At 38.6% G+C, this 211,562-nt stretch carries 171 protein-coding genes, 2 tRNA genes, 10 pseudogenes and 1 riboswitch (1 of these 184 only partly in view); of the genes and pseudogenes, 56 read left to right on the top strand and 127 right to left on the bottom strand.

What is annotated here, in order from left to right; translation table 11 throughout:
* The 10 genes and pseudogenes from EJF25_RS14995 to EJF25_RS14970 all read right to left on the bottom strand — a co-directional run.
* Positions 1–1,186, bottom strand: a 1,186-nt coding sequence (locus EJF25_RS14995; RefSeq protein WP_148098099.1) for an N-6 DNA methylase, incomplete at its 3' end; no start/stop codon positions are given.
* Positions 1,176–1,627 (bottom strand): annotated as a pseudogene (locus tag EJF25_RS14990) (DUF1896 domain-containing protein). The gene EJF25_RS14995 and the pseudogene EJF25_RS14990, both read right to left, overlap by 11 nt.
* A gap of 163 nt (positions 1,628–1,790) precedes the next feature.
* Complete coding sequence (locus EJF25_RS25770) at positions 1,791–2,252, bottom strand: topoisomerase C-terminal repeat-containing protein (RefSeq protein ID WP_235016825.1); 462 nt, start codon at positions 2,250–2,252, stop codon at positions 1,791–1,793.
* 5 nt (positions 2,253–2,257) lie between these two features.
* Positions 2,258–2,575, bottom strand: a complete 318-nt coding sequence (locus tag EJF25_RS26195) for a DNA topoisomerase (RefSeq protein WP_262707211.1) — start codon at positions 2,573–2,575, stop codon at positions 2,258–2,260.
* A pseudogene (locus EJF25_RS26190) lies at positions 2,517–3,148 on the bottom strand (DNA topoisomerase). Before EJF25_RS26190 ends, EJF25_RS26195 begins: the two are co-directional and overlap by 59 nt.
* 19 nt (positions 3,149–3,167) lie before the next feature.
* Complete coding sequence (locus EJF25_RS26185) at positions 3,168–3,554, bottom strand: DNA topoisomerase (RefSeq protein WP_262707210.1); 387 nt, start codon at positions 3,552–3,554, stop codon at positions 3,168–3,170.
* Positions 3,555–3,594: 40 nt separating this feature from the next.
* A complete protein-coding gene (locus tag EJF25_RS25760) occupies positions 3,595–3,870 on the bottom strand; it encodes a hypothetical protein (RefSeq protein WP_235016824.1) in 276 nt (91 codons plus the stop codon).
* Between the two features lie 59 nt (positions 3,871–3,929).
* Entirely contained in the window at positions 3,930–5,489 is a 1,560-nt protein-coding gene (locus EJF25_RS14980; RefSeq protein ID WP_004371700.1) for a DUF3945 domain-containing protein, read from the bottom strand.
* Positions 5,490–5,509: 20 nt separating this feature from the next.
* The gene (locus tag EJF25_RS14975; RefSeq protein ID WP_004291454.1) at positions 5,510–5,860 is read right to left on the bottom strand and encodes a helix-turn-helix domain-containing protein; all 351 of its coding nucleotides are present in this window, start codon (positions 5,858–5,860) and stop codon (positions 5,510–5,512) included.
* Positions 5,861–5,863: 3 nt separating this feature from the next.
* A complete protein-coding gene (locus EJF25_RS14970) occupies positions 5,864–6,220 on the bottom strand; it encodes a helix-turn-helix domain-containing protein (RefSeq protein ID WP_025072716.1) in 357 nt (118 codons plus the stop codon).
* Positions 6,221–6,422: 202 nt separating this feature from the next.
* Between EJF25_RS14970 and EJF25_RS14960 the strand changes: the two genes are divergently transcribed.
* The 3 genes from EJF25_RS14960 to EJF25_RS14950 are packed head-to-tail and all read left to right on the top strand — an operon-like array spanning position 6,423 to position 8,127.
* Complete coding sequence (locus EJF25_RS14960; RefSeq protein ID WP_095231473.1) at positions 6,423–6,722, top strand: helix-turn-helix domain-containing protein; 300 nt, start codon at positions 6,423–6,425, stop codon at positions 6,720–6,722.
* Between the two features lie 30 nt (positions 6,723–6,752).
* On the top strand, positions 6,753–7,058 hold the full coding sequence (locus EJF25_RS14955; protein ID WP_032538125.1) for a helix-turn-helix domain-containing protein: 306 nt from the start codon (positions 6,753–6,755) through the stop codon (positions 7,056–7,058).
* Between the two features lie 55 nt (positions 7,059–7,113).
* Positions 7,114–8,127, top strand: coding sequence for a DUF2971 domain-containing protein (locus EJF25_RS14950; RefSeq protein WP_005809274.1), 1,014 nt, complete (start codon positions 7,114–7,116; stop codon positions 8,125–8,127).
* Between the two features lie 107 nt (positions 8,128–8,234).
* Here the strand turns inward: EJF25_RS14950 and EJF25_RS14945 are convergent, their stop codons facing one another.
* From EJF25_RS14945 to EJF25_RS14915, 7 genes are all read right to left on the bottom strand, one after another.
* Positions 8,235–8,597, bottom strand: coding sequence for a hypothetical protein (locus EJF25_RS14945; protein ID WP_005809276.1), 363 nt, complete (start codon positions 8,595–8,597; stop codon positions 8,235–8,237).
* Between the two features lie 215 nt (positions 8,598–8,812).
* Positions 8,813–10,621, bottom strand: a complete 1,809-nt coding sequence (locus EJF25_RS14940) for a reverse transcriptase/maturase family protein (RefSeq protein WP_125041841.1) — start codon at positions 10,619–10,621, stop codon at positions 8,813–8,815.
* A gap of 550 nt (positions 10,622–11,171) precedes the next feature.
* Positions 11,172–12,341 (bottom strand): site-specific integrase, encoded by a 1,170-nt coding sequence (locus EJF25_RS14935; protein ID WP_005809280.1) that lies wholly within the window; start codon positions 12,339–12,341, stop codon positions 11,172–11,174.
* Positions 12,342–12,628: 287 nt separating this feature from the next.
* Positions 12,629–13,489, bottom strand: a complete 861-nt coding sequence (locus tag EJF25_RS14930; protein WP_370685723.1) for an aldo/keto reductase — start codon at positions 13,487–13,489, stop codon at positions 12,629–12,631.
* Between the two features lie 144 nt (positions 13,490–13,633).
* Positions 13,634–14,206: a flavodoxin gene (locus EJF25_RS14925; protein WP_125041840.1), complete on the bottom strand. Its 573-nt coding sequence runs from the start codon at positions 14,204–14,206 to the stop codon at positions 13,634–13,636.
* Position 14,207: 1 nt separating this feature from the next.
* Entirely contained in the window at positions 14,208–15,038 is an 831-nt protein-coding gene (locus EJF25_RS14920; protein ID WP_125041839.1) for a carboxymuconolactone decarboxylase family protein, read from the bottom strand.
* 122 nt (positions 15,039–15,160) lie between these two features.
* Positions 15,161–15,973 carry a helix-turn-helix domain-containing protein gene (locus tag EJF25_RS14915; protein ID WP_125041838.1) on the bottom strand — a complete coding sequence of 271 codons (813 nt, stop codon included), beginning with the start codon at positions 15,971–15,973 and terminating at the stop codon, positions 15,161–15,163.
* 338 nt (positions 15,974–16,311) lie between these two features.
* Here EJF25_RS14915 and EJF25_RS14910 point away from each other — a divergent pair, with 338 nt between their 5' ends.
* Positions 16,312–17,973 carry an IS1182 family transposase gene (locus EJF25_RS14910; RefSeq protein ID WP_125040504.1) on the top strand — a complete coding sequence of 554 codons (1,662 nt, stop codon included), beginning with the start codon at positions 16,312–16,314 and terminating at the stop codon, positions 17,971–17,973.
* 65 nt (positions 17,974–18,038) lie between these two features.
* Here EJF25_RS14910 and EJF25_RS14905 read toward each other — a convergent pair whose 3' ends face one another.
* From EJF25_RS14905 to EJF25_RS14840, 14 genes are all read right to left on the bottom strand, one after another.
* Positions 18,039–18,413, bottom strand: a complete 375-nt coding sequence (locus EJF25_RS14905; RefSeq protein WP_125041837.1) for a hypothetical protein — start codon at positions 18,411–18,413, stop codon at positions 18,039–18,041.
* Positions 18,383–20,011, bottom strand: a complete 1,629-nt coding sequence (locus EJF25_RS14900; protein WP_125041836.1) for a hypothetical protein — start codon at positions 20,009–20,011, stop codon at positions 18,383–18,385. The genes EJF25_RS14905 and EJF25_RS14900 overlap by 31 nt, the downstream gene beginning before the upstream one ends.
* Before the next feature lie 4 nt (positions 20,012–20,015).
* Positions 20,016–20,204 carry a hypothetical protein gene (locus EJF25_RS14895; RefSeq protein ID WP_125041835.1) on the bottom strand — a complete coding sequence of 63 codons (189 nt, stop codon included), beginning with the start codon at positions 20,202–20,204 and terminating at the stop codon, positions 20,016–20,018.
* Between the two features lie 44 nt (positions 20,205–20,248).
* Entirely contained in the window at positions 20,249–20,953 is a 705-nt protein-coding gene (locus tag EJF25_RS14890) for a hypothetical protein (RefSeq protein WP_125041834.1), read from the bottom strand.
* A 290-nt stretch (positions 20,954–21,243) separates the two neighbouring features.
* Positions 21,244–21,984, bottom strand: a complete 741-nt coding sequence (locus EJF25_RS14885; protein ID WP_125041833.1) for a 2,3-bisphosphoglycerate-dependent phosphoglycerate mutase — start codon at positions 21,982–21,984, stop codon at positions 21,244–21,246.
* Between the two features lie 1,037 nt (positions 21,985–23,021).
* On the bottom strand, positions 23,022–24,089 hold the full coding sequence (locus tag EJF25_RS14880) for an OmpA family protein (protein ID WP_125041832.1): 1,068 nt from the start codon (positions 24,087–24,089) through the stop codon (positions 23,022–23,024).
* 12 nt (positions 24,090–24,101) lie between these two features.
* The gene (locus EJF25_RS14875) at positions 24,102–24,671 is read right to left on the bottom strand and encodes a hypothetical protein (protein WP_125041831.1); all 570 of its coding nucleotides are present in this window, start codon (positions 24,669–24,671) and stop codon (positions 24,102–24,104) included.
* Positions 24,672–24,775: 104 nt separating this feature from the next.
* Entirely contained in the window at positions 24,776–25,708 is a 933-nt protein-coding gene (locus tag EJF25_RS14870) for a BT1926 family outer membrane beta-barrel protein (RefSeq protein WP_125041830.1), read from the bottom strand.
* 21 nt (positions 25,709–25,729) lie between these two features.
* Positions 25,730–28,720 carry a coiled-coil domain-containing protein gene (locus EJF25_RS14865; RefSeq protein WP_125041829.1) on the bottom strand — a complete coding sequence of 997 codons (2,991 nt, stop codon included), beginning with the start codon at positions 28,718–28,720 and terminating at the stop codon, positions 25,730–25,732.
* Between the two features lie 44 nt (positions 28,721–28,764).
* Positions 28,765–29,121 carry a helix-turn-helix domain-containing protein gene (locus EJF25_RS26610; RefSeq protein ID WP_370685724.1) on the bottom strand — a complete coding sequence of 119 codons (357 nt, stop codon included), beginning with the start codon at positions 29,119–29,121 and terminating at the stop codon, positions 28,765–28,767.
* A 576-nt stretch (positions 29,122–29,697) separates the two neighbouring features.
* Positions 29,698–32,052, bottom strand: a complete 2,355-nt coding sequence (locus tag EJF25_RS14855; protein ID WP_125041827.1) for a PAS domain-containing protein — start codon at positions 32,050–32,052, stop codon at positions 29,698–29,700.
* Positions 32,053–32,227: 175 nt separating this feature from the next.
* Positions 32,228–32,752 (bottom strand): biotin/lipoyl-containing protein, encoded by a 525-nt coding sequence (locus EJF25_RS14850; RefSeq protein WP_125041826.1) that lies wholly within the window; start codon positions 32,750–32,752, stop codon positions 32,228–32,230.
* 24 nt (positions 32,753–32,776) lie between these two features.
* A complete protein-coding gene (accC, locus tag EJF25_RS14845; protein WP_125041825.1) occupies positions 32,777–34,288 on the bottom strand; it encodes an acetyl-CoA carboxylase biotin carboxylase subunit in 1,512 nt (503 codons plus the stop codon).
* 19 nt (positions 34,289–34,307) lie between these two features.
* Complete coding sequence (locus EJF25_RS14840; RefSeq protein ID WP_125041824.1) at positions 34,308–35,852, bottom strand: acyl-CoA carboxylase subunit beta; 1,545 nt, start codon at positions 35,850–35,852, stop codon at positions 34,308–34,310.
* A gap of 183 nt (positions 35,853–36,035) precedes the next feature.
* On the opposite strand from EJF25_RS14840, the gene EJF25_RS14835 reads away from it, so the two are divergent.
* From EJF25_RS14835 to EJF25_RS14825, 3 genes and pseudogenes are all read left to right on the top strand, one after another.
* Positions 36,036–36,623 (top strand): DUF3575 domain-containing protein, encoded by a 588-nt coding sequence (locus EJF25_RS14835; protein ID WP_125041823.1) that lies wholly within the window; start codon positions 36,036–36,038, stop codon positions 36,621–36,623.
* 24 nt (positions 36,624–36,647) lie between these two features.
* A pseudogene (locus EJF25_RS14830) lies at positions 36,648–38,098 on the top strand (DUF3868 domain-containing protein).
* A gap of 93 nt (positions 38,099–38,191) precedes the next feature.
* On the top strand, positions 38,192–39,691 hold the full coding sequence (locus EJF25_RS14825) for an L-lactate permease (RefSeq protein ID WP_125041855.1): 1,500 nt from the start codon (positions 38,192–38,194) through the stop codon (positions 39,689–39,691).
* Positions 39,692–40,287: 596 nt separating this feature from the next.
* Here EJF25_RS14825 and EJF25_RS14820 read toward each other — a convergent pair.
* The 3 genes from EJF25_RS14820 to EJF25_RS26180 are packed head-to-tail and all read right to left on the bottom strand — an operon-like array spanning position 40,288 to position 43,642.
* The gene (locus EJF25_RS14820) at positions 40,288–42,483 is read right to left on the bottom strand and encodes a glycosyltransferase (protein ID WP_125041822.1); all 2,196 of its coding nucleotides are present in this window, start codon (positions 42,481–42,483) and stop codon (positions 40,288–40,290) included.
* The gene (locus EJF25_RS14815; RefSeq protein WP_125041821.1) at positions 42,480–43,511 is read right to left on the bottom strand and encodes a glycoside hydrolase family 130 protein; all 1,032 of its coding nucleotides are present in this window, start codon (positions 43,509–43,511) and stop codon (positions 42,480–42,482) included. Before EJF25_RS14815 ends, EJF25_RS14820 begins: the two co-directional genes overlap by 4 nt.
* Positions 43,511–43,642 carry a hypothetical protein gene (locus EJF25_RS26180; RefSeq protein ID WP_262707209.1) on the bottom strand — a complete coding sequence of 44 codons (132 nt, stop codon included), beginning with the start codon at positions 43,640–43,642 and terminating at the stop codon, positions 43,511–43,513. The genes EJF25_RS14815 and EJF25_RS26180 overlap by 1 nt, the downstream gene beginning before the upstream one ends.
* Positions 43,643–44,109: 467 nt before the next feature.
* On the opposite strand from EJF25_RS26180, the pseudogene EJF25_RS25755 reads away from it, so the two are divergent.
* From EJF25_RS25755 to EJF25_RS14805, 3 genes and pseudogenes are all read left to right on the top strand, one after another.
* Positions 44,110–44,278 (top strand): annotated as a pseudogene (locus EJF25_RS25755) (ATP-binding protein); the annotation flags it as partial.
* Between the two features lie 66 nt (positions 44,279–44,344).
* Positions 44,345–45,370 carry an AI-2E family transporter gene (locus EJF25_RS14810; RefSeq protein WP_125041820.1) on the top strand — a complete coding sequence of 342 codons (1,026 nt, stop codon included), beginning with the start codon at positions 44,345–44,347 and terminating at the stop codon, positions 45,368–45,370.
* Between the two features lie 56 nt (positions 45,371–45,426).
* On the top strand, positions 45,427–46,599 hold the full coding sequence (locus EJF25_RS14805; protein WP_125041819.1) for a glycosyltransferase: 1,173 nt from the start codon (positions 45,427–45,429) through the stop codon (positions 46,597–46,599).
* 13 nt (positions 46,600–46,612) lie between these two features.
* Here EJF25_RS14805 and EJF25_RS14800 read toward each other — a convergent pair whose 3' ends face one another.
* Positions 46,613–47,857 (bottom strand): ABC transporter permease, encoded by a 1,245-nt coding sequence (locus EJF25_RS14800; RefSeq protein ID WP_125041818.1) that lies wholly within the window; start codon positions 47,855–47,857, stop codon positions 46,613–46,615.
* Between the two features lie 20 nt (positions 47,858–47,877).
* Positions 47,878–49,077 carry a pyridoxal phosphate-dependent aminotransferase gene (locus EJF25_RS14795; RefSeq protein ID WP_125041817.1) on the bottom strand — a complete coding sequence of 400 codons (1,200 nt, stop codon included), beginning with the start codon at positions 49,075–49,077 and terminating at the stop codon, positions 47,878–47,880.
* 180 nt (positions 49,078–49,257) lie between these two features.
* Between EJF25_RS14795 and EJF25_RS14790 the strand changes: the two genes are divergently transcribed.
* Both EJF25_RS14790 and EJF25_RS14785 read left to right on the top strand, forming a co-directional pair.
* Positions 49,258–50,493: a fucose isomerase gene (locus tag EJF25_RS14790; protein ID WP_125041816.1), complete on the top strand. Its 1,236-nt coding sequence runs from the start codon at positions 49,258–49,260 to the stop codon at positions 50,491–50,493.
* A 317-nt stretch (positions 50,494–50,810) separates the two neighbouring features.
* Positions 50,811–52,658, top strand: coding sequence for a M48 family metallopeptidase (locus tag EJF25_RS14785; RefSeq protein WP_125041815.1), 1,848 nt, complete (start codon positions 50,811–50,813; stop codon positions 52,656–52,658).
* On the opposite strand, the gene EJF25_RS14780 is transcribed toward EJF25_RS14785, so the two are convergent.
* From EJF25_RS14780 to EJF25_RS14765, 4 genes are all read right to left on the bottom strand, one after another.
* A complete protein-coding gene (locus EJF25_RS14780) occupies positions 52,648–53,490 on the bottom strand; it encodes a histidinol-phosphatase (RefSeq protein WP_125041814.1) in 843 nt (280 codons plus the stop codon). The genes EJF25_RS14785 and EJF25_RS14780 overlap by 11 nt on opposite strands.
* 68 nt (positions 53,491–53,558) lie before the next feature.
* Positions 53,559–55,427 (bottom strand): ABC-F family ATP-binding cassette domain-containing protein, encoded by a 1,869-nt coding sequence (locus tag EJF25_RS14775; protein ID WP_125041813.1) that lies wholly within the window; start codon positions 55,425–55,427, stop codon positions 53,559–53,561.
* A gap of 35 nt (positions 55,428–55,462) precedes the next feature.
* A complete protein-coding gene (locus EJF25_RS14770; RefSeq protein ID WP_125041812.1) occupies positions 55,463–56,263 on the bottom strand; it encodes a DUF3805 domain-containing protein in 801 nt (266 codons plus the stop codon).
* A gap of 102 nt (positions 56,264–56,365) precedes the next feature.
* Positions 56,366–57,559 (bottom strand): hypothetical protein, encoded by a 1,194-nt coding sequence (locus EJF25_RS14765; RefSeq protein WP_125041811.1) that lies wholly within the window; start codon positions 57,557–57,559, stop codon positions 56,366–56,368.
* Between the two features lie 241 nt (positions 57,560–57,800).
* Between EJF25_RS14765 and phoB the strand changes: the two genes are divergently transcribed.
* The 6 genes from phoB to EJF25_RS14735 all read left to right on the top strand — a co-directional run bounded on the left by phoB (position 57,801) and on the right by EJF25_RS14735 (position 65,908).
* A complete protein-coding gene (phoB, locus tag EJF25_RS14760) occupies positions 57,801–58,490 on the top strand; it encodes a two-component system response regulator PhoB (protein ID WP_125041810.1) in 690 nt (229 codons plus the stop codon).
* Between the two features lie 9 nt (positions 58,491–58,499).
* A complete protein-coding gene (gene phoR, locus EJF25_RS14755) occupies positions 58,500–60,281 on the top strand; it encodes a two-component system sensor histidine kinase PhoR (protein WP_125041809.1) in 1,782 nt (593 codons plus the stop codon).
* 565 nt (positions 60,282–60,846) lie between these two features.
* Entirely contained in the window at positions 60,847–61,788 is a 942-nt protein-coding gene (locus EJF25_RS14750; RefSeq protein ID WP_125041808.1) for a DUF5106 domain-containing protein, read from the top strand.
* A gap of 101 nt (positions 61,789–61,889) precedes the next feature.
* Positions 61,890–62,097: riboswitch (cobalamin riboswitch) on the top strand.
* Positions 62,098–62,304: 207 nt separating this feature from the next.
* The gene (locus EJF25_RS14745; protein ID WP_125041807.1) at positions 62,305–63,684 is read left to right on the top strand and encodes a DUF5074 domain-containing protein; all 1,380 of its coding nucleotides are present in this window, start codon (positions 62,305–62,307) and stop codon (positions 63,682–63,684) included.
* Positions 63,685–63,702: 18 nt separating this feature from the next.
* Positions 63,703–65,043 carry a DUF5074 domain-containing protein gene (locus EJF25_RS14740; protein ID WP_125041806.1) on the top strand — a complete coding sequence of 447 codons (1,341 nt, stop codon included), beginning with the start codon at positions 63,703–63,705 and terminating at the stop codon, positions 65,041–65,043.
* A gap of 13 nt (positions 65,044–65,056) precedes the next feature.
* Positions 65,057–65,908 carry a cell surface protein gene (locus EJF25_RS14735; RefSeq protein WP_125041805.1) on the top strand — a complete coding sequence of 284 codons (852 nt, stop codon included), beginning with the start codon at positions 65,057–65,059 and terminating at the stop codon, positions 65,906–65,908.
* A 111-nt stretch (positions 65,909–66,019) separates the two neighbouring features.
* Here the strand turns inward: EJF25_RS14735 and EJF25_RS14730 are convergent, their stop codons facing one another.
* The 6 genes from EJF25_RS14730 to EJF25_RS14705 form a co-directional block, all read right to left on the bottom strand.
* Positions 66,020–66,670 carry a 4'-phosphopantetheinyl transferase family protein gene (locus tag EJF25_RS14730; protein WP_125041804.1) on the bottom strand — a complete coding sequence of 217 codons (651 nt, stop codon included), beginning with the start codon at positions 66,668–66,670 and terminating at the stop codon, positions 66,020–66,022.
* A gap of 1 nt (position 66,671) precedes the next feature.
* Positions 66,672–68,018 carry a gliding motility-associated protein GldE gene (locus EJF25_RS14725; RefSeq protein ID WP_125041803.1) on the bottom strand — a complete coding sequence of 449 codons (1,347 nt, stop codon included), beginning with the start codon at positions 68,016–68,018 and terminating at the stop codon, positions 66,672–66,674.
* Between the two features lie 76 nt (positions 68,019–68,094).
* On the bottom strand, positions 68,095–68,559 hold the full coding sequence (locus EJF25_RS14720) for a single-stranded DNA-binding protein (RefSeq protein WP_125041802.1): 465 nt from the start codon (positions 68,557–68,559) through the stop codon (positions 68,095–68,097).
* An 86-nt stretch (positions 68,560–68,645) separates the two neighbouring features.
* Positions 68,646–69,695, bottom strand: coding sequence for an A/G-specific adenine glycosylase (gene mutY, locus EJF25_RS14715; RefSeq protein ID WP_125041801.1), 1,050 nt, complete (start codon positions 69,693–69,695; stop codon positions 68,646–68,648).
* 217 nt (positions 69,696–69,912) lie between these two features.
* On the bottom strand, positions 69,913–70,677 hold the full coding sequence (locus tag EJF25_RS14710) for a hypothetical protein (RefSeq protein ID WP_125041800.1): 765 nt from the start codon (positions 70,675–70,677) through the stop codon (positions 69,913–69,915).
* Between the two features lie 13 nt (positions 70,678–70,690).
* On the bottom strand, positions 70,691–71,521 hold the full coding sequence (locus EJF25_RS14705; protein ID WP_125041799.1) for a hypothetical protein: 831 nt from the start codon (positions 71,519–71,521) through the stop codon (positions 70,691–70,693).
* A 683-nt stretch (positions 71,522–72,204) separates the two neighbouring features.
* Here EJF25_RS14705 and EJF25_RS14700 point away from each other — a divergent pair.
* Both EJF25_RS14700 and EJF25_RS14695 read left to right on the top strand, forming a co-directional pair.
* On the top strand, positions 72,205–72,480 hold the full coding sequence (locus EJF25_RS14700; RefSeq protein WP_025074398.1) for an HU family DNA-binding protein: 276 nt from the start codon (positions 72,205–72,207) through the stop codon (positions 72,478–72,480).
* A 287-nt stretch (positions 72,481–72,767) separates the two neighbouring features.
* Entirely contained in the window at positions 72,768–74,342 is a 1,575-nt protein-coding gene (locus EJF25_RS14695; RefSeq protein ID WP_125041798.1) for an Rne/Rng family ribonuclease, read from the top strand.
* 189 nt (positions 74,343–74,531) lie between these two features.
* Here the strand turns inward: EJF25_RS14695 and EJF25_RS14690 are convergent, their stop codons facing one another.
* The 14 genes and pseudogenes from EJF25_RS14690 to EJF25_RS14620 form a co-directional block, all read right to left on the bottom strand.
* Positions 74,532–75,623, bottom strand: a complete 1,092-nt coding sequence (locus tag EJF25_RS14690) for an OmpA family protein (protein WP_125041797.1) — start codon at positions 75,621–75,623, stop codon at positions 74,532–74,534.
* Positions 75,624–75,762: 139 nt separating this feature from the next.
* A complete protein-coding gene (locus EJF25_RS14685) occupies positions 75,763–78,825 on the bottom strand; it encodes a hypothetical protein (RefSeq protein WP_125041796.1) in 3,063 nt (1,020 codons plus the stop codon).
* A 448-nt stretch (positions 78,826–79,273) separates the two neighbouring features.
* Entirely contained in the window at positions 79,274–80,212 is a 939-nt protein-coding gene (locus tag EJF25_RS14675) for a tyrosine-type recombinase/integrase (protein ID WP_200832920.1), read from the bottom strand.
* Positions 80,213–80,717: 505 nt separating this feature from the next.
* Positions 80,718–81,890: an iron-containing alcohol dehydrogenase gene (locus tag EJF25_RS14670; protein WP_125041794.1), complete on the bottom strand. Its 1,173-nt coding sequence runs from the start codon at positions 81,888–81,890 to the stop codon at positions 80,718–80,720.
* A gap of 65 nt (positions 81,891–81,955) precedes the next feature.
* The gene (locus EJF25_RS14665) at positions 81,956–82,957 is read right to left on the bottom strand and encodes a lysylphosphatidylglycerol synthase transmembrane domain-containing protein (protein WP_125041793.1); all 1,002 of its coding nucleotides are present in this window, start codon (positions 82,955–82,957) and stop codon (positions 81,956–81,958) included.
* A gap of 33 nt (positions 82,958–82,990) precedes the next feature.
* Positions 82,991–83,908, bottom strand: a complete 918-nt coding sequence (locus tag EJF25_RS14660) for a phosphoinositol dihydroceramide synthase (RefSeq protein WP_125041854.1) — start codon at positions 83,906–83,908, stop codon at positions 82,991–82,993.
* A 24-nt stretch (positions 83,909–83,932) separates the two neighbouring features.
* Positions 83,933–84,598, bottom strand: a complete 666-nt coding sequence (locus tag EJF25_RS14655; RefSeq protein ID WP_125041792.1) for a CDP-alcohol phosphatidyltransferase family protein — start codon at positions 84,596–84,598, stop codon at positions 83,933–83,935.
* Between the two features lie 21 nt (positions 84,599–84,619).
* Complete coding sequence (locus EJF25_RS14650) at positions 84,620–85,087, bottom strand: GtrA family protein (protein ID WP_125041853.1); 468 nt, start codon at positions 85,085–85,087, stop codon at positions 84,620–84,622.
* 14 nt (positions 85,088–85,101) lie between these two features.
* Entirely contained in the window at positions 85,102–85,581 is a 480-nt protein-coding gene (locus EJF25_RS14645; RefSeq protein ID WP_125041791.1) for a phosphatidylglycerophosphatase A family protein, read from the bottom strand.
* A gap of 251 nt (positions 85,582–85,832) precedes the next feature.
* A complete protein-coding gene (locus tag EJF25_RS14640; protein WP_125041790.1) occupies positions 85,833–87,122 on the bottom strand; it encodes an inositol-3-phosphate synthase in 1,290 nt (429 codons plus the stop codon).
* Positions 87,123–87,230: 108 nt separating this feature from the next.
* A pseudogene (locus EJF25_RS14635) lies at positions 87,231–88,734 on the bottom strand (DUF5686 family protein); the annotation flags it as partial.
* A gap of 137 nt (positions 88,735–88,871) precedes the next feature.
* Positions 88,872–91,484: a sensor histidine kinase gene (locus EJF25_RS14630; protein ID WP_125041789.1), complete on the bottom strand. Its 2,613-nt coding sequence runs from the start codon at positions 91,482–91,484 to the stop codon at positions 88,872–88,874.
* An 81-nt stretch (positions 91,485–91,565) separates the two neighbouring features.
* Positions 91,566–92,954 (bottom strand): NAD(P)/FAD-dependent oxidoreductase, encoded by a 1,389-nt coding sequence (locus tag EJF25_RS14625; protein ID WP_125041788.1) that lies wholly within the window; start codon positions 92,952–92,954, stop codon positions 91,566–91,568.
* A 117-nt stretch (positions 92,955–93,071) separates the two neighbouring features.
* Positions 93,072–93,977, bottom strand: a complete 906-nt coding sequence (locus EJF25_RS14620) for a glucosaminidase domain-containing protein (RefSeq protein ID WP_125041787.1) — start codon at positions 93,975–93,977, stop codon at positions 93,072–93,074.
* Positions 93,978–94,088: 111 nt separating this feature from the next.
* Here EJF25_RS14620 and cdd point away from each other — a divergent pair, with 111 nt between their 5' ends.
* The 7 genes and pseudogenes from cdd (at position 94,089) to EJF25_RS14585 (ending at position 102,590) form a co-directional block, all read left to right on the top strand.
* The gene (cdd, locus tag EJF25_RS14615) at positions 94,089–94,571 is read left to right on the top strand and encodes a cytidine deaminase (RefSeq protein ID WP_125041786.1); all 483 of its coding nucleotides are present in this window, start codon (positions 94,089–94,091) and stop codon (positions 94,569–94,571) included.
* A gap of 2 nt (positions 94,572–94,573) precedes the next feature.
* A pseudogene (locus tag EJF25_RS14610) lies at positions 94,574–95,412 on the top strand (AraC family transcriptional regulator).
* Positions 95,413–95,500: 88 nt separating this feature from the next.
* Positions 95,501–96,082: a DUF417 family protein gene (locus EJF25_RS14605; protein WP_125041785.1), complete on the top strand. Its 582-nt coding sequence runs from the start codon at positions 95,501–95,503 to the stop codon at positions 96,080–96,082.
* Positions 96,083–96,160: 78 nt separating this feature from the next.
* On the top strand, positions 96,161–97,534 hold the full coding sequence (locus EJF25_RS14600; protein ID WP_125041784.1) for an FAD-dependent oxidoreductase: 1,374 nt from the start codon (positions 96,161–96,163) through the stop codon (positions 97,532–97,534).
* A gap of 488 nt (positions 97,535–98,022) precedes the next feature.
* Positions 98,023–99,675, top strand: coding sequence for an ABC-F family ATP-binding cassette domain-containing protein (locus EJF25_RS14595; RefSeq protein WP_125041783.1), 1,653 nt, complete (start codon positions 98,023–98,025; stop codon positions 99,673–99,675).
* A 120-nt stretch (positions 99,676–99,795) separates the two neighbouring features.
* Complete coding sequence (nudC, locus tag EJF25_RS14590) at positions 99,796–100,593, top strand: NAD(+) diphosphatase (protein WP_125041782.1); 798 nt, start codon at positions 99,796–99,798, stop codon at positions 100,591–100,593.
* Between the two features lie 293 nt (positions 100,594–100,886).
* Entirely contained in the window at positions 100,887–102,590 is a 1,704-nt protein-coding gene (locus tag EJF25_RS14585) for a DUF4062 domain-containing protein (protein WP_125041781.1), read from the top strand.
* Here EJF25_RS14585 and ltrA read toward each other — a convergent pair.
* Complete coding sequence (gene ltrA / locus EJF25_RS14580; RefSeq protein WP_118275192.1) at positions 102,531–104,183, bottom strand: group II intron reverse transcriptase/maturase; 1,653 nt, start codon at positions 104,181–104,183, stop codon at positions 102,531–102,533. The two genes, EJF25_RS14585 and ltrA, sit on opposite strands and share 60 nt — an antisense overlap.
* A 590-nt stretch (positions 104,184–104,773) precedes the next feature.
* Here ltrA and EJF25_RS14575 point away from each other — a divergent pair.
* On the top strand, positions 104,774–106,927 hold the full coding sequence (locus EJF25_RS14575) for a hypothetical protein (protein ID WP_125041780.1): 2,154 nt from the start codon (positions 104,774–104,776) through the stop codon (positions 106,925–106,927).
* A gap of 206 nt (positions 106,928–107,133) precedes the next feature.
* On the opposite strand, the gene EJF25_RS14570 is transcribed toward EJF25_RS14575, so the two are convergent.
* From EJF25_RS14570 to EJF25_RS14545, 6 genes are all read right to left on the bottom strand, one after another.
* Positions 107,134–108,879: a phospho-sugar mutase gene (locus tag EJF25_RS14570; protein ID WP_125041779.1), complete on the bottom strand. Its 1,746-nt coding sequence runs from the start codon at positions 108,877–108,879 to the stop codon at positions 107,134–107,136.
* 163 nt (positions 108,880–109,042) lie between these two features.
* Positions 109,043–109,351 carry a hypothetical protein gene (locus EJF25_RS14565; RefSeq protein WP_125041778.1) on the bottom strand — a complete coding sequence of 103 codons (309 nt, stop codon included), beginning with the start codon at positions 109,349–109,351 and terminating at the stop codon, positions 109,043–109,045.
* On the bottom strand, positions 109,339–110,082 hold the full coding sequence (locus tag EJF25_RS14560; protein WP_125041777.1) for a 6-bladed beta-propeller: 744 nt from the start codon (positions 110,080–110,082) through the stop codon (positions 109,339–109,341). The genes EJF25_RS14565 and EJF25_RS14560 overlap by 13 nt, the downstream gene beginning before the upstream one ends.
* Positions 110,066–110,473 (bottom strand): tetratricopeptide repeat protein, encoded by a 408-nt coding sequence (locus tag EJF25_RS14555; protein ID WP_125041776.1) that lies wholly within the window; start codon positions 110,471–110,473, stop codon positions 110,066–110,068. Before EJF25_RS14555 ends, EJF25_RS14560 begins: the two co-directional genes overlap by 17 nt.
* 354 nt (positions 110,474–110,827) lie before the next feature.
* Positions 110,828–112,468: a C69 family dipeptidase gene (locus EJF25_RS14550; protein WP_125041775.1), complete on the bottom strand. Its 1,641-nt coding sequence runs from the start codon at positions 112,466–112,468 to the stop codon at positions 110,828–110,830.
* A gap of 25 nt (positions 112,469–112,493) precedes the next feature.
* On the bottom strand, positions 112,494–114,146 hold the full coding sequence (locus tag EJF25_RS14545; RefSeq protein WP_125041774.1) for a M23 family metallopeptidase: 1,653 nt from the start codon (positions 114,144–114,146) through the stop codon (positions 112,494–112,496).
* 324 nt (positions 114,147–114,470) lie between these two features.
* Here EJF25_RS14545 and EJF25_RS14540 point away from each other — a divergent pair, with 324 nt between their 5' ends.
* From EJF25_RS14540 to EJF25_RS14510, 7 genes and pseudogenes are all read left to right on the top strand, one after another.
* Complete coding sequence (locus EJF25_RS14540; protein WP_009040242.1) at positions 114,471–115,757, top strand: IS1380-like element ISBf12 family transposase; 1,287 nt, start codon at positions 114,471–114,473, stop codon at positions 115,755–115,757.
* A 186-nt stretch (positions 115,758–115,943) separates the two neighbouring features.
* On the top strand, positions 115,944–118,580 hold the full coding sequence (locus EJF25_RS14535; protein WP_125041773.1) for a zinc-dependent metalloprotease: 2,637 nt from the start codon (positions 115,944–115,946) through the stop codon (positions 118,578–118,580).
* A 30-nt stretch (positions 118,581–118,610) separates the two neighbouring features.
* Positions 118,611–121,931, top strand: a complete 3,321-nt coding sequence (locus EJF25_RS14530; RefSeq protein ID WP_125041772.1) for a SusC/RagA family TonB-linked outer membrane protein — start codon at positions 118,611–118,613, stop codon at positions 121,929–121,931.
* A gap of 17 nt (positions 121,932–121,948) precedes the next feature.
* The gene (locus EJF25_RS14525) at positions 121,949–123,286 is read left to right on the top strand and encodes a RagB/SusD family nutrient uptake outer membrane protein (RefSeq protein ID WP_125041771.1); all 1,338 of its coding nucleotides are present in this window, start codon (positions 121,949–121,951) and stop codon (positions 123,284–123,286) included.
* Positions 123,287–123,687: 401 nt separating this feature from the next.
* A complete protein-coding gene (locus EJF25_RS14520; RefSeq protein ID WP_125041770.1) occupies positions 123,688–124,230 on the top strand; it encodes an RNA polymerase sigma factor in 543 nt (180 codons plus the stop codon).
* A 13-nt stretch (positions 124,231–124,243) separates the two neighbouring features.
* A complete protein-coding gene (locus EJF25_RS14515; protein WP_125041769.1) occupies positions 124,244–125,590 on the top strand; it encodes a zf-HC2 domain-containing protein in 1,347 nt (448 codons plus the stop codon).
* A gap of 126 nt (positions 125,591–125,716) precedes the next feature.
* A pseudogene (locus EJF25_RS14510) lies at positions 125,717–126,514 on the top strand (alanine dehydrogenase).
* A 290-nt stretch (positions 126,515–126,804) separates the two neighbouring features.
* Here EJF25_RS14510 and EJF25_RS14505 read toward each other — a convergent pair.
* The 8 genes from EJF25_RS14505 to EJF25_RS14470 all read right to left on the bottom strand — a co-directional run bounded on the left by EJF25_RS14505 (position 126,805) and on the right by EJF25_RS14470 (position 132,598).
* The gene (locus EJF25_RS14505) at positions 126,805–127,743 is read right to left on the bottom strand and encodes an NAD(P)H-dependent flavin oxidoreductase (RefSeq protein WP_125041768.1); all 939 of its coding nucleotides are present in this window, start codon (positions 127,741–127,743) and stop codon (positions 126,805–126,807) included.
* A 105-nt stretch (positions 127,744–127,848) separates the two neighbouring features.
* Positions 127,849–128,448 carry a DUF4858 domain-containing protein gene (locus EJF25_RS14500; protein WP_125041767.1) on the bottom strand — a complete coding sequence of 200 codons (600 nt, stop codon included), beginning with the start codon at positions 128,446–128,448 and terminating at the stop codon, positions 127,849–127,851.
* 5 nt (positions 128,449–128,453) lie between these two features.
* Positions 128,454–129,005, bottom strand: coding sequence for a DUF4858 domain-containing protein (locus EJF25_RS14495; RefSeq protein ID WP_125041766.1), 552 nt, complete (start codon positions 129,003–129,005; stop codon positions 128,454–128,456).
* A gap of 38 nt (positions 129,006–129,043) precedes the next feature.
* Entirely contained in the window at positions 129,044–129,568 is a 525-nt protein-coding gene (locus EJF25_RS14490) for a DUF4943 family protein (RefSeq protein ID WP_200832916.1), read from the bottom strand.
* Between the two features lie 11 nt (positions 129,569–129,579).
* Positions 129,580–130,629, bottom strand: coding sequence for a porin family protein (locus EJF25_RS14485; RefSeq protein ID WP_125041765.1), 1,050 nt, complete (start codon positions 130,627–130,629; stop codon positions 129,580–129,582).
* Positions 130,610–131,164: an RNA polymerase sigma factor gene (locus EJF25_RS14480; protein WP_125041764.1), complete on the bottom strand. Its 555-nt coding sequence runs from the start codon at positions 131,162–131,164 to the stop codon at positions 130,610–130,612. The genes EJF25_RS14485 and EJF25_RS14480 overlap by 20 nt, the downstream gene beginning before the upstream one ends.
* A gap of 200 nt (positions 131,165–131,364) precedes the next feature.
* Complete coding sequence (nadC, locus tag EJF25_RS14475; protein WP_125041763.1) at positions 131,365–132,213, bottom strand: carboxylating nicotinate-nucleotide diphosphorylase; 849 nt, start codon at positions 132,211–132,213, stop codon at positions 131,365–131,367.
* Positions 132,206–132,598: a DUF4783 domain-containing protein gene (locus tag EJF25_RS14470; RefSeq protein WP_125041762.1), complete on the bottom strand. Its 393-nt coding sequence runs from the start codon at positions 132,596–132,598 to the stop codon at positions 132,206–132,208. The genes nadC and EJF25_RS14470 overlap by 8 nt, the downstream gene beginning before the upstream one ends.
* A gap of 126 nt (positions 132,599–132,724) precedes the next feature.
* On the opposite strand from EJF25_RS14470, the pseudogene rlmH reads away from it, so the two are divergent.
* The 5 genes and pseudogenes from rlmH (at position 132,725) to EJF25_RS14445 (ending at position 140,634) form a co-directional block, all read left to right on the top strand.
* A pseudogene (rlmH, locus tag EJF25_RS14465) lies at positions 132,725–133,199 on the top strand (23S rRNA (pseudouridine(1915)-N(3))-methyltransferase RlmH).
* A 201-nt stretch (positions 133,200–133,400) separates the two neighbouring features.
* Positions 133,401–134,201 carry an IclR family transcriptional regulator gene (locus EJF25_RS14460; RefSeq protein WP_125041761.1) on the top strand — a complete coding sequence of 267 codons (801 nt, stop codon included), beginning with the start codon at positions 133,401–133,403 and terminating at the stop codon, positions 134,199–134,201.
* Between the two features lie 14 nt (positions 134,202–134,215).
* Positions 134,216–135,994 (top strand): YncE family protein, encoded by a 1,779-nt coding sequence (locus tag EJF25_RS14455; protein ID WP_125041760.1) that lies wholly within the window; start codon positions 134,216–134,218, stop codon positions 135,992–135,994.
* Between the two features lie 43 nt (positions 135,995–136,037).
* Positions 136,038–136,613: pseudogene (locus tag EJF25_RS14450) on the top strand (cupin domain-containing protein); the annotation flags it as partial.
* Positions 136,614–136,641: 28 nt separating this feature from the next.
* Positions 136,642–140,634, top strand: a complete 3,993-nt coding sequence (locus tag EJF25_RS14445) for an SUMF1/EgtB/PvdO family nonheme iron enzyme (protein WP_125041758.1) — start codon at positions 136,642–136,644, stop codon at positions 140,632–140,634.
* A gap of 143 nt (positions 140,635–140,777) precedes the next feature.
* Here the strand turns inward: EJF25_RS14445 and EJF25_RS14440 are convergent, their stop codons facing one another.
* From EJF25_RS14440 to EJF25_RS26175, 14 genes are all read right to left on the bottom strand, one after another.
* Positions 140,778–142,439 (bottom strand): IS1182 family transposase, encoded by a 1,662-nt coding sequence (locus tag EJF25_RS14440; RefSeq protein ID WP_125040504.1) that lies wholly within the window; start codon positions 142,437–142,439, stop codon positions 140,778–140,780.
* A 199-nt stretch (positions 142,440–142,638) separates the two neighbouring features.
* On the bottom strand, positions 142,639–143,844 hold the full coding sequence (locus tag EJF25_RS14435) for a thioredoxin family protein (protein ID WP_125041757.1): 1,206 nt from the start codon (positions 143,842–143,844) through the stop codon (positions 142,639–142,641).
* A 2-nt stretch (positions 143,845–143,846) separates the two neighbouring features.
* A complete protein-coding gene (locus EJF25_RS14430) occupies positions 143,847–145,364 on the bottom strand; it encodes a PKD-like family lipoprotein (RefSeq protein ID WP_125041756.1) in 1,518 nt (505 codons plus the stop codon).
* A gap of 14 nt (positions 145,365–145,378) precedes the next feature.
* Positions 145,379–146,077, bottom strand: coding sequence for a DUF4843 domain-containing protein (locus tag EJF25_RS14425; RefSeq protein WP_125041755.1), 699 nt, complete (start codon positions 146,075–146,077; stop codon positions 145,379–145,381).
* Positions 146,078–146,083: 6 nt separating this feature from the next.
* Positions 146,084–147,487, bottom strand: coding sequence for a RagB/SusD family nutrient uptake outer membrane protein (locus EJF25_RS14420; RefSeq protein ID WP_160119421.1), 1,404 nt, complete (start codon positions 147,485–147,487; stop codon positions 146,084–146,086).
* 10 nt (positions 147,488–147,497) lie between these two features.
* Positions 147,498–150,785, bottom strand: a complete 3,288-nt coding sequence (locus tag EJF25_RS14415; protein WP_125041753.1) for a SusC/RagA family TonB-linked outer membrane protein — start codon at positions 150,783–150,785, stop codon at positions 147,498–147,500.
* A gap of 133 nt (positions 150,786–150,918) precedes the next feature.
* Positions 150,919–152,094, bottom strand: coding sequence for a FecR family protein (locus EJF25_RS14410; protein ID WP_125041752.1), 1,176 nt, complete (start codon positions 152,092–152,094; stop codon positions 150,919–150,921).
* A 38-nt stretch (positions 152,095–152,132) separates the two neighbouring features.
* Positions 152,133–152,639 (bottom strand): RNA polymerase sigma-70 factor, encoded by a 507-nt coding sequence (locus EJF25_RS14405; protein ID WP_125041751.1) that lies wholly within the window; start codon positions 152,637–152,639, stop codon positions 152,133–152,135.
* Between the two features lie 66 nt (positions 152,640–152,705).
* Entirely contained in the window at positions 152,706–153,161 is a 456-nt protein-coding gene (gene queF, locus EJF25_RS14400) for a preQ(1) synthase (protein ID WP_077153657.1), read from the bottom strand.
* A gap of 630 nt (positions 153,162–153,791) precedes the next feature.
* Positions 153,792–154,451 (bottom strand): 7-cyano-7-deazaguanine synthase QueC, encoded by a 660-nt coding sequence (gene queC, locus EJF25_RS14395; RefSeq protein ID WP_125041750.1) that lies wholly within the window; start codon positions 154,449–154,451, stop codon positions 153,792–153,794.
* Between the two features lie 75 nt (positions 154,452–154,526).
* Complete coding sequence (locus tag EJF25_RS14390) at positions 154,527–155,207, bottom strand: queuosine precursor transporter (RefSeq protein WP_125041749.1); 681 nt, start codon at positions 155,205–155,207, stop codon at positions 154,527–154,529.
* Positions 155,208–155,314: 107 nt separating this feature from the next.
* On the bottom strand, positions 155,315–155,683 hold the full coding sequence (locus tag EJF25_RS14385) for a hypothetical protein (protein ID WP_125041748.1): 369 nt from the start codon (positions 155,681–155,683) through the stop codon (positions 155,315–155,317).
* Positions 155,684–155,909: 226 nt separating this feature from the next.
* Complete coding sequence (locus EJF25_RS14380; RefSeq protein ID WP_125041747.1) at positions 155,910–156,413, bottom strand: RNA polymerase sigma factor; 504 nt, start codon at positions 156,411–156,413, stop codon at positions 155,910–155,912.
* A 13-nt stretch (positions 156,414–156,426) separates the two neighbouring features.
* Complete coding sequence (locus EJF25_RS26175) at positions 156,427–156,555, bottom strand: hypothetical protein (RefSeq protein WP_262707208.1); 129 nt, start codon at positions 156,553–156,555, stop codon at positions 156,427–156,429.
* 21 nt (positions 156,556–156,576) lie between these two features.
* Between EJF25_RS26175 and EJF25_RS14375 the strand changes: the two genes are divergently transcribed.
* Positions 156,577–157,866 carry a DcaP family trimeric outer membrane transporter gene (locus tag EJF25_RS14375; protein WP_125041746.1) on the top strand — a complete coding sequence of 430 codons (1,290 nt, stop codon included), beginning with the start codon at positions 156,577–156,579 and terminating at the stop codon, positions 157,864–157,866.
* A gap of 92 nt (positions 157,867–157,958) precedes the next feature.
* On the opposite strand, the gene EJF25_RS14370 is transcribed toward EJF25_RS14375, so the two are convergent.
* The gene (locus tag EJF25_RS14370; protein ID WP_125041745.1) at positions 157,959–159,308 is read right to left on the bottom strand and encodes an OmpP1/FadL family transporter; all 1,350 of its coding nucleotides are present in this window, start codon (positions 159,306–159,308) and stop codon (positions 157,959–157,961) included.
* Positions 159,309–159,515: 207 nt separating this feature from the next.
* Here EJF25_RS14370 and EJF25_RS14365 point away from each other — a divergent pair, with 207 nt between their 5' ends.
* The 6 genes and pseudogenes from EJF25_RS14365 (at position 159,516) to EJF25_RS14340 (ending at position 164,234) form a co-directional block, all read left to right on the top strand.
* Positions 159,516–160,517 carry a 2-hydroxyacid dehydrogenase gene (locus EJF25_RS14365; RefSeq protein ID WP_125041744.1) on the top strand — a complete coding sequence of 334 codons (1,002 nt, stop codon included), beginning with the start codon at positions 159,516–159,518 and terminating at the stop codon, positions 160,515–160,517.
* 59 nt (positions 160,518–160,576) lie between these two features.
* Positions 160,577–161,281, top strand: coding sequence for a pirin family protein (locus EJF25_RS14360; RefSeq protein WP_125041743.1), 705 nt, complete (start codon positions 160,577–160,579; stop codon positions 161,279–161,281).
* Between the two features lie 30 nt (positions 161,282–161,311).
* A complete protein-coding gene (pdxH, locus tag EJF25_RS14355) occupies positions 161,312–161,956 on the top strand; it encodes a pyridoxamine 5'-phosphate oxidase (RefSeq protein ID WP_125041742.1) in 645 nt (214 codons plus the stop codon).
* Between the two features lie 67 nt (positions 161,957–162,023).
* Positions 162,024–162,754, top strand: a pseudogene (locus EJF25_RS14350) (MBL fold metallo-hydrolase).
* Positions 162,755–162,767: 13 nt separating this feature from the next.
* A complete protein-coding gene (locus tag EJF25_RS14345; protein WP_125041741.1) occupies positions 162,768–163,841 on the top strand; it encodes a DUF4468 domain-containing protein in 1,074 nt (357 codons plus the stop codon).
* A 15-nt stretch (positions 163,842–163,856) separates the two neighbouring features.
* Positions 163,857–164,234 carry a VOC family protein gene (locus EJF25_RS14340; protein ID WP_125041740.1) on the top strand — a complete coding sequence of 126 codons (378 nt, stop codon included), beginning with the start codon at positions 163,857–163,859 and terminating at the stop codon, positions 164,232–164,234.
* A gap of 60 nt (positions 164,235–164,294) precedes the next feature.
* Here the strand turns inward: EJF25_RS14340 and EJF25_RS14335 are convergent, their stop codons facing one another.
* Together EJF25_RS14335 and EJF25_RS14330 are read right to left on the bottom strand one after the other, a co-directional pair.
* Positions 164,295–164,774 (bottom strand): DUF3592 domain-containing protein, encoded by a 480-nt coding sequence (locus tag EJF25_RS14335; RefSeq protein WP_125041739.1) that lies wholly within the window; start codon positions 164,772–164,774, stop codon positions 164,295–164,297.
* Between the two features lie 6 nt (positions 164,775–164,780).
* Complete coding sequence (locus tag EJF25_RS14330) at positions 164,781–164,966, bottom strand: hypothetical protein (RefSeq protein WP_077153643.1); 186 nt, start codon at positions 164,964–164,966, stop codon at positions 164,781–164,783.
* Between the two features lie 102 nt (positions 164,967–165,068).
* Between EJF25_RS14330 and EJF25_RS14325 the strand changes: the two genes are divergently transcribed.
* Positions 165,069–165,800, top strand: coding sequence for a class I SAM-dependent methyltransferase (locus tag EJF25_RS14325; protein ID WP_125041738.1), 732 nt, complete (start codon positions 165,069–165,071; stop codon positions 165,798–165,800).
* 109 nt (positions 165,801–165,909) lie between these two features.
* On the opposite strand, the gene EJF25_RS14320 is transcribed toward EJF25_RS14325, so the two are convergent.
* Positions 165,910–166,515, bottom strand: a complete 606-nt coding sequence (locus EJF25_RS14320; RefSeq protein WP_125041737.1) for a TlpA family protein disulfide reductase — start codon at positions 166,513–166,515, stop codon at positions 165,910–165,912.
* Positions 166,516–166,615: 100 nt separating this feature from the next.
* On the opposite strand from EJF25_RS14320, the gene EJF25_RS14315 reads away from it, so the two are divergent.
* Positions 166,616–166,689: transfer RNA gene (locus tag EJF25_RS14315), tRNA-Thr, on the top strand.
* A 49-nt stretch (positions 166,690–166,738) separates the two neighbouring features.
* Here the strand turns inward: EJF25_RS14315 and EJF25_RS14310 are convergent.
* Complete coding sequence (locus EJF25_RS14310; protein ID WP_125041736.1) at positions 166,739–167,623, bottom strand: DMT family transporter; 885 nt, start codon at positions 167,621–167,623, stop codon at positions 166,739–166,741.
* A 511-nt stretch (positions 167,624–168,134) separates the two neighbouring features.
* Between EJF25_RS14310 and EJF25_RS14305 the strand changes: the two genes are divergently transcribed.
* The gene (locus EJF25_RS14305; RefSeq protein WP_125041735.1) at positions 168,135–169,274 is read left to right on the top strand and encodes a DNA alkylation repair protein; all 1,140 of its coding nucleotides are present in this window, start codon (positions 168,135–168,137) and stop codon (positions 169,272–169,274) included.
* 257 nt (positions 169,275–169,531) lie between these two features.
* Here the strand turns inward: EJF25_RS14305 and EJF25_RS14300 are convergent, their stop codons facing one another.
* A complete protein-coding gene (locus EJF25_RS14300; protein WP_125041734.1) occupies positions 169,532–171,040 on the bottom strand; it encodes a hypothetical protein in 1,509 nt (502 codons plus the stop codon).
* A gap of 316 nt (positions 171,041–171,356) precedes the next feature.
* On the opposite strand from EJF25_RS14300, the gene EJF25_RS14295 reads away from it, so the two are divergent.
* Positions 171,357–171,851 carry a hypothetical protein gene (locus EJF25_RS14295; RefSeq protein WP_125041733.1) on the top strand — a complete coding sequence of 165 codons (495 nt, stop codon included), beginning with the start codon at positions 171,357–171,359 and terminating at the stop codon, positions 171,849–171,851.
* Positions 171,852–172,143: 292 nt separating this feature from the next.
* On the opposite strand, the gene EJF25_RS14290 is transcribed toward EJF25_RS14295, so the two are convergent.
* The 7 genes from EJF25_RS14290 to EJF25_RS25110 form a co-directional block, all read right to left on the bottom strand.
* Positions 172,144–174,531 carry a GmrSD restriction endonuclease domain-containing protein gene (locus tag EJF25_RS14290; RefSeq protein WP_125041732.1) on the bottom strand — a complete coding sequence of 796 codons (2,388 nt, stop codon included), beginning with the start codon at positions 174,529–174,531 and terminating at the stop codon, positions 172,144–172,146.
* The gene (locus EJF25_RS14285; RefSeq protein ID WP_125041731.1) at positions 174,521–176,305 is read right to left on the bottom strand and encodes a DUF262 domain-containing protein; all 1,785 of its coding nucleotides are present in this window, start codon (positions 176,303–176,305) and stop codon (positions 174,521–174,523) included. Before EJF25_RS14285 ends, EJF25_RS14290 begins: the two co-directional genes overlap by 11 nt.
* Before the next feature lie 633 nt (positions 176,306–176,938).
* A complete protein-coding gene (locus EJF25_RS14280; RefSeq protein WP_125041730.1) occupies positions 176,939–177,679 on the bottom strand; it encodes a Fic family protein in 741 nt (246 codons plus the stop codon).
* Positions 177,680–177,856: 177 nt separating this feature from the next.
* Positions 177,857–177,928, bottom strand: a tRNA-Cys gene (locus EJF25_RS14275).
* A 50-nt stretch (positions 177,929–177,978) separates the two neighbouring features.
* Positions 177,979–178,194 (bottom strand): hypothetical protein, encoded by a 216-nt coding sequence (locus EJF25_RS14270; RefSeq protein ID WP_025075854.1) that lies wholly within the window; start codon positions 178,192–178,194, stop codon positions 177,979–177,981.
* Positions 178,191–180,677, bottom strand: a complete 2,487-nt coding sequence (gene feoB / locus EJF25_RS14265; RefSeq protein ID WP_125041729.1) for a ferrous iron transport protein B — start codon at positions 180,675–180,677, stop codon at positions 178,191–178,193. Before feoB ends, EJF25_RS14270 begins: the two co-directional genes overlap by 4 nt.
* Before the next feature lie 247 nt (positions 180,678–180,924).
* Positions 180,925–181,074, bottom strand: coding sequence for a hypothetical protein (locus EJF25_RS25110; RefSeq protein ID WP_200832915.1), 150 nt, complete (start codon positions 181,072–181,074; stop codon positions 180,925–180,927).
* 161 nt (positions 181,075–181,235) lie between these two features.
* On the opposite strand from EJF25_RS25110, the gene EJF25_RS14255 reads away from it, so the two are divergent.
* Positions 181,236–181,874, top strand: a complete 639-nt coding sequence (locus EJF25_RS14255; protein WP_235016822.1) for a BT4734/BF3469 family protein — start codon at positions 181,236–181,238, stop codon at positions 181,872–181,874.
* Between the two features lie 53 nt (positions 181,875–181,927).
* Positions 181,928–183,769 (top strand): DUF3987 domain-containing protein, encoded by a 1,842-nt coding sequence (locus tag EJF25_RS14250; protein WP_125041850.1) that lies wholly within the window; start codon positions 181,928–181,930, stop codon positions 183,767–183,769.
* Positions 183,770–183,895: 126 nt separating this feature from the next.
* Here EJF25_RS14250 and EJF25_RS14240 read toward each other — a convergent pair whose 3' ends face one another.
* A complete protein-coding gene (locus EJF25_RS14240; protein WP_025075857.1) occupies positions 183,896–184,114 on the bottom strand; it encodes a DUF4248 domain-containing protein in 219 nt (72 codons plus the stop codon).
* A gap of 220 nt (positions 184,115–184,334) precedes the next feature.
* Between EJF25_RS14240 and EJF25_RS14235 the strand changes: the two genes are divergently transcribed.
* The 3 genes from EJF25_RS14235 to EJF25_RS14230 are packed head-to-tail and all read left to right on the top strand — an operon-like array spanning position 184,335 to position 185,384.
* A complete protein-coding gene (locus EJF25_RS14235; RefSeq protein ID WP_125041727.1) occupies positions 184,335–184,817 on the top strand; it encodes an HU family DNA-binding protein in 483 nt (160 codons plus the stop codon).
* A gap of 41 nt (positions 184,818–184,858) precedes the next feature.
* A complete protein-coding gene (locus EJF25_RS24920) occupies positions 184,859–184,966 on the top strand; it encodes a smalltalk protein (RefSeq protein WP_159106344.1) in 108 nt (35 codons plus the stop codon).
* Positions 184,967–184,970: 4 nt separating this feature from the next.
* On the top strand, positions 184,971–185,384 hold the full coding sequence (locus EJF25_RS14230) for an N-acetylmuramoyl-L-alanine amidase (RefSeq protein WP_125041726.1): 414 nt from the start codon (positions 184,971–184,973) through the stop codon (positions 185,382–185,384).
* Positions 185,385–185,535: 151 nt separating this feature from the next.
* Here the strand turns inward: EJF25_RS14230 and EJF25_RS14225 are convergent, their stop codons facing one another.
* The 24 genes from EJF25_RS14225 to EJF25_RS14110 all read right to left on the bottom strand — a co-directional run.
* Positions 185,536–186,804: a DegT/DnrJ/EryC1/StrS family aminotransferase gene (locus EJF25_RS14225; protein WP_125041725.1), complete on the bottom strand. Its 1,269-nt coding sequence runs from the start codon at positions 186,802–186,804 to the stop codon at positions 185,536–185,538.
* Between the two features lie 324 nt (positions 186,805–187,128).
* Positions 187,129–187,725, bottom strand: coding sequence for an MBL fold metallo-hydrolase (locus tag EJF25_RS14220; RefSeq protein WP_125041724.1), 597 nt, complete (start codon positions 187,723–187,725; stop codon positions 187,129–187,131).
* Entirely contained in the window at positions 187,726–188,484 is a 759-nt protein-coding gene (locus EJF25_RS14215) for an SDR family NAD(P)-dependent oxidoreductase (RefSeq protein WP_125041723.1), read from the bottom strand.
* A gap of 8 nt (positions 188,485–188,492) precedes the next feature.
* On the bottom strand, positions 188,493–189,572 hold the full coding sequence (locus EJF25_RS14210; protein WP_125041722.1) for a 3-oxoacyl-ACP synthase III family protein: 1,080 nt from the start codon (positions 189,570–189,572) through the stop codon (positions 188,493–188,495).
* 4 nt (positions 189,573–189,576) lie between these two features.
* Entirely contained in the window at positions 189,577–189,801 is a 225-nt protein-coding gene (locus tag EJF25_RS14205; protein ID WP_025075863.1) for a phosphopantetheine-binding protein, read from the bottom strand.
* A 25-nt stretch (positions 189,802–189,826) separates the two neighbouring features.
* Positions 189,827–190,462 carry an acetyltransferase gene (locus tag EJF25_RS14200; protein WP_125041721.1) on the bottom strand — a complete coding sequence of 212 codons (636 nt, stop codon included), beginning with the start codon at positions 190,460–190,462 and terminating at the stop codon, positions 189,827–189,829.
* A gap of 11 nt (positions 190,463–190,473) precedes the next feature.
* Positions 190,474–191,082 carry a sugar transferase gene (locus tag EJF25_RS14195; protein WP_125041720.1) on the bottom strand — a complete coding sequence of 203 codons (609 nt, stop codon included), beginning with the start codon at positions 191,080–191,082 and terminating at the stop codon, positions 190,474–190,476.
* A gap of 139 nt (positions 191,083–191,221) precedes the next feature.
* Positions 191,222–192,328: a glycosyltransferase family 4 protein gene (locus EJF25_RS14190; protein ID WP_200832914.1), complete on the bottom strand. Its 1,107-nt coding sequence runs from the start codon at positions 192,326–192,328 to the stop codon at positions 191,222–191,224.
* Positions 192,329–192,399: 71 nt separating this feature from the next.
* On the bottom strand, positions 192,400–193,671 hold the full coding sequence (locus tag EJF25_RS14185) for a nucleotide sugar dehydrogenase (protein WP_025075867.1): 1,272 nt from the start codon (positions 193,669–193,671) through the stop codon (positions 192,400–192,402).
* Between the two features lie 34 nt (positions 193,672–193,705).
* Entirely contained in the window at positions 193,706–194,680 is a 975-nt protein-coding gene (locus EJF25_RS14180) for an SDR family oxidoreductase (protein ID WP_025075868.1), read from the bottom strand.
* A 9-nt stretch (positions 194,681–194,689) separates the two neighbouring features.
* Positions 194,690–195,781 (bottom strand): glycosyltransferase, encoded by a 1,092-nt coding sequence (locus tag EJF25_RS14175; RefSeq protein ID WP_125041718.1) that lies wholly within the window; start codon positions 195,779–195,781, stop codon positions 194,690–194,692.
* Positions 195,782–196,220: 439 nt separating this feature from the next.
* Complete coding sequence (locus EJF25_RS14170; RefSeq protein WP_125041717.1) at positions 196,221–197,393, bottom strand: glycosyltransferase family 4 protein; 1,173 nt, start codon at positions 197,391–197,393, stop codon at positions 196,221–196,223.
* Positions 197,394–197,841: 448 nt separating this feature from the next.
* Positions 197,842–198,441 (bottom strand): right-handed parallel beta-helix repeat-containing protein, encoded by a 600-nt coding sequence (locus EJF25_RS14165; RefSeq protein WP_160119420.1) that lies wholly within the window; start codon positions 198,439–198,441, stop codon positions 197,842–197,844.
* Positions 198,402–199,112, bottom strand: coding sequence for a hypothetical protein (locus EJF25_RS14160; protein WP_125041715.1), 711 nt, complete (start codon positions 199,110–199,112; stop codon positions 198,402–198,404). The genes EJF25_RS14165 and EJF25_RS14160 overlap by 40 nt, the downstream gene beginning before the upstream one ends.
* 5 nt (positions 199,113–199,117) lie before the next feature.
* Positions 199,118–200,104, bottom strand: coding sequence for a glycosyltransferase family 2 protein (locus EJF25_RS14155; RefSeq protein WP_125041714.1), 987 nt, complete (start codon positions 200,102–200,104; stop codon positions 199,118–199,120).
* Between the two features lie 4 nt (positions 200,105–200,108).
* Positions 200,109–201,293 (bottom strand): EpsG family protein, encoded by a 1,185-nt coding sequence (locus tag EJF25_RS14150; RefSeq protein WP_125041713.1) that lies wholly within the window; start codon positions 201,291–201,293, stop codon positions 200,109–200,111.
* Between the two features lie 167 nt (positions 201,294–201,460).
* Positions 201,461–202,582 (bottom strand): glycosyltransferase, encoded by a 1,122-nt coding sequence (locus tag EJF25_RS14145; RefSeq protein WP_125041712.1) that lies wholly within the window; start codon positions 202,580–202,582, stop codon positions 201,461–201,463.
* Between the two features lie 16 nt (positions 202,583–202,598).
* Positions 202,599–203,474 carry an NAD-dependent epimerase/dehydratase family protein gene (locus EJF25_RS14140; protein ID WP_125041711.1) on the bottom strand — a complete coding sequence of 292 codons (876 nt, stop codon included), beginning with the start codon at positions 203,472–203,474 and terminating at the stop codon, positions 202,599–202,601.
* A complete protein-coding gene (locus tag EJF25_RS14135; RefSeq protein ID WP_125041710.1) occupies positions 203,462–204,505 on the bottom strand; it encodes a Gfo/Idh/MocA family protein in 1,044 nt (347 codons plus the stop codon). The genes EJF25_RS14140 and EJF25_RS14135 overlap by 13 nt, the downstream gene beginning before the upstream one ends.
* Positions 204,502–205,926 carry an NDP-hexose 2,3-dehydratase family protein gene (locus EJF25_RS14130; protein WP_125041709.1) on the bottom strand — a complete coding sequence of 475 codons (1,425 nt, stop codon included), beginning with the start codon at positions 205,924–205,926 and terminating at the stop codon, positions 204,502–204,504. The genes EJF25_RS14135 and EJF25_RS14130 overlap by 4 nt, the downstream gene beginning before the upstream one ends.
* Positions 205,927–206,060: 134 nt before the next feature.
* The gene (locus EJF25_RS25745) at positions 206,061–206,357 is read right to left on the bottom strand and encodes an IS66 family transposase (RefSeq protein WP_262707212.1); all 297 of its coding nucleotides are present in this window, start codon (positions 206,355–206,357) and stop codon (positions 206,061–206,063) included.
* Positions 206,358–206,621: 264 nt separating this feature from the next.
* On the bottom strand, positions 206,622–208,133 hold the full coding sequence (locus tag EJF25_RS14120) for an oligosaccharide flippase family protein (protein WP_125041708.1): 1,512 nt from the start codon (positions 208,131–208,133) through the stop codon (positions 206,622–206,624).
* Between the two features lie 868 nt (positions 208,134–209,001).
* Positions 209,002–210,945 (bottom strand): polysaccharide biosynthesis protein, encoded by a 1,944-nt coding sequence (locus EJF25_RS14115; protein ID WP_125041707.1) that lies wholly within the window; start codon positions 210,943–210,945, stop codon positions 209,002–209,004.
* A 31-nt stretch (positions 210,946–210,976) separates the two neighbouring features.
* Positions 210,977–211,562: the 3' portion of a chain-length determining protein gene (locus tag EJF25_RS14110; RefSeq protein ID WP_125041706.1), read on the bottom strand. The gene runs 545 nt beyond the window's last position; the window shows 586 of its 1,131 coding nt (coding positions 546–1,131); its start codon lies beyond the right edge, outside the window; its stop codon occupies positions 210,977–210,979.

Genomic DNA, 211,562 nt, shown 5'->3' with positions numbered 1-211,562 from the left:
CTTTTTCTTCCGTTCCTGCCTGCCGGATTGAACCCGAATACAAGCGCATGGCAAGCCTGTAATGGAAATCCTCGTCGAGCATACGGCGCAAATCCCCGGCGATGCCTGCTGCCTTGCCCTCGTGCAGATAAACCATAGCGGGCTTCCCGTAGGGGTCTGTGTCAAGTTTCGCCATCGTATGCACGATGCGTTCCGGGTGGTGGATGAAATAGGCGTTGTCGGTCAGGGCGGTTTTCGTGTCCGTCTGTATCACGGTCATCAGCCGCTCGTCCTGCGACATTTCCTTCTTGCTGAGGTTCTTTTGCAGGACAATCAGGTCACTGCCCACCTCCGTGCCCGCGTTGTCCGTGAACAGGTTGTTGGGCAGGCGTATCGCGGATACCAGATTGGCCTGACTGAACAGCTCGTTACGCACGGAGGTCTTGGTGCTATTCAATACCCCTTGCGAGGTGATGAACGCCACGATACCGCCGTCACGCACGGCATCCAGTCCTTTGAGAAAGAAATAGTTGTGGATGGTTTTCTGGGCGGAGCGTCTGCCGAAAGAGTCGCTCCGCTGAAACTCCGCGTCGAACACGGCAATGTCACCGAACGGAATGTTGGACACCGCCAAGTCGAAATAATTGTTGAACGGTCTTTCGATTTTCTCAAAACCGCAGGTGCGCATTTTCTGGTCGGGATAGAGATGCCTCAAGATTGTACCCGTGAGCAGATCCTTCTCGAAAGCCATCACATCCGCATTGGGGCTGTGCCGCAGCATGGAATCCACGAACACGCCGACACCTGCCGACGGTTCGAGCATACGGGCGGGGCGGACGCTGTAATCTGCCAGCACGTCCGCGATGGTGTCGGTTATCTCTTTGGGGGTGTAGAAAGCGGTCAGCACGGACGCTTTCAGCGAATCCACAAACCGCTTGTACTCTGTTTCGTCCTTGCTGTTCTCACGGATAAGCCTGTGCAGCTCCACCGTCGGGGCGAACAGTTCGAGGTCGGATTTCGCCCACCGGACGGCATCCGTCAGTTCCTTTGCAGGGTTGAGGATACATTTCAGACCGCCGAAACCGCAGTACCTTTGAAGTATGGCACGCTCTTCGGTTGTCGCTGTCCTATTTTCCCTGTCAAGGATGAATGCCGTCCGTATCGCCTCGATGTTGTCCCGCAGTTTCTGTTTGCGGTTAAACGCCATATTCGTCTAAGTAAAGGACGGTTGCTCCCGTCAGCTCCGTGTAGAGCAGGTCGTAATCGGAAGACAGGGCGAAGTTGTCGTCCGAAAGGTCATAGACGGAGAACACGTTGCCGACAAGCGGCAGGAGTTTATGGATAAAGGCTTCTTGTTTCTCTTCCGGCACTTCGTTGGCAAACTCGTTCTCCACGACTTCGTGGAGCATGGCGTACCGGGAATAGTGCAACCCGCGCAGCAGTGTTTCCATCGCCAGTTCCTGCGCACCGTCGGTGGGATAGCCTTCAATCCGCGCCTTTTCATACGTTTCGGCGGCACGATCGGCGCGTTCCCGTATGAAAGCGGTGTCGGTAGCCTGTTCAAACTTGTTCGTGCGGAGGTAGTCCATCAGGTACAGACCGTAATAGGAAAAGTCGGACTGCCCTCGTTTTTCTTCTTGTTGTTCATTACTTTGGAGTTTAGTGGATTGATATTTAACGGGATAATCGGTTGGAAAAAGGAAGAAAAAGGCACTCGGTATCCCTCCGAGTGCCGCCACTAAATCCAAAGTATGAGTGTAATCCGGTATCGAAGAACAATTCATTACTCTGAACAAGTGGCAAAGTTAATACTATTTCTTCCGTCCTGAAAATTTCTTGTCCTTTTTAGCCTCCGGGAACACGAACGTCGTGTTATATTCCCCGTCAAAGGCGACGACGGCATCGAAGCTCTTGCCCTGTTTGCTCTTGAAGCCTTTGAGCAGCTGGGTATGCCCTTCGGTGAGCAGGTCTTTGATTTCATCGTCGGACAGGGTGCGTCCCGCTTTCAGCCGGAACACGGGCAGCCCGCACTCCGTGTTGTCGCAGCGTACCACCTTGCCGTAGAACCGCATCCTGCCCGTGCCGCACTTGGGACACGCGCAACCGGAATCGCGGCTGCCGAAGAGCTTGTCGCATGAGAGCAGTTCGGAGGTAATCTCCCGCGTGTACGCCTCTATCTTTTTGCGGAAGGTATCGGCGGACAGCTCCCCACGCTCGATGCGTGCCAGTTCCTTCTCCCATTCGCCTGTCATGGCGACATCGGCGATGCGCATCGTCTTCACGACGGAATTGAGGCAAGCCCCTTTTCGGTGGGGACAAGCAACTTCTTGCAGCGTTCCATGTAACCGCGCTTGAAGAGCGTTTCGATGATGGAGGCGCGTGTGGCGGGAGTACCGATGCCGCAGTCCTTCATCGCCTGCCGCAGTGCGTCGTCCTCAATTTCCTTGCCCGCCGTTTCCATTGCGGACAGCAGGGTGGCTTCGGTATGCAGCGGCTTGGGTTGGTCTTCCCTTCTGTGATGGACGAGGCTTTCAGTGTCAGCGTGTCGCCTTCCTGCCAGCCGGGAATGGTAATTTCCTCCTTTTTTCCTCGCCATAGACGGCACGCCATCCGGCTTGCCTGACGACGCTGCCTTTTACGGTAAACTCCACTCCGGCACATTCCGCCGTGACAGTGGTCACATCCTTGACGCATTTTTCAGAGAATGCCTCGACCATGCGCCCGGCAATCATCTGATAGATGGTATTGTCCTCTTTGGAGAGGAAGAGCGGTTTCTCACCCGTGACGAGCAGGGCATGGTGGTCTGTCACCTTGCCGCCGTCCACGCTGCGGCGTGTCGGGGCGGCTTTTGCCCGCACCTTGTCTTTCCATTCGGGCTGTGTGCCGATGAAAGCGAGCAGTTTGGGAATTTCGGCAAACACGTCTTCGGGGATGTAGCGGCTTCCCGTTCTCGGATAGGTTATCACTTCTTTTCGTAGAGCTTCTGCGCGATTTCAAGCGTCTGTTCCGCCGTGAAGCCGTGCTTGGCGTTGGCTTCTTTCTGGAGCGTGGTCAGGTCGTACAGCAAGGGGTTTCCTCCGTTTCTCCTTGCGCTCGGCTTTCGTGACAGTGGCGAACCTGCCGCCTTTACCTTATTATATAGCTCCGTCGCCGGTTCTTTCTCTTCCATTTTTCGGAGGATGAGAATTTCACGACTTGCCGTCGCAACCGTCCGTTGCGATATGGAGTTGCCAGAAGGCTTCGGGCGTGAAGCGGCGGTTCTCCCAGTAGCGTTCACATACCATAGCCAACGTTGGTGTCTGCACCCGCCCCACGGAATACGTGCCGTGTCCGGCGGCGATGGAGAGAGCCTGCGTGCCGTTGATGCCCACGAGCCAGTCGGATTCGCTTCGCGCTTTGGCGGCGAGGTAGAGGTTGTCATACTTGCCGCCGTCTTCGAGGTTGCGCAGTCCCTCGCGGATAGCCTTGTCGGTGAGCGAGCTTATCCACAGGCGCACGAAAGGAGTGGTGCTGCCCGTGTAGTGGTAGAGGTAGCGGAAGATAAGTTCACCCTCGCGTCCGGCATCGGTCGCCACGATGATTTGGTCGCTGGTGCCGAACAGCCTTTTGATGTTTTTATCTGCGACACCACGCCGCTGTCGGGCTTGTAACCTTTCTCCGTCCTGACCTGACGGGGACGAGCGTGAAGGTGTCGGGGATAATCGGGAGGTTGTCACGGACGAAACCGCGCACGCCGTAGCCGTCGGGCATGGCAAGCTGGACAAGGTGTCCGAATGCCCATGTCACGGCATAGCCGCCTCCCTCGAAATATCCTTCCTCTCTCTTTGTCGCGCCCACGATGCGGGCGATTTCACGTGCCACGGAGGGCTTTTCTGCAATGATTGTCTTCATGTCTTCTTCTTTTTTGTTGATACTTTGGATTTTATTTTGGATTCAGTGGCGGACACGGTCTATACTTTCATGCCCTTGCCCGTTTTCTTCTGCGGCTTGTCCTGCTGCTGTTGCTGGCGGGCGTCCTTCGGAGTGGTCTGACCTTTCTGCAAAGGCTCTTTCAGGTTCTTTGTCGCCTCGTTGGTCTTGCCCTCGTTGTTCACCGCCACCTGCGTGCGGCTCTCGTTGGACGGGGCGACCTGCTGCCCGATGTCGGGATTTGTTTCGTAGCGGTACGGGCGACCCTTCTCCGGGTTGAACTTGATATACATCGTGGCATGGAAGCCCTGCTTGTCGGTCACGTTCTCCAGTTTCACGGCTTTGCCCGCCACATAGTCGGCTTTCTGCTGTTCGGTGAAGTTCACGTCGCTCCATTTGCTGATGGGGCGGATGCTGCCGTCCTCGTTCGTCCACGTGTTGCGGCGTTGCTCCTTCTTGGTCTGTGTGGCATTTTCCCCGCCTTGCGCCTGACTTTTCGATGTGTCGCCTTTGGTTTCCTGCGTCTGTACGGTACGGGGCGACCTTCCGGTTCCCGGCACGAACTCCACGCCGCGCTGCTCCACGTTCACTTGCAGAGTGGTGACGAACTTCCTGCCGTCGTTGCGCTCGATGAGCTTGTCGCGCACGGGCAGTCCGGCGCGGAGCATATCCTGCTCCTGCTTGGTGATTTCCGTCTTGCCGATGCGCTCCGGGATGCGTACCTTGCTCGCCGGAATGTCCGTGATCTCATTCGTCTTGCGGTCGATGCTGATGTAGGAGGGGATAATCTCGCCCGTTTCCTTCTCCACGATGTCCACGACCCTGCCGAGGTTGCCCGTCTCGCGCAGGTTCTTCCGGTCGTCGTCGGAGAATTTGTGTTCCTTGTATTCATCCAGTTTCTGCTCCTTGCGGATGAAGTGCGGCACGAGGCTGATGTTTCCCTCGCCGTCCTTCTTGAAGGAAAGGCGGGCGTCCAGCTCGAATGCTTCGCCGCCGAAGGTGGGCTTGACCTTCACCAAGTCGGACTTGCCGTAGTGGAGCATCTTCGTAAGGTCGCCGGACTTTTCAAGGTCGTCACGCTTCACGCCCCATCTGTCCTCCAGCTCCTGCCAGTTGATTTTGCTCTCGTCGATGGGCTGGTAGCCCCGTTTGCCCTGCGTCTGTTCGGGATCTTCCTGTTGTTCTTTTTGTTGCTCCATGTTTTCCTGTTTTTGAGGTTCTTGTTTTTCGGTTGCCAGTTCTTCCTGCACCTTTTTCTCGTAGTCGGAGGTGTCCACCTTGTGAGGGGCAAGCAGCTCCTTGTTCGCTTCGGGGTCTTTCAGCAGTTGCTTCATCACCTCCAAGAGATTTTCGGCTTGGTCTGCCGCGATGCGGTAAAAACCGAAGCGGCTGGGTTCCTTGCACTGCCGGAAGAAGTTCTTGAAGAAGTTGTCCAGCACGTCGCCGTGTCGGTCGAATTGCAGGAAACTCTGCGCGTTTTCCGCTTTCGCGGGGGTGCGCTTGGGTGTGCCGTCCGCGTTCAGCCCGGCAACCACGCTGATCTCGCCCGTCTTCTCGTCACGGACCACCAGCACGTCCTTTTCGTCTTTTTTCTTTGCCATCTGAAAAATGTTTTAATGGGTTATTTATGAAAGAAATTATGGATACGAGCCTTGTAGAAGGCTATATCTTCCTTTTTGAAGTCCTTGATATGGTTGGAAAGGAATGTCAGCACGTCCTCCTCGCTGTAATAGGTTTTCTTGCCCAGTGTCTTGTAGGGCAATGCGCCGACACTGCGGTAGCGTTGCAGGGTGCGCTTGCTTATCTGAAGCAGCATGCACAAGTCCTGATTGTCGAAAAGGCGGATGCTTTCCGTGATAGTAGGCTGTTTCCCCTCAGCCTTCATCGCCAGCAGCAGTTCGTCCTGACGGTCGAGCCGTTCCATCAACTTCTGCATCCAGCCTTCGAAGTTGTTTCGTGTGAGCAGTTCCATGACCTATGTCCTCCTTCCTTTGGGGTTGCCGCCCGTGCGCAACGTGTGGTTGCGTTTCAGTTCCTGCGGTGTCGCCGCGTCCTCGTTGACGGTACTCTCATCAAGCAGGCGGTCGATTTCCGACTGCCGGTAGCGGCATTTGCCGCGAAGCACGACATAGCCGATGCGTTGCTCGCTGCGCATACGCTGGAGGGTGCGGGTACTCACGTTAAGCAGGTGCGCCGCCTCGCGTGTGGTGAGCAACCTGTCGGGCGATGCCGCTCTCTTGTCACCGGAGACGGCACGGACGTGTGCCGCAATCTCCGCTATCTGTTCCGTCAATGACCGGAAGACGGAACTTTCCATTGTTATCACTTTCATATTCAGTCCTTTCTTTTTGTATCTGCGGCAAAATTCGGCAATAAACAAAAGGGGCTTTAACAACTCACTACGTGACTCACGTAAGATTTTTACGGAAGATGGCTCCGTAACCCGGTCAAACGGCGCAACAGGCAGCCTTTCAGTGGAAAACGGCACGTGTCCGGGAGTGTATCGTTACCTTTGCGGGCAAACCGATAATTGCATGAATATGGAAATAGTATCAATTGAGAAAAAGACTTTCGAGATGATGGTGGCGACATTCGGCGCACTCTCGGAGAAGGTCGCCGCACTGAGGCGCAAAAGCGACACGGGGCGCATGGAAAGATGGCTCACGGGCGAGGAGGTCTGCGGGCAGTTGAGAATAAGCCCGCGCACGTTGCAGACGTTGCGCGACAAGCGGCTTATCGGCTACTCGCAGATAAACCGCAGGTTCTATTACAAGCCGGAAGAAGTTAGGAGGCTGATTCCGCTTATCGGTACGCTCTATCCCGGCGGCAGGTAATCTTATTATTCACCCACTGAATCCAAAGTTATGATGAACGAGAACAACGATGTTTTTACACTGGAGGACGAGCCGCTTGCCACCGTGGTGCAGAATATGCGCAAAGGCTCTAAATGGCTCTCTGCATTTTTGGAAAACTACCGTCCACCGCTGGACGGGGAACGTTACCTGACGGACAGGGAGGTGGCGGAGTTGCTCCGTGTGAGCCGCCGTACCTTGCAGGAATACCGTAACAACAGAGTGTTGCCCTTTATCCTTTTAGGCGGGAAGGTGCTTTACCCCGAATCGGGATTGCGTGAACTGCTGGAGGCGAATTACCGCAAACCGATGGAGTAATGTCCTGACATTCCGGAATAAAATGCGTACCTTTGTGGTTAAAACGAATACCATTATGCTTCGGAGTGAATTTGCAAAATTGTTAGAATCCACAATAATTCCTGAAGGAATTGAGCAAGAGGACATAAAATCCCGAATCTATCCTATAAGTGCAGCATTGATGTCAATGTTGCCACAAAAACTGTATAGATATAGGAGTTGTTCAACATTAAACCTTGATGCTTTTGACAAGGATCTGGTTTATGCTGTTACTGCTGATAAGTTTAATGACCCCTATGACACTCTTGTTTATTATAGTTTGGATAATATTCAAGAGCAAATGAGAGCTTGTTGTACAGAAGAATTTCTTGAACAATTCAAACAGATACTTGAAACTAAAGATTTCGAATTTCCTCCAAGTGTAATCCAATTTTTCGGAAGAAACAATTTGACAGGTTTAAAAAAACAGGTAATATCGTGTAACGGCATAAATCCATTGACATTAGCTCTTTTTAGTGTTGTAATGGAAAACATATTGAAAGAAATCCTATTAAAAATGGGGGATACATTAAAGGTCGTATCTACAATAGCATGTTTAAGTGAAAGCATAGATTCTGTTATAATGTGGAGTCACTATGCCCAAAATCATGAAGGGTTTGCATTGGAATATGATTTAAGGTTCTTATTAGAACAAGGAGAAATGAATTGTTGTATCTTGCCTGTTATATATGATAATAACCGCTTTGATGCAAATAGTTTTATTCAATGGTATATAGCAAAGAGCTTGGGGCTGGATGTTAAAAATATAGATTCACTATCGCATTTGAAAATGGCTATTCACAAATCCACACAGTGGGAATATGAAAATGAATGGCGTATTATTCATTCAGAGAAACAACCTGCCGCACATTCTCGTGCAACAAGCCTGAAAATTGTTCCTAAAGCAATCTATTATGGAGAGAGAATTTCAAACATCCACAAGAAAACTTTGCATTATATAGCACAAGAAAAAGGAATTGCGGAATATGATATGTACATTGATTGTGGCTCGTTAAAGTATGAGATGTTATATAAGCCATCTCAATTTTGATACCTCATATTCTTTAGCACATAATTTGTATATTCAAAATTGACTATTTTAAAGTTAAAACGGACAGCTTGATGGTTGTCCGTTTTTAATTGATTTTCATCGTCTTTTCAGCAGTAACCGCCTTTTCCGCTATGTACGAATAACATGTAGGCGGTATGCTTGTCTTTTGCAAGTGCCTTGTCCATCAGCCAGCGGCGGAAAAGATGGGCATGGTATGTGCTCAGCCGAAAGGTGACGGGGATGATTATCTCAAGCGAGTAAACATCCGCATACAGACCGTTTTCAAGTTGGATGTAGCGGCATGCCTCGTAGTCGTTCAGCACGTCCGTTTTGAGGATGGCTTTGATGGCGGCGTTCACTGCCGGGACACCCGTGTGGAACAGTCTGGCGATTTCTCCGGCGGTCATCCATACATCGTTACCGGTTACGCTGACCGCCTTGTCCTCAATGATGATTATGTCACGTTTCATGGCTTCTCTGTTTTAGATGGTACGACCTGCAAATTCTTCGATTTGGTTCAATCTCGCGGCAAGGTTCTCCATGTCTTGATTGAGCTTCTCTTTGGTTATTTGTAGGCTCGGCAAACAACGCCTTTCCGCTTTACAGCGGTAGGTTTTCGCTTACCTGCCCCCGAACCGTACTTACACGTCTCCATGTATACGGCTCTCCATCTGTAACATCATTTTTACTTATCACAGCTCTGGATTTTTGCATTGCACTCCGCACAAACGACCAAATTCTTTCTGTGCATATAGAGCATTTTGCGTTCCCAGTCATTTTTACCTTTTAACTCTTTGAGTGTGCGGACATGGTGCATTACCACTTCTCCGTGCTTGCCACATAGTTCGCACGTTTTTGTTGTAAGCCTTTCTATCAGACTCAACGATGGCGTTTTGAACATGTACGGCAGATTGTCACTTGGGGCTGTTTCACAATCCGTTTTGCGGGCATATCCCTCATTATAGAATACCCTGTACTTGGTTTCTCCTCCCTTGTTTACAAAAGGCACTGCAAAGAGATTGTCCTTGCGGTATCTTTCAATGACTTTTCTCACTGACATATTCAGCTTTTGAGCAAGAGTTTTGTACATGGAGAACTTCATAATACAGCCGAAAGAGCGTCCCAAAGCCGATGCGTTGTTTGCTATTGAGTAATAGTTGTAGAACCCTCGTATTTCGGTATTAAACTGAGCTACAATCTCGTGCGATTCATTGTCAATCATATAAGTCCGGCCTTTTGACACCCATGTTTCCTTGCCGTGTTTGGTGACAACTTTCATGGCTTCGAGGCTGAGCAGCTTGTTCTTTATTACTTCTCTTGAAACGTGCAATATCACGTTCCCGTTGAAGTATCTGCGCACTGTTCCGTTACTGTTTCTCTTTGTGGCATAGTCTTTACGGACATATATTTCGTAACCCAAAAATTTTGCGCTGTCTTGTGCATTTGTAATCAAAGTCTTTTCCTGTGACATCTCCAGCCTTAACTTTTCCTGCATAAACTTGGTGATGTCAGCTTTGATTGTCTCACATTCGTTTTTCGTTCCGATAACTCCGATAAGGAAATCATCGGCATAGCGCACGTATTTCAACCTGCGAAAGTTTACATCCATATCATTGCCACTTGGCATTGTAAGTATCAGCTTCTGCTTTTCGTGCAGTTCTTCTACCATCCTTGTTCTTACGTTTACATCCTCTACTTCATTTATCCTACGTTTTAGATAGTGTACTCTGCTGTTGAGTTTGCAAATATCCTTGTTGCGGCTTCTTGCTGTCCCTTTATTGAATTTGTTGGCATATTCATCCATGTACTTATCGAACTTGTCTAGGTATATGTTTGCCAAAATAGGGCTTATGATACCACCTTGCGGTGTCCCTGAATAAGTCTTGTTGAATTGCCACTCTTCCATGTACCCTGCATTGAGGAATTTCCGTATCAGACGAAGAAATCTGTCGTCTGCTATTCTGCCTTTCATTATTTCTATCAGCACATTATGGTCTATGTTGTCAAAGAAGCCTTTTATATCTCCCTCAATGAACCATTTTGCACCGTTGAAATTGTTTTGTAGACTTTTCAGTGCTGTGTGGCAGCTTCGGTTTGGTCTGAAACCGTGCGATGTCCACTCAAAGTGTCCCTCATATATGGCTTCAAGCACCATTCTTACTACCTCTTGAACCAATTTGTCTTCAAAAGACGGTATTCCTAGCGGACGCATCTTCCCATTCTTTTTCGGAATGTAAGTTCTCTTTGCAGGATTGGGACTATAAGTCTCATCCTTTATACTCTCTATGAGTTTGTTTATCCTATCAATGCTCATTTCATCCTCAGTTTTGCCATCTGTGCCGGGTGTCATGTTGCCCGGCTTTGCATACATACGTTGGTAGGCGACAAAGAACATCTGTTCATTGAATAGAATACGGTAAAGCCTTTCGTATTTATACTCGGGCTCATTGCTGTGTCCAGCTAAAATGTTTAATACTTGCTCTGGATTTCTCATACGTCTCTCACGTTTTCCGTTGTTTGTATTAAAGTTACAGACTACTTCCCTTCGCCATGTACAAGGCTTTCCCTTGCTCAGACTACTACGGAAGTTCCGTTACCATATCGGATATTCAAAAGCTTTCTTTATAGCTGTTTGTTCCAGCGTTCCGACTTAGGTAATCCCCAGTTAGTTCTCTTAATAACTATTAGCACGACATACTGTCGGATGCGACTTTCGTTCTTGTCCGCTTATTGCGGCTGTGTCATAGTCGGTTCTTTATGCTCTGCACTAACGCACAAAATAGGCAGAGTACTATGAAACAACGTATGTATAATAGTCTTCCGTTGTTGCAAGATCTGGTACCACTGAACTATCATTCAACCAATCAAGGCTTCATCCTTATGTATGTCTTTTCGTCTTGCCCCTCAGTCGCCACCTGACTATTAGTGGACTTGGAGCTTTAATCAGTATGCTACACTCCCCATCGGGTTTCCCCTTTGGATAAACTGATTGACGATAGGACTATATCGAACCCAATCCTAACTTCTTGCTAAAGAAGTATTTATTAAGCGACCATTCTGGGCGCACTCGCGTATATCTGCGTTGTCTTTATGCTTTTGTGTCCCAGCATGGAACTGACCGTTTCGATGGGTACGCCGTTGGAGAGGAACACCGTCGTGGCGGCCGTGTGGCGGCTTTGATGCCATGTAATATGCTTGGTGATACCGCAACGCTTGGCGACGGCACGGATTCCGGCAAGGCACGTGTTATAGTGGGGTACGGGGAATATCCTGCCGTCCCCACACAGCCCACGGTATTTGTCGATGATGCGCTTCGCTATGTCGAGCATACGGATGTTGGACACCACACCCGTCTTCTGGCGGTTGATGTTTATCCACTCGTGTTCGTCAAAGTAGGTGCGGATATTCTCTTCCGTCAGGTTGCGCATATCGGCGAACGACAAGCCCGTGAAGGCGCAGAACAGGTATAAATCACGATACAGTTCTTGCTTCGCATTCTTCAGCTTACCTTCCATCAGCAGGCGGATTTCATCTTTCGTCAGAAAGCTGCGGGTCGTTTCCTCCTTCTTGATTTCATACTCGCGGAACGGGTCGCGCGTGAGCCACTCATTGTTGATGGCGATGAACACCATCGTCCGAAGCGGGCAGACATACAGCCACACGGTGTTGGTGCAGCAGTGTTTGTCCGTGCGCAGGAACATTTCAAAATCGGAAATGAAAGCGGGGGTAAGCTCTTTCAGGGCGATGTCCTTCACGTGGTAGCGGATGGTGAGGAACTCTTGCAGGTGCTTGTAAACGATCTTGTATTTGTCAAACGTGCCTTTGGCTTTCATGCCTGCCTCCACCTGCTTGGCATAGTCCTCGTTGTGTTGCCGGAACACCTGCAATAGCGTGTGGTAGCGGTGTTCCAGTCCAAGAAAGGCGTTTTTCACCTTTTCCGCAGTGACGAAGTTGTCACGCTCCATGATTTCCTGATAGTGCTTGTTGATGCGTACGCGCATCTTGTCGAGCATACGGTTCGTTTCGAGTGCAGCCGTGCTTCTGCCCGTGACACGTCCTCCTTTGGTGTCCCACAGCTTAGGATCGACGGTCAGTTTGCAGCTGAACTGTGTTTGGCTGCCGTCCACCGTGATACGTCCCATGACGGGTACTGTCCCGTCCTTTTTCACTACCTGACGTTTGAGGTAGTAGATAACTGAAAATGTACTCTTCATCGTCCTTAATTTTTTTAGGTTCAAAATTAGTCGGTGAAGAATCCTTCGTCGGTACGCAAAACACGGAGGAACGACGCAATCTTTTTCCGTAACTGGATTTGTCGCGTGAGTTGTTAGTAACTCACTATATCACAACGCCTTGTTTTGCCATTCGTGCCAATTTCGTCACCTATATGGTGTGGTTACGAACAAGTAACGTTGCGACGTCTTGACTTGGCTTCGGCAAGGATTGTGGTGGCGTTGGAGATAATCGGCTGCTTAAATGAAACCTCTGTAAATCAATTCTATTACTTCATTCTTCTGTATTCCACTTTTTTGTAGTATCTTTGTTTGTCCCAACCTCCCAAAAAGCCCCGGTTAATTGGACTATACGGTACAAAGCCGATACCCAGTTCTCGACAGGTATCGAGTACCCCGTTTTCTTCCACAATACGATGCATCAAGTGGTACTCGCTCTGAATGGCAGTGAGGGGACATACGATATGAGCTTTACGAATAGTTTCCGCACTGACCTCACACATTCCCCAGCGTTGTACTTTACCCTCTTTCATCAAGTCTGCAATGGTCGTTGCCACCTCTTCCACCGGAACATTCGGATCGGCACGATGCTGATAGAACATCGGCAGCGAATCAATTCGGAGACGACGGAGTGATTCTTCGCAATATCGGCGGATGGTTTCCGGTCGGCTGTTCTGACGCCCCGTGGCTTTACCATCAATTACCTCATGTCCGAATTTGGTCGTTACGTTGATCCGCCCTTTAAAAGCAGACAATGCTTCCCCAGCCAGTTCTTCATTATTCAATGGTCCGTAAATAATGGCTGTATCAAAAAGTGTCACCCCACGATCCACCGCCTCATGCAACAGCCGGATACATTGTTTCTTGTCCGGATGTTGGCTGCGGTTATAGGTCATCCCCATCACACCAAAACCGAGTGCCGACACCTCGAAAGCCGCCTTTCCCGTACCTAGTATACGATATCCTCTAATATGGGCTGCATCGCCATTATTGTGAGATGTTTCCAGTTGTCTCGTTTTAGCTGCTAAAACCTTATCCGGTCCAGTGGGTACGGTCAAGGCCATCCCTGTCAATACCGCCGTCTTAAAAAATCTACGACGACTAATATTCATTTTGTTATTCTCTTCCATAATTCTTATGTATTAATGTTCTGCCAGCAAAGGTAAAAAGAGAGCCTCACAGCATCTTTGTTGCGAGGCTCAATATACTTTGCTATAAAGTTCACTTTGTTAAAGTGATGTTATCATATTACTTTCAAAAATCTCCTATCTCTTCTACTGTTCCTCAATTATTTGTTTCGACCATTCTACTGCTTTTTCAGCACCACTATTGAACAATTTTCCTTCTTTCCAAGTCAAGTTCGGATAGAGTTTTTTGAACTGTTTTACACTATTGGTTATCGAACTTCCTCCTGAAGTAGCAAACGGAATGATGGTTTTACCCGAGAAATCATACTTCTCAAGAAACGTATTGACCGGACGCGGACATAAGTCCCACCATATCGGATAACCGAGAAATATAACATCATAATCCTTTATGTCAATAGTTTCACCACCTAATTCAGGACGTGAATTTTCAGTAGCCATTTCAACGGAACTCCGACTTGCTTTATCGTTCCAATCGAGATCTGCCGATGTATAGGCCGTAGCCGGAGTTATCTGATAGAGCTTACCACCAATTGCTTTGGCAATAGCATCTGCCACCTTTTCCGTAGTTCCGGTACAGGAGAAATAAGCAACAAGGATTTTCATGTCGGACTGTGTATTCTTATCCACTGTTTGTTTCTGTGCTTTCGATGAGCAGCTAAAACAGAGAAGACTCATAAATATCAATATTATATGTTTCATTTTACTTTAATTTTGAATATTCTTCATTGCTAACAGGTTCAAGCCATTCATTACTATTGTTTTCGCCGGGAACCTCTATGGCAAGATGCGAGAACCAACTATCGAAAGCTGCCCCATGCCAATGTTTGACACCTGTCGGAATATAAACTGCATCACCGGGAAGAAGCTCTATCGGTTCTTTTCCCCATTCCTGATAATATCCGCGACCGCCTACACATACGAGTGTTTGACCACCACCTTTGGTTGCATTGTGTATATGCCAATTGTTGCGACATCCCGGTTCAAAAGTAACATTTGCAATGGGAACACCCCCTGCAACAATGGGAGCGAGATAGCTCTGACCAACGAAATATTTAGCGTATGCATCATTGGGCTTACCGATAGGAAAAATAATGGTTTGCGCATACGTATCAAGCGAACTGAGCGCAGTACTGTCAGCACCACTAGTCCAGACCTCCTTAGCCATACGGAATGCTGCCCATGCTTTAGACCATCCCGCATAGAAAGCGGCATGGGTGAGGATCTCTGCCATCTCAGTCTTGGTTACTCCGTTCTTTTTTGCTGATTCAAGATGATATTTGAACGAAGAATCAGTCAGCCCCTGCGACATGAGAGCAACTACAGTTACAATGGATCGGTCCCGGAGCGAAAGAAGATCGTTACGGCTCCATACTTCTCCAAAAAGGATATCGTCATTCAGATGTGCAAACTCGGGAGCGAAATCGCCGAGTGCATCACGCCCAGCCGACTGCTGGATTTTTACTTGTGCTTTTACCATAATCGGAAATATTAAAGTTAATAATAAAACCCATAAAATTACTTTTACTTTCATACCATATGATTTTAATTCGACATTTCAAGATAATCAATTTTATCTTGCTAATGCAAAGGTACGAAACCATCTCTGCGCCAGCTTTGTTGTAAAGCTCAAACTCCTTTGTTGTGAAGATCATATTAGTATGATGGAGCAACACCATAAGCTTCTTTATATATCTTAGAGAAATGTGACAAATTTTTAAAACCCACATCGAAACAAGCCTCTGTTACTTTCTTTTTCCCCGACTTAATCAAATCATGTGCTGCTTCCAAACGTCGTTTAATGATCCATCTCTGTGGTGTCAAATCACTCACTTTTGCAAAATCCCGTTTGAAAGTGGCTAAACTGCGTCCCGTATAACTAGCAATTTCCTCCATAGAAAGGTCGCACATATAATTATCATTCAGATAATCAAGGATGTCTATTTTCCACGGTTCCACAAAATCGAACAATGAAGCATAGAGATTACGGTCGGTGTTAAGTAGTATATAAACACCTTCAATCATTTTTAGTTTCAAAACCTCCTCTGAAGGTTTCACCCCAGAATCAAAATAAGGAATGACTGATTCAAACAGAGAACGGATATCAGGTCTGTTCTTCGGAAGTACACGCAGACTCATCTTTTCACGTTTGGAATCAACCGGAATCTGTTGTCTATTGAGTGTTTGGTAAAATTCTCTCAGGAAAACTCTTGAGAATTTCAGTACAACAGAACGATACGGTTTACCATCTTCAACCTTTTTCTGCAACCACATACGGTTATCACGCCGCATAAAGGCGCAATCTCCCGGGCGCAAAATGGTTTTCTTTCCATGTTCCTCAATTTCCAAATTTCCGGAAGACAAATAAATAAGTGTATGTTCCCGATTTTCGTGAGCACATCCCCTATCATCGGTGAAATAACTCGCTATAAGCACATTTGAGCAATCAAACACATTCAGTTTTTCCATATTGACAGCCTTTTATTTGTTGCAAAGATACTGTGTTGTATTCGCATATTGTTTGTTGTAAAGCTCATTTTTACATCAAAAAACTATTATAGAAGACTCTTAAAAGAGAAGTACTTGGAGTAGTAACAACAACTTCTTTTGCCTGAATCCAAGAACTTCCCCCTAAATTAACCTCATCTTTTCATCCGATCAATAAGTGAAAGTAAATTGACTACATCCATGAGGTTGTGTCAAAATGCTGGCACAACCTTTTTTTATGCGCAAAGCCCAGACTTTCGCAAGCCCGGGCTTTGTTATTACCCAAAATTTTTGTAACTTTAGGCATAAAGTTTTTCGTTATGGCAAAGTTACATTTTCGTCCTTACATTCCCAACCAAACAGTTCTTTTTCCCGGAAGAATTGATGAGAACATAGCATCGAACGATCCGGTTCGCATCGTTAATACAGTTGTTGATAATCTCAATCTTGACAATTTCAAGAAGCTTTATAAAGCAACCGGTCGTTGTCCTTATCATCCTAAAATGATGCTCAAGGTAATTATCTACGCCTACATGAACAATATCTATTCGTGCCGCAAAATAGAGAAGCTTCTCCTACGTGACATCCATTATATCTGGCTTTCCGGTAATGAACATCCGGATTTTATTACCATCAACCGTTTTCGAAACCGTGTAAAAGAAGAAATAAATACCGTATTTACGCAGTTGGTTCTTGTCCTTGCCGACAAAGGTTTTATCAGCCTTGACGTAGAGTATATCGACGGTACCAAGATTGAGTCCATGGCCAACAAATATACTTTTGTCTGGCGCAAGACAGTCGAAAAGAACCGTACAAAGCTGATGGATAAGATCCGCATTCTCCTGGAGCAGGTAGATGAAGCCATAGCCCAAGAGAACTCCTCCAAAGACACATCCGTAGAGTTCACTCCTGCCATGCTCTCAGATATAGTGAATGAACTTAAAGAGGTGCTGGAACACCAGCCTGTAACAAAGGACAAGGAACAAAAGAAAGTCATCCGGGAAAAGAAGAAACAGGTCCGGGAACTTGAGGAGTACCGTGACAAGCTGATGGAATACGACAATCACCTTGAAGTCCTTGGAGAACGTAATTCCTATTCTAAGACCGATCCTGATGCTACATTCATGCGTATGAAAGAAGACGCCATGAAGAACGGGCAGACCAAGCCCGGGTATAATTTACAAACAGGTACTGAAAACCAGTTCATCATAGACTTCCGGCTGTTTCCCAACCCCACCGATACGCTGACCCTGATCCCTTTCTTCCACTCCTTCCAGCACCGCTATAACCGCTTACCGGGTATCGGTGTGGCAGACTCCGGTTACGGCTCGGAAGAAAATTACCGGTTCATGCAAGATAATGGGATAGAAGCCTTTGTCAAGTACAACTACTTCCATAAAGAACAGCGTCCCCGTTATACCCCCAACCCATTCCATGCGGAGAGTCTCCATTACAATGCGGGGGAGGATTACTACGTTTGTCCTATGGGGCAGCACATGAACCGTATAGGAACCAGACGTGACAAAACAGCGAGCGGATACATCTCCGAAAGTGCCCGGTATAAAGCACAAAGATGCGAAGGCTGTCCTTTGCGTGGCAGTTGCTTTAAAGCCCGGGGGAACCGTATTATAGAAGTCAACCACCGGTTAAACCAATACAAAAGGCAGGCACGGGAAAGGTTGCTCTCAGAAGAAGGAATCAGGCATAGGGGCAGGCGGTGTATAGAACCGGAAGCCGTTTTTGGACAAATGAAATACAACATGGCATACAGAAGGTTCCGGCATATGGGAGAAGACAAGGTGACAATGGACTTTGCCTTCTTTGCCATAGCTTTTAATATCAAAAAGATGTGTGCAAAACTGAGAAAGGCAGGAAAGGAGTTCATTACACTTGCTAAATCTATATTTATTGGGCTATTTATAACTCGATACAACGGGAATATAGTAACTTGTTACCAAATGAATGAGAAAAAAGCGGCATAGCCAAAAGAAAAGATAACAGGACTATAAATTTTAGAAAAAGGTTGTGCCAACGTTTTGACACAACCTCATCCCAGATTAATCCTATTGTATAATCTTTTGGATAGTTTACAAGCTTCAGGAGTTAAGTCGTTATTAGCAATAAAATGATCAATTTCAATGGCGTTTACTGGTAAAAATTGAATCGTTTTATATTTACTCCCATCTTCTGCAAAAGAATATAACAATTGTAAGTCACTCAGTGTATCATTGTTTCTATCGTATATTTTCACATAAGAACATATCTCAAACTCCAACCTGTTGTCGCAAATCACTCCAAAATCACATACCCCAAACTCATTTAACATTTTGGTATCAGTTAGATCAATACCATTATCTTTTAACACCCCTCTATGTAAACAATTAAAAATCCCTAAAGAACCTTCTCCTCTATCAATGGGCATAAATGTCTTATCATAACTAAAATGCCACATTCCTGAACAATTAACGTTCTGTGACCTTTGGGTAAATAAAAAAGATTATTGTTATTAATGTTCAACACAATAAATCCCCCTACTCCTATTGAATTAAGAAATGGAACAAATTTATTAATTTCTTCAATTGTTTTTACTTTGAATATATTTTTAATAGCCTTAAGTTCAAGATATAAATTGGACATAAATTTGAATGTGAAATTATCAGTTTTATACACGCGCATAGATAGCTTAACATCTTCACCTGATGTACGAACTAATTTATCAACACCATAAATAATCCTATTTGAACGGTTATTTCCTCTCTTGGCTTCAGACACAAAATATTCAGCCGTTTTATCTGCAACTTTAGAAAATAATTTTTGGATATCAATGGAATAATTATTTTCGATAATTGATAGAAGTCGCTCGTGTTGAATATTTCCACTCATCGAGTGGAAATCAAATCTATATTGCTGCAAATCAGCTTTGTATTTAAAAGGAATCTCGAAACAAAAAAAATCATCTATGTATTCTATATTTATATTATTACGGTTATATTTAGATCTTGCATTATCAACGATATCATAACTTTCATCAGTTTTGTTTACTAAATTATTTCTTTCAACACAATCAGATACGATAATACTGGGATTTAGAATCGTAAGATGTTCAACTTCGCTAATATTTCCCGGAATATCTAGTAACCTTCGTTTACTTGAAACATCCTTTTTACTTAAATTTAATTTTAGAACTAAACCATCACATTTATCAGATATTTGAAGTAGTTTATCTTTTATTTTTGTATTAATATTAATTTCTTTGCTAAAATGTTTGATATTATCTTTTGTCGTCACCCCAAAAACGGCACTTTTTCCATCAGAATAATTATCACATTTATTATTAACATATAGACTATAAAAATCTTGTGAATGTCGAAGATATGATAGTTGAATAGCATTATGATGTAATAAGGATTCTTTTTGAAATGCAATTACAATTAAGAAATCAATATTTTTATATTTATTTAAGCATATATCTTTTACTTCTTTAAAATTATCAGCACAAATCAAAACGATAAAATTTCCGATAATAGTATTTCTGAAATAAACAACTTTTTTTATGTATTTATCATCTTGATAAACTCCTTTGCCTTTATATGGACTATACTCACTATCTGAATTATGTATTTTATGGGTATAAATAACCGAACCATTATATATTATTGGAGATTGATTAAGGATAGAATTTGAATCTTCATAATAATGACTTCCAGCAACAATAATTAGATCCTTATTTCCTTTAGTTAGTTCAACAATGTGAGGTATACATTCTTTAGGTATTGATAATTCTGGAAATACTAATAAATTAACATTACTTGTTTTAGCATAATTAATAACGTTGCATACATTTTTCTTCAAGATTAAATTGTATTTTGGGGAATACCTTTCAGCATTTTCTACCCAATCTTTATCAAATGAGCTATTCCATTGAAACAACATAACTTTAACCCATTCTAATCTTGCATTGCTTTTTACACTAAATGAGTTGTTAATTTCCGTTTTATATTTAATTTCGACTCTTCTCATGACACTATTTTACTTTAAAATCGGCTACAGATGGAAGTAAGTCCAATTTATTGTCAGCTACTATATTATGAATTTCAATGTCAAACAAACCATCAGAAGATAATACTTCCATATTGCTACAAATTGTTTTTTCTTGCTGAATAAAATCTTGATATTTCTTATATAGGCTAAAAAGATCAACACCAATTAACATGCTTTCTTTAAAAGATTTAGCATCATGAGAAATAGGTAAGATTTCTAAATCGACAATTTTTTTATTAAAAAAAATATTATTATAGAGAAACTCAAACAAAATGAAATTTCAAGTCCATATCCTTTAGATAGATTCATTAAATTCCAATTGTATAGAGTTGTACCTTGATTACCATGCAAAATATATCTAAACTTAGAAAAATTACGACCATTAGTTGAGCCGATATTTAAAATTTGACTCAAACAAAAAGAACGACCAATCCTACCTCCAATAATAAAATCTGACAATAAATTATCCTCTATCTTTTTAATTTGATTTTTATCTAATAAATCCCTGATATTTTTCGGAGTAATATATACCTCTTCTGTTATTTTATCTTCTAAATATGAATTGACTACATCTCCATATGAAAGCATACCTTGTTTATCTAAAGAAAGTTGATCTTTGGATAATGGATGAATAAATAATCCTGACCCTTTGACAAATTCTACATTTTGATAATAATCGTTCTCAAAACTTAAAATCCATGGAGTAATTAATGCCAATAAATTAATATAATCATAGATATAATAATCAGAATCTAGTGTAAGTACAAAAGTTTTCAATTCTTCATGTAACCGACTTATATAGAAAAGTGATGAAAACATATTTTCACTCTTACCTTTGCATAAATCTATTTTGTACTCTTCGCTAATCAATTTATGATTATTAATTATTGTTACCTTTCTATTAATCAATAGCTGTTTCATATTATTCTCAATGTTACCTTGAAACCTAAATATATTGACACATTTGAAAGTGGAATATTATTAATAAGATCAACAGTGTTTAGTATACATCTGCCGGTGTACTGCTTATCATGAGAAAGAATGATGAATACTATAGATAAGTCATTATTTATTATTATGTTATTTAATTTTTTGATTAAATGCAAATTTATTGCGTTATCATTAATCACAAGATTATAGTCGCTCCTTATGATGTTTTCACACTCCAAATAATTATATTTTCTTTTCATAATACTATCATTAAAATTAATCTACAGTTTTCTTATAGAATTTATTATATTTTTAAATTTAATAGATTCATCTGTATCTGATAAAAAATAATCATTTATTATTTTACCATAATTATCAAATTCAATTATATATGGAATTGCAGTTGGCATATCTAAGAGAGTTATATCCTCATTGGATATGTTCATTGTATTTTTTAGGATAGCATGTATACTGTTAGCATGTAATACGACCAAAAGTTGATTATAATAATTCAATTCATTCATAATCACATTGTTCCAATATGGAATAATTCTCTCATAAGCATCTAACAACGATTCCGTAAGAGGAAGATGGTCATTAACATTCTTATATTTAACATCTAAGTAAGGACTCCGACTATCATATGTATCCAAGGGGGCTGGTGCTAAATGATAAGAGCTTTTCCACGCATCTACCTGATGTCCATATATACTATAAGCCTCATTGATATTCAATCCTTGTAATGCTCCATAATGTTTTTCATTGAGTTTCCAACATTTTTCTATTGGAATCCAATTTCGATCTAAAACATCTAAAACATAATATAGTGTCTTAATAGCTCTTTTTAAAAAAGATGTATATGCTTTATTAAATTCAAATTTCTCATTTTTAAGGGACAAACCAGCATTAATGGCTTCCTTTATCCCTCTTTCTGTTAAATCAACATCATACCATCCAGTAAATCGATTTTCTTTATTCCATAAACTTTCTCCATGTCTCAATAAGACTATTCTTTTTTTCATATATATGTTTCTAATTAATTATATGCGAATATACAGTAAATATCAATACATTATATTATTACGGTTCATTAATGTTGTTTTTTTTAGAAAAAAAACTTCAAAACTAGATTTACAATATAATTAGTTAATTTATAATATCGACTTCTACCAAAATTCTCTAGCACATCATCTTTCAGCAAGTTGGTTTCATATCTTCTTTTACTTTTTGATTCGTGATTTTGGCATAAATTGGGGTAGTCTGAACAAAGCAATATCCTATTTTTTGGAGAACGTTTCAAGTGGAAACCTTGTGATATGCATACTTGTGTTGCGTATGTGTACTTCCCATATGATAGATAAGTTTAAGCCCTATATTACAGAGTTTTGCGATAACTTTCAGATTTTATCTAGTCTGCCAAACTAAACATCAGGAGCAATTTACCATCTTTGGCAATACCCCTATATCTCTCAACAATCTGTTTGGATAACTCTAATAATGAAATATCACAGAAAACGGTTCTTTTGTCGGTTCGTCCGAATCCATATATCGACAACGGCAATATAAATATATTATTATCAATCAATTAAATTTCGCCTATACCATATAATTTTACTATAGATTGGAATATCCAGGAGTATATCCATCGAATGTTTCATAAAAGATAATACTTTACGCGGTGGCTGTCTTAATCACTTTCCGAACATGGCGGAAAATATCCAAAACAGAATTTGCTTAACCACAAGAGTGCCAAGGCAGCATATAAATATACAGTGCAGTTACAGTTCTTACGATAGAAAGAGAAATAAAGAAAAGTAAAATAACAAGAAAAAAGAGGTTACCGATATTAAAGAAAGCTTTATATTTGAAAAATCAAATTATTGATAATAATAAGCAGTATATTCAATCAAATTAGGATTTTATATCATGATCTTTTTCGATCATATCTTAAATATTTGTTCTTAAAGAAAGTTGCCAGGATTCCTTAAGGATTCCTGGCAACTTGTCCTAATAGAGAGCTTTTTATTGAAAACAATAAAAGCCTTTTCACTAAAATGGACTAATCAGCAATTATAATCACAACCCGGTTCCAGTCGTTAGTCCGGAAAGGTTGTTCTCTATCTTTCATACTTGATACGATGAGACGGTCTTTAGTAATGCCATATTTGTTGATCAGTTGATTGGCAACAGCTTCGGCACGTTGCTTGGCAAGTCTCAGATTAATTTCCCGACTTCCGGTTCCATTATCGGCATATCCCATAATAGTAGCTTTTGCATCGGGAAATTGCTTCATGTAATCAACAATAGCAAGTATGTTAAGTACTTGACTTTCTTCAATATTTGTCTTGGCAAGACCAAATCCCACGTGACTCCTGATACCTCTTACCACTTTTGTAGTAGGTGTGGTCTCAGAATTTATCACTACAGTATCAGTCTTTTGAATAATCTTCTCTACAGTTTTCGCACGCTGTTGATTGATCATTTCATTCACTTCTTCTTCCGTATAAAGCGTTTCAGGGTATTCTTTCGAAATACAAGTAACACATTTGTATCCTGTTCTGAATTTATAGGTAAAGCCTAATCCCAGATTAAAGTAAGTGTCGATAGAATGATCATCACGTCCATTCCAACGATCAGATACACCGTTGGCAGTAGCTTCGATATTAAAATCGAGTGCATCATTCATTCGGAAACTTCCTTGCAATCCCAATCGTCCCATAAAAGAACTCACACTACTACTAAAAGCACGGTTGAAACCTATACCGGCGATCACATTTACATCGAACAAACGTTCGGGATATTTCCGTATCAACTGACTAAGGTTCATCAACCCATCTACTGTAGCAGCACCATAGTAGAATCCATGAGCTTTCTTAGTTATTTCCGAACCAACACGTCCTTGCCAACCGCTAATAGAAAGTCTGGCTCCCCACACAGGCGAGAAATACTTACCAAAAGCAATAGCTCCTGAAGGTGCTATCAACTTTCCAAAGCTCGCATCACTGCTAGAATAAGATGCTCCCAACTGTCCCTGGATAAACCACGGATTCGGATTCATTTCTTGAGCCTTCACGCCTACACAAACAGCTGCAAGTGCCAGAAAAGTAATAATTGATTTAAATTTCATAGTAAACTGTTTTTAACTATCCAACTGTGCTTTTACCAGATCACGGTCTGTATCATTCAAATGAACACCATAGCTCTTATAAATATACTGTCCAAGTACATTGTTTTTATTACTCAGAATCTGTTGTTTATAGAATTCGGAGAAGAGCTGGTTCATTTCCTCTATCGAAATATTTACATCAAGACTTGAACGTAAAGCTTGCAAATCATTTAAGAATTCTTGCATCTGACCATTTAAAGGAGTCCCACTCGTACTGATATACTCTCCAACTTCGATATTAACCTTCCCAGCTTCTACTACGAACGGCATTTCAATGCGATCTATAGAATCAGCCGGATTATTGAGGCTAATAATTGCTACATAAGGCATTAAAAGGCTATCTGTTCGTTCTAAGTTCAAATGACCGTTGGTCACGACGAGCGAATCCAAACACTTGCCCTCCATATTCCTTAAATAACCCTGAGTATATTTAGGATATTCAATTTTCATCTCCACTATGCAACTCGATTGTATATTTTGTTGTTTACTACAACTTCCCACTATCCAGCCACATATAAATAAAAGCAGAAGATATTTTCTCATTTTCGGATTTATTTAAGCAAAGAAGGCGATCCGGCTAAACATGTTAGCAAAACCGCCTTTTCTGCATTTACATACATTACGTTATTATTAACGCACAGTTTCTATTAAAACCGGAAACCGAGTTTCAATACCGGCATATCAATAATTTTTATGTTGTGATGTGACAAATTATATTTGTCGAAGCCTTTGGGAGCAATTTGAATAATATCATAACGGTATGCCAATGGCTGACATTCAAATCCAATAACAAAGCCGTTAGCCAAGCTATATTCAATACCACCCACAAGAGCGCCTTTGATGCCGACCATCTGTCCCACTTTGCCTGCGGGCAGATAGACTTGCTGGTCTACAGCATCGTCTTCATTATCGTCATCTTCACTCATATAAATTTTACCTGTATACGGTTCCATTGTTTCAATACGTGCCATCTGGAGGCCAAGAGTAGCTCCTACATATGGGTGAATACGTGGATTGCTCGTTTTAAAATAACGCTCGGTGCCTACATTCATATACCAATTGTTGGTAGTCTGCGCATTGACATATTTCTGGTCAGGAATAATCATATCGGTCACACTATTGTCACCTTCTATGTAATCTTTCTTTGGAGTAACATTAATATTCATACCCAAAGAGAAATTGACATCCCAACAATCGTTGAAGAAATATTTGGCTTGCAAGCCAACTATATTCACCAAGCTATTATTATTAAACCCGTTAATCTTGAGAAAATCGTTCAGATAACCTGATTGATTTCCATTTGCAATGACATCACCAGAAGTGCTACCTTTGTCCAGAATACCTCCGGTACCACCATTCGGTAATCCGATACTTCCAGCAGCATTATTGTAGTTAGGTAGAAGATAACTTCCTGTATTCTCATTATAAAATGAGTTACTTCCGCCTAACACAAAAGAGATTTGCCATTGACCTTTACGGGGAGCAAACACTACACCACCCTTATCGCCTTTGGCAGGCTGCGCCCAAAGAGGCGCAGCAAGCAAGGCTGATAATAAGATTGTGCAAAGTTTTTTAATCATCTTTATCTTATTATATTATTATTATTTTTCAGTAGATACACCGAGTCTTTCAAGGATCATTTGCAATTCAGCAGCAGTATTGTCTGCAGTTGTCTTAGCTATATCCAAATAATACTTAGCATTGTCCATCAATACCTTCTTAACATCTGCTACATCGATCAATGCACTATTCCAATCCTTCAATGCCTTTTCTGCATCTTTCAATAGAGTACCAGCATTAAATTCAGCATCCTTAGCATCTTTTACATTTGTAGTCCAAGTTGTAATTAAGGCTTTGATAGCAGCTTCATCACGTTTAGCTTCATCAGAAGTTCCAGCTGCATCCATTGCTGTTTGAATAGAAGCAATAAGATCACCTTGCAGTCTGCTCTTCATAGACAATTCGCGTCTTTCAGGTTCAAATGTAGCTTCCAATTCCTTGATCACTTCATTTTGTGCATCACAATTGTTATAAGCTTCCAACACCACTTCACCTTGTGCATCTTTTTGAGCTTCCAAGTCGGTCAAATATTCATTCAAAGTTGCAAGAACGGCATTAATAGTTGGTTGTTCATTAATAAACGCTTTAGCATAAGCGATATCTCTTTCTTTAGCTAATTTCGTACCGAAAGAACCATAGTCTTTATACCAAGTAGGAGCTTCATATTCACGATCTGTCAGATAATGTTCTGTAATAATAATTTTGTCCAATTCTGCTTTTTCAAGCGGAGTGATACGTTCTGCATTCAATAAGCCATTTATTATATCATTATACTGTTGATCATTAGAATTATCAATCATTGAAGGCAAACCGTAAAGCACGCGTGAAGCTACAATCACAAAGTTTTTGCTATTAATTTCCAGATTTTTGATATCAAAAGTTAAGGCAGATTGATTACTTTCAATAAGCCACAAAGCATTCCAATTGATTCCTAATTCATTCGTAATAATAGGAGGATAAATTGATGAAAAGAAGCTAGTACCACTTAAATGATCTAATACATTCTTTTTTAAACTTGTATAAGCATCGTCCATTTCGTTATATAGTGCAATTGTTGCCTCTTTAGCCGATTGATAAAGCTCATCTGCCTTTATCCATGCAGCTTCTGCTTCTTCATAATTTTTCTTTAATTCAGCAACAAATGCAGGATCTAAATTATTAGTCGCAGCCCAGTCAATATTATGATTTGTATAATCTTTCCGAGCCTGAGCCTGAGCGAGGTCGCGTTCTTTGTCAGCTATTGCAATCGCATTATCACGAGTCTTGGCAGCCTTAGCCAAACCTACATTACGGTTATTGCTAGCCTCAGCATAGACCTTTCTCAATCCTTCAGTATCATCAGCACCAAGTTCCTTCTTAGCAGCGTCTAATTGCGTCTTCAATGCCTCATCCGTAAGATTCTGTGCTAATTTTTCTTCCAATAGTGAAATTTTACTCTGTGCCACCTTTATATCTTGCATAGCTTTAGATACAGCATTGTTTAATGTTTGCTCAGTAGCTCTATATGCAGCCCATGCTGTTCCATCTTCCGTTGCACCATTAAACTTATTATTGGCTACACTTTCATATTCTTTCCAAGCTTTGTTGTTAGCCTCATTGTATATAAACCATGCTGAATGTTCATAAGAACCTGTCTTATTAATCCAAGCCTGTTCTGCATCATCTTTAATTTCGGTCTTATCCACCCAATCCACTCTCAAAGGTTCCAGTTTCTCAACCGATGCATTGTAGTTATTAATACGGTTAATAAGTGGATTGTAACCAACATATTTAGAATATACAGTACCGTTACCACTATTATAGCCGTCAACAGCCATTTGCCATGTCTTCAAATCAGCATCATAAGTTTCCTGTAAACCTTTCAGTTCAGCAGTCATCTCGTTAATACTAGCTTGTGTCCATGCTTGGTCATCTTTATCTAATTGCTTATTAGTAAGCTCCAAAATGAAATTCTGAACATTACCTACTGCTGTTGTATACCCATTTTGACCATTATATGAAGTTATAGCCTCTCCATCCTTATCAACATGGAAACCATAAACTTTTTCTTTTATAATTTCGTATTTACCTTCCTGATAACCCGGAATTCCAATAGTCGGAAGTTCGATAGTCAATGGTTTTGCATAAATTTTAGCATCCTCTGTAGTCGTCAAATCATTGTATGCTTTCTGTAAATCTGCCTGTTTTTTATATTCTGCATCATTTTTAATGCGTTCTTCAGCTATCTTCACATTTAGAGCATTCAACTCATCCTGAATATCGTTCCATTTATCTTGTGCTTCAGTTAGTTTAGCAGCAAGTGCACCAGGTACATATGCTTTCACCTCTTCCAATTTAGCTTCAGCCTCTTCCAATGCAAGTTTCTTAGCTTCAACATTCTCTTGTTGGGTTATAACATTCTTCTCAAGAGTTCTTGTATACTGAATATTATCTTGTCCCTTTTCTGCAGCTGCTAAAGCTTTTACATATTCACTTTGTGCATTAGTATAAGCTACATAGCGTGTATTATATTCATTTGCAGCAGCATCGTAACGAGTCTGATACATGCTCAACATTGCAAGTTCATCTGCAGACAACGTATTTTTTGCTTTCTCTATTTCAACAAGAGCACGTTGGTGAGCATCTTCAGCAGCTTGTCTCGCTGCCTCTGCCTCAGCGATAGCAGCTTCTGTTTTAGCCTTTGTTTGAGCAATTTCGGCCTCTATTTGTGCTATTTGAGCTGCATAAACAGCCTTTTCAGCTTCTGTTAAAGCTGCAAGTTGGGCAGCTTCAGCTTTCACCTTTTCAGCTTGTGCTTTTCTCAATTCTGCTTCAGCTTCCTGTACCTTAGCTTCTGCTTCAAGTTTTGTAGCTTCTGCTTTCACACGCAAAGATTCTGCTTCTTCTACAACCTTCTTTGCCATAATAAGTTCAGCCTTTGCTTTTCGAAGGATATTGATACCTTCCGGCTCATCATTGTCAATACATCCGGTAAAAACCGGTGTCGCACCCACTAGCATGGCAGATGCAACCAAAAAAGTCCATTTCTTCATAATAAATAAGTAGTTTAATTGAAAAATAAAAATTGATATTTAACTTAAATTTCTTTATTCCGTAATTTCAAACTTAGAATATGCGATCGGAAGTTTGATGGTGTAATATGTTCAAACTTAGTAAAAGCACTATAAAACGTGCTTCGTGAAACAAAGCCACATTTAGTTGGTAAGCTTTGAATATCGCATTCTTCCTTCTTCAAAAGTTCTTTGGCATAGTTAATGCGATACCTATTAAGTAAAGTCTTTAGATTGCATTTAAAAAGAAGATTAATAACCTTTGAAAGGTAAGTCGTATTCGTAAATAGAATCTGACTTAACTTTGTCAGATTTAACTGAGCGTCAAGATAAACCTTTTTATCTTCAAGAACATAAATAATATTCTCATATATGTCCTTCATCTTTTCATTTATTAGTACCTCGCCGTCTGTATCTTTCATTTCCCCTTTATACAGATTAATATTTGTAGTAGTCATATTGTACAGTTTAGTACCAGCTAATTGTTCCCCATATGTCCCCATACTGTATTTTTTGCTTGATTGTGCAACAAACTTATTGATTTATTTAATAATGAAAGAAAATATATTAGAAATTCTTTAATATCTGATAATATTTTTTAAGTTTCAGGACAAAAGACATTTTTTAGGAATTTATTAAGGACAAAAACAAAGTAAAGTGTTGAATAACTTTCAACACTCTTTTGATTTACATGAGGTGGGAGAATTCATCCATTTATGATTAAAAAAGAAATATCATTTTATATAAGAAGAACGACTCCTCGGTTTAAACCTAACGAATCGTTCATTCCACCCTAAAACAGACACTTTAAAATAAAGTGAGTATTCCTATAAAAATAAATAAATAGTCTTTTAATAAGACCGCTCAAACTTCTTTTGTTTTATATATGTAATTACAAACTACGCTATACTTTTTCATTTCTTCATACTTACAAGTATCTATACAGACATATAATCATGCTATTTAACGGAAAAAACGGAATATTTCCTCAGGACTCTTACCAGAACTTCTTTTGAAATAGGCTTAGTCACAAAATCATTACAGCCAGCTTCTAACGCCTTTTCCTTATCCGTTTCAAAAGCATAAGCTGTCAGTGCAATAATGGGAATATCCTTTGAATAGGACCGAATAATATGCGTAGCATCTAACCCATTCATACAAGGCATCTTGATATCTATCAAAATCAAATCGGGTTGATATTCCTTATACATTTCTACAGCCTCCACTCCATCCTTAGCCCATAACAATGTATAATCCTTCCCTATCAGGTTCTTTACTAAGATGAAATTACTTTCTACATCCTCAGCAATCAAAATTTTCTTGATCAGTTGTGGTCTTTTAACAAAACTATCTTCTTGCTTTTCTTCTGCAACTTCAAAGACTTTGATCCGTTCACGATCTTTATCTTTATAAGGTATAGTAAAATAGAAAGTAGAACCTTTACCTATGTCGGAAATAGCTCCGATCTCACCACCTATCTTTTCTATAATCATTCGGCAGATGGCAAGTCCCAATCCTGTACCTTGGGCAAAAGAGTTCAATTTAACAAAGCGATCAAAAATTTGGTTGATCTTATCCTGTGCTACTCCAATACCGGTATCCTTCACATAAAAGTAGATGTGATCCTCGCGTACTTCAAAACCGTAACGAATCTCACCCGAATGAGTGAACTTACATGCATTGGTAATAAAATTGGTTATGACCTGCATTATACGATTATGATCCTCTTCAATCATCAGGTCTGCCTCCTGATTATCTAAGAATAAAGTTACTCCTTCCCTCACACGGCCTTTATGAACTTCATAAATGGTACGACATAATTCTCCAAGATTCATTGGACACTTGATATATTCTAATGTCCCTGCTTCTATCTTGGATAAATCAAGAATATCATTAATCAATTGCAGAAGTATGTCAGAGTTCTGATTAATGATGTCTGAGTAAGTTTCTTCTTCCTCCGGACTTTCTGCTAAAGGCAGCAGTTTGGAAAAGCCAACAATGGCATTCAAAGGAGTACGTATCTCATGGCTCATATTCGCAAGAAAAGCTGTTTTCAATCTATCAGACTGCTCTGCTTTAAGTCTTGCAGTTATCAATTCTTGTTCTATATTTTTCAGGCTAGTTATATCCCAGGAAATGCCAATTAACAGTGGTTTACGTCCTTCCATAGGAACCAGTGTTTTCAATGTTTGCACAATGCGTGCTTCTCCTTTAGCCGAAATATAGGTTTCCTGCATTTCGAGAGGCTCATGGGTACGAAGTACCTCCAAATCATCCTTATGAAATTTTTCGGCATCCTCATTTTCAGGAAAAACTTCAGTATCCGTATGTCCGATAGCTTTAGACGCCGGTATTCCTGAATGCTCGGTAAATGCTCTATTCCAATATAAATACCTGAATTCGTCTTCCGGGTCTTTCACAAACAGGTAAACAGGGACATTATTTAAAATACCCTCAAGTAAAGCATTGAGTTCCCTAAGTTCATCTTGTTTTTTGATAACATCGGTAATATCTTGGGTAAAGAACCAGATTAGTTCTTTATTATCTTCATTAGTCAGAAATGTGGAAACTTGGTGAACCCCTTTTTTATCATATCCCTTTCGTGTGTAATCAGCACGATAAGAGAAACTACCACCATTATCTCGTATTTGCTGAAGACGTGCTTGCCAAACTTCAGGTGTTTTCATAGAAACAGGTAAATCATATATCTTTTGTACACCAAGTTGTTGGGTTACACCATATTCTTCAATGAATTGTTTATTAGCATAGACTAATGTGCCATCCGCTGAGACGGCAAGAATGCTGTCACTAACCTTATCAAGTACGCTTTTAAAAACTTCCAGTTGACGTTGAGTAGCAATTCGATTAGTAATATCCCGGCACATAATCAATACGTATTCCTCATCCAAAGGAAAAATACGATTTTCATAATAATGATGTTCGCCATTAATGTCTAATTCATGATGTGCTGTTGAAACCGTTCCAGTAGAAATCACTTTTTGCATATTGGAATGTATATTTTGATATGCTTCCGGCGGAACCATATCACACATTCGCATTCCTTCAAAATCCTTATTTGATACGCCTACATGATTGGTTTCTTCATTCGACACCACTTCCACGCCAACTTCATCATGTCTGAAAACAGTCAGCATATCGGGTAGTGAATCTAATATCTTAACTGCATATTTCTCTCTAAAATCAAAAGGGACATGCTCTTTAAAAAAAGAGAGTTGTTTTTTCAATTGCGCATTCTCCTCTCTAAGTGCCTCTAGTTGCTCTTCGAGTGTTGTTTTTGTTTGTTCACTATCCATAAGGTACTGAGATATTTATATACTTAACTGTCAAATGTAGAAAAAAGTTTTAATAATAAAGATATTACAAGACATTTTATTTTTAAACAGTTCCGTATGGGCCGAATATACTTCGGTTGTCCATACGGAAATTCCTATTGAAAACTAATCTTAAAAAACTAATCATCTAAAAAAGTTATTCAATCACCATGATACGGTCATTCAACCCTACCTTCATATTATTTTCTACAAATACCTCTTTTACCGTTCCGTCTGTCGTGGAACGAATCTCGTTTTCCATTTTCATGGCGACTAATACACAAAGCGGATCCCCGCGTTTCACGTCATCTCCTTTCTTAACGTATGTCTTCAGGATGACTCCAGGCATTGGTGCTTGCACTACCTGACGCCCCACAGCTTCAGTAGCAGCACGTGCGTTGTGTATTTTCTCCATTTCTCCCTGTAACTCGATTTGGTAAAGTTCTCCCTTATTCATGATTGTATATGAATTATTGGAAGAAGGAGAAATCTGTACTCCATGAGAATGATGATCGATGATAATTGAATGAATGGAGTCACCTCCCACATTATAATCCACCTCATAAACCTTGCCATTGACCGCTATTTTCTTGATCGGTCCATCTTCCAGAATTTCTACCTTGTATTCTGTATCGGGCATATCCAGAAGTTTGGCATAATATGTAGCTAATATTGTACCCATATTCATATTGTTTTATTACTCTATTTAATAATTGTTGGCAGTCATCTGTAACTTACCATAATACTTCCAGAGAGATTCGCCCACCACCGGAAGAGTTGTTGCCCGGGAAGCAGCTTCTTTCTCTCTTTCATAATGTCTCACCGCAGCAGCAATTACAGCCACCGTAGGGTCAGTATTCTGTCGCCGTTTCAAGTCTTCTTTATCAAAACGGGTATCAATAAAAGTGGTATCATACTTTCCTTCCAGAAATGCGGCATTCTTCAGAACCCGTTGATGGAAAGGAATGGTAGTCTTTATTCCCAGAATTTTGTATTCCCGCAAAGCACGAGCCATGTTAGAGATAGCTGAAGCACGGGTACGTCCCCAACAACAAAGTTTGGCAATCATCGGGTCATAATGCAGAGATACTTCAAAACCGGCATAAGCAGCACTATCCAAACGAAGATTACGGCCTTCGGGAGCCTCACGAACTGTTATCACTCCGGGCGAAGGCATAAAGTTGTTCTCCGGATCTTCTGCATAAATACGACATTCGATGGCAGCTCCACTAAATTTAATATCATCCTGTTTATAAGGTAACGGATTACCTGCTGCAACTGTTATCATATCGCGTACCAGATCTACTCCCGTACATTCTTCTGTCACCAAATGTTCCACTTGCAACCGGGTATTCATTTCAAGGAAGTAGAAATTCTGATCCTTATCCATCATAAACTCCAATGTTCCGGCGCTGTAATAACCTATTTTCTTGCAAGCTTCTACTGCTACTTTCAACATATTTTTCCGCGTTTCTTCTTTCACAAAAGGAGATGGCGATTCTTCGATCACTTTCTGGTTGCGACGCTGAATGGAACATTCACGTTCGTAAAGATGAACCACATTACCATATTTATCTCCCATTATCTGCACTTCGATATGATGTGGATTTTCGATATATTTTTCGATGTAGACTGCATCATTTCCAAAAGACGTCCCCGCCTCGGATTGCGAAAGACGAAGGGCTGTATCTACCTCTTCCTCCGAACGAACCAGCCTCATCCCTTTTCCTCCACCACCGGCAAGAGCTTTCAACATGATAGGATAACCAACTTCTTTGGCAACCCTCTTTACTTCTTCTATACCTTGTACAGGAGCCTCAGTTCCGGGAACAATCGGCAATCCGGCTTCACGCATAATTTTACGTGCCTCAGTCTTAATTCCCATCTTCGAAATGATGTCGGCACTCGGACCGATAAAGATTACTCCTTCTTCTTCACAACGACGGGCGAAGTCTGCATTCTCCGACAAGAAACCATATCCTGGATGAATAGCCGCACCTGTCTTTTTTGCAATAGCCAATATCAATTCCGGTTTCAGATAAGAAGTATCCTCCAACGAATCGGAAATACAATAAGCTTCCTCCGCATATCGAACATGCAAAGCACTACGATCTACATGAGTATAAACAGCTACTGTTGAAATATTCATCACTCTACACGTACGAAAGATACGTAAAGCTATTTCACCCCGGTTAGCAACTAATATTTTCTTAATCATAATTTTCTCCTTTCATCTCTTAAAGTGGAATATTCGAATGTTTTTTAGGCGGATTGGACTGACGCTTATTGGCAAGCATCTCGAAACTGCGGATCAATCGCAAACGGGTAACTGCCGGATCAATCACTTCATCCACATAACCTAACTCTGCTGCCCGATATGGATTAGCAAACTTCTCGCGATAATCTTCCTGAAGCTCTTTCCGTTTTGTTTCGGGTGACTGGGCTTTATCTATTTCTTTGCGGAATAAGATATTTACGGCGCCATCCGGTCCCATTACGGCTATCTCTGCTGTTGGAAAAGCCAGATTCACATCCCCACGAATATGTTTAGAACTCATCACATCATAAGCACCTCCATACGCCTTACGTGTGATAACGGTTACTTTTGGAACCGTAGCTTCACAATAAGCATAAAGCAATTTGGCGCCATTACGAATAATGCCACCGTATTCCTGATCCACTCCCGGAAGGAATCCCGGCACATCGACCAATGTCAGTAATGGTATATTGAATGCATCGCAGAAACGGACAAAACGGGCAGCTTTGATAGAAGCATTAATATCCAATGTTCCTGCCAATACCAATGGCTGATTAGCTACAACTCCCACCGTCTTTCCATTCAGGCGAATGTAACCGGTAACAATATTCGGTGCAAACTCCGATTGAAGTTCAAAGAAGCTATTATCATCTGCTACGGATTCTATCATTTCCTTTATATTATAAGGTTGATTCGGATTGGTAGGAATCAAGTTAGAGAGTTCCGGTGTCAGGCGTGTAGGTGAATCGCTGGTAGCTACGAAAGGTGGTTCTTCCATATTATTTCCCGGAAGATAGGATATCAATTCCCTGATATAATTAATACACTCAATATCATTTTCTGCCGAAAGATGGGCAACACCCGATTTTGTCATGTGAACACCCACTCCTCCCAGATCATCCTTGCTTACTTCTTCCTGTGTCACACTTTTCACGACATCGGGACCGGTAATAAACATATAACCGGAATTTTTTACCATCAGAATAAAATCGGTCAATGCAGGTGAGTAAACCGCACCTCCGGCACAAGGTCCCATTATCGCACTGATTTGTGGAATAACCCCCGAAGCCATCGAATTACGAAGGAATATTTCAGCATATCCTGCCAAAGAACGTACTCCTTCCTGGATACGGGCACCTCCTGAATCATTTAATCCGATGATAGGCGCTCCCATCTGCATAGCCATGTCCATCACTTTACATATCTTTTTGGCATGTGTTTCCGAAAGAGCTCCTCCAAATACGGTAAAATCCTGTGCAAAAACATAAACTAAACGTTTTCCAATCATACCGTAACCGGTGACTACGCCGTCTCCTGCAAATTTCTGTTTTTCCATACCAAAATCGGTGCAACGATGAGTCACCAATTTATCCAACTCAATAAATGACCCCTTTTCTAAAAGTAAATCGATACGTTCACGGGCTGTCAGTTTACCCACCGAATGTTGTTTCTCAATACGGGCATCTCCGCCCCCTTTTTCAGCTTTCCTGTTTAATTCTTCCAGGTTTTTGATTAGCTCTTTCATAGACTGTGTATATTTGATGTTTTACTATAATAAACGTTTCTCCATTATATTTTGTTAGCATTTATGCCCTTAAACATCTTTCCTCGTTTATTCCTGAATATTTTTTTGCCGGTTGTCTCAACAAAGTCCCTTGGTCAGGTGTTTATCGCTTATCATTTTAATAACACCAAGATCCTAACGAAAATGAGAACAATTAAACTTTTACTAGCAGTTGGTTTCCTGCTCGCTTTCGGTACAAGCATTCATGCACAAGTACAACGTAATGAAACCTATTTACCCAAATTTGCCATTAAGACAAACGCTTTGTATTGGGCGACTTCCACTCCCAACCTGGGAATTGAAATCGCACTCTCCAAAAAACTGACTCTTGATGTATCGGGTAACTATAATCCATGGAAATTTGGAAACGACCGACAAATCAAACACTGGCTTGTCCAACCGGAATTGCGTTATTGGCTTTGTGAACGTTTCAACGGTAGTTTCTTTGGTCTGCATGGTCACTATGCTGATATGGATGTCAGCAATCTGAATATTTTCGGAATGGGGCATGACCGTTATGACGGTAACTTGTACGGAGCCGGTATTTCTTATGGATACCAATGGATTATCAGTAAACGTTGGAGTATGGAAGCAACCATCGGAGTTGGATATGCCCGCGTAAAGTATGATAAATATGCCCGCGGTGACGGAGGTGAAAAGCTAGGACATAATACCCGCAACTATTTTGGTCCGACCAAAATCGGTTTAAGCTTTATTTACGTCATCAAATAATCAAAACTTATAATACTTACAATGATGAAAAAGAAACTTATTTATCTAATTATAGCCCTTGCAGCGGTCATAGCACCGGCTCATGCACAAAATTCATGAATGATGCACTCACACTCTCGGATGTGACTTTATGGCAACAGGGAGAATCTTTATATGTAGGAATGACAATGGATATGAAAAATCTAACAGTCGGTTCCGCAAGAAGCTTAAGTCTTGTCCCTCTATTGACAGACGGACAACACAATGTTCCTTTACAAGAAATTATTATAAACGGAAAAAGACGTGAAAAAGCATATATTCGTGGATTAGCCATGAGTAAACAAGAGCCAACGGCTATCATCGTCCCTTATAACAAACGGGAAACTTTAAACTACACACAGGTTATTCCTTACCAACCATGGATGGCAAATGCTTCTTTACAACTCGTAGAGACATTATGCGGATGCGGTAACTACCAGGAAATGACTGCTCAGGAACTGATTACAAACGATGTTTCTACCGAAGCCAAACGACTGAGTGCCATGTCGCCGTTGATTGCTTATATCCAACCAACAGTGGAAGTGGTAAAAACCCGTAGCGAACAATACGAAGCTCATCTGGATTTCCCCGTTAATAAATACGTCATTTTGACTGATTTCATGAATAATCATTCTGAATTAGTGAATATTCATTCTATGTTCGACAAGATTCAGAATGATAAAAACTTGACGGTAACCGGAATCAGTATTGAAGGTTTTGCTTCTCCCGAAGGTCCTTTGACATTTAATGAACAACTTTCCAAGAAACGCGCAGTCGCTTTGAAGGATTATCTGGTAAAGAATGAAAAGGTCCCGGCTAACGTCTATAATGTTACATTCGGAGGTGAAAACTGGGATGGTCTGGTGAAAGCTCTTGAGGCTTCTTCGATGAAAGACAAAGAAACTTTCCTGAATATCATCAAGAATACTACCGACGACATGAAACGCAAACAAGAAATTATGCGCGTAGGTGGCGGTGTTCCTTATCGTACCATGTTGAAAGAAATCTATCCGGGATTACGTAAAGTAAATTGCAAGATTGACTATACTGTTATCAATTTCGATGTAGAGCAGGGACGTATCATTATTCGTGAGAATCCAAAATACTTGAGTCTGAATGAAATGTATCAGGTAGCAAACAGTTATCCGAAAGGTAGCAAGGATTTCGTAAATGTATTCGACATTGCCGTTCGAATGTATCCGAACGATCCGGTTGCCAACCTGAATGCAGCAGCTGTCGCTTTATCTATGAAGGATTTAAATACAGCAGTGAAATTTATGGAAAAAGCAGATCATGCCACTGCTGAATTCTTAAACAATACAGGTGTATATAATTTCCTGAATGGCGATATCCAACGTGCTAGAGCAGCTTTCGAACAAGCAGCTAAGATGGGCAATGAAACAGCTCAGGCAAACTTGCAACAATTACAACAAATCCTTAACATGAAAATGAAATAAATAGAAAAAAAATTCTATTCAGCAGACCAAATGAGACGTTCGTTTGTTATACCTTTAACAAACGGACGTTTCACTTTTTTAAATCTGATAGTTATGACTCTAATCCTTGCTGTGATTCCGGTACTGCTGTTGATCGTTTTAATGGCATTCTTCAAAATGTCTGGTGATAAAAGTAGTATCATCTCTCTAATTGTTACTATCCTTATTGCTCTTTTTGGTTTTTCTGTCACTGTAGACAATCTGTTGTTCTCATTTATCTATGGAGCATTGAAGGCTGTTTCGCCTATCTTAATCATTATTTTAATGGCTATTTTCAGCTATAATGTTTTGCTGAAAACACAGAAGATGGAAATCATCAAACAACAATTTTCGTCGATTTCTACGGATAAAAGTATTCAGGTGTTGTTATTAACCTGGGGATTCGGCGGTTTATTGGAAGCAATGGCCGGATTTGGTACTGCTGTTGCTATTCCGGCAGCTATATTAATCAGTTTAGGATTCAAACCGATTTTCTCTGCTACTGTCAGTTTGATTGCCAACAGTGTTGCCACCGCTTTCGGAGCCATTGGAACGCCTGTACTTGTATTGGCGAAAGAAACGAATTTAGATGTATTACAACTGAGTACGAACGTTGTGTTACAACTTTCTGTCTTAATGTTCCTTATCCCTCTAGTATTACTATTCCTTACTGATCCTAAAGTGAAATCACTACCAAAGAATATATTTCTAGCTCTATTAGTGGGAGGTGTTTCCTTACTCGGACAATATGTGGCAGCCAAATATATGGGTGCAGAATCTCCGGCCATTATTGGAAGCATACTATCGATCATCGTGATCGTTCTCTACGGTAAACTAACAGCTTCCAAAGAAGAAAAAGCACGAAAGAGCACACTTAAAACAAAAGATATTCTTAATGCATGGAGTATTTACTTACTGATTCTATTCCTTATTATTCTGACTAGTCCCCTCCTCCCTGGATTAAGACATACATTAGAAAATAATTGGATTACCAGAATCAGTCTTCCGATCAATGCTTCTACTGTTAATTATACTATCTCCTGGCTTACTCACGCAGGAGTATTACTATTTATTGGAACTTTTATAGGAGGATTGATACAGGGAGCAAAAGTCAAAGAATTATTTATAGTCCTTTGGAATACAGTGAAACAATTGAAGAAAACCTTCATTACGGTAATTTGCCTGGTCGGACTTTCAACTATCATGGATACATCAGGGATGATTGCAGTTATTGCTACGGCATTAGCAACAGCCACCGGAAGTTTATATCCACTCTTTGCCCCTGTTATCGGATGTTTGGGAACATTTATCACAGGTAGTGATACATCCTCCAATATTCTCTTTGGTAAACTACAAGCGAGTGTTGCCGGACAGATTCATGTCAGTCCGGATTGGTTATCAGCCGCTAATACCGTAGGTGCTACCGGAGGAAAAATTATTTCCCCGCAAAGTATCGCCATTGCCACCTCTGCCGGAAATCAACAAGGCAAAGAAGGGGAAATACTGAAAGCAGCTATTCCATACGCATTGGCTTATGTCATTATTACGGGGATTATTGTTTATGTCTTCAGCTGATTTCTAAAGTAATCACCTGACAAATAGATCGTAACAGCGTACAAAACAAAGTGTTCAAAGGCTCGAAACAGAGTGTTTCCCTATTTGAAACAATATGTACAGTGGCTTGAAACAAAGTGTTTATAGTATATGAAACAAAGTGTTCAAAGGCTTAGAACACTTTGTTCAAACGGTTGAAACTAATTTTGAGAAGGTGATTAATTTAAAGTAAAGTGCTATTTAAATAAATTAGATGTGTGCAAGATAAAGTATCTTACACATATCTGCAACACACATCTTGCACACATATTACAGACTAATAATCAATGGATTAACAGTATAACAGTGCAAGGTAACAGATAATTGAGCAATTTAAATAATATAGAGAGAAGACTGAATGTCCCAGCTTTTTGCATTGGAAAGTTCAGTTTAAAATTCAAATCCTGATAGTCCATTTTCCTCCGTCCAGATTCAGTTCCCCCATAGTAGAGTAACCATCAACAACATAGTTTTATTCATCTTCATAATTCATTCTGTTTTTTATTTTGTCACAAAAATAGGTAGGACAAAATAGCCAAATGAGACAAATGTACTTAGTTTACAGACCCAAAATAAGATTAATGGGACATCACCAAACGTGCCATTAAATAGCAAACAGCAGACTCGGCTCCCTGGTTTAGATTAATGTTATTCTCCTCCAGTCCGTCATAACAACCTCCGGTAGTCGGATTATAAACAATCTGATGCAAATGATTATTCCCCAAAAACCAACTAAAAGCATCTGTTTGCATACGAAAATATTTTTCCTCTTTAAAAAACTGATAAAATGTATTCAAAGCAATTACCATTCCTGCCACATCTACAGGTTGTTCACCATATCTGGAATGGCTCTTTCCTTTATTCATCCATCCCTGATTAGAAATCACCTGAATCTGATTTTTCACAAACACCTTCTTTATTAAAAATTCAAAAGATTCATGGGCTATATCTTTATACTCTTCCTTGCCAATAGCCAAATAAGCTAACAACATAGCTTCCGGTAAAATAGCATTATCATAAGTGAGATATGTCTCAAACCATCGCCAGTTTTTTTCTGCCGTTCGATGATAACATTGAGCAAGTTTATTGGCTAGTAACCAAATACATGCATCAGTCTGTTGCGAAGGATATTCACGACTATAATAATACAATCCTTTGAGCATAAAAGCTATGCTACGGGGTGATTCAATACGGTGGAATAATTGAAATGTCCGTTTAAAAACAGCTTCTGCTTCCTCCTTCCAAGGAGCAGGAAAGCAGCCTGCACAAGAGATAAAATAACCCAAAGCACAGATGGCCCTCCCAGTACTATCGTCCAATCCCACTTCCTGATTTTGTGAGGTAAATATCCCATCCTTATCCACATAATTCAAAAAAGAACCATCCTGTTGCTGACAATAACGGATAAAGTTCAGATAAGTCCTGATATATCGTTCTTTCACTTTTCCCTGTCCGGTAGCGACGACTTGAGACATTGCCATTAATGCACGTGATGTATCATCCAACGTGTATCCTGTGGAAGCATCCGGACGATTACCTTTTGAAAACTGAATAACCCCCCATTGCTGACTCATGCGCCTGATATGATAAGTATCTATGGGAGGTAAAGAGTAGATCAGTTCCTCTTTCACCTTTCCTGTTTTCTGAAATAACAATGTATAAGCAATAGCAACATTTTCCCAAGCTGTAGCTGCCGTTTTCTGCAGACCTATCAGCTTCATCTTAGTTCGCAAATCTTCATCAGCAAGCAAATGATGAACAGCCACTGCCAATTGAGCCGAATCTTTAAAGTCGAAAATAATACCGGAATCATCACTCAATAATTCCAATGCGTGCGGAATGGGGGTAGCTATAATCGGGCATCCACAACTGATAGCATATACAAATGTCCCACTTACGGCTTGATTCGGGTCACTTGAAGTGAAAAGATATACATCTGTCAGCTGCAGATAGTCCAATAAGACAGAAAGCTCAAGATATTGATTGATAAAAAGTACATATTCCTCCAGATGCAACTCTTTAATTTTAGTTACCAATAAATTACGATATTTTTCTCCATCTACTTTCAACACTCCCGGATGCGTTTTTCCAAGAATAAGAAATATTACAGAAGGATTTGTCTCTATAATAGCCGGCAAAGCATTCAATGTCGTTTCAATACTCTTACCAGGACTAAGTAAACCGAAAGTAGACAGAACGCGTCTACCTGAAAGGTGATAAAAATCTTTCAATTTGTTCTTGTCTCTGAAAGATACCAGATGAGTACCGTGAGGAATCACCATAATTTTATTCTCATCGGCATGATATTCCTGCAAAAGAATGCGTCGGGAATTTTGTGTCATAACTACCAGATAAGAACAAGCAGCTATCATCCTACATACACTTCGATACATAGCAAGATCAGGCTGTGAAAGCACAGTATGAAAGATTAAAATCACTGGCTTATGAAGCCGTTTCAACATCTGCAAAAAAGCTTCTTCTTGTTCTGCATACAATCCGAATTCATGCTGGACAAGCACTATTTCCACTTCAGGATTTTCGTTTAACTGCTGGGTTAGAGTTGTAAATGCAGAAACATCTGAAATATTGAGTATATATTCAACTTCCTGCTTTGAAGTATAGGTATGTTTTTCTGTATCCGATTCTACCGCACAAACTTTGATGGAGTAAGAAGTTCCAAACTTTGATAAAATAGACTGGACCAAATCCTGAGCAAAGGTGGCTATTCCACATTCGCGAGGAGGATAAGTAGTGATACATATTATTTTTCTCATTTGATTTGTTTAATTAATTCATCCAATAACTCCGTCAGTAGCACTGACACACAAGCCACCCGCTTGTCGGCTGCTCCATAGTAGATATAAAGAATGTCGCCAAACAAAGCAGTACCTGTAGGAAAACAAACTCTATTAACTACACCAGACAGTTCGTATTCTACTTCGGGAGTGAATAATGGATAAGGCAAACGGGCTATTTCAATAGCCGGATTATCTATATCTAACAAAGCCGCGCAAGCGGAATATACATAACCGGAAGGAGTATCATACACGCTGTGATAAATCAAGAGCCAACCGGCTCCAGTCTCAATCGGCGGACAACCAGCTCCAATATAGCTTGATTCATGGTCGTGATAAGGAGCCAATAGAATACGTTTTGCAAAATTCTGATAATATCTTTTCCAGAAATCTTTCGTCAGCATATCAAGCCGTTCTACTGCTACGTATTGTATATCAGGACGGATGCGGTGCATGAAATAAAATTTCCCATTGATCTTACGAGGGAAAAAAACCACATTCTTATCCATCAGATAAAGTGGATGCCCTTTTTCATTGGTTGCTTCACGCTTATTACTTGAACGAAAATACTTACTAATAATAGCCTGCTGCGTACGAAGCAACTCTTTGAATTGCGGATAAGTAATTTTAGAAGTAATGATGCCTTTCTTATCAAAATTTCTCAGATCAGAAGATACAGCCAAAGCTCCCATGGCGCTGTATCCATCATAAGCCGTATAAGTAAGATAATACAGACCTTCAATTTTCACAATACGCGGATCTTCCACACCCTGACTTTCATAATCAAACTTAGAAATGAGTAAAGGAGTGTTATCTCTACATACAACTTTCAAAGGTCCCTCAAGACGACAATAGCCGATAGATGAATAATTTCCTTTTCTTACTGCACGATAAAACATATGGATAACATTTCCTTCAGCTATCACAGCTGGATTCATCACTCCTTCGTTTTCAAACTCAAGCGAAGTGCTTTCCAATATAACACCTTCTCTTTTTACATATATCATTATGTTTTAGGTATTATGCTCATTCCTTTATTACTCTTACTTTGCTTTTCTCTCTGATACTCAGTCAATATTTTTGTCTTATTGTCCGACTTCTCTTTCTTCATTTCTTTTTTTCTTTCTTTGCCTTTCATAATTCATTTTTTTTAGGACAGTTTATATGCGGGAATAAAATAGACGGAATTCTCTTTCTTGCAAGTTACAACATTAATCTCCAGAAATACGACAAATATCTGATTATTATTCTTTTATAACAGTATCATACAATTATAGCAGCGAATGAGACTAAGTTTCATTATAAATACGAATAGTTCGATAACATAATATCACAAAAAAAGGATTACCGTTACTGGTTCGATAAATACACTACTTACGATAGAGGATTTGATACCTTTGACAAAATTATAAATCGAATAATAGACTTTTTCAGTGATGAGACAAAGGAAAATACCCTGACAGATGCTATCAAATTCAACTTAGAAGGTGTAGATATTAGCAACATATCAGAAGTATGGGCTTATAATTAGGATGAAAAACCTTTCAAATGAAAAGCTTCCGATAAAATAAGTAGTAAACAAACTATTAACGAATCGTTAGTATACTACCTCCGGAATTGCAAGAAAAGATATTTATTCCTGTCCTTACCACCCAATCTGAAGGAAGTGGTATCGGCCTAAGTCTTTGCAGACAAATAATCTGTCATCATACACCTCTCTATTTCTGAAAGCCAATCCGATAGAACTGTTTTTCACATCGATCTTTCATTATAAAACAAACCTTTCGGGGGCTTCAGGTGTTTTTATTGTTATATTGTATAAACGAATTGACTACACGATATGAACATTAAAGAACAGTACTGGAAATATTCCCTCATTGTCATTATACTACTGATGGGAGTTATTATCTTCCGTCAAATCACTCCTTTTTTGGGTGGATTGCTGGGTGCACTCACTATCTATATTCTGGTACGCAACCAGATGATTCATTTGACTGAAACAAGGAAAATGAAGCGAAGTTTCAGTGCTTTTCTGATCACTTTAGAAACAGTTCTTGTATTCCTTGTCCCTGTTGTATTGACTATCTGGCTGTTGGTTAATAAGTTACAAGATATTAATTTAGCACCACAGACTTTTATTGCTCCCATCCAACAGACAGCAGTCATGATCAAAGAAAAAACAGGGTATGATGTGTTAGGAAGTGACACATTATCGTTTATAGTATCATTACTTCCCCGGATAGGACAGGCTATAATGGGTGGAATCAGTAGCCTTGCCATCAATTTATTTGTAATGATGTTTGTGCTATATTTCATGTTAATCGGCGGTCAGAAAATGGAGTCGTATATCAATGATATCCTTCCTTTCAATGAAACAAACACTAAAGATGTAATTCACGAAATCAATATGATTGTACGGTCCAATGCCATCGGTATTCCTCTATTGGCTATTATACAAGGAGGAGTGGCCATGATCGGATATCTTATTTTCGGTGCTCCCAATATCTGGCTTTTAGGATTCCTGACTTGTTTTGCGACAGTTATTCCCATGGTCGGAACAGCTTTGGTCTGGGTACCTGTAGCCGCTTATTTTGCATTGAATGGAGAATGGTTTAACGCTATCGGACTCTTCGCTTATGGCGGATTAATCATTTCCCAACTCGACAATCTGATACGTTTTATTCTACAAAAGAAAATGGCGGATATTCATCCGTTAATAACCATTTTCGGAGTAGTGGTCGGATTACCATTATTTGGGTTTATGGGAGTCATATTCGGCCCTTTATTGCTGTCATTATTCTTTCTTTTTGTGGATATGTTCAAGAAAGAATATCTGGATTCACGAAATAACCTCCCTGCAGAATAGCAAAGCTACCGAAAAAATACGTACTTTTGCAGGTATAAAAAACGACGTATAAATTAATGGAAGCATTTACATTCAATACTATCGAACTGATTTTATTATCGGCTGCAGGTATCCTCTTTATTATCCAACTCATTTACTATTTCGGTTTGTATAACCGGATACACAGACATAATACAGCTGTACGCAAAGAAGAGGTTCATTTTTCAAGGGAATTTCCTCCTCTATCCGTTATTATCTGTGCCCGTAACGAGGCTGATAATCTGCGCAAGATACTTCCAACGATTTTGGAACAGGATTATCCGCAATTCGAAGTAATCGTCATCAATGACGCTTCAACCGATGAAACAGCAGACGTATTAGGAATCTTTGAAGAAAAATACCCTAATCTTTATCACAGTTTCACTCCGGAAAGTGCACGATATATCAGCCACAAAAAACTAGCTCTTACATTAGGTATCAAAGCCAGTAAACACGATTGGCTGGTATTTACTGAAACAAACTGTATTCCGGCAAGTAATCAATGGCTAAAACTAATGGCACGTAACTTTACTTCGCAAACACAGATTGTTTTGGGATATAGTGGTTACGATCGTACTAAAGGGTGGTTGCATAAACGGGTGGCATTCGATGCACTCTTTCAATCTTTGCGTTATCTTGGCTTTGCTTTAGCCGGAAAACCTTATATGGGTATCGGACGTAATCTGGCTTATCGAAAAGAATTGTTCTTCAAACAAAAAGGATATTCATCTTACTTAAATCTACAACGTGGTGAGGATGATTTGTTTATTAACCAGATAGCTACAGCAGAAAATACCAGAGTCGAAACTGATTATAATGCAACAGTACGAATACAGCCGATAGAACGTATAAAGGATTGGAAAGAAGAAAAGGTGAGTTTTATGGCGACCGCACGTTATTATCGTGGCATACAACGTTATCTACTAGGCTTGGAAACTTTTTCAAGATTACTATTTTATGGAGTATGTATTGCCGGAATCGTATTCGGTGTTCTTAACTTTCATTGGTTGACCGCAGGAATTGCTTTATTTGTCTGGATACTCCGCTATATCATCCAAGCAATCGTAATCAACCAGACAGCCAAAGAAATGGGCGGAGGAAGAAAATATTATTTCTCTTTACCTATTTTTGATCTGCTTCAACCGATACAGTCACTAAGATTCAAGTCTTGTCGTTTTTTCCGCGGGAAGGGAGATTTCATGAGAAGATAAAAATTAATAGTACTTACTCGTATCTCATTGAACTTGCCGGATTAATTTTAGCAATGATGAAAGAAGGACCTATCAACATAAGTACAGACGAAAGTAATGTCCCCGCATTGATTAACAACAAGAACCAGATATTAAAATAAACAGGAACGGAGTCCATATAGTAGTTGGTAGGATCTAATTTAAATATCTGAAAATAAGATTGGAGAAAACAGAAGGCAAGTCCTATGATATTTCCCAGAATCATTCCTTTACCAATCAAAAAAACAGAGAACCATAAAAAGGTTTTGCGAATGGTGAAATTATCAGCTCCCAAAGCTTTTAGGATACCAATCATGTTGGTGCGCTCAATGATAATAATCAGCAAACCAGAAATCATGGTGAAACCGGCAACACCCATCATAAGAACAAGAATTACCCAGATATTGGTATCCAACAACCCCAACCACTCAAAGATCTGAGGATTCAGTTGTTCTATATTTCGAACATAATAAGTACCGCCCAAAAGATCATGTTGATTGTCTGTATCTTCCGCTATTTTGTAGGTGATATCATCTAAACGATTATAATCATTAACTTCTAGTTCTACCCCACTCACTTGCTCCGGTTGCCAACCATTTAGACGATTAACTGTATAAAGATCCGTAAGCAGGAAGAGATTATCATATTCAGAAAAATTAGTTTGATAAATCCCCGCAATCGTTAATCGGCGAGCGCGAATATCATCCTGAATATAATAAGTATAGATTTTATCTCCAAGCTTCAACTTCAACTTGGTAGCCAGATCTTTGGAAATAAGAACTTTATTAGTAGAAACCGAATCACTGAAAACAGGAACTTCTCCTTCTAACAAATATTCCTTTATAAAATGCGGATCAAACTCAGGACCGACGCCCTTCAATACCATTCCTTGAAAAGCCTCATCGGTCTTTATCATTCCCGGTTTCGTAGAATAACGCTGCACGTGACTTACTTCCGGATAACCGGCAAGTGCAACCATCATGCTATCTCCCACTACAACAGGATGTGTTTCATAAGAATTAACTGCATCCAGATTAGTGATCTGTATATGCGAACCAAATCCTACAACTTTATCCCTCACCTCACTCTTAAAGCCAACGACTACTGCAACAGCAATAATCATTACAGCTAGCCCGACAGCAATACCCGCCATCGCAATGAGGACAGCAGGACGAGATACCTGCTTACCACCATCGCTTTCACGATAAATACGCCGAGCTATAAAAAGTGAAAATGACATTTATTTGTTCCGCAATTCTTTTATTCTGTTCTTCCCGGATACGCTTCCAATGCTTTTTGTAAAACGAAAAGCGCACGCGTCAAATCTTCTTTCTTCAATACATAAGCAATACGTACTTCATTGATTCCTGAGCCCGGAGTTGTATAAAAACCGGAAGCCGGAGCCATAAAGACTGTTTGCCCTTCGTATTCAAAATCAGAAAGACACCATGCACAGAACTTATCCGAATCATCTACCGGAAGCTTTGCCACTGTGTAGAAAGCTCCCATCGGAATAGGAGAATATACACCCGGTATGCGATTCAATCCGTCAATCAGACATTTACGACGTTCCACGTATTCATCGTACGTTTCACGCGAATATTCTTCGGGAGCATCCAAAGAAGCTTCCGCAGCAATCTGTCCGATCAATGGCGGACTTAAACGTGCCTGACAGAACTTCATAACAGCGTCACGTATCTCTTTGTTCTTGGTAATTAACGCACCAATACGAATACCGCATTCTGAATATCGTTTTGAAACGGAGTCAATCAATACAACATTATTCTCAATTCCTTCCAAATGACAGGCAGAGATATAAGGAGATCCGGTATAAATAAACTCACGATAAACTTCATCAGAGAACAGGAACAAGTCATATTTCTTCACCAGATCACGAATCTGATTCATCTCACGACGAGTATACAGATAACCGGTCGGATTATTTGGATTACAAATCAATATCGCTTTTGTCCGCTCGTTTATCAGTTCTTCAAACTTCTCTACTTTCGGAAGGGAAAAACCCTCTTCAATGGTAGTGGCAATTGTGCGGATTTTCGCTCCTGCCGAAATTGCAAAAGCCATATAGTTAGCATAAGCCGGCTCAGGAACAATAATTTCGTCTCCCGGATTCAAACAGGAAAGAAAAGAGAAAAGTACTGCTTCCGACCCACCTGATGTAATAATTATATCATCAGCAGTCAGATTGATATTGAATTTAGCATAATACCCTACTAATTTTTCGCGATAGCTACGATAACCGGCACTCGGACTATATTCCAGCACTTTACGGTCAATACTGCGTATCGCGTCAATCGCGGCCTGAGGAGTGGGCAGATCAGGCTGTCCGATATTCAGGTGAAACACATGGACTCCCCGCTGTTTGGCAGCATCTGCTAAAGGAGCCAGCTTTCTGATAGGAGATGCAGGCATCTCATTTCCGCGAATGGAGATGGTTGGCATAATTTTAATTACAAATTACTAATTACTATTTACTTTTTCTACTTGAAGCTGCAAATGTACGCAATAATTTGAATACAGAGACATAAAAACTTTAAAAACCTTAGCAAGGTTAAAATCGTTATTGAAATATGGAAAGAAAGCTATACATTTGTCATATGGAAAACTTAAAACAATACCATAATGACTATACATCTCATCTCATTCGCTTCGCTTCTTCACAAACAGACTTCACTACGTAGTTCACATGAAGCTGTGTTTAGTGAGCTCGAGAAATACTATACCGTTAAATTCGTCGATTACCAAGATATGGACAAACTGAGTAGTGATGATTTCAAAATTATCTTCATCGCTACCGGAGGAGTGGAAAGACTAGTCATCCAGCATTTTGAACGCCTCCCCCGCCCCGCTATTTTATTGGCTGACGGTATGCAGAATTCTCTTGCAGCAGCTTTGGAAATCTCTTCCTGGCTACGGGGACGTGGTATGAAAAGCGAAATCTTACATGGAGAACTACCTGCTATCATATTGAGAATTCATATCTTATACAATAACTTCCGAGCACAGCGTTCCTTGTTTGGAAAACGCATCGGTGTCATTGGCACACCTTCTTCTTGGTTAATTGCCAGCAATGTTGATTATCTGTTAGCAAAACGACGTTGGGGAATCGAATATATTGATATTCCACTAGAGGCCGTATATAAGCATTTCCAACATATCGCTGATGACGAAGTAGGTGCTTCGTGTGCTGCTGTTGCTTCACAGGCTCTCGCTTGCCGGGAGGGTAATCCCGAAGATTTGATTAATGCAATGAAACTATACAGGGCTATAAAAAAAGTCTGTGAAGAAAACAAGCTGGATGCATTGACAATCAGTTGTTTTAAAATATTGGAACAGATTGATACTACTGGCTGTCTGGCTTTGTCTTTATTGAATGACGAAGGAATCATTGCTGGATGTGAAGGCGATTTACAATCTGTCTTTACCCTACTTGCAGTGAAAACACTGACAGGAAAAGGTGGATTCATGGCTAACCCATCTATGATAACCTCTCGTACGAACGAACTGGTATTGGCACACTGCACCGTAGGACTCAAACAAACGGAAAGATATGTCATCCGAAATCATTTTGAATCGGAAAAAAGTATAGGTATACAGGGGTTACTTCCTACTGGAGATGTGACTATTGTAAAATGCGGTGGAGAGTGTTTGGACGAATATTATCTATCTACCGGAACATTAACAGAGAATACCAACTATATCAATATGTGCCGCACACAGGTACGTATTAAAATGAATACTCCTACCGAATATTTCCTAAAAAATCCACTTGGTAATCATCATATCCTAATACAAGGTAATTACGAAGATGCGTTGAACGAGTTCTTCCAAGCAAATGCCTGTAAAAGAACAGAATAATATTATTCCTGCTCCGCTAATCAAAAAGTCTTTTATATAGTTATTTCCTATGCAAATTAATCTTATATTTGCATAGGAAATAACTATATAAAGGCTATGAAACACAACGACACTATCCGACAGCACTCTTCTATTGTTCTCTTCAGAATCTCTCTATTTATTTTTGTATATATAGGATTAATCGCTATAGGAGTACTGCTCATTTGGCTGGCTTATCGATTTTGTTTTTGGGGAGTTCTACATTTAACGGCTCTCCATTCGATAAGACTAATGCTTTTACTACTTGCCCTTATGGTCGGAGGAATAGGTTTCTCCTTATGTTTGGTATCTATCTCGTGAAATTCATCTTTTCCCGTACAATAAACAACAACGAGAGCAGGAGATTAATTACAGAAACAGAATGTCCACAGTTATTTCAAGCAATCCGCGAAGTTGCTTTGGAAACGCAATGCCCTATGCCTAAAAAAGTATATTTATCACCGGACGTCAATGCCTGCGTCTTTTATAATACTAGTTTCTGGAGTATATTCTTTCCGGTAAAGAAAAACCTGGAAATCGGTTTAGGGCTATTCAATGCTACCAATACAGATGAACTAAAAGGGATACTAGCACATGAATTCGGGCACTTCTCACAAAAAAGTATGAAAGTAGGCTCTACTGTTTATATAGCCAACACTGTTATCTATAACCTTGCTTTTCAAGAAGATAAATGGGATAAATGGGTAGATGAGTGGTGTGTAATTCCGATACAATCTCTTGCTTTTTTTGGTAAATTCACCCGAATATTCACTAACCTGGTCAAGAGAATATTACAATATATGTATAGAGTAGTGAATCATTCCTATTTCAAGCTATCACGCCAGATGGAATATGATGCGGACAGGATAGCATGCGATTACATTGGAAAAGATGTATTTGCTTCTGCATTATATAAAATTGAGATTTTAGCCTCCTCATTTAATGTTACTAAAGAAGCATTAGCCAATTTGGCCGAAGAAAAGAAAAAAGTGAATAACTTCTTTGAGGCATATCAAATCATAACAGATATCATCACTCAAAATAATCACTTATCAATATCCTATCAATCATTGATAGATCAGGAGATACCCACCCTATATCCCCCTTCCAGAATCGTGATTGAGAACACATGGGATACACATCCTTCTACAGAAAAAAGAGTTTCACATTTGACATCACGCAACAGCAAGAAAAAAGTGACTTCTTTCGTCTCTTCATGGACATTACTACCGGAAAACATCAAACTGAAAGTTGCCGATATTGTAGAAAACGAGTTCCAAACATCAGCCGAAGCAGAAACTCTGGAAACAATATCTAATGAAGCGTTTAGACAATGGTATCTGGAATATTACCGCAATAATATCGTTATAGAAAAGTACAGATATTTTCTGAATCGGAATATTCTGGTATTTGACAGATCGGAAGTGGCTGCTAATAAAATAGATACACCCTTTACTGCTGCCAATTGCGAAGTAATTAAAGAATACGAAGTAGCACTCAATGATTGTAATACACTATATAATGTATATTACAAACAAATAGAAGTAGAGAGTATTCGTTATCTCAACGAAGAGTGCTCAATAAAAGCACTTCCAATCAAAAGACACGAGGAGTACGTAGAAACATTATCAGTCAAAGTAAAACAAATCGATAAAGATATCTATCAATATCTGATGTATTGTTGTCAGCTGAATAATAATGCTTTAACTAACGAAATTAATTCTATTTATGATGCAATATTCTTTGCACAAACTAACATAAAAGAACATGACTCAGAGTTAGACATGAGAATCAATGCATTAATTAATGAACTTAACCGCCCCGTCAATCGAACTGACAAAGAAATAATAGAACTCAAAAAAATGATTAACTCCTTAACAAATGACATCAAGAAGATAGTAAGTGCCGACAACTGGGATTTATTATCAACAGTGGGAAATACTAAAATGATAGAACTTCTGCAAACCTTTGTACAAAGTCCTCTTGACGAATCCACAAATTCAGTGATTGATACAGAACAAATTAACACCATGATTCAAGTCAAGGTCATTTATTTCTATCTTCTGAAAACACTGGAACACAAGTCTAAAATCAAATTAGGAGCAAAGATTGAAGAAATTGAAAGGAACTTACCTACTATAGATTAATGGGTATTTCTTCCCATTTCCCTTTATGCCATTCTGTGACTGTCTCAAATCCCGCTTTTCTCAAGGCTAGAAGCGCTTCGTGACGGCTATTATTAATCCGTTCCGGATAATGTGCATCACTATTTACTTGTACTCGGACACCTAATTCTTTTAAGAAAGGAAAATAACGTTCATTGGGATAGAAAGTGCCTAAATCACGATATGACTTGGTATTGATTTCAATAATATAACCGCGACGGGCTATCTCTGCAAAATAATCACGCACAAGAGTGTCATACCAAACCTCATCCAGCAAACCGGGACGATAACATGAAGCATTATAGTGCATTTTATCCGCATGACCTACAATGTCAAATCCACCTAACTCCACCATCCGAAGTAAATTCTTATAATACAGACGAACTACGTGTTCTATATCACCACAAAAATGCGTGTCTATCAGCTGACGGTAAGTATCGGCAGAAGTATCGATATCCACAACTTTCCCCTCCGGTGAATATAACATATGTACAGAACCTATTCGATAATCGAGCGGTAATTCCTGGAAACAGGGCAAAGCCGGATGGCTATCCTCATTTAGATAATCAATTTCAAGCCCGATTGCCAATTCTATCTTATCAGCATATTTTTTCTTCAGACGGGAAAATTCGCACAGATAATCATTCATACGATCCCATTCCATAGTCCATGCAGTAGAGAATGGTAGTGGGGCATGAGAAGAAATACCATAGGAAGAGAAACCCTCACTAATGGCAAAGCGAATGAAATCTTCCATATTTGCTCGTCCGTCACAATAAAGACAGTGACTATGATAATTGGTCAGGTTCGACATGACAGGAAAAGTTATAAATTATTTATTATCAATTACTTGTTTATTCGTATTTATTCAGTTTGTTAGGCTTAACCCTCTATCTCGCTTAACTCCAACCAACGCATTGTTTTCTCATCAATCAAATCATTTACTTCGGGCAAACGTTTTGACTTTTCCGTTAGTTCATCGACAGAAAGCGTACCACTACAAAGCAACTCTTCTATCTGAGTCTTCTCTGCCTCCAAGTCTGCAATTTCCTTTTCCAGAAGTTCAAACTCACGCTTTTCTTTAAAGCTCATCTTTCGTTTTTCGTTCAAGCGGACGCGGACAGTTTTTTCCTCCTGAGGCTTTTCTGCTTCTTTCTCTTTCTGTGCTTTCGCTTCTTTCCAATCCCGGTAATCACTATAATTACCCGGAAAGTCACGAATATCTCCTTGCCCGTTGAACACCAGCAAGTGATCGACTACTTTATCCATAAAGTAGCGGTCATGGGATACAACGATCACACAACCTTTGAAACTTTGAAGATACTCTTCCAGCACATTTAAGGTGATAATATCCAAATCGTTGGTAGGTTCGTCCAACACGAGGAAGTTCGGATTACGCATCAGCACCGTACAGAGGTAAAGTCTACGACGTTCTCCCCCACTCAACTTATAAACATAACTATGCTGAGTTTCGGGCGTAAACAGGAAATGTTGTAAGAACTGCGAAGCTGTCAGTTTCTTGCCGTTACCCAGCTCTATCACTTCAGCAATATCTTGTACCACATCAATCACCTTCATCCGTTCGTCAAACTGAAGCCCATCCTGTGAATAATAACCGAAGCGAACCGTTTCACCGATTTCCAATATTCCGCTATCCGGCTGAACCAGCCCCATCAGTATCTTGATAAAGGTAGACTTTCCGGTTCCGTTGTTTCCCACGATTCCCATCTTTTCGTAACGGGAAAAGATATAAGAAAAATCATCCAGAATCTTCAAGTCACCGAAGCTTTTAGAGAGATGATCAGCTTCGAATATCTTACTTCCAATATAAGAAGCCTTCACTTCCAACTTCACATTATCATTGCGAAGATGTTGTTTGGCAACCTTCTCCAATTCGTAAAAAGCATCTTCCCGATAGCGCGCTTTATGTCCGCGTGCCTGAGGCATACGACGCATCCAATCAAGTTCTGTACGATAAAGATTGTTGGCACGTTCTATTTCCACGCTTTTGGCTTCAATACGTTCCTCGCGCTTCTCCAGATAATAGCTGTAGTTTCCTTTATACTGATAAATTTGCCGGTTATCTATTTCTATAATCTCCGAACATACACGATCAAGGAAATAACGGTCATGTGTCACCATCAACAAACTCAGATTGGTACGACGAAGATATTCTTCCAGCCATTCCGTCATATCAAGATCCAAGTGATTGGTAGGCTCATCGAGAATCAGTAAATCCGGTTCAGTAATCAACGCATTAGCTAATGCAACGCGCTTTAGCTGCCCACCGGAAAGCTGTTTCACCTGTTGGTCAAAATTACGGATTTTCAGTTGCGAGAGAATTTGCTTGGCTTTCTGTTCATATTCCCAGGCTTTCTCGTGATCCATACGTACTAACAGGTCTTCTAATCCGGGATGTCCGGCTGTTTCCATACAACGTTCATACTCTTTAATGAGTTCGACGGTACTGTTTCCATGATGGAAACAGGCTTCGAGTACAGTCAGTTCCTCGGGATATTTAGGATCTTGCTCCAGATAATCTACCCGGAGATCGCGGCGAAATACAATGTTTCCACTATCGTATCCTTCTTTTCCGGCAATAATATTCAATAAAGTCGTTTTACCGCTTCCGTTCTTGGCGATAAGTCCGACACGCTGCCCTTCAGCAATGCCAAAAGATATATTTTCCATCAAGACCAAATCCCCGAAAGACTTGGTCAGATTGTCTACTTGTAAATAAGGTACTGCCACTTAGGTTAGTGATTAGTTGGGTTGTGATAATTAAATTAATTAAGTATGGATTTATATTCCTCAATAACATTGCAAGGCTGACCTGCTTTTATTTTGCTCCAAGCCAATTTCATAGGATCAACCACCTGATCGTGATATTGAAGAACAGGTGTTTCACGGTTTCCATCGATTAACGTTTTCCATTCTACTCCTTCCACTTCATTGGCCAGAATAGAACAAACCGTTAAACCGATTGCCAGCCATTCATCCTTCTTTTTGGGACCTATCTTACCACTATCAATCAATTGCTGAAGCTTATCCAAATCTTCTTCTACTCCCTGAAAGTCTTTCTTCAACTCCTGTTTTACTATAGAAACTGCCCATTCATATCCTTCATTAATCTGGTAAATCTCCGACAGACGAACAGGAATAAGTTCCGCTGGGTACTTCTGTCCTTCCTTACGAGCTTCCAATGTAGCAATGACAGCCTCCGCCTCCTTCACATCGCCACCTTTAGGTACAGTAAACGAGCATTCAAAAGCTAAATCATCTATTCCGACAATCCATAAATGAGAAGTATAGTAAGTCCCTTCCTCCTGAAACATTTCTTTGCTATATGCACATTCCAACGTTCCTATTTTAACCAAAGAAGCAGTTTCATTCTCTTTCAGTTCCTGCCGAACGGCTTCTTTGCCATAACCGGCTTTCCCCTTAAAAGCGGATATACGAAAGTTGCCCGTCCATACTTCGGGGTTATAGAAAAGAAAAGAGCCTTCACCATCCTCAAACTCGTTCCAGTCCGATGGATAAATCATGGAGAACCATGCTCCGGGAGAGATAAATTTCTTGCCTTGCATTCTCTTTCATTTTAAGAATTATGAATGCAAAGATAAAAATAAAAAGTGGAAAATAATTTCAATCACTCAAAGAAAGGCTGATAAACAAGACGAAAAGCAACACTATTTCCCTATAGGCTGTATTTTTCGACGTACATCTTTGGAGATTTCCAAAAACATATAATTCAATTTACCCGAATGAATTCCTTTCGCATTCTCCTTATATTTCTTATTCCCGTATTCTTTGGATTTCTCAAAAGTAAGTAATGACATCTCATTCTGAGATTTACCGACCATCGTAGAGTCCAGCTGTTCATCCGGGAAAAAGTCATCCAAGTCCACATCACCAATCATTGTGGTTTCTAAAAAATTCATATCTTTATGAGAGTTATCCGTATAATAGCCAACAAACATATGTCCCGGCGTACGTACCAGAATCGGATCGATATTAATGGCACGCAGCAAGGAAGCAAAAAGTACGCTTCCATCTACACAGTTAATCTGTGAAGACTCCAAAGAATCATCAAACGTACGAACACGTTGAGAAAAGACGACATTGCTTGAAAGACTTGTATTAGATACGGAGCTATAACGGAACTTGCGTTTTTGTAGTACATTCCAAAGTGCATATACCTGTTTATCAACAGCGCCTTTAACCGGACTCTGATAACCTAGGAAACGATTCACGATACGAGTATTTAATGCTTCGCGAAGCAATTGATCAATCATCGGATTCTCCTCATTGACATAAGCAGCAAAGAAAATACCGGTATCATAAAACTTAACTCCTTTTGCCACATACCCCAACAGACATTCATTAATACTACGCACAGAGAATGTACGGACACGTTGCCCCAGATTCTCTCCATTTATCTCAACTTCCACCGCAACGCTGACGGGCTCTGCCTGCACATTATTTTTCAATGCTTCATAATTCCAAATAATATCCGGATAAATAGTATATTCCGTCCGGGGCTTATTCAATACAAATTCCGATACGGAACGGGAAAAGAAAGGAGTTTCCGCCACTTCAATCCGCACACGACTATAAGCTGTCCTTGATTTTATCCGGATAGCAATACACGATTTAGGATTTCCCAAATACAAAGAATCCGAAGGAGTGATTACTTGTGCATCCGTTGTAGCTACCGACAAGATAGCCGACGGAAAGATATTTCCTCCCAAATCGTCTACAATCTCAAAATCTTTATTGAAAGAAGTATATCTAAAGATGGACATACCTCCTATTATTAGTAAGACCGCTATAATGATACCGATTATTTCGCGTCGATGCTGCTTAAAGTCAATTTTTATCATTGCCTGTTGATGTATATTATAATGTATCTATCACATTTCCCTAACAAAGATAACAAATAGCAATCATTTATTCCTCATACATTCCACAAAAACTATTAAAATCTATGCCGGATAGCGCATTTTGTAGAATGTAATATGAATGTAATATTTGTTTCATCCGCCCGTAACAAAGTCTCCTCATCTTTGCGACAGAATAAAATAAAAATGTAACTTTGTCATATCACATTAATACATATAGATTATGAATGATTACCGCATTTTAGTTGTCGATGATGAAGAGGACCTCTGTGAAATTCTGAAGTTCAATCTGGAAAATGAAGGTTTTGAAGTGGATACCGCAAATTCTGCCGAAGAAGCATTGAAGATGGATATCGGCAGCTATAACCTGCTACTTCTCGATGTGATGATGGGAGAAATCTCCGGATTCAAAATGGCTAATATGCTAAAGAAGGATAAGAAAACGGACAAGGTGCCTATCATCTTTATCACAGCCAAAGATACCGAGAATGATACCGTTACAGGATTTAATCTGGGAGCGGATGATTATATTTCGAAACCCTTTTCTCTGCGTGAAGTCATTGCCCGCGTAAAAGCTGTTTTAAGACGTACAACGACTGCAGAAGCTGAACAAGCTCCCGAACGTCTTGTTTACCAGTCACTCGTGATCGATATTACCAAAAAGAAAGTAAGTATCGACGGTGAAGAAGTGCAACTTACCAAAAAAGAATTTGAAATACTGCTTCTTTTAGTACAAAATAAAGGACGTGTCTTCTCTCGCGAAGATATCCTTGCACGTATTTGGAGCGATGAGGTGTATGTTCTCGATCGTACCATCGACGTAAACATTACCCGTTTACGCAAGAAAATAGCCGAATACGGCAAATGTATCGTTACCCGCCTGGGATATGGATATTGCTTTGAAGCTGAATAATAAACAATTATGAACCTACCTGTCACACATAAACATTTTCTTTCTTTCAGCCGGAAGTTGTTCCTTTCGGTTATATCTCTATTTCTTGTATTCGCCATATGCTTTATCGCGTATCAATATCAGCGCGAAAGAGAGTACAAAATCGAATTGCTGAATACACAGTTACAAGATTACAGCAGCCGGCTATATGAACAATTAAATACCACATCGGCTATCGAAGAGGCAACCAATGAATATATCCGTAATCACTCTTTGAAAGATTTACGTGTAACGCTGATTGATTTACAGGGCAATGTGATATACGACAGTTATCAAACTTCCAATCACCCAATTGAAAACCACCTGAATCGCCCGGAAATACAAAAGGCACTGAAAAACGGTAACGGATTCGATGTACGCCGCACTTCGGAGACAACAGGAGTGCCATATTTCTATTCAGCTACTCGTTACGGAGATTACTTCATACGTTCGGCATTACCTTACAACGTCAGCCTGATTAATAATCTGAAAGCAGATCCACACTATTTGTGGTTCACAGTCATTGTATCTCTGCTATTAATTATCATCTTTTACAAGTTTACCAAGAAACTGGGAACTTCTATCAGCCAACTCCGAGAATTCGCCATGCGTGCCGATCGGAACGAGCCAATTGAGATGGAGATGAATTCTGCTTTTCCGCACAATGAACTTGGAGAGATCTCACAGCATATTATCCAGATATACAAACGCCTGCACGAAACTAAAGAAGCTCTTTACATTGAACGTGAAAAGTTAATCACTCACCTACAAATTTCACACGAAGGATTGGGGATATTCACCAAAGACAAGAAAGAAATTCTGGTGAATAATCTTTTTACACAATACAGCAACCTGATTTCAGACTCTAATCTGGAAACAACCGAGGAGGTGTTTGCCATTGAAGAATTGAAGGAAATCACTCATTTCATCAACAAGAATCAGCAACAGCGTTCCAGAGGTAAAGATGAAAAGAGAATGTCTGTGACGATCAATAAAAACGGAAGGACATTTATCGTAGAGTGTATCATTTTCCAGGACGCAAGTTTCGAGATTTCTATTAATGACGTTACCCAAGAGGAAGAACAGGTGCGACTGAAACGACAACTGACTCAGAATATTGCGCATGAACTAAAAACTCCAGTCAGTAGTATTCAGGGATATCTGGAGACTATTGTCAATAATGAGACAATCCCCAGAGACAAGATGAATACTTTCCTTGAACGATGTTATGCTCAAAGTAATCGATTGAGTCGCTTGCTTCGTGATATTTCTGTACTTACCCGTATGGATGAAGCCGCTAATATGATTGATATGGAGCGAATAGACATTAGTCTTTTAGTGGGCAATATCATTAATGAAGTATCTCTGGAGTTAGAAGAGAAACAAATCACTGTTGTCAATTCTCTCAAAAGAAGTATTCAAATCAAAGGGAACTACTCATTGCTTTACTCTATCTTCCGTAATCTGATGGATAATGCCATAGCTTACGCCGGAACAAACATCCAAATCAATATCAATTGTTTCCGTGAAGACGAAAACTACTATTATTTTAGTGTTGCCGATACTGGTGTTGGTGTATCTCCTGAGCATTTGAATCGCCTTTTCGAACGTTTCTATCGTGTGGATAAAGGACGTTCACGTAAGCTAGGTGGAACAGGGCTCGGTCTGGCGATTGTAAAGAATGCTGTGATTATCCATGGCGGGAGCATTTCTGCTAAAAATAATCCAGGAGGAGGATTGGAGTTCGTATTTACACTGGCTAAAGAAAAATAGATTTTATATAAAACAACTCCTTTCGGCTAAATGATACTTCGCACAGTCACATTTTGCGCATTACTTACAGTTTTTAATGAAGAATGAAGAATTACTTTGCAGCGTAATAGCGTAGCCAATTCTTCATTCTTAGTTCTTAATTTAATTCATTTCTGCACCGTTTGAACCAGCAAAACATGCTACACAATAAAAGATTTGTAGCAGTTTCGCTCTCATGCCCTCACTCTATGCTTGTATCCACCTATTGATCGGCATTTCAGCAGTGAGAGCAACTGTTAGGGCAGAGTGAGAGCAAATACTGGATCAAATTAATTTTCCCGATTGTATTTCTGTCATTTCAAAGCAGTTTTCCGTATATTATCACATTTATTAATACAATATTTCCACTACTTCACTCACTAAACTACCCATAATTTGGAGAGTTTTCTTAAAAACAGAACATCTTCAGCTAAACCATTTTTATATTCCGGAATATTCTTTCAGAAAACACTTTGAAGAAAGTAAAAAGGAAGCTATCTTTGTCTCAACGTATACGAAGAAAAGTTCAACGTAAAAACAGCAAGTTATGAAATCGAATATAAACTTCCTTCCCGTTCTTTGTTTTTTTCTTCTTTGCACTTCCTGCAAAAGCGGGAACGCTTCCAGTCAAAACAAGAATGAAATGCCACAAGATACCATTAAAGCCTTCACTTTGCCGTCCATTCCACAAATGATGACAGCTCCGGAGCAACGTGCAGACTTTCTAGTAAAACATTATTGGGATAACGTAAATTTTGCCGATACAAATTATATTCATCACCCTGACATCACAGAACAAGCATGGGCTGATTATTGCGATATCCTCAATCATGTACCTTTAACAACTGCTCATGAAGCGATTCGAAAGACCATCGAACAGACGAATGCAGATAAAAAAGTATTCTCTTATATCACAGATTTAGCGGACAAATATTTGTATGATCCTAATTCTCCGCTACGTAACGAAGAATTTTATATTCCTGTGCTTGAAGCGATGATCGCCTCACCCATACTGAATGAAACAGAAAAGATACGTCCGAAAAAACGTTTGGAACTTGCTCTCAAAAACCGTATTGGGACGAAAGCACTTGATTTCACATACACGTTGGCTTCTGGTACACAAGGTAATCTCTATAAGCTAAATGCCGATTACATCTTATTGTTCATCAACAACCCCGGTTGCCATGCATGTTCTGAAATGATCGGGCAACTAAAGAATGCTCCTATCATCAACAAACTTCTGAAAGAAAAGAAACTGATACTACTTTCTATTTATCCAGATGAGGAACTTGATGAATGGAGAAAACATCTGAATGAATTTCCTAAAGAATGGATCAATGCTTATGATAAAAAATTCACCATCAAAGAAGAGCAAATTTACGACTTAAAAGCAATCCCTACTCTTTACCTCATTGACAAAGAAAAAACCGTATTACTAAAAGATGCTACAGCACAAGCTATTGAAGAATATTTAGCCCTCCACTCATAACAACAATCTGATTATCTGCCACTTATCCCAATATCAAAAGAACGGATAATCAGATTATTTAAATTCCCTCCCTTTCTTTCTTGCATAAGAAAAAGAAACTATCTATCTTTGTCCCACATTGGTTTGCAACTCTCAAGCGAGGGAAGCGATTAAAAGGGAATCAGGTGTAAATCCTGAACAGTCCCGCTGCTGTAATTTCCATATATTATGTTGTGAGCAACCTAACTCATGAGCCACTGGATTAGTTTTTCCGGGAAGGCGTTCACAACAGGAACAAGTCAGAAGACCTGCCATGTAATCTATTTCACTGCTTTCGAGGAAAAAGCGTTGAATCTAATGAACCGGACCATTCGTCTATCATTTCATTCACCACTCTGATTCAGAGAAAGTATGTAGTAAAGATAAACTCTGCCAAGTTTATTATGCGTGTCCGGTCGAAGGGATTTCGCCCGGACACTTTTATGAAGAATGTTTTATGGATTGTATTTATAAGCAATTTTCTAAAATCAATAAAATATGAACTTAAAAAAACTATTTAAATCGTTTCTATGTCTGGCTACAGTGCTTGTCATTGCATCTTGTTCTAACGATGATTGTGATCTCGAACACATCGAGAAATTACAAGGATTGCCAGCCCTGAAAGAAGGCACTTTCCCAGAAGAAAACCTAACCCTTAATGTCGGAGAACAATTTGTGTATTCACCCAAAGCCAGTAGTCTCTTAGATATATACTATCAATGGTATCAGAATGGTGAGGATATGTCTACAGCCCCCTCATTCACTTTCCTTGCCGAACGTCCAACTCGTACAAAAGTAGTATTGGAGCTTAGCAATGATCTTGGAAAGGTAACTTTGGAAAATAAGGTGATTGTCCCTGGAGCTGACTATTCAAAAGGTTGTTTCGTAATTAACGAAGGCTGGTTTGGACATGAAACAGGAAGTATTTCATTTTATAATTACCAAACTAATAACATGGATCATTGGTGTTATAAAAATCAAAACTTCGGTGATGTTTTAGGGGGCACTACACAATCAGCAACATTATGGAATGGAAAATTATATGTTTGCTCTAAAGAAAATAATCAATTAGTGATGATGGATCCTAAAACTCTTTATGTTGAGAAAAATGCAGGTCGTTTATTACCTAAAGGAAGACAAGCCTATGAATTTATCGGTATCAATGACCGCTACGGTGTAATAACAGCTAATGGCGATTTCTATCGGGTAGACCTAAATACATTCGAAGCAGTAGGAATCTCTACAGGCAATAGCTGGGGAGGTTGTGGAAGTGGTATAGTCTACAATAATAAACTTTTGCTTAATGTAAAAGGACAAAAGATATATGTTATTGATCTTGAGACCTTATGTGGCGACCTATCTCAATACAATTGGCAAAACCAGTTCCCCTTCGAAACATTAGATATAAAAACTACCGGAGGCACTCGCTTTGTCCAATGTGGTAATGACCTCTACACAGTAGAGACAATTAAAGAAAATGTAGAGAACAACTTGGTAAAAATCAGTACAGATTGGAAAATAGAGAAGAAAGCAATTCATAGTAACTACATTCCTTCTTCTTTTGGAAGCTACAGGGAAGCTAATTTCTGTGGAACTCCAGATGGCACCTTCTATTATATTGCTGGTGGAAAAATATACAAAGTAACTTTTGATAATCCTGCTCCTACCGAAGCATTCATTAATTATAATAAGGAAGGATATCACTTCTATGGTGCAAGTATTCGTATCAACTCCGAAACCAATGAATTGTTAGCAAATTATCTGACTGAAGATTATCAGAAAAATCTAATAGTAAGATTCAATGCTAAAACCGGAGAAAAAATATCAGAAGTAGCTTATGATGGATACTACTTCCCCGCTACATTCATTTTCAATTAATCGCAAAAACAGAAACTAATGAATAAATTACATTCAATTTTATTGATAGCATGTGTATCTATAGGCTTTGCCTCATGCAGCGATGATGATTGCGAAGACTTACACCTCGACAATCTGGCACATTACCCAAATGTATTAAAAGGAACATTCCCTACTGAAAACCAAGTTCTGAACATGGGAGAAACATTGGAAATCACTCCGAAGTTACTCAATCCGGAAAATACAACTTATTCCTGGCTCATCAATGGAGAAGAATATTCCAATGAACGCACTTTCAGCTATAAGGTAGAAAAACCATGCCGAGCTAATCTTACCTGTATCATCAGTAATGAATATGGTAAGGTAGAAATGAATACAAGTTTCAATTCTAATCATGACTTCTCAAAAGGATTCCTCTATATTGATGATACTTTTAACTTCTATGATACAGAAAAGAAAGTAAAATATGAAGATTGCTATAGTTCTTTAAATGCCGGTAAAAAGTTAGGAGCCGATAAACCAAGTATTTGCAGCAATAATGGAAAACTATATATTCTAAACAACAGTAGCACAAGTAATGCAGACCACCTTTTTGTTGTTGATTCGAAAACTCTCTACTATGAGAAATCGGCAACGGTTGGAACTCATTTGCATGGTATGGTCATACTGAATGATCAATATGCATTGGCAGGAGGAGATGGAATACGACGTATCAACCTTAAATCTCTAAGCAATGTCAGCCTTACAAAGAACAGCTCCTATAGCCTATTCAATGGAGTTGTATACAATGGAAAAGTTCTAGTGAATGATACTTATGGAGATCCCTCCCAAGTTAAATGTTATAATGTAAGTGACCTATTAGCAGCTAAAGAAAACGAAATGCCTTCAGCTACAGAACCGGGACTTGATATAATACAAAATCAGAAAATAAATTTTGTACAAGCAAAAGATGGCAACGTATACACACTTGAGTCTACGGACGAAGGTTGTAGCATTGTTCAAATCGACAAAAACTTTACAGTACAAAAAACTCCTATCAATTTTAAACCGGCAAAAGGTCCGTATTGGTCAAGCCCCACAGTTGGTATGGTTGCGGCAGAGACAGAGGGAGTCATTTATATTGCGTCTGTTGACAATAACATTTATAAATATGTCATTGGTGATCCCAACTCTATCAAAGAACCTTTCATCTCAGCCGATGAATCCGAATTACCAATTGCTGCGACATTACAATTAAACCAGAAAACCGGCGAACTATACGTCATTTATGGTGAACAATGGGAAGATTATAAAATTGTCACTTATAACAAGAATGGAGAACTAATTAATTCCATTGTTTGTGGTGAGAATGGTCCTTCTCATATAATATTCAATAATTAAACAGATACAAATTATGAAAAAGCATTGGTATGTTTTAGCTATCATAGCTACTATTTTCTCTTCATGTGGAAATGATCATGATGAGCCTCTTCCAAACAATGATGGAGAATTAAAAGTATTGGAGTACTGTCCTGCACCGGGACAGTTTATCAACGACGGCTTCAATTGCCAAACAATGGAAGAAGCAAACGCCTACGCAGAAGAGCGTTTCAAAAAGAAAGGATATGTTTCTTTAGGAGCATTTGGAGGTTATATAACAGTAAAAATGCCAAAAGAAATCAAGAACCGTAAAGGATATGACTTTGCAATTATTGGTAACCCATTTTCCGACAGTTCCGAACCGGGGATCGTATGGGTATCAAGGGATGATAACGGTAATGGAAAAGCGGACGATGTTTGGTATGAACTGAACGGAAGCGATGAAACGACTCGCGACTATTCAGTAACATATTACAGACCTGACGAAATAGGAGACATTCCTTGGGAGGATAATCAAGGAGAATCAGGTACAATCACATACCTTCCTCAATTCCATAAACAAATGTATTATCCCAATTGGATAAAAAGTAGTTTATATACATTAACAGGAAGTATGCTAGAACCACGTACAGAACAGGTTAGTGGAGAATGGCATAACAAAGACTTCGGAGAAGGATATGCTGATAATTGGGGAAAAGATATTGCCAAAGATGAATATGGTAACTATCGTTACAACCAATTCGATCTAGATAATGCTGTTGATTCGAACGGTGATCCGGTGCAACTGGAAAGCATTCATTTTGTAAAAGTACAAAGTGCAATTCTAAAAAATGCAGGAGTAATTGGTGAAGTCTCTACCGAAGTAGCAGGTTTCAAAGCATTCTGAAAAAAAATATATATAACACAAGAAAAGTCGGAGTTTCTCGAAAAGAGACTCTGACTTTTTTCATTCTATCAACCGAAAATATGCCAGTATGCAGGAATTGGCGTAAAGGCATTACCCAATGTATATCCTCCCTCCAGCTACCCAAGTTAATACAAAATCGGAATTAATACGATAACCCACATCAAACAGTTGTTTCTGTTCTGTGACATATTCCCGAAGTTGAAACTGTCCTTCTTTCTGAGGGATAAAAGGGGATAAACAAAGTTTCCGTAAGTCAGCATCGGGATCTTTCATGTATTTAAAAACTGTTTCTTTAGCTGACCAATGTAATAATAATCCCCACGTAATATCCTCTTGATAAGAACCAACCTGTTCATCCGGACGTATAAAACGATCGATGACTTTGTGAATACGTTTTCCATACTGTTCAATATCAATTCCCACCGGTACTTCCGAACTCAGGATGACTGCTACATACCCTTTGGTATGAGAAATACTAATATAAAAGGAACCATCTACCAAATAAGGTTTACCACTGGATTTATATCCGATTTCTTTCTTCTCTCCCAAGAGGGTAAATAACAAAACACGAACCGATAACCATTCCTGTCTCCGATGCTCAGATGTAAACCGTTGGATCTCTTTTTCGTATTCCGCTTTCAACGAAACAGGCAAAAGATTCAATAATTCCTCTATGCCCTCGTCCATCTTCCAGACTGCCCACTGCCAGGAATGTTCTTTATGTTGCAGAAATAAAGCCATCTTACTCTTTTGACTTCTGACTCTCTACTGGATTGATAGTGAATTTGACTTTCAAGATACGCCGACTATCCATTTCCAACACTTCAAACTCATAATGATGATACGTTACTTTTTCATGCAGTGCAGGAAACTCTCCCTTAATTTCAAGCAACATACCAGCCAATGTATCCGCATCCCCTACTACCTTCTCAAATTCATTCTCGTCTACTTTCACAATTTTATAGAAGTCTGTCAGCTGAGTCTTTGCCTCAAACACCCAAGTATAATCATTCAACTTCACATATGTACGTTCTTCGTCATCATATTCATCGTGGATCTCACCAACAATTTCCTCAATAATATCTTCCATCGTCACCAGACCGGAAGTTCCCCCAAACTCATCTACAACAATAGCAATATGTATCTTATTAGCCTGAAAATCACGTAAAAGATCATCGATCATCTTCGTTTCAGGAACAAAATAAGCTGGACGAATCAACGACTGCCAACGGAAATTATCTCCCTTATTAACATGTGGCAGAAGGTCTTTTATATAGAGTACTCCCTTGATATTATCCCTTGAGGCGGAATAAACAGGAATACGCGAATAAGCATTCTCAATGATACATTGCATCACTTCCTTAAAAGGTGTACGAATATCCAAATCGACCATATCCAGACGCGATGTCATCACCTCTTTTACAGTCTCACCACCAAAACGTATAATCCCTTCCAAAATATTGTTTTCTTCCGAGATTTCAGCCTTATCCGTAAGTTCCAGAGCATGAGAAAGTTCATCGACAGAAATATTATGATTCTTCTTAGCGAAATGTTTATTCAGAAAAGCGGTAGAATGCACCAGAACAGAAGCAACCGGACGAAATACCTTTTCAAGGAAATAAATTCCCGGTGCAGAGAAACGACAGAAAGCCAACGTTTTCTGTGCCGAATAAATCTTTGGCATTATCTCACCAAACAACAATAACAAGAATGTAAGAATAACAGTCAATATCAGAAACTCTGCAAAAGGAGAATGGAAAGAAAACACATTCATGAAGAAAAAGTTGCAGAGCATAATAATCGTAACGTTCACAAAGTTGTTCGTAATCAAGATAGTTGCCAACAAACGTTCTGAATCACTCAAAAGTGCACTGATCTTATTGTCAGAAGGATGATTTTGTTCTTCAATATCATTTAGATCCGAAGGACCAAGAGAGAAAAAAGCGATTTCAGAAGCCGAAGCAAAACCAGAAGCAAGCAGAAGAATACCTGCCAGCACTATGGCTATAATAGCAGAGATAGAAGGAGTTTGTACGGTAATACCGTTGAAAATATCAGCCAATTGGCTTAAATAACCATCTGAGTCCAAAGAATATATATTTTAATTAAACAAAAAATAATGCGCCAATGGGTTTATGCAACTCATTGACACATTATCACAGTATTTAGAACGGTAAATCATCCGCCGAACCACCTTGTGCGGATTGTGTCTGAGAAGGTTGCGCCTGTTGCACAAGATTAGATTGCGCCGGAGCAGCCTGTTGTCCGGCAGAAGTTCCCATACCCGAGTTAGCACCCTTAGGGCTCAACATTTCCATATTATCTACATAAACCTCGGTGATATAACGCATCGCTCCTGACTGGTCACTATAAGAACGAGTTCTTATCTTTCCTTCCAGATACAACTTATCACCTTTATGCACATATTTATCTACAATTTCAGCTAAACGGTTTGAAGCTACGATATTATGCCATTCTGTTCTTTCGGGAACCTGAGTTCCATTTGCCAACGTATAAGCACGATCTGTTGTAGCCAAAGGGAAAGTAGCCACAGCCGATCCCGTATCAAAGTATTTCACTTTCGGATCTTGTCCTACATTTCCTAATAATATCACTTTATTTACTGACATATATGTATCGGATTTATCATTCAAAAATTAAATCTGCTGCCAAAATTAAACAGAATAACAATAGAATGCAAGAATTGTTGTTACTTTTATTTCAAACCGACATGCTTCTCAATAAAAGTATGTACTAGCTTAGAAACTGCATACCGCTCGAGTTCGTCCGTTTTTATTTTCTGATAATTAATGAAGGAAGCCGAATCTTCGGGTAACGTTACCTCATAGAAATTAGCATAAATTACCCGATGAGACAAGACGTGCTTCACATCCCTGCAGACAGTACGTACCACTGGCTTCTCTCCCTTGGCAATCAATGACTGAAATTCCGGCAAAGTCAGAAACTCTTCTTCAGTCATAGAAACAGGAGTTTCAATCAAAGGAAACTCAAACAGATTCTTCCAGATATCATTTGCTGTACGTTTATTTATATATGTATACGCGCCCACACGTACATAAATATAATTGAAATAGCGATAGGCCGTTTTCGTTTTATGCTGCTTGACCGGAAGTAATGCCACGCGTCCTGTAGCCAAAGCCGAACAGCTTTCCGCTAACGGACAAAACAAACAGTTGGGCGATTGTGGAGTACACTGTATCGCGCCGAAATCCATAATTCCCTGATTATATAACGCCGGATGTTTCTTATCCAGCATTTCATTCGCCAAAGCAGCAAAGAGTTTCTTCCCTTCCGTCGAATCAATCGGCGTATCTATCCCAAAGTAACGCGAAAGAACCCGGTATACATTACCATCTACCACCGCATAAGGCATTCCATAAGCGAAAGAACAAATAGCCGCGGCTGTATACTCCCCCACTCCTTTCAATGATAACACCTCCTTATACGTTTTCGGAAAAACACCTTTCATACTCCTGGCAGCAGCATGAAGATTACGGGCACGAGAGTAATATCCCAGCCCCTGCCAATACTTCATCACTTCATCTTCATCAGCGTCTGCCAACGTCTGTACATTGGGAAACCGTCCGATAAAACGGAGATAGTAATCATATCCCTGCGCCACACGCGTCTGCTGAAGAATAATCTCGGAAATCCATATCAAATAAGGGTCCGATGATTCTCTCCAAGGCAAATCTCGTTTGTACTCATTATACCACTCTATGATCGTTCTTGTAAATTCATTCATTGCACACAAAAGGATTCGTCTAACAATTATCTTGTATATGCTATTCAAAAGACACACAAAAGTAACTCTTTTGACTCTAAGAAAACTTAATGCCTCCACTTTTTTAGAAAATGTGCAGAATATATTCCCAAGAACTCAAAAACATATATTCGGGATAGCCACTGAATATCAATAAATCGAAATTAGATCAATCATTATTTTGAAAATTATCCAGTCCTTATTTAAACAAGTTAATAAAGTCATCACCTGCTTTTAAGGCACATGATAACACTTTTTCCAGTGGTTCTCCATCATCTCCGGCGTAATATCCGCCTGTCTGTACAATAGTCTGTTTACGCAATACTTGATAACCAGAAGTGTCCAACCAAAACAAATCCCAAACTGACTGATAACATACCATTGTTCCTTGTGATTGCGAAACATTATCTCCTCCCCAAGAATAGGTATGAGGAAAAGCAGGAGGAGATTTATAGCTACTAAATTCGTTTTTAGAATCAAAAGTAAAATTTATATCACGTATAACAGCAACCAATCCGGCATTAAACCGTTTGTTGATATCCTCCACTTCCTGCTCATCGAATATTTTTCTCTTACTCTCCACTAAAGCAGTGGGTGTTTTACTCTTCAAGAGTTCAGTCACCCTACGTGCAATTATATTATTGAAGAATTGATATTCCACACTTCCCTGCCAACGCGAAAAAGAATAGTTTGCCTGATTCGGATTATAACGTTTATATCGATTATACGGAGATTCATACTCTACAGTCGTTTTTTTCTGCTGACTGATATTCAAATCCTTTGCAATCGTATCTTGCATACTTACAATTAGTACACGCATACTGTCCAAATCAATTGAATGACTGTCAATCCGTACAGAATCCGTTTTTTCTACTTGATAAAAAGAGGTGAAAACGCTATACTTCTTACTTGCACATCCTATGAACAGAGCTATAGAAATCATTGATAAAATTATTCGTTTCATTCTAATCATTTATTTAATGTTCTTTATGATTCTGTAAAACATACTGTCCTAAACGTATATCTCCATGACTTGTATAAGTAAAGTACAAATAGTGTTCAAAGTTACCTTTACATTTCTCATTGTACAATTCAACTTGACAACTTTTCATAGAAAGAGTATTATTAGACGTAGGAAGACCATATATTCTAAGTCGGTAAGGTGATAATAACTCTATGGATACAGGAGAAGGATACAATCTTTTTTGTCCATACGTATCTATAATATATACCCGTATCTTATTAACGTCCATATAATTTGCTTCATCATGAAAATGGTTATAATCTTGTGTTTCTATAATTACACTATTTGAGTATCCGTAATCTAACATAACAGAATAGCTCAAATAATCTTTAAAACAATCATTTATAGAACCTGCATCTATGGTCTCATCTGGATTTATCCGAATCACACCTGAAGTATTACATTGATAGCAACTACGACAAGAAAGGCTATACGAAACATCATAGGCCTTATTAGTTGATGATGGTGGAAAACCAATAGTAAACGAACTATTGGCAGAAAGAAAATTTTCTTCTTTGTATATAAATCCATTTTCCCCCCAACATCTAAATGTGAATTCATGATCATTATCATGATTTACACAAGATAAATGCACATTCGCTATCCTTCCTATACCACTGATACTAACAGTAGGAATACATTTATTTTTCGAATTACAAACATAATTATAGTTTGCCAATTCCAATTGTTTCTCACTTTCATTCTCGAACATTTGATCCTGTACACAAGAACTAATACTTATCGAAACAAACAAAACACAATAAAAATAAAATAACTTTTTCATATTCATTTAATTTATCGGTTAATGTATCACTTTTCAATATTTAATCATATTCATATTTACAGCACTGTAACTTTGTTCTTTTTTGATTGGGGCAATGCACTACAAACAATTAACTTACCCGTTTTTAAATTCAACTGTATAAAATTAACAAAAATGAATGTATATCTTTCTTTTAGCAAACCTAGATATTTTTTTAGTAAAACAGTTTTCAAAAATGATATTTGTATTTAAAAATATGACACTTATACTATTAAAGTTATACATTTCTAAGTAAAAACGATTGTAAAATATGAAAACCAATTAATGTCGATAAAATTTGTTTCCCTTCCAAATAATCTTTTTATCCAACTTAATGAGCTATTCAATCGTATTCCATTACCTGTTTTTCAGAAAAATAGAAAACGTTCTATTTTTTATTTCTCTAATCATCTGTTAACATGCCGGCTTCCTATAATGTCAATTGAAACTTTATACCTATTATATATAGATGAGTTCTCTATACCTTCCAGAAAAATTCGATTTCGAATAACAAAGAACATCTCATAATCAACTTAATAACATATAATCTCACGACTTTTTCTAAAAATAGTCCGAAATATATTTTTTAGAGCCACTAAAAAGCTATATATTTGCAGTCCAAAAAATTAGCAATAACAGAGTAATAATATTTTTTTTGAGAAAAAATGACTAAAGCAGATATTGTAAACGAGATTACAAAGAAAACCGGAATTGACAAGGTTACAGTCCTTACAACAGTGGAAGCATTCATGGATGCTGTGAAAGATTCTTTGTCAAAAGATGAAAATGTGTATCTTCGCGGATTTGGCAGTTTCGTAGTGAAGAAAAGAGCACAAAAGACAGCTCGTAACATTTCAAAGAACACTACCATCATCATTCCGGAACACAACATTCCGGCGTTCAAACCGGCTAAGACATTTACAATCTCAGTGAAGAAATAATAAACAAGAGTATTAACCAATAAAATTGTGAAGCTATGCCTAGCGGAAAAAAGAAAAAAAGACATAAAATGTCTACGCACAAGCGTAAAAAAAGACTAAGAAAGAACAGACATAAAAGCAAAAAATAATTTTTAAGTCTGAGTCAAAACAGAATAAAGAACAAACTTGCGAAGCTTATGTCTTTCAAGTTTGTTCTTTGTTTAAGTAGCTGACCTTAATGAACAAAATGTAAAAAAAGTTGTTCATTGTATTGAGATTCAACTAATATAATTTAAGGAAAGGAAACTGTGACAAGTGAACTAGTAGTAGACGTACAGCCCAAAGAGGTCTCCATCGCCCTTCTCGAAGATAAGAGTCTGGTGGAACTTCAAAGCGAAGGAACAAACATTTCTTTCTCTGTGGGTAATATGTATTTGGGACGTATCAAGAAATTGATGCCCGGACTGAATGCATGCTTTGTGGATGTCGGTTACGAGAAAGACGCTTTCCTTCATTATTTAGACCTGGGACCTCAATTTAACTCACTCGAAAAGTTTGTAAAGCAAACTCTAAGCGACAGAAAGAAGCTGAACTCCATCAGCAAAGTAACCATGCTTCCTGACCTTGACAAGGATGGCACTGTAGCCAATACATTAAAGGTCGGACAAGAAGTAGTGGTGCAAATCGTTAAAGAGCCTATTTCGACTAAGGGTCCCCGATTAACGTCCGAAATTTCTTTTGCCGGACGCTATTTGGTACTGATTCCCTTCAACGATAAGGTTTCTGTTTCCCAAAAAATTAAATCGAGCGAAGAACGTGCCCGCCTAAAACAACTGCTAATGAGCATCAAGCCGAAAAATTTCGGTGTCATTGTGCGAACGGTAGCCGAAGGCAAACGCGTAGCCGAACTCGACGGAGAGCTTAGAGTCTTAGTCAAACATTGGGAAGATGCAATGACCAAAGTGCAGAAAGCCACCAAGTATCCGACGTTGATTTATGAAGAGACAAGCCGCGCTGTAGGTTTGCTACGCGACCTCTTCAATCCTTCTTTTGAGAATATATACGTCAATGACGAGGCTGTATACAATGAAATCAAGGACTACGTTACGCTGATCGCACCTGATCGTGCCAACATCGTGAAACTGTACAAAGGGCAACTTCCCATTTATGACAACTTCGGTATCACCAAACAAATTAAATCGTCGTTTGGTAAAACAATCTCTTACAAGAGTGGTGCCTACCTGATTATTGAGCACACTGAGGCGCTTCACGTAGTAGACGTGAACAGCGGTAACCGCACCAAGAATGCCAACGGGCAGGAAGGTAACGCACTCGAAGTAAACTTGGGAGCCGCTGACGAACTGGCTCGCCAACTGCGATTGAGAGATATGGGTGGTATCATTGTCGTAGACTTCATCGACATGAATGAAGCCGAAAACCGTCAGAAGCTTTACGAACGTATGTGTGCCAATATGCAAAAAGACAGGGCACGTCATAACATCCTGCCTCTCAGCAAATTCGGACTGATGCAGATTACGCGCCAACGTGTGCGTCCAGCCATGGACGTAAACACGTCCGAAACTTGCCCTACTTGCTTTGGAAAAGGTACCATCAAGCCGTCCATCCTCTTTACGGACACTCTCGAGAGTAAAATTGATTATCTGGTCAATAAACTGAAGGTGAAGAAATTCTCGCTACACGTCCATCCGTATGTGGCCGCCTACATCAATCAGGGACTCATGTCTCTGAAACGTAAATGGCAAATGAAGTACGGATTCGGTATCAAGATCATTCCTAATCAAAAACTCGCCTTTCTTCAATATGTGTTCTATGATACACATAGGGAGGAAATCGATATGAAGGAAGAAATCGAAATCAAATAACAGAAAAGGCGACTCGAACAGATCGAGCCGCCTTTTGTTATAAAAGAGGATGCCAATGGGGAACATTATAGTGGGCATCCTCTACAGGAGTAGGTTTCAAAGGATATACTTTCACAAGCACAGTCTTCTCCTTCTCTACACCTTATTTTCTTCACACAATCATTATGAAGAAAGGGGTCTTGATAGATATTATTTTGCAATACAAATACTAACGCGATTTTCTTCGGGAGTATCATAAGGTTGCACAGTATCACCTTTAAAATCGATCGTGATTCTTTCCGCTGCAATCCCTTTCGCTTTCAATGCTTCTGCCACATTCTTCGCGCGCATTTCCGAAAGTTTAGAATTAATTCTTGCATTTCCGGTATTCACATCAGCATAACCGGTTACTGTCACTTTTGAAGCAGGATATTTTTCCAGATATTCAACTAAAAAAGCAATCTTAGCTTGTTGATCATTTCGAATTCGCGCAGAATTCAGAGCAAAGAAAACATTTTGTTTCATAGGTTCAACAGTAGCAACTTCTGCCTTTGGTTTCGGTTGTTCCACTACAGGGGTAGGTTTCGGTTGTTCTGTTACCACAGTTTCCGGTTCATAATATACCGGAGCTATCTTTTTATAACTCTTTCCGAGTTTAATACTCAAACCGACTAAAGCATTGATTTGCCAATCACAGTTTCCTGCTTTCTTCGAATTGAATTTATCTGATAATAAATTTGCATTTGCTTCAATATTAATAGCCAGACGATCATTTAAACGGAGGTCACAACCTAATCCCAAACGTCCGGCAACCAAATTTTTACTATTTTTCCAAAGATATTCCATTTCATAGGTTTTCGTATCCAGTGCATTTGCTTCGTCATTATCAAATGCATGATTCAAACCCACTCCAGCAAAGAAATAACCATTAAAGACACGTTTCGGATTGAATCCACAAAACAAAGAACTGAGGTCTGCCATGATATCGGCATTTCCTTGCAAATATTTATATTGATAATCTTGCTTCGGGCTAACCCAACCACCTTTGGCTTGCCAACCGCTGACTCCAATACGTACTCCGAATGCCGGAGCAAATTTATATCCGACATTGAAAGCCGCAGCCGGAGAGATAAGATCGACAAATTTTGCTTCACCAATGGTATGAGCAGCTCCTGCTTGTGCCTGTATGAACCAATGAGGATGAAAGATAACCTTAGCTGGTTCTTTTATCTGCCGTTCTTGTGCAAAAGTCATTGTAGTACAGAGTAATACTACTAAGCTGATTAAAATATTTTTCTTCATAAGTCTACAGTTAATAATAAAGTTCTGCAAATTTCTCCAATCCATCTTATATATTATTCTTTATGAAAGAAGGCATTCTCTCTTTCAAAAGAGAACGCCTTCCTTTTTAGATTTCATTGAAATCCTAATAAGATTTCAATTATTTAGTTTCGCCAGAATTAACAGTCAATACTACGATTGTCATTTCCGGGTCAGCCAATGTCGGAGACCACTTAGTGTTTACATATACAGGAACTGCAATCTGGAATGCCTGTTGGATATGAGCACCACTATTGTTTTTGAATGTCAGAGATTTTGCACCTGCTTCAGACGGAGTAGCTTCCAATACATATTTGTCTTTAAAGTCACTCCATTTGCTTGCTTTAACATCCGGAGAGATAACAATGCTTTCTCCTTGTTTCTTCAAGTTTGTAGTTGCATTAGTCAAATCCCAAGTTACACCACCTACATTGTACCACTGAACTAACTTGTTAGTAGGCTCAAATTCTTTACCGTCAGCCCAAACTGTACGTTTCAAACCGAAGGTTTCTTTGATAGTAGCGATCTTTTCAACGCTGATAGTAGAACCACCAGTCAGCAAGTCTTTGAATGATTCCTTAACTTCATCCAATGTCATAGCCAACGGATTAATGAAATTAACCAGGAAGTGATCAAGTTCAACAGTGATATTTGCACAGTTAGTAGCAACAAGTTTCACCGGAACATTCTTTCCTAACAATTCCTGAGCAGTTGAAGTTGCGAAACTGTGAGCGTTAGCAGAAGGAGTTTCCTCATACAAACGGATGATACCACCATTAATTTCAGCAGCTTTTACGTTGTTTTTGTACAAGCTAGTACCATTGAGACGTACGCTCCATTCTTTACCAAGAAGAACTTTAACGCGTGCTTCATCAAATTGGAACTCTGCGTCATCTGCGTTAGAAACCAGATCAATAACATCTGTAATACCAGTATTCTTATTGTAACCCTTCAACATATCAGCGATCAACTGACAATCATAGAATTTGCTGATACCATAAACAGCATCGTCAGTCAGAGCAGGATTAACCTGGAATGCCTTATTAATGTTGCTAGTAGTCAAATCAGCTGTATTCCAGTATGTCTGTATATAACCGGCAACAAATGCCATCTTATCAACAGTCAATGTCAATACAATCTTGAATGTATAAGTTTCAGCGTCATCGCTCTTTCTGATATAACGTCCGTATACTGTTCTTACAGCCTTACCTGCATCATATTCTTCCTTAGTCAATTGAATATTAGCAATATCCCACTGCAAGTTGAATGTTGTAACAGATCCAGCTGCAGGAACCTCCTGAATAGTACCCAGTGTAGTAACAGCAGGAGTACCAGCCTTAGCAGCGTCCAAACTTGCATAAACATTACCATCCAGCTTGTACAATTCGTGGAATTCTTCCTTGCTGATACCGTTTTGTTTAGCTACAGTGTAGATCTTATCATTCATTTCAGCTGTACCTACGATACCTACATAAGGAGTATTACAAGCAAACTTGGTGTTCGGAGTAAATGCTGCGATTAATTCTCCCAGATCCTTATTTACTCTTTCACTTGTCCAAGCAATCTTAAAGTAACGTACATCTACCACTTCCTTGTTAGCAGTATTTCTCAAAATTACCTGTACCAGAGGTTCACGACCAATAGCATCTCTATTCAGAGCTTCTCCATTACGAGAACGAGAAGAGATAACACCTTCTTTGCTGATTGTAGCAAATTCCTTCTGGTTAGTAGACTGCTCTGCATTGTCTTTCAACAAATAATCTACTAAGTTAAATTCGAAAGCCAATCCGTAGTCTGCAGCATTGTATTTATTTCCTTCTTTATCGCAAACTTCAACCAATGTATTCAGATTCAAAGTATTGTCAGTATATGCCAGATGTTTCAAGACAAATTGTCCTTCTGTAGTACATACGTCAGTTGCTTTAGCAGCATCATGAATAGTTGAATAATTCCAGAAATGAGCAATATCTGCATCTTTCTCAGTTTCAGCTTCCTGATTATGGATAAACGGAATAGCAGAAGTTTCGGCCAAACGTGCCCAGTCAGAAGTTACAACCGGTGAAATACCTTGTTGTTCTTCTTCAGGAGTCAGTGCAATTTCGGCCTGAATAGCCATCATAGCAAATTTCTCTACATTTTCCTTATCAGAAACCTGATTGAATGAACCTTCACTCAATTTCTTCAAGTTTACAGTTACCTTACCGGCAGCACTAATATCAGCAATAGTAGCAGAAACCTTTTCACCAGATCTGGTCTTGATTTCATTAGTAGCATCGTTAGTAATTACGGTCAGCCCCTTGATACTTGACTTTTTAACGCTACTCGGGTTAGCATAATAATAAGCAGTAGTTTTTCCGTCATTGATAGAAGTTTCTTTATTTCCATCAGCCTCGTCAGCCAGCAGTTTGTTCCAAGGAGTATATTTCAAAGTTGCAAAATTGACAACTTCAATACCATTGATGAACTGAGACGGTGCAAATGTCAAGGCAGTCAGACGTTGAGAAAGTAAATCAGTCAACGTGTTCAATCCTGTCTGGAAATTGCTAACCTCAGTAGAAAGAGCTGACAATTCAGATTTCAGATTACTAATGCTTTCTGCATTGCTACTTACTTTTGTTTTCAATTCAGTCATTTCAGCGAGTAATGTACTCAACTTTGACTTCATTTCCGGAAGTTCAGTTCCTAAATTCAGATTCTCAATGGCAGCTTTGAAACTTTCCAATGCTGAAATCTGTGTTTTAAGAGCAGTTTCAGCAGCAGCTAATTGTTCTTTGGTAGCTAATTTATCCAACTGACCGTTGATAGAATTAAGAGTAGCATCAATCGCTGCTATCTTTTCATCATACTGATCCATCGAACCCTTTAGCTCATTGACTAATTTCTGTGCTTCTTCAATAGCTTCAGCTTTAGCAGTAGCAGCAGCTTCTTTTGCAGCAGCCTCAGCTTTCTCTGCACTTGTTTTTGCATCCTCTGCGGCTTTTTTAGCTGAAGCAATTTCTTGCTTAGCAGCGTCCAATGCATTCTGAAGTTCTTTAACCTTCGCGTCCAATGTTGCCTGATTTGCATCCACACGTTCACTCAAACTGTCGATGTCGTCATCATAGTCTTTACAAGACGTAAATGTGCCTGATGAAACCGCCAACAGCGCTCCAAACAGGGCTACACTTAAAAACTTTTTGTTCATAATAAAAAACTTTTAATTTATAAATTAAAAAAAATAAAATATAGTCTCTAGTTGTCTAATTGAAAACCTCCTACCTTGCCTCATTCATTTTCATATAGCCTCCTAACTATTCATTTGATAACAACGAATTTACCCCGTTACTTCGTAGGTAACGGGAACACCTTTGCACCAGCTCTCTGAGAGCCATCTAAACGAAAAACCAGATAAAACGACATTGAAACATATTTACCCCTGCTTTCGAAAAAGAGCAGAGGGGAGGAAAATCTTTGTTATATATTGGAAGGTAACAAAAGTACTGATACAAAGAAATCCGTAGTTTTATTGTGCTATTTTCTTTTTTTTAGTAGTTTATCAGAAAAAATATCATTTTTGTTTGCTTGTTTTCCAAAATATCTCCATATTTGCACCGCTATTAAGTTCCGTTACCTACGAAGTAACAGACTAAAATTCAACACATTAAACCTGAGACAAAGCATTTTACATAATCTATTACACGTTTATTTGCTTCATCAATTTTTTTATTCCTGAAAGGTTTTAGGTAAGTCTCGGTAACAGTAATAGAAGAATGTCCCATAGCTTCAGAAATGATTCCCGGATGAATTTCGCAATAATAGGCAGTTGTAGCCCAGGTATGGCGGGCACTATATGAACTCAGCCTGTCACCTAATCCCAGTATTTCGCCCAACAACATGAGTTGCCGATTGAAACTGCGAAGAGCCAGCTGATATTCACGATACGCTTCCCGAGTACCCTCACGACTTGTCAAAAGCGGAAATAAATACGGTGAGGTGCTGTTCCTATTTACATATCTATTCAAGATCGACATAGCTTCCGGAGTTAATGTCACCGACAAAGGACGCCCCGTTTTACGTCTACGGTAAGTCAATACATTATCACGCAAATCACTTTTGCGAAGATAGACAAGATCGACAAAAGGCAGTCCACGAAGCAAAAACATCAAAACAAATAAATCCCGAGTACGCCGCAATACAGGAATACTGGCAAAAGTATCCGGCAACCTAGTAAATACCTTTTTTATGTCTTCATCGTTCAATGCCCTACGGTGGTCCGCTTTTGTTCCGGTATAGACCGAACGGAACAAATAAGGCACATAAGGAGCCTTACGGCTATCCACCGCCCGATTGTAAACCGCTCGTAAAGTACGCAGATAAGTGGAAACCGTATTCCAACTACATCCTCGGCTACGAAGATGAATTTCAAAACCTTTCAGCCATTCCGGAGTCACTTCCCGAAAAGCCAAATCCCCATTCCCATGAAAAGCAATAATGGCATTGAGACTGCTCCTATATACGTGCGCAGTTCCAAAGTTTCCCCCCATTTGGAGCCTATCGGCTACTTGCTTCATAAATGTCGCTAACTTCATTATTTTACTACTCATTAAAGAATTAGACCATAAATATATATCATATCCCGTTCTCAAACTTTTTCGATAGACATATATTTTGTTATTGATTCAATCACCCGACAGAACGGTTTTTCATCGGGTAGCCAATAACAAATAAGAAGTATAGTTGTTTTCAGACAATAGAAGGCAAACCGTTTTCAAACACTAGATTAAGAGTATATATATTAATAATAGTATAAAAGCGATACCGAATCAGGATGACAGAGTATTAAAAAACATTGAACTGCACACCCAAAGTTGGACACCAAACTTTAGAAGCGCAGTTCAATATGAAATGTAACAGGGATAAAAATTCACTTTCAGAATATCTTCTATTTCACGAACAGATCCCTCTTTATTTCACCAGATTTAAAGACAATCATTTCAACAAGATACCAATAACAATAGTATCAAATAGTATTCATATAAATATTTTCACTAAATAACCCCATAATATCCAACAAACAAAGCAATGATAAGAGTTTATTTACAAAGCCAATCTATAAATCTCTTCACTATCTTTTTGGGTAAGTTGAACGTAGTTGCCAACCAACTCACCCTTGTTACGATGCAAGCTATCAGCCAATCGATCAATATCAGGATTTTCGATACCTAATTCCGCAAAGGTAACAGGTAATCCAATAGATTTGAAAAAGGCTTTCAGACGAGAGATTCCTTCAAGCGCAACAGATTTCTTATCTTCTGATTCCGGCACTCCCCATACGCGTATTGCATATTGGGCAATTTTATCTACATGATGTTCGACCATCCACGTCATCCAGGCAGGGAAAATAACTGATAATCCGGCTCCATGTGTCACGTTATAAATAGCACTTATTTCATGTTCCAGAAAATGGGAAGCCCAGTCTTCTTCACAACCAACTCCACACGTACCGTTATGAGCGATTGTTCCACACCACATCAAGTTGGCTCGCGCACCATAGTTTTGCGGTTCTTTCATCACAGTAGCGGCTTCTTTGATGATAGCAAGCAAAGTTCCTTCACAAAGACAGTCGCCTATTTCCACTTCTTGGGTATTGGTGAAGTAGCGTTCCATAATGTGCGCCATCATATCCGCAATACCACAGGCAGTTTGGAAAGGAGGAAGTGTATATGTCAATTCCGGATTCATCACTGCAAAAACAGGACGAAGCAAACTAGGAACACGAAGACTGAGTTTCTGTAAACCATCTACCTTGGTTATGACTGTGTTACCGGAACCTTCGCTTCCGGCAGCAGGAATAGTCAGTACGACAGCTACTTTCAAGGCCTTCGTCACGATAGATTTCCCGATATAAAAATCCCAGAAGTCACCGTCATAAGGAGCTCCGGCAGCAATGGCTTTTGCGGTATCAATGACCGAACCTCCTCCTACGGCAAGCATCATATCTACCTGTTCTTTACGGCAAAGCTCTATTCCTTCATACACTTTCGTATCAACCGGATTGGGTTGTACACCACCAAGCATACAATAAGCGATACCTGCTTCCTGCAAGGATTTTTCCACACACGCCAGAAGTCCGCTACGAACCACAGAGCCACCGCCATAAACCACCATTACTTTATGTGCACCATATTTCTTTACCAACACTCCGGTCTGAGCTTCCGTACCTCTTCCGAACACAAATTCGGTAGGACTGTAAAAGATAAAATTATTCATTGTCGTACATATTATAAGCCCGACAAATTTAAAAAATTAGATAGAATAAAGAGGAAGTTTGGAACTTAAAATGATTTATTATCGCTTTTATTTCCTATTTTCATTAGTGCAAGTCCGATTACGATCCAGAAGATTTCACGCAAACGGGTGATAAGAGCGGTATATACTCCGTAAGCTCCGGAAAGGGCCAGACCGCTTACAGCAAGGGCAAAGCCTCCTTCACGACCGCCAAGTTGCATCGGCATGAAGAATAGAAGATTGGCAAGCAAGGAAGAAAAAGCCGCAATCAGGATGCAACTGGCAAAGCTGACATTGGTTGTCAATACATTCAGGATAAGCCATATTTCCAGACAACTGACTACACGTGCCATATATTCCAGCAAAAGGGCTGTATAGAAAGTACGTTTCTTTTGTTGATGCAAAAGAGCTATTTGTCGGTCGATATTCTCCAGTTGTTCGTGATGTTTCTCGGCAAAGCGGATAACCCGATGTTTCCAAAAAGGCAAACGGCTTCCCATACGAATGCAAGCTACTGCCATCCCATGTTGATAACCTTTCACAAACAGTACGACAATCAGCAGACAAAATACAGTGATTGCCACAAGTAAAATACCCATTGCCCATCCCACCGGATAAAGACATACATAGAGCAAGACAGAACTCAGCCAAAAGCAAAAATGAGAAAAGATGTGCATCATCACGTAAAGAATCACAGAAGATGTAGCACGCTCTACTCCAATATATGGAGTGAGTTCCATGATACGATATGGCTCGCCACCCATCAGTCCAACAGGGGTTACATAGTTAAGTGCAAACCCAGTAACGGTAAATTTGTAAAGCCGAGCAAAAGAAAATCCCAGCTTACCACCGCTACGAATGATAATGTACCACGATATAGTATTTATCAGGTAGATAAATAACCACAGCAACAGAATCAGAGGTAAATAAATCCCCGCACGTTTCACGTTTTCCCATAACTCCTGATAATTCATATCAAAAGTGAAAACCATTATCAGGACAGCAATTATGCCGAAAGCGAGAAACAAATTACGGTATTTATTCTTCATCTATTGGTCAATAGGTGGTTTCACCACAGATTATTATTTAATGTAATTATAATATCTGTCAAAAAAACGACGGAAGCCGCCTAGTTTCATCAATCCTTTCTCAAAGATCAGAATGCCGAGTAAAGCACAAGATATGCCAAGTAGCACATCAATGATGTAATGATGACAAGAATAAACTGCTGTTCCCCAAATACCGACCATGATAATGGAGAAAAGGGTAATTACATACCATTTACATCTGCGTATGATGGCATAGGCTAACGCTACTACCATGTAAGCCGCATGCAGTGAAGGCACTGCTGCAAACACATTAGCGTTACGTCCATAGATAGAATCGAAAACTGTCAGTCCTGTAAGCGCATCAAAACGACCGAGTCCCGCTACATTACCCGGAGTATTCAAGATCGGTTCGAAACCATAATTGATAGCATACCAAGGTGGAGCAGCCGGATGAATGTAATAGCCGGCAAAGCCTATCAGATTGACCAACAGAAAGACCATTGCAAATCTCAGGTAGACGTTTCTCGACTTCGACAGATACAACCAGATTCCAAATGCAATAGGCACAGGTACCCAGCAGAGATAGAAAATTCCGGCAAAAATATCGGCTATTGCCCAATGATGGGCTGCAAAGTATTCGCAGGGAGTGACAAGCACTCCGCCATCCATCACTCCGAACAGGGATTTCTCTGCATTATACAGCCCTGCCACGTCAATCGGATTCACCTGATAGTTAGGACATATACGCATCCAATCATACGAAATTCCGAAAATAAAGAATGGTAACAATGCTACCGCTAGTTTACGGGTAGGTAATCCCGCAAAGAATAATACAAAGTAGATCGCTGCCATCAACAAGTGTTCAGAACGAAGTCCGATAAACAGACCTGTCAGCAAAAGAAAAAGAGCTAATGCACAGATTACTGTCCAAACCTCTTTCTTTGATGGCATTTTGGTAGATTTTATCATGATTAATTATTTCTTTGGTTCGTTCTGCATCATTACTTTCCGGCAATGATTTACACGCATAAAGGCCGTAATATTAGCAAATAGTGCAACGAATGCTAAAGGAAAGACTAATATCAGAATCGGATCGAAAAGAGTGACACTTTTAAAGATTCCGCAAAACAAAGCTCCCAAACTAGTCAGCACTACTCGTTCCGGACGCTGCATGAAGCCCACTTTACATTCTATCCCCAAACCTTCGGCACGAGCACGCACATAGCTTACCATCAACGAACCGATTAACGCAACAAAAGCAATAACGGAATAGAGAAAATAACCTTCCATCAGCAAGTAATAACAGATACCGAAAAAAGTAACCAGCTCACTGTAACGGTCGAGAACCGAGTCGTAAAGCGCACCGAATGTGGAACTCATATTCCCGACACGTGCCACACGACCGTCCATCATATCGAACAAACCGGCAAACAGTATAATGCCTCCTACCCAACCCAGATATGCGAGTTCACCATGTTCACCATATATGCTGGCATATATCAACACACCTGCGGCAACTACATTCAGTAGAAATCCGGTAGTAGTGATAAAATTGGGAGTAATCCCAATCTTAATCATTCCATGCACTACGGGATTAATGATCTTATAAATCAATTGTTGTAAATAATCTCTGTAATTCATATCTAATTCTTCTGTTTATATTCAATGCTGTTTTTTAAAAAAACCTTTAATGTCCAAATTCCGGTACACAAAGTACCGCTGCATATTGTAATTCCAAAATAACGCAACTATGATTGACACTACAACCTTAGGGATAATAAAAAAGTCACCGAAATGCTGACTGAGCGTATCGCGTACCCAGGGAATTTTCCCGAGCGATTCAGTCAGTGCATACGTCCCCCACGTATTCAGCCAAATACTGCAAAACCATACGATTATAAATTTTACAGCAACGTATATTTTCTTTCCATCTGATTTAAAGGTCCACTTATAATTAATAACGCAATTGACTATTCCTCCGTAGACCGCCCCTGCCAATGTAGCATAGACATAATATACTTCGAATAGTTTAACTAACAAGATAGTCACGAGAAAGTCCGCGATAGTTGCCATCTGGGCAGAAAGCTGTGCCCTCAGAAACATGAAAATACCACCTTTCTGGGAAACCATTCGCGCAAATTTTCTCAGCCAATTACCCATCTTACTCCTATTAATAAGATAAAACTGTATATACCTGCCAGGATATCATCCATCATTACCCCTACTCCTCCTTGAAGACTTTCCATTTTGCGTATCCCCAAAGGTTTAGCTATATCGAAGATCCGGAAAAGACAAAAAGCACCGATCACATACCAGAACCACTGTTCATTAGCAGGAACAGCCAATAACGGAATCCATACACCTACCATCTCATCCACTACTATGCGTGAAGGGTCTTCACCCCAATAGATTTCCAACTTATTGGCAGCCCAAATACCTGCAAAGGTAAAGAGGATGACCAAAGCAGCAGTTACCCACAACAAAATAGAAAAAGGTAGTAAGAAATAAAGGACAATCCAGATAATAGAAGCCAATAATGCCCCAGCTGTACCGGGAGCTACGGGAGAGAATCCTGAGCCAAAGCCTGTGCCTATCAAAACAGGCAGAAAGGGAGGGGTCTTCATTAATTACTAATTACAAATTACTCACTTATTACTAATCACCGACCAACGAGCATAAATTACCTAATAACAGTGCAGAAAATATAAATCATTAGTCGTCAGTTACTTATACGGGATTTCATCAATTGATGTATGCCTTGATTGAAGACAGCAACCTGAGGGTTATGATTAAAAACCAAAAGTTGAGGTTGAGTACCTGTCCCGCCTTACAACAGGGCAAATCTCAATCTCAACTTGGTTATATTGATCTCTTATTATGCTAAATAATCAGGTTCTTTTTCACCGATCATGTTACGCAATGTTTGTTTTACCATTCTCCATTGAGTAAACAAGTCGTGCTCCGGCTGATGTTCGAAATCGTGCATCGGACTCTTACAGAAGAATGACAACCATGTCTGGATACCACACATACCTGCACGCAAAGCCAAGTCACTGAACAATACCAGGTCAAGAGCAATAGGAGCAGCAAGGATAGAATCACGACAAAGGAAGTTTACCTTGATTTCCATCGGGTAGCCCATCCATCCAAAAATGTCAATGTTATCCCATGCTTCTTTATTATCTTTACGAGGAGGATAGTAATTGATACGTACTTTATGGTAAACATCACCATAAAGATCCGGATATTTTTCGGGCTCGAAAATAGTATCGATTACAGAAAGTTTGCTGACTTCTTTTGTCTTGAAGTTGTCCGGATCATCAAGTACCTCGCCGTCACGATTACCCAGAATATTAGTAGAGAACCAACCATTCACACCCAGCATACGAGTTTTGAACATCGGTGCTAATACTGTCTTCATTAATGTCTGACCGCTCTTGAAGTCTTTACCAGAGATAGGCACATTCATCTTCTTAGAGAATTCCCACATTGCCGGAGTATCTACGCACAAGTTAGGAGCACCCATAATAAACGGCGCACCTTCTGCAATAGCAGCGTAAGCATAGCACATACTTGGAGAGATCACAGTTGTATTATCGTCTTTCATTGCTTTTTCCAAAGCGGCAAGTGACTTATGCTCGTCTGACAAAGGAATGTAAATCTCAGTACTTGCAGCCCAAAGCACAGCAACACGATCACACTTATTAGCAACTTTAAAGTTACGGATATCCTGACGGAGTTGTTCTACCATTTCCCAACGGGTAGCAGCTTTCTTAATGTGTGTTCCATTCAGACGTTTTGCCCAGTTGTGGTCGAAAGCAGCAGGCATTGGCTTAATAGCTTCCAACTCTTCTTTTACTCCATTCAGATCTTTTTCTTTCAAGACCTCTGCATACATGGCAGCTTCATATGCGTTATCTGGGAAGATATCCCATCCACCGAAAACAATATCTTTCAAATCAGTCAAAGGCACAACGTCTTTGATGAGTTTCTCTTCGTTGTTTTCCATACGCATCGTAGCAAGCTGTGAAATAGATCCTATCGGTTTTGCCAGTCCCTTACGAGAGGCCAGTGTACCTGTAATCATTGTGGTAGCAACCGCACCACCGACTCCGACAACCAATACGCCAAGACGTCCAGTAGCGGGTTTAATTTCTTGTTTCATTTCTATTCTATTAAAATTAAACTAAAATTGTTGCAAAAATAAGATTAATTAATTACTAAAACGGCTTTTATTTGTCATATATACATTGCAATTAGCAGGATTTAACTTTTAAAAGGTTATGTGGAGACTAATTCTCAAACCTGACTTATCAATATTAGGTGAATCCCTGTATGTTAGCCGCCAGACATAGTCCAGACACAGAACTTTAAATATATTCTCTATGCCAGCTCCGGCTTCTATATAGGGCGTTTTCCCTGTTGAACGAATGTCTGCTATTGGAAAAGTAAACAGTCCGTCACTCATCTCCGGATTGTTTTTATCACTCAGATGACCATATATTCCGCGGCACGAAAGTACTTCTCTCCATTTCACTTTTTTCAGCAACGGAATCCGATTGAATAGCCATCCGTTGAGAAAATAAGTAACATCCCACGAGAAATATTCATTATTCATAAACTCCATCGCATTCATTAATCAATAAGACTCTGGCTGAATAGGTTTGCATTGGGCATAATAAGCAAGAAAAATGGTACTTTATCCCATACTTTCCCCGCTTTCAGGATAACATTTGTTTAACCAAAGACAGAAAATCAAAAGCGTTTCTGAATACCGACTTCTGTATGGTTGTAGATATAGTCACTCCCTAATACACCTTTGCCAGCAATAGTATGAGACAGGGTGAACACTGGAGCATCTAAAGAAACAAGATAACGATTCCAGTGAGTCTGAAAGAATCTCTCATTCGGGGCATAACGTAATTTTACCTCGGCAGTACTCATCGAGAACTTTTTCACTGAGAAATAGCCATCATTCTCTTTCTTTACAAAAGGGATCAGATAAGATGATTCATCGGTTCTTCTCCGGGCTGTCAATTGAAATGAGAAACCGGAATAAAACTCATTGGTATAGGTTATTTCGGCTTGTTGATAGTAGCCGATTCGATCATCTTTTTCACGTTTCAAAGCCAGAAATACATTGTCTTTACCCGTATACAAATAGTTTTAACCATATTGATTAATGTCCGATTCATAGTGCACTTTTAAAGAATGAATTGGAAATTCGTTAGCATATTCCTTTTTTCTTTTTGAAAGAGTATTCTAATTCAGCAAGTCCTTTCAGTCATTCATCTTTAATACCATCCTGTCCTTCTGCTAGTCTAAACTCGACCGTAATGCTCTCATGGTCAAGTAGACGTATCCCGTCTTCTCCCCGTTTGAATTCTTGTTCGAGCAACATATAATCGACGAAGTTCAAATTAATCTTTTTCGGGAAATTGAATACGGTACGCTTGACAAAACAGGTGGAATCAAGGATTACATATAAATGCCCCGTAAAACCGAAAGACTCGGAATTGAAGGGTACAACAGTCAGGTCCGCACAAGGCTCTCCGGCTATTTGCAACGTATCCATTAGATAGTATTTATAAAAGCCTGTACCGATACGTGATAATGGACTAACAAATTTATTGGTGAAGAGCGAGTATTATTATCATATATATATATACGTCTTTGAATGCCTCATTAATGGTTACTTGCATTCCCTGACAGGAAAGAAGTTCATCCACACCCTCTTGCTTACGTCCTTTCACCCATTGCTTTTCTGTACGGGAAGAAATGCTACAGACATTAAAAGAAAGACCGCTAATATCCCTTTAGCTATTAATCTCTTACCTACGTCCTATTGAATTGAACGAGCAAAAGTAGAGGGGATTTTAGAACAAAAAAGGTCTGTTTATAGGAATAACCGTTCTTATTCGCAGGAATTGGGAACGCGTACAGTGAAACGTGTTCCTTTACCAACTTCCGAAGTAACTGAAATTGTTCCTCTCAAACGCTCGACAATAGTCTGACAAATACTTAATCCTAATCCAGCTCCCTGAGTAAAGTTATCGACTTTATAGAAACGTTCGAAAATGTGATCAATTCCCTCCTGAGTAATACCGACACCCGTATCTTCTACAAAAAGAAGTGTATAATTAGGATCTTCATCATCTTCATAGCCGAAAGTAATGAATCCGGATGTCGTAAATTTAGCAGCATTGTTAATCAGGTTATTAATCACTTGTTGCAACCGGACATTGTCTGTCACCAAGTATTTCTTATCTCCTTCAGGTACACGCAATACCAATTCTACTCCCTGAGGCATATTAAGCTGCTGAGAATCATGAACAGTCTTGAGCAATAAAGACAGATTATGACTTGCAAACTGGAATTCCATTGTTCCCGATTCAATACGAGATAAATCAAGAATATCATTTATTAACGCTAACAACAATCCACAATTCTTATTAATAGTAGCAATAAACTGAGCAACTTCCTCCACTGTGAAAGCACTTGTGTCACTCAGCAAATCTGAGAATCCGACAATAGCATTCAACGGAGTACGTATTTCATGACTCATATTGGCTAGGAAAGCTGACTTCAGTTTATCTGCCTGCAGTGCCTTGTCACGCGCCTCTCTCATCTCCTGTTCTGCAGTTTTATATCGCTGAATGCTTTGACATACACCAAGGATATTATATAACGAATCACTCGTTAGTCCTGTTATAACGGAAGAACGGTACTCCCACCACTCATATTCTCCTGTTGCATTACGCTGACGGAAATTCAACCGGGCACAAGTTTCATCTCCTGTCAAGGCTTTATCAAAGATACGACTCATTTCCACCAAATCATCCAGGTGAATCATCTGATCCATCTCATCACGGGAGATAGTAGTAACAGATTCATCATAACCAAAATGCACAAGAAATCCTTGAGGAAAGATGAAAGAATTGGTTGCCACATCAAACTGCCAAGGATAAATAAAACTTTCCTCTAACGCCATATCAAAGAAACGTTTCTGCATCTCTTCATCAGAAACATTACGCGCTGATAAAGCCATACCTGTTATTTGCCCCTTTGAATGAATCGGAACTATTTCGCCGGAAACAGGGAAGTAGTTTTCACTATGTACTTCCTTCATAAAAGCTCCCTTAGGGATCACAACTCTATTTCCAGTAGTTGCTACCTCATTTAGCATGTCACGTAATATCTCCTCACCGTTATAGAATATCTTAAAAATACTTCCAGCCGGCATTCCTTCGTAAGGGCGTGCAGGAGTATCGTAAGGCAAATGAAGCATCTTTAACAAAGATCGATTTGTGAAATGAATATTCAAATCGATATCATAAGTAATAACACCATCACGAATGGAATGGAAGATGTTATCAAACTCATTACGCTGTTCCACCATCTTATTCTGTACTAGCAAGCGTGTCTGAGCATGTATTCTTCGCCTAGACTCCCGACGATTAACACGTACCAGCCATACTACCGAACCAATCAATAAGACCAGAATAGATGAATAAAATAGAATAAATAAGAATTTATACTTTTCCCAATAAGGTTGATTGACGATAATTCCACCGGCAGGAATTCTACTTTGATTGACATGAAAATATTCCAACTGACGATAATCATAGATAAATTCCTGATCAAGTTCTGATATTCCCAATACAGAAGGGGATGTTCCTTGCAACACTTGAGACGCTCTCTGACCTGCCAGATGTGCAGACGCAAAGGCATCAGCATCATAAGCCACAAATACTCCATTTGTGAGTCCTATATTCTGGCAAGAAAAGACCGGAGCTTTAGAGTTCTTTCCCACAAAAGATAGAAAAGGAGACCATTTAGGAGCTATTACGATACTGTTATAACTATTTCGGGGGTAACAAATGGTAGTAATAATATGATTAGTAGTTTCCTGCTGAGTATTATAGATTTTCATCTTATAATCTGGATTCTCTTTATGGAAAATCTCCCATTCGTTCTTAAAATCCTCACGCCCCTTGTTACTAAGGAAACTATTATCTATCACGCAAACAACGTCCTTGCGTTGTGGAAATATCTTTTTTGCCTGACGCAACATAACTGCAAAATCTGGATTGGAAGTATATCCACACACATTAGAATAATTCGCGATTAATTGGTCATCAGGATATTTAATTCCGAAAAACACAACAGGAATCTGCATCGGTAAAGAATCACCGCAAGAAAACAGCGTATAAAAAGCCTCATCGCTAGAAGTTATAATCAAATCAGTTTGCCTTTCACGCGCACGTTGGCAAAAACGGCGCATTATCACTTTCTCCGATTTGAATGCCCAAAAATCTGCATCCAAATATTCAGTTGTAATTTCTACTTTCAATCCACTATCCTTAAATCCTTTGGCCAAACCGCTAGTAAGATCAGCATGCCAAGGAGTCTGAGAGGTATATGATTGAATAAATAATATCTTATATGTGTGTTCAGCAGCAAAAACTCGATTAAAAATAATAATAGAGAGCAAAACTACAAACAAACAATAATATCGTCGGTTCATAAGCAAAACTGCATTGTTTCAACATTGTGCATGCAAATATACGTTATTATATTGAAAACGATGCAAATAGGCTTTTATTTTTTATTCCTTGCCTGGCAACTGTGTTTGTGGCCCTTTAGATACCTCTGAGGTCGGATTTAAATTGTTTCCCCAGTGAGTCGTTGCTTCAACTGCTTCTCTGTCACGAATTTCTTTAGCTTTACGTGCATAGACAATCATACGCATGGATTGATCATAGGTAAAGTAGTTCCATACCCAATTGAGCAATACTACTACTTTATTACGAACTCCAAGGATAGAACGCAAATGAACTACCAGCCACATCACCCAAGCAAACCAACCTTGCATCTTCACTTTATTGAATTCCGCCACAGCACGATTACGTCCAACGGTTGCCATTGCTCCTAAGTTTCGGTAATGAAAAGGTTTCATCTCCTTTCCTTTTTCCAGACGAATCAGATTCTTAGCTAACAGTTCTCCCTGTTGGATAGCTACCTGTGCCAATTGAGGATGCCCATTCGGATAATTTTTATCAGCAAATTGTACACATTGGTCACCAATAGCAAACACATTTCTCATTCCTTCCACCCGGTTAAATGCATCTACCTTAATTCTACCACCACGACCGATTATAGAGGTATCCATATTACCGATAGCAACTCCGGTAACACCACTCACCCAAATGAATGTACGTGTAGCAATTTCACTTCCATCTTCGAGCATGACTTTATGATCACGATAATCAACAACTCGTTTATTTAAAAAAATATTGACTCCCATTTCGCGAAGAAATTGTTCTGCATGAGCTGATGAATCTTCGGACATTCCGGCTAACAGACGTGGTCCTGCCTCAATCAGATAGATGTGCATCAAGCTACTTGGCATATCTGGATAGTCATTCGGAAGTACAAACCTTTTCATTTCAGAAAGTACACCCGCTATTTCTACTCCAGTAGCTCCACCTCCTACCACAACGACATTCAATAATTCTTGTTGTTCTTGCTTATTTGAGCAGGTAACAGCACGTTCCAAATTAGCCAACAAAGCATTTCGTAAGCCCATCGCTTCAGATACATTTTTCATCGGCATGGCCTCTTCTTCGATATGTTTATTACCAAAAAAATTAGTAGTAGTACCTGCGGCAAGCACCAGATAGTCGTACTCTGCTTTCCCAATAGAAGTTTGTATCATGTTTCGCTCAGGATAAATAGCACGAACTTCCGCCATACGGAAATAAAAATCTTTCCGATGTTGGAATATCTTGCGGAAAGGGAAAGAGATGGAAGTAGGTTCCATACCAGCCGAAGCTACTTGATAGATTAATGGAGGAAACTGATGATAGTTATTCTTATCAATCAATACGACCTGAAAGCCTGATTTTCTGAGCTTATTAGCCAGTTTCAGGCCACCGAAACCACCGCCTACTATAACAACGCGTTTCTTATTTGTTTTTGCAATGTTGAGACTCATACCTTAATCATGTTTTATTCATTCAATAACAAATAAGGTATACTTTTAGTTTACTGATAGATCATGAATATTTTTTGTCTCACTCAAACTACATTTTCTCTACTAATATACGTTACATTAACGAAGACGCAGACGATCTCCTACCTCAGGAATATATTCACCATCCTTACGATTCATCTTATACAGATTCTTCAAACGAATAGCGAACTTCTGAGAAATGCCATGCATAGAATCACCGTCTTTTACTATATATACGGTATATGGTTTGGAAGCTTTCTTCTTTTTACTCTTCAAATAAATAATATCCCCTTCCATCAATGTATAATCACGCTGCAGATCATTATACTTCACAAGTTTACGCCAACTGATATCGAACTCTTTATCCAAGCTCTTAAATGTATCACCATTACGTGCTATTATATAAGCAATGCCATTCGCAATATACACCTGATGCGGGTTCAACAACCAAGGCTCTTTTTTCAATTTACGCTCTGAATAGACTCCCTTAGTATCGTATTTGTACAAGGCATAGTCTTCGATGATTGTTATCAAACGGTTAGCGTAAGAAGGATCGGTCGCATATCCCGCCTTCTTCAGTCCACGAGCCCAGCCTCTATAATCTGTGATATTAAGTTTGAAGAGAAAGGCATAACGGGCTCCGCGTCTTAGGAAATCGGAATGGTCTTCATAAGAATCACGCGGATGCTTATAAGCACGAAAACATTCATTACGTGCATCATCATCGTGACGAACTGAACGTCCTCTCCAACTACTACCGCACTTAATTCCAAAATGGTTGTTACTTTTACGGGCAAGCTCACTATATCCGGCTCCACTTTCCAGAAGTCCTTGTGCCAATGTGATACTAGCAGGAATCTTATAGAGTTTCATCTGCTCCACAGCCAAATCGCTATACTTATTTATATATTCTACATAACGGGAATTTCGTCGTTGTGCCTGTACTCCTATGGCAAAGAATAAAATAACCGTTAAAAAAACAAGTCTATACAGTTTATTCTCCATTTTTATTCTAATAGTGGATTACAAGGCACAAAAATCCGAAAAATAATTGGGATTACCAATCTCTTTTCTAACTTTGTAACATTAATTGTAGAAACTAATTCCCCAGTCGATATGAAAGACCTTCAAATAACTGCTATTATCAAAGTATATCAGTACGATGAACTGAATGCAGACGACCAAAAGCTAATAAAAACAGCTATGGAAGCAACTGCCCGCAGTTATGCTCCCTACTCTCATTTTTCAGTGGGAGTTGCAGCATTGCTGAATAACGGAACAATAGTAACCGGCACCAATCAGGAGAATGCTGCATACCCATCGGGGTTATGTGCAGAACGTACTACTCTGTTTTACGCTAATTCACAATATCCTGACCAAGCGGTAAAGGTACTTGCCGTTGCCGCAAAAACAGAAAAAGACTTTATCCAAACACCGATTCCACCATGTGGTGCTTGCCGACAGGTAATTCTGGAAACAGAAAAACGTTATGGGCAACCTATCCGTATTTTGTTATACGGTAAAGAATGTATCTACGAAGTAAAAAGCATTTGCGACTTACTTCCATTATCATTTGACGCATCAGCTATGGAGGAATAAATATGCTACAACAGTATCACACCAAACTAAAAGGAACACTCGCACTCACAGATTCTTATTTGATGGAAAAAGCTCTTCAAAAGAAAAAGGGCTTTATAAGTTCATCTGGGTACGTAAAGGAAGTATCACTGTGGAAATTGACCACCAAGAGATGTTAATCTCAGAAAATGATGTAATTTCATTGACTCACCTGCAACATCTTGAATTCAAATCTATTGACGGAGAATATCTGACTTTATTATTTAATAGTAATTTCTATTGTATCTACGGCAATGATCATGAAGTATCGTGCAGCGGTTTCCTTTTCAACGGCTCTTCACATCTTATCCGTTTTACTCTGAATGAAAAAGAATGCCAGCAATTGAATGACATCACTACGGCTATGGAAAGTGAATTCACAGTTTCCGACAGTCTTCAGGAAGAAATGCTACGTATCCTGCTGAAACGGTTTATCATCCAATGTACCCGCATTGCTCGGCAACGGTTAGATATCACGCGAGAGAAAGAATCCAGTTTTGAGATAGTACGCCAATACTATAATTTAGTAGATGAGCATTATCGGACTAAAAAACAGGTACAAGATTATGCAGATATGTTACATAAGTCTCCCAAGACGCTTTCCAACATATTTTCGACTTGCAAACTGCCATCTCCACTGAGAGTTATCCACGAAAGAGTGGAAGCTGAAGCCAAACGTTTGCTACTTTACAGTAACAGAAGTGTCAAAGAAATTGCTGATATTTTAGGCTTTGAAGACCAGGCTTCTTTCAGCCGTTTTTTCAAAAATATGACAGGACAACGTGCTGTACAATTCAGAAATGAGACTGAAAGGAAGAATTGATAAGTAAAACGGAAGTATTGCCATTGGGCTATTATGGGAAAAGCACGATCTTTGCAATGTAGGTTAAACTCATAAAAACTCAATTAAGATGAAAGAAAAATTTACCACATTACTTACCTTTACTTCAGGTCTTCAGAATTTTGGAATCAAGTTTATCCGTATCGCTATTTTGGTTGTATTCGTTTGGATCGGCGGATTAAAATATTTCCATTATGAAGCTGACGGTATTGTACCGTTTGTTGCCAACAGCCCATTTATGAGCTTTTTCTATGCCAAAGAAGCACCCGAATACAAAGAGTTTAAGAATCCGGAAGGAGCTCTTGTTCCGGAACACAGAGCATGGCATGAAGCCAATCATACTTATATCTTCTCTTATGGATTAGGAGCACTAATTATGAGTATCGGTGTTCTTGTTTTTCTAGGTATTTTCTTCCCGAGAATTGGACTGATAGGTGATACACTAGCTATTATCATGACGCTTGGTACACTTTCCTTCCTTGTCACTACGCCGGAAGTCTGGGTACCTAATCTTGGGGGTGATGAATTCGGTTTCCCATTACTGTCCGGTGCCGGGAGATTGGTGATTAAAGATATCGTAATTCTCGCTGGAGTAGTCGTATTACTTTCCAATTCGTCACAACGCGTACTCAAAACGCTTAAAAACGTATAAGTAGCCTTTCGCAACATAAACAAATATTCTCTTCTGCTGTTTATATGGCTGAGTATAAACAGTTAAAGAGAATAATTTATGAAACAATATGATGCAATAATTATAGGATTCGGCAAAGCAGGCAAAGTTCTTGCTGCCGAACTTTCAAACCGAGGATGGAAAGTTGCCATCGTAGAGCGTTCCAAGGCAATGTACGGAGGAAGTTGCCCCAATATAGCTTGTATTCCTACAAAGGCTCTGATACATGAAGCTGAGATTTCCAGTCTATTTTTTCGTGAAGACTATCCTAAACAGGCAAATATGTATAAACAAGCAATATCCCGCAAGAATAAACTAACTTCGTTCTTACGGGATAGCAACTATGAAAAGCTGGGTAAACGTCCTAATGTTACGATTTATACAGGCGTAGGTTCATTCACATCGGCCAATACGATCAAAGTTGTTCTACCTGACGGAGATATTGAACTGCAGGGTAAAGAAATCTTTATCAATACTGGTTCTATACCTATAATTCCAGCAATAGATGGAATCAAACAAAGCCAAAAAGTGTACACAAGTGCAACAATGTTGGAAGTAGATTTATTGCCTAAACATTTAATTATCGTTGGTGGAGGCTATATCGGACTGGAATTTGCTTCCATGTATGCAGGATTCGGCAGTAAAGTCACAGTACTTGAAGGAGGAAGTAAGTTTATGCCTAATGAAGATCGTGATATTGCCAACAGTGTGAAAGATGTCATGGAAAAGAAAGGAATTGAAATCCGCTTGAATTCGCGTGCGCAATCCATTCATGACACGAATGACGGAGTAACGCTAACGTATTCCGATGTTTCTGACGGTACTCCTTATTTTATAGATGGGGACGCTATCCTGATAGCAACGGGACGCAAACCGATGATCAAAGACCTGAACCTTTCGGTAGCAGGTGTAACAGTAGATGTTCATGGGGCTATTGCTGTCAGTGACCAACTCCGTACCAATGTTCCTCATATATGGGCAATGGGTGATGTAAAAGGAGGACCGCAATTTACGTATCTCTCTTTGGATGATTTCCGGATTATTCGTGATCAGCTTTTTGGAGATAAAAAACGGGATATTGGTGATAGAACTCCTGTTCCTTATGCAGTATTTATTGATCCACCATTGGCGCACATTGGACTTACCGAAGAGGAAGCACTAAAAAGAGGTTACTCTATCAAGGTTTCGCGATTACCGGCAACGGCTGTGGTACGTTCACGTACTTTGCAACAGGTAGATGGTATGTTGAAAGCAATTGTAAACAATCATAGTGGAAAGATAATGGGATGTACTTTGTTTTGCACAAATGCATCGGAAATAATCAATATCGTGACAATAGCAATGAAAACCGGGCAGCATTATACTTTCCTTCGCGACTTTATCTTCACACATCCAAGTATGAGTGAGGGATTAAATGAGCTGTTTGATGTATAAAGTCTATTTAAAAGAGCTACATATTTTAAAAACAAGGAGTTGTTTTTATTAAATTAAAAGCTGCATTTGCAGTAAACAGAGACTGTATTTATAGCAAACAGAAGCTGTAAATGAAAAGAATAGAGGTTGCGTTTATTTCAAGCTCAACCTCTGTTTGATTTTTCAAATATTACTTATTCACTTTTCCTAGCTCAATATTCTGAGGATTTATCTTCTAAGTTGGACACACTTATATTTTTGATAAAAGAAACACGATCATATTGATAGAAAGTATTATCTTTGCACACAAATTAAACTTCATCATTACTCCCATGAGAATATCTAAGTAAGACAACACCTTCTTTAAACATCACTTTTTTTAATATGCTTTTTCATTGTTAAGCATCACGAAATTCGTGTTGTTTAGCTTATATTGTGTTTGTCATTCCCTTCCTTCCTGTGATTCATTTTCACTAGTTTTCCAACTTCAAACTCAATAGTTTATTATTATGCCTATCAGTATTCAACAAATTAGTTATATCCATCCGGATAAAGAAATATTATTCAGCGATCTCAATTTTTCAATCAGTAAAGGACAAAGGTTAGGACTTGTTGGCAATAACGGTTGTGGAAAATCTACCCTAATGCAAATCATTGCCGGACAATTATCTCCATCCAACGGTACTGTGGTCCGCCCAGATGACATTTATTATATTCCGCAACATTTCGGACAGTATGATTCATTAACCATTGCTCAAGCACTTCGGATAGACCGAAAACAACAAGCTTTACACGCTATCTTAGCTGGAGATGCTTCTAATGAAAATTTCATGATCTTAAACGATGACTGGAATATTGAAGAACGTTCTATGGCCGCACTGGACACATGGGGATTAGGAGAGTTTACTTTATCTTATCCAATATATCTGCTTAGTGGCGGAGAAAAGACACGCGTATTTCTGGCAGGAACAGTTATTCATAATCCATCTGTAGTACTAATGGATGAACCAACCAATCATCTTGATTTATCAGGTAGAAAACGTTTATACGGTTGGGTAGAAAAATGTCATTCTACTCTGTTAGTAGTAAGTCACGATCGTACGTTACTTGATCTTCTTCCGGAAATCTGCGAATTGGAGAAACATCAGATTACTTACTACGGAGGGAATTATGAATTTTACAAAAAGCAGAAAATGATCATGCAACAAGCTTTGCAACAACGTATTGAAGAAAAAGATAAAGCCCTCAAATTAGCACAAAAGATTTCGCGTGAGACAGCCGAACGAAGAGATAAACAGAATGTACATGGTGAAAAAGCCAATATTAAAAAAGGTGTCCCGCGTATCATATTGAATGCTCTTCAAAGTAAGTCTGAACAAAGTACAAGCAAACTGAGTAGTATCCATCAGGAGAAAACCGAAAAATTAGTAAATGAACGTAATCAACTTCGGAGCTCGCTCTCATCTGTTACAACATTGAAAACAGATTTCAACAGTTCTCCCTTACATAGAGGAAAAATATTAGTAACAGCAAAAGAGATCAATTTCAGTTATCAAAATGACTGGAATACTAATACAGATCGAAGTACCGATAATTACTCCGATCCGAATCAACCAAAGAATTTTCTCTGGCAATCTCCCATCAGCTTCCAAATAAGAAGCGGTGACCGTATTACGATCGAAGGTAATAATGGAAGCGGAAAAACAACTCTATTGAAGTTAATTACCGGACAAATTCAACCGCTTACGGGAAGTCTGTTCAAAGCCGAGTTTACATATATCTACCTGAATCAGGAATATTCTATTATTGATGACCGTAAAAGTATTTTAGAACAAGCATATATCTTTAATACCCGTAATCTTCCGGAACATGAATTGAAAACCATTCTAAATCGGTATCTATTTCCTGCAACAGTTTGGGAGAAACCCTGCAAAAAACTTAGTGGTGGAGAGAAAATGAGACTTGCTTTTTGTTCCTTAATGATTAATAACAATACACCGGATATGTTTATTCTGGATGAACCGACCAATAATTTGGATATACAAAGTATCGATATCATTACTTCAACGATTAAGAACTATGCAGGAACTGTTATCGCTATTTCCCACGATAGTTATTTTATCAAGGAGATCGGGATAAAACAACGAATATTATTAGAGTAATCCACTGATATTTTACTCTACAAGTTTAAATATCAAATCAGTTTTTTATAACTTCGCGGCGTGAAAGAATATCCACAAAAACATTCGTGGAAAATACCATGAAGAAAATTTTTGAAAAAAATGAGTCAAACAATGCAATCCTGGTGGTTTATCTTTTATAAAGACCAGCTACTACTTGAAAAGAATGAAAATGGAACATTCACTATTCCTTATGGAGAAGTATCTCCTATTAATATCAAAAAGAAAACTACTATACACGATATTACCACACTGGAAAATAGTAATTGCAGAGCCTTTTCCATCGTTTCTCCTGTCGAGGAATCGGAACAATTTGTAATGGTTGGACTTCGTGCTTCGTATGAGTATCTATCAGTAGCTCATTATCAGACAGCGGGAAAAGCATATGAAATATTACATTGGGACAGACACAGCCGTTTCTGTTCTGCTTGCGGGACTCCTCTGGAGCAAAAAGAAACGATTATGAAGCGTTGTCCGAAGTGCAGACAAGAAGTGTATCCAGCTATTTCTACCGCTATCTTAGTTTTGGTACGCAAAGAGGATTCTATCTTGCTCGTCCATGCCCATAATTTTAAAGGAACATTCAATAGCCTTGTTGCCGGATTTCTGGAAACAGGAGAGACACTGGAAGAATGTGTAGCACGTGAAGTAAAAGAGGAAACAGGACTGGATGTAAATCATATCACTTATTTCGGTAATCAGCCATGGCCTTATCCAAGCGGATTAATGGTCGGCTTTATTGCCGATTATGCCGGAGGAGAAATCAAGTTACAAAAAGAGGAACTGAATTCGGGAGCATTTTACAGAAGAGACAATTTGCCGGAGCTTCCACGTAAACTGAGTTTAGCTAGAAAGATGATTGATTGGTGGATAGAAAATCCTACCTCAGAAGTAAAATAATCAATCGTATTCTAGCACGATAAGAACAGGCTACGAAGTACACACAAACTACAAACGAACAACTTATGAGAATGAAACGAAACGCATCCACTCTAAAGCATCAACAAAAACCTTGTGCCCCCGTAGCCTGCATGTTTAAATTGAGATGTTGCAGATAGAACAAGATTCAGAGCAGAAGGATTAGAAAGGGAACTTAAAGAATGCAAAGGAAATGAAACTAACAAAGAGATTATTCATTGGATATTCGCCCAACTTTCTTATATTTGTGAACTACGAACCGAAAAAATTCAACTATGAAGCAAACCGACGAATGGACCACAGTAACACTCTTTATCAGTAGCACATTTGCTGACATGGATACGGAAAGAGATCATATCCGCCGAATAGTAATCCCTCAACTAGAAGAGTTCTTCAATCCTCTACATGTAGCAATCCGAGTCATTGACTTACGGTGGGGAGTAAATACTACTGATGACAAGAATCTAATTGACCGTGACGCTAAGATACTGAAAGTATGTATGGAAGAAATAGACAGAAGCCGTCCTTTCTTTATTGGGTTACTTGGTTCACGTTATGGATGGGTGCCGGATAATATTCGCATCAAACGTTCACTTCCACAGTTGGATATAGACCGATGCCGACATTTATTACAAACTGATAAAATCAGTGTAACTGCATTAGAATTTTATTACGGTTTATTTGAAAAAAGTCATCTGAACCAAAGTATCATCTGTATTCGCAACGAAGAGGTTAATCACGAAATTCCCGAAGAATATCAAAAGAAATATATAGAAACACAACATAAAGCCGAACTCAACAATCTTAAAGAAATTATCACTGAGTACTTTCATCGAAATGATATGGATGAATTATTAGTGAATTATTCGCCTACATGGAATGGAAGGAATTTCGAGAATCTGGATGAATTTGATACAAAACTCTACGAACTATTAAAAAAATGTATTTTAGAAGATGTAGGAGAAAGGCAACTGAATTATGAGAATTGGATAGAAAAAGACATTGCAGAACAAGTTGGGTTTATCCAACAGAATACCCGCTCGTTTATAGGACGTGAATCTATTCTTTCAAAGCTTAAAAGTAATTTAGAGAAGGCAGAGCACCCTATCATTCTGTTTTCAGGAGAATCCGGTTCCGGAAAGAGTTCGATTATGTGTCAACTGGCCAATGAAATACAAACAAAATGGAAAGACAACCCGAAACATTTGCTTCTATTCCACAGCGCATCCGTTTCAGGTAATGCTTCATCCGTTAGCAATATGCTGGAATGTTTCTGTCATCAGATAGCAGCTATCCTAAATCAAACATATGCTCCCGTAGAAGAAGGAGCAGAAATGTCAGGAGAAGAAATTGAAGCATTTTCCAGTTGGGTAAGCACATTCAATGTTATTGGGCAGGAGAAAGTTAATTATATGTCTCATGATCAGATTGTTCTTCACAATTTCGAGAAGTTTGTTAATCAGGCTACCGAGGCAGGAATACATTTAACATTACTGATTGACGCTTACGACTGTTTCAACAAACATTCGCAATTAATATCGCTACGATGGTTATCTCTGCTCGACGTATCAGCTTTAATAAGTACAATCCCTGATTCAATAGAAGAACTACAAAAAATACCTCAAAGTTTTATCATAGAAGTTCCCTCATTCGACGAATCGGATACTCGCGACATGATCACTTCTCTTTGCACCTATAACTGTAAAGAGGTTCATTCCAGTGTGGTCAATACCCTATTGCAACATGGTACTTCCGAGTATCTTTCACACTATTCTCCCTTATGGTTGAAAATGGCTACATCGGGTAAGTCAAGGGCATTACTGCCCCCTTCTCCCCTAAGAACCGTACGTGAGAGTTTCCCCTCATACGGCTCAAGCAACTCAATATTTCTATTTGTTGTTAGAAATCGGCTCATACTTTCAACAGTTTCGTTTATTTCGCTTGTAGCAGTTGTTATGGACAAGTTGCCGTACAATTGAACCACCAACAGATATTTCATTGACGTTCCATGCTTTTGTACAATCTATCTCCTTGCCGCATAACGGACAAGTCCGCTTCTGCTTGTTCCATAAATATAAGAGTGACTTACGTCCTTTGAGAGATTCCAGCATTTGTTGCTCCTTTCGCTGAAAGAAATAATCATCATATTCCGGGTCGAAAGGGTTTGCCTCCCCCTTGACTTGCTTGTACGGAGTATAATGTATATCCGACAACCTTTTAAGGGTCAGGTAGTTCACTTTCTTGCTTTTTGTTTCATATTTCCATGCAAACGTCCATTTACGCCCCCGAATTTCATGCCAATACTTATCTGCAACCCAAGACTTGCGTTTCTTTGGGTGGCGACGTAAAGCCCATTTCTTTGTGAGGTTGTAAATGTGATTGTCGCAACCGTGAAAAGCATTGGTTGATGCACCATATCGGTAATAGTTTCCCCAACCTGTTATCACAGGATTGAGCATTCGTATCAGCGATTCCTGCTTACACATTTTATGTCCTTTAACGATGTCACTGATTTTTGCCCTAAAGCGTTTCTGTGCATCTTTGGACGGAGATGTGTACAGCCTTTTGTCGAACTTCCTTACATTGAAACCTAAGAAATCAAATCCATCGTATATGTTCGTAATGGTAGTTTTCTCTTCGGATAAGGTAAGACCCCTTTCTTTGAGAAATTCTATCACCATTGGTTTGACCTCGTTTTCCAATAATTCCTTATCTCGACCTGTGATTATAAAGTCGTCCGCATACCTGATAAGATTCACTTTGTAGTGGAATGTCTTATAGTTGATGAAACGTCTTTTGAATCTTTCAGCCAAGAGTGGTTGAAGTCCGTCAAGTGCCATATTTGCAAGTGTCGGTGATATGATACCTCCTTGTGGTGTACCCTCTTCTGTCGGGAACAGTTTACCATTGAATACAGCTCCACATTTCAGCCATTTTCTGAGTATTGTTTTATCCATAGGGATATTTTCAATAAGCCAGTCGTGACTGATGTGGTCGAAGCAACCCTTAATATCTCCCTCCAAAATCCATTCGGGGGAATGCTGGCGATTTAGAACCGTATCAATCTGACGAATTGCGTCCATTGTCCTGCGCTTCTTTCGGAAGCCGTAAGAAAAACGGTCGCCTGTCGTTTCGGCTATCGGTTCCAATGCCATGAGATATAATGCTTGCATCGCCCTGTCTTTCATGGTCGGTATTCCCAACGGTCGGAGTTTACCGTTCTTTTTCTTGATGTGAACCCTACGGAGCGGCTGTGGATGGTAGCCACGACGTCTAAGTTCACCGATTGCTTTGTACTTGCGCTTGGGAGAGTCCCAAAGCTGTTTATCTACTCCAGACGTATTCTTCCCTTTGTTGGAAGTAACCCTCTTTACTGCCAATGCCTTGGCGTAAAAAGAGTGAGTAAGCATCCACTGCAAGGTTTTCACCTTGTTATGTCTGCCTTCTTTCTGAGCCTTTACAATACGCGCTTGTAGCTTTCGGACATAGGTTTCACACTTAGACCAGTTCATACCGTCCCAAGTCAGATTCCTGCTGTCAGCAGGCGCACACGATGTTTTAATCTCGTTCATTTGCTTTCCTCCTTTTGAAAGTTCTAAAAGTTATCTTGTAAAGAGTTACCATATACGGAAGTCTGCCCACTTTCGTGTCGGATGATGTTACCCTCATTAACTCGTGATGTTGGTTCAATCCGTATCCTCCCCATTACAGGGCGGCATTCGCTTTCTCCGTTATCTCATACCTGCACCCCATTCGGCTTGCCTTGCGGTTCGCTTACTCGCATTATTACGAGAGAGATACAGGCTTGCCCTGTTCCACGCAATTGACAAACGGATAGTTTAGGTTCTGCCAAGTCCGCCGGCAGTGCTATGTCCGTGTAACCCCAACATGGGCGAGGGTTATCCGACTGCTTACCTTTTGGTGAGAGCTAAAGTATCTTGCGCTCCTTCAAACCTTACGACGGCTAAAGTCAGTTCACATTACGTTAACCATGCTATCCAGCCTCGCCACTCGACGGTATGATACTAACCGCCCTTGACGTTTCCTCACGGTTCAGTCTTGTCCTTTCGGAAAGTGTACTTTGTCCTATAAGCTTAGCACAACCCATCACTGGAGATGCACCTTATAGTAGGCTACCGCTGACGGAACAGCGGGTTAAATCTTGCAATATACATTGCTGTTTAACAATCAATTACGTGACTTTTCAGGTCACACCCATGCCCTGTTTACACTCGACATCTCAGATTTCGAAGCCATTCGCGAAAGAGAAGAGGAAGATAATGAAGTGAAAATAGAACAATATATGCTCAAACTTGTCAATGAATTTCCAAGTACACCGGGCGATATGTTTCTTTATTTACTGAAACGGGCGGCTGAAAATCTCGGAGATAAATTTGTTTATCAGGTTATGTATTATTTAGCAGCTTCACGTTATGGACTTCGTGAATCTGATTTATCCGTATTGCTTAAAGAAGAATGGAATGAACTCACATTCTCCATCTTACGCCGTTGGTTCCGTCCCTATTTTACAGAAAATGGTGTTGATAAGCAATGGAACATCTCCCACCAGTTATTGAAAAACAGACTGAGTGAGCTCAATAAAGAGAATCTATCCGATACTCATCAAACAATATCACGCCATCTAAGTAACCTGAAACCGGATGATCCCATTCGTATCAAAGAGCTAATGTATCATGCTGCCAAAGCAAAAGAGTTTATTTTATTTCACTATACATATTCCTGCCGTCTCCCTGTAGCAATACAAGCCGGAACATTGGTCCTTGTGGATGAATTTGAGAATAATCCGCAATTATTCGAAAGATTTTGTGAGGAAATACGGGAATTATATCGAAGTAATCAAGAAAGTAAAGAGACTTGGGAAAAGGCACATGAGTATTTACTACAACACTTGAATGAAAGCCAAAACACATCTGATAATGATAACAGTTTAGATAAATATCAAAATAATACTTGTCAGTCACGTCATATGTACGACCGCATAGTCAGAACGATGTCTAACCACCTGATGTTTATCGGAAAGGAAGAAATGAACGAAAAAATCCTTCAGATCGTTATTCCTATGATGGAGGGCGATATGGATGATTTAGTAGTAAAGGAGATTCTACTTCCCAATGCATATAAAAATTTAAGGGATATCTACGAACATTGCTACAACACCAAACTAAAAAAGTATTATAACAAAAAATACAAGGAACTCGCAGAAATTGCTTCTCTTGATTTCTCCCGCAACCTTTTCATGGATCTTTCCAAACTAAACGATACGTTGGAGAATGAGGAACATAATCAAATTGTGCAACAGACTGTCGAAATTATTGATAAGGAATTACCGGACGAATGGGAAGCGGATTGGCTAGATGAAAGAGCTTATCTTGGTTTACTCTTGCTACATTATACCCTAAAGAATCCAAATATGGAGGATAAAGAAAACTTTGAAGATTTGTATAATGCATTTATGGAGGATATTATTAATGGAAAGCATGAGAAAAAATGTTCTGAAGGATATCTAAGAACTCTCACTATCTGGGAAGCAAGAGTACCCATCCTAGCTCTATTTATGGAAAATATTGCAAAAGTGATATTACCAATGCACAAACAATTAGCAATAGCTTGCCAACAAGAATCTTGTACCTTATATAGGTCATTATGCGTAGACTCAGGGAGTTTAGAAGATATTGCAGAATATATTCTATCTCTTCAGGCCACCGGTTTATTATATGAAAAAGCTCAAAAGGACGATAAAGCACTCCCAACTTATTTAGAAGCACAAAGATTGGCTAAGGATATATATATGCACAATCCCGATTTTGAAGATGGCAAGATGAGAATACTAAGTATTTCCCGCGTTCTAGGAGACTTTGCCTTCAAAAATAAAAGATATGACACTGCATTAGTCTCCTATCAGGAATACAAAAGGTATGCTACTGAATTATATGAAAACAATCCGCACCGCACACAATGGCAAAGTAGTCTGGTTAATGCACTAAAAGCTACCGGAGAGAGCTATCTGCAACTTGAAAACTATCAATCCGCTCAACAAGAGTTTAAAGAAGCAATCAATCACGTAAATGAATTGGTAAAAAAGACCAATACCGTTCCTTTTTTCTCACTTATGGCAGAGGTTTATCTTTATTTTTCGCATACTTGCTTTCATTTGAAAGACTATGAAAGGTGTTACCATGCTGCACTTTCAGCGAAACAAGTCCTAACAATGCTCAGGAATAATGGCGTACAACCCAATCCGAAAAACATAAAATGGGCAGACAACATTTTAGCGTTTTTTGAAAAACAAGAATAAGTATAAATATCTTTCACTCATTTTAATCGTTAAATAAAAGAGAGCATCAAAACCCTCATAAATAGAAATCACCCTCGCTACAAATATTTGTATTGAGGGTGATTGCGTTGAATAGGGAATTTTAACACATTACCTAAATCTTATTATGTCAAGGATTTCCCAAAAGCCACTTTTTACTTTTTATCAATAAAAGTATCTGAATTAGATCAAATACCTAATGATTTCTTCACTGCTTCAATTTTTTCCATTGCATCCGACTCGGCAGAAGCATAGCAGTTACGACAACCCATTTCACCTTGCACTTCCATGTAGAACTTAATCTTCGGTTCAGTACCTGATGGGCGAACGGAAACTTTACTACCATCTTCTGTGAAATATTGCAGAACATTAGACGGTTCCGGCATATCAATTGGAGTAACATTGCCTTGAGCATCAGTTTGTTTCAAAGTCTTATAGTCTTTGCTCAGAATAACTTTCGAGCCACCCAATTCTTTCGGAGGATTAGAACGGAAATTTTCCATCATTGCTTTAATCTCTTCTGCCCCACTCTTTCCTGGTTTCACTACATTCACTGTGAATTCTTTAGAGAATCCATACTCAACATAAATATCCAATAACAACTGATACAATGATTTACCATTGTCTTTAGCCCATGCAGCAACTTCAGCGATCAGACAGCATGCAGATACAGCATCCTTATCACGAACAAAGTCTTCAGCAAGGAATCCGTAGCTTTCTTCACCACCGCCAATATATTTCTTTTTGCCTTCACGCAAACGAATTTCGCGGGCAATCCATTTAAAACCAGTGTAGCAATCAAGCATTTCAATATGATTCTTATCAGCAATCTTCTTGATCAATTCTGTTGTTACAATAGTCTTTACACAGAATTCATTACCTTTAATCTTACCCAATTGCTTGTATTGGGTCAAGATATAATAAAGGTACATCATACAAGTCTGATTACCGTTAATCAATACCCACTCACCTTTATCGTCCTTACAAGCGATACCTACACGGTCGGCGTCCGGATCGGAAGCCATCACAAGGTCAGCGTCAATTTCTTTAGCTAGGTTGATTGCCATTGTTAAAGCCTCAGCATTTTCAGGATTCGGAGAAACAACAGTCGGGAAGTTACCATCCTTAATCATTTGTTCGGGAACAGTAAACACATTTTCAAATCCCCACATCTTCAATGCACGTGGAATCAACATCATACCTGTACCATGGATCGGAGTATAAACGATCTTCATATCTTTATGACGAGCAATAGCTTCCGGATCAATAGATACTGTTTTCACCATATCCAGATAAATCTTATCTATATCTTCACCGATAATCTGAATCAGATCCGGATTTCCTTCGAACTTGATGTCAGCAGCTGAAGCGATATTATTTACTTCGTCAATAATACCTTTATCATGCGGAGCCAATACTTGTGCTCCATCATCCCAATATGCCTTATAACCGTTATATTCTTTCGGATTGTGTGAAGCAGTCAAGATAATACCACTTTGGCAACCAAGATGACGAATAGCAAAAGACATCTCAGGAGTTGGGCGCATATCGTCGAACAAATATACTTTAATACCATTGGCAGAGAAAATGTTAGCAGAAGTTTCTGCAAACAGGCGGCTATTGTTACGACAATCGTGACCTACTACAACAGATATTTGAGGGAGATCCTTGAAATTTTTCTTCAGATAGTTGGAAAGTCCTTGAGTAGCAGCCCCCACAGTATATATATTCATGCGGTTACTTCCTACCCCCATGATTCCACGTAAACCACCTGTACCAAATTCCAGATCTTTATAAAACGCTTCGATCAACTCTGTCTTATCCTCGTTTTCCAACATACGTTTCACTTCAGCCTGAGTTTCGGCATCATACGCCGGATTCAACCATTTCTCAGCCTTCTCTGTAACCTGTTTAATAAGTTCTTGATTTTCCATTTCTATTTAATTATTAGTTGATATTTTAGTCAGAACTCAACACAATGTCCCGCCAGAAGTAATCCAGCTAACAAGTTGAGCATACAAATGTAAAAGAATAAGTTTATAAATCCTACATTTTACCTAAATTTAATCACCTAAAAAGGGGATTTTGCCCATACTATTATTTGAAATGATACAAGATTAAAACGAGAGTATCATCCATACGCAAACGAGAAGCCACTTCTTTTGCTTTACCGGATAATCTTCCTGATTTATATAACTCAAGTAGTTTTTTCGAATGTATTGCGGATATACAAGTATTTTTCGGAAAATTCCCATTGCTATTTCCCACATTGACAGGAAACGGAGGAGTAAACTCTTTATTTATGAGTATAGGAACAGAAACCTCTTGTGTCTTCAAATCAAATAATAATGATTTATTTTTTACTCCTTTCTCATTGGGAATATATACTTTTTCTATAATATCCATAAAATAAAACGATCAGTCTTTATACTGACTCCTATCAACTTCAGAGGAAAAGTAGAACGAACGGCAGGAGTTCGGCGTAACAAAGCCTTCTTTGTTCCACCATCAAATAAAAAAATAGTATCACAGGCGAAATCTGAAAGAATCACTTCATTTCCATTTTTTATCATCGGCTCGATAGTAATTGTATAACTCAAACTACTAATTTGTTTCTCTTCCCGTACTTCACAAGTAAAAGTATTCGTAATCCGATGCTTCACATAAAACAGAAAAGGAGATATCCCAGCGTCTTTCTTAGATAATTTATAAGAATAAATTCCATTATCAAACCTATCTTTGATTTTGCTTATCCCATCACTAAAAACCAAAGAATCTTTATTATACCCGAAAACTTGATTGAATGATATTGGATAAGAAGCTATCAAACTCCTTTTATACTCACCAGCCAAAGAGTAAACCTCAATCTTATAACAAAGAGTCTTTATAAATATCTCTTGATTCTCTTCATCTCCATAAATTGAAAAAATATAGTCGTATTGTTTCTTTTCTCCCCTAGCATGATTGAATCGATGTAGTTGTTTCCCTGCCCTATCGAATACAAAAACTGTTCCTTTCTTGTTATATGCGAATATCATATTTTCTGATATTGTTCCACGCAACAGATCGAATGTTTTCAACCATTCCGTTCCTTGAAGTTGCAAAGGAATGTATTCGATTTCAGCCTCTTCTGCCAAGTCTGATTTCTCTTTCCGGATAATCAGCGGTGATATCCAGTACCGGTAATGAAGAGTACGGATTAACTGTTACCGATTGACGGCTACATCCTGCCAACAAACTAAGCGAGAAAAGAAACTCCTCATCAGATAACTGCATCGCAACTTCCAATGCCTGATCATAATAACAAAAAATACTATCAGATTGATGCTGCAATAAATTGACTCTGCCAATATTTCGTAATGTGATAGTTCTTTCCACACAAGGAGGAATAGTCGCATATATAGAAGCACCCAGTTTAAACATTTCTAAAGCAGCACTATATATATCGCGATACATATATATAGTACCAAGCCGACTATAAAGAGTAGCCTCCAACCAAGAATCATTTTCACACTTTACTAAATTCAAGGATTGATTATAGAAATTTACTGCACTTTCTTCATCCCCATGTTCCCTACAACTATCACCTTTCTCAAATAAAAATGCATTTCTTCTTGAATATTTTTCTCTTGTGACGAAGATTGACAAGAGAAAAAGAAAATTCCCGAAATTAGCATATATAAAAGTAAGGTGATTTTCATCTTATCATGATTTACTAGTTTATACAAATGTAGGAAGTATCTAGAAAGAAAGCAAATATTATAGATGGACAAATTAAGCGCATGTATTCATTTGATTATTAATAAAATAGAAATCCACATCATTCAAATAATTTGAATGATGTGGACAACATTTTAAACAGAAAAGACGATAATAACAGAATTATTCTGTAACCATGTATCTTTCTCCGGTTTGTTTTACATATTCTTCGAGAAATTCCTTCGGATATCCCGGACGAATGACACCGGCAGGCTGACCGATAGAGTTACGTTCAAATTTTCCATCTTTCATACGTTTTACCACTCCGTCGTTATACTTCACAATAAGGAAAGTTCCGAGTTGTTTCCATGTATCAAAAGTACTTTGAGCAGTCATATTGGTATAATTTGTCAGAAATTCGATGGCAGCATTCTTATCTTTTGCCAATAGCTTTGCAGCCATTTCTTCAATACCATCCTGTGCTTGATTGAAAGTCGTTTCCAATTCTTTTTGAGTAGCACGAATGTCATCTATCATCAGGCTATAACGAGGATATACCATATTCGACACCCAATTGAAAATCCAAAAAGCAGAATTCCAAGAGAAAGTAATATAATCTGCTCCATCTACACGCGTATAGCATAATGGAGCTTTGGTTGAACAACAATAAACAGGAGTAAATACAGTCATGTTCGCATCATCTACACCAAACCAAAGTACACCACCAATCACATCGGGTTTATTTGCACGCATCTGCGCCACAAACACAAAACCGCTTTGCTGAGTAGAAATAGGACGTTCATTAAAGTACTCTTTATCACCAACCTTGAAGTTCAGCGGAGAAAGGCGATAAGGAGTTTTATAAGGACCTGCTCCGAAATCATTAGAAATATCGAGAGGCGTTCCTTCATAGTGATCACGCATCATATCTTTCACATCCTGAACAGAAAGCTTTTGTTTCGGACGGATAAAAAGAGGCATCGGATCGTTTGTCTTACCTTCTATATAAGGAAGATATTCTTTTCCATGATCAGTGAACTTATTAAAATAACTCCATACACGAGCTTCACAGAATCGACGGGCACCGAAATCAAGCGGTGCATACGCATTGGCAAAACTAAAGTCTTTATTGACTCCATTGAAATAACCTTTCTCACGTGCAAACGAAATAACATCATGCGAATACAAACAGTTTTCTTTGTCGCTCATATCAAATTGATGAATACGGGATTGATTAGCATGAGCTGAGATACAATCATCCGGCACTCGTACAGCTACCCAAACCGCTCCACGTACACCAGGACCTTTACCAATCATCTCCATGATCCAAACTTCATTAGGATCGGCAATAGTAAAAGATTCCCCTTCACTATAGTAACCGTATTGTTGCACCAGATCAGTCATTATCTTAATAGCTTCACGCGCCGTACGTGAACGTTGCAGACCAATGTAAATCAAACTTCCATAATCTATAATTCCTGTAGAATCAGCCAATTCAGAGCGACCACCGAAAGTTGTTTCACCAATAGTCACCTGATATTCATTCATGTTACCATTCACATTATAGGTCTGGCGCGCTTGCTCTATTTCTCCCAAATATTTACCAGTATCCCATTCGTACACTTTCAACATCGTTCCTTTCGGATATGTGGCGGCAGGATAGTGATAAAGCTCACCAAACAATCCATAGGAATCAGCAGAATAAGAAACTATAGTTGATCCGTCGGTAGAAGCATTCTTTCCGACAATCAGATTGGTACAGGCGAAAGTATTCGCTACAGCTGTCAGGAATACTACAGCACAAAAGATAATTCTTCTTTTCATAATATATGATTCACATTTTTAATAATTACCAGATAAAACTTTCCTGAGAAATGGTCTTGTTGCCACAATTATCAGTTACGGTAAGTTCGACAATATGCTTCCCTCCCTTCTTGATATGTTTCGGATCGAGCTCACATTCCCAATAAGACTTAACAATATTGGGACGCCCGAAAAGTGCATATTTCCCATCAATCGTTCCACGATAAGAACAGACTCCCGTACCCTTATCTTTTAATCGATAAACAATCTTTTTGTTTTTTGCCCATTGATTCTTATTGATAGGAATAATCTCTGGCGGAATAGTATCAATGTCTACCGTATAAGTACCTAACTCCTGAATATTTGTTTTCATATATCCATTTTCATATTTACCACCCACACTGTATCTTGTTCCTTTAGGAGTAACAGAAGCTATATAATATTTTGTAGTGTCTGCCAATGGTTTCCTCAATAATCCGATTCGTAATTCACAACCGGCATGAAGAGGTGTCGATTCATCATTCAGCTGATAAGTAAGTGCAATAGCCCCACTATCCGCTTTTACTTCATAATGAAGATTCACATCATCATACAACATCCCTTTCGGAACAACCAGACTCAGTCCCGGCTCATGTAGAAAATTCGTTTTATTCCATGCAAAAAAGTATTTATCCTGATATTCCAACGGTTGAATCGGTTGTTTTCGTCCACGTACAGTAAAACGATAACAGGAAGTATTACCAAACACATCTTTCAAAGTATACAAGAATTGATAATCCCGTTCTTCATCGATAGTGATCAGACCACGATTTCCATTTGAAGCTTTTAGCATACGTAAAGTATTCCCCGGTTCAATAAACGATTTCATATATTGTCCGTAAGTCCAGGAATTAATCATTCGGTTTTCATTTTGGGAAAAGCGGTCCACAGTACTACGAAATACTTCGTTTCCATCTACTGATAGTACTACGGAATATACTCCATAATGATTACTCACGCCATCCATATAATCATACGCTTTAATACCTGTACCAATTATACCCCACGCTTCTACAGGTTGTTCACGATTCGCTATGATCGCAAAGTTCTCCTGCTTACCTGCTACTACACCTTTGCCCAATTGGGGAAATAACATGATACCATCCGCTTTAGGTGCACGCGTATCCTTTATTTTCGTTCTGAAGAAAGGCATAGGATCAATAAATTCACCCGATTCTGTTTCGAATACATCCAGATGGAGATGAGGCCCGAACGAATATCCCGTATTCCCACTCCAGCCGATCGGTTGTCCGGCCTTTACAGGGTATTCTTCCGGTCTGGGAATAATCTCCACTTCCCAATTCTCATTTTCATACTGAAGCTTTTCCACTCTTTCGGCAATAGGAGAAAGAAAACCACTTAGATGTCGGTTTATAGTTGAATATCCATTATGATAGCAAACATCAAGTACATATCCCGAACCATTAGTGACGCGGATACGCGAAATATAACCATCAGCCAAGGCATGTACAAGTTTACCGATCACTCCTCCCGTTTTAAAATCTAATCCTCCATGGAAATGATTGGTACGGATTTCTCCAAAATTTCCGCTCAAAGTGAGAGGAAAATCAAAAGGCGTCGTAAAAGTCGCTTGCTTTTTCTCTTGCGCATACCCTTGAATGCAACAAGCAAGCAAGAAAGCAGCAATATATTGTTTCATATAACACATACATTTTAAAAACTCTACAAAAGTACACTATTTTAAGTAGATTACGAAATGTCCCGAAGCGAATGATATACCAGATACTAGTTAATAATTCTTTTATTTTTCGTATTTATCTCTCATTTTGAAAGTAACATATGAATTATATTCGTATTTTTGCAGGCTGTTTCTTATTTTTAATTAATCCCTTAATTCCGCAACACTATTATAAATTAAACTTTTTAAGTACCTGAGCAACAAAAAGTTGCTCAGGATTTTGCCATGTCAGAATTTTCACTTATCTTAGTGTTGCAAAAAAAACAAGAGAATCCGACGATAGACATGGCGAAGATACAAATTAAATCTGAGAGACTCACTCCTTTTGGGGGATTATTTTCAATCATGGAGCAATTTGACTCCACATTATCATCTGTAATCGACTCAACCCTCGGTCTAAGGTGTAGATCGTTCGGTTATCAGTACAGCGAAATCATCCGTTCTCTCATGAGTATCTACTTCTGTAGCGGTTCATGTATTGAGGATGTCACTACTCATTTGATGAACCACCTCTCGCTTCATCCGACACTTCGCACTTGTAGCTCTGATACTATCCTCAGGGCGATAAAGGAGTTGACGCAAGAAAACATTTCATACACATCAGATATGGGCAAGACCTACGATTTCAATACGGCTGACACTCTCAATACTTTATTGCTCAATTGTATATTTGCATCTGGCCAACTGAAAGAGGGTGAGATGTATGATGTTGATTTCGACCATCAGTTCATAGAGACAGAGAAGTATGATGCAAAGCCTACATACAAGAAGTTCCTTGGTTATCGCCCTGGCGTGGCGGTTATTGGCGATTTGATAGTCGGTATAGAGAATAGCGATGGTAACACAAATGTTCGTTTCCATCAGAAGGACACGCTGAAGAGGTTCTTTGCGAGATTTGAACAGAATGGGCTCACTATCAATCGCTTCAGAGCTGATTGTGGATCATGTTCCGAGGAAATCGTGGAGGAAATAGAAAAACACTGCAAGTCCTTCTATATCCGTGCTAACCGCTGCAGTTCGATCTACAATGACACCTTTGCTCTCAAAGGCTGGAAAACTGAGGAAATCAATGGCATTGAGTTTGAATTGAACTCTATCCTTGTTGAGAAGTGGAAAGGTAAGGCATATCGACTTGTGATTCAAAGACAGAAACGGATGGATGGTGTGCAGGATTTTTGGGAAGGAGAATACACATACCGTTGTATCCTGACTAACGACTATGATTCTTCCGTAAGAGAAATTGTCGAGTTCTATAACCTTCGTGGAGGAAAGGAACGTATCTTCGATGATATGAACAATGGTTTCGGGTGGGACAGATTGCCCAAATCCTTCATGGCAGAGAACACAGTGTTCCTTCTTCTTACAGCACTTATCCGTAACTTTTACAAGGCCATTATTCAAAGACTTGACGTAAAGAAGTTCGGGCTCAATGCAACAAGTCGCATAAAAGCGTTTGTCTTCAGGTTTATCTCTGTACCAGCCAAGTGGATCAGGACATCAAGGCGGTATGTGCTGAACATCTATACCTGTAATAATGCTTACGCAGATGTTTTCCAGACTGATTTTGGATAATGCCTACAACTTATGGGAATGATATTGTGTATTGCCTCAAGTCACATTGTGGGGTAAGGGGATATTGTAGGCAGAAGTGGGTGCTTCAAGTTCAAATTATCTGCAAATTCAGTAATGAGAGGACGTGTAAACGCAATAAGGACGTTCAAGGGCTTAGTTGCGGATTTGAGGTAATCGAAAAAAACAATGAGAATTTATGAGAGAGTAATGGCAACGGTGGTTGCCTGCGTACTGCTGGGTGTTGTATGCCCCCACATGGCATCAGCAGATTCCTCGGTCGCAGAACAAGCGAGTTGGTTCAAGAAGAAGAAAAAGAAGAAGCCCGAACAGGAAGAAAAGTCAAAAACAGACTATGAGAAGTTGGTAGAAGGCAGTAAAATTTCCAAAGGAATGTTTACTGTGTACCAGAAAGAAAATGATTTTTATTTTGAAATTCCGACCTCTTTGTTAGGTCGTGACCTATTAGTGGTTAATAAGCTACAACGTGTACCCACAGAGCTGAATGAGGCTGGTGTAAACCGTGGGGTAAATTATGAAAATCAAATGATCAGTGCTGAATGGGACAAAGCCAGCAAAAAGCTAATGTTTCGTCAGCAACGTCCTTTACCTTTAACTCCCAAAACTGATGCTATCTACCAATCGGTGAAAGATAACTTTATCTCTCCCTTGATCGCTGCATTCAAAATTGAAGCAATCAATCAGGATTCTACAGCTTTGGTTATTAAAGTAAATGATATCTATGATGGAACGGAAACCAGTATTAATAATGTATTCACAAATATTAATTTAGGAACCTCAGCCATCAAAAACCTTTCACGTATTCTTTCTGTAAAGTCTTTCCCGAACAATGTGGTAGCAACTTCGGAATTGACAACTAAAGTCACAGAAGGAACAACCAGTGTTTATGTAACAGTAGAGGTCAGCTCATCTATCCTTTTATTACCGGAGGTTCCAATGATGGGACGCTTCGACAATCAGAAAGTGGGATACTTTACTAATCCGCTATTAAGTTTCAGCGATGCACAGCAAGGTACCGACACCAAAAACTATATCACTCGTTGGCGCCTGGAACCTAAACCGGAAGATCGGGAAGCATATCTAAAAGGGAAACTCGTAGAACCGGCTAAGCCTATCGTGTTTTATATAGATAACTCAACACCTTATCAATGGCGTACTTATATAAAAAAGGGAATCGAAGATTGGCAAGCTGCTTTTGAAAAAGCTGGTTTCAAAAATGCAATTATAGCCAAGGAGATTACCGACAGTATGCAAATAGATATGGATGACGTTAATTACTCTGTAATAACGTATGCTGCTTCAGAAAAAAAGAACGCTATGGGACCTTCTATCCTTGACCCACGTTCAGGAGAAATTCTAGAAGCTGATATCATGTGGTGGCACAATGTACTCTCCATGGTACGCGAATGGATCACTGTGCAAACCGGAACAGTCTGCCCGGCAGCACGTAACGTACAATTACCTGATTCTCTGATGGGTGATGCTATCCGTTTTGTGGCTTGTCACGAAGTAGGGCACTCTCTAGGTTTGCGCCATAATATGATGGGATCAGCTGCATTCCCTACAGATTCTCTGCGCTCTGAGTCATTCACATCCAAGATGAATTCCACCGCTTCATCGATCATGGATTATGCCCGTTTCAATTATATCGCTCAACCGGGAGATGGAGTGAAAGTTCTTTCTCCGCATATCGGTCCTTATGACCAATTTGCTATTGAATATGGGTATCGCTGGTATGGTAAAAATACTCCGGAGGAAGAAAAAAATCTTTTGTTCGATTTCCTGGGTAAACATACAAACCGCCTTTACAAGTATAGTGAAGCACAAGATATACGTGATGCCGTTGATCCGCGTGCTCAGAATGAAGATTTGGGAGATGATCCGGTCCGTTCTTCTCTACTCGGTATTGAAAACCTGAAACGTATCGTTCCTCAAATAATCCAATGGACTACTACCGGAGAGAAAGGACAAACGTATGAAGATGCATCCCGTTTATACTATGCAGTTATCAATCAATGGAACAATTACTTGTATCATGTACTTGCCAATATCGGTGGTATCTACATTGAAAATACGACGGTAGGTGATGGTGTTAAGACATATACATTTGTGGAGAAAGAGAAGCAACAGGCTTCCCTGAAATTCCTGATAGACGAAGTACTGACTTACCCAAAATGGTTATTTGATACAGAAGTCGGGCAATATACTTTTTTACTTCGTAACACCCCGCTCGGCAAACAAGAGAACGCACCTACACAGATCTTAAGAAATGCACAGGCATATATCCTTTGGGATCTGCTTGGTAACAATCGTTTGATGCGTATGATCGAAAACGAATCTGTAAACGGTAAGAAAGCATTTACAGTAGTGGAATTTATGGATGCACTTCACAAGAACATTTTCGGTGTTACTGAACGTGGAGGAAATCCTGATGTAATGGAGCGTTCTTTGCAAAAAAACTTTCTGGATGCTTTACTTACAGCCGCCGCTGAACCCGAAGCTGTTAAAATCAACAAGAAATTGGCTGACGAACATTTCCTGCTCGATCACTCCGCTCCTTTCTGCAGTTGCCATGTAGCCGAGCAGCGTACTCTTCATAAAGAAAGCCGAATGGGTGCTCCACGAGTATTGAATTTTTATGGTAGCCAACTCAACCGTATATCTGATGCAATATCTGTAAAACGCGGAGAATTGCTACGTATCAAAAAACTCCTGCAGAACCGTCTCAGCACCTCAGATACTGCAACACGATATCATTATGAAGATATAATATTGCGTATCAATACTGCACTAGGAATCAAATAAAAAATAATAACTTAAGCATATCTACAATTAATGGAAAAAAAACATTTGTGCATACTTATATGCTTTCTCGCAAACGCGATGGCAATGGCTAGTGCCAATAATCGCACTATCACAGGTGTCGTACTATCTAGTGAAGATGATCAACCATTGATCGGTGCTTCTATATTTGTACCCTCCGACGAATTACAAAAAGCCGGTGTCTCTGAAACCTCTTTAGGTACTATTACTGATTTAGATGGAAAGTTTTCTATATCCGTTCCCGAAAATATAACAAATATTCATTGTAGCTATATCGGATACGAAGAGCAGATAATCAAACTACAAACTGGAAAAAACGATTACCGCATCGTACTCCAAACGTCATCACATACATTAGGAGATGTGGTAGTTACAGGTTACCAGGAATTGGAACGCCGCAAATTAACTGCTGCTATTTCTAAAGTAGACGTAACAGATGCTATGTTAGGTTCTGCAAAAAGTATCGATCAAGCATTGGCTGGACAAATTGCCGGTGTAGCTGTAACCAATACTTCCGGTGCTCCGGGATCTCCAGCGCGTATTCGTATCCGTGGTACTGCTTCCTTGAATGGAACTCAAGATCCTTTGTGGGTATTGGATGGAATTCCTTTGGAAGGTACGGATATTCCTGACCTAGGAGACATTGATAATAATATCGTTGATATAAAGCAATCTTCAATTGCCGGATTAAGCCCTAATGATATTGAAAGTATCACTATTTTGAAAGATGCAGCTGCTACAGCTATTTACGGTGCACGAGCAGCAAATGGTGTAATAATTGTAACGACCAAAAAAGGAAGAACGGGAAAACCCGTAGTCAATTTTAATACAAGGCTTACTTATACTCCTAATTTAGACACCTCACGATTAAACTTACTCAACTCTGAAGAAAAGATTAATCTCGAATTAGAATTGATGAAAGAACCGAATGATATGTATGATCTTCCCGGCTATTACCACAAAGGAGGCATAGCATCTATTCTAAAACAATATGATTTATTTGATGTTTACCAACAGCAAGGCTGGAATGGTCTAACTCCTGAAGCACAGAATGCTATCAACCGATTAAAGACTATCAATACAAATTGGAATGATATCTTATTCAGAGATGCTTTCACACAAGATTATAATTTCAGTATCTCGGGAGGAAGCGAAAAAGTAACCTATTACAACTCATTTGGCTATTCAAAAGAAAATGGTAATGTACCAGGAGTAAGCATGAGCCGCTTCAACTTAACAAGTAAAACATCTTATCAGATGAACAAAATGCTAAAAATTGGTATGTCACTTTTCGCTAATCGCCGAAAAAATACAAACTTCGTAACAGATAATTATGGTTATGCTAATCCTATTTATTATGCCCGTACAGCAAACCCATATTTTGATCCTTACGATATAAATGGAAATTATAATTACGACTATGATATTACCACAGGTGCAGAACCTAATTCTAAAGAAGGTTTCAACATATTTGAAGAACGCGCTAATACAAGTAAGGAAACCGTAGTAACAGCTGTCAATGCTATCTTCAATGCAGACTTACGCTTCAATGATCACTGGAAATTAACATCTCAAGTTGGTTTACAGTGGGATCAATCTGATTTAGAACAATATGTAGGAAAAGATACATACACAATGCGCAATATGCGTGAAAATAGCGTGTATGATAATGGAACAAAATATGTGATCCCTGAAGGAGGAATGCACAAAACAACTGGTACGACTACATCTCAAATTACATGGAAAGTACAAGGAGAGTGGACGCAGTCTTTTAGAGATATACACGAAGTACAAGTAATGGCCGGGTCAGAAATACGTAAAAATTGGCTTGAATCATTAACATCCAATGCTTACGGTTATGATCCTAGAACACTTACAACTAAACCGCTTATCTTCAAAGATGAAGAACAAGCAAAATCATATCCGTTACACACAAAATCCTATTTTGAGAACGCTTTCGCTTCCTTTTATGCCAACGGTTCTTATACTCTTATGAGGCGTTATACGTTAGGGGCAAGTGTTCGTATGGACGGTTCCGACTTATTTGGAGTAGACAAGAAATATCGTTTCTTGCCTATCTATTCTGTCAGTGGATTATGGCGTCTTTCTAACGAACCCTTTATGGAATCATCTAAAAATTGGATAGATAATTTGGCATTGAGGCTTTCTTATGGATTACAAGGTAACATAGACAAAAATACTTCTCCTTATCTTGTAGGAAATTATGGCAATCAAACTATACTTCCAGGTAATACAGAACCAAGTATTTCTATTTCTGGTGCCCCAAATGACAAATTACGCTGGGAAAAAACATCATCGTATAATGTCGGACTTGATTTTTCTGTACTTAACTCTGCCATTAATTTTAGTATAGACTATTATTATCGAAAAGGGACCGATCTTATCGGACGCAAAGATTTACCTCTAGAAAACGGATTTACCGATATGACAATCAATTGGGCTAGTTTGGAAAACAAAGGATTAGAAATTAATCTACAGACACGTAATATTACTACCCGCAACTTCTCTTGGTATACAACATTTAATTTTGCCTATAATTATAATAAAGTATTAAAGGACCGTACAGCCTCAACAAGTACAATGCCTGGACTTGAAGGACATCCGGTAGGCGCAATCTTTGCAATTAAGAGTAAAGTTGATCCAGATACAGGGCGAATACTTATTTATCCGAAAGGAAGCAATGAAGCCGTTACGGTAGAACAACTTTTTGATATGAAAGATGAATGGGGAATTGGTTTTTACGAATACAATCAGGATGCCGAATTTCAACGTAATTTATATGATTATGTTGGTACAAGTGAAGCTCCTTATACTGGTGGTTTTATCAATACATTTAATTATCGTAACTGGGAATTAAGTTTCAACTTCGCTTATAACCTGGGAGCACATGTACGTACTAATCCATCGTATAACATCGTTAGCTTTGATCCTGGACATAATGCAAACAGCGATATCCTTGAACGTTGGACACCTGAAAATCATAGTAGCAAATTCCCTGCCCTTCTCAACCGGAATAATTATCCAGCAGATAATCTGCTTTTTGGAGACATACCATCTATATATAGAAACCTTGATATGTGGGTAAAACGTCTCAGTTATGTACGTCTTCAGAATATAAGATTGGCATACACCCTACCACAAGAATGGTTACGCAAATTTAGTATAAATGGAGCAACTGTCGCCTTAGAAGGTCGCAACTTATTTGTTTTTGGATCCAACTACAAGAACTACATGGACCCGGAATCTATGAGTAATCTCTACTCTACTCCAGTAGCTAAATCAATAACATTTAATCTCAGTCTTAATTTCTAAACCTAAAAATTGCAAATATGTACAAGACAAAAAAAATATATATAGCACTCATGTTCGCAGGAAGTTTCTTTATAACTTCATGTAGCAATTTTTTAGATATACAACCTACGGGAAAAGTTATTCCTAATTCTTTAGAAGAATATAGAGCACTCATGACCACTGTATATTCAGAATCATTAACAGACAGAGGGCTTTGTGATATGCGCACAGGTGATATTACTGTCAGAAATGACGAATATGACCAAAACAACTATAGAGATATTGAAAGATGGGTTCCTAATTATACCTCCGGTACAGAATTTGGTTGGATTTCATACTATGAGAATATATATTATTCCAATGCGATCATAAACAAAAAAGATGAAATAACGCAAGGTACACAAGAAGATATCAATCAATTAGTCGGAGAAGCATATTTCATGAGAGGATATATGCATTTCTTATTGGTCAATCTATATGGGCAGCCTTACACTAAAGAAGGAGCACCTGCTACGAAAGCAGTACCTTTAAAACTAACACTTGATTTAGAAGAAGTACCAACACGTAATACTGTGGGACAAATCTATCTTTCCATACTTTCCGACATTGATAATGCCCGTAAACTTATCAATAAGGAACAATGGGAAACAGGGTATAATTACCGTTTCACTACTATAGCCATTGATGCATTTGAATCACGTGTCCACCTCTATATGGGTGAATGGCAGAAAGCATATGATGCTGCCGAACGTGTAATCGCGAAAAAATCGACATTGGAAGATTACAACAGTGCTGATTTTCAACTGCCAACTCTGTATACTTCAGTAGAATCAATTTCAGCCTATGAAAATGTATACAGCACAACGTCGATCACAGCTTCACAAGCTACTGAAACATTTGTTCAGATGTTTCAGGATGGTGACCTTCGCCTTGCGAAATACATTGGTCCTGTAAATACAGACGGAAACTATCCTATCAAAAAAAATGAAGGAATATCAAAATATAAATGTAGTTTTCGTACTTCTGAATTATATTTAAACTCCGCAGAAGCAGCTGCTCGTTTAAATCAATTGCCTGAAGCACGTAACCGTTTGTTACAACTAATGGAAAAACGATATACTCCAGCCGCATACGAGCAGAAAGAAACTGAAGTAAACAATATGAACCAAGCTGATTTGATCACAGAAATATTAAATGAGCGTGCTCGTGAATTGGCTTTTGAGGGCCATCGTTGGTTTGACTTACGTCGTACTACCCGACCGGAAATTAAGAAAGTATTTAATGAACAAACCATCATTCTACAACAAGATGACGTTCGTTATACATTGCAAATCCCACTAAGTGCAACTAGTGCTAATCCTAATTTAAAGGATTAACTATAAAACTTATATTCGATAGATTAATAATTATGCTGAACTTATAGTATAAATTACTATTCAAGTGATAGTTCACTTACAGACGAATAAGGTATTAGAGGTTATCTCAAAATTGAGATAGCCTCTTTTGCTAATCAATCTTGAAAGATAAGAGAAAAACTTACTCTTTATTCTAAAGCATAAAGTACATTCTCTTTTTTATAACATAAATAAAAATAAGCCGCCTTTCATTCTTAGCTCTACACATAATATCATCCACAATTCTCTACTTACATCCATCTCAACTATTTTTTGCAATAATCAAAAAAACATCTTACCTTTTACGTCTTTTTCTCTCCTTTTACGTCATTATAATAGATCGCGATCATAAAGCTTAAAAAAAGAATAACTAAAAATCAGACATGAAACAAGAATCGATCATCAACAACGAAGATGAGCAAAGTCGTGAACTGGCAGAGCTTATAGAAGCAGAAAGGACACACTTACTACGGTATGCCTGTTACAGAATAGGTAATCTTGCCGATGCTGAAGACGCCGTACAAGACATTTTCGTACAGTTGCATACCAGAGAACAGGAACATAAAGGTCAGACACCGGCAAATATGCGTAACTACTTGTATCGAAGTTTGGCAAACTTATGTACCGATCGCCTGCGAAGGCAATGTTTACAATTTGTATCGTTGGAACAAGTTACAAATTACAGCGAAAACATTCCCGAAGACTTTGAACAAGAGTTTTGCCTCATATCAACTCTACTCGCAACTATTCCCGAAGAACAGGCAGAAGTGATACGACTACGTATCCATAGTGACAAAAGTTTTACTGAAATAGCAGAAATACTGGATATGCCTGTATCATCGGTTAAGTCACGTTTTCAATACGGAATTGAGAAAATAAGAAAGGGACTGAAGGATAAACAGTCCCGAAAAGTAAAAGAACAATAAAATTTATAACATTATGAAATGTGAAGAATTCAAGAAGAATATAGTGGAACTGTGTGACAAAAATACAGACCCGAGATTAATAGACGAATGTATGCGCCATATGGAAGAATGTTCCGAATGTAAATCATATTACGAGGGGTATATGGCGACAGTAAATATGTTGTGTCCACGCTATGCACCAATGACTATACAACCAACATCACCTAAGACAAAGATTGAATCATATACTATTGAAGAGAAACACAGTAAAAAACAACACAAAATTCAACAGTTACGTATAAGATTTACGCAAATAGCAGCAGCTCTAATTATCTTTGTAGCAGGTGTAATGACAGGATTAAGTAATCTATTCTCAACAGATGCAAAAGCTGTTACATCACCATCACTAATTTTCGAACAGGCCATCAGAAACGTACATAATGCAGGCAGTTTTATCATCAACATGAATGCACGCACTCTCCCAAACGAGAATATGGCTTACTTTGATCCTGAAGCCGAATTTATCAAGATTAGTCTAAAAGTGCTACATCAAAATGATTCTACCTTCTGGAGATTAGAAAAAGAAGGAGGAAGAACGATTCTATTCGATGGTCGAGAACAATATATGTGGGATAAGATTGGCTCAAAAGTACGTGGCTCAGTTAATACAGGTTTTATGGAGGACTTCGCTTCATTACTCCAGCCCGAGAAACTTCTGGAACAACAAAAAACAGCTATAGCTGATAACAATAAAGGGAATATTAAAATTTCAGAAGATGACTCCAAAATAGTTATAACGACATATACAGAAATGTACGACAATAACCTCTATTCACTCCTTAATAATTCTAAACAGGAAAAGCACAAATGTATAATGGAAAATGTGTTTACCAAGAACGATGGTCTACTCCGCGAAATAAAGGTATGGATAGAACTAGATGATAAAAAAGTTCTGATTCTCAGCAGTTCCGATATAAAGTATAATACATTATTACGTAAAGAAGATCTATTACATCTTCCCAATATCGACAAATCGCAATGGGTACAAGCTGAGGAACCGCTATTAAAAGAAGGAGTACGTCTACAAACTCTGCAAAATGAAACAGCAACAGATGCAGCACGCAGAATTTTAACAGCAATCACTAGCGGGAACTCCGAACAAGCCAAAGAAGCTCTCCGAGCCTACGACCAGACGGAACTCACCAAGAGATTAAAAGGGTGCAAAGTCTCAGAGTTCAGTATGCCTAAAAAGAAGGACGACTATGCAGGTGTATACATATTCTACAAATTGACTCAACCGGATGGAACATCCCAAATGCACTATATAGCTCTACGTCAAAACAATGATCAGAGAATATGGATACTTGACGGAGGAATTTAGTTTCTAAAAATCAGGCACAAAATAAATAGGCAACACGATCCCTGTTGTAAAACATCCCCTTACGAATAACAACGTAAGGGGATTATGCGTATATTCGAACATCTATAATCCTCAATACGAAACATCATGATCATAGGAGTTCCCAAAGAAATCAAAAACAACGAGAATCGGGTAGGTATGACACCTTCCGGAGTTGCCGAATTAGTAAAGCGAGGACATCAGGTATATATTCAGCATACAGCTGGCATTAACAGTGGTTTCTCTGACGAAGCATATCTTTCTGTAGGTGCACAGATTTTACCAGCCATAGAAGATATCCATTCCATTTCAGAAATGATTGTAAAGGTGAAAGAGCCAATCGCACCAGAATATAATCTGATAAAGAAGGGACAGTTATTATTCACCTATTTTCATTTAGCATCAGATAAAGAACTGACATTAGCTATGATTGACACAAGTCTGTTTGTCTTGCCTATGAAACCGTAGAGAAAGAAGACCACTCATTGCCATTACTTATTCCTATGAGTGAAGTTGCCGGACGTATGTCTATTCAGGAAGGTGCACATTTTCTGGAAAATGCTTACTTTGATGCAACCAGGTACAGTACTTGTCGATGTTGCAATTGACCAAGGAGGATGTTTTGAAACATCACACCCCACTACACATAGCGCACCGACTTATGTCATAAACGGTATTGTTCATTATGCTGTGGCTAATATTCCAGGAGCTGTGCCCTATACTTCTACTTTGGCATTAACCAACGCCACCCTTCCCTATGTTATCGCACTAGCCAATAAAGGATGGAAGAAAGCCTGTAAAGAAGATACCTCATTAGCTCTGGGACTGAACATTGTAGGAGGAAAGGTCACATATAAAGCAGTAGCAGATGTATTCGAGCTTAAATATGACCCAATAAGCCTTTAGTCCAGAAAACTTTATAATAAAAGACTATCTTATAGACATTTAGCTCTCTCAACTTTTGCTATTAATAACTTTATAATTAGCAAATAAGAGAAAACATCTTAGGATAAGGAGAAATCTTGTTTTCCTTTAAATGAAAAGATCTTTTTTATTTAAATCAAACTATAACCGCAAGCTTCGGTTATAATTCTATTACAATAAAAATAAGTTTTATTTCAGAGATAAACAAGTAATCTTCCTTCTAAACAGACATTATTTATAGGACTAATATTAATCCTCAATAACCTATAATCTTATAAATTATAATCTTTTCCCACTGCCCTTTGAAAAGCCTCCACCAGTTCTCGCATTACCTCTTCAACATTCTGCTGACGTGAAATTAATGCAGAAACTTGTCCTATTTCCAATTCACCTTCTTCCAAATCTCCTTCAAAGATACCTTTTTTAGCACGACCTTTTCCCAACAAAACACGCAGTTCTTCAACTGAAGCACCTTCATTCTCTGCTTTCTCTACCACATCGCGAAAATGATTCTTTACCAAACGCGTAGGAGCTAATTTCTTTAATAACAATTTAGTATCCCCTTCTCCAAGACTCAAGCAGTATTCTTTAAAAATTTGACTTGCTGAACTTTCATCGGCTAATGCGAAACGAGTTCCTATTTGCACTCCTTCAGCTCCCAACACCATAGCAGCAAGCATACCTTCACCCGTACCAATACCTCCGGCAGCAATTAGAGGCAATGTCGTTGCATTACGTACAGCAGGAATCAGACAAAATGTTGTTGTTTCTTCTCTCCCGTTATGCCCACCTGCTTCGAATCCTTCAGCAACTACAGCATCGACTCCCGCTTCCTCACATTTCACAGCAAAACGAGAAGATGAAACAACATGAACAACAGTAACACCTCGTTCTTTCAACCATCCGGTCCATGTCTTAGGATTCCCTGCAGAAGTAAATATAATCTTTACTCCTTCCTCCACTACAATATTCATAATCTCTTCTATCTGAGGATACATTAAAGGAATATTCACACCGAAAGGATGAATTGTTGCCGCACGACACTTATGAATATGCTCACGAAGAGTTTCAGGATGCATTGATCCAGCACCGATTAGCCCTAAACCTCCGGCATTACTTACAGCGGAAGCAAGACGCCAACCACTACACCAAACCATCCCTGCCTGAATAATAGGATATTGAATTCCAAAGAGAGAAGTAATTCTATTCATAATTATATATCTTTTTTATGTGCTAATTATCAATGTTCCAATGAAAAAAAACAGTGAATTAATATAGCAATTAGTAGATTACTATGTTGTATAATAATAACATTTTCAGCGAGCAATCTGTTCAATAGGAACATTAATCATCACATTAGTCGAATCTCCATATGTACGCAGGACTTCCAGAGTTCTGTCACGAGTCTCCAGCCTCTTCTTACTCCAGAAATCTCGCGTAAACATAGCCATTAAGTCAAGTCCACCAATAGCTCCTCCACTGATATATACACCACCTTTACCAAGAGGGATATTAGAACTCTTAGTATATAACAACTGACGAAGTTCATAAAAAGGATCTCCACGCCAGGTATTTTTAGTAACTCTTATTTTTTTCTGATAAACCGGATCCCAATCATAGGGAGTAGTAGCAGTATAAGGTGTCAATGTAAGAACGACCTTCGGTTTAGGTAAAACCTGAGGAAGAGACTCATCAAAATGCATCCAGCTTTTCTCCTTAGACATCCGAGGAGTTCCTGCCGCATTGCCAAAATCTATCGACTTTACCGCATCAGGATTTAAAATCAGCTCCTGTTCACCATCAAACAAGTTTTTCACATGCAAAGAATCTTTCGAGGTCCATTCTTGTGCATACATTAATAAAGTCGTTAAAGACAGTGCCATAGCTGTAACCAAACGTTTCATCAATCTCTCCATTCTTCTCACTTATGTTTACTATAATCCTTAAGTACGCTTATAGTACGCGTACGCATCCGCTTCTTTCGAAACTGCCAGAAATCTTTAGTAAAAACTTGCAGCAAATCTAAACCGAAAAACAGTCCTCCATCCACCCTGACTCCATTACCTAACGATATACCATCGGGCGGAGGTAAATTGATGCCCATCGATACTACCAATGTATCCAAAGGTAAGGGAACATAAGTTGATTTATAGGTTTCCAACATGATAAAAGGAAGCGTCCTATTGGACAACCGCCGGCTGTCATATAATGAATCTGATTCCACCACTGTAGAAGGAGCAATAACTCTTGGAAGTGATTTGTCAAAACGCATCCATAATTTCTCATTGGACATACGGGGATTCTCCACACTGTTATCAAACTTAATTCTTTTGACAGCCTCTTTGTTCAGATTCAATTCTTCACCATTTTCCAACGAATTCTTTAATCGCAAAGAATCTTCTGCAGTCCATTGAGCATAACACTTCCCTGTCAGCAGTATCAAAACTAACGATATAAACAAACGTGCTGACATTTTTGCTCATTTTTCTATCTGGAAAACATTTTTTGTTATTACCACCAACGGTAACCCGTTCCACAAAGCGGTTCATCATAGCATGGATCAATCGTCCAAGCTGTTCTCGGATATTTCCGTCCTTCCCACCAACGCCTGTAACAAGCAGCGGCATCGAGCACTTCTTCATCCGTCAAGAAATAAATAGCTTCATAATTCTCAGCATTCGCCAATACCATTTTACATCCTAACGACGGTGGTGTTCCTTGCCTAATAAATTCTATCATCCAAAGCATACACTCACCCAAACGGATCTTCCCGTTATTCATATTATAGACTGACGGAAAAGAAGGAATAATGGTTAAATCTTCCGCATACTTCAACAGTTCAGGAATATCTTCTTCGGTGAAGTGAGGTACTTCTATCACTCCTTTTTCATTTTCCATCTTATACGTACCAGCCTTCAGTTGCTTGACAAAAAGGGTAACATCAGGATTATTGTAATCCATTTCTTCACTGCTGCATCCCACCAAGGATATCATCAGGCAAACAGCCATACACAGCATAATAAGTGTTTTTTTCATTTCCATAAAAGTTAATACGTCATGCGAAGCCCGCAAAGCAAATTAAAATTAGTTGGTCTTTTCGTACGTACCGTAGCCAGTTTCGAGTCAGTCTTGAAATGATGTGAAACACCTGGTTCGGCAAAAAGTGCAAATTGATCATTGATCTTATAGTTAATTCCTATACCGGCAGTTACCGCCAGTTGAATAGGTTCTTCCTTAAAACTATTATCAGGCGCTCCGGCTATACATTTATCAGCAATTCCACCCACAGATGCATAAATATCAACCTTCTTTGTATCAGCCAATGTTATATTAAGTTTTACCGGAATACCCAGATAATTCAAAGTCTGTTCATTAGAACGAAGGTTCGAATAGAGTAATCCGGTTTCTATTGCCAAGAATTTATTCAATTTCCGTTCCATTGTTACTCCTGCCGAGACAGGCATTTTATACGCTCCGTCTTCTGCCGGTAGAGCAGTTCCTATCTGAGCTTTCATTGCCCAATTATGTTTTTTATCTACTTTCGCATGATCCAGATGACTCACAACATCATTTTTTTGTTCTGTAACTGCTGCCGACTCCGGCTGTTTATTGGTTGCTTGCCAATAATCCTTGCGTCTTCTCATCCGATTATCATTTTCCACAGAGGTTGTCGAAGAAAGAGTAATCGACATAGATACTGTGATAGAAATAGAATCTTCTCCATCGACATATTGAGAAAGTATTCCATACGTTTTCGGTGCAGGCTTTGCCAATACCGGTTGCACAGGCTGAGGTAACTGATTAACACGTATTCCGTCTCCATCCAAAACCCCTCCTTGTGTCACAGCCAATTGGGTAAACGCTTCTTCAATCTCATCTTTTGGGGAAAGATACCAGAACGTAGCCGATGATGCTGCCAACACCAACAATACGGATGCAGCAGCTGCCACACGGAAAAGCAATAACCGACGACGATGTTGGCAAGCCACAGGAATATCCTGCGAAAGTTCTTCCCAGAATCCCTCCCGGACAGTCATCCCGGTATCGGCAAGACGTGTACGAAACAGGTCGGTTATTTCATCTTTTTCTTTCTTCATACTTCCTATATTCTTTAATTCTTTTTGCTAACAAATATTTGGCCCGATGTAACTGCGAAGTAGATGAATGCTCTTTTATGTGAAGCATCTTAGCTATTTCTTTATGAGATTTCTCTTCAAACACATAAAGGTTGAATACGGTTCGGCAACCATCCGGCAATTCGGCAACAAAAGCCATCAATTGTTCTTCGGAGATCCCCTCTCCTCCTCCCGAGACCGAAATATCCGGAATATCGGGAAGCTGATCTTCATGTATTACCAACTGACTGACTCTTTTCTTACGTCTAAGATAATCGAGTGATTGTGTTACCATCACTCGGGTAATCCACGTACTGAGTGAAGATTCTCCCCGAAAGGAGAAATTGGTAAAAATCTTGATGAAACCATCATGTAGCACATCATGTGCCGCATCCATATCGCCCGTATAACGATAACATATCGCTAACATCTGTTTGGAAAAGAGGGTGTAAAGTTCCTTACGGGCTGAATCCTTTCCTGCCCGACACCCCTTTATCAGTTCTATCTCGTTTTCCAAAGTCAATGTCTTTTAATCGAACGTATGTCTGCGCCGTTTATTCTTTAGACGCAGGTATTAGAAAAATGCTGCAATGAGAAATGTTAAAGAATAAAAAAAGAAACCTTTCTCTGCCCTTCTCCCAAGGAGAAAGAGATAGAGAAAGGCTTCAACTATTCTTTTATATTTTAGCTACATGCTAATAATCGCTCTAAAAGCGTTTAGCATGCCTTAAAACTCATATCAAGTCCTTTCACAGAATGAGTCAAAGCACCTACGGATATAAAGTCTACACCACATTCGGCATAATCACGAAGTGTATCGAAAGTAATTCCACCGGAAGATTCGGTTTCATATTTACCTGCTACCATTTCTACTGCCTTTTTCGTCATTTCAGGCGTGAAATTATCAAACATGATACGATCCACACCTCCCAAATCGAGTACTTGTTGCAGTTCATCAAAGTTACGAACTTCGATTTCTATTTTCAGGTCTTTACCCTTTGCCTTACAATAATCTTTTGCACGAGTAATCGCTTTATCAATGCCACCTGCAAAATCCACATGATTATCTTTCAGCAAAATCATATCAAATAAACCGATACGGTGATTCACCCCACCGCCAATCTTCACTGCCATCTTTTCAAGAATACGCATTCCCGGAGTTGTTTTACGAGTATCCAGCACTCTTGTATGAGTACCTTCCAACTGTTTAGCATATTTACGAGTCATCGTGGCAATTCCGCTCATACGTTGCATGACATTCAACATCAGGCGTTCCGTTTGAAGCAGTGACTGAACTTTGCCTTCCACTACCATTGCTATGTCACCCGGCTTTACTTCATTTCCGTCATTGATAAATACTTCAACCTTCATTGTAGGGTCAAAGCGGTTGAAAATTTCTTTGGCAACTTCGATTCCCGCCAATACACCGGCTTCTTTAATCAAAAGTTTAGATTTCCCCATAGCAGTATCGGGAATACACGAAAGCGTGGTATGATCACCATCGCCAATATCTTCTGCAAAAGCAAGATCGATCAGTTTGTCGATCAGTTCTTTTTCCTTATTCATTGATTTTTTCAATCCTTATTTGATGAATTAAATATTGATCTTTCATTTTCTTCAGGAAGCAGTTCACACGGAATTTTCCTTTGGACGTAGCTAACGTACCAACTATAAAACTCGATTCATCCCGTTTTCCCTGATGATTTACAGTGAAACCATTGACTTTATTTTCAGTAAAGAAATCCTGCATCATAGCTGTAGCTTTCTGCTTGTCAAGGTTTGTCGAGCGACCTTGGAGCACCAAGTTTACCTTGTCTCCCATATACTTACTGAGCTCTTTCGAACTACCTCTCTTAAATGCCGTTATCACGCCTTCCGGTACCTCCTGTGCCATAAGCAATGAGATTGAAAGAAGCAAAGCGGTCATTCCTAAAAGCACTCGTTTCTTCATAAATCCAAGCTTTTTGGTTGAAGTTTAAGCATTAAACTTTCACCTAATGATAGGCAAAGGTAAGCATTAATTGCAGAATAACATAAAAAATGCCTATTTTTGTGCTGTAATCCTAATAACAGGCGCATGAAAACAACTCTGCTCGTCGTTGGACGAACCGTAGAAAAACATTTTATTACTGCTATAGATGACTATATTCAACGGACGAAATATCTTCTTTCGTTCGATATGGAGGTAATTCCCGAACTAAAAAACACAAAGAATCTTTTCTATGGATCAACAAAAAGCAAAAGAAGGTGAACTGATTCTTAAAGCTTTGCAGCCGGGAGACGTCATTGTATTACTCGACGAACATGGCAAAGAGATGCGCTCCATAGAGTTTGCCGATTACATGAAACGAAAGATGAATACAGTAAACAAACGACTGGTATTTATCATCGGAGGACCTTATGGTTTCTCTGAAAAGGTATATCAGGCAGCACACGAAAAGATTTCAATGTCGAAGATGACCTTTTCGCATCAGATGATCCGACTGATCTTTGTAGAACAGATTTATCGGGCAATGACCATCTTGAACGGAGGACCTTATCATCACGAATAAAAAGCATTCCCCTTCATTCCCCCAATTTAAACCTATAATGGTAATTTGCAGAAATGAAGCTATATCAAAATACCGACTATCAGTTTTGATATAGCTTCTTTTTATGCTCTACGACATATTTAATATCTTTTTGCATCTCTCTCTCTTGTTTTTATCTACTCGCCTTTATATTTGATTCAAATCTGAAACAATATTTCAAATATGAAAAATACAATTCCAAATATGAAAAAAAGCAAAGAGAATTATAAGGTTCCAAACTTAGAAAAAGGGATTGCCATACTTGAATATCTGTCCCTTTGTCCTCGGGGAGAAACCCTTCAAGAGATTAAATCCATTCTTGATATTTCTCAAACCACTGCTTATCGTATTTTAAGTACATTGGTTCGGTTGGATTATTTGGTTTATCATGATGACACAAAGCGTTATAAGTTATCCAGGAAATTACTGACATTGGGATTTCGGTCATTGAATGAGCATAATTTATTGGAAACCGTTCTACCGCGTTTACGTGATTTAAGAGATGAAGTGCAGGAAACATCCTGCTTTGGAGTATTGGGAGAAAAGAAAGGAATCTTCATTGAACAGGCACAAGGAAACCATACGTTTCGTTTCGTCCTCTCACCGGGAAAACTTTTTGAATTGCATTGCTCTGCTCCGGGAAAAGCAATCATGGCTTATCTTCCCAATAATGTTAGAGACCGGTATTTATCATATATGGAATTTACACGTTACAATGACCGGACCATCACTTCATGTGAAGACTATTTAAAAGAATTAGAAATAGTGCGCAAACATGGATATGCAATAGACAATGAAGAAGAACTCACCGGAGTGATCTGTATCGGTTCTCCTATATTTAATTATATAGGCTATCCTTGTGGGGCAATCTGGATTTCCGGACCTAAAGACCGTTTATCCAAAGAAGTGATTCGTTCTTCAGCGGCTTGTATCAAGAAAATTGCATTGGAGATTTCGGAAGAGCTAGGATACAGTAAACGATAACACGATATATTATTATGAGAAATAAGTATAAAGGTACATTAAGATACGTATGGCTGATTTGCCTTATTTTTTCCAATATCGCTTTTCTTTCGGCTGGAACTTCCCCCCTGTTTCCAACAAGCATTACTGTAAATGAAAAAGGTGAATTATTGATTGCAGAAAAAGGAACTAAAAAGGTCGATATCTTTTCTCCTGATGGAAAAACGCTCTTACATTCTTTTCAGTTGGATGATACTCCAACAGGAATCTTATCGGACGGTAACAAAATATATGTAACAACTTTTGAAACCATAGGACGTTTACAGATATTATCTTCGGAATCAGGTAAAGTAGAGAAGTCAATTATTACCGGTTCAGGAGCTTGCTATCCCTTGTTTAGTTCGGATAAAAAGTATATTTATGTATGTAATCAGTTTCAGAATACAGTATCTAAAGTCGATATAGAGAAAAAAGAAGTAATAGCGACAGTAAATGTATTACGAGAACCCAAGTCAGCCGTATTAAGTAAAGATGGTAAATATCTGTATGTCACAAATTTCCTACCCGCACAACGGGCTGATGTCAATTATGTAGCAGCGTGTATTTCCGTAATAAAAGTAGATCGATTTACTAAAGTAAAAGATATCCAATTAGCTAATGGTAGCAACGCATTACGTGGAATTTGCATTACTCCGGATGGGAAATATATCTATGTCTCACATAATCTCGGACGGTTCACAGTACCCACTTCCCAGCTGCAACAAGGATGGATGAATACAAGTGCCTTTAGTATTATAGACGTCGCTAAACAAGAATTTCTGGGAGCTGTGGTTGTGGACGAACCGGAACGTGGAGCAGCAGGTATCTGGAGTATCGTTTGCAATGACCAATCAATCTTTATCTCCCACTCCGGCACGCATGAGGTAAGCGTTATCAACCATAAAGCAATGTTGGATAAGTTTTTGAATTATCCCGATAAGTCTGCATTAGATTACGACTTGACATTCCTTTATGGCATACGTAAACGTATACCTTTACGGGGAAACGGACCACGCAGTATGGTTCTGACAGATACCAAATTGATTCTTCCCACATACTTTGCTGATATTTTAAATATGATGGATATCAATACCCATCAGTTGATGACCGTAGAAATGAATCCCGGACGTGAAGAGAGTTTAGAAAATAAAGGTGAACGTTATTTCAACGATGCGTCACATTGTTTCCAAAATTGGCAGAGTTGCAATGGTTGTCATCCGGGAGATGCACGCACCGACGGTATGAACTGGGACTTGATGAATGATGGAATAGGTAATCCAAAGAACTGCAAAAGTTTATTATTCAGTCACGTAACTCCTCCTAACATGATTTCCGGTATTCGCGAACATGCAGAACGTGCTGTAAGAGCCGGTTTTAACTTTATCCAGTTTTATGATGTATCAGAGGAAGATGCAGTCTGTGTGGATGCCTATTTAAAGTCACTTCGCCCTGTTAGCAGTCCTTATCTGGTTAATGGAGAGCTATCGGAGAAAGCCAAAACAGGAAAGGAAGTATTTGATCGGTTGCAATGTGGAGAGTGTCATAGCGGCAGTTATTATACAGACATGAAAATGCACCGAATCGGTGACGACATTGAGTTCGAGAAAGGTTGGGATACTCCTACCCTACGTGAAGTATGGCGCACAGCTCCTTATCTTTTTGACGGGCGTGCAGCAACAATGAAAGAAGTCTTCGAAGTACATAAGCATGGCATTTCTAAGAAGATATCCGAAAAAGACATAGAAGCATTGACCGAATATGTGAACTCATTATAAACCATATTGATCAGTAAAACAACTACTAAAATTTTAAACACTAAAGAATATGAAGTATCTAAAAAAGTACACGAATGCCGACTATTATAAGAACGGTGAATTTCAGCAAGATGTTGCCATAGAAGCCATGAAAGACATGTTTGCATATTATGGAGTACCATTTACAGAACTAATGGCTAAAGACATATGGGTAACAGACTTTAGACTGGGAGATTTTGAGCATGTAGGGATGGGTGGTATTTTCTGGGTAAACGATCCCGAATATAAATACTTCGCCCATGCCATTTATTTATTGCCCGACCAGATGATTCCTGAACATGCACATGTAGCAACCAATTTCCCTGCCAAACACGAATCATGGATGGTAGAAAAAGGCTGGGTTTATAACTTCTCAGAAATAGGAGACGAAACACCCGAAGCTCCAACCATTGCGGCTAGCCATGGTCCTATCAAAAGTAAAAACTATATGATCCAGAAAGTGGGTGATGTACTTCGCTTAAAAGAATTGGGAACCTATCATTTTATGATGGCGGGTCCCGAAGGTGCGGTTGTCAGCGAATGGGCATGTTACCATGATAATGATGGCTTGCGTTTCACTAATCCGATAGCTGCTTTATAACAAGATGTAATACTTTATCATTTGCCACATGAATAGATTTTATTTATTATCACTTCTTTTGCTTATCTCTTCCGTCGGTTACTCCACTCCCTCACAGAAGAAGGCAGAAACATGGATCGAAGCTTGCGTAAGGACGAAAACAGAGATAGAAACAATGCTTAAAAAGCGTGGAATGCCTGTCACTTCTACCTGGATGAAGCACCGGAGCAAAGCCGAACCTTTTACGGTAGATTTGAAAGGAGTGGATAAATTAGTGCTTGTCACTTCCGGCGGACCGGACGGTTCAAGTTACGACCATGCTGTCTGGGCAAATGCACGTCTGATAAAACCCAATGGTACAGCTGTCTGGCTGGATAACATTTCTTATGAATACAGTGTTACAGGCTGGGGAAATCCTAAGCTAAATAAAAATATATACGATAACGACATTGTTATTGCCGGCAAGAAATATGAACATGGCGTCCTTTGTCATGCGGATGGAATATTGATCTATCCGCTTCAGGAACAATATATCCGATTCGAAGCAGAAGTTGGGATTGATGATGCATCCGTAAATGGAAGCGCCTACTTTTCAGCAATGAATATTGCCCCCAATCTTGTCATTAAAGAATTGGTAAATCAATATCCGCATGAAATGGCAATGTTATCTATGGCTGTAGAAAATCTGGAGAAATGGATTATCAGTCCAGATGCATCGATTGAACGAAAAGCAGTAGAGAATGTGATTGAAAAATTAAAGAATAAAGTCTATTACGCCGATGTAGCCAAGCAAATAGCTAATGAGAAAGATATAAATGTACAGATACGCAAGTACTTGGAATTATTGTATAAAATTCAAGGAATATACCAACTTCAAGAGGAACTGGCATGGCTCAATGTTGGTTCGGTTCAAGGAGCTTTCGACGATATGAAAAAGCAAACGGGATATGACATCAACAAGTATGAACCCTTGTTGAAAGAATTATTCCGACTTGAAAAGAAAGGCTTTCAAGGTATTTATAGCGGAGATGAGCAAGCAATAGCCGATGCTCGTAAAGCATTGAAATACAAACATGAGATCTTATTGGGAAATACGTTATTAGATACCAATAAAATAGTTGCCGCCCGTTTTAAATTAGGAATGACGGCTCGTCAGGCAATGGCTCCCGATTTAGGAACACAAGCCAATAACTGGAGTAATCAAGAATCAGCCCGCCGGGAAGGTTTTGATGCAGAGATTGTTGAACTTTCCAATTTACGTGGAGACATCAAGACACGTTGTATTTATAAACCCTCCAACGGTTCTTCCATTTCCGACCTAAAGCTCCACTGGGAAGGAGACAGAGTAATGTTTTCCCAATTACAAAGTGATAAACGGTGGAATATATTTGAAGCGAAACTAGACGGAACCGGTTGTAAACCTCTCTTAGAAAATGAAGAACCGGACCTGGAATTCTATGACGGAACTTATCTGCCTGATGGCCGTATTGTAGCTGTCTCCAATATCGGATATCAAGGAGTACCATGCGTAAATGGTTCCGACGCAGTAGGAAACATGGTACTTTATAACCCGAAAGACAAAAGTATGCGCCGTCTGACATTCGACCAAGACGCCAATTGGAATCCGACTATCATGAATAACGGACGCATCATGTACACACGCTGGGAATACACAGACCTTACACATTATTATTCCCGTATTGTGATGCACATGAATCCGGATGGAACAGAGAACAAAGCACTCTACGGTAGTGGTTCCATGTTCCCTAACAGTACGTTTGACATGCAACCTTTGCCGGGATATGGTTCCGCATTTATCGGAATCATATCCGGTCATCATGGCATAGCCCGCTCCGGACGTCTGATATTATTTGATCCCACCAAAGGGCGTAAAGGAATATCCGGTATGATTCAGGAAATACCTCACCGGAATCGTCCGATCCAGGAACTTATAAAAGACGAACTCGTAAATGATGTCTGGCCGCAATTCATTAAACCGGCTCCTTTAAGTGATAAATATTTTCTGGTTGCAGCCAAACTAACCCCTAATTCATTATGGGGAATTTATCTGGTAGATATCTATGATAATGTAACTTGCCTGATGCAAGCAGAAGGAGAAGGATATATCAGTCCGATTCTGGTACGTAAAACAATGACTCCACCTGCCATTCCCGACCGGGTAAAACTGGAAGATAAAGAAGCGACCTTCTTTATTCAAGATATTTATGAAGGAGAAGGATTGAGAGGTATTCCCCGGGGAACAGTAAAATCCCTCCGCCTGCATGCTTACGAATATGCGTATGTCAATACAGAATCAGACCATAACTGGCAAGGTATACAATCCGGATGGGATATCAAACGCTTGTTAGGTACAGTTCCGGTAGAAGAAGACGGTTCCGTTATTTTCAAGGTTCCTGCCAATACTCCTATTTCTATTCAGCCATTGGATAAAGAAGGAGTAGCCATTCAGTGGATGCGTAGCTGGGTAACCGGACAACCGGGTGAGATTGTATCTTGCGTAGGGTGCCATGAAAACCAAAATCAGATCCCTATTCCCAAACGAGTCATCGCTTCACAGAAAGCCCCGTCTTCCCTTACTTTACCGGAAGGTGGACAACGTTCCTTTACTTTCGACCTGGAAGTACAACCCATCTTAGACAGAGCATGTATTGCCTGCCACACCGGAGAAGGAAAAGCGTTTGATTTACGTGGTGGGAAAAAAGATAAAAAGGGATACGGTACTTCTTATTTAAATCTACACCCCTACGTGCATCGTCAAGGAGGGGAAGGAGATATGGTGGTATTGCAACCTTATGAATATCATCCCAATACAAGCGAATTAGTTCGACTCCTGAAGAAGGGGCATTACAACGTAAAACTGACAGACAAAGAATGGAAGACACTCTATAACTGGATTGACTATAATGCGCCGGACAAGGGATATTTCAACGCAAACGTATTGAAGTATTTCCCATACAAAGGATTTGACCAAGTAGAACGTCGTATAGAACTGAATAATAAATATGCAGGCGGTTCCGGCGTAGACTGGAAGAAAGAAATCACCGAATATGCCGAATATTTAAAGAAACAAGGTACGATAACTCCTGTAATACCTGAAAAAGAAGTGACCCGAAAAGAAAAAGAGATCAAAATCCAAGGATGGCCATTTGATGGAGACAAGGTGAAAGCCATGTTGGCTGATGAGAAAGAAACACGTAAAGTCGTTGAGATAGCTCCGGGAGTGGAAATTACTTTCGTCCGTATTCCTGCGGGTGAATTTGTTATGGGAAATAACAATGGCGAACCGGATGCCCGTCCTACCAGTAAAGTAAAAATAAAGAAAGCATTTTGGATGGCGGAACTGGAAACAACGAACGAACAATACCGCGTTATTTTCCCGGAACATGACAGCCGTTTTGTGGACCAACAATGGAAAGACCATGTAGTTCAAGGTTATCCGGCAAATAAACCGGAACAGCCTGTAATCCGTATCAGCTATAACGATGCAATGGAATACTGCCAAAAATTGAGTGAGCAAACCGGTCTGAAGATCACCCTTCCTACCGAAGCACAATGGGAATGGGCCTGTCGTGCCGGTAGCGATCAGGATTTCTGGTATGGTGACTTGCATACGGATTTTGGTAAAAAGGACAATATGGCCGATAAGACAACATTGTTGTTAGCCGTTTCGGGTATAGACCCGCAACCTATGTCTAAATCTGATTTCTGGTACCAGTATTACACTTTCCTACCGAAAGAAGAAAGTGTTGATGACGGGAATCTGGTTCAAGTTGGCGGAAAGGTTTACGAAGCAAATCCATTCGGCCTGTATTGCATGCATGGAAATGTTGCAGAGTGGACACGCTCCGACTATTTACCTTATCCATATAAAGAAACAACGAAATCATCTTCCGAATATAAGACTGTACGTGGAGGTTCGTATATCGAACGTCCGAAGTTCTCCACCTCATACTCACGTAAAGGTTATTATCCATATCAGAGAGTGTTTAACGTTGGTTTCCGCATGATTATTGAAGAATAATTAAATCCCAAATTCAATGATGGAAAGATAAAACATCCAACCTATTCAATCAAACAACTGATCCCACCCAAAAAGTGAGGTTGTGTCAAAACGTTGGCACAACCTTTTTCTAAAATTTATAGTCCTGTTATCTTTTCTTTTGGCTATGCCGCTTTTTTCTCATTCATTTGGTAACAAGTTACTATATTCCCGTTGTATCGAGTTATAAATAGCCCAATAAATATAGATTTAGCAAGTGTAATGAACTCCTTTCCTGCCTTTCTCAGTTTTGCACACATCTTTTTGATATTAAAAGCTATGGCAAAGAAGGCAAAGTCCATTGTCACCTTGTCTTCTCCCATATGCCGGAACCTTCTGTATGCCATGTTGTATTTCATTTGTCCAAAAACGGCTTCCGGTTCTATACACCGCCTGCCCCTATGCCTGATTCCTTCTTCTGAGAGCAACCTTTCCCGTGCCTGCCTTTTGTATTGGTTTAACCGGTGGTTGACTTCTATAATACGGTTCCCCCGGGCTTTAAAGCAACTGCCACGCAAAGGACAGCCTTCGCATCTTTGTGCTTTATACCGGGCACTTTCGGAGATGTATCCGCTCGCTGTTTTGTCACGTCTGGTTCCTATACGGTTCATGTGCTGCCCCATAGGACAAACGTAGTAATCCTCCCCCGCATTGTAATGGAGACTCTCCGCATGGAATGGGTTGGGGGTATAACGGGGACGCTGTTCTTTATGGAAGTAGTTGTACTTGACAAAGGCTTCTATCCCATTATCTTGCATGAACCGGTAATTTTCTTCCGAGCCGTAACCGGAGTCTGCCACACCGATACCCGGTAAGCGGTTATAGCGGTGCTGGAAGGAGTGGAAGAAAGGGATCAGGGTCAGCGTATCGGTGGGGTTGGGAAACAGCCGGAAGTCTATGATGAACTGGTTTTCAGTACCTGTTTGTAAATTATACCCGGGCTTGGTCTGCCCGTTCTTCATGGCGTCTTCTTTCATACGCATGAATGTAGCATCAGGATCGGTCTTAGAATAGGAATTACGTTCTCCAAGGACTTCAAGGTGATTGTCGTATTCCATCAGCTTGTCACGGTACTCCTCAAGTTCCCGGACCTGTTTCTTCTTTTCCCGGATGACTTTCTTTTGTTCCTTGTCCTTTGTTACAGGCTGGTGTTCCAGCACCTCTTTAAGTTCATTCACTATATCTGAGAGCATGGCAGGAGTGAACTCTACGGATGTGTCTTTGGAGGAGTTCTCTTGGGCTATGGCTTCATCTACCTGCTCCAGGAGAATGCGGATCTTATCCATCAGCTTTGTACGGTTCTTTTCGACTGTCTTGCGCCAGACAAAAGTATATTTGTTGGCCATGGACTCAATCTTGGTACCGTCGATATACTCTACGTCAAGGCTGATAAAACCTTTGTCGGCAAGGACAAGAACCAACTGCGTAAATACGGTATTTATTTCTTCTTTTACACGGTTTCGAAAACGGTTGATGGTAATAAAATCCGGATGTTCATTACCGGAAAGCCAGATATAATGGATGTCACGTAGGAGAAGCTTCTCTATTTTGCGGCACGAATAGATATTGTTCATGTAGGCGTAGATAATTACCTTGAGCATCATTTTAGGATGATAAGGACAACGACCGGTTGCTTTATAAAGCTTCTTGAAATTGTCAAGATTGAGATTATCAACAACTGTATTAACGATGCGAACCGGATCGTTCGATGCTATGTTCTCATCAATTCTTCCGGGAAAAAGAACTGTTTGGTTGGGAATGTAAGGACGAAAATGTAACTTTGCCATAACGAAAAACTTTATGCCTAAAGTTACAAAAATTTTGGGTAATAACAAAGCCCGGGCTTGCGAAAGTCTGGGCTTTGCGCATAAAAAAAGGTTGTGCCAGCATTTTGACACAACCTCACACAGATTGGGTAAAACAGGACATGGGGGAAGGGGGGCTGGATGAAACTGCCTTACTCAAATCTACAATCAATCTTTCAAGCTATCTTTTCCGAGGCAAATTCAGCAAACCATAAACAGCATTACTCAAAGTCGGCTCTCCCTGGAAAGGTAATATAGCCAATGTCTCATAAGCCTTCTTATAATCACCACTTCTCGCATAGGCAGCGGCCAGATAAGAAACTGTGCTCTTTGAAGGGGTCAGTTCAAACGCTTTTTCCGTCAAGGTTATGATAGCTTGCTTTTCTTCATTGGAAGGAGTATAGGTTTCAACAAAAAACTTGCCAATAATAAAAGTATAGATCATTTCCCGATACAAATAAGGACGAATCTTCTCATTTGCTGCTCCAATAGCGGTCGCCTGAGCGAGAGCTTCTTTATAGTTACCGTCAAATATCTTAGATTCCATTTGAATCAAGCTCATATACAACTCTTTATTAGGAAAGTTTTTACTCTCAATCAAATCCATGTACGAACGGTACTTCGTCTCTTCTGTCCGTACCGACATCGGTATCCGTATCAGATTCATATACATATACCTGTCAAAATCAAGAGATTTATCAAGCTCAGACGAATAAACATCATTATATTCTAACAAAGTAGTCCATACTTTATCATTCTCAATAGTACGAGTGAAACGGCACAAAAGTTTACCGATTCTCGGACTTTTCAGTTTTTCAGGAGACAATCCGGTTAAATACTGGTTGAAGAGCGGACGCACCGAATCTGGAAACACTTGCGGTAATACCTCAAACAGGTATTTTTCGACAAAGTCATCTTCCCTATTACCCGACTTCCACTTTTGATTATACTCGTCTATTTGTTTGCCCAATGAACCGGTCTTGGCATCCTGACAAGATTTCAAGAATAATTCTGAGGGCATAGCTCCAGTTTTAGTACTCAGCAACTGACCGTCCTTATCCAACCAATAAAAAGATGGATAAGCTCCCGGACGGAACTTAGTGAAGAAACCATGATCCTTTTCTTTTTCCGCATCCAACTGAATAGAAATATAATTTTTATCCATATAAGCCACTACTTCAGGATCTTTAAAGACTGTAGCCGCCATCTTCTTACACGGAGCACACCAAGAGGTATATACATCTACAAAAATCGGTTTATCCTCTTTTTGGGCACGTGCTTTCAGGTCTTCCCAAGAGCAATTCTTCACAAATGAAATTTGCTGGGCATTTGCTACTAAGACAAATGCCGACAAACATAACAACAGTCCTATTAATCTATTCTTCATAATCAATATTTACTTTCAAAATCCATTATACGATCAGCAAAATTAGGATGGAATACAGTACGCTTCAAGCTAAGCCCACCATCCGTATTAACAGTTAAGCCACAGAAGCCAGCTCTCTTTTCCGACAAGCTATTGTCACGGAATGCTACCCACAAACGATTTCCACCGCGTTCTACTTCAATATGATCAATTACATATTGGGCACCTCCTTCCGCATCATCTTGCAAGTCATATATTACCCCACCAGTGGAGCTTGCCGAATTATATACATAAACTTTACTGCCAGCTACATAAAATAAATAACCGGAGAAAAGAGCGGAAGCAGTGAATGAATTAGCTGTAGCGATGTTCTCACAAGTAAGAACCTCATTACCTAAATCTTTAAAATAAGAGGAAGGTGTGCCATCTGTATAAAATCCAATTCCCATCTTCAATAAATGTCTCTCTCCTTCCGGAGTCTCAAACACTCCCAGATATTCTTTATCTCCGGACGAACTACGCGAAGTAATACCTGCATACAAACATTTCATTCCTACTTGATCCGGATTAAAGAAACCACCATTGACATATGTAAAACCACTTGTTTTAGTTACTTTCGTCAGGAAAGCAGTCGTTATATTAAAAATAGAATAAAAACAAGTATTCTGATTATCATAAAGTACCATACGACTAACCATATCCTCATCATCTATAAAATTAGCATTGTCGGCTATTTCATAAGTTGATCCTTGCACTGACAAACTCGGTTTTACCGTCGTGCTCGGAACCTGAGTGTTCGTAGCACGATCATAAGCCAATCCGTTATCTATCAGATATTCGCGCATTGAACTCTTATAATAAGCCTGTGGCACTATTTCATCAGGAACGATACCAAAAAACATATCTTTATAATCCCTGCGTTTGGTTAAAGTGATATTATCAAGCACCTTTCCTCCTTCTCCATCCTGACACATTACCAACACCTCACTGGTGACATCTGTGGTGTATTTATTAAAATAAATTCGTTTAGGGTGAGTACCTAGCACATCACCGTCATTCAGTTTACCATAAACGTCCGTTACAACCTCATCTTTACCGGGAATCCAGAAGTCAAGTACGGCTTTTCCATCCGTTTCCGCAAGAATCATCAATCCATTAGTAAATTCATTCACCACATTCACCGTAAACTCTTTCTCATAATAGATTTTCGTCACTGTGCTGACAGCTTTGAACTTCATTGTATGTTCTCCCGGAGTCAGACGGATCACTACATCCAGATTTTTTTCTTTTGAAAGTGTATCTGCATCATAACGGGTCGATTTGTCATAAGCAATCCAAAAGAACCTCAGATCAGCTTCCGTATTCAATGTAGTCTTTAGTGTAGGATGAATACTAAATAAGTTGTCTACATACACATCGGTATATTCATCTTCAATCCCCTCAATGATAACATCATTAAGCGTATGAAAGCTCTCATTCGTAGTGTCGTCCACACATGCCCAGCAGGCGAGCAGCATTATATATACTATTAATTTCTTCATCTTATTATAAATTATTAAAGTGGTGACCAATCAGCTGTAATCCATGCTTGCGTATCTTCGTCCCAGATAGGAGTCTGCGTCAGATAACTATAAACCATACGACCGTAAGACATATAATCAGCTATTACCGCATAATCCAGTGCTTCCGGAAAATCAAATCCCTGCAATTGGATACATAAACGATGTTTTGCCTTTGAATAAGCTCCGTAGTATAATGACAGAGGCATATCCCAATAAGAAGGTTTAACCAACTGATCTGTGATCACCAGTTTCGCCTTCAGCGAACCGGCATATCCCAAATCAAAATCCTCACTTGACTTCAGGTTCAGAATCAGTTTCACATCTCCATTCTTCAAATCTTCATTCATCACAGTTATATTGATAGCTGTTTCTATATTACCAGCTTCCAAAACTACTGATTTTGACAGATTTTTATAATGAACCCCTTCTTTAGCAGTCGATACGGGATCTACTTCCACAGAGATAGAACGATCTTTATCGACAGAAGTTCCGATAATCCGTACCGGAATAGAGACTACATCTTCATCTTTCAAACCGGATGCAAAAGAATAGAAAATACTATCTTTTTCTGTCACAGTGCTAAAGTAGACAGCAGGTTTTTCCTCATACAACATTCTTTCATTTTCCTGACATCCCAAAAGGCTAAAGCCGATCAGCATAGCCCATATGTTTATTAATAAAAATTTCTTCATAACACGCTAATCTATAAAATACGTATTTTCCGTAGGAAGCGGAAGTATATATACACTCTCATAGTCGGATAATGCTGTCTTCAATATAGGTTTTTTCTGTATTGCCATACGTTTGTAAGCATAAAACAACTGCCCTTCACCAAGAAACTCTTTGGCATATTCCGAAAGTAACGTTTCTTGTAAGTTTTCTGCGGTCAGTTCCGTTTCGGGAAGCCCGCGATGGTATTGAAGCTGATAAAAGTAATCGTTTGCATCTCCTAATGTCGGAGCAGTTTCCGTCGCAATAAGAAACATCTCTGAAACTTTCAGTAGAGGGACACGTTCCGAATAACTATATTTCGCAATCAGGTTATAAGACCCAGAGTTTTCTACCCACCATTGCTGACGATAATCCATACTCAAACTTGTAGGGAAAATCTTACCCAGGGTTGATTTGTTTATAGACAGGAAATCGGAATTAGAATTACTTACATAGAAATATTTATCTACCATTTCATCTTTTAGTCCACGATATTCCAGCGAAAAAACATTTTCCTGAATAAAACCATTCTTATCCTGGCTCGACAGGTCCGCACCGGAAACAAGTGGAAACAGAGTAGAGTTGATTACTTCCACTGCATAATTATAGGCTTTAGTTTTATCCCCTTCGGCATTTCGATACAATAAAGTACGTGCCAATAAAGCAGTTACCGCGTAATAATTCATCCGGTACTCTCTTCCTTTCCATACTCCTGTAAGATTCTCCAAATCAAATGTCGCATGTTTGGGTCCGTAAGGATCAATCGGAGCCAACAAAGTACGTGCAGCTTCCAAGTCGCCTACAATACGATTCAAGACGCCTTCTGTAGTTAGACGTTCAAAAAGTTCGTTTGTGTAACGGTCTACATAAGCAATCGCTTTCCGGTTTCTGCCATTCTCCATGGCTGGTGAAGCAGCAAACAGACGCAACAGATCTAAATGGATGTACGCTCTCAATCCTAATGCTTCTCCCTTGAAAAGTTCGTATTCTCCGGTTGCAAAGATTCCCTTTTGATCGTCGATACGGTCCAAGAGACTATTTAGGTTGGCAATAATATTATATTCGTTCTTCCAAATATTATCTTTGCGTGTTTCCTCTTTTGTTTCAGAATAATTGTATGCGTACGCATTTTCAAAATTATTGAGGGTAGTGCCGGCTGTGGAATAATATTGCCCGAGCACATCCATATAGGTCATGGTCAGTTGTCCACCATAAAGATCTTTGGTAGCCATTGTACCATAGCAACCGATCAACGCATCTCTGAATCCTTGCGAAGTTTCAAACAGATCGTCAGCTTTCAGTTCTGATTTAGGGGAAATATCAAACCAACTTTCACACGAAGACAGTGTCAAAAGTGGTATTATATAACCTAATATTAGTATCTTCTTCATATTCTTCATTTTAAAAAGTTAATTGAGCAGTAAAGGAGTAATGATGCGCATAAGGATAAGCCGTACCGATCTCACGACGTATAGTAGACATCCTCATAAAGTCATTTGCAGTCACAGCCACTTTCAGATATTGTGCTCCAAAGTGACGGATCCAATCTGTTCGGAACGTATAGGCAAGACTTACAGAATTGGCAGATAGATAATTATCTTTCTCTACAAAGCGGGAAGTCGGTTTCGTTGCCGAACGATCACTGATACGTTTATACATAGCTGCAACTCCCGGAGTCTGCCAACGACTGTAAAGCGCACGCTCATCTACATTATTATAAGGATCCACATTTTCTACTTTATCTACTAGAGTTTGGTTATAAGCATATCCTCCGAAACGGTAATAGAAGTTCGTATTCAGTTCAAACCCTTTGTAGTAAATATTGAAACCAAACGTTCCACTCAATTTCGGATCGGCCGAAGCATAAGGAACATAATCTTTTTCGCTCCATGTTCCGGTATAACTACCGTCTTTACTGATAAACACTTCATTTCCTGTGGCAGGATCAATACCTGCCGATGGTACTACCCAAATGGTATTGACAGAAGCACCTTCAATATATCTTACATAAGGCTTGGTTGAACCGGCCGCATCTGCTTTATCATTGAAAGAACTCAATCCCGAAGAGATCTTCTTCAACGTGTTATTGTAATGCTGTCCGTTTACAAACAAATTCACGCGCCAGTCTTTATTCTGGAAAGCAGTCAATTTCACATTAAAGTCGAAACCTTTGTTCTGAGTTTCTCCCAGATTCTCTTTGTAGGAGTCGAAACCAAGATAAGAAACCATATTGACATCCACCAACAAATCTTTTGAGTTCTCGATAAAGTAATTGAAGTATCCGCTCAGACGGTTTTTGAAGAAACCGAAGTCGATACCAAAGTTTGTCTTATTGGTACGTTGCCACTTCAAGTTCGAGTTACCAAACGCTTTGATTACCGTACCGATATAATCCTGATAAGCCAACTCACTCTGATATTGATACATCATCAATGCCTGATAAGGGTAAAAGCTCTGACTACCTGTATATCCGGTACTCATACGCAGACGGAACTGATCGACAAAAGAAACTTCTTTCATAAATGCTTCATTATGAAGATTCCATCCGATACCAGTACTCCAGAAAGTACCCCACCGTTGGTTGCTGCCAAATAAAGAAGAACCGTCCATACGTATGGAAGCATCTACGAAATAACGATCATCAAAACTATAGTTCACATTTCCGAAGAATCCCATCAGACGAGTCATGGTAGCATCTCCTTTTACAGTACTGCCTTCGAGAAATCCCGCTCCCATAGCAGGATGATCAAGCTGCTGATTAGGAAAACCGTTTATTGTATAGGTACTGTAATCATCAGAAGTCTGCTGGATATTCCAACCTCCGTTCAAACTCAGTGCATGTTTTTTGAATTGCCCGAAATAAGAAAGCACCAAACTGCCGTCATAAGAGCTGGACACTGTATTTCCTTTGGTATAGCTACCTTTGTTCTCTTCCACTGTAGCAAAATCAGTATGATCTGCCGGTTTGAAAACATCTGTTGATTTATTGACACGTTCCAGAGAGAAGTTACCTTTCAACTTCAGGTTATTCAGAATATCCCATTCCACACTAAAGTTATCAACGAAATCATCATAAGCAGTCCGGTCTTTAGTGTTCAGGGTAGAGTTATACATCGGATTGACTACAGTTGTAGAGCCTGAGCTAGGACTGTAGATGGTAAACAGAATTTTCTTCAATTGTCCGTTTTCGTCGTACGGATAATAATAAGGATTCATGTTGGCATAATCACTGAACGATCCGTAAGGAGAATTATTGGCAGTCACCTTATCATAGGTAATCTCATTGCGGAAACGCAAATTACGATAATTATACTGCAACTTGATTCCTGTACCGATACGAGTACGGTCGGAGCCTTTCATCACACCCGATGTTCCATTGTAGGTAAGGTTTACTCCGTACCGGAAACTTTCATTCCCACCTTCCAACTGTACACTATGACGATGGCTGATACCTAAAGAACGTAACGGCTGTGCCAACCAGTCCGTATCATAGCCTTTCTGTACCAGTTTCAGCCGTTCGTTATAACTCCTGCGATATTCTTCATCTACATAAACAGCACCTGTACCTACATACAGTCTTGCCAAATCTTCATATTTCAATTTATCGGAAGCTCTCAGCAAATGATAATCGGAAAGATCGGCAGCCTCAAAGTCCATACTACCGTAATAGTTCAAACGCAGTTTTCCGGCTGCCGGTGCTTTGGTATCAATAATAACGACTCCGTTAGAAGCACGTGAACCATAAATAGCCGTAGCCGAAGCGTCTTTCAATATTGAAATATTAGATACCCGGTTGGGGTCGAGGTCATATACTTTTTCTACACTGACTTCGAAACCATCAAGAATAAAGGTAGGGAGATTGGAGTTACCTTTATATTCTTCACTCAAGCTGGTAGTGGTAGGGAGCGCATTTACACCGCGTACCTGAATATTGGGGACTGTATTCGGGTCGGATCCCATGGCAATGTTATCCACAATCTTAAATGAAGGATCGATGGCAGCAATGGTAGAAAGTAAGTTCTGGTCAGAGATAGCAGCCAGTTCGGCTCCACTATAATTAGTAGCTGCTCCGGTAAATGTTTGTTTGCGTTGTGTGTAGTATCCTGTCACAACGACATCGTCCAATGTCTGTACGTCTGCTTTCATACGAACATTCATCACAGCGCTGACAGGAAGTGACACAGTCTCCATTCCGACATAGGAAAATTGTACCATTGCATCACCGGGCACTTTGATAAGTTCAAAGTTTCCATCGATATTGGTTTGTGCTCCGATAGTTGTTCCTGCTACATGGACTGATGCTCCGATAACCGGCAAACCGTCTTCGACGGAAACAACCGTTCCCTTCACTTTTTCCACAGTCTTTGCCGGCTCTTTTCTTTGGGGAGTAATGTTCACAAATTGCCCGTCGATAAGGAATTTTAAAGGTTTGTCGCCAACCATAAATTTCAGTACCTGTTCGATGGTATGATTCTTCACTTTTCCATCGACTGTGTATTGATTGACATCCTCATAAACAAATAGTATCTTATATCCAGATACATTTTCGAGCCTCTTAAATGCAGAAGACAGACGCTCGTTCTTAAATTCCATCGTAATCCGCTTTTCTTTCACTTCCTGTGCTCCCACACTAAGCGAGCCCAACCAGGAAATAAAAAAGATAATGGCAAGTAACCGATCTTTTTTCATAACTGACTTTATTAAAATAGAATTTCATATTATCAGTTTATATACGGAGTAAAACCTCAAACGGTTACCTTTTCTAACGAATATTTTTCAGAAAGTGATATTTTTTTTTCAGAAGCGACCAAATTGTCATACATCAGTCTACAACTAATGTATTACCTTCCAACCGGATATCAGCTTTTTCCATTCTGTTAAGTAATGTAAGCGTATGTTCCAATCCCTGAAAACGTTCGGAAAGGAAATGTACTTTGCAACCCATCATCTCTGTGTTGCGAAACTCGACTCCTACATTGTACCAACGCCCTATACTTTTCAGCACATCGACCAGCGGAAGATTATCGAAATAGAAGTATCCATCTCGCCAATACATATAAGAATGCAAATCCACCTCTTCCATCGTCATGCTTCCATTTTCACGTATGCATAAGTCCTGCCCCGGTACAATGACCTTGGAACTACCGGAAGCGTCTACCTGTACACTTCCCTCGATCAATGTGACGTGAATATCAGAAGCGGAATAACTGCTAATGTTAAACTCTGTACCCAGTACACGAGTTTCCACCGTTCCTGTTTTCACAATAAAAGGGTGATCTTTATCTTTGGCCACTTTAAAATAGGCTTCTCCTTCAAGAGTCACTATCCGTTCCTTACGGACAAATTTAGTAGGATAAGCAAGACGGCTGCCCGCATTCAAGAAGACTTCTGTACCGTCGGAGAGAATAATCTTAAACATTTGCCCCCTGGGAATGCTCAGAGTATGGATTTGAGTATTGACTTTTTCCTGTTCCGCATTTTTATCGAGGTAATTAATTTCTTTCGTACGGACAGTTGCAGTTTGAGTTACAGGAGTTTTTTCGATTTCTTTCAACGAATAAGTCTCATGTTGTTGTCCTGCATCCTCTACATCCAACATGACTTCTTGTGGGGAAAGATCTGCTTCCAAAACTATATTTGTCGAATCAGCTACCTCAGCGACAGTAACCGGAGACACCTCTGTTTCTCTGTTTAACAAGAAGATACCACTAATAAACAAAGCTGCTACCGCACCGATTGCTATACTCCATCCTATCATACGACGCTTAAGCACTTCGTGTTGCCGTTTCCGGTGGAAACACTGCAATTCCCGGTCAATATCCGGACAAGCAACCGCAGCCTCCTCTTGCAACAAGAAAGAGATATCATCTAATAACTGACAATCTTGCAAAGATTCTCCCTGTAAAGTCTCAACGTCTTCCCTGGTCACCCCTTCAGAGTTCTCCATTACGTCTAATGCTTTCTTTTCCGACTCACTTATTTCCATACACCTATCCATACATTATTTATTATACTACGGACATAACCTACAATCAGTTACCTTTCCGGTGATTCATTTTTAATTTCTTCACGTATCACCCGAAGTGCTTTAACAATATGTTTATGGACGGAGCTTACACTAATGTTCAGTTCATCGGCTACTTCTTTGTAAGACTTACGACTATTATAGCATCTTTCCAATACGTGTCTGGTCAAAGGAGTCAGCTTATTCATTGCCTTACGGATACGCATCATTCGTTCTTCCCACAACAAACGATCTTCCGTATCCGTATCGTCCTGAGTCATCTTAAGAACAAATTCTGCATAATCTTCTTGGGCGTTCTGCTGGCGAATATAATCAATGCAACGCGAACGAACAATGGAATAAAGATAAGCTTTTACGGTAGCAGAGTCCATCTTTTCATAATTCCGCCAAACGTATTCAAATGCATCATGCACAATATCCCGGCTTGCTTCCGTATCTTGCAAATAATGGTTGGCAAAGAAAAACAGCCTTGCAAACCATTCTTTAAACATACGATCAAATTCCGTTCTATCCTCCATGAGTCACTTATCTTTTTAACATATTGGGTCACAAAGTTAGTCTTTTTTAGATAAAAGACAATCGTATTATTCTCTATTCGCCAAGCGATGTTCCGCCATTTGTTCGTATTTTGTTCCCGGACGACCATAGTTAGCGTACGGATAGATAGAGATTCCACCACGAGGAGTAAAAATTCCGGTTACTTCGATATATTTAGGTCCCATCAGGCGGATCAAATCTTTCATTATGATATTAACGCAATCTTCATGAAAAGCTCCATGATTACGGAAACTAAATAAATAAAGTTTCAGACTTTTGCTCTCTACCATTTTAATATCAGGGATATAAGAGATACGGATTTCTGCAAAATCCGGCTGTCCGGTGATAGGACAAAGACTGGTAAACTCCGGGCAATTGAAACGTACCCAGTAATCGTTTTCAGGGTGCTTGTTATCAAACGCTTCCAACACTTCAGGAGCATAATCTTGCTTATACTCTGTTGTTCTTCCCAACAGGGAAAGTTGATCTTTCAATTCAGTCATTTCTTCACTTTAATTTTGATCCCTACACAAAGAAAAAACTCATTTTCCTCTATCACCTATCACCAAAATCCTACAACCGTTTATTCATCGTACTTTGAGAGGTGATAGGTGATATTTTAACCTATCACCCGATCTATCACCTATCACCGGAATTCAAGCGGTACACAAACCATTAGTCTCGCACTAAATCCGGAAACGACCGTTTCTTTCTTGCCTAACATACGCTCAAACCAACAGCTTCAAGCGTACAAACCAACAGTTTCAAGCCTTGAAACAATATGTTTCAACCATTGAAACAAAGTGTTTCAAGCGTTGGAACTAATTGTTTCACCCTATTGAAACTAATTGTTTCAGGCTATTGAAACAAAGTGTTCACCCTATTTGAACAGTTGGTTTCACGCCTTTGAAACTAATTTGTATCTATAGATTCCGGACAATACATCAACGGAAAAACAGAGATTATCCTCGTTTCGATGACAATAAAGTGACAATAGAAGTGACAATAAAACTGTCGAAACAAACTGTTGTCACCGCCTATTGTCACTCTTATTCAGTTAGTATCCAAAAGATTAGCTTCCAAAAGTGACAAGTGACAATAAAAAATGCGTTTTAACTCTCTATGTAGAGAGATTATTCATTCTTACTTTTTAAATACTTTTCCAACCCTTCCTGACGCAATTTACATGCCGGACAATGCCCGCAACCGTCTCCGGGGATACCATTATAACACGTCAATGTCTCCTTGCGAATCACATCCAATACTCCCAATTGGTCTGCTAAAGCCCATGTTTCCGCTTTATCAATCCACATCAACGGAGTATGAATCACGAATTGTTCATCCATCGCCAGATTCAAAGTAACATTGAGCGACTTGATAAACGCGTCCCGGCAATCAGGATAACCACTGAAATCTGTCTGGGAAACTCCGGTAACGATGTGGTTTATTCCCCTTTCGCGGGCATAGACTGCTGCAATGCTCAGAAAGAACAGGTTACGTCCCGGAACGAATGTGTTCGGAACACTATCCGCAGGTTTTTCCTGATCCATTACCATAGTGGAATCTGTCAGAGAGTTATGTCCCAACTTTCCGATAAAGGAGACATCCATCACATCGAATTCTACTTCTGCTTTCCGAGCTATTTCGCGTGCCAGCTCCACTTCTTTTTCGTGTTTCTGACCATATAGAAAGCTCAGTGCATATACTTTCTTGAAATTACGTTTTGCCCAAAACAGGCAAGTGGTTGAGTCCTGCCCTCCACTGAACACAACTAATACATGATCTCTGTTCATGGTGAGTACTAATGCTTTATTATTTTATGGCGATGATATACTAATACTCATAAATAACCACAATGGCTATTCATGCTAAATATCTTTGACTTTCAATACGTTGTAAGAGATATTGGTATCGTAAACGTCGCTGCCATCTATTTTCTTGATCAGTTTGACTACCCGAATCGTTACAGGAAGGATAATGACTTCATACATAGATTTCAGGACAATCTGAAGTCCCATCATCAGAAGCAACTCTTTCCAGGCAATAATACCTCCGAAAGCAATCGGAAAGAAGATTAGAGAATCAGCAGTTTCTCCTACAATAGTTGATAGAATAGCACGCGCCGAGAAGTTACGTCCTTGACTAGCTACTTTCATTTTGCTCATCACATACGCATTGAGAAACGAACCGACAAGGAAAGCAATCAAACTGGCAACAACAATACGAGGTGCCATGCCGAACACAAAGTTAAAGTGTTCTTCTCCTTCCCAGAAAGGTGCAGCAGGTAGGGATACAGCTATCAGTCCGAGAGCCACTACAAAGAAGTTCATGGCAAAACCACTCCAAATAATAAGACGTGCCTTCTTGAATCCCCAGACTTCGGCGATGCAATCATTAATAATATAAGAAATGGGAAAAACTAATAACCCGGCAGTAACCGTCAAGCCACCTACCTGGATCACTTTCGTTTCAAGAAGATTAGCTGCTATAAGACATACATTGAAGAGAATACCAAGCAGCATAAAAGGTACAGATACTTTTTCTTTCATAATTCCTGTTTTTTACGTGGTGTTCTAGAATACACGACCGCTATTCACGGCATCATACATCTTTAAATTCGTTTCGGGCGGCAAAGATAAGAAATAATTCTCTTATTTTACTCCTTCTTAAAAGTATCTTTCATAAAATCACCAGCCTGATCCATCAAATCATTGAATGATTCTTTCAACTCTTTGCTATCAAACTTAGATGCTTCTTTCATCATTTCTTCTTTCCACTTCTTGAGCTCTTTCTGTTGCTCCTGAGTCAAATTCTTAATTACCTGTTTTCCCTTTTTATTCAGTTCCTGATATTCGCTCGCTACTTTTTTCCAATCTTCCTTTGTATAGTCAGATCCATTTTTAACAACCTTCGTTGTCAAAGCTTTCATATCAGCCACATAATCTTTTGCAGTATACTGGCAAGAGACAAACAAGAATCCTGCCAACAACAGGAACACGATTTTTTTTAAATCTTCTTTCTTCATGATGAACTACGGTTAATGATTTACTGATTAACAACCGTTCATGGAAAAAGTTGTTCAAACCAAATTCTTTTCTACTACAAGTAGTAAGACATTTAACAGGTTTATTTCATAAACTCAGTATCTCGGAAGAACGTTAAAAAAGCCTCCCCGTCATTGATCATCAATCTGACAGGAAGGCTCACCACTTTGACCTTAAACTACATAATTATCATAGAGATACGTTATATCATGAAAAATCTTTCAATTCTTCTTTCAATCGTTTACGTATAAAGAAAAGACGGCTCTTTACTGTTCCTATCGGCAAACCTAATTTTTCGGCAATTTCCCTATATTTAAATCCGGCCACAAACATCTGGAAAGGTACTTTCATATCTTCCGGTATAGAATGAATGACACAGTATAGCTTTTTCATATCATAAGCCGATTCAAAACGGTCGGCATCCTCATCTTCTATCAAGCTTTGTTGATGGATGGAGTAAGTATCATCGATAATATTCATCTCACGGGCAGCACGACGATAGTTGTTAACGAAGATATTCCGCATAATAGTGTACATCCAGCCTTTCAGATTCTTAGCATGAGTGAATTTCTCATGATTGTCTAACGCCTGCAACACACAGTCTTGTACCAAATCATTAGCAGAATCACGATTAGCCGTCAATTTGTATGCAAAGCGATGCAAATCCGGTTCCATCGCTAATATTCCTTGTGTAAAATCTCTTTTTTCCATCGTCGTATTCAATTTATCCAATTAGTAGGTTACAAAGATCTGCTTTTTTAGAACGAATATAAATAGCAATTCTTCCGATAAGTTTGGCAATTTTTCCTTCACCCCTCTCAACCATTTCTTGTTTGAGTTGTTGTTTGGGCATTCACCTAAAACTTAACTGATAATGAAAACAAGCATTAAGATGGTAGCGATGCTACTCGGGGTAGGCGTTTTCCCCTTGTGCGCTCAAGCACAGAAAAAAGTAATAATAGAAGATCAGGAGCCAAATTCCATTATGTTTGTCTCACGAGACAAGGCAGGAGATGAAATTATCCGGATCATGAACGACCGGCAACAGTTCCGTTTCCAGGACCCGAACGCTCCCCGTTTTCTATTGACCGACCAAAAAGGAAAATTTGCTCTGGGTATCGGTGGTTATGTTCGTGCTACTGCTGAATATGACTTCGGAGGTATAGTAAACGACGTGGATTTCTATCCGGCATTGATTCCCCAAAGAGGTAGTGGTAATTTTGCCAAGAATCAATTCCAGATGGATATTAGTACTACCACCCTCTTCTTAAAGTTAGTAGGACATACCAAACGTCTCGGTGATTTTGTGATATATACCGCCGGAAACTTTCGTGGTGACGGAAAAACATTTGAATTGCAAAATGCTTATGCACAATTCCTCGGATTCACCATCGGATATAATTATGGTACATTCATGGATCTTTCTGCCTTACCTCCTACGATCGACTTTGCAGGTCCTAACGGCTCTGCCTTCTACCGCACTACCCAATTGAATTACATGTACAATAAAATAAAAAACTGGAAATTAGGTGTTGCCGTAGAAATGCCTTCTGTAGATGGTACTACCAACAATGATGTTTCAATCAGTACGCAACGAATGCCGGATTTTGCCGCTTCTGCACAATACAACTGGAATAGTAACGGTCACATCAAACTGGCAGCTATCGTTCGTAGCATGACTTATTCAAGCGCTGTACATGATAAAGCTTTTTCCAGTACCGGGTTCGGTTTGCAAGCCTCCAGTACATTCAATATCACTAAAAAATGGCAAGTATACGGACAATTTAATTATGGTAAAGGAATCGCATCATATCTGAACGATCTTAGTAACTTGAATGTAGACATCGTTCCGGATCCGGAAAATGAGGGTAAGATGCAAGTTCTCCCGATGTTGGGTTGGTATGCAGGTTTACAGTATAACATTACTCCGAATGTGTTTGTATCCGGAACATATAGTTTGTCCAGACTTTATTCCGAACATAATTATCCAAGCTCCAACCCGGAATCCTATCGTAAAGGGCAATACTTCGTTGCCAATGCATTCTGGAATGTCAGCAGTAATTTGCAGGTAGGTGTAGAATATCTGAGAGGATGGCGCACTGACTTTAGTTCTTCAACCCGTCACGCTAACCGGTTGAATGCTTTGGTACAGTATTCTTTCTAAATATAATAGTCTATAAAAAAGAGAAGCTTCAATCTGTCACTACAGATATGAAGCTTCTTTCAGTATATAGATATAAAAGAATTAATTATCGATTAGAATTTATAGTCTACCCCAAGACCGAACACTTTATTGGTACGACTATAGATCGTATTTCCAGTTGAAGTGATTTTTTTATAATCATCATAATTTGTCCAAAAGTAAGCTACATTCAACGTCAAGTGCTTTGTCATTTTGACTGCAGCACCGAAACCAAGTGAATAAGAATCACAAGAGAAACTGATATCACTTTGGAAATCATCCTCCAAACCATAATCTGTACGTTGAAAACCTCCACTGATAGTCAATTGCTTGGTTATATCCCATTCTGCACCAACCAAAAATTCGTGTGTACCATGTTTCAAAGCATCTTGTTTGTTATTTGCCATACCGGCAGCTTTATCAAAAAAATGATGATACTCTACAGATGCACGAAGTGAGGGAAGAATGTTATATCCAACAGCAGCTGTCAATAAAGCAGGAATATCGTTCGGAGTATTTACACCGTCCTTATAGTCAACCAATGGATTCTTATCATCCGCCACCGGTATTCCTGATTCACGTACTTCAGCTTTCTTAGTCTTATTCTCAAGATTCAGATTCGTCATAAATTCATATTTCAAACCGATATTCCACTTACCAAGTTTTACGTCAGCTCCCAAAATAGGAGTCAAGCCCCAACCAGTCTGGTCACAATCAAGTGCAATACCAGCTAACTCAGCACCACCTATAGAAGGGATATTACTTTTTGCGATTGCGGTCAGGAAACCTTCGTAACCACCAGTAAAATAATTCATACGTCCACCGGCAAAAACTCCTAACCAATCGTTTACCTTATAGGACAAACCCAATTGTACCCCATAAATGAACTGACTTCCGTCCATCGCGCTATTCAGATTATAAAGATCAGAAACAGCACCAACACCCAGAGCTGACTGCAAAGTTTGTAACTTATCACTAGCAGCCAATTTTCCCATAATCATAGAATCGAACATACCCAAACCATTGTCGAAAGAAGCCTTTCCACCACCACCTACAACGGCGAAGCTACCAGAAACAGTCCAGTCACCTTTTTTATATGCACCCTGAAAGCTAGGGATGAAAGGCGCAGAAGCTTTACCTTTATAATAACGTTTGTTTCCTGCTTCCGGAAACAATGGGAATGTTGTTTCTATATTACGAGTTTGATAAGCACTCTGTCCATTCAAAGATAGATAAAGACCGTCACTTGGCAAGAAAGCCAAACCGGCAGGATTGGAATAAACACCATCAATATCAATGGAAGCACCGCGTGCCAACATTCTAAGAAAAGATACATGCTGATTTGTATTTGTCAGGATACCCCCGGCAAAAGTTGGAATTGAAACGATTAGCATCACAATACTAACCAAAGAAATTTTTCTCATCTAAATCTTTTTTAAGTTATTTTGGGCGCAAAGGTACAACAATATTGCACATGGGAAATATATATGTGCACTTATTTTCATTTTATAGGCTAATTTAATTGAAAACAAAAACTGTTTCTCATGAAACGATTCATGTTTATAGAAGATTTAAAGATGAACAAATCAGCTAATCCGAGCGTTTATTATTCATAATAAAAACAGATCATTATGGCCTATACAATTGCTTTCTTCGGAACAAAACCCTACGATGAAGCTTCTTTCAACAATAAAAATAAAGAGTTCGGATTTGAACTTCGATATTATAAAGGACATCTGAATAAGAACAATGTACTTCTTACACAAGGAGTAGATGCCGTATGTATTTTTGTCAATGATGTTGCCGACGCTGAAGTAATGCGCATCATGGCAGCTAACGGAGTAAAGTTAATTGCCCTGCGCTGTGCCGGATTCAACAACGTAGACCTGAATGCGGCAGCGATAAACAACATTACTGTTGTACGTGTACCGGCTTATTCACCTTACGCTGTAGCGGAATATACTGTCGCCCTCATGTTATCATTAAACCGAAAGATACCACGTGCCACCTGGCGTACCAAAGACGGAAACTTTTCGCTTCACGGATTAATGGGATTCGATATGCATGGAAAGACAGCGGGTATCATCGGTACGGGTAAAATTGCCAAAATCCTGATTCATATTCTAAAAGGATTCGGTATGAACATATTAGCCTACGACCTTTATCCTGACTATAACTTTGCTCGTGAAGAACAGATCGTATATACTTCGCTGGATGAATTATACCATAGTTCTGATATAATCTCTCTTCATTGTCCCCTTACCGAGCAGACCAAATATCTTATCAACGACTATTCTATCAGTAAAATGAAAGATGGTGTAATGATTATTAATACCGGTCGTGGACAGTTAATTCATACCAACGCCCTGATTGAAGGTTTAAAAAACAAGAAGATTGGCTCTGCCGGATTGGATGTATATGAAGAAGAAAGCGAATATTTCTATGAAGACCAGTCCGACCGTATTATCGACGACGATGTACTGGCACGTCTGCTTTCATTCAACAACGTGATTGTCACTTCCCACCAAGCTTTCTTTACCAAAGAAGCAATGGAGAACATCGCTATGACAACATTACAAAATATCAAAGATTTTATTCTTCATAAGCCTTTGCTAAATGAAGTGAAGAAATAGAACTTTTCTAATTCTCCTATTGTTTTGAAAACATATAAACATTAAAAAAGGAGAGATTTATGAAAAAAGTAATACATAAAGCAGAAACGCGAGGACATTCGAAATATGATTGGTTGGATAGTTATCATACTTTCAGCTTCGATGAATATTTCGATTCCGACCGCATCAATTTCGGTGCGCTTCGTGTATTGAATGACGACAAGGTAGCACCCGGAGAAGGATTTCAGACCCATCCTCATAAAAATATGGAAATTGTCTCTATCCCGCTAAAAGGACATTTGCAACATGGAGACAGCAAGAAAAACAGCCGGATTATCACTGTTGGAGACATTCAGGTAATGAGTGCCGGAACAGGAATCTTTCATAGCGAAATGAATGCCAGCCCTGTAGAACCTGTAGAATTTCTACAAATATGGATTATGCCAAGAGAACGGAATACTCGCCCCGTTTATCAGGATTTCAGTATCCGGGATCTGGAACGTCCCAATGAATTGGCTGTTATCGTATCGCCTGACGGAAGTACTCCTGCTTCGTTATTGCAAGATACTTGGTTCTCTATCGGTAAAGTAGAAGCCGGAAAGAAACTTGGTTATCATATGCACCAAAGTCATGCCGGAGTCTACATTTTCCTCATTGAAGGAGAAATCGTTGTAGAGGGTGAAGTTCTGAAACGTCGTGACGGAATAGGAATTTATGATACTAAAAGTATCGAATTGGAGACTTTAAAAGATTCACATATCTTATTGATCGAAGTACCGATGTAGAATAATCATGTTAATCGTAACTATTCAATTATGAAAATAAGTCTAGCCGGAATCCGGCAGGAATATACCAAAGGCGGGTTGAGGGAAAGCGAACTTCCCGGCAACCCGCTTTTGCTTTTTGACCGTTGGCTGCAAGAAGCAATCGACGCTAAAGTAAATGAACCGACAGCCGTTATGATAGGTACAGTGTCGGCAGATGGCAAACCATCCACTCGTACTGTATTGTTAAAAGGGCTGAGTGATGGAAAATTTATTTTTTATACGAATTATGACAGCCGAAAAGGAAAGCAGTTAGCACATAATCCATTTATCTCCCTCTCCTTCGTTTGGCACGAACTCGAAAGGCAAGTACATATAGAAGGGAAGGCAACGAAAATTTCTTCGAAAGAATCGGATGAGTATTTCCGCCAGCGGCCTTACAAAAGCCGGATCGGAGCGCGGATATCGCCACAAAGCCAACCTATCGCCAGCCGGATGCAATTGATACGTACATTCGTGAAAGAAGCAGCCCGATGGATAGGTAAAGAAGTGGAAAGACCGGAAAATTGGGGAGGTTATGCCGTTACTCCGACAAGAATAGAATTCTGGCAAGGAAGACCTAACCGGTTACACGATCGTTTTCTATATACTCTTGAGTCAAAGGACAATTGGGAAATCAGTCGGCTTGCTCCCTGATTTCGTCGATTTTTTTTGGCTACTCCAATTAGAATACTTAATATTGCAACCTATAAATGAACAGTGTATGATACTGGATTATATTTATCATAGTGGTTTCGCCATCGAAGCCGAAGGCGTAACTGTGATTATAGACTACTACAAAGATTCTTCGGAAACTGAACGAAACCGGGGAATTGTTCATGACCGCCTGCTTAAAAGACCAGGTAAATTGTATGTATTGTCCACTCATTTTCATCCCGACCATTTCAATCGTGAAATACTAACTTGGAAAGAACAGCGTCCTGATATCCACTATATTTTTTCTAAAGACATCCTAAAACATCATCGTGCAAAAACCGAAGATGCTATCTATATACAAAAGGGGAAACATACGAAGACGATACGATTCGAATCGACGCTTTCGGCTCAACGGATGTGGGAAGTTCGTTCCTGCTTCATTTGCAAGGGTGGAGCATTTTCCATGCAGGCGATCTGAACAATTGGCATTGGAGTGAAGAATCAACGGAAGAAGAAATACGAAAGGCTAATGGAGACTTTCTTGCAGAAGTTAAATATTTAAAAGAAAAAGCACCGAATATCGATCTGGTACTATTTCCTGTGGACCGTAGAATGGGAAAAAATTACATGAAAGGTGCAAAACAGTTCATCGAACAAATAAAAACTACTATATTTGTGCCCATGCACTTCAGCGAAGATTATGAAGGTGGTAACGCGTTCTACAATTTTGCCGAAGAAGCCGGGTGTCGTTTCATCAACATCACCCACCGGGGAGAAAGCTTTGAAATAACCCAATAAACACATAATAATTATGAAGAAGTTAGCAATTCTGTTTCTTACACTGTTTCTCGTAGGTTTGCCGATGGCAACGAGAGCTGAATCTTTAAAAGAAAAAAGAGATGATACCAGATATCTTGCGGGAGCCGTTCCGGAAGTAGATGGTAAAGTAGTATTCTCAAAAGAATTCCAGATTCCCGGAATGAGTCAAGCACAAATCTATGACACTATGAAAAAGTGGATAACAGAACGTCTGAAAGAAAATAATAATCAGGACAGTCGTGTGGTTTATGAAAACCAAGCAGAAGGAACCATTGCCGGAGTAGGTGAAGAATGGTTAGTGTTCAGATCCGCAGCTCTGATGTTAGACCGTTCTTTGATGAACTATCAGATTACAGTTACCTGTATGCCAAACAGTTGTCGCGTTGAGTTGGAAAAGATTCGTTATAACTACCGCGATACGGAAAATTATAAGGCTGAAGAATGGATCACCGATAAATATGCTCTTAAAAAAGATAAAAAGAAATTGGTACGTGCAATGGCAAAATGGCGTAGAAAAACTGTAGACTTCGCTGATGACTTGTTTTTTGATGTAGCCGTAGCTTTCGGAGCACCGGATACCCGTCCAAAAGCCCAGAAGAAAAAAGAGGAAGAAAATAAAGCTACTTCCATTGTTGCCGGAGAGGGTCCGGTGGTTATAGGTCAGGGTGGTAAAATTACTACAACCGGAAAAGAATCTGCAGATATGCCGGGTTATACCGAAGTTGATCTGAAACAAATTCCAGCAGAATTATATGCTTTGATTGGCAATTGTAAGTTAGTGATTTCTATTGGTAATGATGAATTCAATATGACGAACATGACAGCCAACGCCGGTGGTGCTTTAGGTAAACAGTCTGGTAAGGTAGTTGCTTACTGTTCATTATCTGCCGATCAACCTTATGAAACAATGGATAAAGCAGGAAATTACACATTAAAACTTTATGCTCCGAACCAAACTACTCCGACAGCTGTTATTGAATGTAAGAAACTGAGTGTACAAGATGCCAAATCCGGACAGCCTCGCACTTATGTTGGAGAAATCACTAAAATCTTGATGAAGAAATAAATTGGATTAGAAAAAATGGAAATCAAAAGCAAATTCGATCATTTCAATATTAATGTAACGAATCTGGAAAGAAGTATCGCTTTCTACGAGAAAGCACTGGGCTTAAAGGAACATCACCGGAAAGAGGCTTCCGACGGTTCGTTCATCCTAGTATATCTGACGGATAATGAAACCGGATTTCTACTGGAACTGACATGGCTGAAAGCTCATCCGGAACCTTACGAACTGGGAGAAAACGAAAGTCATTTATGCTTCCGCGTAGCCGGTGATTACGAAGCGATACGCCAATATCACAAAGAAATGAATTGCGTTTGTTTTGAAAATACCGCCATGGGGCTCTATTTCATCAACGACCCAGACGATTATTGGATTGAAATTCTTCCGCAGAAGTAATGATATAAAAAAGCGGGGCAGAACATTTAAGTTCTGCCCCGCTTTTTTATATCATTTATTTTATATCATTTGATTTATAAGTAGATATACCCATCCAACAGCAATTGCAAGGTATAGACACCCTGGAAAAAACATAGTAAAAAATTTACGAGTTAACTGCCTCCTCGGTTGGACAAACAAGTTATCTGCATCTTTGGAATCATAATAAACAGTTACCTTATCTCCTACCTTGAAATTCTTTGCTCCACATATAAGACTGTGCTTCTCATTGCGATAATATATTCCGGTTGCACTGATATTACGACAATATGTTTCGTCCTTTCCTTCTAATTTGTATTCAATCTTAGGTTCACATAGCTTAATCTCCTTCCCTGCAAATTCTTTCGTATAGAAATTAACTTCCACTACTTTACCATACACGCTACCATCAAATTTTACCAGAATACCTCTTAAACTAATCCAAAGACGTTCCAATTTAAGCAGCATAAAATAGCCTTTCAATCCTAATACAAACACTAATAAACTAATAATTATATTCATTTCCTCTTATTTTTTATGTCGGTTAGCTCTTTTTCTACGAATCTCGGCTTTCATCTTCGCAGCTCCAGAGCCATGTTGTCCACGAATATATGTTGCCTTTTTCGCTTTCGTTTTCACCTTTTCCTCTTGTTTCGGACCGTCTTTCTTACCTTTAAAAACGATTCCACCCATAATTGCATCTTCTATACTCATATACTAACCATCTACTAGTGATTTATTTTTTCGACTGCAAAGATAACCCTTTTTCTATGGAAATATCTATCTTTGCCAATTAAACAATCTTATACCACCAAAATGGAAACAATCATCCTTCCTGCTGAAAAAGACCCGATGGGTGCTGCAATAGCCGATTATTTCAATCATCGCAAAGCCGATCGTTTGCGTGTATTCTCTTCCCAATTCGATGAGGATGAGATTCCGGTAAAGCAACTTTTTCGTAATATGCAAGCTATGCCTTTGCTGGAACGTACTGCCCTTCAAATGGCTAATGGACATGTTCTGGATGTCGGTGCAGGAAGCGGTTGTCATGCTTTAGCACTTCAGGAAATGGAAAAAAAAGTCTGTGCTATCGATATTTCACCACTTTCTGTCGATGTGATGAAAAAGCGCGGTGTAAAAGATTGCCGCCTCATCAATCTTTTTGATGAGACATTCACCGAATCATTTGATACTATCTTAATGCTTATGAATGGTTCAGGTATCATCGGAAGGCTTAGTAATATGCCAGCTTTCTTCCAACGAATGAAACGTATCCTACGTCCGAATGGATGTATTTTAATGGATTCCAGCGACCTGCGTTATCTTTTCGAAGAAGAAGACGGAAGTATGCTTATTGACCTTGCCGGTGATTATTACGGAGAGATCGATTTTCAGATGCAATACAAGGAAATTAAAGGAGAGACATTTGATTGGCTATACGTAGATTTCCAAACACTCAGTTTATATGCTTCTGAGTGCGGATTTAAAGCAGAGTTAGTCAAGGAAGGGAAACACTATGACTATTTGGCTAAGTTGAGTATTATTTAAAGAATCCGACTTTATTTGGAAAGAGAATAGCAAAGAGGGGAATATACAAGTGATTCATTTTGACTCATCCGATATTTCTTCCCCTCTGTTTCAACGGAAAATAAGAATATTACTGTTTCAGCATTTCATTGATCTTTTCTACAAGTGATGTAAACTCCTCTTCATTATACAAACGTGTCAGCATCACAATTCGTCCTTCACGATCAATCAAGACATTTCTTGTTATTCCTGCATCCCGCAGCGCATATTTTGCAAAAATATCAGCACCGGGATCTAATCCCAAGGGATAAGTAACTCCTGTAGACTTAGCAAAAGCAAGAACTTTATCCAGAGGTTCGTCGCGATCAATGCCAATCAAAGCAAAATCGGCATTGTCCTTATGCTTCAACCAAATATCTTTTTCAATAAATGGCATTTCTTTACGACATACTCCGCACCAACTTGCCGTAAATTGCAACATAACCACTTTGCCACGAAGAGAAGACAAGGTTACTTGCTTACCGTCAGTCAATATGATAGTAAAATCAGGAGCCATTTCACCTACTTTTACTATATATCCTGCTTTATCTGCTTCTACAGCAATTGTATCACTTGCTATTTTCACACTATCTGTCACTGTTTCAACCGTTTCTGTTCCTTTCTTCTGACCGGAACAGGCGATTAAACTGATGGCTAAAAACGCCATACCACATACACTCATCATTTTCTTCTTCATCTTTTATGACTATTAGTTAGATTGCAAATATAAAAAAAGTAAACTTGGTATTTGCAAATTAAAAAGATATTTTTACCTTTGCACCCGCAAAAGAAAAAATGCCTCTTTAGCTCAGTTGGCCAGAGCACGTGATTTGTAATCTCGGGGTCGTTGGTTCGAATCCGACAAGAGGCTCTCTCAAAACCGAATGCCGCTTCATGCGGTATTTTTTATTGCCCCTATTCTAACCTTTGATTTTCCGCTCACGAAATACCACAATACCTACTGCCAATAGAATTAACAAAATACCAACGGCACTGTTCATGGTAAAAAGCTCATGAAAAGCCAAAACACCTATGACTACGGCTGTCAAAGGTTCCATAGCTCCTAAAATAGAGGTTAGTGTAGGACCTGCATATTTGATAGCCTGTACCAGAGTAATATTAGAAATAGCTGTAGCCGGTAAAGCAAGCCCCAAAATAATCAACCAGGTATATCCATCTGTTACCATCCGGAGTCCGGATGTACAGCCGGCTCCTATTAGATAGAAAATAGTTCCCATCCCCATGACATAACAAGTCAGAACGGTGGAATTAATCTGCACTGCTCTCGTTTTCCGAACTCCGATAATATAGCCTGCATAAGAAAAGACAGAAACACAGGCCCAAATTAATCCGATTGCTGTATTTCCATTCTCAACATTCAGCTCTCCTGAAGAAAGCATTGATGCTCCAAACAGTGACATCAAAACAGCAATAATCACCCAAATAGATTTCTTCTCCCCAAAAAAGAACATCATCACTAACGCAACAGCCAACGGATACATAAAATGAATAGTAGATGCAACTCCACTCGCAATATTCTGATAAGCGACAATCAAGCTAAAAGAAGTGGCAGCCCGAAATAAACTTAAACAGAACACGACAATAAAATCCCTTCTATCCAACCGGAAATTACATCCTGAGAGCATACCGATGATTGTCAAAGTAATAGCAGCTACTCCCCAACGATAGGAAAGTACCTCGAAAGATGAAAAGCCTGCCAGCAACAGCGTGATAGAAAAAAACGGAGCCAATCCAAAAGTGGAGGAAGATGCCGCTGCATACAATATGCCTTTTATACGATTCATAACATGATCTGTTTTGTCTTCTATATTCTTATTTTCGATAATAAAATCGAATCTCAATACAAAAATCGTACTTTTTTGCTGATTATCATAATTATTCAAATATAAATATCTAATTTAGCATAAGACTATCTTACTTTCTCCACATCATTTGTAGAACTGGTGTGAAAATAACGGGAAGTCCCTCCCAAACAACAAAAAAATTACATACACGATAACCACCCGTTTTCTTGTATACTCAAATGAATTCGTCCTTTCTGTAATAGTATCTTTATTCATTTTTACCTTTAAGATACTTACTCGAAATAATGTAATAAGTGATAATAGAACTAGATGGTTGGAACCGAAAGAAGTGGAAAACAAGAAACTGTTTAAAACATTAATCGTACTAACAATTACGAATTTCTCGCAAAAAACGATACCTTTGTAAAGATGATACCAAAACTAAATAATTGTTATTTATGATCATACATAGCCTATCCCCTGAAATCTAACAAAACATAAAAAGAGAAATATGGCAGAAGCTTTTAAAAACATGTACAACAAGCAGTTTTTCGATAGATTTACGAAAGACTTGAAATTCGTTATCAACGATTTCGATGCTCATGAGTTTGTGTCCCAAACAATGGATAATGAATGGGATAACAGAGAATACAAACAACGCATTATGCACATTACAACCATCCTAAAAAAGTTTTTACCTACAAATTACAAAGATGCGATTGCTAAAATACTTGAGTTATTGGATTGTGTTAAAAATACACAGCCTGATTTTTCAAGAATAGATGACACAAAGTATGGCTTAACACTAGAATATGGGGCAATTTTGGATAATTATGTGGAACAATATGGGTTGGATGATTATGAAACGTCTGTCAAAGCGATAGAGAGAATCACCCAGTTTACAAGTTGCGAATTTGCTGTTCATCCTTTTATTATAAAATATCCGGATGAAATGATGAAACAAATGTTAGTTTGGTCGAAGCACGAGCATTGGGGAGTAAGACGACTTGCATCAGAAGGGTGTCGTCCGCGCCTTCCTTGGGCAATAGCTTTGCCAAATTTGAAAGCAAATCCTGCACCAATCATTCCTATTTTGGAAAATCTTAAAAATGACCCGTCAAGATTTGTGAGATTAAGTGTTGCCAATAATTTGAATGATATCGCGAAAGATAATCCCGAAACAGTAATTGATTTGGTAAAAAGATGGCAAGGAGAATCAAAAGAAGTAGATTGGATTATTAAACATGCCTGTCGGACACTCTTAAAACAAGGTAATTTAGAAGTAATGGAGTTGTTTGGCTTTAATTCTATTGTAAAAAATATTAATATTGAGAACTTTCAAATTTCAAGCTCTAAAGTTAAAGTTGGAGATTCATTAGAGTTTAGTTTTAACCTATTGAACAACAATAATAAGAAAGCCAAAATACGACTTGAATACGGAATTTACTACCAAAAAGCAAATGGAACACTAGCAAAGAAAGTTCATAAAATCAGCGAAAAAGACTACGCCAAGAATTCTATAACACCAATTACTCGGAAACACTCTTTTCGTCTAGTAACAACAAGGAAATTTCATCTCGGACTTCACCAAGTTGCTGTAATAATCAACGGAAATGAATTTGAAAAATATAATTTTGAACTAATTGAATAATAAGTACTGCGCATAACGAAGGTTTAATCATTTGAAGAGTTATATTGTAAGCCTCCTGTGAACTACATGTTTTCTGATCTGGCTTGACCGCTTACCTTTATCCGCAAATGAAATTACTATGATGACAAAAGAAGAAGTCGCCTCTAAACGGTCAGGTCATTTTTTCTGCCGAGTAGAGTAGTATCCTTGGGTGGCAAAATAGCGCTGATATGCTCCGCAGAATAGATAGACAGTAAGCAACTCTTGTAGAGCAAGATTTATCTTTTGAACTTAATCAATATATCCTCAAATTTATCAATAATATCATTCTTAAACTTCTTCTTTAGTTCAGCGTTTGGAATCATATCTAATATGCTATATAAGCTATCCCTATTCTCATTTTTCTTTTCCTCAAAACTTTGCTCCAAAGATCTATTAACAACAGCCAAAGAAGTGGCATTAAGCTTAATAATGTCAGGTAAAACAATTAATAGTTTCATTGATTTTGCCATTTCAGCTATTGGGAAAGCCTTCATTGTTTCTTCGTGTAATTTTATCACATTATCTATTTTGCCTTTTCTATAATGAATAAAACATTCTCGCAAAGTGGGATTATTGATTGATTGATCTTTTGATAAATCATCGAGAACCTTTTGTGTTTTAATCAGCAACTTCTTAGTTTCAACATCCTCAGAATGTTGCAGATTTGAGCAAATCCCCTTCCAAAATGATTGATCCTTTTGCGCATCATTGTAGCCATATATTCGAGCAAATCCATCATAAAGAATTACGGTAATTCTTCGTAAATTTAGCTGTCTTTCAACGAACGACTCAGAAGTAAAGTATGCTTTTAATGCACAAGCTAAATCTAAATATATATAATGTATGTGTATTCCCGGATATACATCATGTATCAGAGGTTGACAAAACTGTTTAATTGCACCTACATCTATTTGAAATTTTGAATTCATTGTCTTGCCTATTTTTTCAGACAATCTACAATTCCTAATTATACTGTCAAGGCGATTGCTATATGTTCTGATTATCTCATCTGTACTATTATAAATTTTATTATCTTTATCGGGGAAAATATTGATTTGCTTATACATATCAACAATAAAACTAGAACTATCTAAATTTTCAGATAGCATTGATTCATATTTTTTAATATACTTCTCTGTAGTCTGAGATACTACCTTTAATACATCAAACCATTTGATTACTCGACTCACTTCTACCTCTTCGCTAATTTGCTCAAGGAATTCGTAAACTTTTAAAGGATTTTGATCATAATGAAGGGCTAAATCTCTATTTGTTTTATCATTGAGATTGTTGTATAGTTTTAGAAAATCATCCAATGAGTTTTTCAATGACAAAACATCAATACATAATTCACTATCATCATTAGATTGCCCAATTTCTCGTAATATCGACAATTTACTGTGTTTAGTATCTTTTCCAAATCCTTGTATATATTTACACCCTTCTAAAATAGCGACATTGACATATTTTAGATTGATTCGTTTCTCGCATGGATGTTTGGTACGAAAATCAGCTCTTAAAAATGTGAAAATATCTAATTGTATAGTGATGGCGAAAACTTTTATTTCTAACATTGTCAACAATAATTCAGCACGATAATCAGCACTTCTTCTCGATACACTTACTTTTAACTGCTTTATTGTATCAACACAGTTGCACAAAGAAGGAAATAGTAACTCAATATTAACTCCCATATTATTATATAGTAGATTTATTGTTTCTTCCGAAGCCGATTTCTTTTCCATATCTATTAATAGTTTAACGTTATTTCTATGGGATAGATGTAACTTTCAAATATACGACATTTTTTTTAAATAATAATCGGGAGTCACTCAAATATGTTAGACAATTTCTATAAAATACATAGGTTGAGAAAATGACAATTATGCTACTTATATCTATACTATGTAAATATATAGATTTTTATTTATATCTTCGTTGACTAATAAGTTTTTATGGAGTAACCTGCTTATTGAGTTATCTCTACCCATGAATCTCACCAATAAGCAAATTTCTTCGTCTTTTTAAAGAGATAATTTATATAACGAGAAGGATTAATATATGAAATACTTTATTGAAACGCTGACAAGCAACAGTAAGAGTGTAGAAGTGTCCGAAGAGTTTAATTATTTCGGGAAACTGATTGGTAGTTGGGAATTTGATTATACCGACCACAACATATCCTGTTCGACTAAAGGAGAATGGCATTTCTCGTGGGTCCTTGAGGGTATGGCAATACAAGATGTTATTATTTTACCTTCGCGAGAAACAAAAACAGAAATACCACATCCTCTCACCGAATACGGTACGACGCTTCGTGTCTACAATCCCGCTACACACGTTTGGGATATTGCCTATTGTTATACTGGAAAAATCATACGACTTGAAGCAAGAAAACAAGACAATATGATAGTTCTTACGAATATTGACGACAATAAAAAGAAATGGGTTTTCATCAAGATTGAGGATAACACATTTCATTGGCAGAATATTACCGTAAAAGATGACGGTGGATGGCATATAAATGCAGATTTATATGCGGTGCGCATACAATAAGTCTTTTGCACAATAATACAATCAATGATGGCATTAGCAAAATTTGAATGATGGAAATATAGGACTCCTATAAAAGAAAAAACCTCTGAAATGCCTTATTAAAAGCAGCTTCAGAGGTTTCTTCAAAATTCCTGACGATCATTAAATTCCCTCTATAGTAGAACATCACGACCCATAATGACCTATATAATTTATTTGATCATTACAGATAGTTATTCATTACCTTAGTATTACATGTCACTCTATATTATAGAATTGAGATCCAAGAAAAATAGTTCAACTCAAGAAAATGTCAATTAGAAGATTCTATTTTCTCTAATATTCTTAAATAGAACTTCTTTGCAACTAATATTCTATCCTCTGAATCATAATTCCTCCCATCACTAGTCAGTCTTTTCTTTATTGGTTTACTCCACAAACAATGATCAACTTCATCTACAATCAAGCCATCCTTTTCACAGACTTCTTCAAATAAATTATAGTATTTAGTATTTCTTTTCATTCGGAAAAAGACGTGATCTTCATTAAAATATACAACTAACTTGATATTATCTAGTTCTAATTTTCGATCTTCTATATTAGTGTATCCATATATCCATCGATTATTCTCACTACCTCCAATTTGTCCAAATAGCATCTCGATATATACATCCCTATGATACCCATTTAATTGTTTAGAATCAAGCATACGTACATTGTAATCATTTTCCCAGACATATATGCCACTCTTACCCTCAAAAGCCTCAGGATATTTAGCAAAATAGTATCTCCAATCAAAATATAAATCATCTGTCCTATTACTCACAAATAACTCAATTTTTTCTTTAATCCATTCATTAATAGCAGAAGACTTCATTTCATCTAAAGCAAAACAGAAGACTTGCTTAATAGTAGAATTATCTCTATCATAATTCATAAATAGCTCACTCCAATTTTTCAGAAGCCGTCCTCCCATTTTATATCGATCATTTTTTATGTGCTCTGAAAAATCCCCATAAGTTGATAGAATCCTCCCTAACGCTTTCGTAGTATTATTTTCATCCATTTGTGAATTAGCAAAGTAATTGATGAATTTATTAGCTCTTTTCTCAAAGCTATCAAAGTCAAAGCCAACTATTCCTATTCTTCCAGATAGAAGTTCGTGATCCTCTAAATCACATAGTAGAGGATATAAATCAGGATACTGTATTACAAAGTTTTCTTTTTCTATTTCTTCATTTGCAAATCTTCGATTTAAAACTTTTGGATTTGAGGGGAAACTTTCACTAAACAAAATGGATTCCACAGATTCAAGTATTTCTGTCATACTTTCTGTTCTTATTTCATTACCAAGAGAATTCCATACCATATTGCGAACTTGACGAATCCTCCTCTTATCTTCCAGTGAAATTTGCTGATTTCCTCTAGTTAAGAAAGCTACCACAGACCATAATAGCAGCGTATCAGTATAATTCCATCGATTACTTACATTATAATACCAAATAGCTTTAGTGAACAAATTTACATCAGTGTTCAATCTAATACGTTTTCCTCCTGATGTATTGTTTGAGAAAATAGAAGTAAAGAAAATATCAATTTCTCCAACATTCTCCCAACACCCAAAACAATCATAAAGAACTTGCGCATTTTGTTTCGCAGATTCATTCTGTTTAGAAAACAATTTATCAGCTAAATCAAAGTCGTTATAAGAATCTTTATTTCTTATCGAAGAATCTTTAAAAGCTAAAATCTGAGCTATAAATCTATAGTATCTAAACAAACAATTGTCCAAAGAATGCTTTATCGGTTCCGGTTCTACGTCTTCATCAAGCAAAGGTAGAAATAAATCACTCCAATCCGTATCAAATTTCTTAAAAATACTCTTTGATAAATCTTCATCAACCTGACTAATAAGCCCTTCCAAATAGGCTTTAAAATGTTCAAAAGGAGTTAATTCCTTTCCTCTCGCATTCATTTTCACATATATATCCTCTGATAATGACAATATCCGATTATCATAATCATCTTTCATTCTTTGATCATTATCGTCTGGAATAAAATCATCTCCTAAAATTAGAAGATAGAAATAAATTATTTTTTTATCTGTCAATTTATTCCAAAGATCACTTGTACTAGAAAATTTCTTATCAATAGTATCAAGCATAACCAAAATTGATTTTATAGTTGGATCTGTTTGAGTCCAATGTCGTTCACTCCAATACTGATCTAAAATTTCATCACTTATTGACTCGTATTTTTTATCCTTTCCATATGAAAAAGAAGGATTAAAAAGACTAAGAAGTTTGTTTATAAAATCTCTTGAGCTAGCACGAGTTTCATAAGAGAATTTTTTTAAAGATTCAGGAATTTCTACTTTCTCATGTTTTGCAATATACCAATGTAATAAAAACAAAGTTGTTAGCCTTTGTTGCCCGTCTAGTGGTATAAACGTTCTGTCAGATGTACAATAGCCGTATATATAGTCTAAATCAATACTTTCTTCATTTATTAATGCGTTATACAAAGAGTCTATAAAATTTTTTCTAACTTGTGTTATATGCTCATCTCCTTTGCGACCTTGCGCATAGTCTCTTTGTATAATTGGTATTTCAATTTTCTTGATTGGTTTAACAAGAGCATGTCCATCTCCTAAAATATCAAGCAATGAGGCCCTTTCTGTCTTAATTATATTAGATTCCATTATTATTATTTTCTGGGTTAAGATAATCAGTAATAGTATTTTTTATGTTTTCTAAATAAGATTCTCTATCTTTTGCCGTCCAACGTAAAAATTGAGCAACAGCATCATCTGTATAATACTTCAGAAAAATTCTTCTTGTACAGATTGGAATATAACTACCATCCCTATCTAACTCAAGCATTCTTTTTCTCTTTACTGAAAATGGAGCATTGTTGAATGTTGAGTTATCTCTAATGCCCAAAAGTGCCAAGTTTGAAATAGAATGTAAATCATCATCTTCTTCAAATTCCTTAAAAAACTGCTCCATTGAAACAGCTAAATCATTATAATCATCTCGGTTCAATCTTTTTTGTATCTTCTCTTCTAAAGTATTAAATAGTCTTTTAACTTCTTGTTTTTTGTCTTCTTGTCCTTCCTCATCTTGCATAAAAAAAGATGTAGGATTATCAATGATTGTACGCAATGCCTCTTTATACATATTAGCCCATTGGTTCCAATCACTTTCCGTTTTCAATCCAGCATCTTGTTGCGCATGAATATGTTCTAATGACCAACTTTTTCCTTTATGTTTAGCAAATGGAAATAATTGAGTTTCATTCTCCAAATTCATTGTACTTATAACATTGAATAATAGAAGTATATTAAATATTTTGTTTCTTTCTTTAGACTTTAAATAGGATAATTGGTCAAGAGCATTACTTGAGATGTTTAACCTTTCTTTTATCATTTTATCCAACAAAGATGAAAAATCTTTTTTATTACAAGGCTTACTATCCTGCCCAGAATTAAAATATAGGTCTTTAATATCAACTAAAGATTCATTGGTAGCAATCAGATAACCAATTCTATGATATAGTAGCTTGTCAGAATACCATTCATATAATAAGTTGTATGTATCCCATAGCTCTTGCCATAATTCATCTTGCGAAATATTGTCTTTGGCTATTCTATTATAGTAATAATTAAATGTAAAATTTTTAGCAGGATAGACTTCTTTTTCCTTGCGAGAAATTAAGTCAAACAACAATTCTATTCTGTTAGGATATAATACGGGCGCTTTGTTCGTTAAAAAGAACCAAAATTTATCATTTTGAAGCTTTTCTTCAATAACACTCCAACGATATGCCCATTCTATCTTTTTATTATCAGTCTTACCTCTAAAAACGAGAGCTCTAACCAGTTCAGCATCTGTAAGTGGTATTCGGCCAATATTTAGCCTAGTGAATAAAGAAATAGAGTTATAATCTTGTGGAACCTCATACCAAATTATTCGAAGATGGTCCTCAAGAAAAGGATAAAATTTCATCAGCCAACTAACTTTACTATGTTTTTCTGTGGCGAACCATTGTTTGATATTGATGAAAGCATTTTTAATATATGCAAAATCAACATTCATTTTAATACCTGATGCATTTAACGGGTCTTCCAAAAATAATTCTGTTGCTACTCTAGTTTCATAGGCAATTCTAAATTTACTTTTTTCAAACACTGCAGGATAAGCCTCATACAGTGCCAAATATATCAACTTCAAAGTTGTTAATCTTTGTTGTCCATCAATTAATTCATAAGTATTATTACCTTTATCTTTTACTACTATAGGTTGAAGATAATAATCCTCTGCACCCTGTTTTTTTTCTAGGTATTCCTCAATATCATCTAGTAATTGCGATACTTCATTTTTACTCCAACGATACCCTCTTTGATAACTTGGCACAAAAAAGGTACCTTCTATTTCACTTACCAACTTAGGTCTTAATATTATTGCCTTTTCCATATATAAGCATTTAAAAATAATTATTCAAAAGTAGTTATTTTATTTAGACATTCTCCAATTTTAGAACAATATATTCAAAATAAGTTTAGTAAAACATACATATTCTGTAAAATGCCTTAATTGGCATACAAGCTTTATAACCTTTGAAGTTAGCTTACAATGATTCGCTAAATATCTACAAAAAAGACAGTTCTTTCAGCTCAGAGCCCTCAATAATTTGGATTTATTTATCTGTACAATTGATATCTATTAAGTTTTTGCTATTTTCATTTATGTCAATTGTCACATCATACCAGAGAACAACGCTATCAACCTCCACTTCTTCTTCACTATCTCTCACCTCTTCCATTGAGCCATCCACCAATTTCCACCAAACTTGAAGAAGCAAAGTAGTTCAGACGTAAAAACAATCAGATCACTATTTTCGACATCTGGCATTTAAGACTCACAAATTGTGACCAAGAGGGGCGAAAGTCCCTCATTACAAAGTATATTGTTTTATTAAATATCCGATTGTCAAAACGTAAATTGACAAATTTGCAAAGCAGTATCAGCGCGTGGGATGGACCGTATAAAATGCTTGAATAGTATTGTTGAGGTAATTTCGGAAAGGCTGAAACGAGTAAGCGATAACTATTCTATTTCATTGATTCGTTCAATCTGCCTATTCAGAAAATAATCAGCATATAAATTGTAATCTTCTGTTTCATAAAAAGCAATCAATCCTTTTCTGTAATTCAGAATATCAGAATCTTTAGCAGAATATACGGGAATAATACCTGCGTTCATCAAGGCAATACTTTCTATCACTCTCGCAGTCCGTTTATTTCCGTCAATGAAAGGTTGTAAACGAGCAAGATTGCAATGCAAATATACCGCCTTCTCTAAAGGATTGACATATCCTTCTTGCTGAAAAAAAATCTCATTCAACTTACTTTCTATTTCTTGTCGATTCTTTGGTGGGATATATTCTGTGCCACTAATACGAACAGCACGTGCCCGCAATAAGCCCGATTCTTCATTAGACACTAATCCAGCAGAGATAGACTGATGTACTCTAAAAAGAGTACGTTCGTCTATCATTTCTTGATTCTTTTCTTTATGAATATATTCCAGCTCAGAGATAAAAGTATTGTAGAGGTTTTTAAGCATCTGGGCATCTTCGTATCTCTTTTCAGAAGTAATACCGTCTTTCAGTAATGCTTCGGTTTCAACGTAGGTATAAGTATTTCCTTCTATCTTGCCCGAATAGTAGCACCAAACTATTACTAAATCCTTTATTTCATTAGAATAAAGTTCGGATAGCTTAGATAGAGGATTCTCCAAAATAAAAGAAGCCTTCTTTTGTTGCTCTTCGTTGAATATCGGTTTCATATCTTGGCTTACTTAGGTGTTACTTATATATCAGTACAAAAGTAATTATAAAAATCATTTTTACTATGTACTTCTCGAAAACTCAATAAATCATTAGAGAATCATGGATTTTAATCTTAAAAGCAAAAAACCTTGCAACTACACACTGATAATCAGCTAGTTACAAGGTTTTTTAAGAGGTTCCTGGCGGATTCGAACCGCCGTACACGGTTTTGCAGACCGCTGACTAAGCCACTCATCCAAGGAACCATTTTTCCTGTTTGCGGTTGCAAAGGTAGTACAAATTTTGAAACTACCAACTATCCGCAACAATTTTTCTTTGTACTTTTTTTCTTATTCCCGCACTCCTTTTGCTTCTTCTCCATCATATCCTTTAATTCACAACCAGTTACACAAGTAGAACAAGGATTAGCTTTTTCTTTGGTCCGCCGAAAAAAAAGAAAAATTCCATATAACACGCGGATAATACAAAATATAATTAATACCCCGACTATCCATTCTTGCCAATTACTCATACCAACAATCCTCCAATCTGATATACAGCAAATGAAACAACCCAAGCCAATATGGTAGTGTAACCCGCAGCAAAGAATGCCCATTTCCAACTACCGGATTCCTGCTTAATAGCCGCAAAAGTCGCAATACAAGGGAAATAAATCAGAACAAACAGCATATAACAGTATGCAATCAACGGCGTTATCGGTATACGATCCGCCAGACTGACTGCATCCGCATCCGCATCATCAGCATACAAAACACCCAATGTACTTACAACCAATTCCTTGGCTCCCACACCTGATATCAATCCGATACCCAACTTCCAATCAAATCCCAAAGGCTTTATAATAGGTTCTACCGCCTGTCCAATCCGCCCGATATAAGAATTCTCCTGTTGTTCTGCCACAGTTTCATACCTATCGTGATTCGGATAATACCCAAGGAACCAGATTATGATAGAAGCAATCATAATAATACCTCCCATTTTTTTCAGATATTGTTCACCCTTTTCCCAAGTATGACGAATAATAGATTTCGCCGTCGGCATACGATAAGGAGGAAGTTCCATTACAAACGGAGTGTCATCTCCTTTCACCAGGAACTTACTGAATATTCGTGCCAATAAAACGGCCAATAAAATACCCGTCACATAAATACTCAGCAATACCAAACTAGCAGAATGAGGGAAAAATGCACCTACCAACAACAAATAGATAGGCAGTCTGGCACTACAAGACATCAAAGGATTAATCAGCATCGTGATAAGACGACTCTTTCGATTCTCAATGGTACGGGAAGCCATAATAGCGGGAACATTACAGCCAAATCCCATAATCAAAGGAATAAACGACTTTCCATGCAATCCCATCTTGTGCATAATCTTATCCATAATAAAAGCAGCACGAGCCATATAACCGGAATCTTCCATCAAAGATATACAGAAATAAAGAATCAGGATATTCGGCAGAAAGACAATTACTCCTCCTACTCCACCTACGATTCCATCAATCAGCATATCCTTCAAAGGACCTTCAGCCATATTGTTACGAATCAGATTTCCAAACTGCTCTACCAGCCATTCAATGCCCATCATCGGATATTCCCCCAACACAAACGTTCCTTCGAACATCAGATACATAAAGAGGAAAAAGATAGGGTACCCCCAGATACGGTGAGTAACAATCGAGTCCAGTACTTTAGTCGTCTGCTCCTGTTCCAAATGATTATCAGTAAAGGTTTCTTTCAACGCTCCACTGATAAAACCATATTTAGCATCCGTAATGGCCGATTCACAATCTTCATTCATAGTCTCCTGAATGCGTTTTGCCATTTTATCCCGGACGCGAATTATTTCTTCTCCATTAGGCAATGTATGAATAAACCGTTCGATATCCGGATCATTCTCCAATAATTTTATAGAAAGAAAACGAGTTGAATATTTGTGACGGATAAATTCATTTTCAGACACTTCCTCTTTGACAGCCTCAATCGCTTTCTCCAGATCGGGACCATGATTGATGTGAATATGCCGGAATACACGTCCGGAAGAAGGATGTTTATGAACATAATCCTCCATATGATCTTCTTCATGCTCCTTCCGGTCTTCCAAAGAATCATGCCACTCTGTGAGGTCCTTCAGCACTTCCGGATTCATCTTTCCACGCTTATCAAAGAAATCAATCCCTTCGTAAAGATTGATAACTACATGAAACAATGTTTCCACTCCCCTATTTCTCTTACAGACTGTAGGAACCATAGGCACTCCGAATAGTTTACTCAGCAGATGATAATCCAAATTATTTCCACTGGCTTCCAGTTCGTCATAGATATTGAGAGCCACTACCATACGAACATTCATATCAATGAGCTGCGTAGTAAGATAAAGATTCCGTTCCAGGTTAGAAGAATCGACCACATTGATGATCACATCCGGAGTTTCATCAATAATATGCCGGCGTACATAAATTTCTTCAGGAGTATATGCAGAAAGAGAATACGTTCCGGGGAGATCGACAATCCGGAAATGATAACCTTCAAAATCGAAATAACCTTCTTTGGCATCCACAGTCACACCGCTATAATTCCCCACATGCTCATGCGCGCCGGAAGCCAGGTTAAAAAGAGAAGTCTTGCCACAGTTCGGATTTCCCACTAATGCAACATTAATGGTACGGCGTTTTCCCAAAGCAGCCCGTTTCAGGTCTTCCTCTCTCACCGAAACATCTTCAGCCAATCCTTCATGATAAGCGGACTCGATAGCTGTTTTCTTAGTCTCCTCTTCGCTTACTACCTCTATCATCTCAGCCTCCTGCCGGCGAAGAGAAATCTCGTATCCCAGTATTTTATATTTAATAGGGTCCCTTAGTGGAGCATTCAGCAATACTTCAACGGTTTTACCTTTTATAAAACCCATTTCCACTATACGTTTACGGAAACCGCCGTGTCCTAACACCTTAACAATAACCCCCTTCTCACCTGTTTTTAACTCAGATAAACGCATAACTCTCTAAATTTTCGGCAAAGATAATTCATAACTTTCTTGCACGCAAATTATTTAGAATGTTTTTAAATAACGGCATTGATAACTTTCTTATTCATTCATTTTTTTAAATTTAATTCCTCCTTATGCAAACGTTCACACTTCTTTTTATACCGGATATAGCGTAATGTCCATTCACGTGTTTTTTCCATAAATTCTTCTTCAGTAAGCTGTTCGTAGTAATAATTCAGAATGCGTTCGTAAAAACTCAATTTTTTGTCATCCCTTTTTTTAATTGCTCGTAAGTTTCCTTGCTCATTTTTATTTCGTGACACATTTCTGTGATTTTCACGTGTTCAAACTTAAGTAATTCTTCAATAAAAAGCCCAAAGGCATAATGGTGAAATTCTTTTTTCATTTTTTCTTTTCATTTAATTATTAAAACAAAGTTATTATACACTAAATATTTTCACAATGGTTCATACATATCTGAACCGCACCTATTTTATTTATCATAATTTTGCAATGTGTTCTAAAAAACAAAACAATATTTAATTCAATCAACATAAAAAAAATATCATGAAAAATGTTTTAACAAGTGAATATAAGATGTCTTATTTCATGCCCCCTATTGCTCCCATAAAAAATGAACACGGACAGACTATCACACCTGCCACTCTCATCCCCTTTTGCGATGTTTCAGCAAACCAAATATACCAGATGATTACATGTAGCGAAAAACTCAAAATACTGACCGAGCAAGTACGTGGTGCGGCAGATATAAGGACAGCCAAAGCTTCACGACTACCCTATGTAACACCTTGCGGTATATTCACCCGTCGCAACAGCAAATGTTTTGTATTACCTTCCGGCTTAGCGATAGTAGATATAGATCACATGGATTCTTATCAGGAAGCAGTAGAATTGCGCTATGCATTGTTCAACGATCCGTTCCTCCGTCCGGTTCTCACATTTATCAGCCCCAGCGGTCGGGGTGTGAAAGCATTTGTACCCTACTGCGCGACAAGTCAGGATGACAAAGTGAAATGTGTTACAGAAAACATGATTTGGGCGATGCAATATGTCGAGCTAACCTACGGATCGAAAGCTGAGATTCTTGCCAACACACCCACTAAGGGGGTAGACATTTCAGGTAAAGACATAGTGAGAGCCTGTTTCCTTAGTCATGATCCGGAAGCGCTATTTCGAAAATTATAAGTTTTATCAATATGGAATTACAAATTTTGAATTATTATTTATCATCTGAAAAAATGAACAATATTGAATCTTTATGCCGCCTCACCGAGGTGGTAGAAACGGCGGGAACTGATATAGCTCCCACTTATGCCGAGTATGTACAATTGGCATTTGCCATCGCAACAGATTGTGGCGAAGCTGGACGTGAGTTTTTTCATCGCCTATGTAGATTGTCAGCCAAGTATCAACATGAACACGCCGAACGGATATTCTCCAACGCACTCATCAAGCAGCATGGAGACATCCACTTAGGCACAGTATTTCATCTGTCCGAAATGGCAGGAATAGAATTCCCCAAGGAAAAACAGATAAATAACCATATGGGTACAGTAGGTACAGTAAATTCAGCCCTTCCATCGCACACACACGCGCACACGTATCCTAATAAGGCGAATGAAGAGGAGACAGAGGATGCATGTGAACCGGAAGAACTTCTGAAGGGCAGTGAACCCCGCCAGCCATTACCTACATTTCCCATGGCAGACTGGCCACTACTTTTACAGCGTATCATGAGTTACGGAAGCACTGATGCACAATATGACGTCCTCCTACTCGGATCATTAACTGCCTTGGGAGCCAGCATGGAACGGTATGTACGATGTCCTTATGCCGGAAAATTCCAATCACCTTGTCTGCAAACCTTTATTATTGCTCCCCCAGCCTCAGGAAAGGGAATACTTTCACACATCCGTCTACTCATAGAACCTATCCATGACCAAATCCGCCAACAAACGGAGGAACAAATGAAAGCCTACCTAAGAGAAAAGGTAACCTACGAGATGATGGGAAAGGAGCGGGCCAAAGTAGATCCTCCTCAAAAGCCTCTAAACAAAATGTTTCTTATCTCAGGTAACAATACCGGTACAGGAATCCTACAGAACATCATGGATGCCGATGGAACAGGGTTTATCTGTGAGACTGAAGCAGATACCATTTCCACCGCCATAGGTTCAGATTATGGTAATTGGAGTCACACACTCCGCCAAGCATTCGACCATGACCGGTTAGCATACAACCGCCGTACCAACCAAGAATACCGGGAAGTAAAGAAAAGTTTCCTTTCCGTCTTGCTCTCCGGAACGCCTGCACAAGTAAAACCACTCATTCCTTCATCAGAAAACGGCCTTTTCTCACGCCAGCTATTCTACTACATGTATGGCATACGAACATGGATCAATCAATTTGACCAAGATGAAAGAGATCTGGAAGCCATTTTTACAGACATTGGTCTTGAATGGCAAAAGAATCTAGAGTTTCTAAAAGAACATGGCATTCATACACTTCGGCTCACCGATGAGCAGAAACAAGAATTCAATCAACATTTTTCTAACTTATTCAATCGTTCAGACATTGCCAACGGTAGTGAAATGAGTAGTTCCGTAGCACGACTGGCGGTCAATATATGCCGCATCATGGCAGAAGTAGCCACACTGCGTACCCTCGAATCTTCTCAACCCTATCAGTGGCAGAACGTCAATGAGCCATCTTTTACTCCGGACATAGAAATCCCTGACGACAATATCCAAGATAACATTATTCCTCGTTGGGATATTACGATCACTCCCGAAGATTTTAAAGCCGTAATGGGGCTTGTGACACCTCTTTACCGCCATGCCACGCATATATTATCCTTTCTGCCTTCCACGGAAGTCAGCCATCGAGCAAATGCCGACCGCGACGCCTTTTTCGAATCTCTGGGCAACGAATTTACCCGCGCACAGATATTGAAACAGGCTGAAGAAATGGAAATTAAACCTAATACTGCTCTCACCTGGCTAAAACGTTTGGTTAAGCGCAAGGCAATTACCAATGTGGACGGTAACGGAACTTACGCGCGCGTATGTGTGTGTGCGTGAGAATGGGCCGGTAAAAGTGTACCTACTGTACCCATTTACCCATAAAGTGACCCACTGCTTTGTAGGAGTTAAAGCATAGCTTTACGGCATCTATAGCTATGCTTTAGCCTACGCAAAGCAGTGGTTTTATGGTTCACCCAATGCATCTACAATTACCCTTACTTCCAATGGTGTATAAGATCGGCGTTGTGGCTGATAGCCCAAGTCATACAGCCGTTGTTGAAGCCCGGGACATCGGGTAATCCATTTATTCATTTTCCGGTAAGCGGCAATACTAGTCAGTTCGGGAGAATAGAGTTGAGCGAGTTCCATGCGGCCATAAGCACGTATTTTGAATTCTATCATGGCTTATAAATTTCTGATTTATAGTCACAAAAATAGCAAAATATATCCACATTTACAACATTATTCACCGGGAATAAGGGACAATAATCGACTATAAGTGACTCTAACTGCACACAACTGAGCATAACCGACATTCGCGAATTTCAGTGAGTTATCTTTGTATCGTCAAAAGGGAGAAATCTCCGCGACACGATGTTTAACCATTAAATTTTATTGTTTTATGATTCGTTACAAGATTTATCAAAACCAACAAAAGAAAGGAGTGAACGCAGGTAAGTGGTTCGCCCGTTCGGTTGCCGACGAAACGTTTGACTTAGCGAAGCTAGCCGAACACATGTCTAAACACAACACTCCGTATTCCGGTGGTGTTATCAAAGGGGTGCTCACAGATATGGTAGGCTGTATCAAGGAATTGTTGCTCGATGGTAAGAATGTGAAAATTGACGATCTGGCTATTTTCGGTGTAGGGATCCGCAGTAAAGCGGCCGAAACGCTGGATGATTTTTCACTGGAGAAAAACATTACGGGTATGCGACTCAAAGCCAGAGCTACCGGCAATCTATCAACTACCAATTTGAAACTTGACAGCCAGTTGAGACAGCAAGCTGAGTATCAGAAACCGACTACTGCCGGAGGAGAAGGCTCTGGTAATACTCCGAATCCTAAGCCGGATGAGGGTGAATCTCCTGATCCAACTCTCTAATTCTTCTAATCAAATTTTTATCAACTTAAAAATCAAAGTATATGAGTAGTTCATCGTCACCTCGCTCCAAATGGAGTTTTATTGTTAAAGTTATCATCACTATCGCCACCGCTATCGGGGGATTGATAGGCGTACAGAGTTGTATGTAGGTTTATGCGGACCATCACACTGTTTATCATTCATTGCAGTGCCACACCGGAGGGAAAATCCCTCCCGGTGGAGGCTTGCCGACAAGATCACATCCGTCATCGGGGCTTTCGTGACATCGGCTATCATTTTTACATCACACGCGATGGGGAGATCCACCGGGGACGTCCTTTGGAAAAAGTCGGAGCGCATTGTATGAATCACAACGCGCACTCTATCGGAATTTGCTATGAAGGGGGATTAGATATGAACGGAGTACCTAAAGATACACGCACGCTGGAGCAACGAGGTTCTTTACTGGCTTTACTACGGGAGTTACGGAGAAGATTTCCGAAGGCGTTGATAGTAGGACATCATGATCTGAATCCGATGAAGGAGTGTCCATGCTTTAATTGTGTAAAGGAATTTGAGGGGTTGTAAGATAGGATTGATAAAGGGATTTATAAGGTAGGGCCTTATAGGTCCCTTTCAATTTCATTAACCACCATCCATCGTACAAACACATTGATATTTCGTCTCAGTGAAAAAAAGTTCTTATTACTAATTACAAACTAAAATTGGATATGAAGTATTAACCGGCAAGAATTGCTTCTTTAATACACTCAACAATGTAACATACATCATCATCAGTAACGCATGGGCCACTAGGCAGACACATGCCAACTTTAAAGAGACTTTCTGAAACCCCGTTCACATAAGCATCAGCATCGGCATATACTGGTTGTTTATGCATAGGTTTCCAAAGAGGGCGACTCTCAATGCCTTTCGTATCAAGGAAAATACGCATAGCTTCAACATTAGCATTAGGTTCGCAATCGGTATGCAATTCTTTTGCCTCGTGAGTTACACCGGCAGCACCTCCCACTGCACCCTGAACAGCTGACTTATAAGCGTTCTCCTGTCCGTTCACCCTCAATGCAGGGTCAAGAGTTATGGTACAGAGCCAATAATTGCTATCATATTCTCCTGTGGAAGGCTGACTATGAATTGTCACACCTTTAATATCTGCAAGTAATTCCTCATACATCTTTTGAATGTGCTTATGGTGAGAAATATGATCGTTAACCACAGTCATCTGACCTCGACCGATACCAGCGCAGATATTTGACATACGATAGTTATAACCGATCTTCTCGTGTTGGTAATATGGATATGACTCGCGGGCCTGGGTAGCATAGAACATTATTTCTTTCTTATCTTCCGCAGAAGAAGTTATTAGAGCCCCACCACCTGAAGTGGTAATCATCTTATTGCCGTTAAAACTCAACACACCGTATTTCCCGAATGTACCACACATCTGCCCATTATACTTCGAGCCAAAACCTTCGGCAGCATCCTCGATCACAGGGATGTCATACTTCTCTGCAATTGCTATGATTTCATTGATCTTGGCAGGCATACCATACAGATACACTGGCACAATCGCTTTCGGTTTCTTTCCGGTTTTCTCAATACGGTCTTTGATAGCTACTTCTAATAGGTCAGGATCCATGTTCCAGGTATCCATTTCCGAATCCACGAACACAGGCTTAGCACCAAGATAAGTTATCGGGTGCGAGGAAGCACAAAAAGTAAACGACTGCACAATCACTTCATCTCCGGGATTCACACCGCAAGCTATCAAGGCCAAATGTACGGCAGCTGTACCTGCTGACAAAGCAACGATCTCCTTAGTTTCAAGTTCGTCAATACTCGCTGTCACAAACTCTTTCAGGTCCGCCTCAAATCCATTCACATTAGGTCCTAAGGGCACTACCCAATTGGTATCGAACGCCTCTTTAATGAAGCTTTGTTCGTTGCCCGACATGTGGGCAAGACATAAATAAATCCTGTTTGACATAAAACCACAATTTAGTTTACTAGAATTAGAAATTCACCTATACACTTTTAAGTATAGGCATAAAAAGAAACCGACCCGTATGAGTTACGAATCAGACATATAAAAAATGATACAATAATACTTTATTGAATATACTGTCTTTCAATCCAATTATTAGAGATATGCTTTACTCAATACCAATTTTGATTGACAAACACACACAATGTAGTACGTACAAACGATTTCCGTCTAAAGAAAGCATATTGAAGTCCTGTGCCATAAACTGAAAAATGATATGCAAATTGAGGTAATAATTAGCAGATTAAAAAAAGGATTTGCTTACTTTTACCTTACTTTAGCCCAATGTCCAGAGTATACTCTATAGCCATTCTGTTGACTCATTATTCTCAACTTTTCTTCATTTTTCAAAGCTTGATCTTTATTACTTCTTTTCCATTTAGTGAAGACCGGCAAATGAGGAATATAAGAATCGCCAGTAAATAAACATTTCTCAATCAAATAACAGATACAACTAGAATCATGTCCAGGTGTTGGTATACAATTTATTTCTATACCTGCAATTCTTTGCAAACAATTAGATGCAATTAGTATTGTTTGAACATCTTCATCTAACACGAATGGATCTTTATGATATTTTGAGAGATTAACTCGAATATCCTTTAGACCTATCATACAAATCTCTGTCACATAAACTTTACATTGAAAATTAATGCTACGTAAAAGATTATTTAATCCATAAACATGATCATAATGGCAATGGGTAATAAAGATTCCAACAAGTCTTAGACCTCTATTATTTAATTCATTCAAAATAGGTTGTACATCACCACAATCAATTAATATAGCGTCTTGTTCCTCTTCTTTATAAAAAAGAAAGGAACAAGACTGTAATACCGAATTTCTGATTGTTACAACTTTCATTTATCGCACCGTAAAGCCTCCATCTATTATAAGATTTTGGCCTGTTACCCAGCGTGAAGCATCACTTAACAGATAAATACAAGCATTGGAAATATCTGTCGTCTCGCCAAATCCTAATAAATGTTTGGCCTCAAACAGTGTTCGCAATTCAGGATCTTGCATATATGGTTGATTCATATTTATAGGTGTTTGCACAACCCCAGGTGAGACACAATTTACACGTATTTTCTTAGCCGCAAATTCGCACGCAAGAGAGCGTGAAGCAGCAATAAGAGCACCTTTAGTCATAGAATATAGGGATTTAGCACTTTCACCAACACACCCCATGACAGAAGAAAAGAAAACAATACTTCCACCTTCTTTAACAAAACGTTTTACCTTGCAACACTCTTTAGTCAGCATCATAGCTCCAATAACATTCGCTTTAAAAAAAGTATCCATAAGCTCGGCTGTAGCTATTTTAAGAGGCATTGTATTAGAGATTCCTGCACAGTGTAAAATACCTGACAACGGACCACATTCAGTTATCACGTTTTGAACTTTTTCAGGCAAAGTTTTAAAATCCGTCAAATCAACACAATAATACTTATGCCCGTCACCCTCACATAATGAAAGTGTTTGTTGCAAACGTTCTTTATTACGAGCAAGCAAAATTACTCTTGCTCCCATCTTACTGCAATCAATAGCACATTGTGCTCCAATTCCACTCGATGCTCCAGTAACGAGAATGGTCTTTCCTAATAATGAAAACGGATTCATTCTTCTCCTTATTTTATTGTTTTACCATCTTTCACTTCAACGATATCACTTATCTTGCAATCTACAAATGGAACTATTGCAGTTGCCCAAGTCATACCTACTCCAAAGGCACTAAGTAGTAAGGTGTTTTCTCCATTTAATTTATCTTTCAACTCACTTACAATTGTTAGTGGTACAGATACAGAAGATGTATTACCATATTTATGTATAGTAGCAGGAATTTTATCCGCATCTAACTTCATTTTCTTTGCAATGTAGGAATTAATGAAGTTATTTGCTTGATGGAATATTATATAATCCAACTGACTTGTTTCAATTTCTGCATATTTCAACGTATTCTTAACATCTCGAGGTATTTCACGAATGACAAAATTAAAAACATCACCACCATTCATATATCCTTGTTCGTCACTACGTATGTTGCCATATTCATCTACAACCTTTTCTGTTAAAGTTTCTACAGAACTTGGATTTCTATATCCTCCTCCTTTGATCATGATAAGGTCAAATCTTGAACCATCTGAATTTAGAGAAAAGGTACTTTTGCCAAACTTTTCATCGCGCTCTACTAAAGCAGCCACACCGCCATCACCAAAAATAAATGCGCTACGCCTATCTTTTGGAGAATAAACTTTTGAACGAGTTTCACCATCCAAAACCAACGCTTTACGAATACCTGAATTCTGGATCATACTATATGCTACAGATAAACCATAACAAAAGCCAGAACAGCCCAAAGTTATATCAAAAGCGATACATGAGTTTGATAATTTCAGTCTATCTTGCAATATAACAGAAGTTGCAGGCATCCTATAATCAGGAGTTTGAGATATAAATATCAGTAAATCTATCTCTTCACGATTAATATTATTGTCTTCTATCATTTTTTCAACAGCAGCATAGCATAAGTCAGAAGAACATGTGTTTTCGTCCGCAAAACGTCGTTCAAAAACCCCAACCTTATCAACTACTTCCTTGACCTGATCAGCAGGGAAATATTCAGTATATTCGTAATTGTTAATAACACATTGAGGAACAGCTGCCGCCATAGCTGTTACCCCAACGTGTTGGAAAGTTAAAAATGCCATATTTCTATGCAATTGCTAAATTATAAAGATCTTGAATTGTTATACACTCCTTAATAGCACTCGAAGATATTTCTTTTTCAAACTCTTCGTCGAAAAACGCAATAAGTAACATAACAGACAAAGAACTCCAATCGTCCAATTCACGAAATTCTGTCTCAGGCATCAAATTCTCAACACTCTCAATTTCAACGGCCTCTGCCAACCTCTCAATAAAATCTTTGAATTCCATAATTTTATTAATTTAATTATTTACATTAATACTTTACCATACTAGCAGGCACACCCACATATGTACATCCATCTTTGGGTTTTCTTAAAAGAACCGCACCGGCTCCCACTGTAACATTGTTACCCACAGTTTTCTGTTGAATAATTCCGCTGTTAAATCCCCAGAAGTTTTCATTCCCTATTTTCACTTCACCAGAAATTCTTACACCTGGCATAAATGCATTGAAATCACCTACAGTTGTATCATGACCAAAATTACCATCAGCATTCACCACATTAAATTTGCCCAACGACACATTTACACTTATACCAACCCCTCTACACAAGATATTTCCCTTGCCTATAACATTAGTTTTCCTATCAGCAAAGAAACAACTCGGGTCAATTATATTGGGAAAATCCACCTTTGGATTAATAATATTCTCGCTGATACGTCTCAACATTCTAGGATTTCCATTAGCAATACATACATCAATAGAAGTAGCCCATGCATTCAGTTCATTGATTCCTCCTAAGCACACGCCATATTGCATCTGTTTACCCTTTTCCACACCATCATCAAAGAATCCTATAAAATTCCATTCTGGATTATTTATTCGTCTCATGGTACAGTATACCTCTTTACCAAACCCACCAGCACAATATATAGCAATATCTTTCATCTTTATTTCTTTTAGTTTTTACCGTTAAAAGGAATCGTAGTCGCTTGCCCCTCCTTTGAGATATCTTCTCTAAACAAAACTTTCTTTATTGATAATAAAATAACCTTGATATCAGTCATTAGTGAACAGTGGTCTACATACCACACGTCCAACTCAAATTTCTTTGCCCACGATATATTATTGCGACCGTTCACCTGAGCCCAACCAGTTATACCTGGTCTTACTTCATGTCTGCGAGCCTGTTCTTTACTATAGAGAGGTAAATACTTCACTAACAACGGACGTGGTCCTATCAACGCCATGTCACCCTTTAGTACATTTATCAACTGTGGCAACTCATCAATTGATGTTGAGCGCACAAACTTACCTACTGGGGTCAGGCGGTCGGCATCGGGAAGAAGATTGCCCTCGGCATCACGCTCGTCAGTCATAGTCTTAAACTTTATTACCTTAAAAATCTTACCGTTTTTACCTGGACGCTCTTGCGTAAAGAAAGCACCTGCACCCTTGTTGGCAAAATGAAGCCAAATGGTGATAAACAATAAAATTGGCCAGATTATTGATAATGTAGTAAATACGATTATGAAATCAACAATTCTTTTAAAATAGTTTTTATACATTATTGTATTTATTTATAAAGTTGAAGAAGATTTTTCTAACCAACCTTTTCCTATCCGTATTCTATAAAAAGCCATAAGAAGAATAATGAGATATTGATATCGAACTAAAGATAGCAAATGAAAAATAGCCCACTTTCTGCTATCGTTCACTTCTACTTACATATTGCACTGTATCAATAGCGTCCAAATAGACCTTTATTACAATATTTCGATCAAATTCCTTCTCTACTTTTTTTCGAGAAGCAAGCCCCATATTTTTCTTATCTTCCCATGATAAGGATAGAAATTGCCGGACTTTCAACAATAAATCATCGGTATCTTTAATTTTTGCCAACAAGCCATTCACTCCATCGTCTACTGCATCCTTACAGCCATTTGCATACGTGGTAATAATAGGACGAGCAGATGCACAACTCTCTAAAATAACATTCGACATACCTTCATGATAAGAAGGATGAATTAAACAGTGGCTTTGTGCAATATAGGGACGGACATCCAATTGTTTTCCATGAAAAATCACTATATTTTGCGAAACCAGTTCATTGAGTTCTTCTTCAAAATTTTCTTCAAAAGCGCCTACGATATGAAACTCCACATCTTTTCTTTCTTGTCGAATGGTACGTGCTACATTAAAAAGTTCTTTGGTACCTTTGTCATTCATCAAACGTCCGATATAGAGGAACTTCACCACATCATCTTGTGGATAATCCATCGCTTGGAAACGGCTTAAATTGACTCCCGAACCTGGAATAACTTCAATACGATTGGACACCATTCCTTTTGCCAAACAAAAAGCTTTATTATCACTATTTTGGAAGAAAACTTTATGTGCTTTTTTTAATCCTAATTTATACAACAAGATAATTATCTTCTGCAAAAGTCCTTGATTTACTACAGCAGTACCAAGCCCCGTAATATTGGCTATTTGCGGAACACCACTTAGACGACAAGCCATACCTCCATAGACATTAGGTTTGATGGTGTAAGTCAGCACTACCTGTGGCTTAATAATTTTAATTAAAGTTCTATAGGTAAATAACAAACTTATGTCTTTAATTGGATTCGTACTTCTGCGATCGATTTCTGTTGCTATACAATCTGCCCCAAGTGACTTTAATTCGTCCATTCTTTGATCATACGGAACTGAAATAGTCACTTTATGGCCTGCCTTTATGATAGCTTCTACTACTTCTTTTCGAAACGAAAGGAGTCCTGAAACATTATTTGCTAACAGTAAAATCTGCATAATATATTTAAAATAGTATGAGACAGTTCCAAATCTATGCTATACATAGGTAGGAATTGTTTTTGATTTAATTACAATCTTCCGTTAGCTTCTGTATTAGGTAATACCCATTTCACGTCGTAAACGATTGACTTTTCTTTGCCGAATAATTTTACATCCATTCCTGTGAACTCATTGTGAGCAACACCCAGTACTACAGCATCAAATTTGTCAGCAGGCAGTTTATTTGTGATTTCAATACCATATTCATGCATTGCCACTGCAGGATTAGCCCATGGATCGTAAATAGTTAAATTCAAGTTATACTCCTTGAGTGATTTAACGATATCTACAATCTTCGTATTTCTACAATCTGGACAATTTTCTTTAAAAGTGAAACCAAGAATCAAGATACTTGAACCCAGTACTTGAATCCCCTTTTTCAGCATTAATTTAATCACTTGGTTAGCTACATACTCCCCCATACCGTCATTCATACGACGACCAGCTAGGATAATTTCAGGATTGTATCCATGACGCTGAGCACATTGAGCCAAATAGTAAGGGTCTACACCAATGCAGTGACCACCTACCAAACCGGGGCGGAATGGAAGGAAATTCCATTTTGTACCTGCTGCCTCCAAAACTGCCTGAGTATCGATACCCATCAAATTGAAAATCTTAGCCAACTCATTTACAAAAGCAATGTTAATATCACGCTGGGAGTTTTCAATTACTTTAGCAGCTTCCGCTACCTTAATCGTTGGTGCAAGATGAGTTCCTGCGGTGATTACCGATGCATAAACATCGTTTACAACCTTACCTATTTCAGGAGTAGAACCTGAAGTCACCTTCTTTATTTTCTCTACTGTGTGAAGTTTATCACCTGGGTTTATACGTTCTGGTGAATAGCCTGCAAAGAAATCCTCATTGAATTTCAGACCAGATACTTTTTCTACAACCGGAAGACACTCATCTTCTGTAACACCTGGATATACTGTTGATTCATAAACAACAATGTCGCCCTTGCTGATTACTTTACCAATTGTAGTACTTGCCCCGTAAAGCGGGGTTAAATCAGGATTGTTATTCTCGTCTACTGGAGTCGGTACGGCAACTACATAAAAATTACAATCTCTAATTTGCTCAATATCTGCCGTACACACAAATCCATGATTATTGATTGCATCTTGAAGAAGTTCATCACTGACCTCAAGAGTCGCATCGTGACCATCCATAAGGGCATCAACACGATGCTGATTCATATCAAAACCAATTGTTTTATACTTTGTAGAAAAAAGACGTGCAAGTGGCAACCCTACATAGCCAAGACCAATAACGGCTATTTTAATTTTCTTTTCCATAATATATTTATGAGATTAATTATACAAAAAGTGTTTACAAATTCTCTCTATACCAGGCAATTGCCTCATTTAAACCTTTTGTAAAATCATATTGAGGATCATAGCCAAGCATTTCCTTAGCCTTACTAATATCGGCATTAGAGTGCTTGATATCACCTTTACGATCAGGACCGAAATTAGGATCTATATTCTTTCCTAAAGCTTTTGTTAATGTGTAATAAATATCAATGAGATATTCTCGACCGCCATATGCAATATTGAAAGCTTGTCCTGCTACTTCATGTGAGGCCATACATGCTTTTAAGTTTGCTTCAATCACATTTTCAATGTAAGTAAAGTCACGACTCTGTTTTCCGTCACCATTAATAGTGGGCTGTTCATCGTTCAGTAACTGCTTGATAAACTTAGGTAGTACTGCGGCATAGGCACCATGAGGATCTTGTCTGCGGCCAAATACATTGAAATAGCGCATACCATAAGTATCAAGTCCATAATGTCGTGTATACTGTTTTGCCCACTCTTCATCACAGCGTTTTGTCAATGCATACGGAGAAAGAAGGTTGCCTTCCACGCCTTCTTTTTTAGGCAAATTAGCCTCGTCACCATAAACTGATGAACTTGATGCATACACAAATTTCTTCACTCCATTTTGGCGAGCTGCCTCCAACATGTTCAATGTACCTTGAATATTGTTCAAGCTATAGAATAAAGGCATTTCTATAGAACGAGGCACACTTCCCCATGCCGCCTGATTAAGTACATAGTCTACACCCGCACACGCTCTCATGCAGGTGTCAAAATCTTTGATATCTCCCTTAATAAATTCATAATTAGGATTATTTAGAAACAAATCCACATTCTCTTGCTTTCCGGTGCTCAAATCGTCTAAACAGCGTACCTTATAACCAAGATTAAGAATGGCCTCACACAAATTTGATCCAATAAACCCGGCACCTCCTGTTACAAGAAATAGACTTCTCGCAGGAAATTGTAACTCTTTGTAAGTCATATTAATATATTATTTTCTTAGTTTCTTATACTCGTCAATATATTTCTGTGCTATATAATTGATGTCATATCTCTCTGCAAACTGATAGCATCGTTGAGCAACATTATCATAGTGTGTTCTATCACTAATGAGAGATTTTACTACCGAAGCGAGTAAATCTGCATTCTGATACTCAAAAAAGTCAGCTACTCCTGCGGCATTATCATTTAAACCTGGAACATCACTTGCAACAAAGGGTTTTCCACATGCCATTGCTTCGAGCATACTGATACTAAATCCTTCATATTTTGATGAAAGAATAATAATATCAGAGGCTTTCATTACCCCAATCACATCAGATCTCAAACCTAAAAAATGAATTCTATTATTTAAACCCTCATTACCAACAATCCGTCGATGTTCCTCAAGTCCCTCACCATCACCTACACATAAAAAATGTATATTATCTGGCAGATTTTTCATACTCTGAAATACTGTCTTATAATCCTTCATCCATGCAAAACGTGAGACCATAGTTAAAAGAACTGTACTATCAGATAATCCTAATTCTTCTCGAATATTGACCGAAGGTGTCTGTTTAATTGCAGAAATATCTATTCCATTATTAATCACAGTAATTGGTAATCCTATAACATGGTTTTCAAGGGACTCTTTTACTTTTTCAGAGATAGCGAAAATGCAATCGTAGCTTTTATAAAAGAATCTATCAAAAATCTGGAAAATTTTCTTGCCTCTACGACGATTATTAGTGCTATGTTCTGTGTATACTAATACCGGCTTTTTCTTTTGACAGAATTTACAAGCCACAGCAAAATAAAGAGAAGGGAATAGGTGTACATGTACAATGTCAAAATCGTTATCCCTTATATATTTCCAAAGTTTTATAAAATTAAGTGGCGAATAGAGAGAAGTAGATAATTTATCTACTTTAATGCCTACGCTCTTAATATGATTACTAAACTCATCAGTTGAAGGAGCCACAAGATTTAATAATGAAACTTCCACCTCATTATTTTGATGCTCAGCAATAATTAAATCTAATAGAAATTTTTCAGCTCCTCCTCCTCGCTGAAGCCGATTTTCAAATTGTAGTATCTTCATATGTAGCTATTTGATGCCTCCTATTTTTCTTTGTATAAAAAAATCCTGCTAAGTCCGAACACCTCCACAAATGGTGCATAAAATATTGTTATATGATTTAATTATTTTTAATCTCCTCAATTATCACTTCAACATATTGTGTAGCACACTTCGTGCAAATCTATAAGATCATTAAACAAGGTAGGATTATTGATAAACTTTCTCTCCGTGAATCATATGTGTTCCTTTCAAAATCTTAGGATGTATATCCCTTAAAGACCTATACCCTAAAAATGCGTCCCAACATAGTAATCTCATCTTCGAATAAACCTTTTTATTGTGAATGTACGAAAAAATCAAACAGGAACCTTGTTCTATCAATCTTTCAATAAAGATTCATAAGTATACCCTCTGCCCACCACAATTCATATATAGAAGTTGTAAAACTCTAATTGGCCCCTTATAAGTTGTTTTCTATAATTTTTTCATATACATTAGCTACCATATCTTTAGCTATACATTTCCATGAATACTGACCATTCTCGTTCCAATCTGTCTTTATATTTTCAGCATAAACACCTAATATATCTGTATTAGAAACCATCCAATTAAGTCCTGCTGTTAAATGAGAAGAATCATCTGCCCTTACTATCTTTCCATATTTTCCATCTATCACTTCAATAGGTAAATTACCCGCATCGGTACACAACATTGGTTTTCCTAATGCAAAAGCAGATTTTGTAACACCACTCTGAGTTGCAGTTCGATAAGGTAAAACAGCAAACATACTATTTCTTATAAGATTAGCTAATTCATCATTTTCTATATATCTATTAAGGATTATGACATTTTCATTATCCATATTCTTCACGATCCCCACATTATCTTTTCCTGCCAGCACAAGTCTTATTCCTTGCTTTGGCAAGTTTGATTTAAGGTAACTTTCCACTAAAATATCTACACCTTTATAATAGTCTATACGACCAAAGAATAATACATATTTACCATATTGATTACTTATTAAGGGATACGAATTTAAGAAATCATATGCCCCCAATGTAGAATGATATATAGTATGAGGAATATTGTTTAATTGTTTCTTTAGAATATCATCCGAAATATATGAATAAAGCAAAATATTGTGCATCTTCTTTATCACAAAATTACGAACTTTATATAACAGTTGTATTTTAAATGATTCGTTATTCCTATGTTCAATTACATCATGAACAGATAGTAACATTTTTCGTTTGCCATCCATCATAGCAGCAAGCATACTTTTTTGTTTGCCAGTACCCACTAAATGCACAATATCAGGGTTATAAGCATTCATGAATCTAATCATTTTCTTATTAAGACGATAACAAGAGAGCAAAGAGAAGTTGGTGTAATCATTCACAATAAACCACTGCTTACGATCTATCATTCCGTCGTATTTTTCCATGCCAGGATATTCTGTAGCTATAACAATTTCTTCTTTTTTGAGTTGACTATCCAAACTGAATGCTGAAGACTTCAGATTCATAGGTGCTACATACAACAATACTCGTACGTCAGCCAACTTGGATAATTCTCTTATGTAAGAAATCTCTAAATCAAAAAAGTTAGGTGAAGTAAGATATAATATTTTCATTTCTTAATCAAGTAAGCGTCCCAAAGTGAGTATAAACTTTTCTCCATTGAATGTATAAAAGGCACCCACAAAACTTTAGGATTAGTGTTATTTTATATTTTTCAATGATCTAAGCCTATTTACGTAAATATCGTCCCCCTATTTCAAAACAATACATACTGATTATCAAGTACTTATAAAAACGAACAAGTATAGTTATAAAAAAGCTCTTAATCATATATTTTAGCAATTGCATTATTGTAACATGTCGACTTTAAAGGCTTTTCGAATAAATATTTACCCTATTCACATGGACAAAGGGTCTCATATTCGGTTCTTCCTCAAATCAGCTCATGCAGAATCTTTAGGAATATCACAGAAAACCGTATTAATTACGAGGCTCTTTTAATTTCATTTCTTCCACTCCAAATTAAGCCAAGACCAACTATAACAACGGCAGGAAGTGCTATCACTGTATTTTTTCTTTTGGAAAAGAACAGTTCTTCAAAACTTTAATTTGTTTCCGTACTCTCGGCGAGATGTTTTTTTTGAACGAAGAATTTTTGATGATGATATTTTCCGCCTTATTTATATCCAAAATATTTATGACGCAATTTTCAACCTCAATATTGTAACTATTATCCCAAAAAACTAGTTTATGATCAAAACAACAGTTACGTATTTTAATACTTGCCGTTTTATCAAGATTGATAATGGCAAGATCCTTACCCTTGATGTTCTCTCCAAAGCTACATCCATCAATTATAATATTCTCCATAATAGTTTGAGGGTGATTTGGCTCGATATCAATACCAGCACCTGGGGCGGTGAATTTAATAGAACCGATTTTGATAAATTCGCAATTTTTCACAAGGATATCCTTACCTGCGATTATGCTTAACCCTTGACGACGTCCGGATTCACATACTACATTCTGAATGCGTACATTACGACAAATGTTACCTCGCTCTCTTATCGATTGGCCCACATAGATACAGTCGCCCCAACAATTCTTAATTTTAATATCTGTTATGTCAACATTATCAGAAGTCTGTACAGAAATACCCATTCCCATTGCCCTTTATCGCCAATATGGGTAGCAACATCCCCCATTATTATTCCTAAGCCATGCACTACAATATTACGTTTACTATTTATATCAATAATGTTGTAACGTTCAAGTTCGTTACCTTCTAAAATAATAGTTCCATCAAGTATAAGTTCTGTGTTACTATTTAGTACCATAACTGATGGATACTTTTTATCGGCTTTTACTGTATAATTTCCTCTTGCAATATGGATAGTACCTTTGTGATTATCCCCAGTAAGCATGCACATACTTCGGAAATTGCTTGTATTAGCTTCAGTATCTTCATTCATATTAAACCACGTACTATAAATATGTCTCACATTCCAATCACCACTAAATTGAATTCCATAGAATCTAACAAAGGCAACATCGGCTTTAACATTTGAATTGTTACCTTTAAAGAAACCATTACTTATTGAAGCATCGCTATTAAATGAAAGAGAAGCCCCCTTAGGCATAGTAATTGTATCACCCAACAAGTCGTACTTATAACATAGTACATATTCTGCACCAGGTACAGTTAGCATAGACTGTCTAAGTACATTTTTCCCGTTTTCGAAGTTTTGAGGGAGTACTATTTTCTTTGCACTAGCAATAAAAGATATTGATATGCAAAATAAAAGAAGGGCATATTTCATCATTCTACTCATACCTATCATTTCATAAATTTACGAACCATGATTCTATGATACTGCTTTACTGATAACAAGAACAATAAATCTCGCAATATATGACGAAGATTTCTTTCGTATCGAAGACAATGCATCACTATTGATTTACAACTTGTGATATATTCACGATTCATTATACCCTCCGCGTTATTCTCTATCATATCATCTGTGGCACGATAATAAATACCTAATACAATTCCAGCCTGATACTTTACAAAGATTCTTCTTGCTTTTTTATCATCGGAATGCTTGGCAAGTCGTTCAAATCTATCGACTATATATAGTAAACTCTTAAGTCTTTTAGGATTCAACGTTTTGTCTGAGGTAATATTCCCCGATACTCTTCTAAGGTAGCAATAAGAAAAGATTCGCTGAAATACAACAGACTGCGCAAAAATCATCATCCGAGGAACGAACTCCATATCCTCATGTATAAGACCTTCAACAAAGTCAAGTTTGTTATCCAATAGAAATTTCCGTCTAAATACATATATTTGAACGGGAGTATTTATGAATTTTTCATTAAGCATACATTCTTTGCCAGTACAACAATAACCGTCAGGATAAGGATGACGCCTTTCTCTAATCATTCTTCCTTCCTCATCATATTCTTTAATTCTGAAAACGAATACATCCTCTGTCGCTGATTTTAACAGATGAAGAATCTTATCAATACACCCATCTTCAAGCCAATCATCACTATCAACAAACCAAATATACTTACCCTGAGCAGCTAGAAGTCCAGTATTACGTGCCCCGCTAAGACCTTTGTTTGTCTGGTTAATCACATGAAAATTACTACGAGCCTTATCAAACTCTGCAACAATTTTCATCGAATGATCAGGGGTACCGTCATTAACTACAATGACCTCCAGATCTTCATATGGGAACGCCTGATTATAGATACTATCTAAAGTCTTACGTATGTATTTCTCGACATTATATACAGGAATTATAATACTTAGTAACATATGCTTATTTAATTTCGTAAATTAGAAATGGGTTTACATCTGAAACCTTCGCCTTTCGAACACCTAAACCGAGAAAAAAGCTACCAAACATATAAAACATAGCTAAGAATATGAGTATTTTAGATATGGTACTGGCTGCTTTAACTCGAACAAAAGCCATATATGCAAAGATGCCCCAACCTATATTATAGAATATTTTTATATAAGTTGCAAAACGGGAAAAAATCATGTTATAACCCAACAACAAATCAACAATGATTGCCAAGCTACCTATCAGAGCAATATTGTTCATTATTGGATTGCTAAGAAGTCCGCGCTTTCGAAAATAGTAATAACTATATATATATATACCTCGTGTTACACTTAGTGTGAGCATCTGACGTAGATTAGCGCCCGTCGTCTCAGACTGTAACGAATCTAAGGTCGATACATCGTACACTGCCGAATCGAAAAAAAGGTTGAAAAGCACTGTGATTGATTCTGCAGATGAAGCGAGAATATCAAAGAAAACAGAAGATGACACAGTAATCACGAGGAAAGCTGAAACTGTCCATACAGGCTTTACAAACTCTATCTTTTTTAGAAAATAAAACACAGGTATCCAAATGATAGCAGAAAAATGAAGCATGGGTGCTATGCAGGCAAATATCAGTGCCCTTAAATTCTTACCGTCCCAATAATCTCGATAAGCTAAAAGTAAAAACGACATTGCAAAAAATTGTCGAGATATTACCAAAGCCAAATTAGTAGAGGTAACGAAAACGAAAGGTAATACCCATACCAAATATTTTCTATTATCTTTAAAAAGATAACATATAGAAAATATCCACATGAAACACTCTATTACGAACATAGCGTAATAGTTGAATCCCAGTATCGTCAACATCTTTACGAATATGTAAAAACCTGGCTCTCGCCAACCGTTGTTCTCACCTCCCGACTGAATATATTCGTAATATCTTACATACTGACTCCAGTCCTGCATATAGTCATACCTGAATCCGAAAATTACAAAGTAGACTATGCACACTACCCAAAAACGCCCATCTCTTAAAAGACTTTTGTTATATATCTTCTCTAATTTCCCACCCTTAAGATTCAAATATGTAGACGGAACGACAAAGAATATCAGCAAAGTAAAAATGAACAAAAATATAGTCTGAAATTCTTTATCAAATCCTAACAACATTTTTTAATATTTTTTTCAACATTCCAAAATCTATGTTACACGACTATACCCCAATTCACCCTAAGCTACTTATTCAGATTTTTGAAGAGCTAGGGCTGTTGAGTATTCCCGTTAATCAATGTTTCAAGAGACGCAGTAGGGTTAGACACAATTGTAAAATTTATAAGCTACTGTACAGAATTCCAAACATCAAGGTACATTTGAGCAACCTTCCTTGATGCATGGTTAGCCATCACAAATTCTATTGCGTTTTTTGAGATTCGTTCCATTCTGCGAGGGTCATCAATCAAATCACAGAATTGTTTATAAAGAATGTCTTCATCCATACTTGAAGGTATTCCTATTTCTTCCCCTTTGTAATGAGGATATTCTTGCAGACTCTCTTCTTCAAACCCTGCAAAAACTATTTTACCTGCAGCCATTCCATACATTCCGCTAGTAGCTTTGTCATGAGCATAAAGCTGATCGATATAGATATGACACTCTGAGTACATTTTTTGATACTCTTCAAATGGTACGCCTTGTACTATTTGATATTCAACTTTATTCCCATATTTAAGAACGACCTTCTTAATAACTCTATCAAAAACGTCATTTCCTTTACGGTATTCTTTACCTTTCTGCCATCCATGAAAAATTTTAATAGGTTCTCCTTCTTTTATACAAAAAGGGATTCCTATTCTACTCTCATCACAAGCAAAAGGTATCAACTTTGACGTTTTGCCAGTCCATTCATAAGCAGATTTATATACCCATGTCGGTGCTATTATAGCAGTAGTCTTCTTTACAATATAATCCGTTAGATATTTTCCAAAAAACAATTCAAAGATAATCTTATCTCTTTTATGCATTTTATACATCAAAGATTTATTATCATTTGCAAAATACCATCTATCTACATAATAGTCATCACCTAATACTGCCATAAATATTTTTTTATTATGCTTTACTAAGTAACTTACTATATATCTATTGATTAAATCTCCAAATGGGAAAAATCTAGGATTATTAAGCATTACGACGTCATATCCTACCAATTTCATCTTCAAAGATTTCCAAATTTTCAGGAAAAGAAATAATCTCGAAATACCAAGCCTATTCCAAACTTTATAATGCAATATTGATGCATACCTATTAGAAAATGGCTTTACTTTTATCAAATAATCAGTTGGTATATGTTTATAGCTATCTCCGTCAGAAATTCTATAAGTTTCGACGTCTAATTTATTCAAGCCTTTACAAATTTCAAGAAAAGCTCCAGAATACTCACCTAAGAATAATATTTTCATAGATTGACTAGATTTCTTACAACAAATCTTTTAGTTTCTTATATTTAAGTTCACCCAACAATGACTGTATATGTGAATCGTCAAAATAAGTGTGGCCACTCTCCACTCTCCCATCTGCTTCAGGCCATGGCACTGCTACTACATTCACTCCATATTTCTCTGCAAATATTTCAGCGACATCATGAAGGGAATGAGTCTCGCCACCGACATTATAAATCTGATTGTCAGAAGCTGGATTCATAGCACCTTCCACCATCTGATAACAAATATCGTAAAGATGAGTAAAAGTACGTTTATTTGTTCCACCTCCATACATAGTAATATCCTTTCCTTCTGATGCCATTTTTATAAAAAAGCCCACAGTACCAAAACTGTAATTATCATCCAACATATTACCATAAGGCACACAGATACGGAATACAGTAAAAGAAATATCAAAGTTATAACTATAAGCCTTTAGATATCCTTCACAGGCTATTTTATTAACTGCATAAATAGTCTTTGTATCCTTCTCATCTTCCTCTTTCAAGGCTTTATCTACTCCTTTGTATACAAGCCTTGTTGAAGGGAATACTACTTTTGGTCTATATGGAGATTTGCGGATTGCATCTAGTAAATTAAGCAACCCGATCTCGTTTACATCCACAAACTGCTCATAACTATCAAAGCCTGCTTTAGTTCCTGTCAAACCTGTCATCATGAAAATATAATCCACGTTCAGGTCAATACCTGCTACAGCTTCTTTTTCTAGCATATTCACTTTGTGATAATACTCTTCATGAGAATCAACTATATCATATTCTTCGGCAATGATACCTTTATGTTCCTTCAAGTACCAAACCAAGTGACGACCAATGTAGCCCTTTGAGCCTATAATTGCTACTTTACACATAATCCAGCCATATCTCTAAAGTCTGTCAGTAACTTTGCTTCAGTGCCAACTAATTTATATTCATTTTCTCTGAACACTTCATCTTTTATACAAGCCTCAAATTGCTCTATGCTCTTTCGGAAAGCATCATCAACTGGAAGTTTTCTTGTCTCGTAAGCTTGGTTCTTTTTGATGGTGTATTCAGGTTCAAAACCAGCAGGTGCAGTAAAAATACGATTAGAAGTAATTGTTCCTTTACTTCCCCAAATTTCAATGTCACACTTATAGTCATTGTCCATACCAAAAGCTAACTGTGCAGTAACACCTTTATCATTAACCATTGTAGCTGATCCATACATATCGACTCCAAATTCATCGATATAATTGAGTTGCGTAGTTGTTAATTTAGCTGTATCCCCTAGCAAATAGGAACCATACTTAATAGTATACCCCCCTGCATCAATCAAAGCACCTCCGCCTAAAGATTTGTTATAACGGAAATCATTTTGAGCACGACGAGGGAAACCAAAAGAAATACGATAGAGTCGTATATCCCCAATTTCTCCACTTTCCACAACATCATTTATAACTTTAAGTTGCTCATGATAAACAAACATATAATTCTCGTGGAAAGCAAGATTGTTTTTGCGAGCAAGTTCTATTAATCCATTAGTATCAACAGCATCTGTTGTAGAAGGTTTCTCTACAAATACATGCTTACCATGCTCCAAAGCCAATTTAGCCCATTTAAAATGCAATGCTGGTGGTAAAGGAAGATATACAGCATCTATATCATCTAAAGACACTAAATTTTCATATCCTTTGGTTATCTTTCCACTTCCCCATTCATCAATGAAGGTCTGCGCCTTTGCAGTTTCTTTTTCTAAACGGCTCTCCTCTGCTTCTGCATCAAAATTAACTCCTTTACCATACCATTCCTCAGCACTAGCGACACCTATTCCAGCAAAAGTAAAGTTCTTTACTTGCTTTAATGCAGGCAAAAATCTTCTGAATGCTATTTCAGAAGGACATATTATTCCTATTCTTATCATTTAACAAAGCTTATTGCCGACAACAACGAGCGCGCTGCGATATTTAGATAATTGTTATAAGTCACAAACGAAAGCATCTGATTAAGTGTCATCCAACAATAGTTAAGGTCTACCTCCACAGGAAAATCATCCCCTACTTCAACGATAGTATTCAGATTCTGTTCCTGAAAGAATCTTCCTCCTTCTTCGCTCTGATATGTAGAATACCAAATATTCTCTTTTGAAGCATTCATAAAATATTCCAAATAAGGAATAGTGTATTCATTTAAACCCTTACGGTAATTTCCCGTAAGGCACTGAACTGTAGGAGCCATTTCAACGATGTCAAAGTTACCACTCTCCAGTTTAGCTTGAACAAGAAAATGATAAATACCGTTAATTTTCTTCACAAGGAATCCCATCAGACCATGCTGAGCAGAACGTACCATCGGCTGATCCCACGACACAACCTCACGGTTGGCAATTTCACAACGAACACCGATTACATCAAAATACTTATTAGCTTCATGATGGATAGTATTACCATCATAAATCCAATTATTCATCTTAGAAATACCAATTTTCTCTACATCCAATTCATACTTGAATTTCAATGAAGTCATCCATTGTATAATCTCCTCCAATTCATGCAAGTGATTATTATGACTCAACATTGAATATATCAGTTGGTCGTCACTCTTGGTGTTTAACTTCAAGAATGCTGACATCATCTTAAGAGAATGCTCGGAATAATTTCCAAATCGAATACATGAAATTACTGTACGCGAATCCATATTCACCACATTCGGATATCGCATCAGTTCTTTCAATTGACCAAGAGAAAGCCATATAAAATTCTCCTTAATCTCTATTTCCTCATTCTCTGAAATCTCCACTATGATGTTACGATTGCGTTTCTGCAAAAATCTTGCCCCCTGCTCGCTTTGGAGTTGATCAACAAGTACATGTACCTTCCTCACTCCATTGAAATAATCCAAATAATTCGGTTTCTTTCCTCCATGTACCTGCATAAAATTACTCCGAGTAGCCTGCAGTGTTGGAGAAAGTTGAACAATATTTAGGTTTCCTGGTTCTATTTTAGCTTGGGCAAGAAAATGTACAACTCCACCAATCTTCTTAGTGATGAAACCAAGAAAACCTATCTCAGGCTGATTTATAATTGGTTGATCCCACGTAGATACATCGAGATAATTTGTTGCAATTCGTATACCATCAATGGAAAAGAATTTACCAGAATCATGTCGTAACCTATCATCTCTATAGCTCCAGTTTCGAACCTCTTCAAGTGGAATCTGTCCGATATTGCTCACTACTTCATCATTCTGCTGTTTCATCCAGACAAGGACTTTTTCAGTTGATATAACATTGCCTTGACTGATGGCAGAAATAAGAAAATCAAGTTCTATTTGTTCTATATGCATATATTATAAATAGTTTATAAAAATGTTGTGTTTCTTAGATATTCTATAGTTAGCATTCAATTTTGACATGTCTGTCAAGGAAAGCCGCTAAAAGGAGGTTTTCCTATAAACAAAATCAAAAGTTGGACAGTATTTTAGTATTTGTTATTACTTACTCCGATGATCAGTGACAATAAGTTATCATAAATCCCTACGACCTTTGACAATCTCATCGAAAAAAATCCCATATCCACGTCTCCACCCTGTTCATATGTGTATTGGAACTTGGTACAGGCATGAAGTATACAACAGAGATGCTCCACGTCAATCAGTTTGTCGTCGAGATACATATAGACATTATATCCGTCGGACTGAAGGACTTTCGCCTGACTATCCTTCAATATGTGTTTCAACGTATCCCGTTTTCTGGAGCCATCCTCGTAACGATAAATTACAATACTGATCTTTCAAACAGGTCGTAAGAGACTTTGTTCAAGTCACAGAAAGACTCTATTGAGCTCCCTGCCGAAACAGTCACTGCCTTGTAACGGATACAAAGACGTTCAAAATCATTGTAGCTATACATTGCCTTTTGATTTAAAGCTACAAAATTCTATTTTTACTCTTTATATAATACGTCAAAATTGGATGCTAACAGATATCATTTTGGAACGCTTACTACTTATTTAACTATATAAATATTTCAAAGGCTACTCTTACCTTAATATTTTACTTTTTAACACACTAAGTAAAGAGATTCTACGATCTAATCCTTTTAACGAAAAACACACAGAAGAGGCAGCTACAATGCCACCTATAAAATAGGTTTTCAAAGATTCTTTCAATACAAGAGCAATAATTAAAGCAAATATTACTAAAAGCAACTGCGGTACAAATAATTTTCCAAAAGATTTACTAAATGTAAAGTCGAATTTTTTATGTCCTACTATGTAAAGTTGAATTGTGTAAATTAGAAAATATGCAAGAGTAGCTATACCTAGACCTTCTAATCCCATAAAATAGAAACCTATAAGTTGTAGTGGTACCTCATAGAATTTAGCTAATATTTCATTCTTAATAAACTGTTTCGCATCGCCTCTTGCTATGAAATTATATGAGATAGACCAAGAAATAGCTTTAAACAAAATACCCACTGCAGCCCAAATAATATAAAGATCTGCCTCTAAAAAATTTTCAGAATATATCAATCTTACAAATAATGGCATAAAAACAATACATAAAGCTATTAAAGGAGCAACAATAAGAATAGCTATTTCTATTTGGTGATTAATAATTGTATTTCCCTTTTCAATATTCTTATTCACCGCAGCTAATCTTGGATAATAATCTGTTGTCATTGCTGTAAAAACTAGACCAGTATATGTGTTAATGATTGTAAAACCAGCTGCAAAAAGCCCAACATCATCAATACCACCCTGGGTTCTTATAAACCATCTTAGCAAATAAGATATACACATGGTCATAATATTACTCAATGCCATCGTAGCTCCCATCTTCATTATAACTTGACCATCGACTACTGCCTGCTTTATCGTTACTTTTTCTTTTTTTACTTTTACCTTATTAACATAATACCATGTAATCAATAGTGTGGTAAGCGCTGTTAATATTAAAGTTGGGACAATTCCTTTAATACCAAGCCAATAATAAAGAGGAACTGAAACAATTAATCCAACAGTTGCACCTATTGCAGATGATTTTGCTAAATAACTTAATTTTCGCATTCCTTGAAGAATCACTTTTTGGGCTGCACCGATTTGATTCAGTAGCAGAACAATACTCAACAGAATAAAAGGAATTGTATAGTCATTGTTTCCAAAAGTCAATTTGCTCCAATAAGAAGCAAATACTAACATAGATAGCATTCCTAATAAACCTGTAATCCAAACAAGTTTTTGTATAACAGCTACAATATGACTTATCTTTTCAGTACAACCAGATGCATTAGCTGCACTTACATCTCTTACAGCACTCTGTTCAAGTCCAAAATTAGTAAAACCTTGTATAAGACATATAGTACTTTGATAGAGACCCATAATTCCCATTCCTGTTGTTCCAAGAAGAACTGCGATGAATTTTGTTTTAATAATGCTAAGTAGTATATTATACACCTGAACTCCACCAAACAATGATGTTGACTTGAAAATACTTCTATAAGACTGAGTTTCCTCTATATTAGTATCTTTTACTTCCGAGGATATTTTCATAATAAAATTCTTCTTTTTAGTTAACTAACGTTCCAAAGAGGTTTTATGCTCTTTTAGATGAGTACTGAAAACACATATCCACTTTTGTAAGCACTCCAACCTCTAAAATCAGCAAAGCAGAGATTCGAACATTTTAAATTTAACTTTGATTTAACTATTATCAGCATGAAACAACTGATGAAATCAATGTTTCGTAGTTTTTTATTTCCAGACATTATTTCACGATACACATGAGTGATGTATCCCTTGATGTCAAAGAGATACATCTTTATTGTTTCAATAATGGTCAAAAAAGACTAGAGCAATCCTCCCCCTTACCTCTTCACTGCTGAAGTGAGAAGAATTCTTGAGAGATACTATAAAGGACGTACGCATGTTCCTCCACCATGTTATCTATATGTAGGATCTTTAGCTATCTGAAACAAACTATATTTCCCCCAACACATATAGCTCACATTAATTATACGCCACAATCGAATGTCTCCGTTTAGCACTAACATAATCCTTCCAACTTTTCAATGAGCAACTTCAAAGAGGGATAGTCTACATTCTGGTGCTGTACGGTCAGGGTATTACTAAAGACGACTTCCAAAACCAACTTCTGTTTATCCAGCATGACGAACTAGGGGAAAATACGCTAATTGTATGATATCCTCTTTGTTATCATCAACTTCATTCCCTATCATTTCAATAGGAAAAATATCAACATTCTTGCATCATCGCTCAAACAGGTTATAAGGGACTTTGTTGGAGCCGTAGAAAGACTCTATCGAGATTCCTGCCGTTCCGACCTTTGGCTTGCAACAAACAAAAATATGTTCGATAACCACTTCCTGTTATCTTCATAATATTTTTCTTATTGGCAAATTTATTTTTCACCTAAAGAGTTTCCTTTATCCAAGACATCAAACCGGGAGTTTTTAGAAATAAACTCTGGGACAATCCTCTTCATTAAAGCAACTGTATTCATTATCTCTACATTACGAGCAAGATTCTCAAAATCAGCATAAGCTTCTAACACGTCATTATACTCATAACGACGAACTTTAGCAATTTTGATCTTCTTATTGGAAGTTGGAAGAGTGTTCTCCTCAGTGCTCAATAATTCTTCATACAACTTTTCACCGGGACGTAAACCTGTAAACTCGATTTTTATATCCTCATCTAAGCGATAACCGGCCAATTCAATCATACGCACAGCAAGATCTACAATCTTCACTGGTTCTCCCATTTCAAAGACAAAAATCTCATTACCCTGCCCCATCATACCAGCTTCCATTACCAAACGACAAGCTTCGGGAATAGTCATAAAGTAACGAATGATATCAGGATGAGTTACCGTCACAGGCCCTCCATTTTCGATTTGTTCTTTGAAACGGGGAATTACGGAACCATTACTACCTAGTACATTTCCAAAACGGGTAGTGATAAATTTAGTCTTACCTTTGACCTTGCCTTCTTTGATAGCAGTTCCCAAGCTTTGGACATAAATTTCAGCCAAACGCTTGGAAGCTCCCATCACATTCGTTGGATTGACAGCTTTATCCGTTGAGATCATAATCATCTTCTCAGCTTCATATTCCACCGCCATTTCTGCGATCTGACGGGAACCAATTACGTTCACATAAACTGCCTCGCAAGGATTCTCTTCCATTAAGGGAACATGTTTGTAAGCGGCAGCGTGGAACACGATTTGAGGATGATATAGGTCGAAAACCATACGTATGCGTTGTTTCACACGAACATCACCAATGACAGGGACAAAATCAATATTAGGATATTTCTTCTCAAACTCCAAACGGACATTATGAAGGGGAGTTTCGGCAGAATCAAACAAGATTAATTTACGGACTCCAATCTGAGCCAACTGACGGCACAACTCACTACCAATACTTCCGGCTGCTCCTGTTACCAAGATAGTCTTATTACAATATTCGAAAGCAATCTCTTGCATATCGATTTTGATTTCTTCGCGTCCCAAGAGATCTTCTATCCGAATGGGACGAACAAATTGATGAAAGAATCCATCTGTATCAGCCTCACTGATAGAAGGAGCTATCATTGTTTTGATGCCGCTACTTTTACAGTATTCAAGCAAGCGATTTTCTTCTTCTTTGATGGATTCATTACGAGCAAATAGAATGCCCTGAATATGATGTTTTGTTATCAGAAGATCAAAACTCTCTTTATTACTAAAAGAATAAACCCGAGAGTCCACCAGTATTCGACGACTATGGTCAGGACTATAGATACAAAAGCCCACTATTTTATAATGAGAACTATTACGCAAACGGGTTTTAAGAGCAACACTTTTGTCGTCAGTGCCATAAATTAAGATCTTTGTATCTGTTTTACGGACAATACCAATTAAGGATTCATAGGTGACAATGACTAAGACTCGCAGACCTATCAAAGTGACTAGAGTTAGCATTCCGTCAGAAATGACAAATACCAGATTCTGACTGCCGAATAGTTTATCCCCCTCAAAAAAGAAGAAAACAAAAACAGCCATACAAGCCGTTTTAAACAAAACACTGCAGGTGATACGCCACAGGTCCTTTATCTCGGAATAACGAATCGTATTACGGAATGTATTGAATATCAGATCTCCAACTGCACTTGACAATAAAGCAACAGCTATTACCTTAATCAATTGAATCGCATTCCAGTCTATACCTGTAATGTAATGAATGCCGACAAATGTAAACAATGTACATAAACTGGCAATAATTGTATCTACCCCCAAAATCAGCCAGCAACTAAAAAAATTCCGACTGGTGTATTGAAGGAACTTTTCCAATGATTTCTTCATGATGATATATCTATAGATTCCCCTTTAAACATTATACTAGCTCTTTCTTCAGCTTATCCAAAAGATCTTTTGCCCATAGCTTCCACACTGACGTGACAACTACAGCCAAGAATACAAAAAGTATCACATACGTCTTCTTTCCTGTACCGGAAGGTTGTTGTGGAACGACGGCAGGTTCTACTATCGCAAACACAGGTTTCTCTTCCTGAACTTTTGCTCGGGCTACTTGCAATTGATTAGCAACCTGACTATAAACTTGATAGGCTAAACTCATATCATTCTGTAAACGTTCCTGTTCAGCACGAACACTCTGAAGAATCAAATTATCATGAGTATCTACATAAGTCGCATACTTCTTCTGAGCAGTATAATACTCGTCCTGACGCTCTTTAAATAGTTTCTCTAAATATATGCAATCTTCCTTAGCTTTGGAAGTACGATAACCCGTTATACATTCCTGTAATTTATGGACAACCGAATCAGCAACAACTGCAGCAACCTTAGGATTCTGAAAAACCACAGAAACACTAGTCATGGCTGTTTTATTGTCTACTGTAGCCGATATATTTTTCTTTAAAGCATCTATTTTTTCTTTTTCTTCTTTGGTTAATGTAATC

It is taken from the genome of Bacteroides faecalis, from assembly GCF_003865075.1.
Taxonomy (GTDB): domain Bacteria; phylum Bacteroidota; class Bacteroidia; order Bacteroidales; family Bacteroidaceae; genus Bacteroides; species Bacteroides faecalis.
Note: the sequence above shows the minus strand (reverse complement) of the source record. Positions and strands in the feature narration are given on the sequence as shown.

Excerpts from the sequence above, each read along its gene's own strand:
- EJF25_RS14145 (WP_125041712.1), bottom strand. The coding sequence starts at position 202,582 with ATGAAAATATTATTCTTAGGTGAGTATTCTGGAGCTTTTCTTGAAATT.
- ltrA (WP_118275192.1), bottom strand. The coding sequence starts at position 104,183 with ATGAACGAGATTAAAACATCGTGTGCGCCTGCTGACAGCAGGAATCTG.
- EJF25_RS14545 (WP_125041774.1), bottom strand. The coding sequence starts at position 114,146 with ATGAAACAATATATTGCTGCTTTCTTGCTTGCTTGTTGCATTCAAGGG.
- EJF25_RS14325 (WP_125041738.1), top strand. The coding sequence starts at position 165,069 with ATGGAAACAATCATCCTTCCTGCTGAAAAAGACCCGATGGGTGCTGCA.
- EJF25_RS14735 (WP_125041805.1), top strand. The coding sequence starts at position 65,057 with ATGAAAAAGCATTGGTATGTTTTAGCTATCATAGCTACTATTTTCTCT.
- EJF25_RS14820 (WP_125041822.1), bottom strand. The coding sequence starts at position 42,483 with ATGAGAAAAATAATATGTATCACTACTTATCCTCCTCGCGAATGTGGA.
- EJF25_RS14330 (WP_077153643.1), bottom strand. The coding sequence starts at position 164,966 with ATGAGTATAGAAGATGCAATTATGGGTGGAATCGTTTTTAAAGGTAAG.
- EJF25_RS14875 (WP_125041831.1), bottom strand. The coding sequence starts at position 24,671 with ATGAGAAAATATCTTCTGCTTTTATTTATATGTGGCTGGATAGTGGGA.
- EJF25_RS26610 (WP_370685724.1), bottom strand. The coding sequence starts at position 29,121 with ATGAAGGACATATATGAGAATATTATTTATGTTCTTGAAGATAAAAAG.
- EJF25_RS14445 (WP_125041758.1), top strand. The coding sequence starts at position 136,642 with ATGAATAGATTTTATTTATTATCACTTCTTTTGCTTATCTCTTCCGTC.
- EJF25_RS14515 (WP_125041769.1), top strand. The coding sequence starts at position 124,244 with ATGAAATGTGAAGAATTCAAGAAGAATATAGTGGAACTGTGTGACAAA.
- EJF25_RS14855 (WP_125041827.1), bottom strand. The coding sequence starts at position 32,052 with ATGGATAGTGAACAAACAAAAACAACACTCGAAGAGCAACTAGAGGCA.
- EJF25_RS14405 (WP_125041751.1), bottom strand. The coding sequence starts at position 152,639 with ATGGAGGATAGAACGGAATTTGATCGTATGTTTAAAGAATGGTTTGCA.
- EJF25_RS14925 (WP_125041840.1), bottom strand. The coding sequence starts at position 14,206 with ATGAAACATATAATATTGATATTTATGAGTCTTCTCTGTTTTAGCTGC.
- EJF25_RS14305 (WP_125041735.1), top strand. The coding sequence starts at position 168,135 with ATGGCAGAAGCTTTTAAAAACATGTACAACAAGCAGTTTTTCGATAGA.
- EJF25_RS14385 (WP_125041748.1), bottom strand. The coding sequence starts at position 155,683 with ATGAAGAAAGAAGATTTAAAAAAAATCGTGTTCCTGTTGTTGGCAGGA.
- queC (WP_125041750.1), bottom strand. The coding sequence starts at position 154,451 with ATGAACAGAGATCATGTATTAGTTGTGTTCAGTGGAGGGCAGGACTCA.
- EJF25_RS14495 (WP_125041766.1), bottom strand. The coding sequence starts at position 129,005 with ATGTCAGCACGTTTGTTTATATCGTTAGTTTTGATACTGCTGACAGGG.
- EJF25_RS14525 (WP_125041771.1), top strand. The coding sequence starts at position 121,949 with ATGTACAAGACAAAAAAAATATATATAGCACTCATGTTCGCAGGAAGT.
- EJF25_RS14625 (WP_125041788.1), bottom strand. The coding sequence starts at position 92,954 with ATGAGTCTCAACATTGCAAAAACAAATAAGAAACGCGTTGTTATAGTA.
- EJF25_RS14815 (WP_125041821.1), bottom strand. The coding sequence starts at position 43,511 with ATGATATATGTAAAAAGAGAAGGTGTTATATTGGAAAGCACTTCGCTT.
- EJF25_RS14165 (WP_160119420.1), bottom strand. The coding sequence starts at position 198,441 with ATGGGTATTTCTGTACAGACTTCTGATAATGTTGACATAACAGATATT.
- EJF25_RS14750 (WP_125041808.1), top strand. The coding sequence starts at position 60,847 with ATGAAATCGAATATAAACTTCCTTCCCGTTCTTTGTTTTTTTCTTCTT.
- EJF25_RS14440 (WP_125040504.1), bottom strand. The coding sequence starts at position 142,439 with ATGGCAAAGTTACATTTTCGTCCTTACATTCCCAACCAAACAGTTCTT.
- EJF25_RS14375 (WP_125041746.1), top strand. The coding sequence starts at position 156,577 with ATGAAAACAAGCATTAAGATGGTAGCGATGCTACTCGGGGTAGGCGTT.
- EJF25_RS14335 (WP_125041739.1), bottom strand. The coding sequence starts at position 164,774 with ATGAATATAATTATTAGTTTATTAGTGTTTGTATTAGGATTGAAAGGC.
- EJF25_RS14805 (WP_125041819.1), top strand. The coding sequence starts at position 45,427 with ATGGAAGCATTTACATTCAATACTATCGAACTGATTTTATTATCGGCT.
- EJF25_RS14705 (WP_125041799.1), bottom strand. The coding sequence starts at position 71,521 with ATGAAAAAGTTATTTTATTTTTATTGTGTTTTGTTTGTTTCGATAAGT.
- EJF25_RS14540 (WP_009040242.1), top strand. The coding sequence starts at position 114,471 with ATGGCGAAGATACAAATTAAATCTGAGAGACTCACTCCTTTTGGGGGA.
- EJF25_RS14115 (WP_125041707.1), bottom strand. The coding sequence starts at position 210,945 with ATGAAGAAATCATTGGAAAAGTTCCTTCAATACACCAGTCGGAATTTT.
- EJF25_RS14895 (WP_125041835.1), bottom strand. The coding sequence starts at position 20,204 with ATGTTAATTGGTGTTGATCTTTTTAGCCTATATAAGAAATATCAAGAT.
- EJF25_RS14290 (WP_125041732.1), bottom strand. The coding sequence starts at position 174,531 with ATGGAATCTAATATAATTAAGACAGAAAGGGCCTCATTGCTTGATATT.
- EJF25_RS14975 (WP_004291454.1), bottom strand. The coding sequence starts at position 5,860 with ATGGAACTGCTCACACGAAACAACTTCGAAGGCTGGATGCAGAAGTTG.
- EJF25_RS26195 (WP_262707211.1), bottom strand. The coding sequence starts at position 2,575 with ATGGCGAGGAAAAAAGGAGGAAATTACCATTCCCGGCTGGCAGGAAGG.
- EJF25_RS14630 (WP_125041789.1), bottom strand. The coding sequence starts at position 91,484 with ATGAACCGACGATATTATTGTTTGTTTGTAGTTTTGCTCTCTATTATT.
- EJF25_RS25760 (WP_235016824.1), bottom strand. The coding sequence starts at position 3,870 with ATGAAGACAATCATTGCAGAAAAGCCCTCCGTGGCACGTGAAATCGCC.
- EJF25_RS14780 (WP_125041814.1), bottom strand. The coding sequence starts at position 53,490 with ATGTCGAACCTGACCAATTATCATAGTCACTGTCTTTATTGTGACGGA.
- EJF25_RS14955 (WP_032538125.1), top strand. The coding sequence starts at position 6,753 with ATGATGAACGAGAACAACGATGTTTTTACACTGGAGGACGAGCCGCTT.
- EJF25_RS14920 (WP_125041839.1), bottom strand. The coding sequence starts at position 15,038 with ATGAAAGTAAAAGTAATTTTATGGGTTTTATTATTAACTTTAATATTT.
- EJF25_RS14340 (WP_125041740.1), top strand. The coding sequence starts at position 163,857 with ATGGAAATCAAAAGCAAATTCGATCATTTCAATATTAATGTAACGAAT.
- EJF25_RS14825 (WP_125041855.1), top strand. The coding sequence starts at position 38,192 with ATGACTCTAATCCTTGCTGTGATTCCGGTACTGCTGTTGATCGTTTTA.
- EJF25_RS14960 (WP_095231473.1), top strand. The coding sequence starts at position 6,423 with ATGAATATGGAAATAGTATCAATTGAGAAAAAGACTTTCGAGATGATG.
- EJF25_RS14660 (WP_125041854.1), bottom strand. The coding sequence starts at position 83,908 with ATGCCATCAAAGAAAGAGGTTTGGACAGTAATCTGTGCATTAGCTCTT.
- EJF25_RS14250 (WP_125041850.1), top strand. The coding sequence starts at position 181,928 with ATGAACAATATTGAATCTTTATGCCGCCTCACCGAGGTGGTAGAAACG.
- queF (WP_077153657.1), bottom strand. The coding sequence starts at position 153,161 with ATGACTGAATTGAAAGATCAACTTTCCCTGTTGGGAAGAACAACAGAG.
- EJF25_RS14225 (WP_125041725.1), bottom strand. The coding sequence starts at position 186,804 with ATGTCAAACAGGATTTATTTATGTCTTGCCCACATGTCGGGCAACGAA.
- EJF25_RS14320 (WP_125041737.1), bottom strand. The coding sequence starts at position 166,515 with ATGAAGAAGAAAATGATGAGTGTATGTGGTATGGCGTTTTTAGCCATC.
- EJF25_RS14285 (WP_125041731.1), bottom strand. The coding sequence starts at position 176,305 with ATGGAAAAGGCAATAATATTAAGACCTAAGTTGGTAAGTGAAATAGAA.
- EJF25_RS14210 (WP_125041722.1), bottom strand. The coding sequence starts at position 189,572 with ATGGCATTTTTAACTTTCCAACACGTTGGGGTAACAGCTATGGCGGCA.
- EJF25_RS14745 (WP_125041807.1), top strand. The coding sequence starts at position 62,305 with ATGAACTTAAAAAAACTATTTAAATCGTTTCTATGTCTGGCTACAGTG.
- EJF25_RS14345 (WP_125041741.1), top strand. The coding sequence starts at position 162,768 with ATGAAGAAGTTAGCAATTCTGTTTCTTACACTGTTTCTCGTAGGTTTG.
- EJF25_RS14505 (WP_125041768.1), bottom strand. The coding sequence starts at position 127,743 with ATGAATAGAATTACTTCTCTCTTTGGAATTCAATATCCTATTATTCAG.
- EJF25_RS14700 (WP_025074398.1), top strand. The coding sequence starts at position 72,205 with ATGACTAAAGCAGATATTGTAAACGAGATTACAAAGAAAACCGGAATT.
- EJF25_RS14835 (WP_125041823.1), top strand. The coding sequence starts at position 36,036 with ATGAGAACAATTAAACTTTTACTAGCAGTTGGTTTCCTGCTCGCTTTC.
- EJF25_RS14370 (WP_125041745.1), bottom strand. The coding sequence starts at position 159,308 with ATGAGAAAAATTTCTTTGGTTAGTATTGTGATGCTAATCGTTTCAATT.
- EJF25_RS14840 (WP_125041824.1), bottom strand. The coding sequence starts at position 35,852 with ATGAAAGAGCTAATCAAAAACCTGGAAGAATTAAACAGGAAAGCTGAA.
- accC (WP_125041825.1), bottom strand. The coding sequence starts at position 34,288 with ATGATTAAGAAAATATTAGTTGCTAACCGGGGTGAAATAGCTTTACGT.
- EJF25_RS14600 (WP_125041784.1), top strand. The coding sequence starts at position 96,161 with ATGAAACAATATGATGCAATAATTATAGGATTCGGCAAAGCAGGCAAA.
- EJF25_RS14415 (WP_125041753.1), bottom strand. The coding sequence starts at position 150,785 with ATGAAAAAAGATCGGTTACTTGCCATTATCTTTTTTATTTCCTGGTTG.
- EJF25_RS14585 (WP_125041781.1), top strand. The coding sequence starts at position 100,887 with ATGAAGCAAACCGACGAATGGACCACAGTAACACTCTTTATCAGTAGC.
- EJF25_RS14640 (WP_125041790.1), bottom strand. The coding sequence starts at position 87,122 with ATGAAACAAGAAATTAAACCCGCTACTGGACGTCTTGGCGTATTGGTT.
- EJF25_RS14155 (WP_125041714.1), bottom strand. The coding sequence starts at position 200,104 with ATGTTACTAAGTATTATAATTCCTGTATATAATGTCGAGAAATACATA.
- EJF25_RS14980 (WP_004371700.1), bottom strand. The coding sequence starts at position 5,489 with ATGGCAAAGAAAAAAGACGAAAAGGACGTGCTGGTGGTCCGTGACGAG.
- EJF25_RS14255 (WP_235016822.1), top strand. The coding sequence starts at position 181,236 with ATGAAAAATGTTTTAACAAGTGAATATAAGATGTCTTATTTCATGCCC.
- EJF25_RS14685 (WP_125041796.1), bottom strand. The coding sequence starts at position 78,825 with ATGAACAAAAAGTTTTTAAGTGTAGCCCTGTTTGGAGCGCTGTTGGCG.
- EJF25_RS14205 (WP_025075863.1), bottom strand. The coding sequence starts at position 189,801 with ATGGAATTCAAAGATTTTATTGAGAGGTTGGCAGAGGCCGTTGAAATT.
- EJF25_RS14740 (WP_125041806.1), top strand. The coding sequence starts at position 63,703 with ATGAATAAATTACATTCAATTTTATTGATAGCATGTGTATCTATAGGC.
- EJF25_RS14885 (WP_125041833.1), bottom strand. The coding sequence starts at position 21,984 with ATGAAAAAAAGAATAGTCTTATTGAGACATGGAGAAAGTTTATGGAAT.
- EJF25_RS14295 (WP_125041733.1), top strand. The coding sequence starts at position 171,357 with ATGAAATACTTTATTGAAACGCTGACAAGCAACAGTAAGAGTGTAGAA.
- EJF25_RS14720 (WP_125041802.1), bottom strand. The coding sequence starts at position 68,559 with ATGTCAGTAAATAAAGTGATATTATTAGGAAATGTAGGACAAGATCCG.
- EJF25_RS14900 (WP_125041836.1), bottom strand. The coding sequence starts at position 20,011 with ATGAGAAGAGTCGAAATTAAATATAAAACGGAAATTAACAACTCATTT.
- EJF25_RS14850 (WP_125041826.1), bottom strand. The coding sequence starts at position 32,752 with ATGGGTACAATATTAGCTACATATTATGCCAAACTTCTGGATATGCCC.
- EJF25_RS14170 (WP_125041717.1), bottom strand. The coding sequence starts at position 197,393 with ATGAAAATATTATATCTTACTTCACCTAACTTTTTTGATTTAGAGATT.
- pdxH (WP_125041742.1), top strand. The coding sequence starts at position 161,312 with ATGAAAATAAGTCTAGCCGGAATCCGGCAGGAATATACCAAAGGCGGG.
- EJF25_RS14535 (WP_125041773.1), top strand. The coding sequence starts at position 115,944 with ATGAGAATTTATGAGAGAGTAATGGCAACGGTGGTTGCCTGCGTACTG.
- EJF25_RS14730 (WP_125041804.1), bottom strand. The coding sequence starts at position 66,670 with ATGGCTTTATTTCTGCAACATAAAGAACATTCCTGGCAGTGGGCAGTC.
- EJF25_RS14770 (WP_125041812.1), bottom strand. The coding sequence starts at position 56,263 with ATGCAAGGCAAGAAATTTATCTCTCCCGGAGCATGGTTCTCCATGATT.
- EJF25_RS14360 (WP_125041743.1), top strand. The coding sequence starts at position 160,577 with ATGAAAAAAGTAATACATAAAGCAGAAACGCGAGGACATTCGAAATAT.
- EJF25_RS14215 (WP_125041723.1), bottom strand. The coding sequence starts at position 188,484 with ATGAATCCGTTTTCATTATTAGGAAAGACCATTCTCGTTACTGGAGCA.
- EJF25_RS14230 (WP_125041726.1), top strand. The coding sequence starts at position 184,971 with ATGCGGACCATCACACTGTTTATCATTCATTGCAGTGCCACACCGGAG.
- EJF25_RS14140 (WP_125041711.1), bottom strand. The coding sequence starts at position 203,474 with ATGTGTAAAGTAGCAATTATAGGCTCAAAGGGCTACATTGGTCGTCAC.
- EJF25_RS14310 (WP_125041736.1), bottom strand. The coding sequence starts at position 167,623 with ATGAATCGTATAAAAGGCATATTGTATGCAGCGGCATCTTCCTCCACT.
- EJF25_RS14460 (WP_125041761.1), top strand. The coding sequence starts at position 133,401 with ATGAAAAATACAATTCCAAATATGAAAAAAAGCAAAGAGAATTATAAG.
- EJF25_RS14160 (WP_125041715.1), bottom strand. The coding sequence starts at position 199,112 with ATGAGTAGAATGATGAAATATGCCCTTCTTTTATTTTGCATATCAATA.
- EJF25_RS14280 (WP_125041730.1), bottom strand. The coding sequence starts at position 177,679 with ATGAAACCGATATTCAACGAAGAGCAACAAAAGAAGGCTTCTTTTATT.
- EJF25_RS14300 (WP_125041734.1), bottom strand. The coding sequence starts at position 171,040 with ATGGAAAAGAAATCGGCTTCGGAAGAAACAATAAATCTACTATATAAT.
- EJF25_RS14190 (WP_200832914.1), bottom strand. The coding sequence starts at position 192,328 with ATGCAGATTTTACTGTTAGCAAATAATGTTTCAGGACTCCTTTCGTTT.
- EJF25_RS14430 (WP_125041756.1), bottom strand. The coding sequence starts at position 145,364 with ATGAAGAAATTAATAGTATATATAATGCTGCTCGCCTGCTGGGCATGT.
- EJF25_RS14935 (WP_005809280.1), bottom strand. The coding sequence starts at position 12,341 with ATGAAGAGTACATTTTCAGTTATCTACTACCTCAAACGTCAGGTAGTG.
- phoR (WP_125041809.1), top strand. The coding sequence starts at position 58,500 with ATGAACCTACCTGTCACACATAAACATTTTCTTTCTTTCAGCCGGAAG.
- EJF25_RS14710 (WP_125041800.1), bottom strand. The coding sequence starts at position 70,677 with ATGAAACGAATAATTTTATCAATGATTTCTATAGCTCTGTTCATAGGA.
- phoB (WP_125041810.1), top strand. The coding sequence starts at position 57,801 with ATGAATGATTACCGCATTTTAGTTGTCGATGATGAAGAGGACCTCTGT.
- EJF25_RS14650 (WP_125041853.1), bottom strand. The coding sequence starts at position 85,087 with ATGGTTTCCCAGAAAGGTGGTATTTTCATGTTTCTGAGGGCACAGCTT.
- EJF25_RS14550 (WP_125041775.1), bottom strand. The coding sequence starts at position 112,468 with ATGAAAAGAAGAATTATCTTTTGTGCTGTAGTATTCCTGACAGCTGTA.
- EJF25_RS14180 (WP_025075868.1), bottom strand. The coding sequence starts at position 194,680 with ATGACTTACAAAGAGTTACAATTTCCTGCGAGAAGTCTATTTCTTGTA.
- EJF25_RS14670 (WP_125041794.1), bottom strand. The coding sequence starts at position 81,890 with ATGAATAATTTTATCTTTTACAGTCCTACCGAATTTGTGTTCGGAAGA.
- EJF25_RS14905 (WP_125041837.1), bottom strand. The coding sequence starts at position 18,413 with ATGCCCATTGATAGAGGAGAAGGTTCTTTAGGGATTTTTAATTGTTTA.
- EJF25_RS14880 (WP_125041832.1), bottom strand. The coding sequence starts at position 24,089 with ATGAAATTTAAATCAATTATTACTTTTCTGGCACTTGCAGCTGTTTGT.
- EJF25_RS14765 (WP_125041811.1), bottom strand. The coding sequence starts at position 57,559 with ATGATAAAAATTGACTTTAAGCAGCATCGACGCGAAATAATCGGTATC.
- EJF25_RS14175 (WP_125041718.1), bottom strand. The coding sequence starts at position 195,781 with ATGAAGATACTACAATTTGAAAATCGGCTTCAGCGAGGAGGAGGAGCT.
- EJF25_RS14790 (WP_125041816.1), top strand. The coding sequence starts at position 49,258 with ATGACTATACATCTCATCTCATTCGCTTCGCTTCTTCACAAACAGACT.
- nudC (WP_125041782.1), top strand. The coding sequence starts at position 99,796 with ATGAGTCAAACAATGCAATCCTGGTGGTTTATCTTTTATAAAGACCAG.
- feoB (WP_125041729.1), bottom strand. The coding sequence starts at position 180,677 with ATGCGTTTATCTGAGTTAAAAACAGGTGAGAAGGGGGTTATTGTTAAG.
- EJF25_RS14240 (WP_025075857.1), bottom strand. The coding sequence starts at position 184,114 with ATGATAGAATTCAAAATACGTGCTTATGGCCGCATGGAACTCGCTCAA.
- EJF25_RS14800 (WP_125041818.1), bottom strand. The coding sequence starts at position 47,857 with ATGTCATTTTCACTTTTTATAGCTCGGCGTATTTATCGTGAAAGCGAT.
- EJF25_RS14865 (WP_125041829.1), bottom strand. The coding sequence starts at position 28,720 with ATGAAGAAATGGACTTTTTTGGTTGCATCTGCCATGCTAGTGGGTGCG.
- EJF25_RS14200 (WP_125041721.1), bottom strand. The coding sequence starts at position 190,462 with ATGAAAGATATTGCTATATATTGTGCTGGTGGGTTTGGTAAAGAGGTA.
- EJF25_RS25110 (WP_200832915.1), bottom strand. The coding sequence starts at position 181,074 with ATGAAAAAAGAATTTCACCATTATGCCTTTGGGCTTTTTATTGAAGAA.
- EJF25_RS14810 (WP_125041820.1), top strand. The coding sequence starts at position 44,345 with ATGAACATTAAAGAACAGTACTGGAAATATTCCCTCATTGTCATTATA.
- EJF25_RS14570 (WP_125041779.1), bottom strand. The coding sequence starts at position 108,879 with ATGGAAAATCAAGAACTTATTAAACAGGTTACAGAGAAGGCTGAGAAA.
- EJF25_RS14490 (WP_200832916.1), bottom strand. The coding sequence starts at position 129,568 with ATGAAAAAAACACTTATTATGCTGTGTATGGCTGTTTGCCTGATGATA.
- EJF25_RS14120 (WP_125041708.1), bottom strand. The coding sequence starts at position 208,133 with ATGAAAATATCCTCGGAAGTAAAAGATACTAATATAGAGGAAACTCAG.
- EJF25_RS14970 (WP_025072716.1), bottom strand. The coding sequence starts at position 6,220 with ATGAAAGTGATAACAATGGAAAGTTCCGTCTTCCGGTCATTGACGGAA.
- EJF25_RS14420 (WP_160119421.1), bottom strand. The coding sequence starts at position 147,487 with ATGAAGAAGATACTAATATTAGGTTATATAATACCACTTTTGACACTG.
- EJF25_RS14595 (WP_125041783.1), top strand. The coding sequence starts at position 98,023 with ATGCCTATCAGTATTCAACAAATTAGTTATATCCATCCGGATAAAGAA.
- mutY (WP_125041801.1), bottom strand. The coding sequence starts at position 69,695 with ATGAATGAATTTACAAGAACGATCATAGAGTGGTATAATGAGTACAAA.
- EJF25_RS14605 (WP_125041785.1), top strand. The coding sequence starts at position 95,501 with ATGAAAGAAAAATTTACCACATTACTTACCTTTACTTCAGGTCTTCAG.
- EJF25_RS14565 (WP_125041778.1), bottom strand. The coding sequence starts at position 109,351 with ATGGATATTATAGAAAAAGTATATATTCCCAATGAGAAAGGAGTAAAA.
- EJF25_RS14690 (WP_125041797.1), bottom strand. The coding sequence starts at position 75,623 with ATGAAGAAAAATATTTTAATCAGCTTAGTAGTATTACTCTGTACTACA.
- EJF25_RS14930 (WP_370685723.1), bottom strand. The coding sequence starts at position 13,489 with ATGGAAGAGAATAACAAAATGAATATTAGTCGTCGTAGATTTTTTAAG.
- EJF25_RS14795 (WP_125041817.1), bottom strand. The coding sequence starts at position 49,077 with ATGCCAACCATCTCCATTCGCGGAAATGAGATGCCTGCATCTCCTATC.
- EJF25_RS14270 (WP_025075854.1), bottom strand. The coding sequence starts at position 178,194 with ATGAGTAATTGGCAAGAATGGATAGTCGGGGTATTAATTATATTTTGT.
- EJF25_RS14455 (WP_125041760.1), top strand. The coding sequence starts at position 134,216 with ATGAGAAATAAGTATAAAGGTACATTAAGATACGTATGGCTGATTTGC.
- EJF25_RS14645 (WP_125041791.1), bottom strand. The coding sequence starts at position 85,581 with ATGAAGACCCCTCCCTTTCTGCCTGTTTTGATAGGCACAGGCTTTGGC.
- EJF25_RS14410 (WP_125041752.1), bottom strand. The coding sequence starts at position 152,094 with ATGGATAGGTGTATGGAAATAAGTGAGTCGGAAAAGAAAGCATTAGAC.
- nadC (WP_125041763.1), bottom strand. The coding sequence starts at position 132,213 with ATGAATAAGGAAAAAGAACTGATCGACAAACTGATCGATCTTGCTTTT.
- EJF25_RS14390 (WP_125041749.1), bottom strand. The coding sequence starts at position 155,207 with ATGAAAGAAAAAGTATCTGTACCTTTTATGCTGCTTGGTATTCTCTTC.
- EJF25_RS14135 (WP_125041710.1), bottom strand. The coding sequence starts at position 204,505 with ATGATAAGAATAGGAATAATATGTCCTTCTGAAATAGCATTCAGAAGA.
- EJF25_RS14870 (WP_125041830.1), bottom strand. The coding sequence starts at position 25,708 with ATGATTAAAAAACTTTGCACAATCTTATTATCAGCCTTGCTTGCTGCG.
- EJF25_RS14380 (WP_125041747.1), bottom strand. The coding sequence starts at position 156,413 with ATGGAAAAAAGAGATTTTACACAAGGAATATTAGCGATGGAACCGGAT.
- EJF25_RS14910 (WP_125040504.1), top strand. The coding sequence starts at position 16,312 with ATGGCAAAGTTACATTTTCGTCCTTACATTCCCAACCAAACAGTTCTT.
- EJF25_RS14470 (WP_125041762.1), bottom strand. The coding sequence starts at position 132,598 with ATGAAGAAACGAGTGCTTTTAGGAATGACCGCTTTGCTTCTTTCAATC.
- EJF25_RS14945 (WP_005809276.1), bottom strand. The coding sequence starts at position 8,597 with ATGAAACGTGACATAATCATCATTGAGGACAAGGCGGTCAGCGTAACC.
- EJF25_RS14220 (WP_125041724.1), bottom strand. The coding sequence starts at position 187,725 with ATGAAAGTTGTAACAATCAGAAATTCGGTATTACAGTCTTGTTCCTTT.
- EJF25_RS14950 (WP_005809274.1), top strand. The coding sequence starts at position 7,114 with ATGCTTCGGAGTGAATTTGCAAAATTGTTAGAATCCACAATAATTCCT.
- EJF25_RS14890 (WP_125041834.1), bottom strand. The coding sequence starts at position 20,953 with ATGAAACAGCTATTGATTAATAGAAAGGTAACAATAATTAATAATCAT.
- EJF25_RS24920 (WP_159106344.1), top strand. The coding sequence starts at position 184,859 with ATGAGTAGTTCATCGTCACCTCGCTCCAAATGGAGTTTTATTGTTAAA.
- EJF25_RS14130 (WP_125041709.1), bottom strand. The coding sequence starts at position 205,926 with ATGCATATAGAACAAATAGAACTTGATTTTCTTATTTCTGCCATCAGT.
- EJF25_RS14520 (WP_125041770.1), top strand. The coding sequence starts at position 123,688 with ATGAAACAAGAATCGATCATCAACAACGAAGATGAGCAAAGTCGTGAA.
- EJF25_RS14435 (WP_125041757.1), bottom strand. The coding sequence starts at position 143,844 with ATGAAGAATAGATTAATAGGACTGTTGTTATGTTTGTCGGCATTTGTC.
- EJF25_RS26175 (WP_262707208.1), bottom strand. The coding sequence starts at position 156,555 with ATGCCCAAACAACAACTCAAACAAGAAATGGTTGAGAGGGGTGAAGGA.
- EJF25_RS14665 (WP_125041793.1), bottom strand. The coding sequence starts at position 82,957 with ATGAAGAATAAATACCGTAATTTGTTTCTCGCTTTCGGCATAATTGCT.
- EJF25_RS14655 (WP_125041792.1), bottom strand. The coding sequence starts at position 84,598 with ATGAATTACAGAGATTATTTACAACAATTGATTTATAAGATCATTAAT.
- EJF25_RS14940 (WP_125041841.1), bottom strand. The coding sequence starts at position 10,621 with ATGAGAAATCCAGAGCAAGTATTAAACATTTTAGCTGGACACAGCAAT.
- EJF25_RS14235 (WP_125041727.1), top strand. The coding sequence starts at position 184,335 with ATGATTCGTTACAAGATTTATCAAAACCAACAAAAGAAAGGAGTGAAC.
- EJF25_RS14150 (WP_125041713.1), bottom strand. The coding sequence starts at position 201,293 with ATGTTGTTAGGATTTGATAAAGAATTTCAGACTATATTTTTGTTCATT.
- EJF25_RS14500 (WP_125041767.1), bottom strand. The coding sequence starts at position 128,448 with ATGGAGAGATTGATGAAACGTTTGGTTACAGCTATGGCACTGTCTTTA.
- EJF25_RS14620 (WP_125041787.1), bottom strand. The coding sequence starts at position 93,977 with ATGGAGAATAAACTGTATAGACTTGTTTTTTTAACGGTTATTTTATTC.
- EJF25_RS26180 (WP_262707209.1), bottom strand. The coding sequence starts at position 43,642 with ATGAAAGGCAAAGAAAGAAAAAAAGAAATGAAGAAAGAGAAGTCGGAC.
- EJF25_RS14485 (WP_125041765.1), bottom strand. The coding sequence starts at position 130,629 with ATGAAGAAAGAAAAAGATGAAATAACCGACCTGTTTCGTACACGTCTT.
- EJF25_RS25770 (WP_235016825.1), bottom strand. The coding sequence starts at position 2,252 with ATGCGCATCGCCGATGTCGCCATGACAGGCGAATGGGAGAAGGAACTG.
- EJF25_RS14185 (WP_025075867.1), bottom strand. The coding sequence starts at position 193,671 with ATGGAAAAGAAAATTAAAATAGCCGTTATTGGTCTTGGCTATGTAGGG.
- cdd (WP_125041786.1), top strand. The coding sequence starts at position 94,089 with ATGAAAGACCTTCAAATAACTGCTATTATCAAAGTATATCAGTACGAT.
- EJF25_RS14425 (WP_125041755.1), bottom strand. The coding sequence starts at position 146,077 with ATGAAGAAATTTTTATTAATAAACATATGGGCTATGCTGATCGGCTTT.
- EJF25_RS14530 (WP_125041772.1), top strand. The coding sequence starts at position 118,611 with ATGGAAAAAAAACATTTGTGCATACTTATATGCTTTCTCGCAAACGCG.
- EJF25_RS14365 (WP_125041744.1), top strand. The coding sequence starts at position 159,516 with ATGGCCTATACAATTGCTTTCTTCGGAACAAAACCCTACGATGAAGCT.
- EJF25_RS14195 (WP_125041720.1), bottom strand. The coding sequence starts at position 191,082 with ATGTATAAAAACTATTTTAAAAGAATTGTTGATTTCATAATCGTATTT.
- EJF25_RS14915 (WP_125041838.1), bottom strand. The coding sequence starts at position 15,973 with ATGGAAAAACTGAATGTGTTTGATTGCTCAAATGTGCTTATAGCGAGT.
- EJF25_RS14785 (WP_125041815.1), top strand. The coding sequence starts at position 50,811 with ATGTTTGGTATCTATCTCGTGAAATTCATCTTTTCCCGTACAATAAAC.